This is a genomic window from Butyrivibrio proteoclasticus B316 (genome assembly GCF_000145035.1).
Lineage (GTDB): Bacteria > Bacillota > Clostridia > Lachnospirales > Lachnospiraceae > Butyrivibrio > Butyrivibrio proteoclasticus.
The window spans coordinates 1,828,358-2,059,043 of record NC_014387.1 but is presented as its reverse complement, the minus strand read 5'-3'; the positions used below and the strand labels follow the sequence as shown (position 1 = coordinate 2,059,043).

Sequence of the window (230,686 nt, the reverse complement as noted above, 5' to 3'; positions counted from 1 at the left end):
GAGCTACTATAGCTCGGACAATTGCTGAAATACTTACTTTGGATATGTTGCCATAATCAGCAGCAAGCTCTTTGTTATTCTCGGAAATATAGTTGAGAATAGCTTTTAAATCCTTGGTATCAACTAAAAGAAGCTCATTGTCATCTGCAATTTTGAAAGCAATAGACAAGATATTGCTCTGAAGGTCGTTAAGACCTAGTATCCTTGATAAAAGAAGTGGTCCCATCTCTGAGACAGTAGTGCGAAGCGGAATACCTTTTTCGCCAAAAACATCCCAGAAAGTAGCAGGATATTTCTGATATTTAAAGCCTGCCTGATCAAGACCGAATTTCTGAATTCTCTTTTGCATATCCTCTGAATCTGTGCCCTCAAGCACCATTCCGGACAGATCGCCCTTGACGTCAGCTAAGAATACCGGTACTCCCATGTCACTGAAAGATTCTGCAAGGACCTTCAGGGTGACTGTTTTACCGGTTCCTGTAGCACCCGCTATAAGCCCGTGCCTATTAGCCATTTTAGGCAAAAGAAATACATTTTCCCCATTATCATTGTTAGCTACCCATATTTTCCCGTCTTTATACATACCCTTTCTCCATTCCGCCGCTAAAAACGGCTAACACTCTAGTGTCAATTATAGCATGGCTCATGCATTTATGGACTAATGCCAGGGAGAAAACTTGGCGATTTTTTGTATTTTTCTGTATTAATAGGGAGTGCCGGAGTAGTATGAGGGTCTACTCCGGCTGGTGTAAAAAAGTTGTTATGAAAGTGTTTGTCCTTTCTGAAAAAACTATATCTTTTTAACCTTAAAATAACCTAAAAGTTTATAAAACTTTTTAATTTGTTGTAAGTAAAACATAATAGAATAATAAATGAGGAACTATTGTCTTTGAGCTAATTCTTTTTACGGATTGGATTTTCTATGGGAATTACCGTTGAGGAACTTAGGAATTACATAAAGGTCATGCAGGGGATGTACGATGTTGTACGACTGGTTGAACCTGCATCATGTCATGTGGTCAAGGCTGATCCTGCGGAAGGAGCACTTGAGGGGGAAAAGTGCTATACCACCTGGGGAAAGTGCGAGAGATGTACTAATTGCACGAGCTATCAGGCAACGATCAGAAACAGAGTTCAGGAAAAAAATGAGGTTAGAGATGGTGTGGAATGCCATGTGATCTCGCTTCCTGTTCCAACCGAGAAAAATGGGATCAGAAATAATTCATATTGTATTGAACTTGTAAGCTATGGTAAAAAAGCTTCCGGATCACGTGAAAACGAGATTCTTGCAGTGACCGGTAATAACGAAGATGCTCTTTATGTGAGCATTGTTGGAAATAAAAGGGTAAGTGATGAGATTATTTCCCTGTCCCTTCTTGATTCTGAGATAGGTCTTATTTGTTTTGACGAGGCTGGAAATTGCATATATTCCAATAAACAGGCTTTTAAAATGTTTCATATTCCAAATGAGCTCAGCAAAATGCAGGAGTTCATTAAGGACTGGCTGATAGATCAGTATATCAGGAATACTTCTGGAGTCTGGAGTCAGTACTATTCTTATGAAGGCTCTGAATATCTTTATGAAGTTCACCAGATGGTTGCAACTACCGAGCATGGTAATGGAATACTGGGCTCTTGTATAGCTGTCATGAATATTACTGATGAAGCTCTTAATACCGGCGGCGTCAAGTTCAGGGAAACGCATGATGCTCTTACGGGTATATATAATCAGGAAGGCTTCTATAAGTCAGTTAGAGCTGCGATTACCGATAACCCGGATGAAGAGTACTACATAATGTGCTCTAATATTCGGAAATTTAAGCTTATCAATCAGCTTTTTGGCATGGAAAAAGGAGATGAGGTGCTAAAGAGCATAGCAAGAAATCTTGAGCAGTGGTGCGTAAAGGGTGAAATATATGGAAGAACTCATTCGGATGAGTTTGTTCTTTTCATGAAAAAGAAAAACTTTATCCAGGAAGAGTTTGTAGAGGCGGTCAGAAATGTTGCGTCTCTTTTGGACAGCAGTATATATAGGCTTGAGTTTCAGATTGGCGTTTATCAGATAGCTAATGTGCGTGAACACATTTATGAAATGCTCGATAAGGCCAGAATGGCCATGGAATCCATACCGGATGGAAAAGAGCTGACAATTGCCTTCTACGACGATGAAATGCTCAGTAATACTTTGCGTGAAAATGAAATCATAAATAGTTTTCACGCTGCGCTTGATGAAGGACAGTTTCATATCTTCCTGCAGCCGCAGGTAGACAAAAATGGAAAACTATCAGGCGGAGAGGCTCTTGCCAGATGGATTCATCCTGAGAGAGGTATTATTCCTCCGGGAATGTTTATCGGTGTTCTGGAGAATGCCAATCTGATCTACAAGATGGACAGATATGTTTGGGAGCTTGCTGCGAGACAATTGTCTTTATGGAAAGGCACAGATAAGGAAAAGTACAGGATTTCAGTTAATATTTCTCCTAAGGATCTTCAATTTCTTGATATTGAAGTTGTATTTAGCGAGCTTGCAGATAAGTATCAGATCGATCCGGGAAAACTGAATCTTGAGATAACAGAAACAGCAGTTGCTTCTAATATTGGTAATTGTATCGAGCATATGGATCATCTTAGAAAGAAGGGCTTTCTTGTAGAAATAGATGATTTTGGATCGGGATATTCGTCACTTAATCTGCTCAAGGATTTTGTTGTAGATGTTCTTAAGATAGATATGAAGTTTCTTCCTACTTCCAAAGATCACAGAAGAGCTGAGATTATTCTGGAGCATATTATTAATATGGCCCAGAGTCTTGATATGGTCGTCATAGCTGAAGGCGTCGAGACCAAAGAACAGCTACAGATGCTATGTAAGATGGGTTGTAATCTTTTCCAGGGATACTATTTTTCTAAACCGGTTGATATTGAGACCTTTGAGGGATATGATGGAAAGATAGAACAGTGAATACATAAGAAAACCACCCTTAATGGGTGGTATATTTTTGGGAGGAGGGGTTGCCTAGTGGGGAACCAGACAACCCGTGTATGAAAAAAAGTATTGTTGGGGGTTCAGAAGGTATATCCTTCTGATAGGTATATATTACAATCTAACTGTTGCCAAATTGTGACTGAACTCTAAAAGAAGTATGACCTATTCTAAATAATTTATGGGAGAATAAGAAAAAATGTCAAAAAATAATCGAAATAAAGCATATAAAAATGGCGCAAAGGGGCAGAAAAACAGCAGATTTGGAAGGCTTATGATGTCGCTTGTGATTCTGGGAGTGGTCGTTTTATTGTTCATAAATTTTGCACTTCCTATGTTAAAAGGTTCTGTTAAAAAAGCTGCTGCTGAGAAAACTGTAGATATTCTTACTGAAAATGCTGTCAAGGTTGCAGGTGAAGATTCTCAGGTCGCGCAGATCCTTGAAAATATGTCCGAAGAAGATAAGGAAGTTGTTACCGAGATAGTTGAGAACCATATGGATGCTGAATCTGTGACAGAGGTTATGGGGTATGTTTCTGAAGGCGACAAAGATGGCCTTATGAGATATGCTGCCGAGATCTTACTCCAGAAGAAATTGCCAAACTTGCAGAGATGTATGGAAAGTACGGGGAGTGATTATTTTTTCCGCGTAAGATGAAAATGATGCTAAAGCATCCGCGTATCGGAGAAAGAGTGTCGCGAGCGACATTCTTTTTTGTATAACGCAAAAACACCCACGGGGGGACGTGAGTGCCTGCGATTTTCTTATGAGGGGGAGATAGTGATTTGGTTCCGATTTGATTCGTGAACCGAGCTGCATCACTAACTTGGTTATTATACTAAACCCTAATTGTGTTCAAAAAGTGAAGAAAATTATTATAAAATGTGAAATGTATAAAATTCTTTTACCAATACTGAAAATTGAATAATTATTACAATAATATGTCTGTGATATTGAAATTGAACTCCACTAAAGGCCTGATTTAATACATATTTAATAATATTTTGGAGGATACAGTGCTAGGATGAGCTTAACAAGAAATAGCATGGAGGCTGTTTAGGTTATTTGCAGGGAAGCATGGTACATGGATGATTGGTTATTGCAGGGATGCAAAAATCTAGGAGGTCTTTATGAGTGGTGTATCTTCCATAGGCGGATATCAGGATTATTCCGCATATTCTTCTATAGCAAGTGGCGGTACTATTAACAAAGCGTCAGAGGACGCGTCAGGTCTTGCAATTCAGGAAAAAACCAAATCACAGGTAAATGGACTTGATGCAGGATCTGAAAATCTTACTTCAGCAAAATCGGCACTTAATATTCAGGATGGAGCTTTATCTGGTGTTGAAGATTATCTTCAGTCAATCAAAGAATTATCAGTTAAGGCTATGAATGGAACTCTTTCACAGGATGATAAAGAGAGTATACAGACCCAGATCAAGGAATATTTAAAGGGTATTAATGATTTAGCTGAGAGTACTACTTATAATGAAAAGAATCTGACAAATAATGATGGTTCATTAAAGGTAGCTTCGGATGGTAACGGATCAACTGAATCTGTTGCAACACATAATGCGACAACTGATGCACTTGGAATCTCGGAGTATGATGTTACCGGTAATTTTGATATGAGTGTTATCGATAAAGCCATAGAGAAGGTTTCAAGTCAGAGAGCTGAAACCGGAGCGCAGACAAATGGCGTAGAGAGTGCTCTTACATACAATTCACACGCAGCTATGGAACTTAATGGTTACCAGATGGACAAGGAAGAAGAAAAAGTGACTAAGGCTCTTGAAGAACTTAAGACCAAACAGGCACTGGATTCTTATCAGGCAATTCTTCAGAAACAGCGTCAGGAGGATGAGCAGCAGAAGTCAATGGCGATTTTTGCATAAAGTAGGTAGTTTTTTTTTCTTAACATATATTTGAGAATGCGGAGGGAGTTGCCATTACGGCTCTCTCCGTATTAAATTGCAAAAAAGAAAAACAAAAACTGAAAAACAAAAATATATGGATATTAAATATAGTCTTTTGTTATACTTTATAAGTCAGAACTATGATTGCGAGGGGTAAGAGTGAACAGATACAGAATTTACGGACTTATAATAGAAACAGAAAACACGTTTATTCAGCTTGAAAAGGCCGGGGCTGATGAAGGAGATGCCGGGAACACTATATTTATTCGACAGGAGAAGTGTGCCGATGAAGTTGTTTCGGCAGTTCAAAAGGCTGATGCAATGAAACTTAAATATGTGATTTCTTCCGAGACTTCAAGCTTTTTTAATAAGGGCGGATACTATATGATCCGCAATGGAAAAGATATTATTTTTGAGACCAAGGAGGGATATACACCAAGTACAGTTTCGGCATGGCTTTTGGGCTATTGCATGGCTATTTTGTTATACGAGAGGCGGACTATAGCAATTCATTGCAGCGCTGTGGCCGGAAAAGATGGGGCATTCCTTATTTCGGGAGAGATGGGCGCCGGTAAATCTTCACTGACCAGAAAAATGCTGGAAAGAGGCTTTGGCATAATGGCTGATGATGTTGCTGCGGTCAGACTTTCTGATAAGGAAGGAGTGTCTGATCAGAGTGGTGTGCATGATAGTGCTGCTGAATGTGCTTATGTTTATCCTGCCTTTCCATATCAGAAGCTTTGCAGAAATGAAGTTGAGAGCAGGAATTTTGACATGGATGAGCTTATTTATATAGATGAGACCAAAGATAAATTCCTTGTTCCTGTAAAAGACAAATTCGTTTCAAAACCTCAGAAACTACAGTTTATGATTTATCTTCTGGTTGGTGAAACTGAGGATGTGGCAGTTCAAAAGCTGTCTGGACTTAACCAGCTCATGGCAATTCGCCGTAATGTTTTCCTTCATCGTCTTACAGGAGACTGGGAGAATAGCAGAGAATATGGAGAGCTTTGCCTCAAGATAGCATCGAAGTGCCCTGTGTATATGATTGTCAGACCTGCTACAGGTAATTCGCAGGATAAGATTGCTGATATTGTAGAAAATATATATAGAGGAATAGAAGTTTGATTATTTTATAAGTACATATTATAAATATGTAAAGAATAAAGCAGAGATGACATATTACAAAAAGCCACAGGGAAACCTGTGGCTCTTATAATAAGCAAAATCAATACATATAATTATGATGGGATTTCTATAGGATCGTCAGGTGAGCCCTCAGACATTACTACATAAATATCCTTTGGATTACCAAACTCTAAATCACCCACATTTATCTTAACAGTCTTAAGTACTTCTGTGCTGTTAAGGGTTACTGAATTGATTTCCGGTTTATTCCAATTTTTCATACCACGTTTCTCCCTTCACAAGATTTAGATAATATTATTATCTTCCAAAAATGTGATGACGTAAACTTTTCTATCAAAATTGTAACAAAAATTAAATAAGTATAAAGTCTGATAAGTTCATTATTCGGAAAATTACATTTATTATTGACCGCAAGTATTCGTGGGAATATAATAGCCTAGGCTTTAATATCCTTTATATTGATAAGATATAAAGGGTATTTTTGTTTGCTTATTACAGATACATAGGTGGAGGATATTATGGAAAACGAAAAATTAAAGCCGATGCTGTTTACAGCCCTCAAGGGATACACTGGTAAGCAGCTGGCACAGGATGTTGTATCAGGAATAATTGTGGCTATCATTGCATTGCCGCTGTCAATTGCACTTGCACTTGCTTCAGGTGTTGGCCCGGAGGAAGGTTTGTACACGGCGATTGTTGCAGGATTTATTATTTCTTTCCTCGGTGGTAGCAGAGTCCAGATTGCAGGACCTACAGCAGCTTTTGCTACGATAGTAGCCGGAATTGTTGCTAATAAGGGCATGGAAGGACTTGCGCTTGCTACTATTTTTGCAGGAGTTCTTCTTATTTTAATGGGTGTATTCAGACTGGGATCACTTATTAAGTTTATTCCTTATACTATTACTACAGGATTCACAGCAGGAATCGCTGTAACTATTGCTATCGGACAAATCAAGGATTTCCTTGGACTTACATATCCTGCCGGAACAGCTACGGTAGAAACTGTAGATAAGGCTGCAGCTATAGTCCGTAATATCAGCACCTTTAACTTACAGGCTTTGATCGTAGGTCTTGTATGTCTTGCTATTCAGATTGTATGGCCTAAGATCAGCAAGAAAATTCCGGGATCTCTTATAGCAGTTATTGTTGGAATTTTGATGGTTAAGCTCCTTGGTATGAACGTAAATACAATCGGGGATTTGTATGAGATCAAGGGACAGCTTCCAACTCTTACAATTCCAGCATTTAGCTTTAAGACACTTACTTCAGTCGCCGGAGACGGAGTTACAATTGCTATTCTTGCAGCTATCGAGTCGCTTTTGTCATGCGTTGTTGCTGACAGCATGATAGACAGCAAACACAGATCAAATATGGAACTTGTTGCACAGGGCGCAGGTAATATCGGATCTGCTTTATTCGGAGGTATTCCAGCCACAGGTGCGATCGCACGTACAGCAGCTAATATCAAGAATGGTGGCAGAACACCTGTTGCCGGAATGGTTCATTCAGTTTGTCTTGTGCTTGTACTTGTAGTATTGATGCCATATGCGGCTCTTATTCCAATGCCTACTATAGCAGCAATTCTTTTCATGGTTGCTTATAATATGTGCCAGTACAAAACTTTTGTTCATCTGTGTAAGACTGCTCCAAAGAGCGACATTATTGTACTTGTAACAACTTTTGTTCTTACTATTGTATTTGACCTTGTTGTAGCTATTGAAGTTGGTATGGTTCTTGCGTGCCTCCTGTTCATGAAGAGAATGAGCGAAGAGTCCAGAATCCGTGGCTGGAAGTACTATGATCCTGAGGATGATCCTGATGGCCCGGGACTTAAAGATATCCCTAAGCATGTAAGAGTATATGAGATCAGCGGACCTATGTTCTTTGGCGATGCTGAGCAGATTGCAGCTATAAGCTTTAAGGACTTCACAAGAGCCCTTGTTATCAGAATGCGTGGTGTACCTGCTATTGATGCAACAGCTATGCACTCATTTGAACAGCTTTATGAGAAGTGCAATAAAAACGGAGTTCAGCTTGTGTTCTCACATGTTAATGAACAGCCGATGAATACTATGGAAAAAGATGGTTTCGTAGACCTTGTAGGAAGAGAAAACTTCCTTCCTCATATTGATGAAGCTCTTAAGAGAGCAGCTGAAATAAAGTAATAAAAAAGCATCTGACTACTTTGATCCCAAGAAGTCAGATGCTTTTTTTATTAAACATATTATTGTTAAAACACAAGATATGGTATAATAAATGCATAAGTCATACAAATAAGGGGGACCTACGCATGAAGAAGATCTACGTATTGGACACCAACGTTTTGATTCAGGCACCTCACGCTCTTAAGTGCTTTGATGACAACGAGGTCGTTCTTCCGCTGGTAGTCTTGGAGGAACTCGATGGCCACAAGAGGGACGAGGGCGAGCGAGGAGCAAATGTCCGTGAGGCTATCAGGATTTTAGAGCAGCTTAGAGGCGCAGGGGATTTGGTCAAGGGAGTTAAGCTTGACAATGGAGGCTTTCTTAGAGTTGAGAAGAACTTTAAGGATGTAGAGCTTCCAAAGGATATGGCAGAGTATAAATCTGATAACCGTATCCTGAAGGTTTGTAAGGGACTTAGTGATAGTAGTAAAGAACAGGTTATTCTGGTTACCAAGGACATTCTGATGCGTATCAAAGCCCAGATTCTTGGCGTCAGATCTGAAGACTTTACTACAGAGCAGGTAGCGGGAGAAGGAGAACAGTACAGCGGCCGTATTTCCGTATACGCACCGGAAGAGGCATTTAAAGATTTTAAGAAAAAGGGGATACCTGTCAGCAAGGTATATTGCTGTGATGAGGAGGGAAATCAGTATACACCGGAGCTCTATGAAAATGAATTTGTGGTTATAAGAGCTGACCAGTCCACTAACAAAACCCAGATGGGGCGTGTTTGCGGCGAATACATCAAGAAGCTTGAATTTGAGAAGAGCCAGCCCTATGGTGTTAAGCCGAGGAATGCCGGACAATACTTCCTTCAGGAAGCTTTGATGCAGCCTGCGGATGTTGCGCCACTTGTAATCGTAAAAGGAATGGCTGGAACTGCCAAGACTTTCTATTCTCTTGCTGTAGGTCTTGAGAAGATGATCAACAGGCCAACGGGGGAGTATCGTAGAATTCTGATCTGCAGACCAAACTCGCAGTTTGACGATGATATTGGATTTCTTCCCGGAGATGAGCAGGAGAAGATTTCTCCTCTTATGAGGCCTATAATTGATAACCTTGAGCAGCTTATTGATTCTAATGAAGAAGAACGCTACAAGGACGAAAAAGAGCTTCAGGGCAAGACTGATGAAGTCTTTGAAAGGGGAATTGTTCAGTGTGAAGCTTTGAACTTTATCAGAGGAAGATCTATTCTGAAAACCTATCTGATAATTGATGAAGCTCAGAACATGACTCCTACTCAGGCGAAAGGAATTATAACGAGAGCCGGCAAAGATACCAAAATAATTCTTCTTGGCGATCCTAATCAGATTGACAGGCCATTCCTCGATGAGAGGACTAATGGATTGTCTTATGCATCAGAACACATGAAGGGAAGCCCTCTTGCCTGGCAGATTTCTCTTTCGGCATCAGAATGTGAGAGAAGTAAACTTGCAATGGATGCAGTCAACAGAATGAAGGATAAAGACAATTTCTGAAAACACTTTTTACCTGTATATTGGAATCAATAGAATAGGAGTTTTGACATTATTGGAAACTGGTTTTACAATGTAATGGTATACATATTGTAAATATGATATATTTCTGAAACTAAAAAAGTTTATATTGATATAATGTGGACGGAGCCGCTATAAGGGTGGCTCCGTCCTTGTTTTATCGCGAGTTTGAGCACTTTGTTAATTTGTTAATAAATATTTTATAATTGAACATTATATAGTATAATAGCCTTTGCGACTTTAAATCTTTTATATCAATTTATTAGAATTAGGGGTAAAAAATGGACATTAGAATTGAGAATCTGACAAAAACATATGGCAGTCTAAACGCAGTAGATCATATGAATCTCAGAATCAATGATGGCGAGCTTGTAGGTCTTTTGGGACCATCCGGATGTGGTAAATCTACAACTCTTTTTATGCTGTCAGGACTTACAACACCTACAGAGGGTAAGATATTCTTTGGAGACAAGGATGTAACATCTATTGCTCCGGAGGACAGAGAGATTGGACTTGTTTTCCAGAACTATGCTCTGTACCCACATATGACAGTAGAGGATAACATCACATTCCCACTTATCAATCGTGGCGTCAAGAAAGCTCAGGCCAAGGAAGAGGCATTTGAGATTGCCAAGGTTGTTAAGATTGAACAATATTTGAATAGAAAACCAAGTGAGCTTTCAGGTGGTCAGCAGCAGAGAGTTGCTATTGCCAGAGCTCTTGTTAAGAAACCTCAGGTTCTTCTTCTTGATGAGCCTTTATCAAACCTTGATGCTAAGCTTCGTGTAGCAACAAGAGAAGAAATCAGACGTATTCAGCAGGAAGTTAAGATTACAACTATTTTCGTAACACATGACCAGGAAGAGGCTATGAGTATTTCTGATCGTATTGCTGTTATGAAGGAAGGCGTTCTCCAGCAGTATGAGGTACCTCAGACAATGTACCTTAATCCTGCAAATGAATTTGTAGCAAATTTCCTTGGAACTCCTGAAATCAACAACATTGAAGTTGATGTTAAGGATGGAGTTATCACATCAGGCGAAGTGGTTCTTAGAACAGGTGCCAAGCTTGCTGATGGACATTATCATGCAGGAATCAGACCTGAATCTTTCTATATAGATGAAAACGGAATCTCTTTTGCTGTTGACAATCTTCGTATGACAGGACGTGACCTTCTTCTGTTCACTAAACTTGGTCAGTCTGTTGTTCGTGTTCTTGTTCACTCTTATATGCAGGTATCTGAGGGAGATACAATTAAGGCTTCTGTTCGTGAAGGACATATCCTTGTATTTGATTCTTCAGAAAAGCTTATAGGCAGATTCTAATAGGTGAAAAAGGGAGAACAATATGGATAAGAAGAGTTTTAAGGGATATTTATATCTCCTTCCATCTATCATCATCATGCTTGCTTTTACAATTTACCCATTGATAAGAGCAGTCATTATGAGTTTTTTGGGCGATTATAGTATTATCAGTCATGGCTATACATCAATTGGCTTTGATAACTATAAAACGCTTTTTGCAGATCCTGATTTTGCACTATCACTTAGGAATACAACTATTTATGTTATATGCGTAGTACCTGCTTCAATTATTCTTTCTCTTATCATTGCGGTACTGATCAATAGTTGTACCAAGACTAAGGCATTTTTCCAGACAGTATACTTCCTTCCTTACGTAACCAGCGTTATCGCTATTGGTATCGTTTGGAGATGGATGTTCAACAGCAACTATGGACTTATCAACTATTTCCTGGGATTTTTTGGAATTGATCCTATTCCATGGCTCAATCGTCCTGAGTATGCTATGCCTGCACTTATCATTTTCGCTATTTGGAAGAGCATGGCATTTAACATCCTTATTTTCCTTGCCGGTCTTCAGACTATTCCGGAAGACCTTTACAGAGCTGCGAGAATTGACTCTACACCTAAGATTCGTGTATTTACTAAGATTACAGTTCCTCAGCTTGCACCTATGATTGTTTATTCCAGTGTTATTGGTATGATCGGTGCCTTCAAGGTTTACAACGAAGTATTCTCTCTTTTCCAGGGCAAGGCAGGCCCAGCCAACAAGGCTATGACTATTGTGTATTTCATTTATGACAAATTCTACAATAGTTACAAGTATGGTGTTGCTGCAGCCGGATCAGTTGTTCTGTTCCTTATCATTTTGGTAATGACTCAGATTCAGCTCAGAGTAACCGGTGAAAAGAAGAAAAAATAAGAGGAAATAAAGATGACACAGAAAAGAAAAGTAGGAAATATCATAGCTACTGTTTTAAAATATGCAGTTCTGATATTTGGTGCGATATTTACAATCCTTCCTTTTGTATGGATGATTTCATCTTCACTTAAGACACCAACAGAACTTGTTCAGATTCCACCAAGTCTTTTCCCGGAGAGTCCTCAGTGGGTTAACTATAGTGAGGCTTGGAAAGCTGCTCCATTTGCAAGATATTTTGTAAATACACTTATTGTTACATTATGTACAACATGCGGAGTACTTGTTACTACTGTGCTTTCAGCATTTGCATTTTCAAGACTCAATTTCCCCGGAAAGAAGACTGTTTTTTCATTATTCCTTGCTACACTTATGATCCCGGGCGAAATGCTTATCATTACAAACTACGAGACAATCATTAATTTGAAGTGGATTGATTCATATAAGGCTATGATCATTCCTTGGATTTCAAGTGCATTCTATATCTATCTTCTGACAAGATTTTTTATGCAGGTTCCGGAATCTCTTTATCTTGCTGCCAAGGTAGATAAATGTTCAGACTTCAAGTACATGATCAAGATCATGGTTCCTATGAATAAGCAGGCTATTTTCTCAATTGCAATCCTTAACATAATAAGTTCATGGAATGCATTCCTGTGGCCACTTCTTGTTACTAACTCACAGGAGATGAGAGTATTGTCAAATGGTCTTGTAAGATTCCAGACTGAGGCCGGTTCATCAACAGAGCTGATAATGGCAGCATCCTGTATGCTTGTTATGCCTATTATCATTATTTATCTATTCCTTAGAAAATACATCATTGAAGGTGTAACCAGGAGTGGACTTAAGGGGTAATATCTGCTATACTGAAGGGCTGGTCTATGGCCCGGTATTATTGATCATTTAAGGTTCTTCAGCCTTTTATGATAGATGCTTTTTTTAAGAAAGAGAGGGATTATGAAATGAAGTTAAAGAAAATTGGTGCAAGCATCCTTGCGATGGCTATGGCAACATCAATGCTCGCAGGTTGCGGACAGAGTGCTAGCACAGAGACTCCTGCTGACACTCAGCCTACAGAGGCAGTTGAGACACCTGCTGCTGAGGCTACAACAGAGGAGGCTGCTCCTGCTGGTGAAGCTAAGAACATCGAGGCAACAGAGATTACATTCTGGCATGCTATGAATGGTAACCTTGAGTCAGTTCTTTCAGAGATCACAGACGAGTTCAACAACTCAAATGAGTATGGTATCAAAGTTACACTTGTTAACCAGGGTGCATACGGCGACCTTCAGACTAAGCTTCAGGCAAGTGCTGCAGCTGATGCTCTTCCAGATCTTGCTCAGGCTTACAACAACTGGCTTACACCTTACCTTGACAAGATTGTTAAGCTTGATGATTTTGTAGCTAACGACTTTGATAATTGGGATGATGTAGTAGAAGCTTATCGTGATGAGTGTTCAGAGTTTGGCTTCATCCACGCTGTTCCTTACAACAAGTCAACATATGTTCTTTTCTATAACAAGACAATGTTTGATGAACTTGGACTTACAGTTCCTGAGACATGGGCAGATGTTGAGGCTGATGCTAAGGCTGTTATGGATGCTAAGAACATTTCATTCATCGGTTTTGATGACCTTGCAGGTGCTGTAGAGGCTTCTCTTCGTCAGGATGGTGCTGACTATGTAGATGCTACAGGTGCTCTTTTCAACGATGATAAGGGTCTTGAGACATGCACATACCTTTCAAACCTTTACAACAACGGCTATGCTCGTCTTGTTGGTGAGGATGGTTATTTCTCAAACGTACTTAGCAATCAGCAGATCGCTTCTTACGTTGGTTCTTCAGCTGGTGTTTCTTACATCAAGGCTGAGGGCTGGGATCTTGGTGTAGCTCCACTTCCAGGAAACGTTAACAAGGCAGCTAACATGGCTGGTACAAACATCGTTATGTTCTCACAGGATTCTAACAAGCAGCTTGCAGCTTGGGAGTACCTCAAGTACATCACAAGCACAGAAGCTATGACAAAGTGGGCTGTAGGTACAGGTTACCTTCCAATCAGACAGTCTTCTTATGAGACTCCTGAGTACAAGGCTTACATGGATGAGAACGTTTGCGCAGCTGCATGCTATGAGCAGGCTAAGGATTTCTTCTTCTCACCTACATTTGAGTCTTCTAACGACATCAGATCAACAGTTCCTTCAACTGTTGAGCAGCTTGTATATGACAAGGCTGATGCTCAGACATGGCTCGATACACTTGTAGAGGCAATTAACGCTCAGTAATTATTTATAGGATATATTTGATGAGTAGGGGAGACTCTTCTTCCCTACTCATTTTTCTATCAGCTTTTTTATGAGGTAATTTTTTTATGACTAAAATGAAGTTTTACAGTGGGCTTAAAGAAATAGGTGGAACTGTCATTGGGGTAGAGACAGATAAGGCTATTTGTTTATTTGATTTTGGTTTTGCCTATGCTGACAGAATAGATAGCAAGGTACCACTTCGAAAAGGTTTGGAAGCTTACGATTATGTTAAGCTTGGTGTACTTAATGCTATTGATGGTATTTATGAGCCTGAAATAGCTAATAAATTAGAAATCAAGGGATATGGTGAGACAGATAAAGAGATATTTGTCATCATATCTCATATGCATATAGATCACATGGGCGGACTTGGAGCACTAGACCAGAGAATGCCTGTGTACATGAGTAGAGAATCAGCTACTCTTTATCATGAACTTGGAGTAATGAATGAGCTCGAAATAAGAGAGCATGAGAATATAATTCCTGTTGATTATGATGGATCCTTTACTGTTGGCGATATTACTGTTACCTGCGTTCAGGTTGATCATGATGTGATAGGGGCATGTGGATTTATGATAGCTACTCCTGACGGAAATATCTGCTACACAGGTGATTACAGGTACCATGGCTATCATCCTGAAATCAGCGCTGCTTTTGCTCAAAAATGTAAGGGCGCTGATGTTATGATAAGTGAAGGAGTGACTATAAGTCATGGCGATGTTGATGTTCTCTCACTAGAGGGACCTGCCAGAGAGACATCAGAGCTTACTCTTCTTGATAAGATGAAAGAGTATGCCAAGACAGAGCAGGGGCTCATAGTCATTAACAACTATAATAGAAATGTAGAACGTGTTCATAATTTTGTATCTGCAATCAGAGAGTCCGGAAGAGAACTAGTATTATCACCTGTTCAGGCTGAGTATGTTGCGGCTTTTTATAAAGAAGATAGATTTTCTGTTTACATGCCGGAAGGAGGAGAGATAAATGCTCCTCTTGCCAGGAATTGCCAGGTGGTAACCAGAAAGATGCTCCTTGATAATCCGTCAGGATATGTTCTTCAGCAGGACTACAAGGACAGCTATGAGTTATTTGAACTTGCAGGAGTCATTTCTGTTTATCTTCACATGGATGGAGCTCCGCTTGGAGATTATGATCCATCTTTTGCTAAGTTCTATGACCTTTTATCTGTAGCCGGAATAAATGTTGTCAGATGCGGACTAGGAGGCCATGCTGAACCTTATTATCTTAGGAAGCAGGTTGATGATATAGCACCAAGAACACTTATCCCTCTTCATAGCTTTAGACCGGAACAGCTATTATCCAAGAAGGCTGGCAAGATTATTCTTCCAAATGTGAATGATACGATCGTTCTTGATAATGGTGAATGCTACTATGATAATAGTGCGTGGTGCTGGAGCTACTGTAAGCATGAGTAATGCCTGCGTTAAGTAAATAATGGTATGATGAGCACTCTTGTAAATTAACATTTCAAGGGTGCTTTTTTATCAAAGAAAATGAAAACATAGGTGATATATGTGTCTTTGACACACGGACATTTGTCTTTATGCACAATGATTTTTAAAGTTTCACAAAATAATTGTGTATTATTTTGTACTAAAAGGGCTTTTTTATCTGCTAAATTTGCATTATAATTTCTTAAGACTTTAGTTGATAAAAGTGTGAAAATAATGTATATATATGCATAATAGTTTTAAAATATACATTTTCTATACGAAAACAATCTTTATTACAATCATTAAACGTATTATATGTCAGGTTAATATCGCTAATTGCTATATTGGTACAGAACAGTTCTGATCGATTGATGGGAGATTATATATGGCGCAGCTTTGGGGTGGAAGATTTACTGGAAGTATAAATGAACTTGCATGGAACTTTAATGCTTCAATCACTTTTGATAAGAGGTTTTTGGAAGTTGATGTTCGCGGTAGTAAAGCGCATGCTTCCATGTTAGCTAAACAGGGAATTATTTCCGAGGAAGAGAAGGAGCAGATAGTAAATGGGCTTGACTCAATCCTTCAGGACGTAATTGATGGTAAGCTTGAGATAACTACCAAATATGAAGATATTCATAGCTTTTTGGAAGCTAATCTTATCGACAGAATAGGTGATGCCGGTAAAAAGGTTCATACAGGCCGCAGCAGAAATGATCAGGTGGCGCTTGATATGAGGCTTTATGCAAGAGGCGAAGTGGAGCATATGTCTGAGCTTCTAAGGAATATGCTGAACTGCCTTAATGGAATCATGAAAGATAATCTTGATACCTATATGCCGGGATTTACCCATTTACAGAAAGCTCAGCCTGTGACACTGGCTCATCATATTGGCGCCTATTATGAGATGTTTAAAAGAGACCTTCTTAGAATGAAGGATATCTATAACAGAATGAATTATTGTCCGCTTGGAGCCGGAGCACTTGCAGGAACCACATATCCTCTTGACAGGGAATATACAGCAGAGCTTCTTGATTTCTTTGGACCAACACTCAATAGTATGGATTCAGTTTCAGACAGAGATTATCTCATAGAGTTTATGTCAGCTCTTTCGACAATTATGATGCATCTTTCCAGATTTTCAGAAGAAGTAATAATCTGGAATTCGAATGAGTATAGATTTGTAACTATAGATGATGCTTATTCTACGGGCAGTAGCATAATGCCTCAGAAGAAGAATCCTGATATTGCTGAACTTGTAAGAGGCAAGACAGGAAGAGTATATGGCGATCTGATGTCTCTTTTGACCACGATGAAAGGGATTCCGCTTGCTTATAATAAAGATATGCAGGAAGATAAGGAAGCGTTTTTTGATGCTGTAGATAATACATCTAATTGCCTTACTCTTTTTACAGATATGCTTGCGACAATTAAATTCAATAAAAGCGCAATGGAAAAGAGTGCAATGATGGGATTTACCAATGCTACAGATGCAGCGGATTATCTTGTAAATAAGGGAATGCCATTCAGAGATGCTCATTCTGTGATCGGAAAACTTGTTTTGTATTGCATTGATAAGAACTGTTCTATAGATGAGCTGGCAATAGATGAACTAAAGAGCTTTTCAGAAATGTTCGATAGTGATATATATAATGCTATAAGTCTTGAGACCTGCGTCAATAAGAGGCTTACCATCGGAGCGCCAAGCCCGGATGCGATGAAGAAAGTAATATCTATAAATGAGGAGTTTATCAAAAACTACTCATTGAAATAATAACAATATATATGCGGCATGGATCCGCGTCAGATAAGGAGGAGTTATATTATGAGCGACAAGTTGAAAGTAGCAGTCCTTGGTGGAACCGGAATGGTAGGACAGAGATTTATTTCTATTCTCAATAACCATCCATGGTTTGAAGTTACTACAGTAGCAGCAAGCCCACGTTCTGCTGGTCAGACTTATGAGGAAGCTGTAGGCGGCAGATGGAAGATGGATGAGCCAATTCCTGATTCTGTTAAGAACCTAGTAGTTAAGGATGTTACTGATGTTAAGGGCGTTTCAGCAGATGTTGATTTTGTCCTTTCTGCGGTAAATATGTCTAAGGATGAAATCAAGCATATTGAAGAAGAGTATGCAAAGACTGAGACTCCTGTAGTTTCTAATAACTCTGCACATAGATGGACTCCTGATGTTCCTATGATCATTCCTGAGATCAATCCTCAGCACATGGATGTTATCGAATTCCAGAAGAAGAGACTTGGTACAACCAAGGGATTTATTGCAGTTAAGCCTAACTGCTCTATTCAGAGTTACACACCTGCTCTTACAGCTTGGAAAGAGTATGAACCATATGAAGTAGTGGCTACAACTTACCAGGCTATTTCCGGCGCAGGCAAGAACTTTGAAGAGTGGCCAGAGATGGTAGGGAATGTAATTCCTTTCATTTCCGGAGAGGAAGAAAAATCAGAAAAAGAACCTCTTAGAATCTGGGGCAAAATTGAGAATGGTGTTATTGTTCCTGCAGATGATGTGAAGATTACTTGTCAGTGTATCAGAATTCCGGTTCTCTATGGCCACACAGCAGCAGCGTTTGTTAAGTTTAAAAAGAATCCTTCCAAGGAGGAGCTTATTGAGAAGCTTGAGAAGTTCTCAGGACTTCCACAGCAGCTTGGTCTTCCTAGCGCACCTAAGCAGTTTATTCAGTACATGCAGGAGGATAACAGACCTCAGGTTACTCTTGATGTTAATTATGAGAATGGAATGGGTGTCAGCATTGGCAGACTTCGTGAAGATACAATTTATGATTGGAAGTTTGTTGGTCTTTCACATAATACACTTCGTGGCGCAGCAGGCGGAGCAGTTGAGTGTGCTGAACTTTTGAAGGCTAGCGGATACATTAACAAAAAATAATTGATTTATTTATAAAAAAATATGTATAAATGCTATTAAATCGTATATCATATAATATATATGGTATACGATTTAAGTTTATTTAATATTATGGTATGATTGGGGACATATGGAAAAGACAAGACAGAAAGATCTTGATTTTTTAAACAGATATTATGAGAGCGGAACATCCAATGTTTTGGTAGTATACGGCCATAGAAATATTGATGACAGTGAGCTTATCAATAAATTTCTGGAAAACAGGAAAAATGTATACTATCTGGCAAGATCCGCTTCAGAAAAAGAGCAGCGTTTTTTGTGGGGGAAGGAGCTTAGGAACAGGGGAATTGAACTTGAAGAGTACCCTTCATATTTTAAAATCTTTGATGCCTGCCTTTCTCTTGCAGGCAGAAATCCTTTTATAATTGTAATCAGAAATTTTGAGCATATAGTTAAAATGTCTGATGACTTTATGCGCGAACTTAGTGATTTTATGGCCCAAAAAGGTAAAGACAGACAGCTTATGTTTCTGCTTGAAAGCCACGATATCAACTGGGTTGAGAATAGCATGGTAGGAAGTCTTGGAAAGCTTGCTGTGTCAATAGATGATTTTAGGAAAATCAAGCATTTGAGCTTTGCGGAGATGCGTGACAATTTCCCTAGTATGGGTTACGAAGACGCAGTAATGACTTATTCTGTTCTGGGTGGTCGTACCAGACTGTGGAAGTATTTTAATGATGAGTTTTCCTTTAAGGAGAATATCTGCAGGAATCTTTTGAATGACAATTCATTTTTGTATGGCGAGGCGATAAGACTTACTGAGCAGAATCTTCGTGAAACAGCTGTTTATCATACGCTTTTGGCAGAGATGGCAAGAGGCGTCAATAAACTAAATGATCTTTATCATGTCACGGGTTTTTCGAGAGCTAAGATTTCTGTTTATCTTAAGACCCTTATTCATCATGACTTTGTTTACAAGGCCTATTCCTTTGGAAATGCCGGCAGAGAGAATGTTATGAAGGGTGTATATAAGATATGTGATCCTATGGTTAATTTCTTTTTCAGGTTTGTTTATCCTAACCAAAGTAGTCTGATGCAGATGCCCAAAGATAAATTTTATGATATATTTATATCTGCGGGAATGCAAGATTATGTTCATGAAGCTTTCAAAGCTATCTGCAGGGAATATATCTTCAATTTAGAAGAGCGGGGTCAATTCCCATTTGAGATTAGTGAAGAAGGCGAATGGATAGGCAAAGAGGGCAATATCGATATTATAGCGCAAAGTGATACCGGAGAAACTGCTCTTGTAATGTGCTTCTGGGGCAGGCAGGCAACCCACGCAGATTATGTTAAATTGCATTCTGACGCGAGAAAAGCAAGACTTGAGGGAGATGTTATCTTTATCTTTTCAACAGGCGGCTTTGATGCGTGGCTAACAGATGCAGCTGGAAAATCATCAGAGAGCCTTAAGTTGATTGGATTAGATGAATTAACGAATGGCTAAGAAACTGATAATAACAGAGAAACCTTCAGTCGCAAGAGATTTTGCGAGAGTTCTGAATGTTTCCGGCAATAATAACGGATATATCGAGAATGACCAGTATGTCATTTCCTGGTGCTTTGGTCACCTTGTTGAGATGGTATATCCGGAAGAGTACGATCCTAAGTACAAAAAATGGAGGCTGGAAGATTTACCTTTTCTTCCGGCCAAATATAAATATGGCGTAATTAAAAATAGTGCAGACCAATATAAGCTTATCAATAACCTGCTCCACAGGGAGGATATTGATACGGTTTACTGGGCGGGCGACTCGGGAAAAGAAGGACAGACCATAGAAGAGAATATCAGAAACTATGGTGGTGTCAGAGATGGAATGACAGAGCTTAGAGTGTGGATCGATTCCATGACAGACGAAGAGGTCAGAAGAGGAATCGCACAGGCTAGGCCGATGTCAGATTATGCACTTCTTGGAGAGTCAGGAATCATGCGTGCTATAGAGGACTATAGCCTTGGAATTAACTTTTCAAGAGCTTTGTCTGTTAAATATGGCAAGCTGATAAACGACGCTGCGGCAACCAAATCATACACAGCTATTGCTATTGGTCGAGTAATGACCTGCGTTTTGGGAATGGTGGTTCGAAGAGAAAGAGAAATCAGGAACTTTGAGAAGACCCCATTTTTCAGAATTGTAGGTTCTTTTTCTGATGCCAAAATTTTGGCTGAGTGGAAGGCTGTATCAGGCTCTGCTTATTTCGAGTCTCCACTTCTGTACAAAGAGAACGGATTTAAGAAGGAAGATAGCGCCAAAGCTCTTATTGACTCTTTTAACGGGAAAGAGGCTGTAATTGACAGTATAGAAACAGGTAACTCCAAGAAGAGAGCACCTCTTTTGTATAATCTTACAGAGCTTCAGGCTGATTGTACCAAAAGATTTAAGATAAGCCCTTCTCAGACTCTTGAGATAGCACAGGAGCTTTATGAGAAAAAGCTCACGACTTACCCAAGAACAGATGCCAGAGTTTTGACTACTGCTGTAGCCAAGGAAATCTATAAAAACGTAAAGGGACTGTCCGCAGTTAACGAGGTATCCGGATTTGTAGATCATGTCCTCAAAAATGGCCTGTACAAGGGAATTGAGAAATCTCCTTATACAGATGATTCTAAGGTTACTGATCATTATGCGATAATTCCTACAGGGCAGACAAGTGCTATGGGATCATTGTCGCCACTTGCAATGAACGTATATCTTTTGATATGCAGGAGGTTTGTATCTATTTTTTACCCTTCTGCAGAATATAAAACAGCAAAACTTCAGATTGCTGTTGGGAATGAGAAGTTTTTTGCCGCTGCTAAGGTACTGGTATCACCGGGATATCTGGAAGTTGCCGGAATACCTAAGGATAAGAAGGCAGAAGATAAAAAAGGCGATGAAGAGGGCAACTCTTCTGAAGATGAGGAAGATGTTGGAATTTCCAAAGAGGAATTCCTTAAGTTTGTCGAAAATGCTCACAAAGGCGATAGGATATCCGTTAATGATTACATGATAAAAGAGGGTGCGACAGCGCCGCCTAAGAGATATACGTCAGGTGATCTTGTAATTGCCATGGAGAATGCGGGCAATCTGATAGAGGATGAAGAGCTTAGAGAAACAATCAAGAAAAAGGGTATAGGAACTGCTGCTACAAGAGCTGCAATTATCCAAAAGCTCATTGACAACAAGTATCTGGCTCAGAGTAAGAGCCAGATCATAACCCCTGAAAAGCTTGGGGAGATGATATACGAAGTTGTATATCTGTCTGTACCAACGCTCCTTAATCCGGAGATGACGGCCAGCTGGGAAAAAGGACTTGAGGGTATTTATAACGGCTCTGTTAATGGGCAGGATTACAGAGCCAAGCTTGAAGAATACATTCGAAGAGAAACAGGTAAACTCATAGAAAAAGACCTTACCACTGAGATTGTCGGAAGAATTAACCAGTTCACAGGCAAAGAGTCCAAGGGACTGGCTTCCAGGAAACCTATTGGAATCAAGTGTCCTGTCTGTGGTGGAGAAATAACTACTACATCTTTTGGTTATGGCTGTAGTAATTACTTCAATGATCAGATAAAATGCACATTTAGCGTCGGCAGGATAGCAGGCAAAGATCTTGATGAAGAAACTGTTAAGACTCTTATTACCGAAGGTAAGACCGGTGTAATAGAAGGGTTTGTCGGCAAGAACAAGAGCTCTTTTAGCGCAAGTTTGAGACTTGGCAAGGATGAAAACGGCAAATATGCTATAAGCTTTAACTTTGATGATGTTCCTACCGTATATGTAGATAATATGAACTGCCCTGCCTGCGGTGGCAGGATTATCAGAACCGTAAACGGATATTCCTGCGAAAACCGAGGAAAAGAAGAAGGAGGCTGTTACTTCTATCTTGGCGAGGTTGCTGGCAAGAAACTGACTGAGGAACAGGTGAGGACGATTCTCTCCGGAGAGGAAACTGAGGTAATACGAGGCTTTAAGTCCAAGAATAACAAGCCGTTTAATGCCAAGCTTGTAATGAAGACATCTGAAAATGGCAAAAAAGAGATAACCTTTGACTTTGAGGGCGTTGAGCCGGATTATCTTGCAGATGTTGTCTGTCCTGATTGCGGCGGAAGAATAATTAAGAAAACAGTGGGCTTTGGCTGCGAGAATTTCAAGGCAGATGATCCACAGTCCTGTAAGTTTTTCATAGGGAAGATCGCTCAAAAGCAGATTTCTGAAGCGAATGTCATAGAACTTCTTAAGGAAGGACGGACTGGTACGATCAGAGGCTTTAAGAGCAAGGATAAAAAGCCTTTTGATGCATGTCTTGTAATGAAGAAAAACGAAAATGGCGTAAGTGAGATTTCTTTTGACTTTGAAAATGTTGAAGCCAAAACAGTTAAGGGGGTTACATGCCCTTTGTGCGGAGGAGACATCGTCAAAACGCCGTTTGGCTATGGATGCAGCAATTATAAAAAGGATGACCCGGAGAATAGCTGCAAATTCAATATTGGTGCTATTGCGGGCAAGAATCTCAAAGATGCTCAGATTAAAGAGCTGCTTCTTACGGGAGAAACGACCAAAATTTCCGGCTTTAAGTCCAAGAGCGGTAAGCCTTTTGAAGCCAAACTTGCCCTTGATAAGGGGGAGGATGGCAAAGTTAAGGGAATCCGCTTTGTCTTTGAAAGTGAAGATGAAGTCATGGAAGATGCCAAGTGCCCTATATGCGGCAAGCAGATAATAAAGGGACACTTGGGCTATCGCTGCGAAGACTACAAAAAAGGTGATGAGGGCTGCAGCTTTTTTATCGGTAAGATTGCAGGCGTCATGATTGATAAAGAGAACTTTAAAAAGCTTGTAAACGAGAAAATCACTGACAAAATTGCCGGATTTACCAGCAAAAAAGGAACAAGCTTTGATGCTAAACTTGCATTTGACGAGAAGTTTAATGTGGTGTTTAATTTTGATAACTAAGGCGACAATAGAAAGGATAATGTGATGGAAGAATTTAAGATTTCCAATATGTATGATTTGAATGAAACGATTGCTGCAGACTATATGAGAACCAAGGAGTACCCTTGGGAGCTTCTTGCAGGCATCAAAGACTATATTATAGAGCTTGGTAACAAACTCCCAGCTGATAAATTCGAGAAGAGGGGAGAAAATGTATGGGTTGCCAAGAGTGCTAAGGTATTTGATTCAGCTTACATTGGCGGACCTTGTATCATTGATGAGGACGCTGAGATCAGACAGTGCGCATTTATAAGAGGAAGCGCTATTGTAGGAAAAGGTGCAGTTGTAGGAAATTCTACAGAGCTTAAAAATGTAATCCTCTTTAATAAGGTTCAGGTTCCTCACTACAACTATGTGGGAGATTCTATCCTGGGCTACAAAGCTCACATGGGTGCAGGCTCAATAACATCTAACGTTAAGAGTGACAAGAAACTTATCGTTGTTAAGAATGGCCCTGATGATCAGGTAGAGACAGGCCTTAAGAAGATGGGAGCTATGCTGGGTGACAACGTAGAAGTTGGCTGTAACAGCGTTCTCAATCCCGGAACTGTAATTGGAAGATGGTGCAATGTATATCCTCTTTCTAGTGTTCGCGGATGCATCCCGGATCACCATATTTTCAAGGATAAGGACCACATTGTTAAAAAGGTTGAAGATTAAAGATTATGTGCAGGTATAAGGCACTTTATGGTACACATTTTGTGAGAACAATGATTGAAAAATAAATGTTACAGTTGTGATAGATTTGTAGACCGAAATTAATCCTTTATGTATAATCGAGTCTATAATAAATATGAAAAAGTTTTGGAGGATATTTGAATTATGAAGAAATGGAATGTACCTGAAATTACTGCACTTGATATGAATGAGACAGCTAATGGACTTTTAGACTGTGAATGTGAGTTTTGGTTTATATCTAATGATAGTCAGAAGAAGTGTGATCCGACCCCAGTAACACCAATACCAACACCTGTTCCAGAGACACCAGAACATGTTGATCAGCTTTCATAATATGAAGTATTTAGAGCCTTGTCAGGCTTGCCTGACAAGGCTTTTTGTATGACTTATTTTTCTCTGTGAGGTATACATGAGTAGTATTTTTGGTTTTTTTATAAATCATAATAAAGAAAACATTCTTTCAAAAAAAACTATGGAAAATCTTTCTATATGGAATAAAGCCTATGGTGATAAAAACGATATTTGGCAATGGGATAATTGTGGTATTGGTGCTTATATAGAAAGACTAAATGATAATCTTCCTGTCAATAAAATAGTGTTAGAAGATAGTGGAAAATATGCTGTTATTGATGCTGTTTTGTATAACAGGGATGAAATCTTTGATAAGCTGGGCGAGGAAATCACGGATACAGTTTCTGATGAAGAACTGTTATTTACATATATACAGAAATACGGATACAAAGCTCTTTTGGAAGTAAATGGAGATTTTTCCGGAGCAGTATTTGATGCAGACAATAAAACGATAACTTTATTTAGAGACCACATGGGAATACGCCCATTATATTATTCCTGCAATGAATCTTTTTTAGTATTCTCAACAGATATAAGAGGAATAATTGCTGTTCCAGAGGTGGATTGCAGTATTAGTGAGAATTGGATTTACAGGACTACTAGAGGAATGGTTATTTCTGATATGGTTTCAACGGAATATCAGAATATTTCATGCGTCAGACCTGGAAGCTTTCTGACTTTTTCTTTCTCTAAAAATGAGATGACAAAAACTGAACATGTATATTGGAGTGTTGGAAAAAAGAAAATAAGGCTATCATCAGATGAAGCTTATCAGAAAAAGCTTAGGGAACTTATTGAGGATTCTATAAAGAGAAGACTTGATGCTGTATCTGGGATTGTTGGAGCTGAGCTGTCAGGAGGCCTGGATTCTGGAGTTATATCAATTCTTATTAATCGCTTTGGAAGAGAATGCAAGTACTATTCCTGGTCACAATCTCCTGAAGAGCTTGAATATGCCAAGGATGATGAGAGACTAGTAATAAATGACATTTGCCAGCAGGAACATATAGAATGCCATTATGGTGAACTCGATATGAAAGAAAAAGCGAAAATATATGGCATCACTAAGGAAACTGGAATAAAGATAGATATAGAAGAGCTTCCGCACATAAGATATGCATTGCCGGCATTTATTAATTCTTTAAAAGTGACTCAAACATCTGAAGATCTTAGTCGCCTTGGGGCAAAAGTTGTTTTCACAGGTCATGGCGGCGATGAAGGAGTGAGCCATAGACCTAATCCTTATGAGATGTTTCATTATCATGAGTTTTATCATTATTTTAGATATATGTTCTCTACAACAAATGGCTTTAATAATAGAATTGGCAGAACTTTAAAAAAGTGTTGGAAAAATCTTACTGTGGAAAGAGATTCTTTGAAAAACCATTATAGTTCACCTATAAAAGCGGATGGAGTTTTGAAAGATTCTTTTGAGAGTTCCTATAAAACCGATTGTCGAGAAATGCTATTTGCTTATGATCCTATCGAATATGTAAGAAATGGTGGAAGCAGGAATAGACTTGATAATATAGCTCTTCTTGGAGCATACAGTAAAATGAGGTATATCGTTCCATACCTTGATTACAGAGTGATTGACTATGCGGTTTCTATACCAAGGTATCAGTATCTTCGTGGACGCAAAAACAGATATATTTTCAGGGAAGCATTTAAAGATATCATGCCTGATTCTCTGTACAGGGTAAGATATAAGCTTGAGAATAGTCATCGTAATGTGAAGCCTGACCCAGACTGGTTTGAAGAGTTTAAAAAAGAAAAAAATGCTGTGGTTGATAAACTTGACCGAACAAGATGGGCAAAATATCTGGACTTTGATGCTATCGATTCCTGGAAAGAAAAAAGCGAACCGACAGGAGAGAATATATCCAAGGATAACTTTTTTATGGTTGCTCTTCTAAACCTTGCTGCAGCACAGAATGTAATAGACAAGGTCAGAGCAGTTAAATGAATTCAACAATTAATGAGCCTCCTTTACGGGATAACCGTAAAAGGAGGCTTTGTTTATTTTTATGTATACTTTAGTACTGTAAAATAATGCGAGTTTAAAGTCTAAAAGAATTTATGGTTGACATGGTGCTTTCAAGTGGTATAATTTGATTTAATTAGTTTAAATACAGCAACTAATAATCAAAATAATAGTTCAAAATTCAGCGAGTCATAGCAATAAAATCTGACACTTTAAAGCACTAAAGGTATCAGACCACAACTGAGTTTGGACTGGCTCAAAGGAGAGCAAAGATGCAGAAAAAAGTATTTCAGCTTCTGGTTGATAATACTTCAGGTGTTCTTTCCAGAATCTCTGGTCTGTTTTCCAGAAGAGGATATAACATTGAGAGTATTACAGCGGGGGTAACGGCTGATCCGAGATTTACTAGAATTACTATTGTTGCTTCAGGTGATGATGTGATCCTGGATCAGATTGAGAAACAGGTATCCAAGCTTGTCGATGTCAGAGACATTCATGAGCTTATTCCTGAGGAGAGTGTTTACAGAGAACTTGCCATGGTCAAGGTAAGAGCTGCTGCAGATGACAGGCAGAGTATTCTTGCTACAGCCAATATATTCAGGGGCAACATAGTTGATGTCAGCCCGGATTCACTTATTATTGAGATTACAGGTAACCAGTCCAAGATTGATGCTTTTCTAAGACTTCTTGAGGGAAGAGAAATACTGGAGCTTGCAAGAACCGGTATAGCAGGCCTTGGAAGAGGAACTGACAATATTATCTATTTGGATGAATAATCTGGCCAAGAGCCATTTTATAAGAGAATGTAGGAGTTACTAATAGCTCTTTTACATTTATGAGGAGTAACACTAGATTAGAAAATGGAGGAATAACAAATGTCACAGGATGCACGTATTTTTTACCAGGAAGATTGTAACCTTTCACTTCTTGAGGGTAAGACAATTGCAATTATTGGCTATGGTTCACAGGGACATGCACATGCCCTTAACTTAAAGGATTCAGGATGTAATGTTATTATAGGACTTTATGAGGGCTCTAAGAGCAAGGCTAAGGCCGAGGCTCAGGGACTTAAGGTATATAACACAGCAGAGGCTGCCAAGATGGCAGATATCATCATGATCCTTATCAATGATGAGAAGCAGGCCAAGATGTACAAAGAGGATATCGAGCCAAACCTTCAGCCTGGTAATATGCTTATGTTTGCACACGGCTTTAATGTACACTTCGGACTCATCAAGGCTCCTAAGGATGTTGACGTAGCAATGATCGCTCCTAAGGCTCCCGGACATACAGTTCGTTCTGAGTACCAGGCTGGTAAGGGAACTCCTTGTCTTGTAGCTGTTGAACAGGATGCTACAGGTAAGGCTCTTGACCTTGCACTTGCTTATGGCGCAGGTATTGGTGGCGCAAGAGCGGGTCTTTTGGAGACAACATTCAGAACAGAGACAGAAACTGACCTCTTTGGTGAGCAGGCTGTTCTTTGTGGTGGTGTATGTGCTCTTATGCAGGCTGGTTTTGATACACTTGTTGAGGCTGGATATGATCCAAGAAATGCATACTTTGAGTGCGTTCATGAGATGAAGCTCATCGTAGACCTCATCTATCAGTCAGGCTTTGCCGGAATGAGATATTCTATTTCCAATACAGCTGAGTATGGCGATTATGTAACAGGTCCTAAGCTCATCACAGATGAGACCAAGAAGACTATGAAGAAGATTCTTGCTGATATTCAGGATGGAACATTTGCCAAGGAATTCCTTCTTGATATGTCAGAAGCCGGCGGACAGGTTCATTTCCAGGCTATGCGTAAGCTTCATGCTGAGCATCCATCAGAGAAGATTGGTGAGGAAATCAGAAAGCTCTATAGCTGGAACAATGAGTCAGACAAGCTCATCAACAACTAATGAAATTGTGTTTATAATCCCTTTATTTATTGGTAACCTCCTTGCGGGCCTCTCCGCAGGGAGGTTTTTGCGTATAAGGATAAAAATGAGCTGAAAACAGAGCTTTCTTTTGTGCGATTAAATTTTCAGCAATGTTCCTTTATGTGAAAAATCAAATATTATGCCGTCAGACGCCTAGTTTTTGGTTGATTTATAAATTGCACTTAAAACTTAATAGATATATCATGTTATTAAGTGTGTGCTCATGTATACAGGCTGGAATCATGCCTTTTTTGAGCCAAATTTATTAATATATACAGGGAAAAAGAGAAAATGTCTGAGACAAAAGTTAATTATATGACCAATGAAAAGAAATGGTATGTACCGGTAATCGTATTTTTTAGTGCGTTTTTGATGTATGTGATATCGGCTCTGCCAATTTTTATAGGTAGGGGCCTTCCGTTTTTTTACTACGGAGACTATAACGTTCAGCAGATTCCATTCTATATTGCGGCTCATAGAGCTGTTGAAAATGGTGATTTCTTTTGGAACTGGAATATAGACCTTGGCGGTACAATGGCCGGGGATTTTGCTTTTTATCTGTGGGGAAGCCCTTTCTTTTGGATCACTATGCTGTTTGATGAGAGCATGATCCCTTATCTTATGCCATTTCTTATGGCGCTTAAGTATGCCTGCGCAGCAACCTGCGCTTATCTTTATATCAGAAGATATGTACATAAATACAGCTATGCAATGGTTGGCGGTTATTTGTATGCTTTTTCCGGCTTCAATGCCTGCAATATCGTATTTAACCACTTTACCGATTCTGTGGCATTTTTCCCATTATATCTTTTGACCTTTGAGAATTTAATGGCAGTTGATGATCAGGAGGAGGCAAGGTATAGATATTCCGGCTCTAAGTTTGTAGCCTTTGCCCTTATGACTGCGTTTATGGCAACAGTTAACTATTATTTCTTTTTTGGGCAGGTTGTCTTCCTTTTGATTTATTTTGTGGTCAGATATGCCAGAAATAACAAGCTTCTTAGTACATTTGTCATGTTTAATAAAGCTCTCTTTGGCGGCGTTTTGGGAATAATGATTGCTGCATTTTTCCTTTTACAGGCATATGCCGGAATCAAGGGGAACACAAGACTTGATAACTACATAAATGGCTATAACATGCTGATCTACCCAAGTGAGAAACTGCTATGGGATATTGTTAAGAGCGTTTCAATGCTTCCTGACATCATTGGTAAGGGGACACTTTTTTACACAGGAACCGTCAAGAATGCGTCACTTGCAGCTTACATTCCTATGTTTGGCATGTCCGGAGTAATAGCATATTTCCTTCTCAATAGGAAAAAGAAAAACTGGGAAAAGACAATGCTGATAATCTGTTTTGTTACAGCATTTATGCCTGTTCTTAATGCGGCCTTTTCTATGTTTAATTCAGCTTACTATGCCAGATGGTATTATATGCCTATTCTTATCATGTGCCTTATGACGGCGCAGGTTGTAGAAAGAGGGAAGTCTCCACAGCTAAAAAAGGGAGCAGTAGCTGCAGTGCTTATGTTTCTCTTTTTCCTTGGAGTGTATTTCCTGCCTTCCAAGAATGATGATGGCGAAATGGTCATGTTCAACATGACAGAGAATAAGACTATCTTTTTGCGAGATGTTCTTGGAACAGCTATTTTATGCCTGATGCTCCTTGTGATTGCTTTTGTGATCCCTAAGAATTTCAGAAAAACATCTGAAAACGGAAATGAACGAAGATTTGTAACCGGAATCAGAGATCAGATTATTCTGTGGGCAGTCGTTGTGAGCTGCATAATTTCTACATTTATTCCGCTTAAGAATGGCAGCGGAATAATCAGCGACAGGGGCAAGACAATGTGGCAGACGCAGATGCTCTTTAACAAGGTAGAGGTTGATCAGAGTGATTTCTGCAGAGGCGAGGTAGATAGCACATCGACGAATTATGATATGGTTTGGGGAATACCTTCAATTCACTGCTTCCTTAGTACGGTTCCTTCAGAAATCTTTGATTTTCTCTATGGAAGCTGTGGCATAACAAGGACTGTAGAAACAAATCTTCCGGTGGAAAGAAGCGGCGCAAGAGCCATTCTTTCAGGCAAGTATTATTTTGAAAATGCTGAGATCAGCAAGAACAGGGTATTCCACAATGGTGAGGGAACAGATGGCTATTTTTATTTAAAAAATGAGAATGGCTTTGATGTATTTGAAAATCTTAACTTTATTCCGATGGGATTTACTTTTGACTACTACATCACTGAATCTGAATGGGAAGATCTTGAGGCCAAGGAACATGACCTTGATCTGACAAGGGTTTTGATACTTCCGGATGATGTGGCTGATGAGTATGGTGACAAACTCATAATGACTGAGATGACAGCGGAGGAAATCTCAGAGAATCCTATATCTTATCTTGAATTTACAGATGAGTGTACAAAGAGAGCCCAGACTTCATGTACAGAATTTACAACTGATACATATGGCTTTACCGCCAGGACAGCAATGCTTAAAGACAACACACTTGTCTTTTTCTCAGTTCCTTTCACTGAGGGCTTTAGCTGCACAGTAGATGGAGTAGATACACCGATAATTAAGGCTGATTACGGACTAATGGCTATTCCTGTTTCCGGAGGCAGCCACGAGATCAGAGTTACATATACTCCTGAAGGCTTTAGATCCGGATTGGCTTTGAGCATTGCCGGAATACTTCTTTTAGCAGGTTATATTCTTGTGTTAAAAAACATCAAGAAAAACGATTAAATTTGTTATGTGTTTTTAATTTTGTGTCTATGTTATATTTGCAATAGTTATTTTGATATAAATTAAGGAGACATAAGTGTATGAGCAAGATGACCATGAGCCAAAAGATTCTGGCAGCCCACGCAGGGCTTACAGAAGTGCATGCCGGACAGCTTATCGAGGCTGATCTTGATCTGGTGTTGGGGAATGATATCACCAGTCCGGTAGCTATCAAGGAGTTACAGAAATTTACCAAAGAAGGAGTTTTTGACAAAGACAAGATTGCGCTTGTTCCGGATCATTTCGTTCCTAATAAGGATATTAAGTCTGCCGAAAACTGCAAATGTGTAAGAGAATTTGCAATCAAGAACAAGATAACCAATTATTTTGAAGTAGGTAAGATGGGAATTGAGCATGCTCTTTTACCGGAGCAGGGGCTTACTGTTGCAGGAGATCTGATAATTGGCGCGGATTCTCATACCTGTACTTATGGCGCACTTGGAGCTTTTTCTACTGGAATCGGTTCAACTGATATGGCTGCAGGAATGGCTACCGGTAAGGCCTGGTTCAAGGTTCCTTCAGCTATAAAGTTCAATATTATTGGCAAGCCATCTAAGTGGGTAAGTGGGAAAGACGTTATCCTTCATATTATTGGACTGATTGGAGTTGACGGAGCTCTTTATAAGTCTATGGAATTTGTTGGAGAAGGCATCAAAAACCTTTCTATGGATGATAGATTCACTATTGCTAATATGGCTATAGAAGCAGGTGGCAAAAATGGCATTTTCCCTGTAGATGATATCGCTATGACATACATGAAAGAGCATGCCCCTAATAGGCAGTTTACTGTTTATGAGGCTGATGAGAATGCTGAGTATGATGAGGAGTATACTATTGATCTTAGTGCTCTTACTCCAACAGTTGCATTTCCACATCTTCCTGAGAATACTCATACTTTTGATGATATAGAAGATATTAAGATCGATCAGGTTGTGATCGGATCCTGTACTAACGGAAGAATCGACGATCTCAGAATTGCTGCGGAGGTTCTTACAGATCACCGCGTTGCCGATGGAGTTAGATGCATCGTAATTCCTGCTACTCAGAAGATTTATCTTCAGGCTATGGAAGAAGGACTTATTAAGACATTTATTGAAGCCGGAGCTATTGTTTCCACACCTACATGCGGACCTTGCCTTGGCGGTTATATGGGAGTTCTTGCTTCCGGGGAGAGATGCGTATCTACTACGAACAGAAACTTTGTAGGCAGAATGGGTGCTATAGATTCTGAAATCTATCTTGCATCTCCGGCTGTTGCTGCTGCAAGTGCTGCAACCGGCAAGATTTCACAGCCTTCAGAGTTGGGCTTGTAAAAAATAATGGATCAGACAGGTAACTGATGAAGATTTTAAAGTGAGAATAAATGTATGAAAGCTGCTAAAGGAACAGTTTTTAGATATGGGGACAATGTAGATACAGATGTTATCATTCCTGCCAGATATCTCAACAGCACAGATGCAGGTGAGCTTGCTGCTCATTGCATGGAGGATATAGACAAAGACTTTGCTAAAAAAGTTAAGGCAGGGGACATTATTGTTGCAGATAAAAACTTTGGATGCGGTTCATCCAGAGAACATGCACCTATAGCAATCAAGGCCAGTGGTGTCAGCTGCGTTATCGCAAGGAGTTTTGCAAGAATCTTTTACAGGAACAGTATCAATATAGGACTTCCTATAATTGAATGTGAAGAGGCTGCAGATGCTATCAAGGCAGGAGATGTAGTCAGTATTGATTTTGACAGTGGCATAATTACTGATGAAACAACCGGGAAGAGCTTCCAGGGACAGGCGTTTCCTCCTTTCATGCAGAAGATAATTGATTCTGAAGGCTTAATCAATTATATTAATGCTAAGGATTAATTTTGGGAGGATATTTATAAATGAACAGGTTGTTCTGCGTTATTCCCTGCTACAATGAGCAGGAAGTCTTGCCTGAGACGTCTAAGAGGCTCCAAGAGAAAATGGAGACTCTCATCAGAAAGGGTAAGATTTCAGAGGATAGCAGAGTCGTTTTTGTAAATGATGGATCCAAGGATAATACCTGGAAGATGATTCAAAGGTTGCACGAAGAGAATCCTCTTTTTCAGGGTATCAATTTATCCAAAAACATGGGACATCAGAATGCGCTTCTGGCTGGGCTTTTAACAGCAAAGGATGTTTGTGATGCAGCAATATCAATGGATGCTGATCTTCAGGATGACATTAATGCTATTGATGAAATGGTAGATAAATTTCTTGAGGGTGCGGATGTTGTATATGGTGTTCGCTCCAAGAGAGCTACAGATACTTTCTTTAAGAGGTTTACAGCAGAGAGCTACTATAAATTGGTTAATGCGCTAGGCGCCAAGACTGTTTATAATCACGCTGACTTCAGACTTATGAGTAGGCGCGCTCTTTTAGGACTTGCAGAGTTTGGGGAGGTTAATCTTTTCCTCAGGGGTATTGTACCGATGGTAGGCTACAATACAGAGATTGTCTATTATGAAAGGGCAGAGCGTTTTGCCGGAGAGAGTAAATATCCTCTCAAGAAGATGCTGAGCTTTGCGGTAGAGGGCATAACAAGCCTTAGTACCAAACCAATCAAGATGATAACAGGACTTGGTATATTCATATTCTTCGTGAGCATAGCGGTTCTGATATATAGTCTGGTGAGATATTTTACAGGCCATACCATTACAGGATGGACAACTACGGTGATCTCTGTATGGGCTATTGGCGGCCTTATGATGATTTCTCTTGGAGTTATCGGCGAGTACGTCGGTAAGATCTATCTTGAGACCAAGAACAGACCTAGATTTATAATTGAATCTTATATAGCTGATGAACAGGATGAGGCTGTATTTAAAGATAACGAGCACAGGTAATTACTTGTGCTCTTTATGTGCGTTTGCACAAAAACATAATATAAAGGTAGGAAATAATAAAAATGGCAAATGGACACGGAAAGAAACCGGAAGATTTTAAAAAGCAGATGGAGGAGAACTTTAAAGTTGCGCCATCTGAGTTTTCTCATGTTAAAAAAGTAATTGGAATTGTCAGTGGTAAAGGCGGTGTAGGAAAGAGCCTTGTAACAGGTCTTTCTGCCAGTGCTATGAACAAAAAGGGATATAAGACAGCTATTATGGATGCTGATATTACAGGCCCTTCAATACCTAAAATGTTTGGTATCGGTAAGGCAAATTATGCTGATGAAAATCAGCTTCTGATTCCTGCAAGTTCTGAGGGTGGTATTAAGATCATGTCTCTTAATATGCTCATGGAAAATGAAACAGATCCTGTAGTATGGAGAGGCCCTGTTATTGCAGGCATTGTTAAGCAGTTTTGGTCAGATGTTAACTGGGGAGATGTTGATTTTATGTTTGTAGATATGCCTCCGGGAACAGGTGATGTACCGCTTACAGTATTCCAGTCACTGCCTGTTGATGGAATTATTGTAGTTTCTACACCACAGGAACTGGTTGAGATGATCGTAGAAAAGGCTATCAATATGGCTAATATGATGAATATACCTGTGCTCGGCGTAGTTGAGAACATGAGCTATATGAAGTGTCCTCACTGCGGTGAACCTATTAATATTTTTGGCGAGAGCGGAATAGAGAAATATGCTGCTTCCAAAGGTCTTGATATTCTTGGCAGAATCCCGCTTGATCCAGCTGTGGCAGGGCTTTGTGATGCCGGTAAGGCTGAAGATATTGAGAATGAGTATATGGACAGCCTTGTATATGTTCTTGAAGGCCTTCTTGAGGATAAAGAATAATACGTTTATATATTTTTGTTTGGGGGAACTGTTATGAAGATGAAGCCTGAGAAAAACCAAGTAACCTGGGGAATTACCATTTTTGTTATGTGTGTATGCCTCATGCTGGCTTACTATGTAATTTTTGATGGTAAAACGATAGCCAAAAATCTTGGTAATATAGTTGATTCTTTATCAGGAATCATTATAGGAATTGTCCTTGCCTTTATCCTGATTCCGCTTATGGAAGGAATAGAACACCGTATTCTTATTCCTATTTATAAAAAGCGTGGAATTGATGTTTCCATGGCAATAAGTGCAGATAAGAAAAAGAGATCTCAGATGCGTAAGATTTCTATTCTTATAACGATGGCTATTTTTCTTTTTATGGCTTATAGCCTATTTAGGGTCATTATTCCTCAGCTTGTGAGCAGCATACGTGAAATCGCTAATAATCTGCCAATATATATCAAAAATGTTGATGATTATTCTAATTTATTTTTGGCTAATAATCCTGAACTTCAGCAGATAATTGATTCACAGCTTGATAACTACTACGAGACTCTTAGCAGCTACCTGACCCAGAAACTCCTTCCGCTTCTTCCGGGAAACGTCAACACTATCGTGAGATATGCTTCCAGAAGCTTTATTTCAGGTATCAAGATTGTCTTTGACCTTGTAGTTGGCTTTATTGTTGCTATATACGTACTTAATTCCAAGGAACGTTTTACTACAAGAGGCAAAAAGATGGCTTACGCTGTCCTCAAAGAAGATGCTGCTAACGAACTGATAAGTGGCTTTAGATTTGTGAACTATACTTTTCAGGGCTTTATAGGCGGCAAACTTGTCGATTCTCTTATAATAGGAGTTATTTGTTATATAGGCTGCATGATGCTCAAGATACCATATCCTGTGCTGATTTCAGTTATTGTAGGAGTGACCAATATTATCCCATTTTTTGGTCCATATATCGGAGGCGGAATGGGAGCTCTTATCCTTGTGCTGATAAGCCCTGTGAAAGCATTGGTATTCCTTATTTTTGTAATTGTCCTGCAGCAGTTTGACGGCAATATCCTTGGACCTACTATCCTTGGAAACTCCACCGGACTTTCAAGCTTTTGGGTTATTTTCGCAATTACTTTATTTGGTGGATTGTGGGGAGTTGTTGGATGGCTTGTCGGAGTCCCGATTTTTGCTGTATTCTATGCGCTTGTTTCAAGAATTACAAATGTTCTTTTGACCAGGCGGGGACTCTCTGTTCAGACTAACGAATATACTGATCTGGCCTACATAGAAAATGGAGAGTACAAGCTTCTTAGTGACAAGAATAATACCAAGCACAATGCCAGAAAGAATACCTCTGCGTTTAAAAAGCTGTTTCATTTTAATCTTAATGTGAAGAAAAACAATAAGAAATCAAATGATACCAAGAAGTAAATTGCGATGTATTTCTTTAGCGTTTAACGGTTTGTTCTTGAAAAATTGCTGCATATTTTTTGCTTGACGTAGATACATAAAGGTATATAATTAAAAAATATTAGTACATCAACGCATTAAAGTGTGACATCTTGGATGTATAATTCAAGAAAGTATGAATAAAAATCTGGATGATTCATATCCATGTTTTGGAAGGGGATTGGAAGATGAGTAAAAAGAATTTGGACTGGGCCAATATTGGTTTTAGCTACATGGTTGCAGACAAGCGCTATGTTTCTAATTACAAGGATGGTAAGTGGGATGATGGAACACTTACAGAGAATTCGATGATAACAATTAGTGAGGATGCGGGTGTTCTTCACTATGCGCAGGAATGCTTTGAAGGATTAAAGGCTTATGAAACAGAGGATGGCAGAATTGTTACATTCAGACCTGATCTCAATGCCAAGAGAATGGTTGATTCAGCCAACAGACTTGAGATGCCTCCTTTTCCTGAAGATAGATTTATCAAGGCTGTTGAGGAAGTTGTTGCTGCCAATAAGGATTGGGTTCCTCCATACGGAAGCGGTGCTACTCTTTATGTAAGACCAGTTATGTTTGCAACAGGCAATGTTATCGGTGTTAAGCCAGCTGATGAATATCAGTTCAGGATTTTTGTAACACCTGTTGGACCTTACTTTAAAGGCGGCGCTAAGCCTATAGTAGTTAAGATATCTGATTTTGACAGAGCTGCTCCTCACGGAACAGGCAATATCAAAGCAGGTCTTAACTATGCGATGAGTCTTCATGCTATTGTTACTGCTCATGAAGAAGGCTTTGCTGAGAATGTATACCTTGATGCTGAGTCTCGTACATACATCGAAGAGACTGGCGGAGCAAATATCATATTTGTTACCAAGGACGGAGGGCTTGTTGTACCTCAGTCACACACAGATTCAATCCTTCCTTCTATTACCAGAAGATCGATCGTTTATGTTGCAAGAGAAATCCTTGGCATGAAGGTTGAGGAGAGACCTGTTAAACTTTCAGAAGTACCGGAATTTGTAGAAATGGGTCTCTGCGGAACTGCTGCTGTTATCAGCCCTGTAGGAAAGATAAATGATCACGGCAAGGAAATATGCTTTGCAAGTGGAATGGATGATATGGGACCTGTAATGAAGAAACTCTATGATACTCTTACAGGTATTCAGATGGGTACAGTTCCAGCACCTGAGGGATGGATACACGAAATCAAATAATCTGATCAAGATGATTGTTTAGAAGAGATAATAGACTGGAATTTACGTTTTATGTAAGTTCCGGTCTCTTTTTGTGTTAGAACCAGATTAAAAATGAAACATCTGTTCACTATTTCAAGGCGTAATGTGTTAAAATGATTAGGAGTTTTGAAATAGTATTTAGTCGGGGGACTTTTGATGTGATCGCTTACGTAAATGGAATTCTCGAGAATCTGGAAGATGGCAATGCCGTTATCGATGTGAACGGAATTGGCTATAACGTTAATATTTCAGGATCCACAATGGATAGAATGCCAGGTATTGGAGAAATGGTCAAACTATATACCTACACCAATGTCAAAGAGGACGCATTTACATTGTTCGGATTTCTATCCAGAGATGAACTTAATTTGTTTAAACTTCTGATAACAGTTAATGGTATTGGACCCAAAGGAGGACTTGCCATTTTATCAGTAATGACACCGGATGACCTTAGGTTTGCCATTTTGGCAGGTGACAGTAAGTCTCTTTCCAAGGCACCGGGAATTGGCAAGAAGACTGCGGAGAGAATTACTCTTGAGCTTAGAGACAAGCTTAAACTTTCTGAGGATGAGCTTCTTGGAGGAACCAGTGCCAGTGCTGCTGACATTGGCTCAATGGATGGAGATAACAGTGCCAGAGATGAAGCTGTTGCTGCTCTTGTGGCTCTTGGCTATAATTCTTCAGATGCCATGAAGGCTGTCAGAAAGGTTCTTGCTTCTTCCAAGGAAGCTGGAGAAGATACTGAGATCCTTCTTAAACTTGCACTTAAGGAAATGTTCTGATTGCAGCCTTGCAGTAAAATATTATGCGATGAGCTAGTCTAATATGATTCCTGTTTTATGAGGAAAAACAGGAATCTATAAATATTTGTTTATCAATGAAAAGCTTACAGGGTGATTTATACATGGAGAAAAGAAAGATAAATACAACCGCAAGAGGTATTGATACAGCGGCTAATCAGGAAGATGCCAGAATAGAGGGATCACTTCGTCCCAAGCGTCTGGATAATTATATAGGCCAAAAGAAAATAAAAGAGAGTCTCAAGATTTATATTGAGGCTGCCAAGAAGAGGGGAGACAGTCTTGATCATCTTCTCTTTTACGGCCCGCCGGGTCTGGGTAAGACAACTCTTGCAGGCATTATAGCTGCTGAAATGGGTGTTAATATCAAGATTACCAGCGGTCCGGCTATAGAGAAACCCGGAGATATGGCGGCTATCCTTAATAACCTTCAGGAAGGGGATGTCCTGTTTGTAGATGAGATACACAGGCTTAACAGGCAGGTTGAGGAAGTCCTTTATCCGGCAATGGAAGATTATGCTATTGATATCATGATTGGTAAGGGACCTACAGCCAGATCAATAAGGCTTGACCTTCCACATTTTACTCTGATTGGAGCTACAACCAGAGCGGGAATGCTCTCTGCACCTCTCCGCGACAGATTCGGCATGATCCACAGGATGGAATACTACGACATAGATGAATTATCGACAATTATCATGCAGTCAGCAGGCGTACTAGGAGTTGAAGTCGATGAAAAGGGTGCTGTTGAGATGGCAAGGCGCAGCCGTGGTACACCAAGACTTGCCAACAGAATTCTAAAAAGAGTTCGTGATTTTGCCCAGGTTAAATATGATGGCAGGATCACCGAAGACATTGCGATCACAGCGCTTGATCTTATGGATGTCGATAAAATGGGCCTTGATCACACTGACAGAAATCTTTTGATGACAATGATTGGGAAGTTTGGCGGTGGACCTGTCGGACTTGATACTCTTGCTGCTGCGATAGGAGAGGATTCGGGCACTATAGAAGATGTATATGAGCCTTATCTTATCAAGAACGGATTTCTCAACAGGACGCCCAGAGGCCGCGTGGTTACTGAGGAAGCATATCATCATTTGGGGCTTGAAATGCCTGCCCGCGCTGATATATAATATCTTTAATGCGTTGGTAATATAGGGATGAGTGCGCATATAAATGCACATTTTTTATTGTGAGGGGAGTACATATGGCGTCCAAGACAGATACAGAGGTAATAATCGGGGGAAAAGTTTTTACCTTAAGTGGATACGAGAGTGAGGAATACCTTCAGAAGGTAGCTTCATATATCAATAATAAGATTGCTGAGTATAACAAGATAGATGGGTTCAAGAGACAGCCAATTGATACTCAGAATGTTCTTTTACAGCTTAATATCGCTGATGACTATTTTAAGTCCAAGAAGCAGATAGAGCTTATGGAAGAGCAGCTTTCCGAGAAAGAAAAAGAACTCTATGATCTCAAACATGAGCTTATAGCTACTCAGATCAAACTTGAGAACACTGAGAAGAACGGCAAGAATCTTCAGAATAAGCTTGATGACTCATCAAAGAAGATTATTCAGCTTGAAACTCAGATAAAGGGAACAGGAAGTAAAAAATGATTATCCTAGCGCAAAGAGTCACTTCGTGACTCTTTGTTTTATATTTAATGTTAAATGAGGAAGTAATATGCTAAAGAGAGTAGAATTATTAGCGCCGGCAGGCGGATATGAAACAATGGTAGGTGCATTCAATGCGGGTGCTGATGCCGTTTATCTGGGTGGCTCTAAATTTGGTGCAAGGGCGTATGCTGATAATTTCGATACTCAGCAGGTTCTTGATGCCATCTCTTATGCTCATTTGCATGATAAGAAAATCTATATGACCGTCAATACTCTGGTTAAAGAAAAAGAGATTGGACAGGTTTATGACTTTATGCTTCCTTTTGCAGAAAATAAGCTTGATGGCGTAATTGTCCAGGATTATGGAGTGATGCGACTCATAAGAGATGAGTTCCCTGACATTGAGCTTCATGCCAGTACTCAGCAGACAGTTACAGGCGTATATGGAGCAAGACTTCTCAAAGAGCTGGGCTGTTGCAGAGTAGTACCCGCAAGAGAACTTAGCCTTATGGAGATGCAGGCAATCAGAGAAAAAGCCGGTGTTGAAGTTGAAGCTTTCATCCATGGAGCTATGTGCTATTGCTATTCCGGCGTATGTCTTTTTAGCAGCATGGTTGGTGAGCGCAGCGGTAACAGAGGCAGATGTGCTCAGCCATGCAGGCTTCCATACCAGATACAGGGTAAAAAGGGAGATGAAACCTATCCGCTTAGTCTCAAGGATATGTGTACCATTAACATAATTCCTGAGCTCATCAGAGCAGGAATTGATTCCTTTAAGATAGAAGGCAGGATGAAGAGACCTGAATATGCAGCCGGAGTTACGTCTTTATATCGCAAATATATTGATATGTACTATGAGAATCCTTCCGGAGGTATAAGAGTTTCTGATGAAGACATGGAAATTCTCAAGGGACTGTATCTTAGGACGGGCATTAGTGAAGGTTATTATCATCAGCACAATGGAAGAAATATGGTGACAATCTCATCACCTGCTTATAATGGAACATCTGACAAAGTTCTTACTATGGTAAGAGATAAATATCTGCAGGGCGAGCAGAAGATAAAATGTACTATTGATGCCTACCTTACTCTTGATGAAGCTGCGGTTATTACAATGACAGTCAATAAGGATGGAGAGGATCTTGTTGAAACTGTTACCGGTAATGATGTCCAGGCTGCGTCTAAGAGACCTATGGATGAAGACGCTGTTATAAAGCAGCTTAACAGACTTGGCAACACTCCTTTTGATGCTGAGAGCATAAATGTCAGCATAGAAGATAAGGGCAATGGAAATGGAATTTTTGTTCCTGCAAGTGAACTCAATGAGCTTAGAAGGCTCCTTACAGAGCAGATGCTTGAGAGCTTATCTGCACATTCTAAGAGGCAACTTGATAACAAGGATGCATATCTTACGACTAGTGTAGCAGGATCATCAGAGGAACTTCCAAGGAAAGATAAAAAATATAGACAGATTTATGCAGAAAATGAGCGCAAGGGTGATTATCATATTCTTGTGAATACCAGACCGCAGCTCAAAGCAGTTCTTAACTCTATATCTGAGTATGGTTCCAAACTCAGAATATATGTAGATAGTGACCTTTTCTTTAGTATTGACGAGGGCCTTGCAGCTAGAGTGATGTCTTTTGCCGGGGAGAATGCAGCTGAGTTTATAGTAGCCCTTCCATTTGTTACAAGACAGGAAGAATTTGATGGGTGCGGAGATATACTTGATATCATCAATAATGCTGCTTCCAAGGGCTTTACCGGCATTCTGGTAAGAAATCTTGAGCAGCTTGGTTTTGTAAGAGAGCACTCCTATAGAGGAACTGTTATTCTTGATTATGGCGTTTATGTATGGAATCAGCATGCGGCGGAGCTTTTGAATGAATTGAATAACGTGGATGGCAGCTTTAGAATTGATGAAATATCTGTTCCTCTTGAGCTTACTATTCACGAAGCCAAGGAACTCTCAAAAGCTCTCGATGCTAGAAAACTGATGCCAAGGACTTATAACATTTACGGCAGAACACCTATGATGGTAAGCGCCGGATGTGTCAAGAAGACGATGGATAAATGCAGCGGCAAACTTCATCAGTTTAATCGTGAGGAAACCAGACTGATAGATAGAATGGGGAATGTTCTTCCTGTGACTACTAATTGCAGGAATTGTTATAACGTGATATGGAATGCACATCCCACATCACTTCACAAAAAGTTAGACAGTATTAGAAATACAGAGTTGTTCGATCATTTCAGGATTGACCTTACAACGGAAAGTATGGAGGAGAGTGCTTTGGTTCTTGGGGCCTTTTTGCATGGGGATAAATCAGCTTTTGAAGCTATTGAGCAAAAAGGGTATACAACAGGTCACTTTAAGCGCGAAGTAGAATAGACTAATGGAATTATATGTGACTGAGATTTCTAAATATGTGATCACTCTTTTTCTTTTCCTGTATACGCTTGAAGCTTTTCTTGCTTTTACAAGGAAAAATGAGGAAAAGAGAAAGGGGCTATATATCAGACAGATAATCTGTATGTTTGCTGTACAGATAGCCTGCTTTATACAGATACTGGCAAGAACGGGGAAGGTCAGGTATGCATTCTTTTTTGCCTTTCAGATAATAGTGTTTGTGGCTGTGATCACTCTTTTTTATCTGATATATCCGGACGGTAACAAGCTGATAATCAATAACTGCGTGATGCTTTTGATGATAGGCATGATCATCCTTACCAGATTGTCTTATGATAAGGCGGTTAAACAGTTTTTTATTATCACAGCTTCTTTTATTGTCGGATTCTTTGTGCCGGAACTGATATTCAGGTTCGATTTTCTAAAGAAATATACATGGATTTACGCTGGCGTGGGCATTGTAGCAATTGGAATAGTTCTGATACTTGGAGCTACTATTAATGGCTCTAAGATCAGCTTCTCTGTATCGGGAATATCCTTTCAGCCATCTGAGGTTGTCAAGATAGTATTCCTGTTTTATCTTTCTGCGGCGCTATACCAGGCAGAAGGTTTGTTTGATCTTTTTATGCTCTCTGTTATATCGGCGGCGCATGTGATAATTCTTGTTTTATCCAAAGACCTGGGAAGTGCGCTTATTTTCTTTATTATTTATCTGGCGCTTATTTATATTGCTACAGAAAATATCGGTTATCTTGGAATCGGGCTTGCTGCCGGAGTGCTTGCAAGTGTTGTTGCCTATAAACTCTTTGGCCATATTCAGGTCAGAGTGCAGGCATTTATCGATCCTTTTAGTGACATAGAAAGGTCAGGCTATCAGTTGTCACAGTCTCTTTTTGGAATCAGCAGCGGATGCTGGTTTGGACTGGGATTATATGGTGGCTCTCCCCGTTCTATTCCATATGTTGAGCAGGACTTTATTTTTTCTGCAATAGCTGAAGAACTTGGACTTATATTTGCAGTTCTGATGGTGCTTATCTGTGTCAGCACATTCATTATGCTGCTTCAGGAAGGGTATTATCTTAGAGATAAATTCTACAGACTGATAATTTCGGGAACAGCTGTAGCGTACATATTCCAGACGTTTCTTACAATTGGTGGTGGAGCCAAGTTCATTCCTCTTACAGGAGTTACACTTCCTCTTGTCAGCTATGGTGGAACGTCGGTGCTTGTTACAATCGTCATGATCATGATCGCTGAGGGTATCTGTATGATCAGACAGGAAGAAATTTATGAAGCAAGGGAATTAAGACGCAGAAAGTTGGAGGCTAAAAAGCGTGGACGCAAGCAGGGATACGAGACGGACAGAAATTAAAAGGAAAAAGAAAATAAGATCCAAACCAATAATCGTTTTGGGTACTTTTTATACATTATTGTTTGCTGTACTTATTTGCTATATCTGTAATTATGCTTACAGTAACAGGCAGGTCTTACTTAATAACAGCTATAATACAAGACAGCAGATTCTTTTATCACAGAACTACAGGGGCAAGATACTATCAAGAGATGGAGATGTCCTAGCTTATACGACGACAGGTGAAGACGGCAAGGACCAAAGAGTTTACCCTTATGGCAAAGAATTTGCCCATGTTGTTGGTTATTCTACCAATGGTAAAGCGGGAATTGAGTCACTTGCAAATTATTATCTGATCAATACCAGTATTGAATTGCAGGATAAGGTTGCACTTGATGCGACAGGCTCCAAGTATCCCGGAGATAACGTTTATACTACTCTCGATGTTAATCTTCAGGAGGTGGCTTTTAATGCCCTTTCTGCAAGAAAGGGAGCTATAGTTGTAACTAATCCCAAAACTGGTGAAGTGCTGGCTATGGTATCCAAGCCGGATTATGATCCCAATACAATAGCACAGGAATGGGACAGCCTTATTGCTGATAAGTCTCCTGATGCAAAACTCCTTAACAGAGCAACCCAGGGACTCTATCCGCCTGGATCGACGTTTAAGATTGTGACAGCTCTTGCATATCTGCGGGATCATTCAAATAACTACCAAGACTATAAGTTCAGTTGCAGTGGTAAATATACATATGACGGCAATACGATATCCTGTTTCCATGGCGAGAATCACGGATCTGTAGACTTTGTCAGCTCTTTTGCCAAGTCATGTAACTCATCATTTGCTAACATGGGTGTAAGTATTGATAGAGCAACTTTCGATGATACTCTGGATGACCTGTTATTTAATTCAGAGCTTCCTCTGACAGGTTTATACTCAAAGAGCTCAGCTGTATATGATGCATCAACATCGAGTGAAGACGTAATGCAGTTATCAATAGGGCAGGGTACAACTACGGTTACGCCTATGCATATGAATATGATCACTTGTGCAATTGCAAATAAGGGCGTCCTGATGAAACCATATATGATTTCCTCTGTAAAGAGTGACACAGGTAAATCGGTTAAGAGTTTTTCTTCCGAGAATTATAAGAGACTTATGTCTCAGGACGAGTCAGGAATTCTGACTGAAATGATGCAGCAGGTTGTGCTAAGCGGTACAGCCAGTAAATTAAAGGGCCTCTCTTATACAGCGGCCGGCAAGACCGGATCTGCAGAATATAATACATCAACGTCAGATTCTCATGCCTGGTTTACCGGATTTGCTCCTTATGATGATCCGGAAATATGTGTGACAATCATCGTGGAGGATGCCGGAAGCGGCGGAAGTTATGCAGTTCCAATCGCAAAAAGAATCTTTGATGCATATTTCGGTGTTGAATAGGATAGAATGTCGTGATTTTATGTTATCATAGATAATATGATGAAATTACATTTATGATCCATGACCTGATATTTTCATCATTTACGAGGGAAAACGGTAATGAAAAAAGGCGGTTTTTGCCAGTTTTACAGTAATCTATATTGGGGAAAAAATGTTAAAAAGAGGACTCTGGTAAAATGGAAGTTATATACCGGTAGCGGTCAGTTTAACATTTACTGTGTCACCAGGGCAATGGGTGACAACGATCAGCTTGATATTATTCACTGTGCTTTTTTGAGACAGCCATATTATCGCAAGCATCCTGTCCTGATTTATGGAATTGCATCCAGCTATGAGGAGGCGGTCGACATAGTCCTTAGGATTTCGCAGGAAGCTTCTAATATAGGTATGGATGGCAGACTTGTAGATTACTTACTTACTCAAGAATAATTTTGTTGGGAGCATTATATGCTTACGGGGTTACTTACTGTACTTAAGATAATTGGGATAGCGCTACTTGTCATTTTGGCATTGGTGCTACTGATATTGATACTGGTGTTATTTGTCCCTATAAGGTACAAACTTGACGGGACTATTCCGGAGACTGATCTTGAACAGGGCTTTGATCTTGAAAAGATCATTGGCTCAGCCAGTTTTTCATGGCTTCTTCATTTTATCAGCGGAGGAATACAATATCCTGAGAATAAAGAATTTACAGTCAGGATAATGGGAATTAAGATACTTCCGCGAAAAGAGAAAAATAAAGACAAAGAAAAAAAGAAACGTAAAAAAGAAAAATCTGATAGCGTTAATGAAGATAATAGCCAGGCAGAAGATAGTATCCAAAATGCCGAAGATATAGCTACAGAGGGAAATGAAGATACATCTGATGATGCGAAATCTGATGCGGAACCGGTAGAAAGTGGCAACACAAATTCTGATGAAAGTGATAAAGATTCGGATTCTGAATCCGATACTAATACTAGAACAGATTCTGAAGATAAGGCGCTGATAGAAATTGTACAGGATATTATAGATAAAGTTGAAAATATTCTAAAAACGCCACAAAATGTGCTTGGAAAAATCCAATATACAATATCTAGAGTTTGTGGTAAGATAGGGATGATAAAAACTACACTTGAAAACGATATTTTCAAGCGGGCATTTGAGCTGGTCAAGGGTAAGCTTATTAGAATGATCAGGATGATCTTACCTGATAAATCCAAGGTGGATTTAATGCTTGGACTTGGAGATCCTGCGGATACAGCGCAGGCCATGGCGGCTTATGGAGCTCTTTATCCTGTCCTATTTAAGAGCGTATCATTCAGACCTGATTTTGACAGGAAAGTTATTTATGCAGATGCTCATTTTAAGGGGCACATTACTGTATTTACCATATTGTATTGTGTATGCGTCTGCTACTTTAATAAAGATGTGAAAAAAGTTATCAGGAGATTTAAGAAGATAATAAATTCCTGATGGAATCGTTGGAGGTGTATAGTGAGTAATTTTAATGAGGTTGTGGAGTCTTTACTTGGAGGAATGAACAGGGTCATGGCAGCCAAGACTGTTGTAGGCGAGGCTACCAAGGTTGGAGATACAATTATTGTTCCACTTGTTGACGTATCTTTTGGCGTAGGAGCCGGTTCTTCAGAAGCTGACAAGAAAAACGGTGGTTGCGGAGGTTTTGGTGCCAAGATGTCACCAAGCGCTGTACTTGTTATCAAGGATGGTACTACCAAACTTGTCAATGTCAAGAATCAGGATGCTGTCACCAAGGTACTTGATCTTGTGCCTGACATTGTAGATCGTATTTCTGCCAAGAAAGAAAACATGATGGATGATGACGAGGCAAAAGATATAGCTTTTCCTGACGCGGAATAAGTATGCTGCCTCTTCTTAGGGGGTATCCATATGGAAGAAAGAAGAAATATCGAAGAAATCATACTAAACGGGACAGAGGATGAACTTTCTCAGCTTCGTTTATGGCTGTTTAAAGAGAGTGTAAGGCTTGAGAATCAGGAGAGCGCTCTCGAGGATAGGTATGCCAGGTTGGAAGCAGATGAACGTGCCTTCAAAGAGAGAAGGGATGCTCTTGAGCGTAAACTTGAGAATGCTTCCAAGAAGCTCGATGCTGATAAGGCACTTTTTGAGCAGAGACTACATATTCTCAATAATGGTTATGCTCAGCTTAATATGGATAAGAAGAAACTTGAAGCTGAGTTTGTCAGACTTGAGAGGGAGAAGACTTATCAGAGGCAGAATGAATATGATGCGCTGGATCTTATGTTCAGAGGAGTAGACAGTGCTCTTACTCTCAAGAAGAGATACAAGGATCTTATGAAGATGTTTCATCCTGACAATGTTGCAGGTGATGAGGAAATGGTTCAGCTTATTAATGCTGAATATGCAGCTCTTTGCAGGCAATTCAATATCAGTGTAATAAACTGATCCCGGGTGATATATTCTTTTGAAATAAGCTTTTTATAGCGTAGATAATATCGATATTGAGACATACATAAAATATTAATTTGTTTGATTTAGAATAATATGGTATTGTAAACAAGTCATTGCTCGTCTGAGCAATGACTTGTATATGTTAATCGGGGATTTGTTACTATATGCAGTTATAGAGGGCTTATATTGTCTGCTTTATCGGTGCTGGTAACAATAAAAATTAGTTAGAATTTGTTTTGCAGCTGTACCTCTTATAGTACACTTCAAATGTTATCATGTGTTTAGCATGAAGGCGAGACTGGTTTTAGCTGCAAGTCTGGCGTTTCTGCCGGAATTTTCAAAAAAGATTAAATTATATGTTGACACACCCGAACATCTGTTTTATTATCATTATATACAGAACGGGTGTTCTTGGAAGGAGATTAGTATGGAAAGAAAAGATAAGCAAAAAGCGTTAGAGGCAGCACTTGGACAGATTGAGAAACAGTTCGGTAAGGGTGCTGTTATGAAGCTTGGAGATTCATCTGATACTATGAATGTCGAGACAATTCCAACAGGATCACTTAGTCTTGATATTGCACTTGGCCTTGGAGGAATTCCTAAGGGCAGAATTATTGAGATTTATGGACCAGAGTCCAGTGGTAAGACCACTGTTACTTTACATATGATTGCAGAAGTTCAGAAGAGAGGCGGTATTGCAGGTTTCATCGATGCTGAGCATGCACTTGATCCTGTTTATGCCAAGAATATCGGTGTAGATGTAGATAACCTCTATATTTCACAGCCAGATAGTGGTGAGCAGGCTCTTGAGATCACAGAGACTATGGTTAGATCAGGTGCTATTGATATTGTTGTTGTTGACTCTGTAGCAGCTCTTGTTCCTAAGGCAGAGATTGATGGAGACATGGGCGATTCACATGTTGGTCTGCAGGCAAGACTTATGTCACAGGCTCTTCGTAAGCTTACAGCTGTTATCAGTAAATCAAACTGTACAGTAGTATTTATTAACCAGCTTCGTGAGAAGGTTGGCGTTATGTTTGGTAATCCTGAGACAACTACTGGTGGACGTGCTCTTAAGTTTTATTCTTCAGTACGTATGGACGTTCGCCGTATTGAGGCTATCAAGCAGAACGGTGAAGTAATCGGTAACAGAACAAGAGTCAAGGTTGTTAAGAATAAGATTGCTCCTCCATTCAAAGAGGCAGAATTCGACATTATGTTTGGTAAGGGAATCTCAGCTACCGGTGATATTCTTGACCTTGCTGCCGGCGTTGATATTGTTAACAAGAGTGGTGCATGGTACCAATATGAGGGCGAGAAGATTGGACAGGGTAGAGAAAATGCCAAGTTATATCTTGAAAATAATCCAGCTATCCTTGCAGAAATCGATGCCAAGGTAAGAGCTCATTATGGACTTCCTGTAAATGGAGTAACTGTTCCGGATAAGGGTGAGGCTACTGAAGGAGAGGCAGCACCTGCCAAGAAAACTAAGGCATCCAAATAATTAGTACTCGGCGTTTATTATGGTCGGTGGCAATATGCCACCGACTTTTTGATGATATAGGAAATCGCGAGCGACATTCTTTTTTAATAGAGGGAAGGTTTCTGATGACAATAACGGATATAGTAGAACTTGATAAGAAGAGATGTAAGATCTTTATTGACGGTGAATTTGCATTCGTCCTTTATAAGGGTGAACTAAGAGAATATGATATCAAATCCGGTAATGAGATAAGTGAATCTGTATATGAATCAATAAAATCAGAAGTTTTATCAAAAAGAGCCAAGCTCAGGGCGATGAATCTTTTACAAAAAAAGGATTACACTGAGAAACAGCTAAGGGATAAGCTTCAGGAAGGATTATACTCGCAGGAACTTATTGACGAAGCTATAAATTATGTTAAATCCTATAGATATCTGGATGATGAACGCTTTGCCAGAGATTATATTACATATCATATGGAGATGCGCAGCAGAAATCGTATTCTTCAGGATCTTACAGGTAAAGGGATCAGTAAGGATGTGACCATTTCGATAATGGATGAACTATATTCAGAGTCGGAAGAGATATCAGGGGATATTGAAACTGAACAGATCAATAAACTTCTTATCAAGAAGCATTTTGATAAGGACATGGACTACAAGGATAAACAGAAGATCATGGGCTTTTTGGTCAGACGTGGATACACAATGGATAGTATCCGAAGAGCAATGGAAGAATTTGAATAATAATAGCATAAATATATAGAAATACATAGAAACTCTAGCATTGAATATTTTATAAATTCTTGACACTGCACTTTATAAAAGGTAAAATTTAAGTGTTGTAAAATTGTATTTATGTGCGTTATTTATGGGTGTTTTAGAGCACACTATACAAAATATTGTACAATGAAAATTGAATAAGGAGGTGCTCCTGTAATGGCCGGTATTATTATTGCAGTAGTAGCAACTCTTGTCATTTCTGTACTTGTAACTTGGGTTTTGTCAAACTCATACCATAAAAAGGTAACTGAGGGGAAAATCGGAAGTGCTGAGGAAAGGGCAAGAAAGATTATTGACGAAGCACTCAAAAATGCTGAGGAGACAAAGCGTGAGAAACTTTTGGAAGCCAAGGAAGAAGCGTTGAAGACACGTAACGAATTGGAGAAGGAAGTTAAGGACCGTAGAAATGAGGTTCAGCGCTCAGAGAGAAGAGTTCAGCAGAAAGAGGAAAACGTCGAGAAGAGATCGGAAGCGATTGAGAAGAAAGAGCAGAGTCTTAATGCTCGTGAAGAGGCGCTTAACAAGAAGAGTGAAGAGGTTGCTAAGCTTAATGAACAAAGGCTACAGGAACTTGAGAAAATCTCTGGCTTAACCTCCGAACAGGCAAAAGAGTATCTTTTAAAAATCGTTGAAGATGATGTAAAGCACGAATCAGCTGTCATGATCAAGAACATGGAAGCTGAAGCAAAAGAGGAAGCAGATAAGAGAGCTAAGGAAATTGTAGTTAACGCAATTCAGCGTTGTTCTGCAGACCATGTTTCCGAGACTACTATATCTGTTGTCCAGCTGCCAAATGATGAGATGAAGGGACGAATCATTGGTAGAGAAGGTAGGAACATTAGAACACTTGAGACAATGACTGGTGTTGATCTTATCATTGATGATACACCAGAAGCAGTAGTTATTTCCGGCTTTGATCCTATCCGCCGAGAAGTTGCACGTATAGCTCTTGAGAAGCTTATTGTAGATGGTCGTATCCATCCGGCAAGAATCGAGGAAATGGTTGAGAAGGCACAGAAGGAAGTAGCTGCCAAGATCAAAGAGGAAGGTGAGAATGCTGCTATTGAGGCTGGTGTTCATGGCCTTCATCCTGAAGTGATCAAGATTCTTGGTCGTATGAAATTCAGAACAAGCTATGGTCAGAACTGTTTGAAGCATTCTGTAGAAGTTGCACAGTTGTGTGGACTTCTTGCTTCTGAGCTGGGCCTTGATGTAAGAGTTGCTAAGAGAGCAGGTCTTTTACATGATATTGGTAAGGCTGTTGACCATGAGCTCGAGGGCTCACATATTCAGCTTGGTGTTGATATTTGTAAGAAGTACAAGGAATCTCAGATCGTTATCAACGCAGTAGAGGCTCATCACGGTGATGTTGAGCCACAGTCTCTTATAGCTGTTCTTGTACAGGCTGCTGATACAATTTCATCAGCAAGACCTGGAGCTAGAAGAGAAACTCTTGAAACTTACACATCCAGATTAAAAGAACTCGAAGAAATTACTAATAGCTTTAAGGGTGTTGATCACTCATTTGCTATTCAGGCTGGTCGAGAAGTCAGAGTAATGGTTGTTCCTGAGCAGGTTTCTGATGCAGATATGGTGCTCATGGCTCGAGATATTGCCAAGAAGATTGAGGACGAGATGGAATATCCCGGACAGATCAAGGTTAATATTATCAGAGAGAGTAGAGCAACAGATTACGCTAAGTAAAAAAATAAGAGGTTATCCTATTAGGTAGGGTAACCTCTTTTTTACATCACAGGTAATTATCTGGTATAAATATGAGTGATGCCATTAGTTATCAGCTTGAGCAGTAATGCCAGTACTGATGTGATCACTATTTCTGCCAGGAAGAGTAGTAGTATGTTTAAATTGCTGAAAGCTCTGTTTTGTCCTATCTTTGATAAATGAATGATCACTACATGATGGACAAGGAAGTATTCGTAGCTATATTTTGCTAAGATATTTACAATTTTCATTGGCTTTTGAGCTTTGGTAAATAATGGCTCAAGTCCGGCGAATAAGAGGAAAACTGACAGACACTCTATAGGAATTAAAAAGCTGTGTATTCCAGGAAGCTCAATAGGCATTGCTATGAAAAAAGCATTTAGTATTAGTCCTGCTATACTGATGAAGCTTGGTAGTTTATCAAGTATAGTAGCCAGAAACATTCCAAGGACAAAATCGTAGATTTTGATCACCAGGTTTGTGTACATGGGAACACTATTAAATGCCGGAATACTGCTATACAGAATATTGATGGCAACATAATATATGGTTGCAACAACCATAGTTATATATTTATTCCAAACAAAGGCTTTTCTAAGGAGTGGATATATCAGGTACATGATAAGGAGACAACCCAGAAACCATTCACCGATTCCAAGTGAACAGGTAGCTATTCCGAAACTGTCAAGATAAGCATCTACACCCAGAATTGTAAAAAGAAAGCTAAAGGGGCCTACATTTTTACCTGCAAAAGGATCAGCTAAAGATATCTGACCTGTACATAAAAGAAATATGAAATATCCGGCATAAACTATATAGAAAGGGATAAGTATCTTTTTAAAGCGCTTAGTGTAAAAATTTCTCAAATCAAAAGAAGTCCCATTACTTCCGAGCATCAGACCACATCCGGATAATATAAAGAAAAGTCCTACGCCTATTTTGGCTATATTCATATTGGTATTTTCATAAAGAAAGCGAATACTTGAAAGTTGTCTTATTCCATATATATAAAGTGTGAATAACATGTGGTAGAATACTATTGAGATCATGGATAGTACTCTGAGAACATTCATGAAGTTATATCTTTTTTTCATACATAAGCTCCGTTTTATCTATATTTTTGATGGAATCGAATACATTTAATATTACATCAATACGCAATGCTAATTCAATATTTGCAGAGAAGTGACTAAACTAAAAAATGACACTTGAAAAATTAAATTGCACGCAATATAATATATTCAAGAAAATTTACTTGTGGAGGTGGTAGCAATGCATGAGTCGGGCGAGGATTACATCGAGACAATATATTTGCTCAAGAAGAAAAAAGGTACTGTCAGGTCAATAGATGTAGCTAATGAACTTGGATTTTCAAGACCAAGTGTTTCCAGAGCTGTCAGTATTCTCAAAGAAAATGGACTCATCACAATGGAAGAGGATGGTGAGCTTGCTCTTACAGAAGAGGGCCTTAAGACTGCCAAGCATGTCTATGAGAAGCATACAAATCTTACTAAGTTTCTTATTATGACAGCGGGGGTTAGTGAAGAGATTGCAGAGAATGATGCATGCAGGATTGAACATATTATTAGTCCTGAGACATTTAAGGGCATCAAGAAATATATTAAGGAACACAAATAATTAAATTGAATATGAACCATTTAAAGCGGCCGTGAATGCGCCTTTCCCGCATGAACTTGGTATTGTTCTGGGATACCCGGTGGAAGATGTAAAAGGTTTTATGACAAATGATGGTCAGAACTACATCTTTTCAGGCTACTGGAAGGTATACTGCAGAGCAGAAAGAGCCAGGGCGATATTCAGAGCTTATGACGACTGCGTAGAAGGAATGATGAGAGCCCTGCTCTCGGGAAAGCCTTTTTGCGAAGTGGTAGGATTATGACCATCTGAATAAACATAGAGGTAAAAACTAACTAAACAATTTACACAAACCCAAAAAAGTCATTTTGCAGAATTAATTGGTCTGCGAAATGGCTTTTTTATGTTTGTGTGGTATAGTGTTATAGGTGAGGTGTTTGAATATGTTACCTGTGGCTTTTTGCGAAAGAATGCGCTCTCTTTTGGGCGATGAAGAATACGATAAATTTATAAACAGCTTTGGTGAAACTACTGAGAGATATCATGCTCTTAGAATTAACTCAGTCAAGGCTTCTGATGATATTTCTGATAGGTTGAGAAACATAGGGATCAGTATTTCCGGTGATGACAATAGTGGTTCCAATGCGGCACAAATACAGGTTCCGTGGGAAAAAAACGGCTATTACTACGAAGGAGATGTAGCGCCTGGAAAGAGCCCTTATCATGAGGCTGGTCTATATTACATCCAGGAGCCTAGTGCAATGGCTCCGGTACACTACCTTGATCCTAAACCCGGTGAGAAAATTCTTGATCTGTGCGCTGCTCCCGGCGGTAAATCAACTCAGATTGCCGTCAGAATGGGTGGGAGCGGTATTCTTGTTACAAATGAGATCAATAGGGACAGAGCCCGTATACTATCTCTTAATATCGAGAGATTAGGAATCACTAATGCACTAGTTTTGAACGAGACTCCTGAGAACCTTGCAAATGTTTTTGAGGGGTATTTTGACAAGATACTTGTAGATGCTCCATGTTCGGGTGAAGGAATGTTCAGGAAAAATGAGAATGCCTCTTCTGAATGGAGCCCTGAAAATGTTGAGCTATGTGGCATAAGGCAAAAAGAGATATTAGATGCTGCTTCAAGGATGCTTCTTCCGGGAGGAAGACTTGTTTTTTCTACATGTACATTTGCACCTACGGAAAATGAAGAATCTATTTGCAGATTTCTTTCAGGACACCCGGATTATCACGTTGCTGATATTCAGATGTTTGATGGCATGGATCACGGCAGAAGTGAATGGATCTCTGATAAATGTATTCAGGCATGTGGACTTTCTCAGGAACAGGAGAGCAGTATCAGGGCTGAGGTAAATAAATCTGTAAGATTATGGCCTCATAAGCTTCGCGGTGAGGGACATTTTTTGTGCGTTCTAGAAAGAGACGGAGAATTGATTGACAGAACTAAGGATAATTATGTCCCCGGAGGAAGAAATCTTGCTGCCAAAAAAGAAATCCAGAAACTATTCTGGGACTTTGCAGGCGAGAGCCTTTCTTTTGCTGATGAAAAAGAAAAGGTACTAACAAGTGGCCTTAGGCTTGATGGAACACTATTTATGTTTGGAGAGCAGCTGTACATATGTGACAGTAAAATGCCCGGAATACATGGACTTAAGTGTATGAGACCCGGACTTCATCTTGGGACTATCAAAAAAGACCGTTTTGAGCCATCCCATGCTTTGGCGCTTGCTATTAAAAAAGAAGATGCAAAAAACACTATTTCTTTTGCAGAAGACAGCAATGAAATAAGACAATACCTTAATGGCCAGACTGTCAAATGCAGTAAGGATGCGCCTAAGGGCTGGACAGTAGTCTGTGTGGATGATTACAGCATAGGCTGGGCCAAGCAGGCAGGCGGAGTCCTCAAAAACCATTATCCAAAGGGACTTAGGATAAATTATTAAGCTATATTTTTGTTTATGATTTGTTTTCTTGGGGGATATTTTTATAAATAATACGTAAAAGTGCATTGGCACAGAGGAGTATGAGTGAGAAAACTTCTGATTTATCTTAAAGACTATAAAAAAGAAACAATACTTGGACCGCTTTTTAAGCTGCTTGAGGCATCATTTGAACTAATGGTACCCCTTGTAATAGCAGCAATGATCGATAAAGGAATAGCAAATGGGGATAAAGGGTATGTTGGCAGAATGTGCCTCATACTCATTTTATTGTGCTTTGTTGGATTTATAAGTGCAGTTACAGCCCAGTATTTTGCGGCGAAGGCTGCGGCCGGATTTGCCAAGAAGACCAAGAAAGCTTTATTTGATAATATTCAGAAGCTTTCATTTTCTGACATGGACAGAATTGGCACTGCAGCCATGATAACCAGAATGACAAGTGACATGAATCAGGTTCAGCAGGGCGTTAACATGACAATAAGGCTTCTTTTGAGATCGCCATTTGTTGTCTTCGGAGCCATGATCATGGCATTTACAATAGATGCAAGACAGGCACTTATTTTTGCGGTTACAATAGTCCTTTTGTTTATCGTAGTTGTTTCGATAACAGCCTGGAGCATTCCAAGATATGAGAAGATTCAAAGCGGCCTTGATGTGCTCCTTCGATATACAAGGGAGAATCATACAGGTGTAAGGGTTATTAGAGCATTTGGCCTTGAAGATGAGGAAAAAGATAAGTTCAACAGCCAGAATAACCATCTGATGGGAATGCAGAAATTTGTGGGAAGCATTACAGCTTTAATGAATCCTCTGACTTATGCGATTCTTAATCTTTCAATTGCTTATCTCATATATAAAGGAGCCTTTCTTGTAAATACAGGAGATCTTACTCAGGGACAGGTAGTTGCTCTATATAACTATATGTCACAGATTCTTGTTGAGCTTATAAAACTTGCTAATCTTGTTATAACTATGACCAAGGCAGTTGCTTCAGGAAACAGAGTTCAGGAGCTCATGGAGCTTAAGCCTTCAATGAAGGACGGCTCAGTTACAACATTTGATAAGACTGAAGATCATGTGGTCTTTGACAAAGTTTGTATGCGCTATGAAAAAGATAGTGAGGATTCTCTTGCCAATATAACATTTACGGCTAAGAGAGGAGAGAGAATAGGAATTATAGGCGGAACAGGAAGCGGTAAGTCTTCCCTTATAAATCTTATTCCAAGATTTTATGATACAAGAGAAGGCAGTGTATCGATTGATGGCAGAGATGTCAAAGATTACAGAATGGAAGCTCTTAGAGAGAGAATAGGAATAGTTCCTCAGAAGGCAGTTCTTTTCCATGGAAGTATCAGAGATAACATGAAATGGGGCAAGGCTGATGCAACCGATGAAGAAATATATGAGGCACTTACTATTGCTCAGGCCAAAGAGGTAGTTGAAAGTAAAGATGGCGGGCTTGATCATATGGTAGCACAGGGAGGCAAGAATTTCTCTGGCGGTCAGAAGCAGAGACTTACAATTGCAAGGGCACTTGTGCGTAAGCCTGAAATTCTGATACTTGATGATAGCGCATCAGCTCTTGATTATCTTACTGATAAGAATCTTAGGGCTGCAATTGCAGGTATGGATAACCCTCCGACGACATTTATAGTTTCTCAGAGAACCTCTGCAGTAATGGGATGCGATAAGATAATTGTTCTCGAAAATGGAGAAGTGGCCGGGATTGGTACTCATGAGCAGCTCCTTGACAGCTGTGAACTTTACAGAGAAATATATGATTCACAGTTTAAGAAGGAGGCTTGACATGAAAAAAGGTACACTTAAAAAAGTTCTGCGCTATGCAGGAAAATATCGTTTTCTTATCGTTGTATCAATGGCACTTGCTATAGTTACAGCGCTTTTGTCATTGTATGTTCCTATTTTGGCCGGCCGCGCAATTGATCATGTGGTTGGAAGAGGAAATGTTGATTTTGATAAAGTTGTAAAGATACTTTTGAACATGGTTGTCAGTGTCCTTTTGATTTCTGTATGTCAGTGGATCATGAATATGGCTAACAACAAGATCACATTTGCTGTTGTAAGAGATGTGAGAACAGAGGCCTTTGGAAGACTTCAGAAGCTTCCCTTTGAGTATCTTGATACCAAACAGACAGGAGACATTGTATCCAGGATAATATCAGATGTTGACCTTTTTTCTGACGGACTCCTTATGGGATTTACTCAGCTTTTTACAGGAATAGTGACTATTGTTGGAACACTCATTTTTATGTTCTATCTTAATTACAAGATAGCACTTGTGGTAGTTGTCCTGACTCCGCTTTCTCTTTTTGTTGCCAAGTTTGTAGCTGACAGATCATTTAAACTGTTCAAAGCCCAGAGTGTTGCCAGAAGTGATCAGACTTCTTTTGTTGATGAGATGGTAGGTAATCTTTCTGTTGTTAAGGCCTTTGCTCACGAAGATGAGAATATGGATATATTTGGGGAGATTAATGACAGACTTGAAGTTGCCAGTGTCAAAGCAACTTTTATTTCATCTCTAACCAATCCAAGTACAAGATTTATCAATAACCTGGTATATGCGGCCGTTGCTCTTTTTGGAGCACTTTCCTGTATTTCAGGCGGAATGACGGTCGGAGGCCTGACTATTTTCCTTAGCTATGCTAATCAGTATACTAAGCCTTTTAATGAGATTTCAGGTGTAGTCACAGAGCTCCAGAATGCACTTGCCTGTGCAGAGCGAGTTTTCGCTCTGATCGAAGAGCAAAAAGAGACACCTGATAAAGAATCAGCGCCTGATAACCTTAATCTGGACGGAGACGTGCTGATTTCAGATGCTTCTTTTTCTTATGATAAGAGCAAGAAACTTATTGAAAATCTTAATCTTGATATAAAGAAGGGACAGAGAGTTGCGATTGTTGGACCTACGGGCAGCGGAAAAACTACACTTATCAACCTTCTCATGAGATTCTATGATGTAGATAAGGGCAGTATAAAGGTGGACGGATTTGACATCAGAGATATAAAAAGAGCTGATCTAAGAGAGAACTTTGGAATGGTTCTGCAGGAGACATGGCTGAGAAACGGTACGATCAAGGATAATATAACTCTTGGAAGAGAAGGTTTTACTGATGAAGATATAATTGCTGCGGCCAAGGCTTCACATGCTCACAGCTTTATCAAAAGGCTTCCAAATGGATATGACACAGTTATTTCTGAGAATGGCGGCAATCTATCTCAGGGCCAGAAACAGCTTCTATGCATTACCAGGGTTATGCTCCATATTCCGCCAATGCTGATACTTGATGAAGCTACGTCTTCAATTGATACAAACACTGAGATCAGGATCCAAAAGGCCTTTAACAAGATGATGCAGGGCAGGACAAGCTTTATTGTTGCCCACAGATTATCGACAATAAAAGAAGCAGATGTGATCCTTGTCATGAAGGATGGCCATATAATAGAACAGGGTAACCATCAGACACTTCTTGATCAGAAAGGCTTTTACTATAACCTTTATAACAGCCAGTTTGCTTGATAAAAAACTCCTTTTTCTTAACTTGCTATGATATAATAGCCTTTGTGTTGTTAGGAAAGGGGAGTTTTCGCATTACAGCTTCCTAAGGGAGTTTCTGCAAATGCCGGCACATCTTTATACAATTATGGAAATACATATGCTCAGTCAGGTGCACAGGCTCAGGATGCTGAATATTTCGAAAAAGATACTGAGCTGACCTCAGAATTAGAGGAAAATGGCAACATAGAAGAAGCTGAGAAAACAGAGGATTCTCAGACAATTGAAGCTATAACAAGCTCTTCAGAAGAAGGCGGCCCACTTATTTTCAATCAGTATAATACCAAGTACGCAGCAGCGACTATTGAGGGGAATACCTTCACAAGTAATGCTCTTGGCCTTACCTTTGAGGCACCGTCAAACATGAAGTTTCATAGTGATGAGGAACTTGCCGGTATAGATAATATATCTACAGATGATTTTGCACAGAGTATGGCAGATGATGTAAACGGAGGCAAGATCAGAAACAGTACGTATTCATATATAAAGGATATGTTGGATACATAATTGCCTATGGCGAGAGTGATGAGCAGTGCAATCAGTATCTTGATGCATTTAAAAGTGTGGAGTAAAAAACAAGTATTTGAGAATGAATTTGTGTGGCGGGATGACCAAATTTAGCGTATTTATGATATTTGGAGGATTTGATCAGAATGTCTGATAAGAGCACAGATCGTTGCAGGGATATAGAACGATCAATTATAAAGAAATACAGAAAAGAGATATGGTGTAAGTTTACTAAGGCGATCAACACCTATGATCTTATTCAGGATGGCGATAAGATAGCTGTTTGTATCTCGGGCGGTAAAGATTCAATGCTCCTGGCCAAGCTTTTTCAGGAACTTGCCCGCCATGGCAAGCATAATTTTGAAGTTATCTTTCTTGCGATGAATCCGGGATACAGTGATGCCAATTATCAGAATATCCTCAGAAATGCTGAGCTTATGAATATTCCTCTTACCATTTTTGAATCAGATATTTTTGATGTTACAACTAAGGTTGGAGGCTCACCATGTTATCTTTGCGCCAGAATGAGAAGAGGTGCTCTTTATAGTAAGGCGCAGGAACTTGGCTGTAATAAGATAGCCCTGGGACATCACTTTGATGATGTTATTGAGACTATTTTTATGGCTATGATGTATGGCGGACAGATTCAGACAATGATGCCTAAGCTACACAGTACTAATTTTAAGGGCATGGAGCTTATCAGGCCTCTTTACCTTGTGAGAGAGGAAGACATTGTTCACTGGATGAACTATAATGAGCTTAAATTTATCCGCTGTGCCTGCAAGCTTACTGAGCAGCTTGAAAAAGAAGGAAATCTTCATAATGACAGCTCAGTTTCGAAGAGAGCTGAGACAAAAGCTATTATCAGAAAACTTAGAGATATTAATCCATATTTAGAGTCAAATATCTTTAAAAGTGTGGAAAATGTAAGTATTAATGCGTTAATATGTTATAAGGACGAGAATGGAGTGAAACATCATTTCCTTGAGAATTACGATTCGCGGGAATGATATTGTAGTAGTGAATAATTTAGGAGAATTTATGAATAATCAGAACAGACCGGTCATAGTTATGGGACACAAGAATCCTGATACGGATTCAATCTGTGCGGCTATAACTTATGCCAATTTGAAAAGAAAGGTGACGGGCGGAGATTATATCGCTTGCAGAGCAGGACATCTCAACGAAGAAACCCAGTTTGTACTGTCACATTTTGGAGTAGAAACACCTTCATATGTCAAGGACGTCAGAACACAGGTCCGTGACATGGAGATAAGAATGCTTGATGGAATCGACAGAAACCTTTCTCTTAAAAATGCCTGGTCCAAGATGAGAGATGCAGGAGTTGTAACCCTGTGCGTGACAGAGGGCGATGAACTTAGCGGTATTGTAACAACTAATGATATTGTTGAGACCTATATGGATGTTATTGACCCTAAGATTCTATCAGAAGCCGGAACCTGTTACAGAAATATAGTTGAGACTCTTGGCGGAGAGCTTATAGTCGGTGAAATAAATGACGTTCTCACAAAAGGCAAGGTTGTAATTGCTGCTGCTAATCCCGATATGATGGAAAATGTTATTGAGGAAGGAGATGTAGTAATCCTTGGTAACAGATATGATATGCAGTTGTGCGCTATAGAAATGAATGCCGGATGTATCATAGTCTGCGAGGGCGCAGATGTTGCCAAGACTATTCAGATACAGGCAAGAGAACATGGTACCAAGATCATTACAACTCCGCATGATACTTTTATTGTGGCAAGACTCATCAATCAGAGTATGCCGATTGAGCATGTCATGAAAAAAGATGGCCTTGTATGCTTCCACATGGATGATTACATTGAAGATATTCAGGAAGTAATGGCTTCTATGAGGCACAGATATTTCCCGGTTCTTGATAAGAATGATCACTACATTGGTATGATCAGCCGAAGAAACTTCCTTGGTGCACGTAAGAAGCAGCTGATCCTTGTGGATCACAATGAGAAAAATCAGGCTGTTAACGGAGCAGATGGTGCAGAAATTCTCGAGATCATCGATCATCACAGACTTCGCACTATCGAGACTGCAGGCCCTGTTTTCTTTAGAAATCAGCCACTTGGATCTACATGTACTATTATTTACCTTATGTACAAGGAGTATCAGGTAGAAATAGACAAGACTACTGCAGGACTTTTACTTGCAGCTATTTTGTCTGATACGCTTATGTTTAAGTCACCTACCTGTACAAATGTCGACAAAAAAGCAGGCGAAGAACTTGCAGGTATTGCCGGTGTTGACTATGAGTCTTTTGCTAAGGAAATGTTCCATGCAGGCTCTAACCTTAGTGACAAGACTGCAACAGAGATCCTTCATCAGGATTTCAAGAAGTTTACGGTTGATGATCTTACAATTGGAATAGGACAGATCAACTCCATGAGCGCAGAAGAACTGATCGAAATCAAGAACAAGATCCAGCCGGAGCTTAATAATGTTACTTCTGATGATGGACTTGATATGCTGTTCTTCATGCTTACTGATATTATTGATGAATCATCTGAAGTTATATTTGCCGGTAATAAGGCTCAGCATACACTTAGCTCTGCATTTGGGGTGAGTGTAGAGGGAAATAGTGTCAAGCTGCCGGGAGTGGTATCTCGTAAGAAACAGCTCCTTCCTTCAATCGTAGAAACCATTCAGCAGTGAGCCATTTTTATATGTATATGGGGGATTTATGGACGAACTGAGAACAAAGTTACTTCATGAAATTATGGGAATTTATGGTCCGAATCAGGGACAGAGCATTGGGGCGGTGATAATACCGGCTTTTGTGTCTGATTTTAAAAGTGTTGTCGAGAAGAGTGATGGCTTAGGTGAAGTTTCAGAAGAGTACATGACTGAGGACAAGAGAATACATCTTGTTCTGTATGGTAGGAAATCTCTTGGTAAAAAAGGCATGAGTAGTTATGTTACTAATGCCAGATTTAACGGGAAAAACCTGTTTGATAGTTTGGAAGAGCAGCATATAGCCTTATAAGGCTATGTGCTGTCTTTGTATTGCTGAATATATAATGGAATAGAAAGTGATTTTAAGCTATGAAAAAAGAAGAAAAGACAAATGTGATGAGGGTTCTTGATGGGAAAAAGATCTCTTATGTGAGCCACTCTTATGAACCGGATGCTACTCTGACAGGGGAGGAGATTGCAGGTATACTCGGTGAAGATTCAGGGAAAGTGTTCAAGACTCTGGTAACTCAGGGAAAGAGCGGAGCTTACTATGTTTTCGTTATTCCGGTCACGGAGGAACTTGACCTTAAAAAGGCTGCCAAGGCTTCGGGAGAAAAGGCGGTCAGTATGATAAAGCAAAAAGAACTGCTCCCATTAACAGGCTATGTACATGGCGGATGTTCACCAATTGGCATGAAGAAGCAGTTTCCAACGTTTATTCATGAAACGGCATCAGATTTAGATAAGATTTATGTCAGTGCCGGCAAGGTTGGATTTCAGATAGAATTATCTCCACAGGATCTGATAACTGTTTCCAGAATAACCACAGCGGATTTGATTATGAATATTTAATTGGAATTTAATATTTATTTTAGACATTTTATCGTATGATTAATAATATGAATAGCTTTCTGTCTCTGATATTCATAATTGAGTAGTGGGGAGAATACTAATATATGATAAAATGGAAAAACTGGCAAATAGTTCTGTTTACTGTTTTATGTGTAGCTATGAATCTTGGAGGGAAGTTTCTGACGACTTATTTTGAACTTCCGATATGGGGAGATTCATTTGGTACTGCGCTTTGCGCTTATGTAGCAGGTCCTTTCTGTGGAGCAATAGTAGGCATGACAGGAAACCTGGCATATTCAATGATCAATCCGCTTTCATCTGCCTATGCAATTACCAGTATTGCTCTTGGCCTCATTGTAGGTCAGGCAGCCCGAAAAGGTTGGTTCAATCAATTCTATGGCTTTATGAAGGCCGCTTCTTTGACTGTTCTTACGGCACTTGTCGTGTCAGTTCCGGTAAATATCATATTTGATAATGGTTATACGGGCAATAAATGGGGAGATGGTGTTATCGACTATTTCCTTGGGAAAGACTGGCCTATTTTTGTGTGCACTATACTTGGCCAGTTGATCCTTGAATTTGTTGACAAAGTTATTACTATAGCAACTATTTATATCGCTATCCTTATACGCCGTTTTTATCAGACGCAGAAAGATGAGGAACAGCCTGAAAAGAAAGCATCTACTGTTGTGGGCATCTTGATACTATGCATGCTGTCAGGGCTTCTTTTACCTGTAAGATCAGCTGCCCGGGAGGAGACAATCCAGGAAACCGCTGATTACAACGATTATGTTCAAACTGTATATAGCAGTAATAATGGTCTTCCCTGTGGTGAAGCAAACGATATTGTTCAGACTAATGATGGCGTATTGTGGATAGGCACTTATGCCGGATTATACAGATATAATGGCCAGGAGTTCAGGTGGATCGACGACTATGAGTCTGTCAAGAATGTAAACTGCCTTTATGTTGATGAAGAGGGACGTTTATGGATTGGAACCAATGACAATGGCTTGGCGATTGTGATCAGAGAAGAAGTCGTAAACGTGCTTGATGAAGCGAGCGGGCTTCCATCAAATTCTGTGCGAAGTATAGTAAGGGCTACAGATGGCTATTACTATGTTGGTACTACCAGCAGCCTTATGGTCCTTCAAATGAATAACGGACTGAAATCTATAGGAACACTTGATAAAGTCAACTATACAGATAGTATCAGTGCGGATGAAGATAATCATGTTGCAACTGTATCTTCTGATGGACATCTTTTCCTTATGGAGGGTGGTGCAATATTAGACGACCTTCAAATGAAGGATGAACAGGAAGTTTTTAAGTGCTGCAAATTTGCTCCTAACGGAATACTGATGGTGGGCACCAGCCTTAACCATGTATACAGCTACGAAGTATCTCATCACGTGCTGAAACTTATAGGTGTCAAGACTTGTAACGATATAAAGGAAATCAATAACATCAACTTTATTGATGATAAGACGATGTTTATATGCGCAGATAACGGCGTGTCATATTTTGACGCCAGTGGTTATCATGCGCTTAATACCAATGACTTTGCCAATTCAATTGATAATATGCTATGCGACTATCAGGGAAATCTATGGTTTACTTCATCGCGTCTGGGACTTATGCGACTTGCGAAATCTCCATTCAAGGATGTTTACGGTTCTGTTGGCATGGAGCGCAGCGTTGTAAATACAATAGTTTTCTGGCAGAACAATTACTACATCGGAACTGATAATGGACTGGATGTAGTTGATAGAGAATGCCGTAATGAGATAGAAAATGATCTGACGAGCAAACTTTCTGATAAACGTATCAGATGTATGTATGTTGATTCTAACGACCATCTGTGGGTGTGCACTTATGGAAACGGTCTTATGGAATATGCATCAAACGGCTCATCATGGGAATACAACGCTGATAATGGAAGCTTTGGTAACCGCGCAAGGATGGTTAGTCAGATGGCTGATGGAACGATCCTGGCAGCCGGTGATACAGGTATCAGCTTTATTAAAAATCATAGAGTTACACAGACAATCAAAAATGAAGATGGATTGATCAATTCGATGATACTTTCCATTACTGAGAGAAAGGATGGATCTATTCTTGCGGGCACAGATGGAGACGGTATTGCTGTTATAAGAGATGGCAATGTCGTTGATATGATTACAAGAGACGATGGCCTTAGCAGCGAGGTTATTCTCCGTACGGTAAAGGATCCCAAATCTGAGGGCGTATTTATAGTTACCAGTAACAGCCTATGCTACATGGATACGGATAATAAGATCCGTGTCTTAGATAAATTTCCTTACTTTAATAACTATGATATATGGGTTAAGGATGAGGATACTCTTTTTGTAATGTCCAGTGCCGGAATCTATGTTGTTGAGCGTGACGAGCTTGTAGAAGGCGGAGAAGTTGCCTGGGAGCTTTTAGACGCCAGAAGAGGACTTGGAACATCGCTCACCGCCAATTCCTGGAACTACTATAACGGAAATGGTGAACTGTTTCTTCCTTGTGATACCGGTGCATATATTATTGATGTAGAAAAATACAATAGCGACGTGCGCTCTTACAGAATGCAACTTGCGTCTGTAAGGCTTGATGGAACTCTGCATCCAATGGACAGAACCGGAGTCATAACAATTGGAAGAGGCGTTAGCCGTATAGAACTTGGACCTGAAATACTTAATTATACTATCCAGGAACCTAATGTAGGATATTATCTGGAGGGGTACGACACCCAGTGGACCATAGTTCCTCAGAACAGCCTTAACAATATTATTTATTTAAACCTACCTTCGGGAGAATACACTTTCCATCTGGCTATTTTGGATAGTGCCGGTGAGAAGGTTCTTGAAGAGAGAACGTTTAAAGTTGTTAAAGTAGGCGAGTTCTATGAGCAAAAGGGATTCCATATCTATATGGTAATAGTCTTTGCTCTTAGCCTTATATGGTTCACATGGCTTATCGTTCAAAGACAGCTTAACCAGTCGCAGATCAAGATCAATATGGCCAACGAAACCGTAATGGCTATTGCTAATTCAGTCGATGCTAAAGACGTTCGTACAAGTCAGCATTCCTCAAGAGTTGCGGAGTACTCAGTTCTCATAGCAAGAGAAATGAAGTGTTTTAAGTGGTGGCAGAGAGACAGGGCATTGTCTAATTTACGCAAGGCTGCACAGATGCATGATATAGGAAAAATAGGTATTCCCGACAGTGTTCTCAATAAAGTGGGAAGACTTACTGATGAAGAGTATGCCAAGATGAAGTCACATGTTGTTGGTGGAGCAGAAATACTCAAGGATTTTACCTTGGTTGAACACGTTGTTGATGGAACAAGGTATCATCATGAACGCTTTGATGGACGTGGCTATCCTGACGGACTTAAAGGAGATGAAATTCCTCTTTTTGCAAGGATAATTGCTGTTGCGGATGCCTTTGATGCCATGACATCTAATCGTGTATATCGCAATCATATGGATAGCGACTATGTTATGAATGAGATGAAGCGCGGCCGCGGAACGCAGTTTGATCCTGAAGCTCTTGATGCATTCTTAAGGCTCGTTGATAAAGGAGTTATAAACCTTGATGAAATCTATGCTCAGAAGCAGTCGGAAATTCAGGAGGTGAGCAAGGAAGCCCAGCAAGAGCTAGACAGAAGAAATAAAGAAGATAAGCAGATTCAGGCAGAACAAATGAAAAAGGATGAAAGGAGCTAAGCTATGAAGCGGGTATATATCGCTGTTACATTGACATGTATAATATTTCTGGCTGTTTTCATCGGATGCTATAAGTATAATGGCCCTTCACGCGAAAAAGGCACATTGAAGGTAGGATTCATATATGACAATGACGAAAGTACACCTTATACCTATAACTTTTCATTGGCAAAGGATGCTCTTGAAAAGACATATGGTGAAAAGGTAGAAATTTTTACCTGCAGTAATGTACTTGATGATGAGATGGATGAGCCCTTGACAGATCTTGTTGCAAAAGGGTGTAACATTATATTTTTTAACGGATATAGCGAGACAGTAGCAAAGCTTGCGCCCAAATATCCGAATGTTCAGTTTTGCCAGACTTCATACATGGATATGAGTGAACAGGAAGTGCCGGCCAATTACCATACATTTAAGGGAGAGGCCTACCAGGGACGTTATGTGAGCGGAATCGCCGCCGGAATGAAGATGAAGCAGATGATCGAGGAAGGAACACTTTCAAAGGACAGGGCTATTGTCGGGTTTGTGGCAGCCTATCCTACATCAGAAGTTATTTCCGGATATACAGCTTTTTTGCTGGGAATAAGAGCTGTAGTGCCAAATGCAGTAATGAAAGTCAGCTATACGCACACTTGGAGCAGCTATGCTCAGGAAAAGAATGCCGCCAAGAATCTTATTAAACAGGGGTGCGTTGTGATTTCACAGCATACTGACACAATTGGCCCTGCTATTGCGTGTGAGGAGGCTTCGCAAAAAAAGGAAGTTTATTTTGTGGGATACAACCAGAGCATGTCAGAGGTTGCTCCCGGTACTTCGCTTGTGACATCAAGAATATGCTGGGAACCTTATGTTTTATCAGCTGTTGATGCTGTGATCAAAAACAAAAAAATTGAAAGCGTTGTTGATGGCTATGTTCACGGAAATGATATATCAGGCGGATTTGAAAATGGATGGGTTGAAATGATCGATCTTAATATGCAGACAGCAGCACCGGGGACCTTAGAGGCTATGAACAGCACTATAGAGCAGTTTAAAAATGATAATGACAGCTTTGTTTTCAGAGGAGACTATATAGGAGAAAATCCGGACAATCCTTCTGATACTATTGATCTTAGTAATGGATATATAGAAAATGAGAATACTTCTTATCCATTGTTCCATTATATTCTAAGAGATGTTATTACGGTTACTGAATGACATGGGGTGTACGCCCATGAATATTGTGCTATACTAGTGGCTGATGATGTAGCGGATAAACAGCGAAGAGCGTTTTATGCCTCTTCGCTTTATCTTTGTCATTATACTTATAGAAATGGAACAACAGTATGAAAAAAATAAGTCTTAAACTATCTCCGGTACAGATTATTCCGGCTAGTTTCCTTATTGCAATAATTGTAGGGGCTTTTCTTCTTACATTACCAATTGCGTCGGCAAATGGACAGCCAACAGGGCCATTGACAGCTCTTTTTACAGCGACGACTTCTGTCTGCGTAACAGGGCTTGTTGTAGTAGATACATATTTGCACTGGAGCTTTGTGGGGCAGCTGATCATCCTGATACTTGTCCAAATAGGGGGACTTGGTATGATCACTGTGGCATCAATGCTCATGGTTCTTACCAGAAGGAAATTTTCGCTTACAGACAGAATGCTTCTTCGGGATGCATTTAATCTTAATTCTAATTCCAAGCTTCTGTCCTTTCTTGTGAATATGCTAAAGGGTACTTTTTTGGTTGAGGGAATTGGTGCAGTTTTGTATGCGACTGTTTTTATTCCGGAATTTGGGGTAAAAAAGGGGCTTTGGTGTGCGGTATTTAATTCTGTTTCTGCCTTCTGTAACGCAGGAATGGACGTTATTGGTCCTAACAGCATGGGAAACTACAGAAGTAATCCTATGGTAATGACTGTTACAATGCTACTTATCGTACTTGGAGGAATAGGATTTGTAGTATGGTTTGATGTGATTGCCAGGTGCCGGGAAGGGCTTAAAAAGAGGTTTTCTCCAATCACTGTATGTAAGAGACTTTCAGAGCATAGTAAGCTGGTACTTAGCTTTTCTTTGGCCCTTATTTTTGGAGGAGCACTGATATTTATGTGCTTTGAATACAATAATCCTGATACTATAGGAAATATGGGCTTTGGAGCTAAATTTGTAAACAGCCTTTTTGAATCAATAACCCTCAGAACTGCCGGATTTACTACAATTCCACAGGATAAGCTTACGCTTTCATCATGCCTTGTTGCCTATATCATGATGTTTATCGGCGGTTCTCCCATAGGAACAGCCGGCGGTATCAAAACGGTTACTATGTTTCTTTTGATAATGAATCTGAGATCTTATGTTCGTCATCAGGATGCCAAGGTTATATTCGGAAGAAGAGTTTCCGAAGAGTCGATGCGTAAGGCATCAGCTGTAGCTTTTGTAGGTGTTGTTGCAATATTTATCTTGTCGATATTGTTATTGTTAGTGAATCCGGTACCATTAGAAGATGCACTTTTTGAAATAGTAAGTGCATGTGGAACGGTTGGCCTTTCAAGAGGCCTTACGCCTTCGCTTGGAGCAGGGGGAAGAGTGGTAGTAATAATTGCCATGTATCTTGGAAGAATAGGACCGATTTCTCTTGTAGCCCTGTTCTCACGCAGTAATAAAGAGGCAAATAAATTAAATTATTCAGAAGGCATTTTTTATGTCGGATAAGAAGGGTGAATGAATATGAAAAAATCAATAGCTGTACTTGGACTTGGTAAATATGGGAGCAGTCTTGCACAGGCTCTTTATGACCTTGGAGAGGATGTTCTTGTTGTAGATAAAAATGAGAATCTGATCAGGGATATGTCCAGTAAGGTTACATCTGCGGTCTGTGCTAACCTTGATAATGAAGATGAAGTGGCAGCACTTGGACTTCAGAACTATGATATTGCAATTACCTGTATGGGAGGAAATCTTTCTGCAAGTATCCTCTGCGTTTCTATTGCCAAAGAAAAAGGTGTTCCCGTGGTAATAGCCAAGGCATCATCAGATAGAATGAAGAAGATCCTCAAAAGAGTAGGAGTGGACAAAATCATATGCCCGGAAGAGGATGGAGGCGTTCGTTCAGCCAGAATCCTGACTTCTCAGTATATCAAGGACTATTTTGAAATTGATGATAACCTTTGTATGATTGAAATTCAGCCCAAGAAAGCCTGGGTTGGCAAGAATCTGATAGAGCTTAATCTTCGCAAAAAGTTCAACATGAACGTGGCAGGAATTAAAACAAACGGAGGAAACTGGGCATATATTGATCCTACAAGGGAAATAACCGAGGATAATCTGCTTATGGTCATTATAGAAAAAGATGACATCAATAAGTGGAGATGATAGTTTGATGAAAAAAGATAATAAACCAATTATTATTCCTTCTTTGGTAATATTAGTGATTGTGCTTCCTGTTATTTGCTTTCTGATCATGAAAAACAGCGGCAAATATGATAAGGAGGAACAAAGCACATTTAGTGACGATAATGGGGATTTTAATATAGAATCACTTTTTGAAGCTTCTAAGGAAACCCTTTTTTATGCCGGTAAGCTTAAAATTGGCGGATATGCTGAATGTATAACAACATATGATAAGGGCTTTGATAAAAAGTGTGCTGATATAACTTATACCAGGGATTATATAGACAATGATAACTATTTGGGGCATACAACAGTTCTTTTGCATAATAGAACCAATGTAATTGCTGCACTTGGTGATCTTTGGCAAAGTGATTATGAGTATTATCTTGGTAAAAGACAAGGAGTCACCTATGAAAATCTTATCGTAGGAGATAGAAAAGATGATCTTAATATCAGTTCTCCTGATATTGAATCAATTCTTTTCCCTGATCTAAGTAATGTAGAGACTTCTTTTCGTACAGACAAAATGAGTAACTATGCCGGAATTGATACTGACGCATATGTTTTTACTCTTAAAGGGGACCTATCGCAGCTGGGAGATGCAGCAAGATCTCTTGTTGGCGAAATACAGTCGCCTTATAGAGCGGATTATTATTTTAATACTGAAACGCACGTTATAGAGCGGGTATATATTTACAGCCGTCCTACCAGTGCTTATAAGAGAAATGATGAAAATGCACCTTTATTTACGCTAGAGCTATATGTTGAGAAGTATGGCGAAAGAGAAGGTGAAGAGACAATAGATTATCCGGACTATTATTTTGAAGACAGAGCTTTTAATGATGTTCTTTCGGATCAGGTGAGCCTTGAATTAAATGGCGGTATCATGGCGTCTGGAAATACATTTGCCCCTGAACTGATAGGAGATTATTGGAGCCAGCATGTAAATGACATGTGGCGCGAAATAACTGATAACGGCCAGGCAAGGCTTACGCTTAGTGCTTTTTATGAAAAAGCCTGTGCGGTAGGGGGAATGTATGGCTACCATAGAATAAATGTCTCTTTTGGTAAAATCAATGATCCTGAATATCTTCATACTATGCTCATACGTTTAGATTTCCAAAGCGATGAACACGGCATGGGAACTATTTTGATTCCACAGACGATCAAGCATAACAAACTAAAGAATAATGTAGCTCTTGCCTCACTTGGCAATGATGAGGTCGATGTCAGAGGGGAGTATTTTACTTTTTTTAGGAATAATAGTGAGAGCAATTCTGAAAGAGTTATCGGTATTTTCTATGAATCTATAGGCTTTAATTATATTTCACATGAAATGTGCGAAAAACCGATATCTGAATTTGGAATTACAAATGGAGATATTGAGAGATTTCCGTCTGATTATCGCAATAAATTATTGGGAGCTACAGCGTCGGATAATTATAGAAATGATGTTCAGATAAGCTACCACAGATTTTATGATCCTTCATATACCAAATATAGTAAGCCGTCTAAAGAGCTGTTTATAGTTAAGGCAAGCGATGAGGAGTCAGCAAATAAAAAAGAAGCACTCAGTGAAACTGTTAAATGCCTAAACGAATTTGGTATTAAGGGGGATTATGAATCTGAACTTATGTCTGAATATGAGTCCAGAAGAATAGATATAGGGCTTGAACAGGACAAGACAGAATGGATAGAAATTGAATTAAATTGAGATAATGGCAGTATCAGGAGGAAATACAGTGTCAAATAAAAATGATAATCTGGAATGGAAAGAAGTTAAGGTTGACCATGTGTGCCAGGATGCCTGGATTGATTTTAGAAGGTGCGACTATGAACTTCCAAACGGAGAAGTAATAGGGCCTGTTTATAATTATTCCAAGCATAGTTTTTCTATAGTTGTTGCAACTGATGAAAATGGGGATTTTATATGCGTTAGACAGTATAGACACGGGATAGATGAAATAACTACAGAGTTTCCGGCCGGCGGAATTGAATACAAGGAAAAGAGTAATGTCCCTTATATAACCTATGACAATATAATAGCTACAGAGGATGAAGCTTTTGAAGCAGCAAAGAGAGAATTGCAGGAAGAAACCGGATATGTGTCTGATGACTGGAAACATCTTATGACAGTTCCTGCAAATGCAACATTATCAAATAGCAGAGTTCATATTTATTCTGCCATAAACTGCAGAAAGGTATCTGACCAGGAACTTGATGAAACAGAATTTCTCTATGTTAAAAATCTTCCGGAAGAAGATCTTTTAAACAGAATTCATGGAGGAGATTTCAAACAGTCACTCCATATACTTGCATATTATTTGTTCAAAGAAAATCAGAAATGAATATAATCTGAGATAATTTAAGAAAACAACAATGATAACGAAAAAAGTCAGTAGTCAAGCGGAACAAAACAGCCTGATTACTGACTTATTTAAATTAGTGCCGGCAGTGGGACTTGAACCCACACGTGGTTACCCACAACAGATTTTGAGTCTGCATCGTCTGCCATTCCGACATGCCGGCAAAAGAAAAATATTTAAGCTGCTCGTCATGCGACGAACAGCTTATTTAATATAACACAGATAACATCCATGTTCAATAGTATTTTAGAAAAATAACCTGCAATTAGCTTGCGGTAGAATGAGAATCGCGGGATTCTAAAAGTGATTTTACTGCAGGATCCTGCATCATTGTGATTGCTTCGATAGCACATTGGTAAATATCTGCCATCTGCCTTGTTTCTAATGAATCACCCTTGCATCTGTTCTTCATCTGCGTGAAGTGTTTGATAGCAATGTCTGATATATTCTTGGACAGCTTGCTGTTACAATAAAGTGTGCCTGTCTCTGAATTATACCTTGAATCTACATATTTGGTTGGTGCATATTCCCCTGCCCCCATCGATGCGGCAAGTTGATTGATCAAATCAGCTCTGTTGATTGCCATTTTGTGTCATCTCTCCTCATTTACTTTTTCTGTTTTTTAGCGCTTTACTTTTATACCACATATTGTATGTATAATTAACCCAATTCACAAATTTTAAACATTTATCATTAACAAGCACAATTATAGACTCTGCAGGTAGAAAAATTTGTATATATTAACGGTTTTATGTGAAAAATAAATTCGTTTTTTCTAATACTTTTTGAAACAAAATTATTTGGTCCGAAATGAATGTTTTTTTCAAACGTTTTAGGCAAAATGGTCAATTCAGTGGTATAATATAGACGTAAATTTGTAATAAAACCGAGATCTTGAATGGGTATAATTCATGAAACTATTATCTGTAGATAAACTTGAACCTGGTTTTGTTGTATCTGAAAATATCTATACTATAGACGATCGTCTCGTTCTGCCTAAAGGCACGGTCCTTGATGAGAAGGACATTGCCAGAATAAAGGCCTATTCCCTTTACAATATTTTTGTTGAAGATAAGAAAATGGATGTGGAGCCTAAAAAAGAAGCTTCACAGGATGATCTTTCTTATGCGGAAAAACTCAGGCAGACAGAAGAGTTCATAAAGTTTAAACAGCACATCGAGGAGAATGCGGAGAAGCTTGAAGAATCCTTCAGAATGATTGCCAATGGTACGATGCAGCTCGATATTGATAAACTGACTGAGCCTGTATACCACCTCTTTGTTGAAGCAGGAGGTACAGCAGGCATTTTTGACATGCTACATAACCTGAGAGATAGCAGTGATGCTGTATATATGCATTCGCTGAATGTTTCGCTGATCAGCAATACAATTGCTTCCTGGATGAGACTCTCAAACGATGAGATTCAGCTTGCTACGGCGGGCGGACTCATTCATGATATAGGCAAAATGATGATGCCGCCTGAGCTTGTAAATAAGACGACACCTCTTACGGAATATGAGAAAAAGGCCATGAGAGAGCATGTTGTAAAGGGATATGATCTTGTTAAGGATAAGGATATCGATACTCATATCAAAAACTGTGTTCTCATGCATCATGAGCATCGTGATGGTTCCGGATATCCGCTTGGACTCAAAAACGGTAAGATTGACCCTATTGCCTCAATTGTTATTGTTGCTAATGCATATGATGCCATGACTTCTAAGAGAGAGTACAGGGATGCTATGTGCCCGTTTACTGTTATTGAGAATTTTGAAAGAGAAGGAATTGAAAAATTTGATCCAAATGTCATCATGACATTTTTAACTAATATCGTTAATACTTTTATTTCTAATCGTGTGCTTCTAAGTAACGGTAAGTCCGGAGAAATTATTTTTATTAATCCGGACCACCTTTCCAAACCTGTAATTAAGTGCGGTCTGGAGTTTGTAGACTTGTCATCTCAAAAAGAACTATCCATTATTTCTGTCGTTTAAATAAAGCATAAGTAAAAATGCACAAAAACAGGAAACGAGATTTGTAAAAAGCGTTTCTTGATGTTTTCATGCGTAAAATGCTATTATTTGATTGGAAACTGGTTGTGCAATTTGCCGTTTCCTAAACGATAATTTATGTGGCCGACAGGTAATATTTTTATGATATAGGAAATTTCTCCGAAATTCCTATATCATAAAAAACGCTCCGCTGTGGATGCGCACTCGCGCGATAGGAATATGTTGCATAAATGCAACCGCGCTCGGCGTGAGCATGTTGCAAGCAACATGCTTTCTTGTATTATCTGATGGCAGAATGAAAAGAGGCAATAATGGACAGATCAAGAATAATTTTTGGCAATAAGATTAGTGACAAGGATTATAAGAGTGCACTTAAATCCAAGAAAAATTACATCAGCAAATTTGGTGACGATTCTGCTAAAGATTATAAGATAAAAGTAACTGACAATAAGATAATAGGGCCACTTCTTGGCGTTAAGAATATAGTAGTGAGTTCAGAAGGCCAAACAGAAGGAGAGATGGACACCGAAAAGGGAATTATTGTCGGCAACATCAGAATGGGCTTTGGACATTACAGAATATCAATGGCTATGGCATCTTATGCAAGACATCTGGGTTACACACCATACTGGATGGACTTAAACTCCTATCCAGAAACTACATGTACCAAGGTTATCGGCCATCAGAATGACCTTTATTCTCTTGGATCAAGACTTTCCAAGAACCCAATATTTAATAAACTCGTGTGGGAGCCCACTAACTACGAGGGCTTTAGAGCACTTACATATAATGCCAAGGATCAGAAGAATGCAGAGCTTATGGCTCCAGTATACAAGAATGTTCCCAAGAATATTCCAGTCATCGCAACACATGTATGGCCTGCGCAGGCAGCTATCCATGCCGGAATGAAGCATGTTGTAAATGCTATCCCGGATAACTGGCCTATGGCACTCCATCTTTCTGAGGGAAGCCTTCATACGATCCAGTGCAGGAATGCATATATGGGATACCGTATTCTCAATGGAATGAACAAAAAGAAGGTGTGCAAGCCTATGCCACAAGAAGACCTTGTTTACACAGGTCACTATATCGACTATGAGCTTGTCAGCAATATAGAAAAAGACTGTGCGGCCAGACTTGAGAGGAAGAATAATGGCAAGGCTATGAGATTTCTTCTTACAATTGGAGGAGCTGGAGCACAGAAGGAGATTTTTGCCGAGATCATCAAATACCTTATTCCATATATCAAGGAGAATAAGGCTCTTCTGTACGTGAACGTAGGTGATTACAGAAACGTGTGGGATCAGCTTATGACCGAGATTCCAGAGATGGCAGCTCTTTCTACAGGCCATATGGACAATTGGGAAGATACACTTGCATTTACGGAAAAAGCACTTGATCCTGATGTAGAGATAAGAGGCATTCACGGATTCTATCACAAGGATATTTTTGAGGCAGTATATACAACCAACCTTCTTATGAGAAGCTGTGACGTACTTGTTACCAAGCCAAGTGAACTTGCGTTTTATCCTGTTCCTAAGCTTTTCATCAAGAGAGTTGGTAAGCACGAGATGTGGGGAGCAATACATTCCGCTGAGATCGGTGATGGCACACTCGAGTGCAGAGATATTCCACATACAATTCAGATGCTGGATCAGTTTCTTAATACCAGATTACTGGATGAAATGTGTGAAGCAATTATTCTGAACAAGAATATGGGGATTTATGATGGGGCGAAAAAAGTAGTAGAGCTCGCAATGATGCTCAAGGAGGGTGACAAATAATGGAACAGAAAATGAAATTATCTGGAGCAGCTAAAGTTTCCTACGGACTTGGGGCTGTGGGCAAGGATATGGTGTATATGCTATCTGCATCATATGTCCTTTATTATTTCCAGGATATTCTGGGAGTAAGTGCTGCAGCAATGGGCGTGATCCTCATGGTGGCCCGTGTGTTTGATGCTTTTAATGATCCTATTATGGGAGCTGTTGTAGCCAAGACCAAGACTAAATGGGGAAAGTTCAGACCTTGGCTATTGATTGGAACAATCACAAACGCAATTGTTTTGTATATGATGTTTACAGCTCCTCCAACTCTTGATGGTGGTGGTCTTGTTGCTTATGCAGCTGTAACATATATCTTATGGGGTGTTACATATACAATGATGGATATTCCATACTGGTCAATGATTCCTGCTTTTACAGAGGGCGGTAAGGAAAGAGAAGGCCTTACAACTCTTGCTCGTTCATGTGCAGGTGTTGGTTCAGCTATAATTACCATCGTAACAGTTATGTCTGTATCAGCCCTTGGCCACATGATTGGTGGTACAGATATTTCAGACAGAGAAGTAGAAAGAATCGGATTTTCTTACTTTTCACTTGCTATTGCAATTCTCTTTGTTTTGTTTACAGTTATCTGCTGTATCAATGTTAAAGAGAAGTCTACGGTTGATATGAAATCTGCTACTGTAGGCGAGATGTTCAGAGCACTTATTTCAAACGATCAGGCTATGGCTGTAGTTGTAGCAATTGTAATTGTTAACTGCTCAATCTACATCACATCAAACCTTGTAATCTACTTCTTTAAATATGACTTTGGCGGAGCAGGATGGAGAGGCGATTATACTCTGTTTTCAACCTTTGGCGGTGGAATCCAGATTCTGGCTATGATGTTCCTGTACCCATTACTTAGAAAATTCTTTACATCAATCAAGATTTATTTTATAAGCATGGGAATGGCTATAACAGGGTACATTTTGCTTTTGGTACTTGCATCAACATCAATTAACGTTGTATATTTATTATTCGTTCCGGGATTCTTTATCTTTGCTGCTAATGGAATGCTATCAGTTATTACTACAGTATTTCTTGCAAATACTGTTGATTACGGTGAGCTTAAGAACAACAGACGTGATGAGTCGGTTATTTTCTCTATGCAGACTTTTGTAGTTAAGCTGGCATCAGGTGTATCTGCTTTTATAGCAGCGCTGGCACTTCAGATACTTGCTCTTTCTAATGATACTGCAGAAGGTGCTACTGAGATCGACTACTCACTTGGAGTTGAAGCTGCGCAGAAGATGGGACTTAGAATGACAATGACTATCATTCCTATAATTGGACTTGTTTTTGCGATTGGATGGTTCAGGAAAAAATATATACTGACAGATGAAAAGCTTCAGGAAATCTCAGTTGAACTAGTTCAGAGGAAAACAAAAGGCATGTGATCATCATATGATCCCCGTCCTAAATAGGACGGGGATTTAAAACGTAAAGTTTGGAGGAGAAATTAATGAAACAGTTAAAGCCTATTACTAATAAGCTTTTATGGATTTTTGCACTTGGACAGTTTGGATGGAGCCTGCTATCAGGCGTTGTCTCAAACTGGATGGTATATTACTATACAGGAAGCCCTGATGCGCAGAACCCTAATACAGGATTATTTGCATCAGGAATTACTCAGGAACCTATTTTATTCAAACTTACCCTCTTTGGTCTTGTTCTTGCAGCAGGAAGAATTTTTGATGCAATAACAGATCCTCTTATCGCCGGCTGGTCAGACAGGAGTGCTTACAAGGGCGGAAGAAGAATTCCTTTTATGCGTGTAATGGCTATTCCTTTTTCTCTTTGTACTATAGCTCTTTTTACAATTCCGCAGACTTCAAGTGTAGGACTTAATGATACCTTGCTATTCATATTACTGATGGTATTTTACCTGTTCATGACAATGTTCTGTACTCCATACAATGCGCTCATTGCAGAGCTTGGTGATACTCAGCAGCACAGAATAAATGTATCTACATTTATCTCTTTTACATTTATTGTTGGACAGAGTATTTCATTCCTTCTTCCTAATGTGGCAGGAGCTCTTGAGCCATCAGTTGGGCAGTATAATTCAATTAGATTTGCAGTTGCCATAATGTCTGCAATTGCATGTCTTGCAATGCTGTTCCCTGCCTTTTATATCAAGGAGAGAGACTATATTGAGTCCAAGCCAAGTGAGACCAAACCTTTTACTTCACTTATCAAAACATTTTCAAATGTTCAGTTCAGACACTTTGTTTACAGTGATGTTATTTATTTCTTTGCACTTACATTGTTCCAGACAGGACTTGCATTTTATGAGACCAAGCTCATGGGAATTCCGGATACAATGACCTTTACATTGACAGCAACCATGACAGCTATAAGTGTATGTCTGTATCCTGTTGTAAATATCCTTGCCAAGAAAATAGGCAAAAAGAGCCTCATTATCATCGGATTCTTTGCCTATAGCGTTGTATTTGCTATCACATCGATCTGCGGCGAGGGTGTACACTGGGGCTTTATTGTAGCTATAACAGCTGCGGTACCTATGGCAATCCTCGGAATACTTCCTCAGGCCTGCGTAGCGGATGTTGCAGAACTTACAAGGCTTGAAACAGGAGAAGATAGAAGTGGTATGTTCTTTGCAGCCCGCACCTTTGCTTTCAAGATGGGACAGGCTCTTGCTATGGTAGTTTTCACATCCCTTACAGTATCTAAAACACCTCAGAGCTACAGAACAACTGCAATCTTCGCCTTTGTAACATGCTTCATCGGAGCAGTCATCTTCTTTAGATACAACGAGAAGCAAATCCTCAAATCTATCGAAGAGCACAAGCATTAAAAAGGTTATTCTTAGCTGACACAGATCATCCGTCACTCTCAGTAATATGCAGAGTTGTGGCGGATGGTCTTTGTTACTATTCACACGCAGTCACGCCGCGTCAACCCGCCTGCAGAGACGTTTCGCTTACGCAAGATGTATTTTCTTGCCACTCCTGCCGGGATTTCAAGGCCTTACAAATTCAGCCCTCTATTCTATGGCTCAAAGTACTCACATCCTCGGCCCGGTTTCAAGCAGATGTTGTTGCATGCGAGTCTGAGATGGCAAATGCGATTTTCTAATGTTTCCATAGCATTTTTTCACGATGCATGAGAAGCTCTGTCTGAAGCAGGACGGAGCGTTGAGTTTTGTGCATATGAAGATGACATACGATGCGTAACATCTATAAAAAGAGAAGAACTCATCTTCTTCAAGTTTACTTGAAAGATTGAGTTCTTCTCTTTTTAATACGCTCGCTTTTGCGAGCTTTGTCATTTTCATTTAGTAGATTTCTTGTCCGTCCTGCAAGTTTAGCTGAGCATGCATCAATAAAAGAAAAAATGCGGAAACATCTAAGAAAATCTGCATTTGCCAGTGACGAGCAGGCAATAACACTGCGCGGATAAAAGGGCCGTCGGATGATCAGACAGTTGAGCCATAGGCAAGAATATCCGGCTGAATTTGTGAGACTCATGAAATAACCCGGCACTCACAAAGGCGCGAAAATACATCTTTGCGAATCGCTTACGTCTCTGCAGGCGGATTGTGACGCGGGGAACTACGTTGTGAATAATAACTGGTCTTTTATTTTGGGCGGATTTATTGTATTCTATATGTTGTAGGATTGCCTTGATTAATCCGATTGTTATGTACTATATTTGGTGGAATTTGTTATGACATGTAAAGATGCAGATAAGGCCATCGCTCGTTTTCTGGATGATGACCTTGATAATCGGGAATTGGCCGATTTTTTAAACCATATAGAGACATGTCCTGTATGTAAGGAAGAGCTTACTATTCAGTTTCTGGTCAAGGTAGGTATGCAGAGACTTGAGGATGGCAATACATTTAACCTTAAGGCCGAGCTTGATATGCTGCTAAGAGATGCCAGGAAGAAGTTGCTTGGAAGGCGTTACCTTGTGCTGACCAGTTATATTCTGGAGCTTCTTGTACTGGCGCTTGCAGCTGCTACAGTAGTTCTGGCTATTACGATTGGATAAATTTAAGGCTGATATTGCACCATAAATTATGATATTTGCTGCACAATCTTTATGAGAATAATGTTTAGAAGGAAATGAGACTTTGGATAAATTGATTGTAAATCTGTCTGAATATATCAGAAATGCTTACTATAGCATGCCTGTTTTTACAAATGCTGATGATAGGGTAGTAAGCGGAGCCTATGGTGCTCTTTTTAAGATTATTAATTCTGCAAGAAATGAGAATGCAGAATTAATAGAAATAGTATTTCCTGCAGATATGTCAGATAATTCGAGCACAAATAATAATGCTCTTGCAGATCAGACAGTTCTGCTTACAGATTCGATAAGAGAAGCTATTGGAGAAGCCGTTACAGATATGGAAAGCGGATTCTCTTTTTCTGTTAATGACAATGTGCTTAATGCCTTGTCTGATAAACTGGCCGCTTTGTCACCGACAGGCCAGGTCAAGGCTGCACCTTCGTTTAACCTTTCCATGAGATCGACATCAGATCTTGGAGAGGTCGATGAGTTATTCAGGAAAGCCTCTGATTGTGGCCCCGGCGATAAGAACAATTACGTAGCATTTTATATACTTACAGATACAGTTAACAAAGATGACACCAAGTACAAAGAAATACTTGGAATGTCTGTATGCTTTAATGAAAATGAGGCTATTTATATACCTGTAGAGAATTTTATTACTGCAGATTATCTTGGAAAAAAGTTATCGGAGTTAAGTAACAGTGTCAGCCTTGTGACATTTGACATCAAGGAGAGCTACAGAGTATTTACTCCATTTGAAGTTTCGGATAGAGATTATGGATACTCTTGTAAAGGCGAGCACACAGAGGATTATAAGAGTAAACCAAGATGCTTTGATGATCTGATCGCTGCATATCTGGTTAATCCAAACAAAAATGACTATGAGGTATCAGATGTTGCCAAGGAATACCTTGGTCTTTCTCTTGAGAAAAAGATTGATCTATTTGGGAAAAAGAGCATAAGAGAGGCAGATGATAAGAGTGTTGTGCAATACGCATGCAAATGTGCCTTTGTATGCTTTAAGGCAGAGCCGCTTATCTGCAAGAAACTGGAAAAATTGCAGATGCTGGATCTATTTTACAATATAGAGATGCCGCTTTCCTATGTTCTGTATTCAATGGAAAAAGAGGGAATCATAGCCAGAAGAGACGAACTAAAAGCTTATGGAGATAAACTTCAGATAAGGATAAGCGAACTTGAGAAGTCTATTTATGAGGCTGCCGGCGTTGAATTTAATATAAACTCGCCTAAACAGCTTGGAGAAATATTGTTTGAGAGACTTGGTCTTCCTGCGGAAAAGAAAACTAAGTCAGGATATTCGACAGCAGCAGATGTTCTTGAAAAACTGGCACCGGACTATCCGATTGTCGCAGATATTCTGGAATACAGAGGACTTGCCAAATTAAAGTCTACATACGCAGATGGTCTTGCTGCCTATATTGAGGAGGACGGCAGAATACATACAAGCTTTAATCAGACTATTACTGCTACAGGACGTATCAGTTCTACCGAGCCTAACCTTCAGAATATTCCTATGAGAACGGAACTTGGAAGGCTTATTCGTAAGGTATTTGTTCCTAAAGAGGATCATGTATTTGCTGATGCGGACTATTCACAGATTGAGCTTAGAATTCTTGCTCATATGTCTGAGGATCAGGAGCTGATAGCAGCATACCATGAGGGCAAAGATATTCATGGAATAACAGCGTCCAAAGTGTTCCATGTACCTTTTGAAGAAGTTACACCTCTTCAGAGAAGAAATGCCAAGGCAGTTAACTTTGGAATTGTTTATGGAATCAGCTCTTTTGGCCTTTCTCAGGATCTGTCCATCTCTGTTAAGGAAGCAAAGGAATACATGGATAAGTATTTTGAGACATATCCGGGAGTTAAGGCTTATCAGGAGAGAGTGATAGCTGACGCCAAGGAGAAGGGATACTCCCTTACCATGTTTGGAAGACGCAGACCAATTCCGGAACTTAAGGCTAGTAACTATATGATGAGACAGTTTGGAGAAAGAGTTGCAATGAATGCTCCGATTCAGGGTACAGCTGCAGACATCATGAAGATAGCTATGATAAATGTTTATTTCAGACTCAAAAAAGAAAAGCTTGTATCAAAACTGATTCTTCAGATTCACGACGAACTTGTCATTGAAACTTTGAAAGATGAAGAAGAGAAGGTTACAGCTCTTTTGACACAGGAGATGGAAAGAGCGGCTGATCTGTCTGTTCCGCTTCTTGCAGAGTGCCACTCAGGAACTGACTGGTATGAGGCTAAGTAATGGATAAAGAGATTAATAAAGTATATCCGGGGAAAACTAATATTATTGGTATAACCGGAGGAGTAGGAGCAGGAAAGAGTACTGTCCTTGGATATATAGGAGAGCACTACAACTGTCGCATTATTCTATCTGATGATGTTGCCAATGATATCAAGAAAAAGGGATATCCGGCCTATGATAAGCTTGTTGAGCTGTTGGGCGAAGGCATATTGGGGGCTGATGGAGAAATAGACAGGGGCAAGATGGCATCAGCTATATTCAATAATAAAAATATGCTAAAAAATGTTAATAATATTTTGCATCCTGCAGTAAATACATTTATTATTAATATTATAGAGGACGAGAAGGCTCGCGGTGAACTTGATTTTGTTTTTGTTGAAGCAGCTCTTTTAATAGAGAATGGATATGACAAGATAGCTGATGAACTCTGGTATGTATATGCATCGGAGAATGTCAGACGTCAGAGGCTTCGTTCGTCAAGAGGATATTCGGATGAGAAGATAACGGATATCCTTGGTAAGCAGCTTGATGATGCTACTTTCAGGAAGCATTGTCAATTTGTGATCGACAACAGTGGGAGTCTGCAGGAAGCTGCAGCTCAGATTGACCAAAGACTTTCAGAATTTGAGACTAGATAACAGGTTACATAATTAGTATTGAGGGGACTAAAGTATGCCTAGTTTGGAGCAAGTTGATCAGAAGGTTGTTTTTGGACTTGATATTGGAACCAGAAGTGTTGTTGGTACAGTCGGCTATATGAAGGACGGCCAGTTCATTGTAATTGCGCAGGCTGTTGAGAAACATCAGACACGTGCAATGCTTGATGGACAGATCCACGACATAGGTAAGGTTGGAATGACAATCCGTCTAGTCAAAGAGCAGCTTGAGCAGCAGACAGATATTCATTTAACTGATGTTTGTATAGCAGCTGCCGGACGTGTGCTCAAGACGGTCAGGATAAACTATGACTATGAGTATCCTGATGAACATGAAATCTCAGATGAGGATATTTATAATCTGGATTCATCTGCTGTTGAGAAGGCTTATTCACAGTTTCTGGAAGAAAACAGTTCCGGCCTTAAGTTTTATCTGGTTGGATATTCAGTAATGCATTATTATCTGGATGGCTATCAGATAGCCAATCTTGAAGGACATAAAGCCGGCAAAGTGAGTGTTGAACTAATAGCAACCTTCCTTCCCGATGACTGTGTTGACGGACTATATAAGGCTTGTGAGAGAGCCGGACTTAATGTTGCAAATCTTACCCTCGAGCCTATAGCAGCTATGATGGTTGCTATTCCTGACAGATTCAGGATGCTGAATCTTGCACTTGTGGATGTTGGAGCGGGTACATCAGATATATGTGTAACTGATGACGGATCTATTACTGCTTATGGAATGCTTCCAATAGCAGGTGATGATATTACGGAGATAATTGCCAAGAAATGCCTTGTTGATTTCAATACAGCGGATGAGATCAAAATAAAGGGAAGCCATCAGGATGAAGTTAAATATGTTGATATCATGGGGCTTGATAAGGTTATCACTGCTAAAGAGATAGCCCAGATCATCAAACCTCAGGTTGAAATGATGGCTAAAAAAGCTGTTGAAGAAATTAAAAAACTAAACGGAGATAATCCTGTCAGCGCTGTATTTGTAGTAGGCGGTGGCGGATGCGTTCCGGGCTATACGCAAGCAATAGCCAAGGAGATGGGTATACCAGAGGAAAGAGTTGCTCTGCGCGGTGAGGAAGTAATGAAGGAAATTACTTTCCTGAATAACAATGATATTGAACGAGACTCACTTCTTGTAACGCCTCTTGGTATCTGCTTTAGCTATTACGAAGAAGCCAATAATTTCATTTTTGTATCTTTTAATGGCACTCAGACCAAGCTTTATGACAATGGTAAGCTCCAAATTGTGGATGCAGCTATGCAGGTTGCATTCCCTAATGAAGATCTTTTCCCGAAGAGAGGCGAAGAGCTTAAGTTTACTGTTAATGGCAAAGAGAGAACATCTCGCGGAGAACCCGGTGAGGCTGCTGTTATTTCTCTTAATGGTAAGCCTGCTGATATTCACAGCAAGATCCATGCTAATGATATTATTGATGTTAAGCCATCTACTGCCGGTGAACCCGGTAAAGCGACCATTGAGAGCATTCCGGAATTTAAGACTAAGTTTAATGTAAATGTAAATGGTAAGAATATTGAGGCTTCGAGATATGCAACTGTAAATGGTGAGGCCCAGACAGCCTTTTACAGCATAAGACCGGGAGATGAAGTCAAGGTCCTTGATTATAATACAGCCGCGCAGATCGCAGAGCTGATGGATATTACACTTACAGAAGATACTGTGATCATTGTTAATAATGAGCGGGGAGACGCAAGCACGCCTGTCTATGAGAACTTTAAGGTTGAATTCAAGGATCAGGAAGAAATGATCATGGACTACTATGAAGATTTTCCTGATGCTGATGAAGAAGCTATCAAGCTTGCTAATGAAGAAGCCTACGAAAGTGATAATGACAGCGTCAAGATAGTTGAAGGCAAGGATGGACAGCTTAGCTTTGATGACTTTCAGACTGAAGATGAAGAGGCATATGATAAGCCACAGGAGCCTATCAGAAATATTCTTGCTCATGATCTTCATGTAGTGATCAATAATGAACCTACTACGCTCCATGGAAAAGCGGATTATATTTTTGTAGATATTTTTGATGCTATTGATTTTGATCTTTCCAAGCCTAACGGAAGGGCGATAGTAACAACTCTTAATGGAGGAACGCCTGATTATATGCAACCTATAAATGAAGGAGACAAAATCGAAGTCTACTGGAGAAATTAGGCTAATATATACAAATATAAGCTCTCTACCTTAGAAAATCTTGGGTAGAGAGCTTTTTAGAATTATGTTAGAATTATCATTGTTTTACAAATGAATGAAAGATATGGTTTGTTTTTATGAGATTTACGAGTATTGCCAGTGGGAGTAGCGGTAATTGTACATATATTGGTTCTGATAATACCCATATATTGATAGATGCCGGAGTCAGCAAGAAGAGAATAGAGCAGGGACTTAACGAACTTGAACTTAGCTTAAGCGACCTTGATGCTATTTTTGTAACGCATGAACATGTGGACCATATTGCTGCGCTTCATACTATTCTCAAGAAATATGATATTCCAATTTACGCTACAAATGGAACTATAGAAGGTATCAGAAACAGCGACAAAAAAGGTGAAATGACTGACTCAAGATTTATCACTGTTTGTGCGGATAAGATGGTTACTGTGGGAGATATGATGATCAACCCGATGACTATTTCACACGATGCTAATGAGCCATGTGGCTATAGAGTGTTCTGTGGTGATAAGAAAATTGGAGTTGCAACTGACCTTGGATGTTATACAGATTATACCGTTGACTGTCTTAGGGATTGCGATGCTCTTTTGCTTGAAGCTAATCATGATATCCGAATGCTTCAGACAGGCCCATATCCCTATCAGCTAAAGAGACGTATTCTCGGTGATACAGGCCATTTATCCAATGAAAAGAGTGGTGAGTTGTTATGTAAGCTCCTTAATGACAAAATAAAGGGCATTTTTCTGGGACATTTATCCAAAGAGAACAATCTTCCGGAACTTGCTTTTGAGACGGTTCGCGTAGAAATAGATATGAATGATAATCCATATAGCAGTTCTGATTTCCCTATAATGGTTGCTGAGAGGTCTGTACTTTCTCTGGTTATTTCTTTTTAATGTAGCGAAAAATGTTTTGATTGACTTTTTACAAGATTACTGATAGCTTTTTTTATTAGTAGGTTTTACCAGTATTAAGATATATCGGAGGAGCTTATGAATAAGACTATTATCACAGTTGTTGGTAAGGACACAGTAGGCATTATCGCCAAGGTTTGTACATATCTTGCAGATGCCGGCATTAACATTCTTGATATTTCCCAGACTATCGTAAGTGGCTATTTTAATATGATGATGATCGTCGATATGGCTGGCACATCAAGAGAATTCAACGTTGTTGCGGATGATCTCGATGAGCTTGGCAGAAATATTGGCGTTGTGATCAAGTGTCAGAGAGAAGAAATCTTTGACTCTATGCATAGAATTTAATAATAAGACTCTGTAGTGCCATGCTTTTTAGCACGGTGTTGCAGGGTCCTTTGTGTATTAGGAGATGGGCATGATTAATGTTAATGAAGTAGTAGAAACTAATGAGATGATAGAAAAAGAGAACCTTGATGTCAGGACAATTACACTTGGCATCAGTCTTCTTGACTGTATCAGTTCGGATTTGGAACAGCTTAACAAGAATATCTACAACAAGATTTATGAAGCAGCCAAGGATCTTGTTGCTACAGGTGAGCAGATATCAAGAGAATTTGGTATTCCGATTGTTAATAAGAGAATATCTGTTACCCCTATTGCTCTTATCGGAGGCGCTGCCTGCAGGACCAAAGAGGATTTTGCGAGCATAGCACAGACTCTTGATAAGGTTGCCAAGGCAGTAGGAGTTAACTTTATAGGTGGTTATTCAGCTCTTGTAAGCAAGGGAATGACTCCTGCTGATAAGCTTTTAATAGAGTCAATTCCTCTTGCACTTTCAACGACAGATGTTGTTTGTTCATCGATAAATGTAGGTTCAACCAAGACAGGGATCAACATGGATGCCGTGAGACTTATGGGCACCATTGTTAAAGAGACAGCAGAAGCTACCAAAGAGAATGACTCTCTTGGATGCGCCAAGCTTGTTGTATTCTGCAATGCTCCTGATGATAACCCATTTATGGCAGGTGCATTCCATGGTGTGACAGAAGCTGACAAGATAATAAATGTAGGTGTATCCGGCCCCGGAGTTGTTAAGACAGCTCTTGAAAAGGTTAGAGGAGAGAGCTTTGAAATTCTATGCGAGACGATCAAAAAGACTGCATTTAAGGTAACAAGAGTTGGTCAGCTTGTGGCAAGAGAGGCATCTGAGAGACTTGGAGTTCCTTTTGGAATCATTGATCTATCTCTTGCGCCAACACCTGCAATTGGAGATAGTGTAGCTGATATTCTTCATGAAATAGGCGTTGAACATGCCGGTGCACCGGGAACAACAGCGGCACTTGCTCTTTTAAATGATCAGGTCAAAAAAGGTGGTGTCATGGCATCCTCATATGTTGGAGGTTTGTCAGGAGCGTTTATCCCTGTCAGTGAAGATCAGGGCATGATAAATGCGGTAGAAGCGGGAGCACTTACTCTTGAGAAACTTGAAGCCATGACCTGTGTATGCTCAGTTGGCCTTGATATGATCGCTATCCCGGGAGATACCAGGGATACTACAATAGCAGGAATCATTGCTGATGAAATGGCTATAGGTATGATCAATCAGAAGACTACTGCGGTAAGACTTATTCCTGTAATTGGAAAGGGAGTTGGTGAGACAGTTGAGTTTGGAGGACTTCTTGGATATGCACCAATCATGCCTGTAAACCAGTTCTCATGTGATGCTTTTGTTGATCGTGGTGGAAGAATCCCGGCACCTGTCCATAGTTTTAAGAATTAATGAATGAACTTCTAGTAGGCAAAAGCGTAAATGGCCTGCAAGAATAGAATATTTAGATGATAGAAGATTTCCTACTTCGTATACTATGTTAAAGTAGGAAATCTTTTTGCATTCATACAAAAATGCTTGCATTATTTCGTGTATGGTAGTAGTGTATAAGTGTACTAGTTATGCTAGTACAGTTAATATACATCTGGTCAGTCATAAAATGTAACAAATATAACACTTGCAGAGTTATGACTGCAGCAACTAATTGATTATGGTGGGGATGATATGAATCTAATTGATTATCAGGACAGCAGACCTATCTATGAACAAATTGTAGAGAATTTCAAACTTCAGATGTACAAGGGTATTTTGCAGGCTGATGAGCAGATGCCATCGGTCAGGAGTCTGGCTATGGAATTATCTACTAATCCCAACACTGTACAGAAGGCTTATGCAGAGCTGGAACGTCAGGGCTTTATCTATACAGTGAAGGGAAGGGGGAATTTTGTTAAAGGCAATGCTTCACTTATGGATAATAAGAAAAGCGAGCTGATTGATGCTATTGTCAAGTTGTTCAGAGAAGCTGAAGAAATCGGAATTCCTATTGAAGATCTTATCAAAGAGATAAAGAGTAAGATAGGTCAGATTAGTAGCCAAAATGGTGGTCTACAAACAAGGGGAAATGATAAGGGAGGCAAGGCATGATTGAGTTACTGGAATTATACAAATCATTTGACGACATCAAGGCAGTCAATCATGTATCACTGTCAATCAGAGATGGTGAAGTGTTTGGACTCGTCGGAACAAATGGTGCAGGTAAGAGTACGATCCTGAGGATTATTGCCGGGGTTATCAAACCTGATAAGGGAATTGTCTGTATAGACAACAGACCTGTATATGATAATCCTGAGGTTAAAAAGGACATCTTTTTTATATCAGATGATCAGTATTTTCTTCCTAATAGCACACCGGAAGAGATGGCTGATTATTACGAAGAAATATATGACAAGTTCGACAAACTCAGATTTTTTAAATTGTGCAGCGGCTTTGGACTGGATATAAAGCGCAAGATCAGTACTTTTTCAAAAGGTATGAAAAAGCAGGTGTCAATTCTCCTTGGGATATGTTCGGGAACCAAGTTCCTGTTATGCGATGAGACCTTTGATGGTCTTGATCCGGTTGTGAGACAGGGGGTTAAGAGCTTGTTTGCAGCTGAGATGGCTGACAGAGGACTAACGCCTGTTATAGCTTCTCATAATCTACGAGAGCTTGAAGATATCTGCGATCATATAGGTCTTCTTCATCAGGGCGGTGTTATTCTCTCAGAGGACCTTAGCGACATGAAACTCAAAATGCAGAAGGTTCAATGTGTATTCGCTGGTGACGGTGATGAAGAAAGAGCTCTTGAGGGACTTGATATATTGCTTCATGATAAGAGAGGACGCCTTCATACAATTACCATGAGGGGAGAAAGAGAAGAGATCGAGGCTGCATTTAAACGTGGTAATCCTGTTTTCTTTGAAGTGCTGCCACTTTCTCTTGAGGAGATATTTATCAGTGAAACGGAGGTAGTTGGGTATGACATCCGCAAGTTTATCCTTGAGTAACAGAATATCTAATCACAAAAAATATATTACAAGAACTTTGTGGTCATCTATGCTGGGATTTGTCCTTATGGCAATCTATTATGTACTCGGCACAGCATTTATGGTGGCCAGGTCAATAAATTACGGAAGAGTGTTTCATCAGTCGCCAGAACGTATCAAAATGGAAAAGATAAATGCTGCATTCAGAGTTCTGGGGATGGAACAGCTTGGCTGGATATTGGTTGTACTTATTGCAATTGCCTTTGCTTTTCAAGGCTTTTCTTATGTGTTTGAATCAAATAAGATTGATTTTTACTTAAGTCAGCCTACTACAAGAGGGCAGAGGATCAAGAAGAACTATTTTAACGCTATTACTACATTTATTCTTATGTATTTGTCTGTAAATATTGTTGCTCTTTTATTGGCTGCTATTCTTGGAGCCGTTAACGGGGCTGTAATAGTAGTAGTTCTCTATGAAACAGTAAAAGCAATCGTACTGTTTTTTGCAATTTATAATATTACGGTTCTGGCCATTATGCTTAGTGGCACGCCACTAATATCAATGCTGGTTCTTGCCTTTTTTATGGCAGTGACTACAGCTTTTGGATATGAACTGAAGGCTTTGAAAAACATATTCTTTGCAACTTATGCTAACAGGGACACATATGGCATTATAGGCTCTCCGCTTTTTGACAGGGTGGCAGTGCTTAGACTTGTTAACGATTTAAAGCTTAATAGTACAAATATTGCATGTTTTGACATTTTGAATAAGTGGATAGACATGACTGTTGATTATGAGATTGATATCCTTATAACAGGAATGATAGCTTTTGCACTTGTTATTTTAGTCAGCAGATTCAGAAAAGCTGAGCATGCCGGTAAAACTATCTGCTACAGGCCGTTTAGATGGCTGGTCAAAGTAATATCCTGTGTACTTTTGGGCATTGGATGCGGAGTGGTTTTCTATGAGATGAACTATTACATGTGGTATAGTTCTCGTTTTGTCACAATTATGTTTGCTGTTATGCTGATGGCAGTTATCATAACCGGTTGCGTAATTGAGGTTCTCTTTGACGGCAATATTCGAAGTGTATTCAAAGGTATGGCACAGAACGTTATGGCTCTTGCAATCGTATCTCTTATCTTTATTGTGTTCAGAGGTGATCTTATTGGCTATGACAGCTATATCCCAAGCGCTTCCAAGGTTGAGAGCTGTGCACTTCTTAGAGAAGATTATGATTTCAGGCTTTATGATGGTCATAGTGATATGAATTATGTCTCTTTGCCAGAGGATTATATGGAATTAACTGATATTGAGACATTTAACAAGCTTGTTCAGGCAGGCCTTAAGACTCAAAAAGAGTGGGTTAAATTTGACAGAGAAGGCAACTATCAGGATCTTGGCAGGAATAATACTGTTCTTTACAGGTTAAAGAATGGAAAAATGGTTTACAGGGAAATATGTATTCCTTACGATATTGATGAGAATTTGCTGTCATCTATCATTGATTCTAAAGAATATATTAGAGGATCAGCACCTGTTTTTCATGACGATAAGGTAAGAGAGTTTGATGAATTAAACCATAAGACCAGGAAAATTCAGTACAATGCTCCGGGAAGAGTAATGACTACAACGGAGATGACTTACGCTGAGCTTAGCGATGCTTATTGCAAGGATCTGGAGAACAGTTTCAGTTATAAATTGGTCAGCACTCAGGTACCAATTGGCAGAGTGGACTATTTGAATAGTGTCTATGATGGCTACTGTAACTGCGGTTTTAATGTATATAAGACGTACACTAATACGATAGAGCTTCTTAAAAAATATGGTGTCTTTGTGGATGATTCAATAGATATCGATTCAATTGATTCTATTGAAGTAACTAACTATTATCCCGGCTACAATATGGAAGATGAGGATTTTGACATAAATTCTATAAATGTTGATTCTAAATCATTTGTATATACCGAAAATGATAAGATTAGGGATATAATAGAAAAAGTGATATGCAACGACTATTATTGTTCCTGGTACAAGAGGAACTTAAATGAACAGTTTGTTGTTATCGTAAACTTTAAGAATAATAAAAAAGACATGATGAATGCTCAGCAGAGCTACTTTTCATTTGAAATGGGGAAGGTACCTGATTATATTTATGCAGATACCAATTGAGTTTTGAAAAAGTTTTGTTTATCTCACCATAATAAATTAAATAATCGTTTTGATCATAAGCTTTCATCACTACAGAAGAAAAAGCTGATCTCCTGGCTTTTTCTTCTGCCTTCACTTCTTGGTGTCATGCTGTTTTTTGTGGCGCCGTTTATTGTTGTTATTTATTATTCACTGATAAATAACCCTATTCAGAAGGAATTTGTAGGATTTCAGAACTATGTAAATGTTTGGAACAATGCAGCTTTCAAACAGGCGGGTTCTAACACCTTTATTTTTTCACTGATGGCTGTACCGCTTGCGGTTTTACTATCGCTTTTTTTGGCGGCTGTTATGGAATCAAGGATTCCCTTTAAGAGCTATTTCAGGACTTTTTTCTTAAGCCCTTTGATGGTGCCGACAGCGTCGGTTGTTCTGATCTGGCAGGTAATGTTTCATCAGAACGGCATAGTTAATAACTTTTTAAATGTATTTGGGCAGGACAAGATAGACTGGCTCAAATCAGACAAGGCGTATATTGTAATTGTTGCGCTGTTTTTATGGAAGAACCTGGGCTACAACATGATCCTGTTCATGTCAGCACTTGCAAGTATTCCCAAGGATCTTTTGGAAGTGGCGGCTCTGGAGAATGCCAATAAGCTTCAAGTGTTCTGGATAGTGAAAGTCAGATATATGTCTTCAACTATCCTGTTTGTAGCGATAATGTCCCTTATCAGTTCCTTCAAGGTATTTAGGGAAGTATATCTGATGACGGGAGATTATCCATATCAGACACTTTATATGCTTCAGCACTTTATGAACAATACATTTGCTTCACTTGATTATCAGAAGCTCTCAGCAGCTGCAATTATTATGTTCATCGTAGTAACAGTTTTGGTTTATGCTATGTATGCAGTCGAAAACTGGTTTGGAAGAGATCTGGAGGGATGAACATATGACTGCACAGGTAAATTTTAGAAACAAATATAAAAAGAAAAAAATACATATAAATAATTTTAAGACAATTCTTGTAACGTTAGCAGCTATTGTTTTTGCCTTCATATTTCTTTTACCGACTATACTTACGGTTACGAATTCTTTTATGGCTGCATCGGAAATAAGTGCCAATTACGGCAGCATATTTGCAACTACGGAAAAGGGCGGCAAGGTATTCATATCCAAGACTGTAAATCTTAAGTTTATACCGGATATGGTTTCTTTTGCCCAGTACTATACAGTATTGTTCAAGAGTCCGGAATATTTGTTTAAGTTCTGGAATTCACTTATATATGTTGTGCCGATTGTTGTTTTTCAGCTTGGAATTGCTACTTTGGCAAGCTATGGTTTTGCCAGGTATCAAGGTAAACTTAAGAATGCTATATTTTTTGCATATATTATCATGATGCTGATGCCGTACCAGGTTACGCTTGTTCCGAATTTTCTGGTTTCCAAGGCAATAGGTATTTATGGTACAAAATGGGCCATATGGCTTCCGGGTATTTTCTCACCATTTGCGGTTTATCTTCTCACCAAATTTATGAGAAGGATACCTACTGAGGTGATGGAGGCTGCTTCGATTGATGGAGCAGATGAATGGTACATTTTTTCGAGGATATGTTTTCCTCTTTGTAAGGGGGGAATTGCTTCTATAGCAATTTTAGTATTTTTTGATTATTGGAATATGGTTGAGCAGCCGCTTATTCTTTTACCGGACCCGGATATGCATCCTTTGTCGGTGTTCCTGTCCAAGATAAACGCAGGTGAAATCAGTCTTGCTTTTGCAGTTGCTGTAATATATCTGGTCCCGCCGCTTCTGATATTTCTGTACGGCGAGGATTATCTGGTAGAGGGTATCTCATACCAGGGAGGAATTAAGGGGTGATCTGCACTGCAGATCAAAAGTAAAAAGGTTAGGAGTAATTGGGAGATGTCAGATTTATTTTCAAAAGATAACGATGTTGTTGAGGTAGTTGATGGAAACGTTGTTTCTTCCAGCAGAGATAAGAAACCGGCTAATAAAAAGGATATGATCAAAAATGTCGCAATAGCATTTTTGTCTGTCATGCTAATTCTTACTTTCTTTTCTAATACAATTATGAATTACACACTTCCTCAGGTTGCTACTCAGCAGATTTCAAGAGGCTCGGTTAGCCCGCAGATCAGAGGAACCGGAACTGTAAATGCGGAAGATCCTTACAATGTTACTCTCAAGGAGACAAGAAAGGTTTCAGGAGTAGCAGTTAAGGAAGGCTCTCATGTTGAGATAGGCGATGTTCTCTTTTATCTTGAGGACAAAGAGTCAGAAGAACTTAAGACAGCCAGAGAAAATCTGGAGAAACTTGAACTTGCATATGAACAGTCACTGTTTTCGGGTGATGTTCCTGATGATGTAATTTCCAAAGTAAGAAGTGGAAATACTACTTCCTATGATACTTATCAGATCCAGCTCAAAGCGGTAAATGACAGATATGATGCTGCCAAAGCGGTTGCAGATGCAGCTACTAAGGCTGTTGAATATCTGACAGATCTGCAGAACCATGACAAAAATGAAATCGAGTACCAGACTCTTACTTACAATTATGAGAATGCCAATGCTGACTATCAGAAGAAGCTGATCGACTACACATATGATCCAAACGATACAGAAGCTATTGAAAAGGCTAAAAAAGAATGGACTCATATTGAAGACGAGAATAAAAGAGAGACAACTGAGCTTGAGACATACAAGAGTCAGGTTGGAATCGGCTATGATCAGAAACTTATAGAAGCCAAGGCTAATGAAACTGCAGCCAAGAAAGAGTTGGAAAAGGCTGAAGAAGAGAAGGATAAGCAGGTTAAGAGCATTAACGTTGAAATAGCTCTTTGTGATCAAAGAGACAGTATCAAGGAGCAGAAAGAGAAAATTGCCCAGCTTGAAAAGGAGTCAGTCGGAGCTTCAGTTAAAGCACCTGTAGCTGGAATCGTTTCTCAGGTTAATAAGGCATCTGGTGAGTCAATATCAGCTGATGAGACAATCGCTGTAATTCAGATAGATGGCAAAGATATGACTACAAGTTTTTCTGTGACCAATGCCCAGGCACAGAAACTTCATGTCGGAGATGCTGCAAGACCACAGAACTCCTGGATGTTTAGTGATGACTTTAGAGCAACACTCACATCTATTAAAAATGATAAAACAGATCCATCCGGCAAAAAACTGCTCACTTTTAAGATTGAGAGTACAGATGTAACACCCGGACAAAGTATAGCTCTTTCTATAGGAGAGAGAGCCGTAGACTATGATATGGTTGTTCCAAACAGTGCTATTAAGACAGGAACTACATCCAAGTTTGTATTGGCTGTTAAGTCTAAATCCAGCCCTCTTGGAAACAGGTATATTGCTACTAAAGTTGATGTTGACGTAGTTGCTTCAGATGATAATTATTCAGCTATCACAGCTGCTCTTGATGGAGATGAGTTTGTCATCACAACTTCTAATAAGCCTGTTAAGGCAGGAGAACAGGTGAGGCTTGCAAACGAATAATGTTTTTTGAATTGATTTGGAAACAGATTAAGAAGTTTTTTTCTAATAAAAAAAGAAATATTGTCCTTATCATTATCGTGGTTTTACTGCTTATTGATGTTATCATGGGAATGCTCTGCAGGATAATTGTTTCGCATTTGCCAGAACAGCTTGCTGCAAGCAGATGGGACTATGACGGTAATGTTGCTCAGGTAAGCCTCTTTTTTACAGAAGACAGATCGATAGCTCCGGAAGATATTAAGAGAATCGAATACTCTATGGTTAAAAAGCTTGCCGATGCAGGAGTTGTAGCAATTGATGATAAAGAAAAAGAATCTGCAGGCGGGAAAAAAATAGTTGATACTGTAGAACTTGGCGGTAGTGATAATAGCGGAAGTTCTGATAACAGCCAGTCTGAAAACAATGATGTTATAAAAGTTTACAACAGCTGCTATAGTGCGCAGGGAATATCAAATATTGTTTTTGAAAATAGAACTGCTGAGAATGTTATCTCTATTGGAGTTGACGGTGATTTTTTCTTTTTCCATCCCCTTGAACTTGTAAGCGGGTCATTTTTTATGGCTGATGATCTTATGAAGGATAAGATTGTCATTGATGAGGATCTTGCGTGGCAGCTCTTTGGCTCTAATGATATAGTGGGGCAGTGCGTGACTATAGGCGGGATCAATCACTATGTCGCAGGAGTTGTAAAAAGAAAAGAAGGCAGATTTAATGAGGCTGCTGGGCTGACTTCCAGTATTGTGTATATGTCTTATGACTCTCTGTCAAAGTACGGAGAGATTTTAAGTGGTAAGACTATGGATAAAGAACTGTCAGAAGATGGCCTTAACGCCAATATAGGTGGCATCAACTGCTATGAAATTGTCTGCCCAAGCCCTGTAGATGGTCTTCTTGCCAAGATCATCAAGGAATGTTCAGGACTCGATGATAAGTATATCAATGTGGTTGATAATTCAGACAGATTTTCATTCTTTAAGCTTTTGGAAGTGAGTTCTAACTTTGGAATCAGAAGCATGTGGGACAAGCCTATTTTTTATCCATACTGGGAGAATGTGGCAAGAGGATATGAAGATGTGCTCGCCATATTGAACATGATCAGATTGATAAGCATAGTTGCCCTCGCAGTTTTGGTCGCAGTGCTTGTTGTGATTGCATATAGGAATAAAAAATGGACAGTTGAAGGGCTTCTTTCGTACGTGGCAGATAAAAAATATGAACTTGAGTCAAAACAAAAAGAAAGGCTTTTGGCATCTAAGGATAGCGAATAATACTTAATGTTCTTAAGAGAGGAGATTATGAAAATGAGGAGATTTATCAAGAAGGGGTTGTGTCTGTCGTTGGCAACAGTGCTTGCTGTCAGTACATATGGTTGTGGCAAGAAAAGTGGTTCGGATGACAGCATATTAAATGAAGCATCCAAGTCTTCCAAGGATTATGTATTTGCAACAGAGATTTATGACTTTGCAGAATATATGAGCAAGATAAACAGAGTTTCCAATGTGGGAGACAGGGTTTATGCTTCGACTTATAACATAGATGACCATATAGAAATCTATAGCTTTAATTCTGATGGCTCTGATGTTGAAACAGTAAAGATTCCTTGCACAGAAAATGAGAATTTTGCTTATATAAGCTTTGATGCAGATGGCAATATTTACGGAATTGACAATGTTTATTCCTGGAGCTATGAGGATGAAGATGGCGAAATGCATATTTACGATGATGCAGAAACTCCGGAAAGCTCTGAGCTGGAAAACAGTGCAGATGTGGAGGCATCTTTGACGGAAGAGCCGACAGCTTCGGCATCTGCAGAGGCAACTGAAATTACAGAGGCTGCTGAAGATGTTTCAGAAGGTGAAGCTACTGAAGATGTATCATCGGAAGATGACTTTGATTCTAAGATGATGCCTGAAGAATCCGGTGACGATGAAATATATCTTGTTAAATATGACAAGGATGGAAATCTTCTTGAAAAAGTTGATCTAAAAGCTGAATTCCCACAAGAAGAGTATATTTCAGTAAACAGTTTTGCTGTTACTGACGATGGAACTTGTATCATGAGTCTGGAACAGGGAATTATCAGTTATTCTTCTAATAAAGGCTTTAAGAAAATAATAGAGAATAAAAGCACCTCCGATTATTTGTACTATCAGCTTTATAAAGGCTTTAAAGGACAGCTGTTTGTTTCATATTATGATGATAACGGAAATAATCTGTGTACTTTTGACCCTGAATCCGGCACTATAGGAACTCCGTCTAAAGCAATAACCGCATATTCTGAGAAATCATTTTTTGGTGGTAATGGGTATGACCTTTACATGAGTGATAGTAACGGCATATTTGGTTATGATATTGCAAGTGATTCAATGACTAAGCTTGTTGATTATATTGATTCAGACATAGAAAGCAGTGGCTCTATTCCTTCTGCAGCTGCAATAAGTGATGGCGAATTTGTAGCATGCCTTCCTGATGCTGATTATAACTTCTACCTTGCAAGATTGACCAAAGTCGCCCCTGAAGATGTTAAGGAAAAGAAGATAATTACTCTTGGCGGAAACTATATTGATTATGATGTAAGAAAACTTGCTTTTGCATTTAATAAAAACAATAGTGAATATAAGATCAAGTTTGTTGACTATTCTTCATATGCTACCGAAGAGAACTATAATGCCGGATCAGAAAAGCTTAATATGGATATTATTTCGGGAAATACACCTGATATTCTTGTGATTTCTGATGATCTTCCAGTTGATAGTTATATCAACAAGGGCTTATTTACTGATCTTACTCACTACTTACAAAATGATCCTGATATTACAGAAAATGATATGATCACGAACATAGTTGATGCATTTAAGACAGGGGATAAGCTTTACCAGCTTGTTCCAAGCTTCTATTTTTCAACTATGATCATGAAGTCCAAGTATGCAGAAGGAAGAGACTATCTTACCTTTAAAGATTGTGATGAATTGATGAAATCAATGGGTTCAAACAAGCAGACAGCATTTGGTCTTGAGACCAGAGAGGGCTTCCTTGAGCAGGGAATCAGATATTCAGGAAATACTTATATTGACTGGGAAAATAAGACCTGTCACTTTGACAGTGAATCATTCATTGAATTCCTTGAATTCAGCAAGGACTTTGTAGAAGAATATCCTGATAATGTGTGGGAAGATTATAAAGATACTTTGTACAGGACTGATGATGCATTGTTCTGCATTATGTCCTTTAGTGATTTCCGCGAATATCAGTATTGGAAACAGGGAATGTTTGGAACGGATATTTCTTTTGTAGGATATCCAAATGATATGGGTATCAACAACTCAATCATTTATCCAAGCAAGCGCCTTGCAATTAGTTCACAGAGCAAGAATAAAGATGCCGCATGGGAATACCTTAAGATGTTCCTTACAGAAGAGTATCAGGATGATTGCTACTGTTTCCCTATCAGAAAATCAAGCTATGATAAAAAGGCTGAAGAGATTACTCACAAGCCATATTATATTGAAGATGGCAAGAAGGTGGAGTATGAGGATACATGCTACATTGGCGGCCAGGATATTCCTCTCAAGCCTCTATCTAAAGATGAGGTCCTGGAGGTAACCAATTTTATCAAGTCACTTACTCTTGTTAATAATTACAACTCAAATGTTAATAATATTATTTTTGAGGAAGCTTCGGCATATTACAGCGGTCAGAAGAGCGCTAAAGAGGCTGCAGATATCATTCAGAGCCGATTATCTATCTATGTAAATGAGAACAGCTGATATTAGACAAAATATTAATTTTGTCATGCAATTATTGACAAAAAATGTAATAACTTTATAATTGTCTGAAAATTGCACAAAAGGCGTAAAAACAATATGTTTAAAGCGCCTAAAATAACGAAATTTCAGAAAAATAGCAATAAATGGCATGCGGGTAGCAATATCTGGCATGCCATTTGTTACATTAATTGTTACAATTTACTTGCTCGGGCAACGAAAACGTTTAAGCGCTTTGAAAACTGAATACTGTGCATAAAAACTATAGGGGGTTTTTAGCGAATGAAGAGAAGTATTTCAATGCTTATTTGTGGACTTTTAGTTGCAACTAGTGTAGCTTCTGCAACTAGCGTTACAGCTCTTGCAGCTCCTAAGATCGATCCTTACGGAGTAGTTCAGGCAGAGCTCAACTTTGGCAGAGAAGGCGTAGTACAGTCTCCTGAGGTATACAATAACAGCAAGATTACTGTTCTGACAGAAATTGAAGCCGGCGATTACTGGCTTGTTAAGGATGTTGATTTCAGCGAAGGCCTTTCTAAGATCTCACTTACAGCAAGAGCTGATTCTGCTTCTGTAATTGAAGTAAGAAAAGATGGTGTTGATGGAGAGGTTCTTGGAAATATCAAGATAGGTTCTACAAATGGCGAGTTTAAGACTTTTAGCGCCAAAATGAAGAATCTTGAGGGCAAACATACAATTGCTTTTGTCGGCGTTGTAGGAAATGCTTCTGTAGATTACTGGAGTGCTGAAAAGGGAGAGACTGCTACTGAGCCAGATCCAACACCTGTTTATGGTTCAATTGATCCTTATACAACAGTAGAAGCAGAGAGCTGTGTTAACAGAAAATTTGCAGCAGAGATGACTTCCGGCAATACTACATATCTTGCTATCAGAGCTGATGGTTACGCTGTAGCTTCAAATGTAGATTTCTCTAAAGGTGTAGCAGCACTTATAGTTAATTCTAAGGCTACAAAGGCAGCAATTCTTGAAGTAAGAATTGACGCTGTAGATGGAGAACTGCTTTCAAGTGTTAAGGTTAATCCAACTGAAGAATTTGTTGAGAGAGCTGTAAAGGTTTCTCAGAACCTTCAGGGAACTCATGACCTTTACTTTGTAGCCAAGATGGCAGGTGCTACAGTTCACTTTGATTCTTGGAAGGCTATGACAGCTCCTGTTAAGCCAAATCCTGATCCTGAAGAACCAATAGATGATCCGGAGCCTGTTGTTACTGATAAGGTTAATCCATATACTACAGTTGAGGCAGAAGATGCAACTGTTATGGAGAAACTTGATGTTAAAACTGCTGATGGCAGAACTTATGTTGAGAGACTTCGTCCTCGTGTTACATATGTAGTTAAGAATGTTGAGTTTGATGGCGCTGAGAAGATAGCTATTACTTACAAGTCAGATTGCTCTCACGTTCTTGAAATCCATGATGGAGATACTTATGGGCCAAGGCTTGCGTTCCTCAATATTCCATGCTCAGATTATGAGTGGACAACAGTATATCTGAACTTCCCGGATCTTCATGGTACATACGATCTTTATTTTGTTCCTAAGCATGGTGTTATAGATTTTGATTCATGGTCAATCATCAAAGATGGTCAGACTCCTGATCCGGTAGATCCAACACCAGTTGATCCTGATCCGGTTGATCCTGACCCTGTAGATCCAGACCCAACACCGGTAGATCCAGATCCACAGCCTGTAGCTGAAGGCTTAACAACTGAGTATACACTTAATAACTGGGGCTCAGGCTATCAGGTAAGTGTTAAGGTTACTAATAACTCATCTCAGAAGGTTGAGACTTGGGCAGTTAAGGTTAATAAAAATGATGTAGGTATCGATGCCAGCTGGAATATCAAGGTTTCAGAAGAAGGTAATTACTATGTTATCACTCCTGTAGAGTGGAACTCTGTAATTGAGCCAGGTAGTTCAGTAGAATTTGGTTTCCAGGGTTCATCACATGTAAATGATAAGATTGAATTGTTTGCTGAAGGTGAAGTGAAAGATGAACCACAGCCTGTTGACCCGGATCCAGTAGACCCTGAACCGGTAGATCCAGATCCTACACCAGTAGATCCAGACCCAACACCAGTAGATCCCGATCCAGTTGTAATTAATGATGATCTTACACTTGATTACACAATAAATGGACAGGGATATGTAACAATCAACATGGCAGTTGTTAATAACAGCAGCAGTTCAGTAAATAGCTGGACACTTAGAATTAAAAAGAGCCAGATTACAATTGATTCAAGCTGGTGCGTAAAGATTGCCACAGATGGAGAGTATTATGTAATTACTCCTGAGGCATGGAATTCTCAGATCAACGCTGGTGGTAGCGCATTCTTTGGAATCCAGGGCTCTGGCCTTACAGGAAATACAATTGATTACATACTTCAGTGATGTAAAATAAACTCTTTCTCAGAAGAAAACGGCTATCGCTTAATGCGGTAGCCGTTTTCAATTATGATGAGCTGTTCAAATGAAAAGAAGTCAGCTAACCTGACTGCTTACGTTTTTATTGCAAAATAAAAAGCAGGCAACGGGAATCGAACCCGCCTCCTCAGCTTGGGAAGCTGATATACTACCGATGTACTATGCCTGCAAATCTAAAAAATACTATTTAATTGTTAGAGCAACGTATTTCTATCTGAAAAAACAGAAAACTGTTATTTATCGTTCTACAATAATTTGTGACGACTATTTTATTTTAGTCAATATATGGTATAATTTCAAGTGATAATGAAATTTAATTTCTATTTATTATTAAGTTAACAACAGACTTTTTGGGGAACACAACTGTATTTGTGTAGAAAGCAGGAGAAATGACAGAAAAAATGAAAAAAGCAGCTGGCAAGGGCAAGAGTCTTGCAGGGGAATTCCGTGAATTCATTATGCGCGGAAATGTAATGGATATGGCAGTCGGTGTTATTATCGGCGGTGCTTTCCAGAAAATAATTTCATCACTCGTAGATGATATTATTATGCCAGTTATCAGCCTTCTTACCGGTGGAGTAGATTTCAATAACAAATTTGTAGTTCTTGATGGCGGTGATTATGCTACTCTTGAGGCAGCCAAAGAGGCAGGAGCGGCTACTCTTAACTATGGAACATTTATTACTGTAGTTATCAACTTTGTGCTGATGGCACTTGTTATCTTTTTACTTGTTAAATTTATGAACAACGTTTCTAATAAGTTTGCCAAGGAAGAAGCAGAAGCACCGGCTACAACCAAGATTTGCCCTAAGTGTAAGAGTGAGATTAATATTGAAGCCACTAAATGTCCTTGCTGTACATCGGACTTATAATTTGAGTTATATTAACCTGCAGAGCTTAACAGGAATTAGAAAACCTTGTTTTGGGCTTTGCAGGTTTTTTATTGCTATTTATTTTTGGGCTGTGCTATAATAAACAAAGGTAATAGGGAGTAGCTGGCATGTGACTATCACATGTAACATATATCGTCAGCACAGGATTTATCCTCGGGATATGTTATAATTAGCGAGACTTTTACCACAATTTTTTTGTGGAAAAAAGGTCTCTTTTTTTCTGCATATTTTTAAGGAGGAAAAAATATGTTACTAAATCTGTTACTGTTAATTATTGGCTTTGTGGCTCTTGTTAAGGGAGCTGACTATTTTGTTGATGGCTCTGCTACACTTGCTAAAGTGTTCAGGGTACCTAGTCTTATTATTGGTCTTACGATCGTTGCACTTGGAACAAGTGCTCCTGAACTTGCGGTAAGTTCTACAGCTGCTCTTCAGGGATCTAATGAGATTGCCCTCAGTAATGTTGTGGGATCCAATATGTTCAATCTTCTTGTTGTACTTGGTGCGTGTGCTCTTTTTTGCACTGTTCCTGGTAACAAGGATATCTTTAAGAGAGATTTCCCTTTTTCAATTATTGTAACATTGCTTGTGTTTGTATTTACTCTTTCAGGAAGCGTGTTTGCCGGAGGAGTTTTTTCGCATGATATGGCTGACAATGCCGGCGTTATCGGAAGAGTAGAAGGTGCTGCTCTGATCATTATTTTTGTATGTTATATACTATGGCTTATCAGAGCCGCCAAGAGCAACAAGACAGAGGAGTCAGAGGAAGAACTGATGCCTGTTTGGAAATGCCTTTTATTCATTATTCTTGGACTTGCAGCTATTGTGGCCGGAGGTCAGGCAGTTGTTTATAGCGCCAAAGAGATAGCCAGATTCTTCGGAATGACAGAGACACTTATCGGTCTTACTGTTGTTGCTTTTGGAACTTCACTTCCTGAGCTTGTTACATCTGTTATTGCTGCCCGCAAGAATGAAACAGGGCTTGCTGTAGGAAATGTAATAGGATCGAATATTTTTAATCTGATGCTTATCCTTGGAGTTTCCGCAGTGCTTCATCCTGTGGCTGTTAATTTTGCATCATTTTTTGATCTTATTGTTCTTATATTTATGAGCCTTATTACATATCTTTTCCTTGTTAGTAAAAAAGAGCTCAACAGACCAGAAGGTATTATCATGATACTTATTTATGTAGCTCAGATTGCTTTTGCTATCGTGAGATAAGGGATTTTTATAGGATTTAGGTTTTTAGTATGGATGGATTAGAATTTAAGCCTGTTACAGAAACAAAAGTTGAGAAGAATACTGCACTTATAGCCATGAGTGGTGGCGTTGACAGTAGCGTGGCAGCTGCTCTTACCCTTAAAAAGGGATATAACTGCATTGGCTGTACAATGAGACTTTATGAGAATGATATGGTCGGACTTGATCTTCTTGGAACCTGTTGCAGTATTGAAGACACCAAGGATGCCAGGTCTGTATGCGATAAACTTGGAATAGATTATAACATTTATCATTATGAAGCTGAGTTTAGGGATAAGGTTATTGAGCCCTTTGTTTGCAGCTATGAGCGTGGTGAAACCCCCAATCCCTGTATCAGATGTAATAAGTACCTTAAATTTGACAGTCTCTATAAGAGAGCAAGAGAGCTTGGCTGCGATTATATAGTTACCGGCCATTATGCAAGAATTGAGGAGCGTGACGGTCATTTTTATCTTCTAAAAGCCAAGGACTTGAATAAAGATCAGAGCTATGTGTTATACGATCTGTCTGAGGAACAGCTAAGGCATACTCTTTTTCCTCTTGGCGAATTTACCAAGCCTGAAGTCAGAGCAATCGCTGAGGAGAATGGCTTTGTGACCTCTCACAAAAGTGAGAGTCAGGATATCTGCTTTGTTCCTGATGGCGATTATGCCGGAATGATTCACAGATATCGCGGCAAGGACTATCCAAAGGGGGACTTTGTCGATAAAGATGGCAATGTTCTGGGAACTCATGATGGTATTATCAATTATACGATAGGCCAGAGGAGAGGACTTGGGATTCCTGCAGACAGAAGGTTGTATGTTACCAAACTCGATGTTGAGAACAATAAAGTCATACTTGCTGACAACATAGATTTATTCAAAAGAGAAATGATAATCAGAGATTTCCATTGGATTACCGGATCAGAGCCTACTAATGAGTTTAGATGTCAGGCCAAGATCAGGTACAAGCACAAAGAGCAGCCGGCATCAGTTCTTCCACTTGGAGAAAAAAGAGCCAGAGTTGTTTTTGATGAAGCTCAAAGAGCTATTACAGCCGGCCAGTCAGCTGTTCTGTATGATGGTGATATTGTTCTTGGAGGCGGTATCATTGACTGTGTTGTTGATTGATACAAATTTTTAGTGGTGTATCGATGGGTTAAAGAGTTTGTTTTGGAGGGAGATTAGGTATGTTATATGGAGCGTTAGAAGCAGGCGGAACTAAGATGGTATGCGCTATAGGCGATGAAACCGGTAAGATATATGAGCAGGTTTCTATTCCTACTACAACACCTGATGAAACTATGCCTGAGATAATATCTTATTTTAGGGATAAGGGAATAGAGGCAATTGGTATTGCATGCTTTGGCCCTATAGATCTCGACAGAAAGTCTGAAACCTATGGCTTTATTACTTCAACTCCCAAGACTGCATGGAAGAAATTTAATATTGTTGGATATGTTGAGAAGGCACTTGGGATTCCGGTGGGATTTGACACAGATGTTAATGGGTCTCTTCTTGGTGAGATAACATATGGCTGTGCTCAAGGCCTTACAGATGCTATTTACCTTACAATCGGCACAGGTATTGGCGGTGGAGTTATGACTAATGGGAAACTTTTGCACGGGATGATGCATCCTGAACTTGGTCATGTGATCATTGCTAAAAGGTCTGACGACAAAGGACAGTGCGTTTGTCCTTATCATGACAGTTGCCTGGAAGGGCTTGCAGCCGGACCTTCGATTGAAAAGAGATGGGGGAGAAGTGCCAAAGAGCTTACTGATGATGCTGCAGTATGGGAGCTTGAGGCTGATTATATAGGCACAGCGCTTGTCAATTATTGCATGACACTTAGCCCTCAGAAAATAATCCTTGGAGGAGGAGTTATGCATCAGATGCAGCTTTTTCCTCTTATCAGAAGAGTATTTAAAGAAAAAATGGCCGGATATATAAACACGAAGACTCTTGAGAATCTTGATGAATATATAGTTCCAGCCAGTTTAAATGATGATCAGGGCATTATGGGAGCAATTAAGCTTGCCATAGATGCTAAAACAGAACTTCTTTGAAAAGAGTTGTTGTTCGCTCTTTTCCAATTGCTTTTAAGAATACGTCAGTTGCAGGGCCGCCGTTGCTTAAGAGACCATCCACATAGTAAGCTGTTTTACTATTTTTGGCTTCCTGATCTTCAATAGCGGCTCCATTTATGCTTATAAAAGCTTTCATATATTCCAGAGCCATACTGTCGAAACGGTCAGAATCAGTTCTTTTGCCGGAATAGGTAGCTGTCTGAGGCAGCCTTATATCTTCATACCATTGCTTTCCAAGATTAGCTTTGGGGAGATCGCTATATTTCTGTTTGACACTGTCCATAGGGGCAAAGGAAGGTTTGTTTATTACAGTGTCATAAACTTCGATATATAACTTATCATTTCCCATGGCTTTAATGCGGTCATAAGAATAGATTGGAAGATCTGTATCTATAGGTGTGATGATAAGGGTATCCATTTGCATAAGTCCAAAGAATCCCTTGGATTGCATTGTAGATACATGACCAAGACCTTCTGCCTCATAAGAACTGATATTGAAGGTCATTCCTTTAACCTTTATACCGTCAAAGCCGGCTGAGCCGCGACTTGATAGCGGATATTTAGAGTTTATCGTTTCAAGAAGCTGTGAAATCAAATTGAAAAATCCCCCTTAAAATATATATGTATAGACTTATGCTATTAAGTTACTCCAAAGAAAGTGCCTTGTAAAGATGAATACAAGCTTTTTGAATGTAAAAAAGTTTGTTTATAAGCAATAATTGAGTATAACCATTTTGGAATAATTGCTATAATAAGGTAAATATCGTGCTTTGGAGGGCTTACAGTGAAAAAAGTATTAGTTAATCAGGTTGGTTTTTTATGTAATGCTCCTAAAAAAGCTGTTTTAAATTTCCAGGCTAATGAGTTTAGCGTAGTAGATGGAAACGGAAAAAAGGCTTTTGACGGAAAAGTTGAGCATTTTGGCACTGACGAGATATCTGGAGAAGATACTAATGTGGCCGATTTTAGTGCTCTGACAGAAGAAGGTAAGTACAAGATTGTAGCAGATGGACAGGAAAGCGTTTTATTTACTATTTCTAATGACGCTTATGATAAGCTTATGAAGGACATCTGTAAGTGCTTTTATTATCTGAGATGCGGAGATGCTCTCAGTAAAGAGTTTGCAGGAGAGTACTATCATAAACCTTGTCACATGACAAAGGCTACTGTGTATGGCGAAGAGGTTGAACCTGTGGATGTTACCGGAGGATGGCATGATGCAGGAGACTATGGAAGATATTCTACAGCCGGAGCGGTAGCTGTGGCGCATTTACTATATGGAGTTCGATTCTTTAAGGGACTATTGGATGTTCATTATGATATACCTAAGGTGGCAGGAGATAAGGGCAACCTTCCGGAAATTCTTGCTGAAGTAAAGGTTGAGCTGGATTTTCTTATGAAGATGCAGAGAGAAAACGGTTCTGTTTGGCACAAAGTAACAACCTTTAACCATGCTCCATTTTTAATGCCTGAAGATGACAGGGAGGAATTGTTCCTGTTTTCTGTTTCATCTCTTGCAACTGCTGATATTGCAGCAGTATTTGCTTTGGCTTATACAGTTTATAAGGACTATGACGCTGAATATGCAGATAAATTGATGCAGAAGTCTCTTCTTGCATATAAGTGGCTTTTAGATAATCCTGATGAGCTCTTATTCTTTAATCCGGATGGCTCTAATACAGGACAGTATGACGAAGCTGAAGATATTTCCAACAGATTTTGGGCTGCTTGTGCTTTATATGAAGCTACATCTGATGGCAAATACTATAGTGATGCACAGGAACTTAAGAACAGACTTGAAGAATTTGATAAGTATGCGCAGAAAAAGGGCTATCAGGGTAATGTATTTACATGCCTTGGCTGGGCTGAAGTAGCCGGACTTGGTTCACTTTCTCTTTTGCTAAAGAGAGAGGAAAATGCCCTTTGTTCACTTGCTAGAAATAGTTTTGTTGCTGAAGCAGACAGACTTGTAAAGGTTTCCAAAGAGAACGGATTTGGACTTTGTATGGGTGCAAATGACTTCATTTGGGGCAGTAACATGGAACTTCTCAAGTATATGATGATTCTTAGTACTGCTATTAGAATTGACAATAAGCCCGAGTATAAATTGGCATTAGAAGCCGGACTTGATTACATACTTGGCTGTAACAGCATGGATATCAGCTATGTGACAGGAAACGGAGAGAAGGCATTCAAAAATCCACATCTTCGTCCAACTGCAGTTGATGATATCGAAGAGCCGTGGCCTGGGCTTGTTTCCGGAGGCCCGAATTCCGGACTTCATGATGAGAGAGCACAAACTCTTCGCGGCAAGGGGCTCCCTCCTATGAAGTGTTATATTGATCATGTTGATTGCTACTCATTAAATGAGATTACTATTTATTGGAATTCACCACTTGTATTTGCTCTTAGCGGAATTCTCGAGTAAAAATACAGATGCTTTAAATTTCTTGTTTGACGCATAGAAAAAGGCCTATTCCTTCAATTATCTTGTAGGAATAGGCCTTATTACATTAAAAGGAAGTAGATCCCCTTTTGATCAGTTCGCCGGAAAAGATAGTCTTTTGAGGCATTTCGTTTTGAGATAGTGTACCAATAAGAGTTTTAACAAGCTGGATACACATATCCTCCAATCTGTTATCTACAGAAGAAATATCAGGTTCCGAACAAAGAGTCAAAATAGAATTATTGTAACCTATGATCTGCAGATCACCGGGAACATTTATGTTGTTGGCTCTGGCAAAATTCATTGCACCGACAGCAAGGAAATCATCGCTTGTAACTATACCGTCAAATCTGATTCCTTTTTTGTAGATATGATCTACAAAATTCTTAACCCCATCTATATCTTCATGGCTGCCTTTAAAGCACTGCTGCAATTCCTTCTTGAGAGGAATATCGTGAGTTAAAAGAGCATTCTGATATCCGGCGAGCTTTTTGAGACCGGAGTAGGAGTTCGAATTGTACAGATAGAGAATATTCTGCATGCCAGCGTCAAGCATCTTTTCAGTAGCGTCCTGAGTTGCCTTATAATCATCGCATAAAGTGCAATAGACATTAGAACAATCAAAGTCAGCATTTAAGAGCATGATTGGAACAGTGGCAGCCGCATCCTTGACGTATTGGTTGTCTTCGGCATTGTTCATGATGAAGTTAGAACCTACCATTACAACACTGTCTACATGTTGAGACAGGAGAAGATTGAGTGAATCTTTCCTTGAAGCCATTTCATAACCAGTACAACATAATACGGAGTGATAACCATTTTCTCTTAAATTCTGTTCGATGTAATAAATAGCTTTTGCAAGATAAAGGTCAGAAGCATCGGCACATAAAATACCGATTGTCTTCATAGAATTAAGGCCAAGACCTCTGGCAAAGGCATTGGGTTTGTAGCCATACTGCTCGATGATATCCATTACCTTTTTCTTGGTACGAGGTTTAACGTTTGTACTGCCGTTTAGTACTCTTGATACTGTGGCAATAGAAACACCAGCCTTTTTGGAAATATCATATATTGTCATCTGGTTACTCATAAGCAATTATCTCGTTTCTAAAGGAAATTTGAAATATCTTACTGCATTATTGTAGGAGATATCTGCTGCAATCTCGCCAAGAATATCGAGATCTTCTGCAGGATACTCACCGTTTTCAACAAGTGAACCAAGGTAATTGCACAGGATTCTACGGAAGTAATCATGCCTTGTATATGATGTGAAACTTCTGGAATCTGTAAGCATTCCGACAAAACCGGAAAGGTTACCTGATTCTGCTACAGAGGCAAGCTGTTGTTCCATACCGAGTTTGGTATCATTGAACCACCATGCGCTTCCCTGCTGGATCTTGGCTACTACAGGGCCTTCGTTGAAGGCGTTAAGAGTAGTATTGATAATCTTGTTGTCATTAGGGTTAAGACTGTAAAGAATAGTCTTAGGAAGCATCTTCTTGGAGTGAAGTGCATCAAGGAAATCTGCAAGTTCACCCATAGGATAGTATGCATCAATTGTATCAAAACCTGTATCAGGACCAAGCTTTTCAAACATTGGAGTATTGTTGTCACGCTTACATCCGAAGTGAAGCTGCATTACCCAGTCTCTCTTGGCAATTTCTTCGCCTTCAAAGAGCATGAATGCTGTCTGATACTTGAGATCTTCTTCGTATGTAAGTTCCTTGCCTGCAAGTCTCTTTGCAAAAATCTCTTCAATCTCTGCTTCTGTAGCGGGCTTGTACATTACATATTCAAGAGCATGGTCTGTAACATTACATCCCTTGGAAGCAAAGTAATCAAGTCTTACTCTGAGAGCTTCCTTGAGAGTTGCAAAAGAATTAATCTTAACACCACTAACTTCTGAAAGGGTATCAATGTAGGATACGAATTCTGGTTTTCTGATATTCTTGGCTTTATCAGGACGCCAAGCCGGAAGAACCTTAACATCAAATGAAGCATCCTCACGAATCTTGTCATGCCACTCAAGAGTATCGATAGGATCATCTGTAGTACAGATAAGAGTAACATTACTCATCTTGATAAGCTTACGAACACTCATGTCAGGTGACTGAAGAACCTTGTTGCAGATATCGTAAACTTCTTCAGCAGTTTTCTCATTAAGTACTCCGTCATAACCGAAGTATTTTTTGAGCTCTAAGTGTGCCCAGTGGTAAAGAGGATTACCTACAGCACGTCCAAGACACTTTGCAAACATAAGAAACTTCTCTTTGTCAGAAGCATCTCCTGTCATATACTTCTCATCAAGACCAAACGCTCTCATAAGACGCCATTTATAGTGGTCACCTCCGAGCCAAACCTGAGTGATATTGTCAAAGTGGCGATCTTCAGCTATTTCCTTAGGGCTGATATGGCAATGATAATCAAGAATTGGCATATTCTCTGCATAATCATGATAGAGCTTTTTAGCTGGTTCACTAAGAAGCAGAAAATCTTCATCCATGAACTTTTTCATCTAAATAACCTCCGAATTATTATATTATAGTAGTTCTTAGCAAGTGAAACTAGACCCACAGATTAAAAAATGTAAAAAATATGTAAGCGATTTCATATATTTTTTCAAAAGTATTATACAAGAGAGAGAAATCAAATACAATAGAAAAAAGTTTAACGTTAAAGTAAAAAATCTCAATAAGAGCGGCAAATCCTGAAAGTGTAAAATTTTATTGACGAAAAGACCTGGTAATAATATAGTTAAAATGTAAACGCTTACATCTAGCAATTAAGAGATAAAGGGGTAGGTTATATGAGCAAATTTTTACAAATCCATCCGGATGACAATGTTGTTGTATGTCTGGAAGCGCTGAATGCAGGTGATAAGATAACACTTTCAGATGGCAGAGAAATTACAGCCAAGGAGGAAATTCCTGCGGGTCATAAGATAGCAATCAAGGATCTTTCTTCTAATGATAATGTTATCAAATATGGTTATGCAATCGGGCATGCTACCGAAGATATCAGTATAGGAAGATGGGTTCATACCCATGATATCAAGACCAATCTTGAAGGAATACTTGAATATAAATATGAGCCTGACAAGGCTGATATAGACAGAAAAATATCTCAGATGGGAACTAAAAAGGCTTCTTTTAAAGGCTTTGTCAGGAAAAATGGCAAAGTTGGAATTCGAAATGAAGTATGGATCATCCCAACTGTTGGCTGTGTTAATAATATAGCTACTTCACTGGCTAAGGAAGCTAACGCTTATATTAAGGGCAGTGTAGATGAGGTTGTTGCATTTACTCATAACTATGGCTGTTCACAGACTGGAGATGATCAGGAGCATACAAGAGTGATCCTGTCAGACCTGATCAATCATCCTAATGCTGGAGGTGTCCTTGTTCTGGGACTTGGCTGCGAGAACAGTAATATTGATGTATTAAAGCCATATATCGGAAATGTTGACGAATCCAGAGTTAAATTCCTTGTTTGTCAGAAGTCTGATGATGAGATGGAAGATGGAATCAATCTGTTAAAAGAGATCATTGAGGCTACTTCTACTGACGAAAGAGAAGAGGTAGATGCTTCTAAACTTATTATAGGACTTAAATGCGGCGGTAGTGATGGCTTTTCTGGAATTACTGCTAATCCGCTTGTGGGAAGAATATCAGACAGGATTATTGAGTGCGGCGGAACATCGATTCTTACAGAAGTTCCGGAAATGTTCGGTGCTGAGACAATCCTTATGAACAGATGTAAAGATGAAGCTACTTTTACAGATACAGTAAATATGATAAACGGCTTCAAGGAATACTTCACCAAGCAGGGTGAGCCAATTTATGAAAATCCTTCACCAGGAAATAAGGCTGGTGGAATCACAACACTTGAAGATAAGTCACTTGGATGTACTCAGAAGTCAGGTGATTACCCTGTAATGAATGTTATGGAATATGGAGAGAGGACAGATACTACCGGACTCAATCTGCTATGCGCACCGGGAAATGATCTCTGCGCGGCTACAGCACTTGCATCAGCCGGAGCTCAGATTGTTCTTTTTACAACAGGAAGAGGTACTCCTTTTGCCTGTCCTGTTCCAACAATGAAAATTGCCAGCAACAATACTATTGCAGATAAGAAGAGCAATTGGATAGACTTCAGGGCCGGCCAGATACTTGAAGGCAAGACATTTGATGAACTTACGGATGATCTTTTTGAGAAGATACTTAGAACAGCTTCGGGAGAAAAATTAAAGAGCGAAGAAGCCGGCTTCCATGATATGGCTATCTGGAAGAGAGGAGTTACTCTTTAATAAAATGTAAGGCGTTTCATGAAATATACATTTGGGCATTTGGAGCGTGAGACGAAAATGTAACAGCAATTAATGATTTTTCATTAGCAAGAAGTGTGAATTTTTTAAAATGGTCTATACAATATGCACTAACGAACGCCGATTTTGATTGATGAAAATTATGCATAATTACATGCTGTTTAAAATCTGTTCAAAATTTGTTAAAAAAGTTCTTGTAATTTTTGACATGTAAGCACTTACGCAAACCCAGTAAAAACGGCACTTCCGGAAAAAGTTGTACAACTTTGTTACAAATCCTACAAAATTGGTGCTTGCAATGGGTTTCAATACATGATAAAGTACACACATAAGCAAGTGAAAACGCTTACATTTATTTTTCAAAAAAATATTTTGGGAGGTACTAAAAATTTATGAAAAAGAAAGTTTTATCATTACTTCTTTCAACAGCAATGGTAGCTTCTCTTGCAGCTTGTGGTTCTGAGACAGCACCTGCTGACACAACAGCTACAGAGACAACACCTGCTGACACAACAGCAGAAGCTGGTGCTGAAACAGCAGCAGCTGAAGATTTCACACTTGAGACTCTTAACATCGTAGTTGACGGAACACTTACAGCTACAGTAGAGAGCGGACAGAAAGAGTTCGAAGAGCAGTGGGAAGCTGCTGTATCTGAGAAGCTTGGTCACCCAATTGATCTTGTTATCAACCAGCTTGACCACTCAGACTATGCTGGAACAGTTTCGCGTCTTCTTACAACTGGAGAAGTAGGCGATGGTTCTTACCCAGATGCTCTTATCATGAGCGCTACAATGCTTAGACAGTATCAGACAACTGGTCTTCTTTGGGATATGGCTGATGCTTATGCAAACGCTGAATTCCAGTCACGTGTTACTCTTCCTTTAGTTAACGAGAACATGAAGGATGCAGAGGGACACCTTTACGGATTCGCTCCTACATATGGTAACGGATGTGTTACTTACATCAAGAAGTCATGGCTTGATGCAGTAGGAATGAAGGCTGAAGATATCAAGACATTTGATGACTATTATGCAATGCTCAAGGCATTCACAGAGAATGATCCTGACGGAAACGGTTCAGCTGGTACATACGGTGTTATCGCAGCTGGTTATGGTAAACTTGATGAGGCTCCATACATCAACTACATGCCAGAGTTCTGGCAGGGCGCATATCCTTCATTCTATCAGAAGGATGGTGTTTGGGTAGACGGTTTCCAGGAGCAGGCAACAGTAGATGCTCTTGCTAGACTTGCACAGGGTGTTGCTGATGGCGTTATCGATCCTGATACAGAGGAAGCTGGAACAAAGCAGGCTCGTGAGAAGTTCTTCTCAAATGATCAGACTACATCAGAAGGTGTATTCACATACTGGGCTGGTACATGGCTTAGAACACTTACAACAAACATGGAGAAGCAGGAAGTTGACAATGATCTTGGTGATGACAGACTCGTTCAGCTTGCTCCTATCCAGGAGATCAAGGATACATGGGGCGGCTACCTCAACAGAGAAGCTCCTGTATGGGTAATCACAGATGATCAGGATGGCAATTCAGCTCGTGAGCAGGCTATCTTCGATGCACTCCTTGAGACAATGCTTGATGGCGACAGAGTTCAGACACTTTGGACATATGGTGCTGAGGATGTTCACTGGTCAATCCACGCTGAAGAGTTCACAACAAACGCTGATGATCCTGAGAAGAAGAAGGATTATTCATATGAAGAGGGTGAGTTCCACCTTAAGCAGTCTCCTAACGACCCTAACTCTGTATGGAAGAAGAATCACCTTGATTCAGTTCTTGTAATTGCTCCTCTTACAAACGGTTACGTTGATAGCGATGAGCTTGTACAGGCTGGTAACAAGTTCTTCACAGAGAACTGTGTAGATGCTCCTGCAGCAGCTTCTTGCAATACTCTTACAGAGAACGAGGCAGCTCTTGTAGAAGAGAAGACAACACTTATGAAGCAGGCTATTGCTGGTGAAATCACACCTGAGGAAGCAATTGCTCAGTATCAGGCTGATTTTGGCGATATTGCTCAGCAGATTCTTGATGAGCTCAATGCTCAGTAATTAGCATATAGCTAATACATGATATGACTTTTTCCCATCCTCCAAGGGAAAAGCTCTTTTGGAGGGTGGGATTTTTTTGAAAAAAATTATTTATTTGTTATAATAAAATAGTAATAATCTAACGATTTTTTGTGAAAGGATGAGGATGCAATGAGTAAGAAACAAAATGTTACTACTACATCCACTGGTGCTCCTATCAATCAGAAACCTCTTGGTACACGTATCTGGAACAACCGTGGATACTATTTGATGTTTCTTCCGGTACTGGTTTTCGTAATAATAATATACTATTGGCCTATGCTTGGCGTCAGATATGCTTTTTATCAGTATAAGCTGAAGAATATCACATGGGTTGGTCTTAAGAACTTTGAGACTATGTTTGGTAAGAAGGAGTTCTGGACTGCCTTCACAAATACATTGCAAATATCTATAACTAAGCTGCTTATCACAACATTTACTTCTGTTGTGGTATCGGTTTTCCTTAATGAAATGCATAACATGTTTGCAAAGAAGTCTTTACAGACAATTATTTATCTTCCGCATTTCATGTCATGGGCAGTTGTAGCAGCTATTTTCCAGTTGTTCCTGTCAACATCATCAACAGGTTTCGTTAATGAAACACTTAAGTCAATCGGACTTATTACAAAGAGTATCGATTTCCTTCATTCAAAAGCTCTTTGGAGACCTATTTTCTATTTGATCAATATCTGGAAAGAAACAGGTTGGGGAACAGTTATTTTCCTTGCAACACTTTCAGGTATAAACCCTGAGCTCTATGAAGCTGCTGATATTGATGGTGCTTCAAGACTTCAGAAGATTTGGTATGTAACAGTACCTGCACTTATGAATACGGTAATAATCGTACTGATTCTTAACCTTGCTAAGGTTCTTAACCTTTTCGAGTCAGTATTCGTTTTATATAACAACCGTGTATTTGATGTTTCTGATGTTATTTCAACATATGTATATCGTCAGACTTTCCTTACTGCGATTCCTGACTATGGATATACAACGGCTGTTGGTTTGTTCAAATCAATCGTTGGTTGTGTGCTGGTTCTTGTTTGTAACTGGGCTAGTAAGAGAATTCGCGGACGCGGAATTATTTAAGGAGGGAGCATTATGGCACAGGTTAAAGCGAACTCAATGCGTGTACAGGCTAAAAAGAATAAAGTACATGTATTTGATATAGTTAACTATGTTGTATTCGTTATTATCGCTTTGATAGTTCTTATTCCTATTTGGAAAGTACTGGTTGACTCTTTCAACTCAGTTGGCGTGTACAAGTTTATGTTATGGCCAGAGGACTTCACATTTAACGGATACCTCACAATTTTTACAACAGTCAGACTTTATAGACCATTCCTTAATTCAGTTATTACAACTGTACTTGGAACATTACTTGGTCTTGTTCTTTCAACACTTGGTGGATATGTACTTACTCAGAAAGATATGCCAGGAAGAAATGCACTTTCATTTTTCCTCCTTTTCACAATGATCTTCTCTGGTGGTATGATTCCTGAATACCTTGTTATGAGACAGCTTCATCTTGTAGATACAATGTGGATCCTTGTTATCAAACATGGTATGAATGTATATAATCTTGTACTTATGAAGAACTTCTTCGAAGGCATTCCTGAATCATTGTTTGAGGCAGCCAAGATTGATGGATGCTCACCAATGGGAATCTTCTTCAAGATCGTACTTCCTCTTTCCAAGGCAGCTCTTGCATCTATCGGTCTTATGTATGCAGTTACTGTATGGAACGATTACAGCACAGTACAGATTTATATTACAAACCCTGATCAGGTTAACTTCCAGTACAAACTGAGAGTAATGATCATGGATGGTGATACACCTACTACAGCATACAAGGTATCTCAGAATACATTGTATTATGCAGCGATTATTGTTGCTATCCTTCCTTTCATGGCAGCATATCCATTCCTTCAGAAATACTTCGTACAGGGTGTTAATGTTGGAGCTGTTAAGGAATAAGAAATATTTACTTTGAAATAATAACAGGAGAGAAATTCGATTTGAATTTCTCTCTTTTTTTAAAAAAATAGCACAGCATTTCCTTTATAAATAAATCTGCTATAGAGGCGTGATCGTGCTATTTGCTATCAATTTGTTATATACGAGAGGTTAATATATGAGACACATATTTTGGGCGGGAGATTCTACCGCAGCATCTAATAAATACGTAACATTTCCGCAAACAGGGATAGCCCAGGCTTTTGACAGATACACAAGAACAGATGTGGTTGTATGTAATCATGCGTTTAATGGACGAAGTACGAAAAGTTTTATAGATGAGAGCAGACTTGCACCAATATATAACGACATAACAAAGGGAGATTTTCTTTTTATACAATTTGGGCATAATGATGAGAAGATTAACGACCCTTCAAGATACACCGACCCTCATGGAGAATATATTGTCAATCTTGGAAAGTTTGTTAACGTTGCCAGAAATAAAGGAGCTTATCCTTTGTTTATTACGCCGGTAGAGAGAAAACTTTTTGATGAAGAGGGAAATCTTCAATATTCAGGGCATGAAGAATATGTTCTTGGCATGAAAGAAGCAGGTGAGAAGTTTGATGTTCCTGTAGTTGATCTTTATTCCAGGAGCAGGGAATTTTTGCAGAAAATTGGTCCAAAAGAGGCTCAAAAATATTATATGAATGTGGAGCCCGGAATATACGATTGGCTACCAAAGGGACTTACAGATAATTCTCATCTTAAATATGAGGGGGCAATGCTATATGCCGGAATGATTGCCAAAGAGATTGAAAAGTTATCTGAACCCTATTGCAGTCTTATAGCAGATAAAGATTACTTAAAAGAAACATACAATATTGAAATCAACGGTTAAAAGTATTTCTTTTACAAGGGCTTTTGCCTGGGAAAAGAGCTAACACAAAACTAATAGAATATGACTTAAGGAGTTATAATGACTAACTATTCGGATTTAGAAAATGGTAGATTCAGAAACCCAATTCTTTTTGCGGATTATTCTGATCCGGATGTGATCAGGGTTGGGGATACTTATTATATGACAGCCAGTAGCTTTAACTATACACCGGGACTTCCAATACTGATTTCACATGATCTTGTTAATTGGAAACTTGTTAATTATGCAATTCAGAATATAGCTGAAGAAAGATTTAATATTCCAAGGCATTCAGAAGGCGTATGGGCTCCGGCAATAAGATATCATGATGGAATGTTTTATATATATTATGGTATGCCGGATGAGGGATACTATGTTGTTAGAACTACTGATCCTCTAGGAAAATGGGAAGATCCTGTATGTATTCTGGAGGGAAAAGGGCTTATTGATTCATGTCCTTTTTGGGATGATGATGGAAAGGCATATGTTATTCACGGATATGCTAAGAGCAGAATTGGATTTAAGAGTATTCTTGGCATCTTTGAAATGAGTAGTGATGGACTTAAAGCTATTTCAGAGGATCATTTTATATTCGACGGTAATGATCCCAAGAATCCTGCAGTTACAATCGAGGGACCCAAGGTCTACAAACGTGATGGTTATTATTATATATGGGCTCCTGCAGGCGGCGTTAAATATGGCTATCAGGTAGTTTTGCGCAGCCGAGACATTCATGGACCTTACGAGATCAAAGAGGTAATGCATACCGGAAACACTGTTATCAACGGACCGCACCAGGGCGGACTTGTAGATACGGTAAATGGGGACGAATGGTTTATACATTTTCAGGATAGAGGCCTCTATGGAAGAATCTGTCACCTTCAGCCGGTTCACTGGGAGAACGGTTGGCCGGTTGTTGGCGTTAATGCTGATGATAATGGAGTTGGAGAACCTGTCTATGAGATGGATAAGCCAGATACAGGAATAAGTGATGAACCGGCTTATCTTCAGGCATCTGACTTGTTTTATGATGGTACTCCGGGGCTTATGTGGCAGTGGCTTGGTAATCATAATGAAAGCTTCTATGGAACTGTGGAACATCATGAGACCAGAGATAAAGAGTCAGAGCTATTTAAGCACGGATGCAGACGAGGACTTAGACTTAATGCTTTAAATCCATCAGGTGAAAAAGAGCCTGTTATCTGGAAAAGCGCAAATGTACTTACTCAAAAGATCATTTATCCTTTGTTCAAAGCAGATATAAAAGTTGATGCGACAGGTCTTTTGCCGGGTGACAGAACCGGAGTTTGCATGACTGGTGGCCAATATATGGCAGCATATATTGAGAGTAAAGACAATGCTTATGTAGTCAAGGTCATTGAGTCTTATGGCGGTGACTTAGATAAAAAAGAGAGAGTCATTGGAGAATATAGCTTTGGTGATATCTGCAAGAAATATGGCTGTTCTATAGAGGAAGGACTTAAGAATATCAGATTTTCAATGCTTTTTGACAATGATAATGTTGAAAACTCTGATGATCTGTTCTTTAAAAATGTTGATGATAATGAAAATGCACCGGTTCTTAGAATCTATCTTAAGTTAAATGATGACACTGACCTCTTAAAGGCCGTAGATTTGAATGTGCAGTATACTCCTTCAGATCATACCTGGGTTGGTGCTAAAATAGGCATCTTTGCCCTTACAAGCACTGTTTCATCAAATGCAGATAATAGTGGCTATGCAGATTTTATAAGCGTAGATGTGACAAAAATTTAAGAGGACAAAAGACATGGATGTTGGTAAAGTGAGTATCTATGAAGCTGCTCAAAATGGAGATTTTGAGCTTGTTAAATGGATAGTTGAATATTCGAGAGCAAGTCTTAATGAGTTTGCCAAAGGGCACAGGACAGCTTTGCATTTTGCTGCGATGTCCGGAAATCTGGAGATGTTCAGATATCTTACGGAGAGGTGCGGACTTGACCCTTTATGTGGTGATGAAGAGCTTGTAACCCCGTGGGATATAGCAAGAGAAAACGGCCACGCAGAAATAGATAAATACTTGGAAGACAGATATGGTCACAGATACGAAGATTTCTATCGAAATCCTATAAGAAGTGGCTTTTTTCCTGATCCATCAATATGCAGAGTAGGCGATGACTACTATATGGCCAACTCGTCCTTTATCTTTTTTCCATGTATTCCCATTTCTCATTCGAAGGATCTGATACATTGGGAGATAATTGGGCATGCAATTACTGATCCTAATTGGGCTGGTCTTGATGAACTTGACGGTGGAAGGGGATATTGGGCCCCTGACATTTCTTACTACAATGGAAAGTTCTACATTGCAGCTACTTATAGGCTAAACGACACAGGGCCTGTTTACAGAAGGCAAATTGTAGTTAGTTCTGATAAGCCGCAGGGACCGTATTCCGAGCCTGTTTTTATCGATGAAGATGGTATTGATCCGGGTCTGTTTAATGATGATGATGGTCGCAGATATATGCTTCTAAATAGGGGAGCGAGAATTTTTGAACTTGATAAGACAGGGACCAGGAAGATTTCTGATGCAACACTTTTATATTATGGAAGCAATAAAAGAGCTCCTGAAGGACCTCATATTTACAAAAAGGATGGCTATTATTATCTTTTACAGGCTGAAGGCGGAACGGGGCCGGGGCATAGAGTAACTGTGGCTCGTAGCAGAGAGCTGATGGGAGTTTATGAACCGTGCCCTTATAATCCCATAATGAGACAGGATGATCCGGATGCGCTTATCCAGAGGTGCGGTCACGGAGATCTTGTTGAAACTCAGGATGGCCGGTGGTATATGGTTTATCTATGTGGCAGGAAGATTGGTGATGGATATAGTATTTTGGGCAGAGAGACCGCGCTTGACCCTGTGACATGGACGGCAGATGGCTGGCCTATTGTAAATGGCCTGCGAGGACCATCATGTATGCAAATAAAGCCTTTTCCTGAAAAAGACATGTATGAATCCTGTAGCGCTTTGCAATCAGCGGATCCTTTGGCTAAAGCTCATAATGACAGAGCGATATCACCATGTGGACTTCCTTTTGACTACATGACTACCAGAAGTTTCAATAAAGGTGATATTAAGTATATCTGCGATGATCCTGCAAACAGTGATTGGAAATCATTAAAGGATGGACAAACATTTGTAATTCATGCTAGCGCATATCCGCTTAGTGATATAAATAGCAGGAATATAGTACTTAGAAGGCAGACAGACTTTTCTTTTGACTATTCTGTAATAATGGATATTCCGGAGCTAATGGATGAGCAATTTGCTGGAATAACAGGTTATTATGATGAAAATACTTTCTTTGAGTTTGGATTAACTAACAGGGATGGAAAAAATGTTTTATATTCAAGAGAACATATAGGAACAGAAGACAGGATAACTTATGGATGCGAAGTGCCGCTTGAAATTAAAGCAGTCTATCTGAAGATGGAAACTGAGTATCTTAAGCGTGTTCTAAAATATGAATTTATATATAATGAGTCATCTAAGTTAGATGAGCCTGATTCAAAATTAACTATTTTTTCTACACTTTCTAATGTTTATTATCTCTGTGATGAGGGGTATGATAAAGGTAAGCGCTTTACCGGCGCTCTTGTTGGAATGTATGCAGTAGGAGGAATTGACAATAATTTATACGTCTCTTTCCATACACCTACTTACACGGAAAGGAAATAATATGCAGATAGGAATTAGATTTCATGATACAAAAGAGCTTCCTTTTGAGGAGAGATTAGAAGAGATTAAGAGACAGGGCTTTTCCTGTACTCATATTGCTCTTTCTAAGGTTCCCGGCTTTACAGCAAACACCAATGCACTTACTCCGGGATATGCGATGTACATGAGAGATGCTTTTAGAAGAGCTGACCTTGATGTGGCAGTTCTTGGCTGTTATCTTAACCTGGCCACTCCTGATGCTGCGGCTCTTAAGGCCAATCAGGACAAGTACATGGCACATATCAGATTTGCGTCTCTTATGGGTGCCGGAATGGTAGGTACAGAGACAGGAGCGCCTAATGCAGATTACCACTACGACAAAGAAGCTTGTCATTCACAGGAGGCTCTTGAAACATTCATTACAAATCTGCGTCCTGTAGTTGACTATGCAGAAAAAATGGGTGTTATTGTAGCAATCGAGCCTGTTTACAGACATATTGTATGGAACCCCAAGAGAGCAAGAGAGGTCCTTGATAGGATCGAGTCTCCTAACCTGCAGATTATTTTTGACCCTGTAAATCTTCTGTGGACAGATAATTTTGATCAGAGACAGGAAGTATTTGAAGAAGCAATAGATCTTCTGGAAAAAGATATTTGCATGATACATCTCAAGGATGCTGTGGTAGAAGGCGACAGTGTTAAGAGTATGGCATGCGGACTTGGCGATATTGACTATAATTCAGTAGTTAAGTTTGCATGTGAAAAGAAGCCTTTTATACATGCAACACTTGAAGATACCAAGCCCGACAATGCTGTAGCTGCGCGAGAATTCATCCAGAATATTGAAAAGAAATATATCTGAAGAAGATTTATTTCTTTAGGTGCTCATATTGAATCATAAGAGGCTCGGGCACAGGGATATCCTCTTTTCTGAGCTTGTTTATCATATTTACAACAGGCTTTGTGAGATTTCCGGTCCTGGAATTGTAGTGATTTATAAGCTCAGTATACTGAGGGTTATCTGCAACTTTTTCTCGAAGCTCTTTGGCAAAAGGACAGAAGGTAAACAGTATTTCTCGTACTACTTTGTTAAGTCTTGGAGAGCCTGCTGCCTCAAATTTAACATAAGCAAGATAATCAGCAATAAATACATTTTTGTAGTTATTGCTGTATTTTTTTAGGTCGGTCCTTAGTTTTTCTTTATTGTCGGATGACAGGGCAGAGTTCTTTTTATAGAACTGAAGATAATCACAATACATGGATGTGAGAGATGGATCAGTTACATCATTCCAGTGGATGCCCTGTTCAGTTTTGCACATTTCCCACCTGAATTCGCCGAAGAGCTTTATCATACACTCTTCGGTGTTTTCCGTATTAAAGATTGAAACCAGCATTCTTGCGGGAGTTCTTCTGTTTTTACCCTCTATTTCCTGCCAAAGAGAGGCTCTTGAGCCGACATTTGGCATCAGGATCATATATGGAGTAATGTCTTCCGAATAATGGAGAGATGTGATACCTATTTCGGGATTGGAAAACAGTGCTGTTCTGCAAAAAACTCCGTAGTCGACTTCTCTGATCTTGGTGTAATACTCATAGACTTTAGATACAGTCTGGTACGCCATATCGAGCGGACGCAGTACATTTTGTGCATCAAAAACAGGAACAAAGGATGAAATTCTTCCAAAGGTCATTCTGTTTCCAAGGGCAAAGAGGTTGTGAACTTCAAAATTAAGTCTGCTGGTAGGATCATCTGTCATTAGATCAACCTGCACTTGATTGAGTTGTCCGCTTACCTTTTGCTCACGCAGATATGTTGGCCAGTCCTGATCAAATTCATTTCGTGAGGGTTCCACTTCAAGATTGTATATCTTGATCAGCCATTCGTAGCAGGTGACAACTTTTCCTTCGGGATCAGGTACATAAGACTTGGCCATATTGTAAAGTGCAGAAGTGTATTTTTCACCTGCAAGTTCTTCATCTACAAAACCAAACATGAAGAACATCTTTAACTCCATAGGAATATTATTATCATTTATGCTTTTTAGAAATGCCGGTGTATATACTTCGTAGAAGGTAGTCGCAAGGCTCCTTCTAAGTGCTCTTGCTTCATCCGCTGAATCGTATCTGTTGTTTAATGCTTTAAATGAAGATATTTGTTCTTCAAATTTCATAGCTATCTCAGGAGCTACACCGGAGTACTGCAGGATTGTACTAAGAGCGTTAACAACAGTAACAGATCCTTCACCAAGTCCGTTGTTGTTTTCCATGTCATTTAATTTGGCACGGATAGCTTTCATTGTCGTGGCAAAAGCGGCAGCCTTCTTTTTCATAGTGTTCCTATATTCTGCAAGAAGCTGCGATTCTTTTGAAATATTGGTATAAATATTGTAGGTGCACATAACTACACCTGTTGCTATATCAAGACTTAGTGGGTAGAAGGCCTTCTTTAAAGAAGCTTCATTTTGCTTGAGGCTTCTGACAAATGAAAAAGCCCATTCATTTATTGAATCGCTCTTTTCAGGAGCGATGATTTCTTTGATCTCTGGAAAATCTTTTGGGACTTCTCCGACTTTGATACAAAGATTTGGATAATCTGTGTAGTCGGTCATGATCTGGTCGTACTCAGAAGTTGCGTCTTCAAATTCTTTTTCATAAACATCGCAGCATTTTACAGCTGCTTCAACAGATTGAGCAGCCAGTATAGGAGCAATCTTAGGATTTGATCTAACTACGTTTGGAATGTCATCTTCGGACTCGAAAGGGTAGGAATAGACAGAGCTTTCCTCTAAAGCTTCAATATTGTATTTGTAGGTCGAACCGGGAGTTTCGACAATTCCTACAAATCCGCCTACCGTGAGGACTATTGAAGTGAATTGATTGGATATTTTGAGGCTGCCTTTGACAACAACTTCTATTGTCTCAACTGTATCGGTGCCTGCTTTGTGAAGTACCTGTCCTTTTTCAAGCTTGATAAGTCCCATTTAGCGCCCTCCGAAAATGCGGATATACATGTGAAAAAAGTTATACGTATAACATTTTACATACACATTAATGTTATCACGTTGATAAATAATCATCAATCCGCACTCAAAGGGTTAATTCTTAAATTTGTGTTAAGGCAAATCTATATTATAATGTCAGATTATTATTTGCTTTAACCTGTACTCATTTGGATTTTTCTTTGGGCATATCGAATTATATATTTCAGTAGCCATGATTGTTTCTTTAAACAGCTGATATTCAAGCTCTGTCAGTTCTTTTTCAGCATTTTTGATATTAGTAATAGCTATGCAGGAATGGTTTATTTTTTTGACGAGAGCAGAAGAAGCCATGCGCATGCCAAGGACTCTTACAAATGAGGTGTATTTATCAGACTTATACCTGTCCATATTGTCAGCTGTTATGTTTAGTAAAATATGAGTAAGACACCGGCATATTCTTGAATAAGCAATGTCTTTTGACTTCAGCAAAAGACAGAACTGATCAAAATTTTCGTATTTTTCAAGGTTTGATACTATTTTGTTGGATAAATCGTTAGTTACATCAAGGTATCTTGTATAGCCACTTTCTTTTTCCAATAATAGTTTGTAATATACAAGGTCGGAATAACGCTTTATATCGGCAAAACGATCCGAGTTTTCAATTAGAAGATCAAGACATGATCCTGGCATGGAATCGCGCAACGAGTCCTTTTTAAGCCCTTCTTCATATATGTATTTTCTTATTCCTGATGCACTTGCAAGAGCGTTTATCTTCGCAGAATTATAGCTTTCGCCTATTCTTTTTATGGTGACAGGAATAATACTGCTGCTTGTCGCCTTTAGTGCCTTTATATATTCTATCCCAAGAATATTATTGGGAGAGGACAGGAGACTTTCAATATCGCAGGGATTTTCTATTGGTAAAGCGGACCCGGAAATATAGTTTAAAAGAGCTTTTTGCCTTGCTACAGGGTAAGAATCACCTCTTTTGATATGCTCAGATAGTTCATCTTTGAACTGCTTAGGCTCTTCAACTAATACATTTGCAATAAGATCCAGAACAGTGATATCACCGCACTCACTTCCAAATACAAGTTGATCAACACAGCCGAGTTTATTTAATAAAGCTACTGCTCCGGATGCAAAAAACTCTGCACTTCCTGTCGAATAATAGACCGGAAGCTCTAAAACAAGATCGGCACCGCAAGAGAGAGCCATTTTAGTTCGTGCAAATTTACAGACAAAGGCAGGAGTACCACGCTGAACGAAATCACCGCTCATTACTACTACAATATAGTCTGCATGCAGCTCTTTTCTGCAATATTCGATTAAATGTAAGTGACCATTATGAAATGGGTTAAATTCTGCTATTATACCTATTGTTTTCATGTGGATGTAAGCGCTTTCAGTTTTTGCCAATTTTTGTACAATTTTTCCCTTGCTTATATATTTTACACTGATACAATTATTATGACGACACTAAATTATTAAGTCAGATATTAATATAGTGAAAAGAGGTTATATATGAAAATTCTAGTAATCAATTGTGGTAGTTCTTCACTAAAATTCCAGCTCATCGATTCTGATTCTGAGGCAGTTATCTGCAAGGGACTTTGCGAGAGAATTGGTATTGAGGGCAGCCAGATTGTCTATACTCCAACAGGCAAGGACAAGATCACCAAGGTAGAGCCTATGCCGGATCACAACAGAGCTATCGAGCTTGTAATCGAAGCTCTTACTAACAGTGAGAACGGTGTTGTTTCTCTTGATGAAATCGGAGCAGTTGGTCATCGTATCGTTCACGGTGGAGAGAAGTTTACTAAGTCAGTTGTTATTGACGACGAAGTTATCAAGGCTATTGAGGATGTAAGTGATCTTGCTCCTCTCCATAATCCAGCAAACCTTATTGGTATCAGAGCTTGTCAGAAGGTTATGCCAGGCGTTCCTATGGTAGCAGTATTTGATACAGCTTTCCATCAGACAATGCCTCAGGAAGCTTACCTTTACGGACTTCCATATTCATACTATGAGAAATATGGAATCAGAAGATATGGTTTCCACGGCACAAGCCATTCATTCGTAAGCAAGCGTGCTGCTGAGATCCTTGGCAAGAATCCTGCTGACCTTAAGATGATCGTTTGCCACCTCGGAAACGGTGCATCTCTTTCAGCTGTTGATGGTGGTAAGTGTGTAGACACTTCTATGGGTCTTACTCCACTTGAGGGACTTATCATGGGAACCAGAACAGGTGACATCGATCCATCTGTAGTTGAATTTGTTATGAAAAAAGAGAATTCAACTGTTGCAGATGTTACTAACCTTCTTAACAAGAAGTCAGGTGTATTTGGCCTTTCTGATAATCTTTCTTCTGATTTCAGAGATCTTGAAGCCGGTTATAATGAGGGTCATGCCGGTGCCAGACGTGCAGTTGATGCATTTGTATACAGAGTTGTTAAGTATATCGGTTCTTATACAGCAGCAATGGGTGGAGTAGATGTTATCTGCTTTACAGCCGGTGTTGGTGAGAACAGCGGATTTGTTCGTAAGCTTATTTGCGACAGACTTGGCTTTATCGGTGCCAAGATGGACGCAGAAGCCAACAAGGTTCGCGGCGAAGAAAAGGTGATTTCTACAGCTGACAGTAAGGTAACACTTCTTGTTGTTCCTACAAACGAAGAGCTTGCTATTGCGCGTGATACATATGCTCTTTGCAAATAATTGATACTGATAGTTTCAGATAGAACTTATATAGTCAGGCTAAAAGACAGATTGTCCTTTAGCCTGATTTTTTTATGATTATTCAATTATCCTTTTGTTAATTTAATATCAAAATATTCTTTATATTTTTAAAAAGAGATAAAAATCTTGAAAATTTTGAAGTGATAATGTAAGATGTTTTTATTATTGGGACGCGGAGGATTAACTGTATGAAAGAGCTGAATTCCTGCAAAGAAGCAATGGCGCAGAGTATAGAGAACAAATACTTTTCCGTTGCGCATTTATATAAAGATGAGAAGGCTATGGAGATGCATATTCATGACTGCTATGAGGTGTATTTTTCTATTTCCGGCGGCAAGCAGTTCCTTATAGACAATAAGGTTTATGACATTGAACCGGGAGATCTTTTTCTCATCAATCAGTTTGATTCCCATTATCTTACTCAGATTGATAAGGAGCTTCATGAGAGAATTGTTATTATGATAGATCCTGAGTACATGCGCAGTATTTCCAGTGAGGAGACTAACCTTGATGCCTGTTTTCAGGACAGAGGAGATAAGTTTTCGCATAAACTGCATCTGACACAGGAACAACAGGGAAGATTTCTCTATTTTATTAATAAGATAATCACCAGCAACAGCTATGGACATGACCTTCTTGAAAGGGCGACTTTTACAGAGCTCTTTGTCATGATCAATCAGATCATAAATGACAAGAAGAATAACAAGGCAACAGAGAAAACTGCTACATATAACGAACAGGTTGATGCAATATTGTCATATCTCAACAATAATATACAGTATCCGATAAGTATTGGAGATCTTGCCAAGCACTTTTATATCAGTGAGTCCTACATTTGCAGGATTTTTAAGGCGGCAACAGGAACAACAATCAATAAATATATGACTGCAAGGCGAATATCAATTGCCAAGTCGCTTCTTGCTGAAGGAACCGGTGTCAGCGAAGTCTGCGATAAATGCGGCTTTAGCGATTATAGTAATTTCCTTAAGGCTTTTACTAAATCCGTAGGAATATCACCTAAAAAGTATTCCCAGTATTGCAATAAATGAGAATGTGTTATAATCTCTTTGATTATTTATTGTGTTGGGGATAGTTCTTAATGCGAATTATTGATTATTATAATTATTTTGCTACCATATCTTTTCTGGCTATCGTTATTATTTCAATCATTATCAGGAAAAAGACAAATAGTAAAGCGTTTGTTTCAGACAAGATGGCAAACGCTTTATTTGTGTTCATATTAATCATAGCATCCGCGCTCAGGTTGTATGGACTTGGAAAAATACCTTTTGGGCTTCAGCAGGATGAGGCGTCTATTGGATATGAGGCTTATATTCTTGCTAATTTTGGAATAGACAGAAATGGTTTTCACTGGCCTGTCTACCCTATAACCTGGGGATGCGGCGGTGGCAGTCCGCTTTTGATTTATCTGAATGTACTATCAATCAGGCTCTTTGGTACCGGAATTGTTAAACTCAGGCTGATACCTGCTATTTGTGGTATTTTGACCGTATTATTCTTTTATCTGACCCTTAGACTTTTGTTTGATAACAATAAGTTCAAAAATGAGTTGTCACTTTTAGGTGCTTTTTTTCTTTCAATCTGCCCTTGGCACGTGATTCTCTCAAGATGGAGTCTTGACTGCAATATAATGCCTTTTAACCTTATATTTGCGGTATATTTGTTTACTTTAGCTACCAAAAGAAAGAGTACCGTTCTATATGCTATCAGTTCAGCGGCTTTTGCGATATGTATGTACAGTTACGGTGCTGCGACGATTGTTGTTCCACTTTTTCTTGTAACAATCAGTATTTATTATATTGTAACGAAGAAGATCAGTGGTTTTCAGCTTGCCATTTCCATTGTCGCTTTTATGATTGTCTTTGCACCGCTTATATGGTTTTACCTTGTAAATTATTTTGGCCTTCCGGAGGTATACACTGAGTTTTTTACGGTGAACAGATTCACGTCGGCAAGGACCGGAGAAGCTTTTGTTGCATTTTCAGAAATTCCGAGCAAGTTTTTATCTAATATTGCATCGGTGATTTTGTCTGTATCAGTAGGAGATGAGCGGCATACGCTTGCACATTTTTATCCGGGATATGCTACGCTTTATAAATTTACATTTCCTATAACTTTTCTGGGACTGATCCTTGCTTTTAAGGATAGATTCAAAGAACTTTCGGATGTGATATTTGGACTTTTGGTGCTGGCTAATGTTGTCCTTAGCATTATAGTGGTTCCGGATACTAATAGAATGGTCCTCATTTATATTCCCTTTTCTTACTTCTTTATAAAGGGAATGGAATGTATTATTTCCAAATCCGGAAGACTGTTTGTAATTGTGCTTATTTTCCTATTGGCAGGAGCTTTGTCTTTTACCAAGGATTATTTTAGGGATTACAATGTATACGCTACAAGCATCTTCATGCCTGGCTATGGAGAAGCCATAAAAAGAGCTTACGAGATAACCGGGGATGATGATCATATTTATTCTACTTACGACGGTTTATCGTCACCGTTTATGTTGGCTTTATACTATACAGATTATGATCCATATAAATACATAGAAACTGTAGAGTACAGAGATGAACTGGCAGAGTTCAGAGTGGCAGATTCCTTTGGAAATTTTGATTTCAAATTACCTGAAGATATAACAGATACAGATTATTATGATGATGTCTTTGTTTTGTCCAGCAATGATCTTGAGAGGATCAGTGGAAATGACTCATACACAGTAGAGAATTTCGAAGGCTATCATGTGGTTTATAAAACAGATGCACATTGAGAATTATTGATGTATAATAAAGTCCCTGACGGGTTAATTATTTCGTTCTTTATATTATAAAGAAAAAAATGTTGACAAATGCGTACCTTATAGATATACTACTTAGGTATGCTAATGAATAAACGTAAACAATTGCCTACAACACAGGCAGTTTCTTATACGGTTACTGTAAGGAGGTGTTACTGAAATGTCAATCTGCCCAAAGAATAAGTCATCAAAAGGCCATAGAGATCAGAGAAGAGCTAACTGGAAAATGACAGCTCCAACTCTTGTAAAGTGCAGTCATTGTGGAGCTCTTATGCAGCCTCATCAGGTTTGCAAGAAGTGTGGCTACTACAATAAGAAGAACATTGTTGAAACTGAGGCTTGATAAGTTTTAGTACAACTTCATTTAGTTCGAATTTAAAGGCTTTCCGAATACTTCGGAAAGCCTTGATTTTTGCATATCACTCTAGTATATTAGAATAAGTCGAATTTTAAATGGGGGACATGAAATGTCAGAACTTGTAAGAGTTGCAGTTGATGCAATGGGAGGAGATAACGCTCCTTTTGTTACAGTTAAGGGCGCTGTTGATGCCATTAAAGAATCGGATGCTCTCAAGGTCTTTTTGGTAGGACAGGAGAGTGCGGTTAATGAAGAATTAGCCAAGTATGACTATGATAAGAACAGAATAGAGGTAGTTAATGCCACTGAGATAATTGAAATGGCTGAACCTCCTGTAATGGCCATCAGGACCAAGAAGGATTCATCCATAGTCAAGGCTATGTATATGGTCAATCATGGAGAGGCTGATGCGTATGTTTCTGCAGGTAGTACCGGGGCCACACTTGTAGGAGGCCAGGTAATTGTAGGAAGGCTTAAAGGGGTGGACAGAGCACCACTTGCGCCTCTTATCCCCACAGAGAAGGGAAGCTCACTTCTTATTGACTGCGGAGCGAATGTAGATGCCAGATCCAACCATCTTGTACAGTTCGCCAAGATGGGAACAGTATATATGGAAAATGTAATGGGCAAGAAGAATCCTACAGTTGCTATCGTCAATATAGGAGCTGAGGAAGAGAAAGGTAATGCTCTTGTCAAAGAGACGTTTCCACTTCTTAAGAATTGTCCGGATATCAACTTTATAGGTAGTATAGAGGCAAGAGATATTCCTGCCGGAGAAGCTGACATTATTGTTTGTGAGGCTTTCACAGGTAATGTGATCCTCAAGATGTATGAAGGTGTTGCCAAGTCTATGATGCATGTCATCAAGAAGGGGCTTATGAGCAATCTTAAGACCAAGATTGGTGCACTCCTTATCAAGAATGACCTCAAGAAGTCACTTGCTGACTATAGCATGGACCAGTATGGCGGGGCACCAATGCTGGGACTTAAGGGACTTGTTGTTAAGACTCATGGCAGTGCCAATGAGGTAGAGGTCAAGAATTCAATCTTGCAGTGTGTAACATTTACACAGCAGAAGATAAGCGAAAAGATTAGTGAGAAAATCTCACAGTGAGATACTTGCTATTCAAATAATATTTACTAAACTGCTAGGCGGTAAAAGGAAGGTTTATTATGGAATTTGAGAAGATGAAAGAAGTTATTGCTAATGTACTCAATGTTGATCCTGAGGAGATCACAATGGATACAACTTTTACAGAGGATCTCGGCGCAGATTCACTTGATCTTTTCCAGATTATCATGGGACTTGAGGATGAGTTCGATGTACAGATCGAGCCGGAGAAAACAGAGAATATCTCTACTGTAGGAGAGGCTGTTGAGCTTCTTAAGGCTGCAATTTCTGGTAAATAATTGTAATATACAATGAAATGGAGGAGGCAGTTTTTTAACTGCCTCTTTTCAATTTATAGAGAGGATATATATGTTAAACGAGCAGGAAATCATTAACTTCCAGCAGGTGATTGGATATAAATTCAAAAATATAGATTTGCTTATTCAGGCATTAACTCACAGTTCTTTTGTAAATGAGCAGAAGATCAATAAAAAGCCTGACTATGAGCGCCTTGAATTTTTGGGAGATGCGATTCTTGAGATGGTTTCAAGTGAATATCTTTTCAAGAAATATCCAGACAAGAAGGAAGGCGAGATGTCCAAGATCAGGGCATCACTTGTCTGTGAGCCTGCACTTGCTTTTTGCGCTGAGCATATAGAACTTAAGAAATACATTCAGCTTGGCAAGGGAGAGGAGCTTACTGGCGGAAGGAATAAAGAATCCATTATTGCAGACGTTATGGAAGCTGTAATTGGAGCTCTTTTTCTGGATGGAGGACTTCAGGAATCAAAGCGTTTCATAGATACTTATGTACTGACTAATGCTGACAGTATGGCAATGTTCAATGACAGCAAATCTTTGTTACAGGAGTTTGTTCAGGCAGGGGGGCTTGGCCAGATTAAATATGAAATATGTGGCGAAAGTGGTCCTGAACATGATAAAATATTTGATGTCCGCGTTTGGATCGGTGATAAGAATATGGGAGAGGGGACAGGAAAAACCAAGAAAGCTGCAGAACAGAAGGCGGCTTATCAGGCTCTTCTTGTATTGAAAAATAAGTAATAATGTATTTAAAAAGTATTGAGATACATGGCTTTAAATCTTTTGCCAATAAAATAAAGTTTGATTTTCATAATGGTATTACAGGTATAGTTGGACCTAATGGCTCAGGTAAGAGTAATGTTGCTGATGCTGTCAGATGGGTTTTGGGTGAACAGCGTATCAAGCAGCTGAGAGGCGGTTCTATGCAGGATGTTATATTCTCCGGAACAGAGCTTCGTAAACCTCTTGGCTATGCCTATGTTGCCATTACTTTGGATAATTCAGATCATTCACTGGCTATTGATTATGATGAGGTTACTGTTTCCAGGAGATTATATAGATCCGGAGAGAGTGAGTACATGATCAATGGCTCTTCTTGCCGTCTCAAGGACGTCAATGAACTCTTTATGGATACCGGTATCGGTAAGGAAGGCTACTCCATTATCGGACAGGGCCAGATCGATCAGATCCTTTCCAGTAAGCCTGAGGATAGGAGAAATCTTTTTGACGAGGCTGCAGGTATCGTTAAATTCAAATCCCGTAAGGAAACTGCAATTAAAAAGCTTGAGGAGGAGAAGATAAACCTCACAAGACTTAGTGATATTCTCTCGGAGCTTGAGAAACAGATTGGACCTTTGGAAAAACAGTCAGAGGTAGCCAAGGAATATCTCAAATTTAGAGAGAGGCTTAAGACACTTGACGTTAATATGTTCCTGGTTGAGAACAGAAATCAGAAACAGCAGCTCGAAGATGCTGAGAAGAATCTTGAAATAGCTGTTAATTCTTTAGAACAGGCCAGAACAAGCTACGACAAGACAAAAGAAGAATATGAGAACATTCAGAAAAAGCTTGAAATTCTGGATGCTGAAATAGATGAAGCAAGAGCAAGGATAACAGACTCTTCTGTTAAAAAGGAAAAACTAGAAGGCCAGATTGGTATTCTTAATGAGAAGATCAAGGCTGCTTCTGCCAATGATGCTCATTTTAAGCAGAGAATGCAGGATGAACAGACCAAGATTTCTGAGAAGAATTCAGAAAAAGACAAATATCTTGCCGATAAGGCTGAGATAGATGAGGCTGTAGAGGAGCTTTCTGTTAAGCGTAATGAAGTCAGAAAAGAGCTTGATGCTGTAATTCTCAAGATATCTAATATTAACGACGAAATTGAGGAATGCAAGAACACAATTATTGAAACTCTTGGTACAAGGGCTACTATCAAATCAAAGCTTAGTTCCCTTGAGACCATGAAAGAGCAGGTAAATATCCGTAAGGCTGAACTTACAAGTAAGCTTGTTCGCGCAAGATCAGATGAGTCAAGACAGGAAGAGATCATCAAGAAGCTCAGGGATGAGTTTGACGCTATTACTGCAACGATTTCTGAGATGAACAAGAAGCAGAAAGAGACTGAACAGGAAGTTGTTCGTATCCGTGAGGGTATGAACCTCAAGGATACTGAGCTTCGCAAGACTACTGAGAAATATCAGCAGGAGAAGTCAAGACTTGAAGCATTGGCAAATCTTACTGAGAGATATGAGGGTTATGGCGGCAGCGTCAAGAAGGTAATGGAGAGAAAGGATGACACTAAGGGTATTATTGGTGTTGTTGCAGACATTATCAAAACTGAACCCAAGTATGAAACTGCTATTGAAGTTGCCCTTGGCGGTAATATTCAGAATATCGTAACTGATGATGAAGAAACAGCCAAGAAAATGATCAAGTACCTCAAGGATACCAAGGCTGGTCGTGCTACTTTTTTACCTTTGACATCACTTGATAACCCTCAGGAACTCAAGGCTAAAGAAGCTCTTGAAGAACCAGGCGTCCTGGGTATGGCAGATGAACTTGTTACAACCGATCCTAAGTACAGAAGCGTTGCTAAGGCTATGCTCGGTAGAATTGTGGCTGTTGACAATGTAGACAATGCTGTAAAAATAGCCAGAAAGTTTAATTATACAATCAGAATGGTAACACTTGAGGGTGAACTTCTTGTGCCCGGTGGTGCTATTAGCGGTGGTGCTTTCAAGAATAATAGCAATCTTCTTGGTAGAAGACGTGAAATGGATGAGCTTGAGAGCAATGTCAAAAAGTACAAAGAGAGAATTGACGAGCTCAAAAAAGAACTTGAAGAAGACAGAGAAAAGCGTAATGAGCTGAGGACTGTGGTAGAGGAACTTCGAGCAGAACTTCAGGGTAAGTTTATTGAGCAGAATACCGCAAGACTCAATGTAGAGAATGAAGAAAAGCGTCAGAGAGAACAGAAGGGCAATTATACAGACCTTAAGGCAGAAAATGATGATATAGAGGCTAAACTCAAGGAAATTGCAGAGGAAAGAGGTAAGTCCGAGTCGGCTCTTTTAGAATCAGAGGAACTTGAGAAAGAGTGCTCTGCCAAGGTTGAGAAGTATCAGAAAGAGCTTGAAGGCCTTCACGAAATAGAAGAAACTGAGAACGAGAAAGTTGCAAAGTGGGATATTGAATACGAGAAGATAGCCCAGAAACAGGAATTTGCCCAGCTCAATATTGATCGTATAACTGATGACATTGAGAATGAACAGAAAGCTCTTGATGAGATTGTAGAAAACCTTAACAACAACGCTCTTTCACTTGAACAGAGCAAAAAGGATATTGAAGAAATAAGGCTTACTATTGAAGCTTCAACGAATGTCCATGATGAGACCAGCAAGGAACTTGAGGATAAGAAGAAGCAGAAGGGCGAACTTACCGAGGCACAGAAGGAATTCTTTGGCAAGACAGAGGAGCTTAATAATCAGATGTCCAGTCTTGATAAAGAAGTAACTCGTCTTACTTCCAAAAAAGAAAAGTGTAAGGAAGCTATAGAGTCACAGATCAATTACATGTGGGATGAGTATGAAATTACTCTTACAGATGCGGCTGAACTTAGAGATGAGGATATGACTGATGTTCCGGCCATGAGAAAAGAAACATCTTCTCTTAAGGACTCTATTAGAAAACTTGGCGACGTTAATGTGAATGCCATTGAAGATTACAAGAATCTTATGGAACGATATACCTTCATGAAAACTCAGCATGATGATCTTGTAGAAGCTGAGGAACAGCTTAAAGGTATTATCAAGGATCTTGATGAGTCAATGCGTAAGCAGTTCATAGAACAGTTCCACAGGATCAATACAGAATTTGACAAGGTATTCAAGGAAATGTTCGGAGGTGGTAAAGGAACTCTCGAGCTTAATGAAGAAGAGGATGTTCTTGAGGCAGGCATTAGAATTAATGCTCAGCCACCTGGTAAGAAGCTTGTTAATATGATGCAGATGTCCGGTGGAGAGAAGGCTCTTACTGCGATAGCGTTACTATTTGCTATTCAGAATCTTAAACCTTCACCATTCTGTCTATTGGATGAGATTGAGGCGGCACTTGACGAGAATAACGTTGTACGTTTTGCCAGATATCTGCATAAGCTGTCCAGTACACAGTTCATTGTAATTACCCATAGGCGTGGTACAATGGAAAGTGCTGACAGACTGTATGGTATTACGATGCAGGAAAAGGGCGTTTCTACGCTTGTCAGTGTCAACCTGATCGATAAGGAGCTAACGAATTAATGGCAAATGGATTTTTTTCTAAATTACAACAGGGTCTTTCCAAGACCAGAGATAGCATAGCTAAAGGTATAGATAATGTTTTTAGCGGCTATTCTAATATAGATGATGATTTCTATGAGGAGTTAGAGGAAACTCTGATAATGGGTGACATTGGTATAAATGCCACCAGCAAGATCATGGATGAACTTAGAAGCCAGGTCAAGGACAGACACATCAAGGATCCTCAGGAGTGCAAACAACTTCTTATAGAAGATATCAGAAATCAGATGCATACAGATGAGAATGCCTATGATTTTGAAGATAAGAAGACAGTTATTTTTGTTATTGGCGTTAATGGAGTTGGCAAAACTACTTCGGTAGGTAAGCTTGCATCCATTTACAAGAAAAAGGGCAAGAAAGTTCTTATAGCAGCTGCGGATACTTATAGAGCTGCAGCTACTGAGCAGCTTCAGTCCTGGGCTGACAGAGCTGGTACACCTATAGTATCCGGCAGAGAAGGGGCAGATCCTGCCAGTGTTATTTATGATGCTGTTGGCGCATTTAAAGCAAGAGATATTGATATCTTGATCGTAGATACTGCAGGAAGACTCCATAACAAGAAGAATCTGATGGAAGAGCTTGCCAAGATGAACAGAATCATAGATAAAGAGCTTGGAAATGTCTGCAGAGAGAACTTTATAGTTCTTGATGGTACTACAGGACAGAATGCTCTTAATCAGGCAAGAGAATTCGGAGAAGCAGCCCAGCTTACAGGAATAGTTCTTACTAAGCTTGATGGTACAGCAAAAGGGGGAATTGCCGTGGCTATAGTATCCGAACTTAACATTCCTGTTAAGTATATTGGAGTTGGCGAAGGCCTTGATGATCTTGAAAGATTTAATTCAGACGAGTTTGTGGATGCTTTGTTTGAATGATGACTTTTTGAAAAAATGGTGCTGATTACCTCATGCACCGGAGGATGAGAATAATTAGTTGGAGGAGCGGCATAATGGCAGATGAAAAGAAGATGACTCTTGATAAGTTTGAAGAGGCTTATGAAGATGTTAAAAGAGTAACTCTTGAAACCAAGCTTATTTACAGTGATTATTGGAGCAATTGCACAGGAAATAAGGTCTATCTCAAACCTGAGAACCTTCAGAGAACCGGCGCATATAAGGTTAGGGGAGCATATTATAAGATTACAACTCTTTCTGATGAAGAGCGTAAGAAAGGTCTTATTACTGCATCTGCCGGTAACCATGCTCAGGGCGTTGCTTATGCAGCTAAATGCTACGGAGTTAAGGCTACTATTGTCATGCCTACTTCTACTCCTCTTATAAAGGTTAACAGAACCAAGGCTCTTGGAGCTGAGGTTGTTCTTCATGGAAATGTCTATGATGAGGCTTATGAGAAGGCTTTAGAGCTTTCTCAGGAATACGGCTATACAATGGTTCATCCCTTTGATGATCTTGATGTTGCAACCGGACAGGGAACAATTGCAATGGAAATCATCAAGGAGCTTCCAACTGTAGATTATATCCTTGTTCCAATCGGGGGCGGCGGCCTTGCTACAGGTGTTTCGACGCTTGCCAAGCTTCTCAATCCCAAGATTAAAGTTATTGGTGTTGAACCTGCAGGAGCAAATTGTATGCAGGAATCAATCAAGGCCGGACATGTAGTTGCGCTTCCTTCTGTTAATACGATTGCAGATGGTACAGCAGTTAAGAAGCCAGGAGAGAAGATTTTCCCATATCTGTCTGAAAACATTGATGATATCATTACAGTTCCTGATGAGGATCTGGTAGTATCATTCCTTGATATGGTAGAGAACCACAAAATGGTTGTTGAGAATTCTGGCCTTTTATCAGTTGCAGCTCTTAAACAGCTCGACTGCAAGGACAAGAAAATTGCCTGTGTTCTTTCTGGCGGCAACATGGATATTATAACAATGTCATCTGTTGTTCAGCAGGGCCTTATCATGAGAGACAGGATATTTACAGTTTCTGTGCTCCTTCCTGATAAACCTGGAGAATTATCAAGAGTTGCCGGTGTTATTGCGGGCGTTAACGGTAATGTGATCAAGCTTGAGCATAATCAGTTTGTTTCAATTAACAGGAATGCGGCTGTAGAACTTAGAATAACTCTTGAGGCTTTTGGAAGTGAGCATAAGGAACAGATCATTGAAGCTCTTAACACTGAAGGCTATAAACCAAGGATTGTAAGGACAAATATTTAATATGAGCAGTACAAATAAAACAAGCATTAAGGCCAGACTTAAGGACTATCTTTTGATTACTTTTGCATCCTCTATATACGGACTTGCAACAGCACTTTTGGTAGATCCCAACAATATAGCTCCAGGTGGTATAACAGGTCTTGCCATTGTTCTTAACAGGATTGTTCCTATAGGAACCGGTATGTGGTTTCTTTTTATGAATATTCCTATTTTGATCGTGGCTATTTGGAAGTTTGGTATAAGATTTACTATTTCAACTATTTACGCAACTGCGGTTATATCTTTAACTACAGATTTTTTCAGTACCTATTTATCGGCATTTTATATAAATGATATTATTTTGGGTGTGACTATTGGAAGTGCTCTTTCTGCAGTAGCTATGGGCATTATCTTTAAATCACATGCTACAAGTGGCGGTACTGATGTTATAATTAAGATACTAAGACTTAAATATCCTCACATCAAAACGGGCATGTTATATATTATGACCGATGTGATAGTCCTTATCATTGCGGGTATCGTGTTTCAGGATATTACAGCAGCATTATATTCATTCATTTCAGTAATGGTTACTTCATCAGTACTTGATCTTGTACTTTATGGAAGGGATGGAGCCAAGCTGATTTATATTATCTCGGATCATCCGGATATTATTACGGCAAGGCTTCTTGATGAATTGGATATAGGAGCAACTCACGTGTTTGCACAGGGTGCATATAGTGGTGAGAAGAAAAAGGTTATCATGTGCGCTATCAAGAAAAGGCTATCACCAATGGCTGAAGATATTGTGAGGGAAGAAGATCCCAATGCATTTATGATAGTTACCAGCGCAAGTGAGATATTTGGAGAAGGATATAAAAGTTATTTTGACGAGAGAATGTGAGCATGAATAATACTTCCCAGGATACCAGAGAACGAATTGGCGTTAGAAATTCGCATAACATAATTTCAATTATCTTTTTAAGTCTAGTAGCTCTTTTGGCACTGTCATTCAGTGTCATGCTGCTTATTAAGAATGCTTCCTTAAAGAGAGAAGAGGAAGCAGTCAGAAGCGAACTTGAGGCTCTTAATGAGGAAGGCTATTATACGTTGACTGAAGCTGACAAGCTTATTGAAAATGCCAAGGAAGAGACAAGGGTAGAGACTACAAACTCTATAAAAGAGAAAATACAGGAAAAGCTTGAAGCGGGTGAGGGGACTACCAGTACTATAAGATCTCTTTTCCCGGACCAGATGGTAGTTGCCAGCTCCGGAAGGTATTACTTTTTTCCTATTTTGGATTCTATAGCTCACCATGGCTTTACAGAGGAAGATTTTGAAGTTGGTGAGGACGGTTTCCTTGAATATGTCGGCGAGGATGGTTCTGTAAATGTCAAAAAAGGTGTCGATGTATCAAGGTTTCAGGGGAAGATTGACTGGGACAAGGTTGCAGATGCAGGTATTGATTTTGCTTTTATAAGAGTGGGCCTTAGAGGTACTACAGAGGGTAAGATACTTGTAGATGACTGCTTTGAAGATAATATAAAGGGCGCAACTGCAAGTGGCATAGATGTAGGCGTATACTTTTATTCACAGGCAGTTAATGAAGAAGAAGCGCTTGATGAGGTTCAGCTGGTTCTCGATATGATAGAGCCTTATGAGGTCAAATATCCTGTCGTTATCGATGTAGAATCAGCAGACTCTGATTCTGCCAGGACCAATGAACTTACATCTGACCAGTATGAGGCAGTGGTGCATACTTTCTGTGATACAGTCAGAAGTGCAGGCTACAAGCCTATGATCTATGGTAATGTTAAATCATACACTCTTTTGATGGACGCTCAGGATGTTGATGACTATGATATTTGGATAGCATATTATGGAACTCCTCTGTATTATCCATATCATTTTGATGTATGGCAGTTTACATCTTCCGGTAAAGTGGCCGGAATTGATGGCAACGTTGATCTTGATATTTGTATAACTGACTATTGAGAAAAAAGATGACCAAAGATTACGATGAAAAAATACCTTATTCTGATTATGAACAGAAGGGATATCTCGAACAGGATTTTCGGTTCTTTCACATTAAGGACCGAATAAATATAGACGTTCCTTATCATTATCATGATTTTCACAAGGTTATTCTGATACTTGGCGGTAATGTTAAATATTTGATCGAAGGACGGGAGTATGAACTCCTGCCCTTCGATTTTGTGCTTGTAAACAGGCATCTTATTCACAAACCTGTCACATATCAAAACGAGGGTGATCTGTCTGGTGATGGTGGCAAAAATGATTATTATGACAGAGTGATATTGTATCTTAGTGATGGCTTTCTTAGTAAGTACGGACTTCTTGATGCCTTTGCCAAAGCCAAAGAAATCGGTAGCTATGTGGTGAGATTTCCTGGAGACGTCAGCACCAGTTTATATGAACAGTTTATAAAGATAGAGCGTGATATTCAGAGAGAGAAGGATGAATATGCCGGAGAACTTCTGACAAGGATAGATGTTTTGAAGGCTCTTATCGATTTTAATAAAGCCTGCATAAGTGAGGATTTTGGCTTTAAACCTGAAGCAAGATATAATCGAAAGGTTATAGAACTTATCAACTATATAACAGAAAATTTGTCCGGAGATCTTTCTATTGATTATCTTGCTGACCACTTTTATATGAGTAAGTATCATATGATGAGAGTGTTCAAAAATGAGACTGGCTATTCCATTCATCAGTATATATCCGAAAAGAGAATTCTTTATGCCAGAAATCAGATAATGTCAGGAATACCTGCAACTACAGCTTGCCTTGAATGTGGCTTTAAGGACTATTCCTCTTTTAGTAGAGCTTTTAAAAATCAGCTTGGGATGCTTCCGTCAGATATAAAAAGTTAGGCTGATTTCGTAAGTTTGGTTCTGAAGCATATAAGAATAGTGTACTTACAGTTGATATTAAGTCTTGGATTTGTACTTTGATAAGTGTCAAGAAAAAATACTTGACACTTATTTTGTTTTTGTATATTATATCATTTGTGTTTAATGGTAAAGAGGGTACATATGAAGAAAATCGTAGAGCAAGGCTTGTTGTATGATTTTTATGGCGAGCTTCTAACTGAACATCAGAAGGAAATATATGAGGCCGCTGTTTATAATGATATGTCTCTTACCGAGATTGCTGATGAGAATGGAATCAGCAAGCAAGGGGTGCATGATCTGATCAAGAGATGCACCAATACTCTTCAGGGATATGAAGACAGACTTCATATGATCAGAAGGTTTGAGGCCATCAAGGCTGAAGCCCAGGCTTTGGATGTGATAGCCACAGACTTGGGAAATGACCTGAGTGATGAACTTAGAGACAGACTTAAATCCATTTCGGGAAAACTAATCGAGGAGCTAACATAATAAATGGCTTTTGAAAGTCTTACAGATAAACTTCAAAATGTATTTAGAAACCTTCGCGGTAAGGGCCGTCTTACGGAAGAAGATGTTAAGCTTGCTTTAAAAGAAGTCAAGATGGCACTTTTGGAAGCTGATGTCAGCTTCAAGGTTGTTAAGCAGTTTATTTCAGCGGTTCAGGAGAGAGCGGTTGGTGAGGATGTTTTAAATGGTCTTAATCCTGGACAGATGGTTATCAAGATTGTTAATGAGGAAATGATTTCCCTCATGGGATCTGAGACCACTGAGATCAAGCTTCAGCCTACTAATGAGATTACTGTTCTTATGATGTGCGGTCTTCAGGGTGCAGGTAAGACAACTACTGCAGCCAAGATTGCCGGCAAGCTCAAGCTGAAGGGCAGAAAACCTCTTCTTGTAGCCTGCGATATATACAGACCTGCAGCTATTGATCAGTTACAGATCAATGCCAGCAAGCAGGAAGTTGATTTCTTTACACTTGGATCACATGCTGACCCGGTTGATATTGCCAAGGCTTCAATTGAAGAAGCCAGGAAAAAAGGCAACAATGTAGTGATCATTGATACAGCCGGACGACTGCAGATTGATGATATCATGATGCAGGAGCTTGTAGATATTAAGAACGCTGTAGGCGTTCATCAGACTCTTCTTGTTGTTGATGCCATGACTGGTCAGGAGGCAGTTAATGTTGCTTCTGAATTCAATGAAAAAGTCGGAGTTGATGGAATCATCCTTTCCAAGATGGATGGTGATTCCAGAGGTGGTGCTGCTCTTTCTACCAAGGCGGTTACAGGGAAGCCTATTCTTTATGTGGGCATGGGCGAGAAGCTTTCTGATCTGGAGCAGTTCTATCCTGACAGAATGGCTAGTCGTATCCTTGGAATGGGAGATGTGCTGAGTCTTATTGATAAGGCCGTTGAGGCTAATGCCGAGAGAGATGCAGAAAAAGATCGTGAAATGGCCCAGAAGATGAAGAAGGGCAAGATCGATTTTGAAATGTATCTTGAGAGTATGAAGGCCATGCGCAATATGGGAGGCCTTTCATCTATTATGGGCATGCTTCCGGGAATGGGCAAGATCAGTGATGATATGCTTCCTGATGAGAAACAGCTTGCGAGAATCGAGGCAATAGTACTTTCTATGACTCCTGAGGAACGTAAGAATCCTAAACTTATGAGCCCTCAGAGGAAATTTAGGATTGCCAAGGGATCAGGCAATGATATTGCTGATGTTAACCGATTTATCAAACAGTTCGAACAGATGCAGAAGATGATGAAACAGATGCCCGGACTTATGGGTGACAAGCGTGGATTTGGTAAATTCGGAGGCTTTGGCGGTTTTAAGGGCGGCAAGTTCCCGTTTTGATATGTCTATCAGCTATAATTAGCTGTTTTACACATATAAGCAAATAAATATCTATCTTAATTTTTTTAAATGGAGGAAATTTAAAATGGCAGTAAAAATGAGATTAAAGAGAATTGGTAAGAAGAAGGTTCCTTTCTACAGAATTATCGTTTCTGATTCAAAGGCTCCTGTACAGGGTAAGTTCATCGATGAGATCGGAACATACGATCCTAACACAGATCCTAGCACAGTTAAGATCAACGAGGAGCTCGCTAAGAAGTGGCTCGCTAATGGTGCACAGCCAACTGAGTCAGTTGCTAAGCTTCTTAAGCAGGCCGGCATTAAATAATTAGGTTATATGTAGAGCTATTTCCGATTCTTGGCTCATACAAATAACTATAACAATAAGTTGCCGGGGGTTAATCAATGAAAGAATTAGTTGAAGTTATCGCAAAAGCGCTAGTTGATAATCCGGATGAAGTTGTTGTTTCCGAGAAAACAGACGGGCGTAATATTATGATCGAGCTTCATGTAGCACCTTCAGACATGGGCAAGGTTATTGGCAAGCAGGGACGTATTGCTAAGGCAATCAGAGCTGTTGTTAAGGCTGCATCTACCAGAGATAATCTCAAGGTGGACGTTGAGATAGTTTGATTAGACCTCAAGTTGCCAGTTAATGAGTCGAATAGGGCTTTTGCTTTATTCGACTCTTAATGTATAAAAAAATATATACGAGAACGATTCATGAATTTTCATATTATGACGCTTTTCCCAGAGATGATCATGGGAAGCTTATCCAGTAGTATTACTGGAAGAGCAAGCGATAAAGGATATATTTCTTTTAACGCTATCAATATCAGAGACTTTTCTAAAGATAAACATCATAAGGTTGACGACTATACATATGGAGGCGGTGCAGGTATGCTTATGCAGGCACAGCCTATTTATGATTGCTATAAATCTATTGAACAGGATATTCTTGATAAGGGATGTAAATCTCCAAGAGTAATATATGTTACTCCTCAAGGTTCAGTTTTTAACCAGAAAATGGCACAGGAACTTGCCAGTGAAGAAAATCTGGTTTTTTTGTGTGGCCATTATGAAGGAGTGGATGAGAGGGTACTGGAAGAAATAGTTACTGACTATGTTTCGATTGGTGATTATGTCCTGACAGGAGGCGAGCTTCCTGCCATGGTTATGATCGATGCTATTTCAAGACTGGTTCCCGGCGTTCTCAATAACGATGAATCTGCGATGACAGAGAGTTTTAATAATTATCTGTTGGAATATCCTCAGTATTCAAGGCCGGAGGAATGGATGGGCAAAAAGGTTCCGCCTATTCTTCTTTCAGGTGATCACAAGAAGGTTGATGAGTGGAGACTTGAACAGTCAGTTATCAGAACAAAAGAGCGAAGACCTGATCTTTATGAAAAGTGGCTCGCAGAAAATCCACCTAAACCGGAGAAGAAAAAGCGCAGAAAAAAGAAAGCTGCAGAACCGTTAGCAAGTGAAGAAATGGCTAATGATAATACAACAGAAGATAACAATATTGGAACAATCAGTTGATAATATATGGAGAATAGAATGACAGACAGATTTCAAGTCGGAGTAATCGCATCTACGCATGGTTTACAGGGGGAAGTAAATGTCTTTCCTACAACCGAGGATCCTAACAGATTCAAGAAGCTCAAGAAAGTTACACTTCACACTCAGAGAGGTGAGGAAATTGAGCTTGACGTGCAGAGCGCAAGATTTTTTAAAAAATTTGTTATTGTTAAGTTCAAACAGTATAACAATATAAATGATGTTGAAAAATTCAGGGGCTGTGAACTTACTATTGAACGTAAAGATGCCATAAAACTTGAACCGGGTGAGTATTATTGCGCAGATCTGATGGGGCTTGATATAGTCGATGAAGATGGAAACAAGCTTGGTGTTGTTACAGATATTATTCAGACCGGGGCTAATGATGTTTATGAGATGGCCAGAGAAGGCTCTGATGAAAAGGTATACATACCTGTAATTAAGGACTGCGTCAGAAATATTGATGTAAATGGCGGAAAAATAACAATTCATGTACTTGAAGGATTGCTATAATTTTTATATAATGAAGTGCTGATGACTTTTGTTTAAAAATAACATATAATTAAGTTATTGGAATAAAATCTTTATTAATTTTTGGGGAAAATAATTATGGTTGATTATACAGAAGGTGCTGGTTATCAGTACCATACTCATGTGAAAAAAGGTGATGTAGGCCGTTACGTTATTCTGACGGGGGATCCCGGAAGGTGTGAGACTATATCACGTCTATTTGATAATCCCAGATTCGTAGCTTATAACAGAGAATACAATACTTACACAGGAACTATCGATGGAGAGATGGTTACTGTTATGTCCCATGGTATCGGTGGCGCTTCAACAGCAATTGCAGTAGAAGAGCTTGCTAAGTGTGGTGCTGATACTTTTATTAGAATGGGTACATCTGGTGGTATGCAGGATGATGTTATCGGTGGCGACATTGTAATTGCAAATGGAGCTATTCGTGCAGAGGGCACATCCAAGGAATATGCACCGATTGAGTATCCCGCAGTAGCGTCTTTTGATGTAGTTAACGCTTTGGTAGAAGGTGCCAAGGAAGCTGGTGCTAAATATCATGTTGGCGTCGTACAGTGTAAGGATTCTTTCTTTGGTCAGCATGAACCGGAGACTAAGCCTGTTGGTCCTGAGCTCTTGTATAAATGGGATGCCTGGATCAAGTGCGGAGCTCTTTGCTCTGAGATGGAATCATCTACACTTTTCATAGTTGGTAATTATTTGAGATGTAGAACCGGTGCGGTTATGCTTGTTGTAGCTAACCAGGAGAGGGCCAAGAAGGGGCTGTCCAATCCACAGGTTCACGAGATGGATGACGTTTACCGTACAACAATTGGCGCTATTAAACGCCTCATAGCTATGGATAAAGCCTTATAAGGTTTTATTATAAAAAGTCAACCAATTCAAAATGGAGGGAAATTATGAAAAAGAGACTTTTTGTCAGTTCTTATGGCTGCGACAATGGTAGCTTCTCTTGTAGCTTGTGGTTCAACAGAAGCACCTGCAACAGAGACACCTGCTACAGAAGCTCCTGCTACAGAAGAGGCAGCTCCAGCAGCAGACAACACAGAGGCTCCTGCTGCAACAGAGGCAGCTTCTGACCTCAAGATCGCTATGATCACAGACTCTGGTGACATCACAGATATGTCATTCAACCAGACAACTTATGAGGCTTCAGATGCTTTCGCTAAGGCTAATGGTCTTGAGTTCCAGTACTACAAGCCAACAGAAGACTCTGATGAGGCTCGTACAGCTGCTTTCAACAATGCTGTTGCAGATGGTTACAACGTAATTGTTGTTCCTGGATATCTTTTCGCAGGAATGATCGCTGCAGTAGCTGATGCTAACCCAGATGTAACAATCATCGCTCTTGATGTTTCACAGGGTGACTTCGAAGGCGCTGGCATGACAGAGCTTCCTGCTAACGTATGCTCATTCACATACCAGGAAGAGCTTGCTGGTTACATGGCTGGTTACGCTGTAGTTAAGGAAGGCTACAAGAAGCTTGGTTTCCTTGGCGGTATGGCAGTTCCTGCTGTTGTTCGTTATGGTTACGGTTTCGGTCAGGGTGCAGATGCTGCAGCTACAGAGCTCGGCATTGCTTCTGACGTAGAAGTTAACTATGTATACGGCGGACAGTTCTTCGGCGACGAAGCTATTACAGCTACAATGGATACATGGTATTCTAACGGAACAGAGATCGTATTTGCTTGCGGCGGCGGTATCTTCACATCAGCTGGTGAGGCTGCTAAGAAGGTAGACGGCAAGGTTGTTGGTGTTGACGTTGATCAGTCTGGCACAATCGATGGACTTTATGGCGAAGGTGTTTGCGTAACATCTGCTATGAAGGGTCTTGCTGCTACAGTCAATGCAACACTTACAGATGTAGTTGCTGGTAACTGGGCTGCTCACTCAGGAAAGATTGAGAACCTTGGTATCGTTTCAGGTGATGATCCATCACTTAACTATGTTCAGCTTCCAACAGAGACATGGTCAATGACAAACTTCACAGTTGACGATTACAAGGCTCTTGTTAAGTCAATGGCTGATGGCTATGTAACAGTAGATAGTAATATCGATGTTCAGCCTACAACAGCTATCAAAGTTACAACATTTGATAACATTCACTAATTAAATATTAGTAATCTATGTTGTTCTTTCAAAAGGGAAGGAAACTTATTCCTTCCCTTTTTTACAAGAACATAATAATTTCCATTACAGGTTAGCTGTGTAGTAGTGGGAATTATTATGGTTTTGCCATGAAAAATTTTGTTAGGAAGGTGTTTTAATTATGGATGATTATGTAATTGAGATGTTGCATATCACAAAAGAGTTTCCTGGCATAATTGCAAATGATGATATCACTTTGCAGTTAAAAAAAGGTGAGATTCATGCACTTCTTGGGGAGAATGGTGCAGGAAAATCGACTCTTATGAGCGTCCTCTTTGGTCTTTATACACCAGAGAAGGGTGTAATCAAGAAAGATGGTAAAGAGGTTACCATCAAAAATCCTAATGATGCAACTGACCTTGGTATAGGTATGGTGCATCAGCATTTCATGTTAGTAGATATCTTCTCAGTTCTTGATAATATTATTCTGGGAGCTGAGCCTAGTAAATTTGGCTTTTTGACCAAAAAAGACGCAAGGAAGAAGGTTCTTGCTCTTTCCGAGAAGTATAATCTTAAGGTTGATCCCGATGCTCTTATTGAGGATATTACTGTTGGTATGCAACAGCGTGTTGAAATCCTTAAGATGTTATACAGAGATAATGATATCCTCATTTTTGATGAACCTACTGCAGTGCTCACCCCTCAGGAAATTGATGAGCTCATGAAGATTATGAAGAACCTTGCAGCGGAAGGTAAGTCTATTCTTTTCATTACTCACAAGCTTAATGAGATCATGGAAGTTGCAGATCGTTGTACAATCCTCAGAAGAGGTAAGTATATCGGTACTGTTAATGTTGCAGATACTACCAAGGAAGAACTGTCATCTATGATGGTAGGCCGTGATGTTAAATTTGCGGTTGACAAGGAAGAGGCTAAACCTGGTAAGGAAATACTCAGAGTAGAGAATGTCTGTGTAAAGAGTAAGATTCATCAGAATGACTCTGTTCACAATGTTTCCTTCAATGTACGAGAGGGCGAGATTGTTTGTATCGCCGGTATTGATGGAAATGGGCAGACTGAATTTATTGGAGCACTTACAGGTCTTGATGACATTTCAAGCGGTACTATCAAATTTATGGGTGATGATATCACGCATAAGTCTATCCGATACAAGAATACTCATGGTATGAGCCATGTTCCGGAAGACAGACATAAGCATGGTCTTGTACTTGATTATACTCTTGAAGAAAACATGATTCTTCAAAGATACTTTGAACCTCAGTTTTCTAAGCATGGTTTCATCAAGAAGAATGAGATGAGAGAGTATTCAGACAGACTTACAGAAGAATTTGATGTAAGATCAGGTCGTGGAGCTCAGACAATTGTAAGATCTATGTCCGGTGGTAATCAGCAGAAAGCTATTATTGCCAGAGAAATGGACAGAGAGCATAAGCTTTTGGTAGCTGTACAGCCAACAAGAGGACTTGATGTTGGTGCTATCGAATATATCCATAAAGAAATTGTTAAACAGCGTGATGAGGGATGTGCTATCTTATTGGTTTCACTTGAGCTTGAAGAGGTTATGAACCTTTCAGACAGAATTCTGGTTATGCATGATGGTGAGATCGTTGGAGAAGTTGATCCTAAGACAACAACACTTCAGGAACTTGGATTATATATGTCCGGAGCAAAACATGATGAGAGAAAGGAGGTATTTAGGTAATGAAAGAGAAGTCTAGTTTCTTTAAGAAACCTGCAGTTCAAACTATATTAGCATCAGTCCTATGTGCCGTCCTTGGTATTTTATTAGGTTATATTATTCTTCTTTGTATGAATCCAGCTCATGCAACGGAAGGTATGGTTGCAATTCTTAAGAACTTCTTTAAATTCAGTGCTAAGCCTCAGCAGCTTATGTACTATCTTGGTTCAACCCTGGTTAAGGCTGTTCCTGTTATTCTCTGTTCAGAAGCTATCCTTTTTGCATATAAGGCTGGCCTTTTCAATATTGGAGCAGCTGGACAATATACAGTAGGCATTCTCGCCAGTCTTTATACATCATTGGCGCTTGGCTGGAACTGGTTTTTCTGTCTTCTTGCAGCAGTGATAGCTGGAGCTTTATGGGGAGCTATTTGTGGATTCTTCAAGGCTTTCTGTAATGTCAATGAAGTTATTGCAGGCATTATGCTCAACTGGATATCACTTTATATCTGTAATATTATTCTTGGTAATGAGACTTGCATGAATACAACCAAGTCCGAGACATATGATATAGCAGCCAAGAACCCATCAGGAATACTTCCCGGATTTTTACAGGGCGTTTTTGGTAAGAACCAATATATGACAATTGCTGTTCCTATTACAGTAATTGTTGCTATTGTTATCTTGCTTGTTCTTAGCAAGACAACTTTTGGATATGAGCTCAAGGCAACCGGACATAATAAGGATGCAGCCAAGTATGCAGGAATGAACGCAAAGAGAAATATTGTGCTGACACTGCTTATTTCAGGCGCTATTTCAGGTCTTGCTGCTGCTCTTTATTATCTTACAAGTATTGAACATTACAAGATTGCTTCATCTGTTCCCGGAATGGGATTTTCAGGAATTGCTGTAGCTTTCCTTGGAGGTCTTCATCCTATAGGGGCAATTGTTGCAGGTCTTTTCGTTGAGTACATTACACTTGGCGGTCAGTACCTTAATACTAATTATTTCAATCCACAGGTTGCGGATCTGATGATTGCTATCATCATTTATCTCTGCGGATTTGTGCTTTTCTTTAAAACTATTATCAATAAGCCTAAAAAGGTACAAAAGAGTAATACTGAGGCTGGCAAAAATGCATCAGCTAAGAAGGAGGTGCAGAGATGATACTACTGATTCAATACACACTCATCTTCTCAGCAGTACTTATCCTTGTTGCTTTGGGCGGAATGTTTTCAGAGCGAAGCGGTATTATCAATCTGGGACTTGAAGGTATAATGGTATTTGGAGCAATGGCTGGAGCTATGGTAATGGTTCTTCTGCCGGAATCAGCTTCTAAATTTACAATCGTGTCTCTTACGCTTATTGCAGCAGCTCTTGCAGGAATGATCTCTTCATTGCTCATTGGTGTTGCATGCATCTATTTCAAGGCTGATCAGACACTTATTGGTACAGCTGTAAATATGCTTGCTACAGCAGCTGCTACAGTTATTGTTAAGGCTTTTAACACTAATCGCTCAAAAGGATCAGATTTTTCTGCTAAGCTTGATTATGTCAGAGGACATGATGCTTTTATGTTTAACATTGGAGCTTTACAGCTTAGCTGGTTTGTAGTGATTGCTGCAGTTCTTCTTGTGGCTGCGATTATCTTTTTCTATAAAACCAAATTTGCACTTAGACTTCGTGCTTGCGGTGAGCATCCTCAGGCTGCTGATTCTGTAGGTATTAATGTATATGTTATGAGATATTCAGGAGTGCTTTTGTCAGGTTTTCTGGCTGGACTTGGCGGCATTATATATATTGCGGCTGCCAACTCTACATGGCACTTTGATTATGGTGTTGCAGGCGCAGGCTTCCTTGCACTTGCTGTTATGATCTTTGGCCAGTGGAAGCCCGAGAGAATTGCATGGTCTGCTGTACTCTTTGCAGTATTCAGATCACTGTCAAATGTATATATGGGTATTGGTTTCCTTCAGGCACTTAAGATTCCTGGAACTGTTTACAATATGTTCCCTTATATAGTTTCTCTTATCGTACTTGCATTTACATCACAGAAGTCCAGAGCTCCTAAGGCAGAAGGAATTCCATATGATAAGGGGTCTAGATAAAAATGACAAAAGAACAGATTGAAAATCTTATAGAAAAAGCATTGGATATGAGAAATTATTCTTATACTCCATATTCACATTACAATGTTGGGGCTGCACTTCTTGCTGCTAATGGCACTATATATACGGGCTGCAACATAGAAAATGCTTCTTTTACACCGACAAATTGTGCTGAGCGTACAGCTTTCTTTAAGGCTGTAAGCGAGGGCGTTAAGGAATTTACAGCAATTGCCATCTGTGGAGGAGCTGATGGAGCAACAGAATTGGATGATTGCAGTCCTTGCGGAGTTTGTAGACAGGTTATGAGTGAGTTCTGCAGAGATGAGTTCATTATCATTTGTGCTAAATCTACAACAGATTATAAAACTTATACACTGCCTGAAATATTACCTGACAGATTTGGTCCTGTTAATCTTCTGGGAAAATAATTGTGTTTGATGTTGACTTCTCCATATGCTCTGTGTTATAGTATAGTACGTTGTGATAATCAGACGGTCCTCTGCTATGACATTTAGTAATTATTTTAATCATGGTTCGTGGCAAGAACGTCCATAGAATAGGAGAAGAAATATGAGTACAATTATCGAAGAGCTCGAGAAAGAGCAGCTGAACGCTAATGCGCCTCAGTTCCACACAGGTGATACTGTAAGAGTACACGCTAAGATCAAGGAAGGAAACCGTGAAAGAGTTCAGGTTTTCGAGGGAACTGTTAAGAAGATCCAGGGCGGTAGCAACCGTACAACTTTCACAGTAAGAAAAGAGTCTTACGGTGTTGGCGTTGAGAAGACATGGCCACTTCACTCACCTATCGTTGAGAAGGTTGAAGTTATCAGAAGAGGTAAGGTAAGAAGAGCTAAGCTGAACTACCTTAAGGGACTTACAGGTAAGAAAGCTAAGGTTAAGGAACTTGTTACCAGATAATTTGTTTGCTAGAGGCAGTTACTTTTTAGTAATTGCCTCTTTTTGTTTGCGCGCCGAGGCGGCAAAAAGAACGTTTGGGGAGCACATAATATGCGTCGTAGGAAAAAGAATACTTTATCATTCAGTCAGAAAAAGAAGATTATTACTCCTAAGCTTATCAGGGAGATTTTTTCCTGGATTACTGTCACTATCTTTGCAGTAGCTTTGGCTGCTGTATTTGTTTTTTTATTTGGCATGCAGGTCAAGGTTATTGGTGATTCTATGGAACCTTCTGCCTATAATGGTCAGACAGTTCTTGTTAACAAGCTTGTTCTTAAAATATTAGGGCCATCTACCGGTGATATAGTAGTTTTTTTACCAAATGGAAATGTTAATTCTCATTATTATGTAAAAAGAGTTGTAGCAGGCCCCGGGGATAAGGTTCAGATCATAGATGGACTTTTATATATAAATGGAGAAGTTCAGACTGAAGACCAGGATAAGTATGATAAAATGGAAGATGCAGGGATAGCATCAAACGAAATAACACTAAAGAGTGGTGAATACTTTGTTCTTGGTGATAACAGAAATAGTAGTGAGGACTCAAGAAGTGCTAATATTGGACTGGTTTCGACCAACATGATGATTGGAAAAGCCTGGTTTAAGTTAGGGCAAAATGGTCACTCAGGTGGTTTTATATTAGATTAAGAAAGTGGTGAATAGATGAATTATCAGTGGTATCCGGGACATATGACCAAAGCGGTCAGAATGATGCAGGAGAATATTAAACTTATCGATATCATTATAGAGCTGACTGATGCCAGAATTCCGGCATCCGGTAGAAATCCTGATATTGATGAGCTGGGTAAGAACAAGTTCAGACTTATAATACTGAATAAGGCTGATCTTGCAGATCCTCAGGTTACCAGGGAGTGGAAGGAATATTATCAGAAGACAGGTGCTTTTGTTATGGAAATGAATTCCAAAACCGGTAATGAGGCCGCAAAAGTTAAGGATTTGGTGACAAAGGCATGCGCTGAAAAAATAGAGCGTGACAAGAAACGCGGAATAGTTGGCAGACCAATAAGGGCTATGGTTGCAGGAATACCTAATGTTGGAAAGTCTACTTTTATCAATAAACTAGCAGGCAAAGCTTCCGCAAAGACCGGAAATAAGCCGGGAGTAACCAAGGGAAAACAATGGATAGCGCTTGGTAAAAACATGCAGCTTTTAGATACTCCTGGAATTCTATGGCCTAAGTTTGAGGATGAGACTGTGGGACTTCATCTTGCTCTTATAGGTTCAATGAATGATGAAAATCTTGATACGACAGAACTTGCCTGTGAACTTATTAAAATCCTTAAAGAATCCTACCCAAATGCCATAAGTGAGAAGTATAATATAAGTGAGGATCAAATTGCTGAGCTTTCAAATGAGCAGTATGCAACGCCATCAAGTGCTGTTTTATCAGCAATAGCTATCAACAGAAAATGCTTTAAACAGGGCGCTCAGCCTGATATGGACAGGGCAGCGGCGCTTCTTTTGGATGATTTTAGAAACGGCCGTCTTGGCAAGATATCTATCGAGCGTCCGGAAAAAGAGTAAACTAAGTGCATTGGCACGGATAGGCTGGAGAAGATGAATAAAGTATTAAAAGAAGTACTTAGTACAATCGTTTATTTTGGAGTTGTTTTTCTGCTGACTTTTTTGTTTATTACCTTTGTTATGCAGAGAACAGAAGTTAGTGGAAGTTCAATGAATCCAACTCTTATTGACAGAGATTCTCTTTTGATTGAAAAGGTGACATATAGATTTGGAGATGTTCATAGATATGATGTTATTGTATTTCCTTACAGATACGGGAATGAGGAATACTTTATTAAGCGTGTAATTGGACTTCCCGGAGAAACAGTCAGAATTGATGCTGATGGCAATATTTATATCAATGATGAACTTCTCAAGGAGAACTTTGGCGCTGAGATCATTCAGGATCCCGGTATAGCTGCCAGCGGTGTGACTCTTGGCAAGGATGAATATTTTGTTATGGGAGATAACAGAAACCATAGCATGGATAGCAGGGATCCGTCTGTTGGAAATATTCAAAAGAAAGATATATTAGGACATGCTTTTCTCAGAATATACCCATTTGATTCATTTGGGGGTATTAAATGATGGAAGCGATATCTCAGATAAAAGAAGCCTTAGCATCTTCACAGGATGTTGATGCATTAAAGCTATTTATAGAAAAATATGATTCCGATGAGAGAGCAGGAGTTAGAAAGCTAGTTGAGAATGCAGGCAAGAAGCTTGATTTATGGTACAAAGAGATTGCTCGTACTAATGAGATGAAGAAGTATGAGCGTGAGAATGCTGGCCTTGGGCTCTTATGCGGAATAGATGAGGTTGGCAGAGGCCCTCTGGCAGGACCTGTGTATGCAGCAGCTGTTATTTTGCCGACTGATTCAGAAATCTATTATCTAAATGATTCCAAGAAATTATCCGAAAAAAAGAGAGAAGAGCTTTATGATGTGATCATGGATAAAGCTATTTCTGTAGGAATTGGCTATAGTACTTGCGAGAGGATCGATGAGATCAATATTTTACAGGCTACCTATGAGGCTATGACCAAGGCTGTAAACAGCCTTTCTGTCAAGCCAGGTGGTCTTTTGATAGATGCTGTTCACATCCCTCAGCTTGAAGAATATAAACAGATATCTATAATCAAGGGAGATGCCAAAAGCGCATCCATAGCTGCAGCTAGTATAATTGCCAAGGTTACAAGAGACAGGATTATGAAAGATTACGCCAAAGAGTATCCTGAATATGGATTTGATTCAAACAAAGGATATGGAAGTGCGGATCATATAGCTGCCCTCAAAAAATATGGACCATGTCCTATTCACCGCAGATCTTTTATAGGTAATTTTGTATGAGTAATATTTCAGGCATAAACGGATCTGGTAAAAATATTATTATTGATGGAAGGGAGCAGACCAATGCTCCTTCCAAAGAAGCGCCCATAGAAGTTAAAAATGGCTCTACGCTTACCGGAAAAGTTCTGTCTGTTACTGATACGAATGGCGAGAAAATCGCTAATATAGATTTGGGAAATGCCACAATATCTGCCAAGTTATCTGAAGGCATGGGACTTAAGGAAGGGCAGATATTGAGCTTTTCAGTTCGTGGAACCGGTCCTAATGGAGTTACGATCACTCCGCTTCTCGAGAATACGTCAACTTATCAGAGCACTATGAAAGCCCTTATGGCTGCAGGCCTAGAAGTGACAGGCAATTCGGTGCAAATGGTCAAAGAGATGATGGAAGCCGGACTTCCAATTGACAAAACATCTCTTCTTGAAATGAGTAAAAATCTAAATACCTACTCAGGTACAAGTTTGTCTACACTTGTTGAAATGAAGAGTCTTAATATTCCAATTAACGAAAATAATATAGAGCAATATGGTAATTACAAAAACTATGAGCATCAGGTTACCATGGAGATGACAGAGATTATTGAAGAGCTTCCGAAGGCTTTTGATTCTCTATTGCAAAGTGGCAATACCAGTGCTGCAATTAATCTTTATGGAGAAGTTCTCAAGGCTTTTGCAGGAGAAGAAATTCAGGCGCAGATATCAGCTGCAGAATTATCCGGCTCTGAAAGCACAGAAATGGTAGAATCTGAAAACAGCCAGTTTGCTCATCAAGACATGGGTGATTTAGAAACTATTGCTGAAAATATGTCCGGGAAAGTTGCCATGGATCAGGAAGGTTCTGCAAACAGTTTGAATTCCTTAAATCCAGAGAATTCCACTGTAAATCAGAAAGCAGCATTGAATATACAGACTGATTCATATGAAGGAAAAGTACCTGTAAAACTATCAGATGATTTTCTTAATAACCTTGAAAACTTAGGTATTTCTGATAAGACAATTCAAAATTTACAAAAAGATCTGCTTGCAGGAAAACAAGATGCAACAAGTCAGCTTTTTAAAGAACTGGCAAATGCATTTGAGGAGGCTGATCTTTCTGATCCTGTTGAACTTACATCCTTTAAAAAGCTCTTTTCTTCTGATGAGTATGGCAAACTTTTAAAGGAAAACATTTCAAATCAGTGGCTCTTAAAGCCTCTTGATGTAGAGAAAAAGGAAAATATAGAGAATCTGTACCAAAGACTTGGAATTCAGGCAAAAGCTCTTGCTGAGTCAGTTACAAATGCTCTTGGAAGTGAGGCAAAGCTTGCACAATCTGCTAATAACCTTAGTAATAATCTGGATTTCATGAATCAGCTAAATCAGATGTTTCAGTACGTTCAACTGCCACTTCAGATGGCTGGGCAGAATGCTAATGGTGATCTCTACGTCTACAGAAATAAAAACAAAAAAATGAGCGAGGATGGATCAGTCAGCGCTATTTTACACCTCGATATGGAGAGCCTTGGTCCTGTTGATGTTTACGTTAAGCTTAAGGATACCAGGGTAACTACTAATTTCTATGTGGCTGATGATTCTGTAATCGAGCTTCTTAATGATAATATCCATATTTTAAGTGAAAGACTTGAGAAGCGAGGTTACACAATGAGTGCAAATATGATGCTTCATTCTGATAAAGGCGGCGAAAACGATGCAGTAGATGAACTTTTATCTGTAACAAGAACGCCTCTTTTATCTACAACTGCATTTGACGCGAGGGCGTAACTATGGCAGATAATAGCAAAAAAGATAAAGTTAAAACTGCGGTTGCTCTTGGATATGATCCAAATGAAGATGGGGCTCCTAAAGTAATTGCTTCCGGAAAGGGCGCACTCGCAGACAAGATCATTGAACAGGCCAAAGAGAACAAGATTCCTGTACATGAAGATGATAAACTCGCGGATACTCTGTCCAGACTTGAAATTGGGGAGATGATCCCTCCGGAGCTTTATGAAGTTGTAGCGGAGGTCCTTGTCTTTGTAGATGCTATGGATAAAATCAAGGCTAAAGATAAGAAGAAATAAAACAGTATTAGACAAATGGATTTTTATGTGTTAATATTCCTTCTATGTTTTTTAGATGGGAATAAAATATATGAATAAACGACAAGTGGGAGATTACTACGAAAAACTTGCCTGTGAATATCTGCGAAGGTCCGGAGCTTGTATCATTGAAAGAGATTACAGAGCATTTCGGGGTGACATAGATATTATAGCTCGTGATGGCATTTATTTATGCTTTATTGAGGTTAAATACAGGAAAGATAATAAATATGGCGCTCCTGAGGGCGCTGTCACAATTTCTAAACAAAGACAAATCTGTAAGCTTTCCAAGCTTTATCTTTATTCCAGAGTTAAATCCATTGATGTTCCAATAAGATACGATGTTATAGCAATTACTGATGATGAAAATGTCCCGGTTATTAAATGGCATAAGAATGCCTTTGATTATGTGGGATGAATACAGGGAGTAAATATTATGGGAAATGTTTTGATAAAAAGAACCGGTGATAAGAAGGAAGTCGAACTTAAAGAAAAAAATGGAGTATATTATCTTGTTTTTCCGAGAATTGAAGAACTTGGTATTGTAGAGCATTTATTCAGTACGAGATTAGGCGGCGTTAGTAAGGGGTGTTACAGTGAAATGAATCTCAGCTATACAAGAGGTGATGACAAGGAAGCTGTTGATGAGAATTATATGAGAATCTCTGATGTTTTAGGACATGGACATAAGCTTGATGACTTTGTTTCAACCTATCAGACTCATACAACTAATATAAGGGTTGTAACAGAAGAAGACAGGGGAAAAGGCCCGCAAAGGCCAAGAGATTACATGGATATTGATGGACTTATTACGAATGTTCCCGGAATTATTCTTTCTACATTCCATGCGGATTGCCCTCCGGTTTATTTTGTGGATCCTGTTCATAAGGCTATTGGTCTTTCTCATTCAGGATGGAAAGGAACAAAAGGAAAAATCTCTGCAAAGACAATTACCGCTATGGCTGATAACTATGGAACTGAGGCAAAAGACCTGGTGTGTGCTGTAGGACCATCTATATGTGGCCCATGCTATGAAATTGGTGAAGATGTTGCGGATGAATTTGCTGAGAGCTTTTCAAAGGATGAACTGGAGAATAAAAGAATACTCATACCTTATCCCAACAATAAGTATAGATTGTATTTGTGGAATGCAATAAAGCAGACTCTTTTGGAGTGTGGAGTTTTGGAAGAAAATATTATAGTTACGGATGTTTGTACTAAATGTAATTCCGATATTTTGTTTTCTCATAGGGTACAGCACGAAGAACGCGGTAACCTTGCGGCTTTCTTGTGCTTGAAATAATTATAATAAACGAATAAACGTAAATTTATTAAGAAAACTGGGAAAAAAATTAAGAAATTTCGATGGTAAATCTTAAGAATTAACTGATTTAATATAAGTATAGTTGTTTAAAGGTGGATGAAATGGAAAATATTCTTGTATGTGATGATGATAAAGAGATTGTTGAAGCGATTGAAATCTATTTGGAAGAGGAAGGATTTAGAGTTTTCAAGGCTTATGACGGAGTTGAGGCTCTTGAGATACTCAGACAGGCCAGAATACAGCTTGCTATTGTTGACATCATGATGCCCAGAATGGATGGAATCAGGCTAGTCAAGGAAGTGCGCAGGTTCAGTACTATTCCTGTCATCTTTTTATCAGCCAAGTCAGAAGATGCTGATAAGATTTTGGGACTTAATATAGGAGCGGATGATTATATTACAAAACCTTTTAATCCGCTTGAGCTTATTGCAAGGGTCAAATCAAATCTCAGAAGATATACGACTCTTGGATCTGAGGTAACAAATGACAATGTCTATACAGTTGGAGGACTTGTCATCGATGATAATTCCAAGGAATGCTTTGTTTTTGGAGAGAATATCAAGCTTACTCCTGTTGAATACAACATATTATGTTTTCTTGTTAAGAACAAAGGAAAAGTATATTCAATCGAGCAGATTTATGAGCACATTTGGAATGAATCTGTCGGAGGTAGATCCGACAACACAATTGCTGTTCATATAAGGCATATTAGAGAGAAGATTGAAATCAATCCTAAAGATCCTAAATTCCTTAAGGTTGTTTGGGGAGTAGGATACAAAATTGAAGATGAGGTTTTGTGATGCGTTTAAACATACGGCTCAAGAAAATACTTAGAATATCGCAGCATTTGTTTGCAGGCTTTATAGCTTTTGTACTTGCGTATTCTGTATCCAGTTCCAGCATAGTTATAACAGGAGCGGATGGGGATTATTCATATAATCTGTATAAATCTGACAGATCCAGAACATATGAGGAATCTCTTTTATTCAACAACATTTTAGGTAACAATGCTTCGAATGTATTAAGGCTTGTTGCTGAAAGATCTCAGTTTGAGAATGGCGGCACATATGATGGCAACAAAAAAATAGATGTCACAGCTTATATTAACAGGGCATTTATGCTTCCGGGTGATTATATTACAGCCGTCTATTATATTTCAGACATTCTTAAATGGGGACAGAGTGGTATAAGTGTAGAGACTAGAAACTTTACAGAAGAAGAGAGTGCCGCTTTTTTGAGCCAGTCGACTACCTACACACATCTTAAGAACAACAATGTGTCCGGAGGAGTAAACTCTTTCCTTAATTCTCAGATTGATGATAATACACTTACCTTTACAGTTGCAGGAAATGGTAATTATGAGGCTGGTTCACACAATATTCTTATTTCCAGGTATCAGACTGTAGATGGCAAGAACATCGAGGATATTGTATCCAGTTGGGATGAATACATTCTCTTGTGTACTTATATACAGGAGACAATAGGGGATATTTCCAATAACTACAAGGAGTATGGATCTCTTTTAAATTATTATACATTTCAGAATAGCAACATTAGATATTATGTTTCCAGAACAATCAATGGTAAGTCTGAGATTTATACCAATGTGAATGACCTTGTCAAGGATACGGTTGGAGTCGATATAGGAAGCGTCTTCAAGGAATATGGCAGCTATATCTATTATTGCCCCTATGAACTTAAGTATGAGACTAATACCAAGATTAAAGAGAGTGTCTTTAAATCTTTGATTGGCCCATATGGGTATGCTTTTCCTGATCAGACCAAAATATATATTGCAGTTGATACAGCAAATTATCCATGCTCAGATGATTTTACAAGTGGTAAGAGCAGCTTTACCAAATATATGCCATACAGGACTCAGCTTTACATTTTGGGAGTGATCGCTGCACTTGCTTATTTGATAATCTTTATGCTCTTATTCAGGGATGCCAGACAGGACAAAGAAAAAGTATCAGATGAAGATGTGATTGCTATGCAGACAGATAGTGGCAACAAGATAAATACGGAATCGGTGTTTATCCTTGGGGCTTTAATTATAGTTTTTCCTGTAGCAGCTTTGATAATTGCCAGTTATATTAAGGGAACAACATTAATGAAGATGACTCAGCTGCAGGCTTTTCCGTATATTCTCGGAGTATCTGCCATTATTGCTGATGTTGGACTTATGTATATTGTTTATGAGTTTACAAGGAGAATAACAGGCAAGAGTCTTTGGAAGAACAGCTTTACTCGAAAAATAAGTTTTGGAGCCAGAAATCTGATTATCAATGCTACTGATAACGGAAGTGTATTTATCAGAACCTGGATTCCGTATGTAATCTTTGTAGTAATTAATCTATTACTGTTTAAGATAGGCATTGCAGGAATAATAATAGCAGCATTTATGGATTTTCTTATCGGAATCTTTTTGTACAGACAGAATACTGACAGGGATAAGATAATTCATGTAATAGAGAATATTAAAAATGGTGATGTTAAGGCTAAGGTAGATGTAAGAGAGCTTCATGCTGACAATATACTTCTTGCAGATGCGGTTAATTCTATCGGAGAAGGAATAGAGAAGGCTGTAGATACCAGTATGAAGGATGAGAAGCTCAAGGCTGACCTTATAACAAATGTTTCTCATGATATTAAGACTCCGCTTACCTCGATAATAAACTACATAGGTCTTATCAAGCGAGAGAACATAGATAACGAGAAAGTTAAAGAGTATGTCGAAGTACTTGATGTTAAGTCTGCCAAGCTTAAACAGCTTATTGAGGATCTTTTGGATGCATCCAAGATAAGCTCAGGAAATATCAGTATTCAGATGAGCAAAATAAACTTTGTCGAAATGGTCAATCAGAATATTGGTGAATTTTATGAGAAGTTTGAAAATGCTAATCTTCAGCCGATTTTCAGATGCTCTCAGCCAAGTATTCAGATCATGGCAGATCCAAGACATCTCTGGAGAGTAATAGAGAATCTTTTTAGTAATGCATGTAAATATGCTCTAAAGGGAACGAGAGTTTATATGGACCTTAAGCTGATTGAAGAAGAAGATGGTGGTAAAAAGGCTGTATTTTCCATCAAGAATATATCAGACAAGGAACTTGATATGGATGGAGACGATCTTTCTGAGAGATTTATAAGAGGAGATGAGTCCAGAACGACAGAGGGAAGCGGACTCGGACTTTCAATAGCCAAGAATCTTACAGTTGCTCAGAATGGCGACTTTAAGATCAGGCTCGATGGAGACTTATTTAAAGTAATCCTGACTTTTGATGCTGTAGAATAATACTGTTATTGGAGAATTCATACACAGTATCTGCGTATTATCTTGAAAAAGGCTTAGGTAGAAATTAGCTACCTAAGCCTTTTATAAAAGACTAAGAAATTACCAAAACCCAGGATCAAATTTCTCTACTGAAAGTGACACTTTAATCAAATAACTCGGTAGGAGTCTTGCATCCGGAATTGTATTTGCCTACAATCTCGTGAATCTTATCTGTTGGCATATTAACAGTTGACATTGATGCATCATGATTGAGGAAGTCAATGATAGTAGCCAGGAATTTACCCATGTCAGCTATAAATATATATTCTCTGGATGTTACATCCTCATTCATGTATGTGAGATTTGTAGTAATAACAGCATCGAAATAACCGTTTTTGTATCCTTCATCAAACTTGCTCATTCCATCTGTGAAAAGACCAAAGGTTGTACAGATAAATACTCTCTTGGCACCCATGTTCTTGAGCTGCTTGGCTGTATCAATCATGCTGGATCCGGAAGAAATCATGTCGTCAATAATGATAACGTCACGTCCCTGAATGTCGGAACCAAGGAATTCGTGAGCAACAATAGGGTTTGTTCCGTTTACTACATGAGCATAGTCACGTCTCTTATAGAACATACCTGTGTCAGCACCGATAACGTTAGCAAAATAAACTGCTCTGTCCAGAGCGCCTTCGTCCGGTGATATAACTGTGAGATGATCCTTGTCAACTACAAGATCGTCAATATGAGAAAGAAGAGCCTTCATAAACTGGTAAGATGCAAGGAAGTTATCAAAACCGCCAAGTGGCTTGGCATTTGAAATTCTAGGGTCATGTGCATCAAAAGTTATGAAGTTTGAAATGCCCATATCGTGCAATTCCTTAAACATCTGAGCTGCATCGAGAGATTCCATGCCATTGCGCTTATGCTGCCTTCCTTCATACAGGAATGGCATGATGACATTTATTCTCTTTGCTTTACCAGTAATTGCACCGATAACTCTCTTGAGGTCCTGATAGTGGTCATCAGGAGATTTATGATTGAGGTAATTGTACATCTTGTAAGTGATGCTGTAATTACATACATCAGTAAGGATGTATACGTCATTGCCTCTAACGCTTTCGGAAATAGTAGCTTTGGCTTCTCCGCTGGCAAATCTGTTGAGATTAAACTTAATCTGATAGCTATCCTTGACGTATCCGTGGAATGCAGGATCATTTTCCGGCATCTTGTAGAGTTCATGTCTGAACTGTGCGATGTATTTGTCGACACTATCTCCAAGTTCCTTAGCAGATTCCATAACGATTAGATTAAGTGGAGCTACAGGAATAGTACCTTCAAGCTTGTGAAAATCTGGCATTTTTTTCCCCTTTGTATTATATTATTATGCGGTTTGAAAAATTACGCATTTCTCCAAATACAGTTTTACCATCTGTTTTACTGACACGTCAAGGATATTATTGTATAATAAAAAAGCTATGAATAAATATAATGGACATTTAATAGGCAATGTTGAACCTGGAAGCATTGCAGAAGAACTTAATATAGAAAAAGGAGACATCCTCCTTAAAATAAATGATCAGGAACTTGAAGATGTTTTTGATTTTCAGTACCTTGTTCAGGATGAACATTTAGATGTTCTGATCAGGAAGGCTGACGGTGAAGAGTGGCTTCTTGATATTGACAAAGATTATGATGAGGATCTTGGAATCGAGTTTGAAAACGGACTTATGGATGATTACAGATCCTGTAGCAATAAATGCATCTTTTGTTTTATTGATCAGATGCCTAAGGGCATGAGAAAGACTCTTTATTTTAAGGATGACGATTCCAGACTTTCTTTCCTGCAGGGTAACTATGTTACACTTACGAATATGTCTGACAAGGATATAGACAGGATTCTTAAATATCATTTGTCGCCAATTAATATTTCTTTTCAGACTACCAATCCTGAGCTTAGATGCAAAATGCTTGGAAACAGATTTGCAGGTGAAGCACTAAAAAAAGTTGACAGGCTCTGTGCTCCGGGAACTGGAATTGAGATAAACGGACAGATTGTTTTGTGTAAGGGTGTTAACGACGGAGATGAACTGACAAGATCAATTTCAGATCTGACCAAGTATATACCTAATCTACAGAGCGTATCAGTTGTACCTGTCGGCCTTTCCAAGTTCAGAGATGGACTTTATCCGCTAGAGCCCTTTAACAGCGAGGATGCTGCCAAGGTCATCGATGAAATAGAGAGCTGGCAGCGCAAGGTTTATGATGAACATGGCATTCATTTCATTCACGCAAGTGATGAGTGGTATTTCCTTGCTGGAAGAGATTTTCCTGAGGAAGAGAGATACGACGGCTATATTCAGCTTGAAAACGGCGTCGGCATGATGAGACTTCTTATAAATGAATATAATGAAGCTCTTGAAGCGGTTCTTTCTGATCACAAGGATCATGTAGATTCTCTTAACAGACATATTTCTATTGCAACAGGTAAACTTGTATATCCCAGCATCAAGGAGCTTGCTGATAGGGCGATGGAAGTTTGTCCTGGACTTAAAGTGACTGTTTATGAGATAATCAATGAGTTTTTTGGCGAGAGAATAACTGTATCAGGACTTTTGACAGGACAGGACATTATCAAACAGCTAAGAGATCAGGATTTGGGAGAAGAGCTGTTTCTTCCCGAGAATCTTCTAAGGAGCGGAGAAGATTACCTTCTTGACGATGTCAGAATTGGTGATATAGAAAGAGAACTGGGAGTCAAGGTTGGTATATCCAAGTGCGATGGACATGATCTTGTGTCAGTTCTACTTGATATTCCTGTTGATGAAATCTTTTAATAAGTAACCTGTGTATTTAGGTACATTAATTTAGTTATAGATAAGGATAATTTATGAGTAAAAGAAATATTGTAGCAGTGGTCGGAAGACCTAATGTAGGTAAATCTACACTTTTTAATGCTCTTGCCGGTAGCAGGATTGCTATTGTGCAGGATACTCCAGGTGTAACGAGAGACAGAATATATCAGGATGTAGAATGGCTCAATCACAGCTTTACCCTGATCGATACAGGTGGTATTGAACCTGATTCCAAGGATATTATCCTTGCCCAGATGAGAGACCAGGCGCAGATTGCCATTGATACCGCAGATGTAATTATTTTCATGGTTGATGTCAAGCAGGGACTTACCGATTCTGATTCCAAGGTTGCAGATATGCTGAGAAAATCAGGTAAGCCAATAGTTCTCTGTGTCAACAAGGTTGATAATTATAACAGAGATTCTATGGATGTTTATGAGTTCTATAATCTTGGAATCGGCGAGCCTTTCCCTATTTCTGCGGTTAACAAGCAGGGTATTGGTGACCTCCTTGAGGAAGTTGTCAGTCACTTCAGCAAGAGCTCAACTGATGAGGAGGAAGATGATAGCGTCAAGATTGCAATCATTGGTAAACCTAATGTTGGTAAATCATCAATTATCAATAAGCTTATCGGTGAGAACAGACTTATCGTATCTGATATAGCTGGAACAACACGAGATGCTATTGATACTCCGGTTAAGTACAATGGCAAAAAATATACATTTATTGATACAGCCGGACTTCGCAGGAAGAACAAGATCAAGGATGAGCTTGAACACTATATGATCGTCAGGACAGTTGGTGCAGTAGAGAGAGCTGATGTGGCAATTCTTGTTATTAACGCTGAGGATGGCGTAACTGAGCAGGATGCCAAGATTGCCGGAATTGCTCATGAGAGCGGCAAGGCGGTTATCATAGCTGTCAACAAGTGGGATCTTATTGAGAAGGATAATCATTCTGTCAAAGAGTTTACCAAGGACATCAGAAACACTCTTGCCTTTATGAACTATGCGGAGATTATATTTATTTCTGCTGAGACAGGACAGAGACTGGTTAAACTCTATGACATGATCGATATGGTTTCGGAGAACCATGCCCTTAGAGTATCCACAGGTGTTCTTAACGAGATCATGACACAGGCAGTTGTAATGCAGCAGCCACCGAGTGATAAGGGTAAGATTCTCAAGCTTTATTACATTACTCAGGCTTCTGTTAAGCCGCCGACATTTGTTATTTTTGTAAATGACAAGAAACTGATGCACTTTAGTTATACCAGATATATAGAGAATCAGATAAGAGAGGCCTTCGGATTTAAGGGCACTCCACTCAGATTTATCATAAGGGAGAGGAAAGAGGATAAGTAATATGGAACTTGGTTTGTTGGTGGAGAGGTTAATTTGCATTACCATTGGATACATTTTTGGAATGATCCAGACAGCTGTTTTTTATGGCAGATTAAAAGGGGTAGACATCAGAAAAGTTGGAAGTGGCAACGCCGGAACAACTAATACACTCAGAGTTTTAGGCCCCAAGGCAGGAGGCATAGTTCTTCTTGGAGATATGCTCAAGTGTATGATAGCTATTTTCATCACATACCTTCTTTTTGGCAGAAGCAATCCTGATTATATTATTCTGTTCATGACATATACTGCAGCAGGAGCTGTTCTTGGTCATGACTTTCCTGTAACACTTCGTTTCAAGGGCGGTAAGGGGATTGCATGCACAGCCGGTTACACAATTTATCTTGGAATTCAGTTTACATGGCTGTTTATTCTTATGGGAGTAGTATCTTTTTTCCTTCCGTTTAATCTTTTTCATATAGTATCAGTGTGCAGCCTTTTCTATTACACTGCGCTTCTTATCATGACAGTTATTTATGGTCAGATGGGACTATTTGGAGCACTTCCTCAGGGAGCTCTTATAGAAGTTTATATTATTGTTGCACTACTTACGATCCTTGCTTTTTATCAGCACAGAGGCAATATCAAGAAGCTTTTTGCAGGCCAGGAGAGAAAGACTTACGTTTTCAAGAAAAATAAGATTGACTGATTAGGAGAGACTATTTTGGAAAAAGAGATAGGCATAGTAGGTGCGGGCAGTTGGGGCATTGCACTTGCATATTTGCTTAGAAATAACGGACATAAGGTTACTGTATGGTCCAGAAGGCAGGAGACTGTAGATAAATTAAAGGCATATCACGGCAACGAAGATAAGCTTCCTGGAGTGATTCTTGATGATTCTGTTGTGTTTACTTGCAACATGGAGGAAGCTGTCAGAAATAAGGACCTTATTGTGCTTGTTGTTCCCTCTGCTCATATGAGAGAGACTGTTAAGCTTATGGCACCATTTGTTGATGGCAATGATGAGCATCAGCAGATCATTGTAAACTGCTCTAAGGGAATTGAGGAACAGAGCCTTATGGTTATGTCTGATGTAATTCTTGATGAAATCCCGGGATGTCAGGTTTGTGTAATGTCAGGTCCTTCTCATGCTGAGGAGGTTGGAAAGGGAATGCCGACTTCAATTGTAGTGGGAGCATTTGACAAGGAAACAGCAAGGCTTGTTCAGAATGTCTTTATGAGTAATGTTTTCAGGGTATATATCAGCCCGGATATGCTTGGCATAGAAATAGGTGCTGCTCTTAAGAATGTCATTGCTCTTGCAGCAGGTATTGCTGATGGATACGGACTTGGAGATAATGCCAAGGCGGCTCTGATTACCAGAGGTATTGCAGAGATCGGAAGACTTGGAATGGCTATGGGAGGTAAATTTGAAACTTTCAGCGGCCTTTCAGGAATCGGAGATCTTATAGTAACCTGTGCTTCTATGCATTCCAGAAACAGAAGAGCAGGAATTCTTATTGGACAGGGTAAATCCATGCAGGAAGCTATGGATGAGGTTAAGATGGTAGTAGAAGGCGTATACAGTGCTAAGGCTGCCAGACTTCTTGCAGAAAAATATGAAGTTGAGATGCCAATCGTCACAGCAGTTAATCAGGTCCTTTTTGAGGGCAAGTCACCAGCTGAAGCACTTAATGATCTGATGATCAGAGATAAAAAGATCGAGAGCAGCAACCTCGATTGGTAATTGCCGGTTATTATTCATGGATTATCTCCGCGTCACGACCCGCCGCAGGTTATTACGCTCGCGCAAGAGGCATTTTTTTGCCACTCCTGCCGGGATTTCATGGCCTTAAAAATTCAGCCGTCTATTCTATGGCTCAAAGTACTCACATCCTCGGCCTGGTTTCAAGCAGATGTTGTTGCATGCGAGTCTGAGATGGCAAAGGCGATTTTCTAATGTTTCCATAGCATTTTTTCACGATGCATGCGAAGCTTTGTTTGAAGCAGGACGGAGCGTTAGTTTTGAAAATATGAAAATGACATATGATGCGTAGCATCTATAAAAAGAGAAGAACTCAACTTCTTCAAGTTTACTTGAAAGATTGAGTTCTTCTCTTTTTAATACGCTCGCTATTGCGAGCTTTGTCATTTTCATTTAGTAGATTTCTTATCCGTCCTGCAAGTTTTGCTGAGCATGCATCAATAAAAGAAAAAATGCGGAAACATCTAAGAAAATCTGCCTTTGTCAGTGACGAGCAGGCAATAACACTGCGTGGATAAAAGGGCCGTCGAATGTTCAGACAGTTGAGCCAAAGCTAGAATATCGGGCTGAATTTGTGAGGCTCATGAAATAACCCGGCACTCACAAAGGCGCAAAAATGCCTCTTTGCGAATCGCTTATGTCCCTGCAGGCGGGCCGTGACGCGGAGTGAGTATGTTGTGATCAGTAATAATTGCTAAAGAAAATATTGCAATTATATTGCTTATAATGTATTATGATGTCAAATAAAAAATGTTTATGCAGAGTAGACGCTACAGCGTTAAGTGCCAGATAGACAGGGAGTTGCTATTTGGACGAAGGGTTTTGACCCGCGGTTCTAGTGTCGCATCCCGCTGCTACATCAAAGATATCGATATTTATGCCTCTGATGTGGTTGAAGGAAACTGCAAAGGAGGTATTATTATGTCACAAAAATCTATCGCAACTCACACAAACACATTCGCATCGATCAGCAGACTCAAAGAGACTAAAGTCCTTACGTTTTGCGGAATGATGGGAGCACTCGCAATTGTTCTCGGCTACGTTGCTACTATCAAATTTGGACCGTATATCAGGATTGGCTTTTCCGGACTTCCTAATCAGGTTGTTGATTATCTTTTTGGACCATGGATCGGAGCTATATTTGGCGGAACAATGGATGTTGTTAAGTGGTTTTTATCCGGTGATGGGGATTTCTTCCCTGGCTTTACTATTACAGCTATGGTTGGCGCAATTATTTATGGGTTATTTACTTATAATAAGCCTGTTAAGCTGTGGAGAGTAATTGCTGCTCAGCTTACGGTCAAGATTGTATGTAACCTTGTGCTTAACACATTGTGGCTGAATCTCTTATATGGACAGGCTATAGCAGCTATTCTTCCTGGCAGGATCGTTTCCAATGCTGTAATGCTTCCTGTTGATACAGCCATTATGTTCATAATGCTTACAGCGGTCAGGACAACGATCAAGCCGTTTTTTGACAAATAATTTTAAAATACTGATAAAAAGTTTTTGATGCAGAACACCTATTTTCGGGCACTTTTACGTGCTTTGAAATAGGTGTTTTATTTTTCGTATATTTTTTTACAAATACTGTTGACATACTACGACTGCCGTGGTATATTTACTACGTCAGATGTACTACGACAATCATAGTATGTCAGACATAGTACGACAGACATATTATTATCCGGAAAGGAGATGCTAACTGAATGATAGAGATCAGCAGTGATGTCATTAGAGGGTATAATGACACGATCATTCTCTTCATCCTGCTGGAAGAACCTTCCTATGGCTATGAGATTTCCAAGAAGATAAGATCATTATCTGAAGAGAAATACATAATTAAAGAGACAACCTTATATTCAGCGTTCACCAGAATGGAGAAGAACGGATATATCGAGTCCTATAGCCAGAATGCAGAGAATGGCAAGAAGAGAACCTATTACCGAATTACGCAGTTGGGGAGAGACTACTACGCTGAGAAATGCGCAGAGTGGAATTTGACTAAAGAGGTTATTGAGAAGTTTATCAGAGGAGATAAGTGACTATGGAAACAATTAAGAATTATTTGGAAACAATGTTTGCTAATTTACCAAATACAGTTGAGGTTAAGAATGCCAAGGATGAGCTCTTTTCCATGATGGAAGATAAGTATAGCGAACTCATCGCAGAGGGTAAGCCTGAGAACGAGGCAGTTGGAATTGTTATATCAGAATTTGGCAATTTTGATGAGCTTGCTGAGAGCCTTGGTATTGATCAGGTGATCAATCAGGAGAGTGCTTCTGTAGACAGGAGAATTCTTACTACATCTGAAGTTATAAATTATGTTGCTGATTGTACAAGACGCAGATTTATCCTGGCATTTGGTACTATGATGTGCATTCTTGCTCCTGTTGGACCGATTATCTTTAGTGCTATGGGTGATGCAATTGGCGTAGGCAATCTTGTAATGATCGGGGTTTTACTTTTGTTTATATGCGTTGCTATTGGTGTTGGAGCAATTATTTTCTCGGCGTTTATCAATAATGAATGGAAATTCCTTGATAAAGAGCTCTGCAGTATTGATTACGCTACGGCTGAAGCTGTTGCAAGGTCCAAGGATGAGAATCAGATGACCAGAGGATTGTTTCTTACAATTGGTATTATGCTGTGTATCATCAGTTTCATTCCGGTAATCGTATTTGAGACTATTTTCCAGTCACCAATCAATATACTTTCAGATGGACTTGGCCCTGCATTTATATTTGTAGGTGTTGGAATAGGAGTTATGTTTATTCTTATGTCATCAGCCAAGGATGCAGCATATTCCAAGATCCTTTCTCTTAATGATGTGGACACTATAGCAGGAAATTATGAGCCTGTAGTAAAAGAGAGAAAGAATTACGTTAATAATTTTGCTAAAGATTTCATGTCAATGTATTGGAAAATAGTGCTTTGCATATACCTTATAGTCAGCTTTTCATCTTTTAACTGGGGATCAACATGGATTATCTGGATTATAGCCGGAATTATCAGAAAGCCACTTGAGAGGATTCTGCTTTCAGAGAGGAGATAATTATCATGAAAAATTTGCTTTCGTTTGTTTTGGTCATAGTAACTATAGCTGCTGTTTGCTACGGAGTTTATAAATACTTACTTCCACAGGACAATAAAACTGAATATCAGCAAGATTTTGGAACTTCGGCTGAGAACATTACAATTTCTGCATCATTATTGAATCTTGAGGTAAAAGAGGGAGATTCTTTTGCGGTAGAATATGAGGGCTCTGAAAAACTTTGCCCTGAATGTACTTATGATGAGAACAGCAAAACTTTTTCAATAATCCAGCCGGAGTATAAGCCAAAGAAAAGGCAGATTTCAGATGAAAATGAACTGACTGTATATATTCCCAGGAATGCTGAAATTAACGTTTTTAAACTTGTTAATGCTATTGGAGATACTGACCTTGGTCATCTCAAGGCTAAAGAGGTAAAACTCGTTATTGATCTTGGAAGTGTTAAGTCAGAGAAGATTGAAACCGGAAAATTGCGAGTAGAAGCAAATCTTGGTGATGTTAAGATTGATGAATGTAGCTGCAAAGATATTGATATTGTTGCTAATCTTGGCAATGTTGAGATTGGGGTTGACGGTGATATCAAGAACTATTCTATTGGAGCAAGCGCCTCTTTGGGTGATATAGAGATAGGTTCTGATAAGTATAGTAACAATTATGTGCAGACAGGAAGCGAAGGATCAATTAAGATAAAATGTTCACTCGGCAATGTGAAAATTAAATAATAGATCTGTAAGCCGGAAGCTTGGTATTTACTTGGTTTCCGGCTCTTTTATTGTTTATGTTCTAAATGTTGTGGTATTCTAATTTGAAATATCAATATATAGTTATCAAAAATTCATATACAGTTTATCCATTTTTTAGAATATATGGTATATAATTATTTCATGAACTACTACATGTTGTATCCGGATAGCAAGAGATAAAAGGAGAGACTAACATGAGGCATTCATACACAAAAGAAGTAGTTATATCCAGAGGGCCTAAGACCATAACTGCCATGATGATTGGTGGCAGATACAAAGACCCCAGGCAACTCGAAATAATAATAAAGAGCATTACTTCAACTCTTTTGCTCACAGGTGCCGCAATAGTTTCGGCATATTTAACTATGATGTAACGCGTTCTCCCTATTTAATACATCACCTCCAAAGATCAGCAGGTATGCAACCCCTATATGCATACCTGCTGATCGATTTTTATGCTATAGGATATTTCTCCGAAATTCCTATAGCATAAAAAAGAACTGTAAAATAAATATTCAAATGCCCGTAAACAGCCTTGAATTAGGGAGTTTCAAAAAATATAATTAATTACAGGCAAATTTACGTTTTATAGTGAATCAATAAAATGTAGCGAATAAATGATATGTGCATTTATTGGAGGGGTGTATGAAACTAACAAAAGAACAGCAGGAAATTTATGATGGAAAAAAGGGGGAAACCTACGCCAAGATCATGGAGACACTAGTCCGCTATGGAGAACTCTTCGGAGCGGAAGAAATGGCTGAAGTTACGGGTAAATATGGCCATCTTGTTACAAGCTTTGGACTAAAGGTAATTGATCCGGTTTACAAGCTTATGGACGAGCTTATCAGTGCAGGTGTCGTTTCCAAACAGAAATTCACTATGGATCCAAGACCTCTTGATAAGAATGTTCCGTCCGGACTTGTACAGGATATTGTATTTTACAAGTTTATGTATTCAGAGCAAAAGAGATATGAGAAGCAGCTTGATAAGCTGGGACTTATGAGTAAAGATGGCTTTTCCTGCGCTTGTTATTTTGATGAGCAGGGAAATAAGCCGGGGAAAGGTGACATACTTAGCTGGGCTGAGTCATCTGCAGTTGTTTATGCCAATTCAGTTTTGGGCGCAAGGTGCAACAGAAATTCAGGTATTATAGAACTCTTTGGTTCTATTTTGGGCTGCGTTCCTAAATTTGGACTTCTAACTGACGAGGGAAGAAAAGCTACCTGGAAAGTGGAAGTTAAGACCAAAAAGCTTCCGCCTGCGCAGGTCCTTGGCTCAGCTATCGGAATGAAGGTTATGGAGGATGTTCCATATGTATATGGCCTTTCTGAATTTCTTGGGACAGAGCTGACACCGGATGTTTGTGACTATCTCAAGAACTTCGGCGCAGCTACAGCTTCAAATGGTGCAGTAGGACTATATCATATAGATAAGCTTACTCCTGAGGCCAAAGAGCTTGGAGAGAGCATTATAGCTGATGATGCCAAAACATATGTAATAGATGATGCCGAGATTCAAAGAGTCATTGACAGCTATCCTGTTATTTGGAAAAATGTGGATGCCAAGCCTAAGATGTGCTTTATTGGATGTCCGCATCTGTCAAAAAATGAGCTTATAGGCTGGATACATGATATTTATGAAGAAGTTAAGAAAAATGGCAGAAGGACTACTGTCATTCCAACAGTACTCACAGCGGCTCCCGGCGTCTTAAAAGAGATCAAGGGGACTAAAGAAGAAAGCATGGCAGAAGAGATAAAGCTCACTCTTAGTTATATCTGCCCACTTATGTACTGCGATAATCCGCTTGTACATTCTGTTCCAATAATTACAAACTCCAATAAGCTAAGGACATATACATCCTGTAGGTTTTATGAGGACGATAAGATACTTGAAATGATTACAGGCAAGGGGAGGAAAAAATCATGAAAGAGTTTAAGGGCAGAGTTGTAATTCCGGGACAGTGCAGTGCAAAGGCACTGGTTTCTCACGTCGGATTTAATACACTGGCAAGCTATCAGACAAGTTTTTTGACAGGCGATAAAAAAGCGACCTGTTCAGACCAGAATAATCCGGATATTTATAAAAAGCCTATGGCAGGAGTTGCTTTGTGTCTTCCACAGACAATAGGCTCTACTACCGGCGGAATGATATTATATACTGCAGCTGACTATGGAAGACAGCCGGCTTGTATGCTGTTCTCCGGACCAATAGATTCTATTGGCGCTGCGGGAGTTCTTTTGGCGGATATTTGGACTGATGCTAAAATGCCTACCATAGACAGTCTCGGAGAAGAATTCCTGTCATATGTTCAGACCGGAATGCAGATAACTGTCAGGGATGGAGGCGTTGTTGAAGTCTCTGAGTAAAATATACTATATCTTGTAGTTGCAAAATAGAACGTCTGTTCATATAATGTAATTAGGACAAACAAATGTTCGTGCCTCTACCAATATTGTATGAACAGGGTTTATTATGAGCAGGATTATAGATAAAGTAGATGTGATATGTGAATATAAGTCAGATGGCAGTTTGATTCCCATGAGATTCAGGCTTCTCAATGATGACGGAGTTTATGAGGCGTACACCATAAAGGGCTACAGACAGCTTTTCAATAAAGAGACCTACACAACACCTGATGGTGTCTATGTTTGCAGCAAGGACAAGGTTTTTGAATGCAGAGTATTGATACTTGACATGTACAGGACTGTGAGGCTGTATTTCAATATGGACAGGAACTCCTGGAAGATTGCAATATGATTTATATTATTAGTATAACCGGGTTGACATTTTTTAATTAGTTAACTAAAATTTCAATATATCTAAATTCTGAAAAGCTATGATCGGAATAAGTAAGAATCGAATTCTGACGACAGAGAATTGCCGGTTGGTGAGAGGCGTAAGTTAAGAGCGATGATGAATACCTCCGTGAGCTGCCTGGTTGAATTTCGGGATATTTTTTACCGGATAATAGACCTGGACGGGGCTGACCGTTATATCGGAAGAGTATCGCTTATCAGTTTATTTGAAGAGTATATCGGGCATAGTTTTTGTTTGTCAGGTTGTGCTTTACTGAGAAGTCGTACTTGCTGAGGCATGCAGTGTGAGCTGCGTGTGAATGAAGGTGGTAACACGAATTATTCGTCCTTCGCAATCATATTGGTTGCGGAGGATTTTTTCTTTTCGCAATCTTACAAACATTTTGGAGGTGCATTATGCAGATTTATGAAGAACTTAAGGCAAGAGGACTTATTGCCCAGGTTACAGACGAGGAGCAGATCAGAGAACTTGTTAATGCCGGTAAGGCTACTTTCTACATCGGTTTTGACTGTACAGCTGACTCACTTACAGCCGGCCATTTTATGGCTCTTACGCTTATGAAGAGACTTCAGATGGCTGGTAATAAGCCAATCGCTCTTATTGGCGGTGGTACAACAATGATCGGTGATCCTTCAGGAAGAACCGACATGAGAAAGATGCTCACAAGAGAAGACATCGATCACAACGCTGAGTGCTTCAAGAGACAGATGGAGAAATTCATCGAGTTTGGCGATGACAAGGCTATTATGGTCAACAATGCTGACTGGCTTATGAACCTTAACTACATTGAACTTCTTCGTGAAGTTGGTGCATGCTTCTCAGTTAATAATATGCTCAGAGCTGAGTGCTACAAGCAGCGTATGGAAAAGGGACTTTCATTCCTTGAGTTTAACTACATGATCATGCAGTCCTATGACTTCTACTACATGTTCCAGAAGTACAACTGTAATCTTGAGTTTGGCGGCGATGATCAGTGGAGCAATATGCTCGGTGGTACAGAGCTTATCCGTCGTAAGCTTGGTAAGGACGCTCACGCCATGACAATTACTCTTCTTACAGACTCTCAGGGCAAGAAGATGGGTAAGACAGCAGGAAACGCCGTATGGCTTGATCCTAACAAGACTTCTCCATTTGATTTCTATCAGTACTGGAGAAACGTTGGAGATGCTGATGTTGACAAGTGCATCAAGATGCTGACATTTATTCCTATCGAAGAGATCCTTGAGATGGAGAAATGGGACGATTCCAGAATCAATGAAAAGAAAGAGATTCTTGCTTTTGAACTTACAAGCCTCGTTCATGGCAAAGAGGAAGCTCAGAAGGCTCAGGATGCTGCAAGAGCTCTTTTTGCAGGCGGCGGAGACATGAGCAATGTTCCTGCAGTAGCTCTTAAGGAAGAGGATTTCAGAGACGGCGTTGTAGACATTCTTCAGGTACTTGTTTCTGCAGGTCTCTGCAACACAAGAAGTGAAGCAAGACGTGCCGTTGAACAGGGCGGCGTAACATTTGCTGAAGAGAAGGTTACAGACGTTAAGACAACATACACTAAAGACGTATTTGCTGATGGTGTTATGGTTCGTAAGGGCAAGAAGTCTTACAAGAAGGTTACTGCTTAACTTTAAGCTTAAAAGAAGTTTGGTATAAGCTTATACAATATAATAAAGATGGCATAAGTATAGGGCTGACGCATTGGATGATTGGTTTTCATCCGGGCGCCGGCCCTTTTTAATATCATAGGATATTACTCTGCGACAGTCTTTTTTATGCCCTAAATATAACATATTCTTATTTTTGGTGTTGACATATAGAAAAGTGTGTTTTATATTAAACATATGAACAGTTATTCATATGTTTAAATGTTAGGAGGATGACATGGCATTAAATGACGTAGAACATTGCGAAGTAGTCCACGACCATAAAGAAGTTGTGCTCAAGACGCACAAGCAAATGCCAAGTGAAGATGAATTATACGATCTTGCTGAACTTTTCAAAGTGTTCGGAGATTCTACCAGGATCAAGATACTGTTTGCATTATTTGAACAGGAAATGTGTGTATGCGAGATTGCAGACACACTTGAGATGACTCAGTCAGCTATTTCTCATCAGCTAAGGATCCTCAAACAGAGTAAGCTTGTAGGAAATCGCAGAGAGGGCAAACAGATAATATACTTCCTTGGAGATGATCATGTGAGAACCATCATAGATCAGGGACTCAACCATATTGAGGAATAATCTGATATGAATTCTATATCAGGAGTAAAGAAGGCAAGTAATTGCAATGCAACAAATAAAAAATATAAAAGAGATTGGAGATAAAAGTTATGAAGAAGACATTTAAGTGTGAAGTTGATTGTGCAAATTGTGCAGCCAAGATGGAAGATGCTATCAAGAAGATTGACGGAGTTGTTAGTGCAAGAGTTAATTTCATGACACAGAAGCTGATACTCGAGGCTGCTGATGATGTATTTGATGCAGTTCTTGATAGTGCTGTTAAGGCTTGCAAGAAGGTTGAGCCTGATTGCGAAATCGAAATCTGATTTTATCAAAAGCCTATGACAAATATTCATAGGCTTTTTTCTATAATACTTGGAGTCAATTGTGATTCCATATTTTATGAGAAGTAATTCCACTTACATTTGATACCTGCGAGGTAATTGATATGACCAAAAAACAGAAGAAAAACAGAAACAGAATAATAGCAGTGCTTGTAATATTTGCAGTACTTTTGATACTTGATAAGACAGGAATATTAGAGCCACTTCCATGGTTTGTGGTTTTTGCTATATACGTAGTTCCATATATTATCATTGGCTATGATGTTATCAAGAAGGCGGCAATCAATATCAGTCATGGACAGGTTTTTGATGAAAACTTTCTTATGATGATAGCGACCTTTGGAGCTTTCGGCATTCAGGAGTATTCTGAAGCGCTTGCTGTAATGCTCTTTTACCAGATTGGAGAATTATTCCAGAGCGTTGCAGTCGGCAAATCCAGACAGTCTATAACTGAGCTCATGAGCATTGCCCCGGAGAGTGCTAATTTACTTGATGAAGAAGGTAATGTTTCAGAGGTCGATCCTGAAGAAGTAAGCGTTGGAGATCTTCTTCTTGTTAGAGCAGGCGAGAAAATTCCTGTTGACGGAAGCGTTATAGAGGGCGAGAGTTTTATTGATACAGCAGCCCTTACAGGTGAATCAGTTCCCAGAAAGGTTGCCCCCGGTGACAGCGTAATAAGTGGATGTGTCAACGGAGAGGGAATTCTCAAGGTTCGTGTTGAGAAGGCTTACGAAGACTCAACTGTTTCCAAGATACTGGAACTTGTAGAAAATGCCAGCAACAAGAAATCCAGAATGGAAAACTTTATAACCAGATTTGCAAGATACTACACACCTATTGTTACAATCGGAGCTCTTTTACTTGCTGTTATACCAGGAGTTACAGGTGCTCTTGCCTGGTCAGACAGTATCAGAAGAGCATGTATTTTCCTTATAGTTTCATGCCCGTGTGCACTTGTTATTTCAGTTCCACTTGGCTTCTTTGGCGGAATTGGAGCTTCATCCAAGCTTGGAGTACTTGTTAAGGGCAGTAACTATTTAGAGTCTGTATCCAAGGTGAACACTGTTGTTTTTGACAAGACAGGAACAATTACAAAGGGTGAGTTCAAGGTAACAGAAACATTTGTTGATCCTGAGGCCGGAATAAATGAGGCTCAGCTCCTTAAAATGGCAGCACACGGCGAATCTTTGTCAAACCATCCTATAGCAAGATCAATATGCCAGGCTTATCAGGAGGGAATGTATCAGAATGCTCCTCAGAGTCTTGATAATTCGCTGATTGACAATACTCAGACCAAGGAAGTTTCAGGTCATGGCATAGCTTCTGTATATGAAGGCAAAGAGCTTCTTCTTGGAAATGCAGCTCTTTTAACAGATTATGGGATCAGCTTCTCACAGCTTGATAATGCCGGAACTATAGTATATGTGGGCTATGATGGTAAATATCTTGGTGCTGTAGTTATTTCTGACGTGATAAAAGAGACTGCAAAAGATGCAATCAGAGCACTTAAAGAAAGCGGTGTTAAAAATACAGTCATGCTGACTGGAGATAGAGAAAAAGCAGCAAGAGATGTGGCACAGAAGGTTGGCGTTGATCAGGTAATTGCTGAGCTTCTTCCTGCAGATAAAGTAAGCAGGGTTGAAAAAATGCTTTCTTCATTGGATAATGATAATAAACTTGCGTTTGTGGGAGATGGAATCAATGACGCTCCTGTACTGATGCGAGCTGATGTAGGAATTGCAATGGGATCTCTTGGAAGTGATGCGGCCATTGAGGCTGCAGATGTTGTCATAATGGATGATGATATCTCCAAGATTGCTTCAGTTATCGCAATTGCAAGAAAGACAATGCGTATTGTTAAAGAGAACATCGTATTTGCTCTTGGAGTTAAACTGATAATACTTGTCTTGGGAGCACTTGGTCTTACAACCATGTGGCTTGCGGTATTTGGAGATGTAGGAGTAGCTGTTATAGCAATCCTTAATTCAATGAGAGCACTTAAATATGAGAAAAAATAAATAAAGCGCATTGCCATATATCTTGAGCATTAGAAGGTGATGAGCCTTCGGGGGTAAATAAATATGGCTAGAGCAGAACTTGACGTTGGAGAGCTTTTAATGAAGCTGGTTGCCAGGGAAACCGGTGAGATCAGCAAGGTGGACTATCATCCTCAGAAACCTGAGTTTTCACATGACACTGTGATTGGAGAGACCAGGCTTTTGAGGCAGTCGCCGGAGTCTCAGGGCGTAAGTTCTGCTTTTTTTGTGGAACTTATCAGAAAGCTCTCTGAGACCAAAGAGTGCAATATTCATAAATTTATGGCTCTAAGGCACGGCAAGGTCATAGCTGAATGTGCATTTGAGCCATACGATATGGACATGTGGCATGTTTCATACTCAATGTGCAAGAGCATTGTTGGAATGGCAATTGGTATTCTGATCGATGAAGGAAAGCTCTCTCTTGATGAGAAGATAAGTGATATTTTTAGTTCCAGAATGAATCCCTTTGGTTTTCTTCGCAAGAATGTAACTGTCAAAAATCTCCTTAATATGTCAAGCGGAGTAGATTTCTATGAAGCCGGTGCTATTAGCGGAAATGACTGGAGAAAGAGCTTTTTAGAGGCCGGCTTTAAATTTGATCCGGGGACACAGTTCGAATACAACAGTATGAACACCTACATGTTATCTGCAATAATTACTGAGAAGACCGGCGAATCCTGCTTTGATTACTGCAAGGAAAAGATATTTGTTCCCCTGGGCATTCAGAGAGTATATTGGGAGTCATGCCCTCAGAGTATCACAAAAGGCGGCTGGGGACTCTTTATCAGAATAGAGGACATGGCTAAGCTTGGTCAGCTCTATCTGCAAAACGGCATGTGGGATGGCAAGCAGATTGTACCTGCTGATTGGGTAAAAGAGTCAACTTCCTGGCAGATTGAAACAAATAAAGGAGATAATTCACATTATGGTTATCAGCTTTGGATTAACGATGACAGGCCGGGTTCTTTTGCTTATAACGGAATGCTGGGACAAAATGTTTTCGTATATCCTGATATTGATATGGTTGTCGTGACTAACGCAGGAAACAGCGACATATTCCAGACCAGCAAAATGGCGGTTATGATAAGAAATGCCATGAAAGATGATATTGAGGTTAGTGACATACCACTTCCGGAAGATTTTTCCTCCCTTAATTCATTGAAAGCTATCTGCAAATCCGTTAGTGGAAGGAACAACAATTTCCCTGTAATATATTCAGGCGGCTGGAAGAACAAAGCAGTCAGGATGACTACCGGATCTGCCAGATTGCATACTAGCAGCTATAGCGATAAAAGAGGAAACTTCAAGTCTCAGGTAAGGTCTTTTAACGTTAGAAAAGAAAACCATCTGATACATGAATGGCTATCTAAACTAGACGGCAGAACCTATGATATAGAGCAGAAGGGAGTAGGAATATTCCCGCTTATGATGCAGGTTGTGCATAATAACTTTACAGATGGCATCAACAAGATAGGTTTCAGGCTATGCGACGATAACTCATTTTATATTGATATTTATGAGGGAATAGAGGTATACAGCCTCAGATGCGGTTTTGGCGGTAAAAGATATATCAGCAGTATCAACATGCACGGCGAGGTATATGAGGTGTCGCTTGTTTCCTACTGCGTAACTGATGAATATAACAGACTGGTCATCAGAAATGAGATAAACTTCCTTGAAGAGGCATGTCTGCGCACCTTTAACATTTTCTTTTATGATGATGCAGCCGATAGAGATGACAGAAAGGGTACTTTTATACATCCTTCAGTTCCCTCAAGACTCGAAGTAAGGCTTATGGAAACTCCGGGTACAGATATGCTGATAAATACCATGAAGACTATGGCACCTGATGCGCTTTCAGGAATGCAGGGGAAAGTAGTCAGCAAGTTCTTCAAGGGCGGTATAAAGGAAGCCATAGAACATGCTGTCAACAATACAATACAGCCGACAATAAACGGCGTTCTATCCCTCCCATCAACACCTGAGCCAGCACTAGATACACCATCCGAACCTGTTGATGCTAAATAACACACTCTTGCGTGATGTGGGATTACCCGTGAATAGAGACGGAGAGGAATATTGGGTGTATCAAATGGGATGGGAATTATGATATTATAGTTGGTGGAGCTTACATTTGTGGATATGGCTAAGGCGATATGGCAGGCTCTTAAAATTTAAGTTAAGAAGTATATTTAAGATGAGGTGTTTAATATGTCAAATGCAATTTATGAGAAACTTGAAAGCTGTGTTAAGGCCGTAAGAGAGAAGACTGATTTTGTTCCTGATGTTGCTCTTGTTCTTGGTTCTGGTCTTGGCAACTATGCTGATAATATCAGAATTGAGACTGAAATTAGTTATAGTGATATTCCCGGATTCCCTGTTTCAACTGTACCGGGACATGCCGGAAAGTTTATCTTTGGATATGTTGATGATGTTAAGGTAGTTTGCATGAAGGGTAGAGTACACTTCTATGAGGGATATGATGTAACAGATGCAGTTCTTCCTGCAAGACTTATGAAGATGCTCGGCGCTAAAATATTGTTCCTTACTAATGCTGCAGGCGGACTTGGAGAAGGCTTTAAGGCTGGTGATCTTATGCTCATTACTGATCACGTTTCTATTTTTGCTCCTAATCCACTTATCGGACCAAATGTCGATGAACTTGGCCCTCGTTTTGCTGATATGTCAGAAGTTTATGACAAGGACCTGCAGGATGTTATCAGAAAAGCTGCGGCTGCTGAGGGAATTGACCTTAAGGAAGGTGTATATTGCCAGCTTACAGGTCCATCATTTGAGAGTCCTGCTGAGATCAGACTTCTTGGCAAGCTCGGTGTTTCTGCTGTTGGAATGAGTACAGTTATTGAAGCAATTGCAGCTAATCATATGGGTATGAGAATTTGCGGAGTATCATGCATCAGCAATCTTGCTGCCGGTATCAGTGAGCAGCCACTTTGCCATGAAGAGGTTCAGGAAGCTGCCGATAAGGTTGCTCCTCTTTTCACCAAGCTTGTTACAGAATCTATTAAGAGCTTTGCTCTATAATATATTTTTTGCTATCGGGAGTAGGTATGAGAACAAGATTTTATAATGCCAGAGTGCTGACTATGGAGTCAGACAGAGACATTTTCTTTGGGGAGGTTTGGGTAGTAGAGGACAGGATCATCTTCGTCGGAACAGAGGAAGAGGGACGACTTTACTGCGACAAACATAAAGATACAATTCTTATTTGGGATAGGGAGATTGACTGCAAGGGCAATCTTCTTATGCCCGGTTTTAAAAATGCTCATACACATTCAGCCATGACATTAATGAGATCCAAGGCTGATGATCTTCCTCTTCAGGACTGGCTCGGAACACAGATTTTTCCTATAGAAGCCAAGATGACAGGAGAGGATATCTATCATTTATCCAAGATTTCAATTCTTGAATATCTCACAAGCGGAATCACATCTGTTTTTGAAATGTATCTGACACCATTTACGGTCGCAGATTCTTTTAGAGACTGTGGAATGCGCTGCGTACAGACAAGCTGTGTTAACAATTTCAGCCAGTCTGTAGAGCTTTTGGAGAAGTATTATACAGATATCAATGGAAGAGACCCTTATAACTCTTTTATTCTGGGTGTTCACGCAGAATATACCTGTTCCAGAGAACTGCTGGAAAAGTGTGCTGAGCTTGTTCACAAGTATAGGGCTCCATTTTGGGCTCATATTCAGGAGACTGAGAAGGAAACTAAAGAGTGCATAGAAAGATATGGCATGACTCCTATAGAGCTCTTTGACTCTCTGGGACTCTTTGACTATGGCGGAGGCGGATATCACCTTGTATGGACCAATGACAGGGATAGAGAGATCATGAAAAAACGTGGCCTTTATGCTGTAACAAATCCAGGTTCCAATACCAAGCTGGCAAGCGGAATCGCACCTATTGCCAAGTATCTTGAATGCGGTATTCCTGTTGCAATTGGTACAGATGGTCCAGCCAGTAACAACTGTCTTGATATGTTCAGAGAAATGTTCCTTGTAACAGGTCTTGCCAAGTTAAAAGATATGGATGCATCAAGTGTAGATGCTACTGAGGTTCTGAAAATGGCAACAGTTAACGGCGCTCATGCTATGGGACTTGATGATGCAGATGTCCTTGCAGAAGGTAAACTTGCTGATATTATTATGGTCGATCTTCAGCAGCCCAATATGCAGCCAATAAACAATATTGTCAAGAATCTGGTATACAGTGGCAGTAAGAGTAATGTAGTAATGACTATGATTGGTGGGATTATCCGCTACGAAAATGGCAAATTCAACATTGGAGTAGAGCCATCAGAGGTTTATGGCAAGGCAGAAGAAATCAAGAACAGAATTTACGGATAAATTAGAGACTACAAAGGATTGGCTTATATGGAAGTATTGATTTTTTTAGGAATAATGGCAGGAGTATGCTTTCTTGCATATTTACTGGGACTTAGAGATGAGAAGATAAGAGAAAAATATCTTTTAAAGAAACTTAAAGACGGATTTGGTCAGGCACCGGGCAGAGAATACAGGCAGGATGATCTGGATCATTTGCCTGGGTATTATTCTAAACATCATGAGAAATTCCAGATAGATGATACAACCTGGAATGATCTTAATATGGATGGCGTCTTTGCCAGAATGAATTACTGTCTCAGCGCAACAGGTGAAGAGTATCTTTATTATATGCTGAGATCTCCGCATATGCTGGATGATTTTGATAAAATGGAATCACAAGTGGAATTCTTCCGAAAGAATGATGATGCCAGGATTAAGATTCAGCTGATTTTTTCCCGAATTGGAAGGAGAATCAGATATTCAATTTATGATTATCTTGATTTCCTTGATAAGACTCCCAATATATCAAATCGCAGGCACTTTTTGATGCTGGGGCTTATGGTGCTTGCACTTGGAGGCTGCTTTGTCAATTTTACATTTGGATTTTTAGCTTTAGTAGCATTGTCTCTATATAATATCTTTTCATATTTTGGTATTAAAAATGAGATAGAGCCTTACCTTGCATCTTTTGCATATATTCTGAGAGTGATATATTCATGCGACTATTTTTCCAAGCTGGATTATCCTGAAATTAGGGAAGATATTGAAAGGATGAACAATGCTGCTAAAGAGCTTCGCCCGTTTACAAGAGGTTCTTTTATCCTCATGAATAATGGCAGAGCAAATACAAGTGGTAATCCTCTTGATATCCTTTTGGAGTATATCAAGATGGCGCTTCATCTTGACCTTATCAAATTCAACCAGATGTACAAACTGATTTTGGATAAAAAAGATGAACTTGATGAAATAATAACTATTACCGGAAAATTAGAGGCAGAGATATCAGTTGCCTGCTTTAGGGAATCATATAAGGAGCAGTTTTGCATTCCTGAATTTGCCGGAAATAACTATAATGCTAATGAGCTCATTCATCCCCTTATTGCAGATGCAGTTTCAAACAGTATTGATACTAATAGGGGGCTTTTGATCACCGGATCAAATGCTTCCGGTAAATCAACCTTTCTTAAGACCTGTGCAATCAATGCTATTCTTGCACAGACTATACATACTGCGCTGGGAAGAAGCTATGTGGCGCCACTTTACCGTATATATTCTTCAATGGCGCTTAAGGATGATATTTTTGGCGGAGATTCTTATTATATTGTTGAGATTAAGTCAATCAAGAGGATTCTTGATGCCAACAAGGAAGAAGGCTGCCAGGTTCTATGCTTTGTGGATGAAGTTTTAAGAGGTACCAACACAATTGAACGTATTGCTGCGTCGACAGAGATTCTTAAGGCATTTTCAGATAGCAGGGTGATGTGCTTTGCTGCTACGCATGATATAGAGCTTACATCACTTCTGGCAGATAAGTTTGATATCTATCATTTTGAGGGCAATGTCACTGATAATGATGTCCAGTTTGATTACAGGATTAAAGAGGGACCTGCCACAACTCGTAACGCGATTAAGCTTCTTAGTGTACTTGGCTATGACAAGGCAATCGTTGAGGATGCTCAGAATCTTGCGGAACACTTCCTTAAAGATGGAGTTTGGGCATAACTAATACTTTTTAGGAGATTTAGATGAGAGTAGAGATTTATTCTGACGGTTCAGCTAGAGGTAACCCTGATGGACCTGGTGGGTATGGTACAATACTCAGATATGTAGATGCCAAGGGCGAAGTACACGAAAAGGAACTTAGCGCAGGTTATGATAAGACTACAAATAACCGAATGGAGCTTATGGGGGCAATTGTAGGGCTTGAAGCTCTCAACAGGCCCTGTGATGTAGAAATGTTTTCGGATTCCCAATATATTATCAAGGCATTTAATGATAAATGGATAGACGGATGGATCAAAAAAGGCTGGAAAACTGCAGGTAATAAACCTGTTAAAAATGTAGAGCTTTGGAAACGTCTTCTTGCTGCTTGTGAGCCTCATGGCATCAGATGGAACTGGGTTAAGGGACATGCCGGACATGCTGAGAATGAGAGATGCGATCAGCTGGCTACAGCTGCTGCAGATCAGAGCGCAGATCTATTATTACATGATGATGGCGGCGACCTTAGATGAGGATAAGATAATTGATTTATTATATTGCAGACTGTCATTTCTATCACGGAGCACTTAATACCAAAATGGACAAAAGAGGGTTTGAAAGTGCCGAAGATATGAATGAATATATGATTGAAAAATGGAACAGCAAGGTGGGCAAAACAGATACTGTTGTGATCCTTGGGGATTTATCGCTTGGAACTGTAGAGGAGACTAACAATCTTATCAATCGCCTGAAAGGCAAGCTGTGTCTTATAACCGGAAATCACGATAAATATGTAGGTAAGAGCGATTTTGATGCAGGCAGATTTGAATGGATAGACAACTATAGGGAAATAACAGATTCACAGAAAAAAGTAATATGTTGTCACTATCCGATACCATTTTATGAAGGGCAGTATCGTAAACGCCATAATGGAGATCCTAAGGCTTATATGCTTTATGGTCATGTTCACGAGACAAGGGATGAAGACCTGATGAAGGAAATAATCAGGATGATAAAGGGCACGCCTTATTATCCAATTGGAAGTGAGCATGAGAGTACTATTCCCTGTAATATGATAAATTGTTTTTGTAAAAGAAGTGATTATACTCCATTATCATTGTCTGAATGGATAAAATTAAACGGTACATTATAAAAGTGAATATTTTGGAATACAAAAATCAGGTTTTAGTTTTCTAAACCTGATTTTTTTGTGCATAGATTTATGCGCGAGATAATATATCGGAAATAAATTATCAATATAGGAAAGACTGTCCCCTTGAATAAAAGAAACAATATTTCGAAATATCATTGATTTAGCAATATTAAATTTCATAAAATATAAAAATTTGGACAATTCTGACAAGTGTTAGACTTGAATTTTAATTTCAAAATCATGGCAAAAATAGTGAAATAAAATTGAAATTCTAAAAAAATTCTAAACTAAGAATAAAAAATAAATATTTTCACAAAAATAATTCGTATAAAATGCACAAAAACAATATGTTGATTATGTGAAAACTGTAGAGTATAATCACTTTTCGTATGTTAAAAATATATCTATTTATTTTCAGGGGGTGAGATATACATTAAAATTTTATTTCAAATTATTTTCCCGTTTATTTTTTTTAGCATTTTAATGCAAGCAAATAAGATCAGTTTGTCGAACTCTGATGGCAGAGATTGTTTTTATCAGAGAATGGCCGAAACCGAATCTGCTAACATGTCCAAGGCAAACTGGGCAAACGGAGGAATGTTTGGCTGTGATTTTTCCAAGTATAACGTAAGGTTCACAGAAGAAAATATGCAGCTATGGCTAACTGATGCATTAGACAGTTCCAAATATGACTATGCATTTTCCGGAGCAGAGTATAGGTCTAATGATTATTTTGGATATGGAATGTATGTGGTGGATATGAAACCGGCCAAGGCTGATGGAATTGTGTCGTCATTTTTTATTTTTACCAGAGAAGATGATGGAAGTAACTGGGATGAAATAGATATTGAGTTTTTGGGGAAAGACACCACCAGGGTACAGTTTAATTTCTATAGTGATGGATGTGGCAAACATGAATATATGTATGAGCTTGGTTTTGATGCATCTGAAGAATTTCACAGATATGGCTTTTTATGGCTAAGTGACAGGATCATATGGACTGTTGATGATACACCTGTATATATGGTTACCAGCAAGGACAGCATGATTCCGGATTCACAGGGGCGCATAATGATGAATATTTGGAACGGCAATAATTCTGAAAAGACAATTAACTGGCTTGGGCAATACAGAGGAAGCGTGGATATACATGCTGACTACAATTATTTTGTGTATACGCCCTATGAAGGCGATGAAATAGATTTAGAATTTCAGGGAGGAGAGAGAATAAGCAATGATTGATGTTTTAAGAGAAGAAAAGAAATATAAAATTTCTTTAGAATGTGCAAGCAGCTTATTTGACAAGATGAGTAAAGTCATGGATGGGGATCCATACAACGGACTTGATCAGTACATGGTCCGTTCACTATATTTTGATACCATGAATGATTCTGATTTTGCAGAAAAAGAAATGGGTAACGAGTATAGAAAGAAAATCAGGCTACGAGTATATAAGGCTTCTGCCAAGAAGGCCAAGCTTGAAATTAAAGAAAAATGTGGGGTAAATCAGCGTAAGAGATCTCTTACAGTTTCCAAAGAAGATGCCATTGAACTTATAAATTGTAATTATTCTGTGCTTCTAAATTATGATGAGGATCTGGCTAAAGAGCTTTATTACATCATGGTAACAGAAGGATACAGGCCTAAATGTGTTGTTCAGTATATGAGACGTGCTTTTGCAGCAGTTGAGAACAACATCAGGATTACATATGATACTGAACTCGTATCAAATGAAGGATATTTTGATATCTTCGATGAGAATCTTTGTGTGTATCCTATTGCGGACAAGGATGAGGTTATTCTTGAGGTTAAATATAACAATTTTCTACTCAGCTATATAAAAGATGTCCTGGAATGCGTGGACAAGACGGAAACATCTAACAGTAAATATTGCAGAGCTAGAAAATATGGAATGATGGAGGCATAAATATGAAAAAGGAATTACTTAACTATCTTGTAACAAATTCAGGGGCGCTTACTCCTAAACAAGTGCTTTTAAACTTTGTAGCTGTACTGATTCTGAGCTTTTGCATATTTGTTTCTTACAAATATTCTTATTCAAAGCTTGTTTACAGTGCCAGATTTAATACTTCTTTAGTTGTTCTGGCAGTGATCACTACACTTGTCATGAGCTGTATTGGGAATAATGTTGCTCTTTCACTTGGTATGGTCGGTGCGCTTTCTATTGTTCGTTTCCGTACCAGCGTCAAGGATGCCAGAGACACAGCTTATATTTTCTGGGCGATTGCCATTGGTATTTGCTGTGGAGTTGCAGATTATCAGATAGCTATCATCGGAACAGTTTTCATTTTTGTTCTGCTTCTCATTTTTGGAAATGTTCAGAGTAATACAAGATATCTTCTTGTTGTAAGAACATCAAGAGAGGCTTCAGCTACGGTAAGAGATGCTATTGAGCAGTACTACAACAAAAAGGCATTTTTTAGAACTGATAACTCCAACAAAGAAGATGATGAACTTATTTACCTTGTTTCAGAGGGTGTTATAAAAAAATCAGAAAAAAAGAACGGTTCATTAAACGATATTCTCTATGCAATAGATGGAGTTAAAGACGTGAACATCGTTTCACAGAATAATGAGATGAACAACTAAGAGAGAAGAACTATGAATAAAAGAAAAAGTATAACGATAGTGGTTATGCTCTTGCTATTTTCTCTTGCAGGTATATCTTTTGCAAAGCTTTCAGAAAAAAAATCAGATGCAGTAGATAGTAAAATCGTTGACTCAAGTGTAGGAATGACAGAAATTCCTGAAGATGGAATGGTAGATGATTCTTTTACTTCCCATCTTCCTCTTGTTGTATTAGACCTTGAGGAACAGGAAATTCCAGTAGCTTACAAATATGATTCTGATAAAGAAATCCTGGTACCTATTGATGGAATTGATCCTTATGTCTGCGGAAATGTTTATCTGTATGCAGGTAAAGACATAAATTCACTTAATGACGCGCCGCAGGTTTCTTCAGGCATGCATGTCAAGTACAGGGGAAATTCGTCGCTTTTTTATGATAAAAAGCAGTACAAGTTAGAACTTCTGGATGAGAATGGTGCCAAGAAAGATGAGAATCTTCTTGGCATGGGAGAAGATAGCGACTGGATATTAAACATTTCCATGTCGGATAAATCACTTCTTAGAAATTACCTTGCATATAATGTAGCAGGAGAAATTGATCCTTTTACACCGGATGTGCAGTACTGCGAAGTACTGATCAAAAAGGGCGATAAGTACGAGTATGAAGGCTTGTATCTTTTATGTGAGAGCATAAAAGTCTCCAAAGACAGAGTGGATATTTCAAGGTATAACAAGGACGGTCTTTCTTCATTTCTTGTGAAAAGAGACAGATATGATGAGGAGGCTGTGATACTTGATACCTGGGCAACTGAGCAGGGCCTTACTTATGGTTACCTATCACTTGAATATCCTAGAAGAGAGAAGCTATCTGCAGATTCTGTCAAAAACATACAGGATAATATAAATCAGGCTGAAAAGGTTATTTATTCTGACGATAAGCGAATTCTGGACACTTATCCTGATTATATAGATGAGACTTCATTTGTAGATTATTTCCTGATAAATGAATTTTTTGGTAATTATGACGCAGGAAATAACTCAACATATATGTATGCTGAACTTAATGGCAAAATCCATATCGGACCTGTATGGGATTTTGACGGAGCTATGGATAACTATCTGGATGCGATGGCTGATGATGACAAAATAGCCTTCCAAAGTAGAGCCTGGTTTGAAAGACTAATAGATTCCGACAGGTTTCTTATAGCACTTCAAAAGAGATATGCTCAACTTCTAAAGGGCAGCTTTGATAAGAAGCACATAAACAAGATTATTGATGATGCACTTGTTTATATGGGGAATGCCCGACTTAGAGATTATAGCAGGTGGCATAAATCATATGATGAATACAAACTGGTTAATTCAGAAGATGAATTTGGCATTTATGTTGACAGAAATGGTTACACATATGATGAGGAAGTACAAAAGCTAAGAGACTATGTCTCAGTTCACTCTGAGGCTGTTAATAAAGAACTCAGTAATTACGGCAATCATAATCTATATGTGTCATCCCTTGGTAAATATGGCAACTTTGCATGCCTGTTTATTGTATTCTTTCTGTGCTCAGTAATTATAGTTCGAAGAAAAGCATAAAGTATTAAAAGTATTGAAAAAGGGGAGAAAAATGAGGAAAAAGGATAAAAAGTATAATTTATTTCTTATAATTTCCACCATTCTAATGGTAGTTTACTTTGGCTGGAGACTTTTCTTTACATTTCCAACCAAGTATGGCCCTGTAGCTATTGTTTGTGCAGTTATCCTGTTTGTGTGTGAATTTGTTTCTGCAGTTGAGGCATTCATTCATCTTTTATCTTCGATGAATCCGGTTGTTCCTGAGAGACCAACTATTCCAAAGGAATGGTATCCGGATGTTGATGTGTTTATAGCAACACACAATGAATCTACAGACGTGCTATACAAGACTGTAAATGGCTGTAAATACATGAAATATCCTGATAAGAGTAAAGTACATATCTGGATCTGTGATGACGGATACAGAATGGAGGTCAAGGAACTGGCCGAGAAGATGGGAGTAGGCTGGCAGGGACTTCAGAATAATAAACTTGCCAAGGCAGGAAACCTTAACAATGCACTTGCACATACTTCTGCGCCTCTTGTTGTAACATTTGATGCAGACATGATTCCAACCAGAAATTTCCTGCTTGAGACAGTTCCATATTTCTTCCTTCCAAGAATGAAGAAACTTGAAAATGGCAAATGGGTTGAAAGAACTAAGGATGAGATCGATCCAAACTATAAGATTGGATTTATCCAGACTCCGCAGAACTTCTACAATCCGGATCTTTTCCAGTATAACCTATATGCAGAAGATAAAGTGCCTAACGAACAGGATTATTTCTTTAGAGAAATCAATGTTTCCAGAAATAAATCTAATTCACCAATATATGCTGGCTCAAATACAGTGATCAGTAGAAAGGCTTTGGAAGAAGTTGGTGGAATTGCTACTGGAACTATCACAGAAGATTTTGAGACCGGAATTCATATTCAGGGACGCGGATATTCCTGCTATGCGGTTGATAATGTTCTTGCACACGGACTTGCACCTGATTCAGTAGATTCACTTATTAAACAAAGGGAACGTTGGGGAAGAGGCTGTATTTATTCACTAAGGAAAATGCATATATGGACCAATAAGGAAATGCCATTGGCATCCAAGATAAGCTATTATTCCTGTCAGATTTATTGGTGGACATTCCTTAGAAGATTTGTATTTATACTATGCCCGATTATCTTTTCAGTATTTTCAATTCCTGTAATGGAATGTAAGCCTTGGGAGCTTTTGCTTTTCTGGCTTCCTTCCTATGTCATGTTTAATAAGGCTCAGGCATTGGAATCTGGAGATATTAGAACCAACAGATGGAGTAACATCATCGATACAGTTATGTTCCCATATTTGGTTATTCCGATTTGCCTCGAAGCAATGGGATTTCAGCAGCATAAGTTTGTTGTTACCAGAAAAGACCGTGTAATACAGGATACAAATGATGCCAAGCTTGCAATTCCTCATGGCATTTTGCTTGCATTTTCACTTATATCACTGGTAATTGCTTTATCTGATCTGATCAGATATAAGGCTGTAGGTAGTGTGATCATTATTTACTGGTTATGCGTAAATGCTTTTGCTCTTACTATGGCTATCTTCTTCATGATCGGCAGAAAAAATCTACGTATGACAGAAAGATATGATGTGTCACTTCCTGTAAAGGTCATTTTTAATGATCAGATTTTGTATGGAGATACAATTGATGTTTCTGAGACCGGTCTTGCGGTAAAAATGAATCAGTCAGTTCTTATTCCAAAAGGAACTGTAAGAATTCATGTCAAGACACATCACTACAATGCACATTTCAATGCTAAAGAAGTGTATGTTACTGACTATATTGATTCCGTTACTGGGGAGAAAATGTATCGATATAGCTTTGCTATTACTGAACTTGATGAGGAGAATAAGTCTCAGTATTACCAGCTCATATATGACAGAGAGCCATCTTTGCCAAGTTTCACAGCTAAAGAAGATAGCGTTTTTGCTAATCTGTCTGATAACTTTGAGGGGCGAATCGAAGGAGTTCATACTCAAAAGAGACGTCTATACAGAGTTTATGTTCATGAAGAAGTTAAGGAAGCAGATGGAAGTAAGGGATTTATGTATGATTACAATTACCGCTATGTAGCCCTTAACTGGAATGATCAGATTGGTAAAAAGACAAGAGAAATATTATTTGGAAAAGGCATTAATATGACATGTTCTTTTGTGAGATGCATAGATGATAATAGAGCTCTTTATAAGATAAAAAATAGTGATGACCTGATATTCAGCGACGATTTCGATTCCATTTTAAAGAGATGGGATGAAAAAATGGCGGGCTGATAGTAAAGGAGTTAGTTTTGGTATTTTCAAGTATTCCGTTCTTGTTATATTTTCTGCCAATAGTTTTGCTGGTCTATTATGCATTTTCTTTTTGTCGACCGGTTCAAAATATTTGGCTGTTTATAGCCAGTATTGTGTTTTATGCATGGGGAGAACCTGTTTATGTGATTCTCCTCCTTGCATCAATCCTGGTGAATTATATATTAGGACTGTTTGAGCAGAGTATTAGAGACAAAAATGATAAGGCTGCAAAGGCGGGGATCGTTGTTGCCTGTTTAGTTAACCTGGGACTTTTATTTGTCTTTAAATACCTCACATTCATTCTCACATCAGTTAATGATTTTGCTGGCATGGAACTGATTCAGGTTCCGGATATCAGATTGCCTATTGGCATTTCTTTTTTCACATTTCAGGCTTTGTCCTATGTGATTGATATATACAGAAAAGATACTGATGCTCAGAAAAACCCATTGTATGTTGGCTTATATATAGCCTTTTTCCCGCAGCTTATTGCAGGACCTATTGTAAGATACAAGACAATTGCAGAGCAGATAAAAAGCAGAAAGTCTACTTTGGACCTGTTTGCTAACGGCACAACCAGATTTGCTGTGGGAATTTCCAAAAAAGTATTACTAGCAAATAATATTGCAATTGTAGCTGATACTATATTCAGACTTACACAGACTACTAAAGAGTATTATTCAGTTCCAGTGACTATGGCATGGCTTGGCGGTATTTGCTATACGCTTCAGATCTATATGGATTTTTCGGCATATTCTGATATGGCTATTGGCCTCGGACAGATGTTTGGATTTTGCTTTGAAGAAAACTTCAATTATCCATATATAACAAAGTCTATTGGAGAATTCTGGAGAAGATGGCACATATCACTTGGAACTTGGTTTAAAGAATATGTCTATTTCCCACTTGGAGGATCGAGAGTTAAAAACAAGGACAAGATGGTCAGAAATACCCTTATAGTATGGATACTTACTGGTATTTGGCACGGCGCATATTGGACTTTCATTTTTTGGGGAATATACAATCTGATATTCATCATTTTTGAGAGAGTTGTAAGTTTTGAAAAAATCGAAGGACATGATTTTCTTAAACATATCTATTCACTGGTAGTTATCATGTTTGGATGGATAATGTTCAGGGCAGATACTCTTTATGAACTTGGTGAATATTTTGCCAACATGTTTGGACTTACTAATAATGCCTTTTACAATGCGCGAGTTGGAATGTTCCTTAAAGAATATGCCCTGGTTATCATTTTTTCTATTGTGTTCTCTATGCCTGTTGCAAGAATATGCAGAGAAAAGCTAGAGAAAATGGAAAATGGAGCCCTTAAGATTGGGCTTAAAAGTGCTTATGTTGTTGGATTAACAGCTGCTTTTACCTTTTCTGTGATCAGCATGGTAAAGGGTGGATACAATCCATTCATATATTTTAATTTCTAATAGAAGGAGGCTGTAATGAAAAATATAGAAAAATATGTATTTACAGCAATCTTCATTGCTGGTGTTGGAATATATTCTGTTTTATCTATTGTAAATGCATCAGAGCAAATTTACGAATGCTGTAGCGAAACTCAGATTGAGAGTACTGATGATGCTAAAAAAGTCATTTCTGATATCGAAGACGAGATGGTTAGCAATGTTGCGGCCAGATACGGTGTCATTGAGATATATGGTGAAACAAATAAGCTTCTTGGTAAGAATGAAATAAATGGCTTTGAATATGTTAGAGATAAAAATGGATTTTTAAGCCTCGGAAACTTTTGGAACGAGGTTCATGATACGGATGTCAAACCTCTTGCAGTAGAAACTGAGCATTTTTATGAATCTCTCAAGAAAAAAGGCATAAATATGTTGTATGTTTCATTTCCGCAGAAGGTATCGGATGAATGGACGGATGGATATAGTGGTATACCGTATGACGATTTCTCATATAAGAACAATATGTTCATGATACAGATGAGAAAGTATAGAATTCCGAATCTGGATCTTACTAAAACGCTGGAAGAATCCGGACTACCTTATGAAGAAATGTTCTTTAAAACGGATCACCATTGGACTAGTAAAGCGGCCTTTTTAGGCTTTCAGGCTATACTTGATAAACTTGATGAAATGGGAGTAGAGCTTGATCCAAATGGTTACTATCGTAACTTTGATAATTACAAAGTTATACATTACGAAGATATGATGCTTGGATCATCAGGAAGATCAGTAGGCCAGAGATATGCCGGCGGAAGAGAGAATTTTGATCTTTATTATATTGATGACGATACAGAGTATGAGTTTACTTACGGTGATAATAAGACAATATATGGTAAAGCTTCTGAAACTATAATTGATTTTAATGTTCCCGAAAAAATAGAAAAAGAACCTGATTCTATTTACACATTAAGTATGTATGACATGTACATGAGAGGAATCAGACCCAAGGTAAGAATAGATAATATAAACTCTCAAGGTCCAAAAGTTCTCATGATTACTGATTCTTATGCGTCACCAATAGGGGCTTGGCTGGCACCTATGTGCAGCAGGCTGGATTTCTTATGGGCTAACCGTAATGATGATGAAGCTATTGATAGATATATTGAGGAAAATGATTATGATCTGGTAATCGTCGGGCTATATCCTAACGATGTCAATTCAGAGTTTATACGATTCTCTTCATCAGATGATAACTAATCATATATAGAAAGGAAATAAAATGAAATCTACTATTTTTAATTTTTTATCTACGTCTAATACAGCTATGAGCTATGAAAACGTCCTTCTTAATTTTGTAGCTGCAACAATCATTGGACTTGTTATTTTCCTGTGCTACAAATTAACACATTCAAGGGCTGTTTACAGCGCAAAGTTTAACGTATCACTTCTTATGATGACAGTTATAACAACTCTTGTAATGAGTGTTATTGGTAATAATATAGCTCTTTCTCTTGGTATGGTGGGTGCTCTTTCAATTGTAAGATTTCGTACAGCTATCAAGGATGTAAGAGATACTGCGTATATTTTTTGGTGCATAGCAGTTGGTATCTGCTGCGGCGTTTCAGAGTATTTTCTCGTTGGAGTTGGAAGTCTTGTGATCTTCCTTGTACTTCTCTTACTTGGAGCTGTTCATTCAGACGATGTTTACCTTATAAGTGTTAAGGCAGATAGAAATGCAGAAAATGATATTTCTATGCTCATGACAAACGCTTTCAGAGGTAAAGCTAACATGAGAGTTAACAACTCAAATAGCAAATCTTGTGAACTCATCTATGAAGTTACAGGTAAAATGCTCAAGAAAAAAGTTAACGGACAGGATATAAAAGAAGAACTTTACAATATTGATTCAGTATCTATGGTAAATATCATTTGCCAGAGCGAAGAGATTAGCAGATAAAGGAAGACTCTTATGAGTAGGAACAGATTAACATGCGTTTGCATCGTTATATTGTCGCTTTTGGTTGGTATTGGTTTATATTCGTATCATCAAGAAGTTAATAAGGTTGAGAACTCAAGTCATTTTGAACATGTGGACAGGCTCCGTGAAGGAGCTGACCCTGGGCTTGGATTTGATGAATTTCCAAATGGAGATTATTCGGTAGATGAGAGCTTTACAAGTCACCTTCCTCTTGTTGTCATAGATCTTGGGAACGATGAAATTCCCTCATCATACTACTATGATGCCAGCGAAGAACGCTTTATTTTGAAGGATAACGTTGATCCATATATTAACGCAAATATTAGTATTATAAATAATGACGATAATATAAATCATCTTGGAGATGAACCTGAACTTGAATCACTTATGAAGATCAAGTACAGAGGAAACTCATCAATTCTTTATGATAAGCATCAGTACAGGTTTAAGCTTCTTGATGAAGATGGAAATCCTCGTAAATTAAATGTCCTTGGAATGGGTGAAGACTCAGAATGGATCATCAACATTTCCATGATTGATGAGTCACTTCTTAGAAACTATATGTGTTATTCCATTGCCGGTGAGTTTATGCCATATACTCCTGATGTACGTTTCTGTGAGGTTGTTATTAAAAAGGATACCGGATATGAGTATCAGGGACTATACCTTATGATGGAACCTGTACAACAGGGCAAGAACAGAGTTGAGATAAATAAGTATAATCCCAAAAATGACTTTACAAGTTACATAGTCAGAAGAGACAGATTTGATGAAGAGGGAATAATGCTTGATACCTTTGCTACACAAAATCAGTTGTGTTATGGGTATCTTGATCTTAAGTATCCATCAGGTGATGACGTTTCGGATAAGGTAATAGATTATGTTACTGATGATATCAGTAAAGTAGAAAAGATTCTTTTTTCCGATGATGAAGAAACCTTCCTGGAATATCCTCAGTATATAGATGTAGATTCATTTGTAGATTATTTTATCTTTAATGAATTCTTCACTAACTATGATGCAGGTAATAACTCAACATATCTATATAAGAACGATAGAGGTAAGCTCTGTATAGGACCGATTTGGGATTACGACAATATAGCAGATAATATTTCTGCATATTTGCTCGACCCTGAAGTTATAAGTTTTGAGGGACAGACCTGGTTTCCACAGCTTCTTCAATCTGAGGATTTCTGCAGAAAACTTGAAAAGAGATATACTGAACTTAGAAACAGTTATTTCTCAGACGAATATATTAATTCATTTGTAGATGATACTATATCTTATCTTGGCAACGCCAGACTTCGTGACTGGTCCAGATGGAATGAGCAATATACCGGTGGCAGATTTCAGCTTATTAAAGATAGATATGAAGTGACTGTAGATAGAAACTTTAATGACTACGATGATGTTTCGCAAAGACTTAAGGACATTCTTAATGAGCATGGAAGCTATATTTTACCGGAACTTCACAAATTGACTGTAGAATGCAGATACAAGGACGCTTATCGTATTCACTATGAGTATGCAGCTCTGTTTATGATAGTGTTCCTGTCTGCGGTAACGATAGCCAGACGAAAAGTATAAGAAAAATATATAATAATATGAAATGCCTCCAATAGTTCGACACATAGCCGTACTATTGGAGGCATTTTTTCTGATCATATTAAAAATGATCAAGTTATATTACAAGAAATAATAAAATGTAGATGTGATATTTCCATTAGTATATTCTGTAATTTCCGGAAAGAGCAAGGAGCGCAAACATATACAGACAGTTATCGTAATATCTTCTGACACCTTTTCTGAGTGGTTGATTCCAGAACCACTTTACCCATCTTGAGGCAATCTCCATTTCTTCATCTGTGCGTGCTGTAAGTGCACCCTGAGCAATAGTGGACAAAAGTCCAAGAGGGTGGAGCACAGGTCTGTCTGTCGGAGTACCATCAACCTTGTATTCGCATCTTACAGCTTCAAGGTCGGTTCCAAAGAAGTTCATCATGCGAAGAGGAACAGAAAAATGTCCGTGGTCATCAGAAAACCATACACTATCAAGGCCTATGTTAGCTGCAGTTCTGTAGGCATCACTAAAGAAATTACCGTAATATCCCCAAGGAAGTTCTTTGTCCATTGGTGTTCCGTCAAAGTTGGCATATTCAGCACTTAATCCAGTGTCTTTATGACAAGCGCTAACAAGATAATCACGGCTTACTTGAGCAGCTTTTTTGAAAAAGCTTCTGTCTTCTTCATTGGCCCAAAGGGCAAATAGCTCGTAAAAGTGCGGGAGATGATAGGATGGATCTGTATGTGGGCTTCCGGGAACAAATAATATCTGGTAATTATCCCTGTTCCACATAGGTTCACCGATACGTCCGTTTTCACCTTTGTGTATGCAGGCACTTAGAATATTACGAGCCTCTTTACTATATTCAAAGATCCCAAAGCCATCACCCCATCTGTGAGAAGCAAAGAAAAGAGCCATTGCGTAGAATTCTTCTCCGTCAGGAGCAGGGCCGTAGGCATTTTTGGTTCCATCAACCTGACAGGACCAGGCAAAGTAGCCTTCATTTTCTCCTTCATCCATAAACATATATGTTTTGGACCATTTCCAAATGCGGTCAAATTCTTCCTTCATATCAAGCTGAACGCACATCATCATACCGTAGGACATACCTTCAGTACGTGCGTCATTATTACCTGTATCGCACAGATATCCCATATCATTACCTGTTTCGTGATAAATACGCTCGTTATCATCGAAAAAGAAAGTCTGAACAGCCTTTTTAATTCTGTTATCTATTTCTTCCTGAGAAATACCGATTTCTTTTAAAAGATTTCTGTAGTTTCCTGTTTCATAAGCACCCATGTTAAATCCCCTTTATTGCGCGATTTTCTTAAGCAGTTTTATTAGCCTGGGTATTGTCTTTTTTGTTAACAATATTGGTGAGGTTTATATCAACAAGCTTGTATTTACTCTTTTTACCAAGAATAAGGTTGTGAATGTTCTGCAGAAGTATTGCTGATGGAACGCCAAGAGCGAATACTACAAGAACATATACGATGACGTATTTGATGTGGTGAGGAGACCTTACACCGCCGTCAAACTGCCATCCAAAGAGTTCTACAAATAATCCGTGGATAAGATAGAACTCAAGAGTGATAGTTCCCATAAACTTAAGGAATTTGTTGCCAATCTTAACTTTCATACCCATGAGCAGCCAGCACATTACAAACCAGGTGCAAAGGATAGAGTGGCCAAGAAGAGTGATTCTTCTGTTCATAATTATTACATTCTGTGGAAGCCAGCCTTCACCATAGTATCCGAACATATTTCCAAGCATCCTGGAACCTATGCGAATAGGATAGTATGCTGCAAGGAATACAATAAGAAAGGCCCAGTAATACTTCTGAACAAATGGAATGATCTTGTTCTCAAATTTAGCAAAAATAATACCTACAGGGAAAAGAATAGCGCAGTTGTACCACCACTCACCTCTGATCCAGAAATCATTGTGGTTGATCCTTGTTCCAAGAAGCATGTATCCGATTACCAGAGCAGTTGTTGCCGCTACAGCAAGCCCATCCTTTTTGATGAATCTAAATGATACATAGAAAAAGAGATAGAAGAATGGAAGAACAATTACATACCAGGTATTTGGATTACAAAGTTTGATGCTGGTAAGGTACAAGATAACCTGCATAGCATCCATTTTTTCGCCTATAAGAAGTCTTGCAACAAAGAAGATAAGCGTTGTTGAATAAAGAGCAAGAATTACAGGTAAAATACGTTTTTTGAAATAACCATTAAGGTAATTTTCTTTGGAATGGAAGCTCTTATAAACACCATATCCATTAAAAAATAAAAATACAGAAACAAGTAAGAAGCCCATATCTACAAAAATATCAAGACCGTGGACGATTCGGCTCTGAGGCTGAATCCAAGAAGCACAGGTTTTCTGTGCAATGTGGTGGAGCATAATACAGATGGCTAAAAAGCCTTGAAAAGCCTTGGTCTGCTCAAGAGAAAGGCCGTCATTAAAATTTTTACCCTTGGAAAACTTAGCTCCCCATAACAAAATAATAGGTAAAATTACGTAGACTGAATAAATTAAGTTTTTCATACATACCTCCATAAGTACATTTTTAATTGATAAATATAAATAATTCTCAGCCATAAAATTATTCATTTTATCCAATAACCCCACATAAATACTACCTTTTTGTGTATATATTTACTACGCATTTGTTTCTATTTAATTGTCATAAATTGCGAAAAAGAAAAGGAAAATAATAAAAGACAATAAAAAAGTTACCCTTTATCTTAGTGAAAAAGGGTAACATTTTTTGATAGTTAGAAATATATTTACAAATACTATTTACTCACCAAATACTGCAAGATAGTCTTTCTGGAACTTCTCGATACCAGCATCTGTAAGAGGATGATGAGTCATCTGCTCAATTACCTTGTAAGGAACTGTAGCGATGTCAGCACCTGCAAGAGCGCAATCTGTAACGTGCATAGGGTTACGGATTGAAGCAGCGATGATCTCTGTATCAATGCCATGAATGTTGAAGATTTCAGCAACTTCTGTAATAAGGTCTGTTCCACGGACGCTGATATCATCAAGTCTTCCAAGGAATGGGCTAACGTAAGCAGCACCTGCTCTTGCGCAAAGAAGAGCCTGGTTAGCTGTGAAGATAAGAGTCATGTTAACCTTGATGCCTTCGCTTGAAAGAACCTTACAAGCCTTAAGACCTTCGATTGTCATAGGAATCTTAACTACCATGTTCTTGTGAAGCTTGGCAATTTCACGACCCTCAGCAATCATTCCTTCAGCATCTGTTGTTGTAGCCTTAACCTCACCTGAGATAGGACCATCTACGATAGAAGCGATCTCTTTAACTACTTCGTAAACGTCTCTGCCTTCCTTGGCAATAAGTGATGGGTTAGTAGTTACACCGCAAATAACCCCCATGTCATTTGCTTTTCTGATTTCTTCAATATTGGCTGTGTCAACGAATAATTTCATACCTAATACTCCTTTTATTTTATGTAAATAAACAACAGATTTATAATATCACGATAATATTTTCATTTGTTATCTATTTTTGCTTATTTTTGACTATTTAATGCTACGAAATAAGTAAAGAGCATTGACTAACATGATTTAAAGCGTTAAAGTATTAAAGACAGCTATTTTAAATAACGTATGGGGAATAATTGGAGGGTACTATGATCATCAAAATTCTTTTGCTTCTTGTTTTCTTTGCAACTATGTTGGCTATCGGCTTTATCTGCAGGAAGAATTCTACTGATGTTAATGGCTTTGTTCTTGGCGGTAGATCTGTTGGGCCGTGGGTTACAGCTTTTGCTTACGGAACGTCTTATTTTTCAGCGGTTATTTTTGTTGGATATGCAGGTCAGTTTGGCTGGAAATATGGAATAGCAGCCACGTGGGTTGGAATAGGAAACGCGCTTATCGGTTCACTCCTTGCATGGAGAATCCTGGGAAGAAGAACGAGGATCATGACTCAGCACCTTAATTCTGCAACTATGCCTCAGTTTTTTGCAGCGAGATTTGGCGGAAATTCACTCAAGATTGCAGCTTCTGTTATTACATTTATATTCCTTATTCCTTATACAGCTTCTCTTTATAACGGACTTTCAAGGCTTTTTGGAATGGCCTTTAATATTGATTACTCAGTATGCGTTATCGTTATGGCTGTACTGACAGGTATCTATGTTATAGCAGGCGGATACATGGCAACAGCTATAAATGATTTTATTCAGGGTATACTAATGCTTGTTGGCATTAGTGCGGTTGTTTTATCAGTCCTTGGAAGTAAAGGCGGATTTATTGCTTCACTTGATGGACTTGCGCGTATTTCAGATGAAACAGTATCAACAACTCCTGGAATATTTGCTTCATTCTTTGGACCGGATCCACTTAACCTTCTTGGCGTAGTTATCTTAACATCTCTCGGAACATGGGGACTTCCACAGATGGTTCAGAAATTCTATGCGATCAAGAGTGAGAAATCAATCTCAAAGGGAACTATAGTATCAACAATGTTTGCTTTTATTGTTGCAGGCGGATGCTATTTCCTTGGCGGATTTGGAAGACTATTTTCAGACAGAGTAGACATTGCTGCCGGCGGCTATGACAGTATTATTCCTGCTATGCTATCAGGACTTCCAGATATACTTATTGCAATTGTAGTAGTTCTTGTTCTATCTGCTTCCATGTCAACTTTGTCATCACTTGTTCTTACAAGCAGTTCAACACTTACACTGGACCTCTTAAAGGGACATGTTGTAAAAGATATGAATGAAAAAAAGCAGCTTTTTATCATGAGATTTTTGATTGTCGTATTTGTAGCTATTTCTGTGATCATAGCAATTGTACAGTATAAGCAGAATGTTACATTTATCGCTCAGCTTATGGGCGTTTCATGGGGTGCACTTGCAGGGGCTTTCCTTGCACCTTTCTTATATGGACTTTACTGGAAGGGTACTTCCAAGGCAGGTGTTTGGTGCAGCTTTGTCTTTTCTACTGTTGTGATGCTTGCCAATATGCTTGTTCGCAGTAGTTTCCCGGCTCTTTTACAGTCACCCATTAATGCCGGCGCATTCTGTATGCTTGCGGGACTTGTCATTGTTCCTGTTGTTTCTGTATTTACCAAAAAGCCTGATAAGAAGCTGGTGAACAGTGCATTTGCGTGCTATGATAAAGAAGTTATGGTTCATCAGAGTGTATCCCTTTCTGATGAAGGAGAGGGAGTAGCTTGATAATTTCTGGGAGGAGTATATGAATATCAGAAGAGCAAGACTTACGGATACAGAGAAAATTTTAGAACTACTGGGGCAGGTCCTTGAACTGCATGCTCATATAAGACCTGATATTTTTATCTCCGGAACGACCAAGTATACTCATGATGAGTTAAAAGAGATTATTAGTGATGATAACAGACCTATTTATGTAGCTGTTGATGAAAATGATGAGGTTATGGGCTATGCCTTTTGCATTATTAAAAAGCAGCCTTTCTCTACCAATATGGTTCCTTTTACTTCTTTGTTCATTGATGATCTGTGCGTTGATCAGCATTTTAGAGACAGACATGTCGGCACAAGACTCTTTGAATACGTCAAGAGAGAGGCAAAACGCCTTGGATGCTATGAAATTAGTCTTAATGTCTGGGAGGGTAATGATAGTGCCAGACGTTTTTATGACAAAATGGGTATGAGAATTAAAGAGACACAGATGGAGTTCATTTTATGAACTCCTTTTTTTATGATATAGTAAATTTCTCCGAAATTCCTATATCATAAAAAACGCTCCGCTATGGATGCGCACTCGCGCGATAGGTAAATGTTGCATAAATGCAACCGCGCTCGGCGCGAGCATGTTGCAAGCAACATGCTTTCTTGTTGTGATATAATTAATGTGTTATCGTAATCTAGTTTAAAAGGTCATATATAGGAGCATATATGGACGACGAGATCAGAGCACAGCTAAGAAAATATAATTCTAATATTTCTATAAGCGGAGTATTCATAATCCTTTATTCCCTTTGGATTGCTATCAAATTTTATTTATCAATTGCTTTTGGACCTGAAAGCTTTAGAGATTACTTTGAAATGAGCGAGAGCGAATATCAGGAAGCTCGTTTTATACTTATATTTGTTTTTGGCTTTTTTTTATTTATTGCTATTTTATTTCATGTGCGGATTGGTCTTGGCGGAATTCGCTTTGGGCAACTATATGCTAATTCATCCAGCACTCTTTTAGGAAAGCAGGGTAAGATTAAAAAGAAGGGATTTATAATATGGGCCATTATTTATTTTGTGCTCACAGTTATGAGTCTTCCCTCTGATTTTATCGGCCTTAGAGATATAGACACTATAGATACGGCAATAGCAACGCTTATTCTTGACATTACACTTTCTTTTCTACTATTTGACATGATCTATTCGGCATATAAAGTCATAAAGATCAATAATCAGCTGAAAGAAGGATAATTATGCAGGAAGATTTTCATTATTATGCCACATATTGCGCTGCAATCATATCAGGATATGAGCATGAACAGGCTCTTGATATAGCCTATAGTGCTCAGCTCGTGGATCTTTGTTCCAAAACCTTTTTGAACAGGATAAAAGCTCCTCACATTGCTGCTACAACTCAGCTACAGTTGGAGATGATGGATGCTCGTACTGACGTCATTGGTTTGCAGGAGATAACAAGGATATGGGCTTCGTTTCATTTTTTACCATATGATCTGTATGCGCAAAAAGAACACAGAACCAAGAGATATATGATGAGATACAGGCTGATTTGCAGACCTAATGGGGATTTAGTTGTTAAAACAGTTGAGCTTGCCAAAAACAGGCCTCTTCAATCTGTTGGTATAGCCATGCACGTTCTTGCTGATACCTGGGCGCACATGAATTTTGCGGGAACACCATCACTTGTGATCAACAATACTACGGCAGAGTTTACAGAATTTGTGCAAGCTGATGAGGGAGAAAAAGAGGTAGAACGCAAGATAAAATTCAGGCATAATCCATCTGCTCCTGACGATCTTGAAAAGGGAATATTTACGAATAGTCTTTTTCAGGGGAATGAACATTCTGTTATGAATCTTGGACATGGGAGAGCAGGACATCTTCCGGACTATTCCTACATGAAGTATAGATATGTACCGGCCTGGAATGACTATAAGGATATCATCAAAGACAATCCATCTGATTACATGATGGCCTTTACTCAGATGATAACAGCTCTTAAGTACCTGAATGGGAAAATAGAGAGATTTGAAAAGGAAACTTACGATTATGATGCAATAGAAGAATATAGGGATAGAATTGACGATATACTTAGAAAAAGACAGCACAATGCTTGCGATGACTGGAAGAAATTCGGAGAAGAACTTTCGGGAAAAGAGATACCGGATTTTGATCTTGAAAAATATGTTGATGAATTTGTCAGATCGAATAAACGAAACAGAAATAATACATTTCTTGCTAAATTTATAATGGGTGCCATTGCCCATAAAGGCATGGTTACTAATGAAATATTTAAATCCGGGAACTTACTTGCGGGATTTACCAAAGAAATCAGGATTCCAAGAAAAGAGGAGACTGCATGACGCGTTTTCAAAAAATAACTACATTGTCGATGGCTCTTTTGTCTATTTCTCTGGCAATTATTTTGATATTATATCCTGAAATGGGCTATGTATTCATTCTGTTAATAATTTCTATAGCGTTTCTTGCTGCCGGAATAAAAGGCCTTTATAACTATTTTACGTTGTCGAGATTTATGGTTGGAGGGAAAAGGTCTCTTTATCAAGGAATCTTTTTGCTTGATATAGGTATATTTACAAGTACTTTATATGATCTTCCAAAGACCTATATTTTGATATACCTTGCGCTGATTCATGGATTTTCAGGGCTTGTAGAAGTTCTTAGAGTTAATGAAACGAGAAAATACGGGGCAAAGACCTGGAAGCTAAAGCTTTCACATGGAATCATTGATATAGCTCTTGCGATAGCATGTTTTGCTTTTAGTTCCAGACCTGCCACCCTTGTATTTATATATTGCTTTGGACTTATTTATTCTGCACTTGGCAAGATAATATCTGTTTTCAGAAAGAATACATTTATTTATATTCAGTAGGAACGTTATCAGATATTTGCAATGTCTTCCTGTGTGAGAAGCTTAAGTCCCTTGCCTGCAAGCTTTGCCTCTGCAGCTTTAGTGTCACCTACGCGGAAAATCATATATGCGTGACCTAAAGTACCTCTTCCGGGAAAGGCATACATGTATTCTATATTTACTTCTGCCTCTGCAAATACTTCGAGAAGTTTATCCAGTCCGCCTGCTTCATCTGGTATTTCTATAGCAAGAACAGGAGTGAGGCTTGCAACAAAGTCATTATCTTTTAATGTGTTTACTGCTTCTAATGCGTCGTCAACAATGATCCTGGCAATTCCAAAGTCTTTAGTCTCTGCAAGCGAAGTGGCACGCATATCAATATTATTCTTTGCCATTACACTTGTGAGCTTTTTGAGAGTTCCAGGCTTGTTTTCCAGAAAAACTGATATTTGTTTAATACTCATTGTTTTCTCCCTTTTGTATAAACCGAATAGTATATTTGCCGGCTTTTGATGGATGTATTTCCACTTTCATTATATCTTACGTTTATCAATTACGCGAATAGCTTTGCCTTCGCTTCTTGCAATTGACTTAGGGGCAAGAAGAGATATTCTGACCTTTATTCCAAGCATGGAATGCATGTCAGCAGCAAGCTTTTTCTGGCGTTCCTCTATTTCTCCTACATTATCAGTGAACATCTCAGGTGTCATTTCAACCTGAACATCTAAAGAGTCGGTGTTGTTCTGACGATCGACGACGATTTGATAATTTGCAGGATAACCATTATTGATAAGAACAGTTTCAATCTGACTTGGAAATACATTAACGCCTCTGACTATAAGCATGTCATCTGAACGTCCCATAGGCTTGGCCATTTTGATGAATGTTCTTCCACAGGAACACTTGCCTCTGGAAAGCTTACAAATATCGCGAGTTCTGTAGCGGAGCATTGGAAAAGCTTTTTTGTCTATTGCAGTAAACACAAGCTCGCCCTGTGATCCTTCAGGAAGAACTTCTTCTGTTTCAGGGTCTATTATTTCGGCAATGAAATGATCTTCGTTGATATGCATGCCATCCTGAGCCGAACATTCAAAAGCAACACCGGGACCGGATAATTCGGTGAGTCCGTAGATATCAAAAGCTTTTATTCCAAGAGTGTTCTGAATTTCTGTACGCATTTCTTCACTCCAGGCTTCTGCACCAAAAATTCCAGCCTTTAACGGAATGTCTTCAGGCTTATAGCCTTCTTCCTTGTATCTTTCAGAAAGGTAAGCAGCATAGCTTGGAGTACAGCATAGGATAGTAGCCTGCAGGTCCTGGATAAACATCATCTGTCTGTCAGTGTTTCCGGAACTTATAGGGACAGTAAGACATCCTACTTTATGAGAGCCACCGTTTAGGCCGGCACCACCTGTGAACAAGCCGAATCCGTAGGCTATCTGACATACGTCCTCATTACTTCCGCCTGCTGCTACAATTGCTCTTGCACAGCAATCTTCCCATAAATCAATATCTTCCTGAGTATAAAAAGCTACAACTCTTTTTCCGGTTGTTCCGGAGGTGGAATGAATACGCACACAGTCCTTCATAGGGACACCGAGAAGACCTGTGGGATATGCATCCCTTAAATCTTTTTTGGAGAGAAAGGGAAGCTTGTGAAGATCATCTATAGATTTGATGTCATCTGGTGTTATACCTTTTTCTTCCATTTTTTTGCGATAATATGGAACATTGTCCCAAACGTGTTTTACCTGCTCTACAAGTTTTTGACTCTGTATTTCGCGAAGCTTTTCTTCGGATGCTGTTTCTATATCCTGTTGATAATATTTTTCCATGATATTCTCCCGGCAAACTTTTCCCATAAATGTTCGTTAGTTATTGGTAAATAAGTATTAAGCGTGATTTTTTCCAAGCTCAAAAGCCTTTTTGTTCATTTCAAGGAATTTGGATGGAACATTGGCTTCTAGTGATTTCATCCATGCTTCTTCCGGAAGGTCAAAGTAGTGAGAGAGTCTTCCGAGAAGGACAATATTAACAGCTTTTGCTGAACCGGCTTCCGTAGCCAGTGACAAGCAGTCGAGCGCATCGACTTTAGCGCCGCTTTCCTTTAATTTATTTATAAGCTTTTTAGGATATTCAGCAGCACCTGTGATAACAGGCATTGGATCTATCTGCTGAGTATTTGTGACAATCTGTCCATCTTTTTTGAGAAATGGAAGCCATCTGGCTGCTTCGAGAGCTTCAAAAGAAACAATGAAGTCAGCTTCGCCTTTATCTATAACAGGAGAGTAGACCTTATCACCATATCTTACGTATGTGACAACGCTGCCTCCTCTTTGACTCATTCCATGAACTTCAGATACTTTGACATCATATCCCTGATTAAGCAAAAGATGTCCAAGTAATTTACTGGCAAGAAGAGACCCCTGTCCTCCAACGCCAACGATCATAATATTCTTAGTTTCCATATTGATCAAGCCTTCCTTTCCGGAGACTCAAATGCTCCTACTGGACAAAGCTGGCTACAAACATTGCAGCCTACGCAAAGAGTCGTATCGATATTTGCCTTGCCATTTTTCATAGAAATAGCAGGACAGCCAATTCTCATGCAGGATTTGCAGCCTACGCACTTATCAGTATTTACCTTAAGAGGAGGATTGTGCTTAACATATTTAAGAAGAGCGCAAGGCCTTCTGGAAATGATTACAGAAGGAGCATTGGCTGCTAATTCCTCTTTGAGAACTTTGTCGCATTCTTCAAGATTATATGGATCAACAACTCTTACTCGTTCAAAGCCCATAGCTCTGCACAGAGCTTCAAGATCGATCTTTCCGGCAGGATCGCCCTTAATGTTATAGCCTGTTGTCGGGTTCTGCTGATGTCCTGTCATTCCGGTAATAGAGTTATCAACGATTATGATAGTTGAATTAGACTGGTTATATGCAACATTTGCAAGCCCGGTCATACCTGAGTGCATGAATGTAGAATCGCCTATAACAGCTACAGTTTTATGTTCACTTTCTGCGCCTCTTACCTTGTTAAAACCATGAAGTGCTCCAATTGATGCCCCCATGCAAAGTGTCATCTCTATTGCTCCGAGTGGAGGAACTGCGCCAAGAGTGTAGCAACCGATATCGCCAAGAACAGTACAGTTATTCTTTTTGAGAGTGTAGAACAACCCTCTGTGAGGACAGCCTGCGCACATTACAGGCGGTCTGTTTGGTATATTTTCTTCGAGGGCAAAAGAGTCTGCTGTCTCCAAGCCAAAAGCTTTTGCTATGAGTGTTTGAGAAAACTCATCACATATTGGAAGTAGGTCTTTGCCTGTTACTTTCAGTCCAAGAGCTTTAACATGGTTTTCAATAATTGGATCAAGTTCTTCTACAACGTAGAGTTTTTCAACTTTGGCTGCAAAATCCCTGATGAGTTTTTCAGGTAGAGGATTGGTCATGCCAAGCTTTAATACACTTACGTTTTCGCCAAATACTTCTTTTACATACTGATAGGATGTAGAGCAGGTGATAATACCTATTTTGGTATCACCCATTTCAACTCTGTTAAGAGGACAGTTTTCAGCGTAAGCTATCAGATCTTTTGTACGCTGTTCAACTATCGGGTGACGCTTTTTGGCATTACCCGGCATCATGACATATTTAGCTATGTTTTTCTCATAAGGTTTATCGGGAACGATTCTTTCACCGGTCTCAACAATTGACTGTGAATGAGCAACTCTTGTACACATTTTGAGAAGGACAGGAGTGTCGAACTTTTCTGAGATTTCATATGCAAGCTTAGTATATTCAAGTGCTTCTGCAGAATCTGAAGGCTCAATCATAGGCACTTTGGCTGCAATTGCATGATGTCTTGAATCCTGTTCATTTTGAGATGAATGCATTCCTGCATCATCGGCAACAACAATAACAAGGCCTGCATTGACACCTGTGTATGACATTGTATAAAGAGGATCTGCTGCAACGTTAAGACCAACGTGCTTCTGAGCACAAAAGGCTCTTCGACCGGCGAGAGAAGCACCAAAAGCAGATTCCATAGCTACCTTCTCATTGGGCGCCCACTCGCAGTATATTTCATCATATTTAGCAGCTTCTTCAGTTACCTCGGTACTGGGAGTTCCGGGATAACTTGAGATAAAACAGACTCCGGCTTCGAAAAGCCCGCGGGCAACTGCCTTATTGCCAAGCATGAGCTGCTTACAGTTATCAAAACTCATTAATATTTCCTCCTACCAACCTTTTTTACGTACACACTTATATTTTAATTCCGAAATTAGCAAACCACAAAATATGTTTGCGATTTAAAGTGCTAAAGTGATACTTATACTAGAATAATAAAATTATCAAACAAAATCAAGATATAATAATCATTTATTGTTGTGTTGTGAATATAGTTTGACCTTTCTTTAATAATTGTATATACTATACTTTAGTACTTTAAAGCGTACAAGAGGGAGATTACAATAAAATGCCGATTACAGATTTACTTGAAAGGAATAGTAAACTATATGGGGATGAGGTTGCTCTTGTTGAGATCAACCCCGAGATAAAGGAAGAACAGAGGGTTACCTGGAAAGAATATGAGCTTATTCAACCAACTTCAAGTTCATACTACAGAAGGCAGATAACCTGGTCTGTATTTGACGAAAAGGCAAACAGAGTTGCCAACATGCTTATGGACAGAGGAATAAAGAAAGGGCAGAAATGTGCGATCTTGCTGATGAACTGCCTTGAATGGCTGCCTATCTATTTTGGTATTCTAAAATCAGGAGCCATAGCTGTTCCTCTTAATTTCAGATTTGATTCAGAAGAAATTGATTATTGCTTAAAAGCTTCTGATTCCGAGGTTTTGTTCTATGGACCTGAATTTATAGGACGTATTGAGAACATCGCAGAAAAGCTAAAAAAAGAAATGCTTCTTTTTTATGTTGGGGATCAGTGCCCGCCATTTGCAGAAGATTATTACAGGCAGGTTTCCAATGCTTCATCTATAGCTCCGAGAGTGCTTATTGAAGACAGCGATGATGCAGCTATTTATTTTTCTTCCGGTACTACGGGCTTTCCAAAGGCTATCTTGCATATTCATACTGCTCTTATGCAGTCTGCCAAGATGGAAGCAATGCATCATGAAACTACTCACAGCGACTGCTTTTTATGCATTCCTCCTCTTTATCATACTGGAGCCAAGATGCACTGGTTTGGTTCTCTTTATACAGGTAGCAGAGCAGTTCTTTTAAAAGGAAATTCACCTGAATCAATTTTCAGGGCTGTTTCGGAAGAGCATTGCACGATAGTCTGGCTTCTTGTTCCATGGGCACAGGATATTCTGGCTGCTCTTGACAGCGGGAAAATTAAAATAGAAGATTACAAGCTCTCACAATGGAGATTGATGCACATTGGTGCGCAGCCTATTCCACCAAGCCTTGTAAGACACTGGCTTGAGTATTTTCCTCATCATAAATATGACACTAACTATGGTCTTTCTGAGTCTACAGGCCCTGGCTGTGTTCACCTTGGTATGGAGAATGTTCATAAAGTTGGCGCAATCGGTGTTCCCGGATATGGCTGGAAAACCAAGATAGTTGATGAAGATGGAAATCCTGTTTCACAGGGAGAAATTGGAGAGCTCTGCGTAAAAGGCCCGGGTGTTATGGTCTGCTATTACAAGAATCAGGAAGCAACAGATGAAATACTCAAAAATGGATGGCTCTTTACAGGTGACATGGCCAGACAGGACGAGGATGGTTTTATTTTCCTGGTCGATCGTAAAAAAGACGTAATAATTTCCGGAGGTGAGAACCTGTATCCTGTCCAGATTGAGAATTTCCTTATGAAAAATGACAAGATACATGATGCAGCAGTAATTGGACTATCTGATCCAAGACTTGGGGAGATTGCTGCAGCAATAATCCAGGTAAAAGAGGGCATGACTCTGACAGAAGATGAGGTTGAAGCCTTCTGTGTAGACCTTCCGAGATATAAGAGACCAAGGAAGATCATCTTTGATAATGTCATCAGAAATGCCACAGGCAAGATAGATAAGCCAAAGCTGCGTCAAAAGTACTGTGGAGACCATTTGGTAGAGAAACAGAATCAGGCATAAAACTATAATTTAATTAATTAGGCAACATTGCATATTTACAACGAAAATTGGTTTAAAAAGGATATCAGTTTACGAAAACTGATATCCTTTTTTCGTTGATAATATATCGCTACTTAATAAGAAAAAGTGTTAAGTAAAATGTAACAAAAATTAAAAATCAGTTAAAAATATATTAAAAAACATTTACAATCTAAAACGTTTAAGCTAATATAAATGTAGAAATTTACTGACAATTACAAGAGATGTTTGCAAAAATAGCAAAAATGTAAAAGCTTTCAGAATACTACGAATATTGTAACAATTCTGTAACTGCCTGTTTATCATCATTTCGCGGAAACTCAAAGTAGATTTTTATGATATCTAGCGCGCAGATATCGTTTAAATAATTAAACTATATAAGGAGGGAATGTGTTTTATGCATAAAGTTACTAAAGCTTTTTGCAAAAAAGCATTGGTAAGTTCATTATCAGCATTTATGGTGATTGGAGGACTTAGTTTTCCGTCAGTCAGCGTAAAGGCAGCTGGTAATTATAATTATGGGGATGCGCTGGCTAAATCATTGTTATTCTATCAGCTTCAGGAATCAGGTAAGCTTTCAGAGGAAACCTTATCAAGAACAAACTGGAGAGCAGATTCTGGTCTTAAGGATGGACAGGACAATGGACTTGATCTTACCGGTGGATGGTACGATGCAGGTGACAATGTTAAGTTCAATCTTCCTATGGCTTATTCTTCAATGGTACTTGGATGGTCATACCTCAACAACCCTGAAGCATATGCTAAATCAGGACAGACAAAATGGATGCTTCATGACATCAAGTGGGCTAATGACTACTTTGTAAAGTGTAATCCTGATTCAAGAACTTATTATTATCAGGTAGGTGATGGTGGCAAGGATCATGGATTCTGGGGTGCGCCTGAGCTTGTTGAAGCTAAAATGGACAGACCTTCATTTAAGGTTGATGACACATCTGCAGGCGGTGGTTCATGCGTAACTGGTGAAGCCGCAGCATCATTGGCAGTTGCATCTTTAGTATTAAAGGACAGTGATCCTTCAAGAAGTGCTGAGTATCTTGCACATGCCAAGACATTGTATGGCATGGCTGAGAGAGCAAAATCAGATGCAGGTTACACAGCAGCAAGCGGATTCTATACATCTTACAGTGGATTCTATGATGAGCTTTCACTTGCAGGCTGCTGGTTATACAAAGCTACTGGAGATAAGACTTATCTTGAAAAAGCAGAACAGTATGCCGAGAATTTTGGAACAGAGTTCCAGGGCGGCACAGAAATGGCTTACTCATGGACAATGTCTTGGGATGACACACACATGGGTGCTTGCCTTCTTCTTGCAGAACTTACAGGAAAAGATAAATACTATACACCAATCGAGAACAGTATTGATTGCTGGAATGGTAAACTTAAGGGATCAAATCCTGTAACAATTACTCCTGGTGGACTTTCATTCCTTAGTGAATGGGGAAGCGTACGTTATGCTTGTAACCAGGCTTTCATCGATACTATTTATTTAGGACTTGAGAAGGCTGACAGACAGCACATTGAGGGCGCTAACGCTTATATTGAGAGAACTATCAATTATACACTTGGAAGCAATGGTCAGAATTTCATGGTTGGCTACAACTCACAGTCACCTAAGAATCCTCACCACAGAGCTGCTCATGGTTGCTGGTCAAATAACTTAAATGCAGAGCCTGAGAATTCAAGACATACACTTGTTGGTGCTATCGTTGGCGGACCTGGTTCAGCTAATGATTCTTACAAGGATGTTCGTTCAGATTATCAGGCAAACGAAGTTGCTTGCGATTACAATGCTGGATTCACAGGTGCATGTGCTTATCTTTATGAGAAGAATGGATTTGGCGCTGTTACAACACCATCAGCTATCGAGAACACAGACGGAAAAGAGTTTGTTCTTAGAGCCGGCATCAATGCTCAGGATAAGAATAACAAGATCAACTTTGTAGAGATCAAGGCTGTTATTGAGAACCATACAGCTTGGCCTGCAAGAGTAACAGATAACTTAACACTTCGTATGTTCTTTGACCTTAGTGATGTTTTGGCACAGGGCTACAGTGCTTCTGATATGAAGATTTCTACTACATATATGCAGCACAAGGTTAATATTTCTGAGTTTAAGAAGTCAGATAAAGATGGAATCTACTATGTAGATGTTAACCTTGCCGGTGCTCAGATCTATCCTGGCGGACAGAGTGAGTGTAAGTGCGAGCTTCAGATCAGATTCACAGCTCCTGGTAAGTGGGATTATTCAAACAGCCCTTGCGTAAAGGGACTTGGCGGAACAAGCAACAATCAGATGACTACACCTGATGGTATGCAGTTGTTTGAAGGTTCTACACTTGTTCTTGGTGAAGGCTTTGTTGCTCCTGATCCAGTTGTTATCGTAGATCCAGATCCAACACCAGTAGATCCAGATCCGACACCAGTAGATCCAGATCCGACACCGGTAGATCCAGACCCAACACCAGTAGATCCAGATCCAACACCGGTTGATCCAGATCCAACACCGGTTGACCCGGATCCAACACCGGTTGACCCGGATCCAACACCAGTTGTTACTGGCGAAGTTACTGCTGAGTATACACTTAATAACTGGGGTTCAGGTTATCAGGTTCTCATCAAGGTTAAGAATGATTCAGCATCAAGGATTAATTCCTGGACACTTAAGGTTAATAAGAATGATGTAGGAATTGACTCAAGCTGGTGCGTAAACGTCGACGAAGATTCTAACTACTATATTATTACTCCAATGTCATGGAATGCTTCTCTTGAACCAGGCGGTTCAACTGAATTTGGTATTCAGGGATCAAGCCATATTGGAAATACAGTAGAGATCATTGCTGAAGGCAAGTAATTTTAAGACATGAGAATTTTAAGCTAATTATATCAGAGCCAAGCATGAGTTTTTTCACTTGGCTCTGATTTTTCCTAAAAGTTTTTTGGAGGAGTTTTATAGATGCGAAAAAGTATAAAAAGCTTTTGCAGTAAGGCACTTATAGGTACACTTTCAGCTGTACTTGTTGCAGGTTCTGGTTTGACTACTCTTGATGTATATGCTGCAAATACACAGGTAAATGCCTCTTTTGAAACAAATTTAACAACTGAATATACCATTAATAACTGGGGCTCAGGCTATCAGGTTCTTATTAAAGTTAAAAATGCTACAACTAAACGTGCAGATAACTGGGCATTAAAGGTTAATAAAAATGATGTTTCAATAGATTCTAGCTGGAACGTAAAAATAACAGAAAATGGAAACTATTACGAGATAAGTCCTATGGAGTGGAATAAGACTATAGAACCCGGACAGGCAGTAGAATTTGGAATCCAAGGCTCAGGTCATGTTGGAAACAGTATAGAAATATTGACAAGTGGCAGTATAAGTGGTGGCGGAGAGGTTGTAGATCCTGATCCAACACCGGTTGACCCGGATCCAACTCCTGTAGACCCAGATCCGACGCCGGTTGATCCTGACCCGACACCGGTAGATCCGGATCCAACACCTGTAGATCCAACACCAACACCTGATCCTCATCAGGGAGATGCAGTTACAGGTGATGACTGGCTTCATGCAAAGGGCGGCAGAATATATGACAAATATGGACATGAGGTTTATTTAACAGGTGCCAACTGGTTTGGTTTTAACTGCTCAGAGAGAGTATTTCATGGTCTTTGGAGTGCCAATATGACAGATGTTGTAGAAGGCATGGCAGATCATGGTATTAACCTTGTTCGAGTACCAATTTCTACTGAACTTCTTTTTGAATGGAAGTCTGGCAAAAACGTCAAAGTAAATATTAACTCATATGCCAATCCTGAACTTAAAAGAGCTGATGGCTCTGATATGGGATCAAGAGAAGTATTTGATGTTTTCCTTGCATTATGTAAAGAAAACGGTATCAAGGTTATGATGGACTGCCATAGTGCAGATGCCAATAATTCAGGCCATAATTATAACGTATGGTATGGTCCAAATGGCTTTACTACACAGGACTGGATCGATGGATGGACATGGTTTGTAAATGAATACAAGAACGATGATACGATCATTGCCTGCGATCTTAAGAATGAGCCTCACGGTAAGTTCTCCCAGTCTGAAAAAGTTTCAGCCAAGTGGGATAACTCAACAGATGAGAATAACTGGAGATATGCAGCAAGCCGCTGTGGCAAGGCAATTCTTGCAATCAATCCTAACCTTCTTATCATGGTAGAAGGCATTGAGGAAACACCAAGACCGGGATTTGACTATAATTCAGGAACCCAGGATCCAAATGCAACAGAGGATCAGCTCAAATACTATGGCGACTGGTGGGGAGGAAATTTAAGACTTGCAGGGGACCTTCCTGTAGACCTTGGAGCATATCAGAGTCAGCTTGTTTATTCACCACATGACTATGGCCCACTTGTATATGAGCAGTCATGGTTTAAAAAAGATTTTTCTGAAAAGACACTTCTTGCTGATGTTTGGTATGACAACTGGTTCTATCTTCAGGATCAGCAGATAGCTCCTATTCTAATCGGTGAATGGGGCGGATTTATGGATGGTGGAAGCAATGAGAAGTACCTTAATATAATGGCTAATTTCATTGCCAAGAACAAAATCAATCATACTTTCTGGTGCATCAACCCCAACTCCGGTGACACAGGCGGACTTCTTGAAGGAGACTGGGTTACATGGGATGCTGCCAAGTATAATATGATGAAAAAGACTCTTTGGTCTGATTCAAAGACTGGCAGATTTGTCGGACTTGACCATGAGATTCCTCTTGGATCAAAGGGCGAGACAGTAACAGAGTTCTACAGATAATTTAATAGAAGAAAAACTAAGAAGATTTTCTGTTATCATGAGGATTTTGGTGCAGAAAATCTTCTTAATTGTGTCAAAAAAGTATCAGGTAAAATGTTTTTATATTTTATACTATGAAGATATAAATATTTTTAGCTCTTTTGTGTTAATATAGAAAATACATATTAAAACAATGGGGAAAGAAATGAAAAGAGAAGTAAAAATCAAATATTTTAACGACAAAATTGAGAAGCTTCAGTATATAGACGGTAAATCTGACTGGATTGACCTTAGAAGTGCTGAAGATATTGATCTTAAGCAGGGAGAATTTAAGCTTATTCCTCTCGGAGTAGCAATGGAGATTCCTGAAGGCTATGAAGCTCATGTTGTTCCAAGGAGCTCTACCTTTAAGAATTTTGGAGTTATCCAGGCTAATAGTATGGGGATAATTGATCATTCCTACTGTGGAGATAACGATCAGTGGTTCATGCCTGTTATTGCAATGAGAGATACTCATATTGGCTTTAATGATCGTATCTGCCAGTTTAGGATCATGGAGAATCAGCCCCACATTGATTTTGAAGAGTGCGAGCATCTTACAGGCGCTGACAGAGGCGGATTTGGATCTACAGGAACCAAATAAATCTAAGCATTTTTTGAGTCATTATTTTTGTGGCTTGTTTTTGACACTATCTCATTATTGTGATATAAGTAGAGATTGTGTCTGATGATACATTCAAGTTATTTTTTTACTATAATTGGTGTCATGAATTCTTTTGACATCAGCATCATATAATAATTATTTAGGAGATTTGAAATGAAGATTCGTACCAGGTATGCACCAAGTCCAACAGGACGTATGCATGTAGGAAATTTGAGAACAGCTCTTTATGCTTATCTTATTTCTAAGCATGAGGGAGGAGATTATATCCTTAGAATTGAGGATACTGACCAGGAGCGTTTTGTTGAGGGTGCTACTGAGATCATATATCAGACTCTCAAGGATACAGGACTTGTTCATGACGAAGGTCCTGACATCGGCGGCCCTGTTGGTCCTTATGTTCAGAGCGAGAGACAGAAAGCCGGCATCTATATGCAGTATGCCAAGGAACTTGTAGAAAAAGGCGAGGCTTATTACTGTTTCTGCGATGAGGAGAGACTTGCTACTCTTGTACAGGAGATAGATGATGGCAATGGCGGCAAGAAACAGATCAGTGTATATGACAAGCACTGCCTCCATTTGTCTAAAGAGGAAGTTGAGAAGAATCTTGCAGAGGGTAAGCCATTCGTTATCAGACAGAATAATCCTACTGATGGAACAACTACATTCCATGATGAGCTCTATGGCGATGTAACTGTTGAGAACAAAGAGCTTGATGACATGATCCTTATCAAGTCAGACGGCTATCCGACATACAATTTTGCAAACGTTGTTGATGATCATCTTATGGGTATCACTCATGTTGTTCGTGGTAATGAGTATATTTCATCATCACCTAAATACAACAGACTGTACGATGCATTTGGATGGGAAGTTCCCAAGTATATTCACTGCCCACTTATCACAGATGAAGAGCATCACAAGCTTTCTAAGAGAAGCGGACATTCATCATTCGAGGATCTTATTGATCAGGGCTTTATTGCAGAAGCAGTTGTTAACTTTGTTGCACTTCTTGGCTGGTCACCTGATGATAACCAGGAAATCATGAGCCTTGAAGACCTTATTAAGAAGTTTGACTATACACGTATCAATAAATCACCGGCTGTTTTTGATTTCACCAAGCTTAAATGGATGAACGGTGAGTATTTAAAGGCTATGGACGAGGATAAGTTCTTTGAGATGGCTAAACCTTATCTTGATAAGGCTATCACTAATCCAAATCTTAAGGCTGACGAGAGCAAGATGCGCAAGATCGCAGCTATGGTCAAGACCAGGATTGAGATATTCCCTGATATCGAAGGAATGGTTGATTTCTTCAATGAGCTTCCTGATTATGATACAGCTATTTTTGCTCATAAGAAGATGAAGACAAATGAGGAGACATCACTTGCTGTACTTAAAGAAGTACTTCCACTTCTTGAGGCACATGATGATTATACAAACGATTCACTGTTTGCTCTTTTATCAGATTATATCAAGGGTCACGAGTACAAGAACGGATATGTTCTCTGGCCTGTAAGAATTGCTGTATGCGGCAAGGAGATGACTCCATGTGGAGCTACTGAACTCATGGAAGTAATCGGTAAGGACGAGACAATATCTCGTATTAAGAAGAGTATTGCACTTCTTGAGAAATAATATAAAAGGTAATGCCGCTCAAATGGAGGCTATACTCCATAAAGATGGCCCTGCAATGGTACTTGCAGGGCCAGGGAGCGGCAAAACTTTTGTTATAGTTGAAAGACTAAGACATTTGATTGAAGAATGTTCAGTAGATCCTTCATCAGTTTTAGTCATTACTTTTACTAAAGCTGCAGCTATTGAAATGCAGCACAGATTCTATAAGATCACTGATTCTCTTTATCCTGAAGTGTGTTTTGGCACATTTCATTCTGTTTTTTATCAGATAATTCGTCAATCGAATCCATCTAATAAATTTAAAATAGCAAGTGAGAAAGATAAGTACCGATTTGTCAAGGACATCATATTAAAGCTTTCTTCAATTCATAATATAGATAAACAGGAAAGTCTTGATGCCATAGAAATGATAGGGGATATCATATCCGAAATTTCGAGAATTAAAAACACAGGAGCAAAGGCGGGGGAGCACCTCCAAAATATACCTTTTTCCAATTATTTCGAAGAAATATTCAGAGAATATAATTCCCTTTTGACGGAATTTGGCATGGTTGATTTTGATGATATGATCCTGAAATGCTATGAACTTCTAAAAAGAGATAAGAGATTACTTGATACCTGGAGCAGAAGATTTGAGTATGTTCTGATTGATGAATATCAGGATATAAATCTTATGCAGTACAAAGTTGTAAGATTGTTGTGTGCTACTAATAATCTTTTTGTTGTTGGAGATGATGATCAGTCTATATATGGCTTTAGAGGATCAGATCCCGGGATAATGCAGAAGTTTACAGCAGAATTTGAGGGGCTCGATCCAAAGATTATTAATCTCAATGTGAATTATAGATGCGCAAAAAGAATATTATACGCATCGAATATGTTGATTAAAGATAATAAGATCAGATTAAATAAGGCTTTAATGCCTAATGAAGGAAGCCCTGACGGATTTGTTTATCCCAGAAGATACATTGATAAAAGGCAGCAAAGCGCAGCTATAATAAGATTTTTGTCTGATAACATGGACAAACTTGATTCTATAGCATTTATATTCAGGACAAATTCTGAAGCCTTGGCTCTTGCGGACCTGTGCAAGCAGTACGGAATACCAACAAACCTTGATGATCACGCAGTTTCTTTTGTTGAAGCTCAGGGTGTCAGGCTTTGCGAGAATTACCTCAAATTTGTGTATGAGGGAAAGAAGAGAGAATATTTCCTGAAGATAATGAATAATCCTAACAGATACATTAGCAGGAACGCCCTTTCAAATGACACTTTATGTGAGGCGGATCTCATTAAGTATTACAGGGGGAATTACGACAGAATAAAAGAAATTGAGAAGCTTTTCAGGCAATTAAATATGCTTGGACATATGAGGCCCTCTCTTTCTATCAGGTTTCTTAGAAAAGAAGTTGGGATAGATAAGATGTTTCCTAAAGATATGGCTGCTTTGGACGAATTATCTGAGCTTTCTGTGAAAATTGCGGATAATAAGACGTTTCTAAAGGAACTTGATAAAATCAGGGAAAACAGTATTGGTGAGAAAAAAGCTAAATCGGGAAATAAAGGGAAATGCGTAAAACTAATGACTATGCACGGTTCAAAGGGGCTCGAATTTGACATCGTGTGGCTGCCCGGACTTAACGAAGGCATAATCCCCAGCAGAAGCTGTGTAACAAATGAGCAGATAGAAGAAGAGCGCCGAATGCTCTATGTCGGTATGACCAGGGCAAAATCAGCGCTCATAATGTCTTATCTGACCGGAAATAAAGAAAATCCAATGATGCCCACAAGGTTTCTAAGACCTATCAGACATTTATGGGAGGGTGATCATTCTTCACCATCAAGTCCTTCTTCGGGAAGTTCTACAAGCTCATCGAACTCAACATCATCAAGATAAAGATCAAAAGCCTCTGATACAGCCTCATACTCAGCATCATCGCTGATATAGCCAAGTTCAGGCTCCTTATCAGATCCATCCCAGATAAATTCATAGAACCATACGTTTCCATCATGGTTTTGACCATTTTTATCAAGAGGTAAAAGAACTATGTAATCTTTATCATTAACAGTAAGCACGATCATAATGGCGCAGTTGACGATTTCTCCATGATCAAGCTCGATTTCAACTGTTTCCTGTTCACCGTTCTCTATTCTGGTGTTCATTTCGGTTGCAACCTTGGAAAATTCCATATTATAAGCCTCCTATCGGGAATATGTTCCTGTATATGTCGATTATAGCATAGTTTATTAGCATATAAAGCTTTTTTGTGGTAAAATATTACGGCATATGTGAAAGATTGGGAGTATGAGAAATGAGCGGGAAGTTTGAAATCTGTAATGAGAAGCCATATCCTCTTGGCTGTTATATTGATTATGATAAGAGCCTTGTTGTCCGTGCAATTTTCACTGATAACAAGAAATGCGGTATAACGCTGTATAAATCTGACGGCGCCAGGATTATGGACAGCCTGAGCATTTCTTTTTCTAAATCTCTTAAGAGGGGAACTATTTATTCTGCAAGAATAAGAGGAATTAAGAACATAGATGAGTACGATTCCTACAATTATTACGCTGATGATGCTTATTTTTGCGATCCATATGCAAGGCATGTTATTGGCCTTGAGAAGTTTGGCGAAGATGTTCCTGACAATGAGATCAGAGCTAAACTCGATAATAAATCCCTTCAATCACATTCTGCATCATGTTTTGACTGGGAAGGGGATGTAAATCCTCTTGTTCCTTATGAGAACAGCTTTGTATATCTGCTAAATGTCAGGGGATATACTAAGAGTTCATCTAGCGGCGTTGCATCTGCAAGAAGAGGTACTTTTGGAGGAATCATAGATAAGCTTTCGTACCTTAAGGAACTTGGTGTTACTACACTTGAACTTATGCCTGCCTATGAGATGAATGAAGTTGAAAATCCTGTAAAAAAAGTATCAGGAAAAGGCAATAAGGTTGTATATTCCAAGGATGGAAGCCTTTTAAATGAAAAAGATATCTCCAAAAAGATAAATTTCTGGGGGTATAAAAAAGGTTTTTATTTCGCACCCAGAACATCATTCTGCGAATGTCCGTTTGACGCAGAAAACGAATTTAAGAATTTCATCAAGATTCTTCATAAGAATGGTATTGAAGTTATTATGCAGTTCTATTTTGATGAAAATGAGAATGAATCTCTTATCATAGATGCTTTGAGATTCTGGAGATGCACTTATCATGTTGATGGTTTTCATTTAAAGGGTGTAAGAGTTCCTATAAGACAGATAGTCAAGGAGCCTCTGTTTACAGATGCCAAGATATGGTATGACTGGTTTGATACCGGGGATATATACGGGACTGAAGCGCCTAATGACAGGGTTCTTGCGATATATAATAATTCCTTTATGTATGCCACAAGACGCTTTTTAAAGAGCGATGATAATACTGTTAATGACTTTTTGAAGGTTATGATCAGTAATGATAACAATAACGGCATTATCAATTACGTGTGTGACTATGAAGGTTTCAGACTTGCTGATCTTGTTGCTTATGAGCACAAGCATAATGAGGAAAACGGCGAGAATAACAAGGACGGAATAGACAATAATCTTAGCTGGAATTGCGGAATTGAAGGCCGTACCAGAAAGCATAATATTCTGGAGCTGCGCAAAAAGCAGATGAAGAACATTATGACTATGTTATTCATGGCACAGGGAACACCAATGATTTTTGGAGGAGAAGAATTCGGTAATTCCCAGGCAGGCAACAATAATCCGTATTGCCAGGATAATGAGATCGGATGGGTCGACTGGAAAGCTCTTGATAAGAATAAGGATTTTTACGATTATGTGAGATTTTTGATCGATCTTCGCTTTTCAAATGATTTCTTACATAACAGAAGACCTTTCAGACTTATGGATTATATTTCCTGCGGTTATCCTGATATGTCATGCCATGGAAAGGAAGCCTGGAGACCTGATCTTTCAGGTTACAGTCATGTACTGGGAATGTTGTATTGCGGCTTATATGAGAAGAGTAACGATTCTGATAAGCCTTTTATCTATGTGTGCTACAACATGCATTGGAACAGAACAGAATTTGCACTTCCCAAGTTACCTGAAGGGCTTAGATGGAGCCTTTTATCAGATACTGGAGTATATGAGGGAGTTAAGCTTTCTTCCCAAAATTCTGATTTTAATATATTAGGAGACAGGAGCGTCCGCATTTATATAAGCGAGACCGACCCTGATTATAAAAAGAGAAAAGAAACAGGGAGTAAGAAAAATGGCAAAAATAGACGTAATTGAAAAATTTCTCAGATATGTGAAAATAGACACTCAGTCTGATGATACAACAGGCACTTCTCCATCAACTATGAAGCAGCATGATCTTGCAAAGCTTCTTGCAGAAGAGCTTACACAGATAGGTGCTTCAGACGTTTATTATGATAAGGAACACTGTTATGTTTACGCCAGCATTCCTTCTAATCTTGATGATGGCAAGGATAGACCTGCTATCGGTTTTGTATCTCATATGGATACATCTGATGAAGTGAGCGGCAAGGATGTAAACCCCAGAATTGTAGAGAATTACGATGGCAAGGACATTGTCCTTAATGCTGATGAGAAGGTTGTTTTATCACCTAAGGATTTCCCGGAACTGTCTAATCACATTGGAGAGGATCTTATAGTAACAGATGGTACAACTCTTCTTGGAGCAGATGATAAGGCAGGAGTTTCTGAAATTATGACTATGGCAGAAACTCTTTTGATAAATCCTGATATCAAGCATGGCGAGATCAAGATAGCCTTTACTCCTGATGAAGAGATTGGCGCAGGAACGGCATTTTTTGATATTGATAAATTTGGAGCCAAATACGCTTATACTGTAGACGGCGGTAAACTTGGCGAACTTGAATATGAAAACTTTAATGCTGCTGAAGGTAATATTACAGTGCATGGCAGAAGCGTTCATCCCGGAGATGCCAAGAACAAAATGGTCAATGCAGCTCTTTTGTGCTATGAATTCCATTCACTTCTTCCGGCATTTCAGAATCCAATGTATACAGAGAAAAGAGAAGGCTTCTTCCATCTGACAGAGGTGAAAGGCGGAACTGAGAGCGCAACAGCCTCATATATCATCAGAGACCACGACGAGAAGCTTTTTGCAAAGAAAAAAGAATTGTTTATGGCTGCAGGTGATTTCCTTAACAAGAAGTATGGAGAAGGAACTGTTGATGTTGAGGTACATGATCAGTACTACAACATGATTGACAAGATCCGTCCTCATATGCATCTTGTTGATAATGCTAAGAAGGTTATGATCGAACTTGGCATTACACCTATTGATTCTCCTATCAGGGGAGGTACTGATGGAGCTGCTCTGTCATATAAGGGACTTCCATGTCCTAACCTTTGCACAGGCGGTTATAACTATCATGGTAAGTATGAATATGCTTCAATTCAGGAAATGAGGAAGGTAGTAGATATTCTTCTTGGAATTGTTAATGCATATGGAATTGATTATTAAGAAAGAGTTTTTGTAATGAATAAAGAAATAAATATATTAAATAGTAACAGAAATGACATCACAGATGCAGAGAGTCTTCGTCAGCTAGAGTTTATTGAGAAGGCCAGAGACTATGTCTCCGACAAGGAAAAAGAGCTTGGAAGAAAACTTACAGCCTGTGTTGTAACCTTTGGCTGCCAAATGAATGCGAGAGATTCTGAGAAGCTTCTTGCCATTCTGCGACTTGTGGGTTATGAAGAATCTGAATCTGAGAATGCGGATTTTGTAATATATAATACCTGTACTGTAAGAGATAACGCAGACCAGAGAGTTTATGGAAGGCTTGGTGCCTGCAGTAATTTCAAAAAGAAAAATCCTCATATGAAGATTGCTCTTTGCGGATGCATGATGCAGGAACAGACTGTTATTGAGAAAATCAAAAAGAGCTATAGATTTGTTGATCTTATTTTTGGTACACACAACATCTATAAATTTGCTGAGCTTTTATGCACTTGCCTTGAATCTGACAGAATGATAATTGATATCTGGAAAGAGACAGACAAGATTGTTGAAGATCTTCCTGTACTTCGTAAGTATCCTTTTAAGTCCGGTGTCAATATCATGTTTGGATGCAATAATTTCTGTACTTACTGCATCGTTCCGTATGTAAGAGGACGTGAGAGGAGCAGATCTCCAAGAGATATAGTCAGAGAGTGTGAGAAGCTTGTGGCTGATGGAGTTAAGGAAGTTATGCTTCTGGGACAGAATGTTAATTCCTATGGCCTTGATTTTAAGGATGATGATCCTAATAAGATCAGCTTCCCTGAGCTTCTTGAAGAAGTTTGCAAGGTAGAAGGCCTTGAGAGAATCAGATTTATGACTCCTCATCCCAAGGATTTTTCTGATGAACTGTTAGATGTTATTGAGAGAAATCCCAAGATTGCAAGACACATTCATCTACCTCTTCAGTCAGGCAGCACAGAAATCCTTCGCCGCATGAACAGGAAGTATACCAAGGATTCATATCTTGCACTTGTAGATAAGATCAGGACCAAACTTCCTGATGTTGCAATTACAACAGACATCATCGTAGGATTCCCGGGGGAAACACCTGCGGATGTTGACGAGACAATAGATGTAGTTGAGAAGGCTTCTTTTGATAATGCCTTTACCTTTATATATTCCAAGAGAACAGGCACTCCTGCTGCCGGGTTCCCAGATCAGGTTCCTGAAGAGGAAGTTAAAGAGAACTTTGACAGACTGTTAAAGGTCGTTCAGGAGACTGCCAGAAAGCAGTCTGAGAAGCTTACAGGAGTTACTGAGAAGGTTCTTGTTGAAAGTGTCAATGAACAGGATTCCAGCCTTGTTACCGGAAGACTTAGTAATAATACACTTGTCCATTTCCCGGGAGATGAATCACTCATTGGCGAAATGGTAGATGTTAAATTGGCTAATTGCCACGGATTCTATTTTACAGGGGAAAGAGTCTGATAATTATAAATTGAGTTACAAGGGGAATTTTTGTTGTGGAGAGCAGCGCTACTTTTGATACGGTTGATATAGAAAAAGTATCACCCATGATGCAGCATTATCTGCAGACCAAAAAGGAAAACAAGGACTGTATCCTTTTTTACAGATTAGGGGATTTCTATGAGCTCTTTTTTGACGATGCCAAGGTGGCATCCAAGGAGCTTGAACTTACACTTACAGGAAAGGCCTGTGGCCTTGAGGAAAGGGCTCCTATGTGCGGAGTTCCTTTTCATGCCGTGGATTCTTATCTGACCAAGCTTGTGGGACGAGGCTATAAGGTTGCCATCTGTGAGCAGACAGAGGACCCTAAGCTTGCAAAAGGGATAGTCAAGAGAGAAGTAACAAGGATAGTTACTCCCGGCACTAACCTCAATATGCAGTCTCTTGAGGAAACCAAGAACAATTACATCATGAGTATTCTGTATTCGCCTGATAATATTGGAATTTCAATAGCTGATGTTACTACAGGTGATTATTACCTGACAGAGGTTGATTCTCTCAGAGAAGCTCTTGATGAAATTGGCAAGTATATGCCATCAGAGATTATTTGCAATGAATCTTTTTCTGTAAGCGGGGTTGATATGGAAGATCTTCGCGACAGAATGCAGATATTTGTTAATCAGCTTGAATCAAGATATTTTGATGAGGATAGCAGCAAAAAGCTTCTTATGAAGCATTTTAAAGTTTCTTCTCTTATAGGTCTTGGCGTCGATGATTTTCCAAATGGAGTAGTTGCTGCAGGAGCTCTTTTACAATATCTGATAGATATGCAGAAATCAGATGTTGGTAATATTACTCACATATATCCTTATCTTGCCAGCAAATATATGCTTCTGGACAGCTCTACAAGAAGAAATCTTGAACTTGTAGAGACTATGAGAGACAAGCAAAAGAGAGGTACTCTTTTGTGGGTACTTGATAAGACCAAGACAGCTATGGGGGCAAGAACTCTTAGAAGCTTTATCGAGCAGCCGCTTATAGACAGAAATGAAATCTTAAAGAGACAGAGCGCTGTTGAAAGTCTTGTTAAGAATGTAGTCAGCAGAGAAGAGATACGAGAGTATCTTGGCCCGATTTATGATCTTGAAAGACTTATGTCCAAGATAATATATAAGACTGCTAATCCAAGGGATCTTCTTGCTTTTAGAAATTCAATCAGTATGATCCCCGCGATCAAGACGGCTCTTTTAGATGTTCAAAGTGATGCAGAACTTTCAGCACTTGAGGATAATCTTGATGCCTTAAGAGATATATATGAACTTATAGATCAGGCAATAGTTGAGGAACCGCCTCTTGCAATCAAAGAGAGCGGTATCATCAAGGAAGGCTTTGATGCTGATATAGATCATTTCAGGGAAGCGGGCACTAACGGTAAGACCTGGCTTGCTGAGATGGAAGAAAGCGAAAAAGAGAAAACAGGAATTAAAAATCTCAGGATCAAATACAGCAATGTCTTTGGCTATTCCTTTGAGGTTACCAATTCCTTCAAGGACAAAGTGCCTGAATACTTTATCCGTAAGCAGACTCTTACTAACTGTGAGAGATATACGACTCCTGAACTCAAGGAACTTGAGGACACTATTTTAAATGCTCAGGATAAGCTTAATAATCTTGAATATGAGATGTTCTGCAAGATCAGAGACTCTATTGCTCTTGAAATTGACAGAATACAGACTACAGCCAAGGCTATAGCTCTTCTTGATGTTTATGCTTCACTTGCTTATGTGGCTGAGAAAAATCACTATGTTAAGCCATCTATAAATGAAAAGGGAATTATAAATATCAAAGAAGGCAGACATCCTGTTGTTGAGAGAATGCTTGATACTTCTGATATGTTCATATCGAATGATACATATCTTGATAATAAAAAGCACTGCATTTCAATTATCACAGGGCCTAATATGGCTGGTAAGTCTACCTATATGAGACAGACTGCACTTATAGTTCTCATGGCTCAGATAGGAAGCTTTGTTCCTGCTTCCAAGGCTGATATATGCGTTGTTGACAGAATATTTACCAGAGTTGGTGCAAGTGATGATCTTGGAAGTGGTCAGTCCACTTTCATGGTTGAGATGAATGAGGTTGCTAATATCCTTAGAAATGCTACTCCAAATTCACTCCTGATCCTTGATGAGATAGGCCGAGGAACAAGTACTTATGATGGGCTTGCCATAGCCTGGGCTGTTACTGAGCACATCAGTAACAGGAAGATTCTTGGGGCCAAGACCTTGTTTGCTACTCATTATCATGAGCTTACAGAGCTTGAAGGCAAGATGGATAATGTCAATAACTACTGCATCGCTGTTAAGGAAAATGGCGATGATATTGTCTTTTTACGTAAGATAGTCAAGGGCGGCGCTGATAAGAGTTATGGTATTCAGGTTGCCAAGCTTGCCGGCGTTCCTGATATGGTAATTGACAGAGCCAAGGAAATTGTTACAGAACTTACGGACAATGACATTACTGAGAAAGTTCAGAGCATTGCCCGTGAAAATAAAAATGATAAAAAGGTTAAAGTTAAACACTACGATGAAGTAGATACCCATCAGATGTCTTTATTTGACACCGTGACGGATGAAGATGTACTTAAGAGGCTTCAGGAGATCGACATTACGACACTGACGCCAATGGATGCTTTAAATACGCTTTACAAATTACAAAGTGACTTAAAGAACAGGTGGAAAAGCTAAATGGCCTTTATAAATGAGCTTGATAAAAATACTATAGATCAGATTGCTGCAGGTGAAGTTGTTGAGAGGCCTGCAAGCGTAGTCAAGGAGCTAGTAGAGAATGCAATAGATTCCGGTGCTACAGCCGTTACTGTTGAGATAAAGGGCGGCGGTATCGATATGATACGAGTTACAGACAATGGAAGCGGAATCGAAAAGAGCCAGATCCGCAAGGCTTTTAAGAGGCATGCCACAAGTAAGCTTAAAAATATAGATGATCTTTTCAGTATTCATTCTCTTGGATTCAGAGGTGAAGCTCTGTCAAGTATTTCTTCGGTAGCTCAGGTAGACTGTATTACCAAAACCAAGGATGATCTTACGGGAACAAGGTATTCAATTAACGGCGGTGAGGAAGCCGGAATGGATGAGATTGGTGCCCCCGACGGAACAACTTTTATTATCCGCAATCTCTTTTACAATACACCTGCCAGAAAGAAGTTCCTTAAGACTCCTCAGACAGAAGGAAGTTATATTGGTGATGTTATGGAGCATCTTGCTCTTGATAATCCCACTATTTCTTTCCACTATATCAATAACAAGGATGATAAGTTCTCTACATCAGGAAACGGAGACCTCAAGGAACTGATATACAGAATTTATGGAAGAGATGTTAGCGTAAGCGTCAGACCGATCAGTGCTTCCGACCACGGAATTACGGTAGAAGGGTATCTTGGAGAACCTACACTTAACAGATCAAACAGAAATTTTGAGATTTTCTTTGTAAATGGAAGATATGTCAAGGATAAGATCATCTCCAAAGCCTTGGAAGAAGGGTACAAACAGTATCTTATGATGCATAAGTTCCCTTTTGCAATTCTTCATATCAGAATGGACCCTTCCATGGTGGATGTTAATGTTCATCCCGCCAAGCTGGAAGTCAGGTTTAATAACCAGGCGCTTTTATATGATTTTATTAAAACAAGCGTAGAAAATGTACTTAGTGCTCAGGAAATGATTCCGGATGCTCTTTTATCAAGTAAGGATGATGAGAAGGCTTCAGAGGCTAACGGCGCCAATTCTTTATCTTCAACAGCAAGCACTTCGGGCTTAGCTCCTGAAAAAGTGCATGCGCATGAAACTGAAAAGCCTTCAAACAGACCTGCTCCTCAGCCATTTGAAAGAGTAAGATTTGAAGAAAACAAAGTGGCTGAAAGTGAACCTGTTTATGCAACCGGGGTTAAAGAAAAGCCAATTAAGATAGAAGACGTCAACAAATCAGCTGTATGGACCAGAATATTTGGAGATCTGGATGGCTCCAAGGCAGAGAAAAACGATAGACCTTCATCTATAATCAAGCAACAGGATGCAATTGTTGTAGAAAAAAAGCCTGTTCAGTTGAACCTTTTTGATGAAAAGGTTCTCACAAAAGAAAATGTCAAAGAATATGAAATTCTTGGACAGATTTTTGGAACATACTGGATAATTGGATTTAAGGATAAAATGTTTATGGTTGATCAGCATGCAGCTCATGAGAAGGTCAACTATGAGAGAATGATGAAAAGATATAAATCCGGCGACATTTTATCTCAGATGGTGAATCCGCCTGTAATAGTTACACTTTCTGCTGCCGAAGAAGAAATCTTCCTTGAATACAGGCAGTATTTTGAAAAGCTTGGATTTAATATTGAGAACTTCGGCGGCCATGAATATGCAATGAGAGCTATTCCTGTAGATCTTTTTGGCTGTGATAATGAAAAAGAAATGTTCCAGGAAATTCTTGATGAACTGTCACATGAGACTAGTTTGGACAGAACCCCTGATGTGATCAATTATAAGATCGCAAGTATGGCTTGCAAGGCTTCTGTTAAAGGCAATACCAGGATGACCACTCAGGAAATGGAAGCGCTTCTTGATGAACTTCTCAAGTTGGATAATCCGTATAACTGTCCTCATGGCAGACCTACGATTATCTCTATGAGTAAATATGAGATTGATAAGAAGTTTAAGAGAGTAGTTGAATAATATGCAGAAACTTATAGTTCTCACAGGTCCGACAGCAGTCGGAAAATCAAAACTATCAATAGAGCTTGCAAAGAGACTTGGCGGAGAGATAATCTCCGCTGATTCTATGCAAGTCTATAAATATATGAATATTGGAACAGACAAGATAAGCCCTGATAAAATGGACGGAGTCAGACATCACCTGATTGACTTCCTAGAGCCTACTGAGGATTTTAATGTTTTTTCTTTTCAGAAGCTTGTAAAAGAAGCTATTGCTGATATTTCATCAAGGGGTAAGGTGCCTATTATCGTTGGTGGTACAGGCTTTTATATACAGGCTGTTTTGTATGATATTGATTTTACTGA

General features: G+C 39.2%; 192 protein-coding genes, 2 tRNA genes, 1 riboswitch and 1 other annotated feature (2 of these 196 cut by a window edge). Of the genes, 173 read left to right on the top strand and 21 right to left on the bottom strand.

Annotated elements, in window-relative coordinates; genetic code table 11:
* Positions 1-583, bottom strand: partial view of a helicase HerA-like domain-containing protein gene (locus BPR_RS08520; protein ID WP_013281069.1) — the start only. 995 nt of this gene lie to the left of the window's left edge; 583 of the gene's 1,578 nt are visible here — the first part of the coding sequence; the start codon lies at positions 581-583; the stop codon falls past the left edge of the window.
* A gap of 339 nt (positions 584-922) precedes the next feature.
* Here BPR_RS08520 and BPR_RS08515 point away from each other — a divergent pair, with 339 nt between their 5' ends.
* From BPR_RS08515 to BPR_RS08500, 4 genes are all read left to right on the top strand, one after another.
* Positions 923-2,959, top strand: a complete 2,037-nt coding sequence (locus BPR_RS08515) for a putative bifunctional diguanylate cyclase/phosphodiesterase (RefSeq protein WP_013281068.1) — start codon at positions 923-925, stop codon at positions 2,957-2,959.
* 220 nt (positions 2,960-3,179) lie between these two features.
* On the top strand, positions 3,180-3,638 hold the full coding sequence (locus BPR_RS08510; protein WP_013281067.1) for a hypothetical protein: 459 nt from the start codon (positions 3,180-3,182) through the stop codon (positions 3,636-3,638).
* A 473-nt stretch (positions 3,639-4,111) separates the two neighbouring features.
* Positions 4,112-4,876: a flagellin gene (locus BPR_RS08505; protein ID WP_013281066.1), complete on the top strand. Its 765-nt coding sequence runs from the start codon at positions 4,112-4,114 to the stop codon at positions 4,874-4,876.
* A gap of 180 nt (positions 4,877-5,056) precedes the next feature.
* Positions 5,057-6,025 (top strand): phosphoenolpyruvate carboxykinase (ATP), encoded by a 969-nt coding sequence (locus BPR_RS08500; RefSeq protein WP_042256798.1) that lies wholly within the window; start codon positions 5,057-5,059, stop codon positions 6,023-6,025.
* A 113-nt stretch (positions 6,026-6,138) separates the two neighbouring features.
* Here the strand turns inward: BPR_RS08500 and BPR_RS20725 are convergent, their stop codons facing one another.
* Positions 6,139-6,306 (bottom strand): hypothetical protein, encoded by a 168-nt coding sequence (locus BPR_RS20725; RefSeq protein ID WP_013281064.1) that lies wholly within the window; start codon positions 6,304-6,306, stop codon positions 6,139-6,141.
* A 258-nt stretch (positions 6,307-6,564) separates the two neighbouring features.
* Between BPR_RS20725 and BPR_RS08495 the strand changes: the two genes are divergently transcribed.
* From BPR_RS08495 to rny, 36 genes are all read left to right on the top strand, one after another.
* Positions 6,565-8,211, top strand: a complete 1,647-nt coding sequence (locus BPR_RS08495) for a SulP family inorganic anion transporter (RefSeq protein ID WP_013281063.1) — start codon at positions 6,565-6,567, stop codon at positions 8,209-8,211.
* A gap of 125 nt (positions 8,212-8,336) precedes the next feature.
* Entirely contained in the window at positions 8,337-9,728 is a 1,392-nt protein-coding gene (locus BPR_RS08490) for a PhoH family protein (protein WP_013281062.1), read from the top strand.
* Between the two features lie 299 nt (positions 9,729-10,027).
* Positions 10,028-11,071: an ABC transporter ATP-binding protein gene (locus tag BPR_RS08485; protein ID WP_013281061.1), complete on the top strand. Its 1,044-nt coding sequence runs from the start codon at positions 10,028-10,030 to the stop codon at positions 11,069-11,071.
* Positions 11,072-11,093: 22 nt separating this feature from the next.
* Complete coding sequence (locus tag BPR_RS08480; RefSeq protein ID WP_013281060.1) at positions 11,094-11,969, top strand: carbohydrate ABC transporter permease; 876 nt, start codon at positions 11,094-11,096, stop codon at positions 11,967-11,969.
* A 12-nt stretch (positions 11,970-11,981) separates the two neighbouring features.
* Complete coding sequence (locus tag BPR_RS08475) at positions 11,982-12,821, top strand: carbohydrate ABC transporter permease (RefSeq protein ID WP_013281059.1); 840 nt, start codon at positions 11,982-11,984, stop codon at positions 12,819-12,821.
* 107 nt (positions 12,822-12,928) lie between these two features.
* Positions 12,929-14,248 (top strand): ABC transporter substrate-binding protein, encoded by a 1,320-nt coding sequence (locus BPR_RS08470; protein ID WP_013281058.1) that lies wholly within the window; start codon positions 12,929-12,931, stop codon positions 14,246-14,248.
* A gap of 86 nt (positions 14,249-14,334) precedes the next feature.
* Complete coding sequence (locus tag BPR_RS08465; RefSeq protein WP_013281057.1) at positions 14,335-15,705, top strand: MBL fold metallo-hydrolase; 1,371 nt, start codon at positions 14,335-14,337, stop codon at positions 15,703-15,705.
* A gap of 403 nt (positions 15,706-16,108) precedes the next feature.
* A complete protein-coding gene (gene argH, locus BPR_RS08460; RefSeq protein ID WP_013281056.1) occupies positions 16,109-17,497 on the top strand; it encodes an argininosuccinate lyase in 1,389 nt (462 codons plus the stop codon).
* A 51-nt stretch (positions 17,498-17,548) separates the two neighbouring features.
* Positions 17,549-18,634, top strand: a complete 1,086-nt coding sequence (gene asd / locus BPR_RS08455) for an aspartate-semialdehyde dehydrogenase (protein WP_013281055.1) — start codon at positions 17,549-17,551, stop codon at positions 18,632-18,634.
* A gap of 109 nt (positions 18,635-18,743) precedes the next feature.
* Positions 18,744-20,120 carry an ATP-binding protein gene (locus BPR_RS08450; protein WP_013281054.1) on the top strand — a complete coding sequence of 459 codons (1,377 nt, stop codon included), beginning with the start codon at positions 18,744-18,746 and terminating at the stop codon, positions 20,118-20,120.
* Complete coding sequence (locus BPR_RS19790) at positions 20,113-23,604, top strand: DNA topoisomerase III (RefSeq protein ID WP_013281053.1); 3,492 nt, start codon at positions 20,113-20,115, stop codon at positions 23,602-23,604. Before BPR_RS08450 ends, BPR_RS19790 begins: the two co-directional genes overlap by 8 nt.
* Positions 23,605-23,628: 24 nt before the next feature.
* Positions 23,629-24,303, top strand: a complete 675-nt coding sequence (locus BPR_RS08440) for an LbetaH domain-containing protein (RefSeq protein ID WP_026661461.1) — start codon at positions 23,629-23,631, stop codon at positions 24,301-24,303.
* 162 nt (positions 24,304-24,465) lie between these two features.
* Positions 24,466-24,654, top strand: a complete 189-nt coding sequence (locus BPR_RS08435) for a hypothetical protein (protein WP_013281051.1) — start codon at positions 24,466-24,468, stop codon at positions 24,652-24,654.
* Positions 24,655-24,793: 139 nt separating this feature from the next.
* On the top strand, positions 24,794-26,638 hold the full coding sequence (locus BPR_RS08430) for an asparagine synthase-related protein (RefSeq protein WP_207636468.1): 1,845 nt from the start codon (positions 24,794-24,796) through the stop codon (positions 26,636-26,638).
* Between the two features lie 290 nt (positions 26,639-26,928).
* The gene (gene ilvN / locus BPR_RS08425; RefSeq protein WP_013281049.1) at positions 26,929-27,432 is read left to right on the top strand and encodes an acetolactate synthase small subunit; all 504 of its coding nucleotides are present in this window, start codon (positions 26,929-26,931) and stop codon (positions 27,430-27,432) included.
* Between the two features lie 99 nt (positions 27,433-27,531).
* Positions 27,532-28,560, top strand: a complete 1,029-nt coding sequence (ilvC, locus tag BPR_RS08420) for a ketol-acid reductoisomerase (RefSeq protein ID WP_013281048.1) — start codon at positions 27,532-27,534, stop codon at positions 28,558-28,560.
* Between the two features lie 312 nt (positions 28,561-28,872).
* On the top strand, positions 28,873-31,332 hold the full coding sequence (locus BPR_RS08415) for a YfhO family protein (protein WP_013281047.1): 2,460 nt from the start codon (positions 28,873-28,875) through the stop codon (positions 31,330-31,332).
* Between the two features lie 80 nt (positions 31,333-31,412).
* The gene (gene leuC / locus BPR_RS08410) at positions 31,413-32,684 is read left to right on the top strand and encodes a 3-isopropylmalate dehydratase large subunit (protein WP_013281046.1); all 1,272 of its coding nucleotides are present in this window, start codon (positions 31,413-31,415) and stop codon (positions 32,682-32,684) included.
* Between the two features lie 54 nt (positions 32,685-32,738).
* Entirely contained in the window at positions 32,739-33,230 is a 492-nt protein-coding gene (gene leuD, locus BPR_RS08405) for a 3-isopropylmalate dehydratase small subunit (protein WP_013281045.1), read from the top strand.
* A 20-nt stretch (positions 33,231-33,250) separates the two neighbouring features.
* On the top strand, positions 33,251-34,234 hold the full coding sequence (locus BPR_RS08400) for a glycosyltransferase family 2 protein (protein WP_013281044.1): 984 nt from the start codon (positions 33,251-33,253) through the stop codon (positions 34,232-34,234).
* Between the two features lie 62 nt (positions 34,235-34,296).
* The gene (locus BPR_RS08395; RefSeq protein ID WP_013281043.1) at positions 34,297-35,127 is read left to right on the top strand and encodes an Mrp/NBP35 family ATP-binding protein; all 831 of its coding nucleotides are present in this window, start codon (positions 34,297-34,299) and stop codon (positions 35,125-35,127) included.
* Between the two features lie 33 nt (positions 35,128-35,160).
* Positions 35,161-36,543, top strand: coding sequence for an AI-2E family transporter (locus tag BPR_RS08390; protein ID WP_013281042.1), 1,383 nt, complete (start codon positions 35,161-35,163; stop codon positions 36,541-36,543).
* A gap of 206 nt (positions 36,544-36,749) precedes the next feature.
* On the top strand, positions 36,750-37,781 hold the full coding sequence (locus BPR_RS08385) for a branched-chain amino acid aminotransferase (RefSeq protein WP_042256790.1): 1,032 nt from the start codon (positions 36,750-36,752) through the stop codon (positions 37,779-37,781).
* 179 nt (positions 37,782-37,960) lie between these two features.
* Positions 37,961-38,584 (top strand): Holliday junction branch migration protein RuvA, encoded by a 624-nt coding sequence (ruvA, locus tag BPR_RS08380; protein WP_013281040.1) that lies wholly within the window; start codon positions 37,961-37,963, stop codon positions 38,582-38,584.
* Between the two features lie 122 nt (positions 38,585-38,706).
* Entirely contained in the window at positions 38,707-39,738 is a 1,032-nt protein-coding gene (gene ruvB, locus BPR_RS08375) for a Holliday junction branch migration DNA helicase RuvB (RefSeq protein WP_013281039.1), read from the top strand.
* Between the two features lie 74 nt (positions 39,739-39,812).
* Positions 39,813-40,226: a cell division protein ZapA gene (gene zapA, locus BPR_RS08370; RefSeq protein WP_013281038.1), complete on the top strand. Its 414-nt coding sequence runs from the start codon at positions 39,813-39,815 to the stop codon at positions 40,224-40,226.
* Between the two features lie 67 nt (positions 40,227-40,293).
* The gene (locus tag BPR_RS08365; protein ID WP_013281037.1) at positions 40,294-42,618 is read left to right on the top strand and encodes a U32 family peptidase; all 2,325 of its coding nucleotides are present in this window, start codon (positions 40,294-40,296) and stop codon (positions 42,616-42,618) included.
* Between the two features lie 4 nt (positions 42,619-42,622).
* Positions 42,623-44,008, top strand: a complete 1,386-nt coding sequence (locus BPR_RS08360; RefSeq protein WP_013281036.1) for an FtsW/RodA/SpoVE family cell cycle protein — start codon at positions 42,623-42,625, stop codon at positions 44,006-44,008.
* Positions 43,971-45,431: a peptidoglycan D,D-transpeptidase FtsI family protein gene (locus BPR_RS08355; protein ID WP_013281035.1), complete on the top strand. Its 1,461-nt coding sequence runs from the start codon at positions 43,971-43,973 to the stop codon at positions 45,429-45,431. The genes BPR_RS08360 and BPR_RS08355 overlap by 38 nt, the downstream gene beginning before the upstream one ends.
* A 99-nt stretch (positions 45,432-45,530) precedes the next feature.
* Positions 45,531-45,860, top strand: coding sequence for a hypothetical protein (locus BPR_RS08350; RefSeq protein WP_013281034.1), 330 nt, complete (start codon positions 45,531-45,533; stop codon positions 45,858-45,860).
* Positions 45,861-45,878: 18 nt separating this feature from the next.
* Entirely contained in the window at positions 45,879-46,889 is a 1,011-nt protein-coding gene (locus BPR_RS08345) for a DUF2953 domain-containing protein (RefSeq protein WP_013281033.1), read from the top strand.
* A 21-nt stretch (positions 46,890-46,910) separates the two neighbouring features.
* On the top strand, positions 46,911-47,294 hold the full coding sequence (locus BPR_RS08340) for a GerW family sporulation protein (RefSeq protein ID WP_013281032.1): 384 nt from the start codon (positions 46,911-46,913) through the stop codon (positions 47,292-47,294).
* Positions 47,295-47,324: 30 nt separating this feature from the next.
* Positions 47,325-47,861: a J domain-containing protein gene (locus BPR_RS19785; protein ID WP_013281031.1), complete on the top strand. Its 537-nt coding sequence runs from the start codon at positions 47,325-47,327 to the stop codon at positions 47,859-47,861.
* Positions 47,862-48,294: 433 nt separating this feature from the next.
* Positions 48,295-49,371, top strand: a complete 1,077-nt coding sequence (gene recA, locus BPR_RS08330; protein ID WP_013281030.1) for a recombinase RecA — start codon at positions 48,295-48,297, stop codon at positions 49,369-49,371.
* 104 nt (positions 49,372-49,475) lie between these two features.
* Positions 49,476-50,096, top strand: coding sequence for a regulatory protein RecX (locus BPR_RS08325; protein ID WP_013281029.1), 621 nt, complete (start codon positions 49,476-49,478; stop codon positions 50,094-50,096).
* A gap of 192 nt (positions 50,097-50,288) precedes the next feature.
* Entirely contained in the window at positions 50,289-51,836 is a 1,548-nt protein-coding gene (rny, locus tag BPR_RS08320) for a ribonuclease Y (RefSeq protein ID WP_013281028.1), read from the top strand.
* Positions 51,837-51,892: 56 nt separating this feature from the next.
* Here rny and BPR_RS08315 read toward each other — a convergent pair whose 3' ends face one another.
* The gene (locus BPR_RS08315) at positions 51,893-52,948 is read right to left on the bottom strand and encodes an acyltransferase family protein (protein ID WP_013281027.1); all 1,056 of its coding nucleotides are present in this window, start codon (positions 52,946-52,948) and stop codon (positions 51,893-51,895) included.
* A 178-nt stretch (positions 52,949-53,126) separates the two neighbouring features.
* On the opposite strand from BPR_RS08315, the gene BPR_RS08310 reads away from it, so the two are divergent.
* From BPR_RS08310 to BPR_RS08240, 16 genes are all read left to right on the top strand, one after another.
* Positions 53,127-53,492, top strand: coding sequence for a metal-dependent transcriptional regulator (locus tag BPR_RS08310; protein ID WP_013281026.1), 366 nt, complete (start codon positions 53,127-53,129; stop codon positions 53,490-53,492).
* A 31-nt stretch (positions 53,493-53,523) separates the two neighbouring features.
* Complete coding sequence (locus BPR_RS08305; RefSeq protein ID WP_013281025.1) at positions 53,524-53,754, top strand: DUF3793 family protein; 231 nt, start codon at positions 53,524-53,526, stop codon at positions 53,752-53,754.
* Positions 53,755-53,893: 139 nt separating this feature from the next.
* Positions 53,894-55,411: an RsmF rRNA methyltransferase first C-terminal domain-containing protein gene (locus tag BPR_RS08300; protein WP_013281024.1), complete on the top strand. Its 1,518-nt coding sequence runs from the start codon at positions 53,894-53,896 to the stop codon at positions 55,409-55,411.
* Positions 55,412-55,495: 84 nt separating this feature from the next.
* Complete coding sequence (locus BPR_RS08295; protein WP_013281023.1) at positions 55,496-57,214, top strand: ABC transporter ATP-binding protein; 1,719 nt, start codon at positions 55,496-55,498, stop codon at positions 57,212-57,214.
* Between the two features lies 1 nt (position 57,215).
* Complete coding sequence (locus BPR_RS08290) at positions 57,216-58,946, top strand: ABC transporter ATP-binding protein (protein ID WP_013281022.1); 1,731 nt, start codon at positions 57,216-57,218, stop codon at positions 58,944-58,946.
* Positions 58,947-59,345: 399 nt separating this feature from the next.
* Positions 59,346-59,489 (top strand): hypothetical protein, encoded by a 144-nt coding sequence (locus BPR_RS20720; RefSeq protein ID WP_013281021.1) that lies wholly within the window; start codon positions 59,346-59,348, stop codon positions 59,487-59,489.
* Between the two features lie 146 nt (positions 59,490-59,635).
* Positions 59,636-60,499 (top strand): tRNA 2-thiocytidine(32) synthetase TtcA, encoded by an 864-nt coding sequence (locus BPR_RS08285; protein WP_013281020.1) that lies wholly within the window; start codon positions 59,636-59,638, stop codon positions 60,497-60,499.
* A gap of 31 nt (positions 60,500-60,530) precedes the next feature.
* Positions 60,531-62,177, top strand: a complete 1,647-nt coding sequence (locus tag BPR_RS08280; RefSeq protein WP_013281019.1) for a putative manganese-dependent inorganic diphosphatase — start codon at positions 60,531-60,533, stop codon at positions 62,175-62,177.
* A 28-nt stretch (positions 62,178-62,205) separates the two neighbouring features.
* Positions 62,206-62,508 carry a hypothetical protein gene (locus BPR_RS08275; RefSeq protein WP_013281018.1) on the top strand — a complete coding sequence of 101 codons (303 nt, stop codon included), beginning with the start codon at positions 62,206-62,208 and terminating at the stop codon, positions 62,506-62,508.
* Positions 62,509-62,567: 59 nt separating this feature from the next.
* On the top strand, positions 62,568-63,050 hold the full coding sequence (gene ybaK / locus BPR_RS08270; protein WP_013281017.1) for a Cys-tRNA(Pro) deacylase: 483 nt from the start codon (positions 62,568-62,570) through the stop codon (positions 63,048-63,050).
* 104 nt (positions 63,051-63,154) lie between these two features.
* Positions 63,155-66,784 carry an HD domain-containing phosphohydrolase gene (locus tag BPR_RS08265; RefSeq protein WP_013281016.1) on the top strand — a complete coding sequence of 1,210 codons (3,630 nt, stop codon included), beginning with the start codon at positions 63,155-63,157 and terminating at the stop codon, positions 66,782-66,784.
* A 3-nt stretch (positions 66,785-66,787) separates the two neighbouring features.
* Complete coding sequence (locus BPR_RS08260) at positions 66,788-67,981, top strand: BMP family ABC transporter substrate-binding protein (RefSeq protein ID WP_013281015.1); 1,194 nt, start codon at positions 66,788-66,790, stop codon at positions 67,979-67,981.
* 128 nt (positions 67,982-68,109) lie between these two features.
* A complete protein-coding gene (locus BPR_RS08255; protein ID WP_013281014.1) occupies positions 68,110-69,480 on the top strand; it encodes a TrkH family potassium uptake protein in 1,371 nt (456 codons plus the stop codon).
* 15 nt (positions 69,481-69,495) lie between these two features.
* The gene (locus BPR_RS08250; RefSeq protein ID WP_042257774.1) at positions 69,496-70,140 is read left to right on the top strand and encodes a potassium channel family protein; all 645 of its coding nucleotides are present in this window, start codon (positions 69,496-69,498) and stop codon (positions 70,138-70,140) included.
* Between the two features lie 7 nt (positions 70,141-70,147).
* A complete protein-coding gene (locus BPR_RS08245) occupies positions 70,148-71,872 on the top strand; it encodes a hypothetical protein (RefSeq protein WP_013281012.1) in 1,725 nt (574 codons plus the stop codon).
* Between the two features lie 28 nt (positions 71,873-71,900).
* On the top strand, positions 71,901-72,506 hold the full coding sequence (locus BPR_RS08240; RefSeq protein WP_167531158.1) for an NUDIX hydrolase: 606 nt from the start codon (positions 71,901-71,903) through the stop codon (positions 72,504-72,506).
* Between the two features lie 98 nt (positions 72,507-72,604).
* Here the strand turns inward: BPR_RS08240 and BPR_RS08235 are convergent.
* Together BPR_RS08235 and BPR_RS08230 are read right to left on the bottom strand one after the other, a co-directional pair.
* Positions 72,605-72,687 (bottom strand) — tRNA-Leu (locus tag BPR_RS08235).
* Between the two features lie 102 nt (positions 72,688-72,789).
* Positions 72,790-73,110, bottom strand: a complete 321-nt coding sequence (locus tag BPR_RS08230) for a hypothetical protein (protein ID WP_013281010.1) — start codon at positions 73,108-73,110, stop codon at positions 72,790-72,792.
* Between the two features lie 325 nt (positions 73,111-73,435).
* On the opposite strand from BPR_RS08230, the gene BPR_RS19780 reads away from it, so the two are divergent.
* The 20 genes from BPR_RS19780 (at position 73,436) to BPR_RS20715 (ending at position 101,665) form a co-directional block, all read left to right on the top strand.
* Positions 73,436-74,518, top strand: a complete 1,083-nt coding sequence (locus tag BPR_RS19780; protein WP_013281009.1) for an HD-GYP domain-containing protein — start codon at positions 73,436-73,438, stop codon at positions 74,516-74,518.
* 329 nt (positions 74,519-74,847) lie between these two features.
* Positions 74,848-76,320: a DUF6937 domain-containing protein gene (locus tag BPR_RS08220; RefSeq protein ID WP_013281008.1), complete on the top strand. Its 1,473-nt coding sequence runs from the start codon at positions 74,848-74,850 to the stop codon at positions 76,318-76,320.
* Between the two features lie 11 nt (positions 76,321-76,331).
* Positions 76,332-77,759, top strand: a complete 1,428-nt coding sequence (locus BPR_RS08215; RefSeq protein ID WP_013281007.1) for a glycoside-pentoside-hexuronide (GPH):cation symporter — start codon at positions 76,332-76,334, stop codon at positions 77,757-77,759.
* A gap of 65 nt (positions 77,760-77,824) precedes the next feature.
* Positions 77,825-79,180 carry an MFS transporter gene (locus tag BPR_RS08210; protein WP_013281006.1) on the top strand — a complete coding sequence of 452 codons (1,356 nt, stop codon included), beginning with the start codon at positions 77,825-77,827 and terminating at the stop codon, positions 79,178-79,180.
* An 872-nt stretch (positions 79,181-80,052) separates the two neighbouring features.
* Entirely contained in the window at positions 80,053-80,379 is a 327-nt protein-coding gene (locus BPR_RS08205) for an anti-sigma factor family protein (RefSeq protein ID WP_052301813.1), read from the top strand.
* Positions 80,380-80,461: 82 nt separating this feature from the next.
* Positions 80,462-82,684 carry a DNA polymerase I gene (polA, locus tag BPR_RS08200; RefSeq protein WP_013281004.1) on the top strand — a complete coding sequence of 741 codons (2,223 nt, stop codon included), beginning with the start codon at positions 80,462-80,464 and terminating at the stop codon, positions 82,682-82,684.
* Entirely contained in the window at positions 82,684-83,322 is a 639-nt protein-coding gene (coaE, locus tag BPR_RS08195; RefSeq protein WP_013281003.1) for a dephospho-CoA kinase, read from the top strand. The genes polA and coaE overlap by 1 nt, the downstream gene beginning before the upstream one ends.
* Positions 83,323-83,356: 34 nt before the next feature.
* Positions 83,357-85,528 (top strand): cell division protein FtsA, encoded by a 2,172-nt coding sequence (locus BPR_RS08190; protein WP_013281002.1) that lies wholly within the window; start codon positions 83,357-83,359, stop codon positions 85,526-85,528.
* 116 nt (positions 85,529-85,644) lie between these two features.
* Positions 85,645-86,442, top strand: coding sequence for an MBL fold metallo-hydrolase (locus BPR_RS08185; RefSeq protein WP_013281001.1), 798 nt, complete (start codon positions 85,645-85,647; stop codon positions 86,440-86,442).
* 96 nt (positions 86,443-86,538) lie between these two features.
* Positions 86,539-86,811 (top strand): ACT domain-containing protein, encoded by a 273-nt coding sequence (locus BPR_RS08180; RefSeq protein WP_013281000.1) that lies wholly within the window; start codon positions 86,539-86,541, stop codon positions 86,809-86,811.
* A 70-nt stretch (positions 86,812-86,881) separates the two neighbouring features.
* On the top strand, positions 86,882-88,246 hold the full coding sequence (locus tag BPR_RS08175; RefSeq protein WP_013280999.1) for a PFL family protein: 1,365 nt from the start codon (positions 86,882-86,884) through the stop codon (positions 88,244-88,246).
* A 273-nt stretch (positions 88,247-88,519) separates the two neighbouring features.
* Positions 88,520-88,939 carry a GntR family transcriptional regulator gene (locus BPR_RS08170; RefSeq protein WP_013280998.1) on the top strand — a complete coding sequence of 140 codons (420 nt, stop codon included), beginning with the start codon at positions 88,520-88,522 and terminating at the stop codon, positions 88,937-88,939.
* Positions 88,936-89,841, top strand: coding sequence for an ABC transporter ATP-binding protein (locus tag BPR_RS08165; RefSeq protein WP_013280997.1), 906 nt, complete (start codon positions 88,936-88,938; stop codon positions 89,839-89,841). The genes BPR_RS08170 and BPR_RS08165 overlap by 4 nt, the downstream gene beginning before the upstream one ends.
* Entirely contained in the window at positions 89,813-91,993 is a 2,181-nt protein-coding gene (locus BPR_RS08160) for a DUF6449 domain-containing protein (RefSeq protein ID WP_013280996.1), read from the top strand. Before BPR_RS08165 ends, BPR_RS08160 begins: the two co-directional genes overlap by 29 nt.
* Before the next feature lie 3 nt (positions 91,994-91,996).
* On the top strand, positions 91,997-92,920 hold the full coding sequence (locus tag BPR_RS08155) for a carbohydrate ABC transporter permease (protein WP_013280995.1): 924 nt from the start codon (positions 91,997-91,999) through the stop codon (positions 92,918-92,920).
* 4 nt (positions 92,921-92,924) lie between these two features.
* Entirely contained in the window at positions 92,925-93,851 is a 927-nt protein-coding gene (locus BPR_RS08150) for a carbohydrate ABC transporter permease (RefSeq protein ID WP_013280994.1), read from the top strand.
* Positions 93,852-93,896: 45 nt separating this feature from the next.
* The gene (locus BPR_RS08145; RefSeq protein WP_013280993.1) at positions 93,897-95,492 is read left to right on the top strand and encodes an HlyD family efflux transporter periplasmic adaptor subunit; all 1,596 of its coding nucleotides are present in this window, start codon (positions 93,897-93,899) and stop codon (positions 95,490-95,492) included.
* Positions 95,492-96,760, top strand: coding sequence for an ABC transporter permease (locus BPR_RS08140; RefSeq protein ID WP_013280992.1), 1,269 nt, complete (start codon positions 95,492-95,494; stop codon positions 96,758-96,760). Before BPR_RS08145 ends, BPR_RS08140 begins: the two co-directional genes overlap by 1 nt.
* A 27-nt stretch (positions 96,761-96,787) precedes the next feature.
* Positions 96,788-99,259, top strand: a complete 2,472-nt coding sequence (locus BPR_RS08135) for an ABC transporter substrate-binding protein (RefSeq protein ID WP_167531157.1) — start codon at positions 96,788-96,790, stop codon at positions 99,257-99,259.
* Positions 99,260-99,538: 279 nt separating this feature from the next.
* Positions 99,539-101,665 (top strand): cellulose binding domain-containing protein, encoded by a 2,127-nt coding sequence (locus BPR_RS20715; RefSeq protein ID WP_013280990.1) that lies wholly within the window; start codon positions 99,539-99,541, stop codon positions 101,663-101,665.
* A 131-nt stretch (positions 101,666-101,796) separates the two neighbouring features.
* Here the strand turns inward: BPR_RS20715 and BPR_RS08125 are convergent.
* A tRNA-Gly gene (locus BPR_RS08125) sits at positions 101,797-101,867 on the bottom strand.
* A 232-nt stretch (positions 101,868-102,099) separates the two neighbouring features.
* Between BPR_RS08125 and mscL the strand changes: the two genes are divergently transcribed.
* The 4 genes from mscL to BPR_RS08105 all read left to right on the top strand — a co-directional run bounded on the left by mscL (position 102,100) and on the right by BPR_RS08105 (position 105,901).
* Complete coding sequence (mscL, locus tag BPR_RS08120) at positions 102,100-102,570, top strand: large conductance mechanosensitive channel protein MscL (RefSeq protein ID WP_042257767.1); 471 nt, start codon at positions 102,100-102,102, stop codon at positions 102,568-102,570.
* 267 nt (positions 102,571-102,837) lie between these two features.
* Complete coding sequence (locus tag BPR_RS08115; RefSeq protein WP_013280988.1) at positions 102,838-103,812, top strand: calcium/sodium antiporter; 975 nt, start codon at positions 102,838-102,840, stop codon at positions 103,810-103,812.
* Between the two features lie 29 nt (positions 103,813-103,841).
* Entirely contained in the window at positions 103,842-104,963 is a 1,122-nt protein-coding gene (gene mnmA, locus BPR_RS08110) for a tRNA 2-thiouridine(34) synthase MnmA (RefSeq protein ID WP_013280987.1), read from the top strand.
* Between the two features lie 59 nt (positions 104,964-105,022).
* Positions 105,023-105,901, top strand: coding sequence for an ROK family protein (locus BPR_RS08105; RefSeq protein ID WP_013280986.1), 879 nt, complete (start codon positions 105,023-105,025; stop codon positions 105,899-105,901).
* Here BPR_RS08105 and BPR_RS08100 read toward each other — a convergent pair.
* Complete coding sequence (locus BPR_RS08100) at positions 105,882-106,517, bottom strand: hypothetical protein (RefSeq protein ID WP_013280985.1); 636 nt, start codon at positions 106,515-106,517, stop codon at positions 105,882-105,884. The genes BPR_RS08105 and BPR_RS08100 overlap by 20 nt on opposite strands.
* Positions 106,518-106,706: 189 nt before the next feature.
* On the opposite strand from BPR_RS08100, the gene BPR_RS08095 reads away from it, so the two are divergent.
* On the top strand, positions 106,707-108,350 hold the full coding sequence (locus tag BPR_RS08095; RefSeq protein ID WP_013280984.1) for a glycoside hydrolase family 9 protein: 1,644 nt from the start codon (positions 106,707-106,709) through the stop codon (positions 108,348-108,350).
* Between the two features lie 85 nt (positions 108,351-108,435).
* Here BPR_RS08095 and BPR_RS08090 read toward each other — a convergent pair whose 3' ends face one another.
* Together BPR_RS08090 and uxaC are read right to left on the bottom strand one after the other, a co-directional pair.
* Positions 108,436-109,458, bottom strand: a complete 1,023-nt coding sequence (locus BPR_RS08090) for a LacI family DNA-binding transcriptional regulator (RefSeq protein WP_013280983.1) — start codon at positions 109,456-109,458, stop codon at positions 108,436-108,438.
* A gap of 6 nt (positions 109,459-109,464) precedes the next feature.
* The gene (uxaC, locus tag BPR_RS08085) at positions 109,465-110,883 is read right to left on the bottom strand and encodes a glucuronate isomerase (protein ID WP_013280982.1); all 1,419 of its coding nucleotides are present in this window, start codon (positions 110,881-110,883) and stop codon (positions 109,465-109,467) included.
* Between the two features lie 291 nt (positions 110,884-111,174).
* Here uxaC and BPR_RS08080 point away from each other — a divergent pair, with 291 nt between their 5' ends.
* From BPR_RS08080 to BPR_RS08045, 8 genes are all read left to right on the top strand, one after another.
* A complete protein-coding gene (locus BPR_RS08080; RefSeq protein WP_013280981.1) occupies positions 111,175-112,677 on the top strand; it encodes a UxaA family hydrolase in 1,503 nt (500 codons plus the stop codon).
* Between the two features lie 410 nt (positions 112,678-113,087).
* Entirely contained in the window at positions 113,088-114,761 is a 1,674-nt protein-coding gene (locus tag BPR_RS08075) for a type 2 periplasmic-binding domain-containing protein (RefSeq protein ID WP_013280980.1), read from the top strand.
* 150 nt (positions 114,762-114,911) lie between these two features.
* Complete coding sequence (locus BPR_RS08070) at positions 114,912-115,868, top strand: ABC transporter permease (RefSeq protein WP_013280979.1); 957 nt, start codon at positions 114,912-114,914, stop codon at positions 115,866-115,868.
* Positions 115,869-115,880: 12 nt separating this feature from the next.
* A complete protein-coding gene (locus BPR_RS08065) occupies positions 115,881-116,756 on the top strand; it encodes a carbohydrate ABC transporter permease (protein ID WP_013280978.1) in 876 nt (291 codons plus the stop codon).
* 157 nt (positions 116,757-116,913) lie between these two features.
* Positions 116,914-117,636 carry a rhamnogalacturonan acetylesterase gene (locus tag BPR_RS08060; RefSeq protein ID WP_013280977.1) on the top strand — a complete coding sequence of 241 codons (723 nt, stop codon included), beginning with the start codon at positions 116,914-116,916 and terminating at the stop codon, positions 117,634-117,636.
* Between the two features lie 78 nt (positions 117,637-117,714).
* Positions 117,715-119,430 (top strand): glycoside hydrolase family 43 protein, encoded by a 1,716-nt coding sequence (locus tag BPR_RS08055; protein WP_013280976.1) that lies wholly within the window; start codon positions 117,715-117,717, stop codon positions 119,428-119,430.
* Positions 119,431-119,443: 13 nt separating this feature from the next.
* Complete coding sequence (locus BPR_RS08050) at positions 119,444-121,375, top strand: family 43 glycosylhydrolase (protein ID WP_013280975.1); 1,932 nt, start codon at positions 119,444-119,446, stop codon at positions 121,373-121,375.
* A gap of 1 nt (position 121,376) precedes the next feature.
* Complete coding sequence (locus tag BPR_RS08045; protein ID WP_013280974.1) at positions 121,377-122,216, top strand: sugar phosphate isomerase/epimerase family protein; 840 nt, start codon at positions 121,377-121,379, stop codon at positions 122,214-122,216.
* 7 nt (positions 122,217-122,223) lie between these two features.
* Here the strand turns inward: BPR_RS08045 and BPR_RS19775 are convergent, their stop codons facing one another.
* On the bottom strand, positions 122,224-124,335 hold the full coding sequence (locus BPR_RS19775) for a cyclic nucleotide-binding domain-containing protein (protein ID WP_013280973.1): 2,112 nt from the start codon (positions 124,333-124,335) through the stop codon (positions 122,224-122,226).
* 156 nt (positions 124,336-124,491) lie between these two features.
* Complete coding sequence (locus BPR_RS08035) at positions 124,492-125,754, bottom strand: nucleotidyltransferase (protein WP_052301812.1); 1,263 nt, start codon at positions 125,752-125,754, stop codon at positions 124,492-124,494.
* A 105-nt stretch (positions 125,755-125,859) separates the two neighbouring features.
* Here BPR_RS08035 and BPR_RS08030 point away from each other — a divergent pair, with 105 nt between their 5' ends.
* The 36 genes from BPR_RS08030 (at position 125,860) to BPR_RS07855 (ending at position 161,478) form a co-directional block, all read left to right on the top strand.
* Entirely contained in the window at positions 125,860-127,053 is a 1,194-nt protein-coding gene (locus tag BPR_RS08030; protein WP_013280971.1) for an acetate/propionate family kinase, read from the top strand.
* A 209-nt stretch (positions 127,054-127,262) separates the two neighbouring features.
* Positions 127,263-128,123, top strand: coding sequence for an AraC family transcriptional regulator (locus tag BPR_RS08025; RefSeq protein WP_013280970.1), 861 nt, complete (start codon positions 127,263-127,265; stop codon positions 128,121-128,123).
* Between the two features lie 50 nt (positions 128,124-128,173).
* On the top strand, positions 128,174-129,862 hold the full coding sequence (locus BPR_RS08020; protein ID WP_013280969.1) for an ArnT family glycosyltransferase: 1,689 nt from the start codon (positions 128,174-128,176) through the stop codon (positions 129,860-129,862).
* Positions 129,863-130,049: 187 nt separating this feature from the next.
* On the top strand, positions 130,050-130,232 hold the full coding sequence (gene rpmF / locus BPR_RS08015; RefSeq protein ID WP_013280968.1) for a 50S ribosomal protein L32: 183 nt from the start codon (positions 130,050-130,052) through the stop codon (positions 130,230-130,232).
* Positions 130,233-130,356: 124 nt separating this feature from the next.
* On the top strand, positions 130,357-131,361 hold the full coding sequence (plsX, locus tag BPR_RS08010; RefSeq protein ID WP_013280967.1) for a phosphate acyltransferase PlsX: 1,005 nt from the start codon (positions 130,357-130,359) through the stop codon (positions 131,359-131,361).
* A 59-nt stretch (positions 131,362-131,420) separates the two neighbouring features.
* A complete protein-coding gene (acpP, locus tag BPR_RS08005; protein WP_013280966.1) occupies positions 131,421-131,657 on the top strand; it encodes an acyl carrier protein in 237 nt (78 codons plus the stop codon).
* A 70-nt stretch (positions 131,658-131,727) separates the two neighbouring features.
* A complete protein-coding gene (gene rnc, locus BPR_RS08000) occupies positions 131,728-132,420 on the top strand; it encodes a ribonuclease III (protein ID WP_013280965.1) in 693 nt (230 codons plus the stop codon).
* A 2-nt stretch (positions 132,421-132,422) separates the two neighbouring features.
* Positions 132,423-135,980, top strand: coding sequence for a chromosome segregation protein SMC (gene smc / locus BPR_RS07995; protein ID WP_013280964.1), 3,558 nt, complete (start codon positions 132,423-132,425; stop codon positions 135,978-135,980).
* Complete coding sequence (gene ftsY / locus BPR_RS07990; RefSeq protein WP_013280963.1) at positions 135,980-136,894, top strand: signal recognition particle-docking protein FtsY; 915 nt, start codon at positions 135,980-135,982, stop codon at positions 136,892-136,894. The genes smc and ftsY overlap by 1 nt, the downstream gene beginning before the upstream one ends.
* 74 nt (positions 136,895-136,968) lie before the next feature.
* Positions 136,969-138,195, top strand: coding sequence for a threonine ammonia-lyase (gene ilvA / locus BPR_RS07985; protein WP_013280962.1), 1,227 nt, complete (start codon positions 136,969-136,971; stop codon positions 138,193-138,195).
* 1 nt (position 138,196) lies between these two features.
* Positions 138,197-139,078: a YitT family protein gene (locus BPR_RS07980; protein WP_013280961.1), complete on the top strand. Its 882-nt coding sequence runs from the start codon at positions 138,197-138,199 to the stop codon at positions 139,076-139,078.
* Positions 139,079-139,080: 2 nt separating this feature from the next.
* Complete coding sequence (locus BPR_RS07975; protein ID WP_013280960.1) at positions 139,081-140,169, top strand: glycoside hydrolase family 25 protein; 1,089 nt, start codon at positions 139,081-139,083, stop codon at positions 140,167-140,169.
* Positions 140,170-140,177: 8 nt separating this feature from the next.
* Positions 140,178-141,068 carry an AraC family transcriptional regulator gene (locus tag BPR_RS07970; RefSeq protein WP_013280959.1) on the top strand — a complete coding sequence of 297 codons (891 nt, stop codon included), beginning with the start codon at positions 140,178-140,180 and terminating at the stop codon, positions 141,066-141,068.
* A gap of 162 nt (positions 141,069-141,230) precedes the next feature.
* Positions 141,231-141,578, top strand: coding sequence for a YlxM family DNA-binding protein (ylxM, locus tag BPR_RS07965; RefSeq protein ID WP_013280958.1), 348 nt, complete (start codon positions 141,231-141,233; stop codon positions 141,576-141,578).
* A gap of 3 nt (positions 141,579-141,581) precedes the next feature.
* Complete coding sequence (gene ffh / locus BPR_RS07960) at positions 141,582-142,955, top strand: signal recognition particle protein (protein ID WP_013280957.1); 1,374 nt, start codon at positions 141,582-141,584, stop codon at positions 142,953-142,955.
* An 85-nt stretch (positions 142,956-143,040) separates the two neighbouring features.
* The gene (gene rpsP / locus BPR_RS07955; RefSeq protein WP_013280956.1) at positions 143,041-143,283 is read left to right on the top strand and encodes a 30S ribosomal protein S16; all 243 of its coding nucleotides are present in this window, start codon (positions 143,041-143,043) and stop codon (positions 143,281-143,283) included.
* A gap of 77 nt (positions 143,284-143,360) precedes the next feature.
* Positions 143,361-143,588, top strand: a complete 228-nt coding sequence (locus BPR_RS07950; RefSeq protein ID WP_013280955.1) for a KH domain-containing protein — start codon at positions 143,361-143,363, stop codon at positions 143,586-143,588.
* A gap of 90 nt (positions 143,589-143,678) precedes the next feature.
* Entirely contained in the window at positions 143,679-144,500 is an 822-nt protein-coding gene (gene trmD, locus BPR_RS07945; protein WP_013280954.1) for a tRNA (guanosine(37)-N1)-methyltransferase TrmD, read from the top strand.
* Positions 144,501-144,518: 18 nt separating this feature from the next.
* A complete protein-coding gene (gene rimM, locus BPR_RS07940; RefSeq protein ID WP_013280953.1) occupies positions 144,519-145,031 on the top strand; it encodes a ribosome maturation factor RimM in 513 nt (170 codons plus the stop codon).
* A gap of 96 nt (positions 145,032-145,127) precedes the next feature.
* Complete coding sequence (gene udp / locus BPR_RS07935; RefSeq protein ID WP_013280952.1) at positions 145,128-145,907, top strand: uridine phosphorylase; 780 nt, start codon at positions 145,128-145,130, stop codon at positions 145,905-145,907.
* Positions 145,908-145,979: 72 nt separating this feature from the next.
* Positions 145,980-147,161, top strand: coding sequence for a BMP family lipoprotein (locus BPR_RS07930; protein WP_013280951.1), 1,182 nt, complete (start codon positions 145,980-145,982; stop codon positions 147,159-147,161).
* Between the two features lie 160 nt (positions 147,162-147,321).
* Positions 147,322-148,863, top strand: a complete 1,542-nt coding sequence (locus BPR_RS07925) for an ABC transporter ATP-binding protein (RefSeq protein WP_013280950.1) — start codon at positions 147,322-147,324, stop codon at positions 148,861-148,863.
* Positions 148,863-150,005: an ABC transporter permease gene (locus tag BPR_RS07920; RefSeq protein ID WP_013280949.1), complete on the top strand. Its 1,143-nt coding sequence runs from the start codon at positions 148,863-148,865 to the stop codon at positions 150,003-150,005. The genes BPR_RS07925 and BPR_RS07920 overlap by 1 nt, the downstream gene beginning before the upstream one ends.
* Positions 150,002-150,946 (top strand): ABC transporter permease, encoded by a 945-nt coding sequence (locus BPR_RS07915; RefSeq protein ID WP_013280948.1) that lies wholly within the window; start codon positions 150,002-150,004, stop codon positions 150,944-150,946. Before BPR_RS07920 ends, BPR_RS07915 begins: the two co-directional genes overlap by 4 nt.
* Positions 150,947-150,948: 2 nt before the next feature.
* Positions 150,949-151,374: a cytidine deaminase gene (gene cdd / locus BPR_RS07910; RefSeq protein ID WP_013280947.1), complete on the top strand. Its 426-nt coding sequence runs from the start codon at positions 150,949-150,951 to the stop codon at positions 151,372-151,374.
* A gap of 142 nt (positions 151,375-151,516) precedes the next feature.
* A complete protein-coding gene (gene rplS / locus BPR_RS07905; protein WP_013280946.1) occupies positions 151,517-151,867 on the top strand; it encodes a 50S ribosomal protein L19 in 351 nt (116 codons plus the stop codon).
* A 90-nt stretch (positions 151,868-151,957) separates the two neighbouring features.
* A complete protein-coding gene (lepB, locus tag BPR_RS07900) occupies positions 151,958-152,554 on the top strand; it encodes a signal peptidase I (protein ID WP_013280945.1) in 597 nt (198 codons plus the stop codon).
* 15 nt (positions 152,555-152,569) lie between these two features.
* Positions 152,570-153,451, top strand: a complete 882-nt coding sequence (gene ylqF, locus BPR_RS07895; RefSeq protein ID WP_013280944.1) for a ribosome biogenesis GTPase YlqF — start codon at positions 152,570-152,572, stop codon at positions 153,449-153,451.
* Positions 153,452-153,484: 33 nt separating this feature from the next.
* Positions 153,485-154,018: a signal peptidase I gene (lepB, locus tag BPR_RS07890; protein ID WP_013280943.1), complete on the top strand. Its 534-nt coding sequence runs from the start codon at positions 153,485-153,487 to the stop codon at positions 154,016-154,018.
* The gene (locus BPR_RS07885; protein ID WP_013280942.1) at positions 154,018-154,779 is read left to right on the top strand and encodes a ribonuclease HII; all 762 of its coding nucleotides are present in this window, start codon (positions 154,018-154,020) and stop codon (positions 154,777-154,779) included. Before lepB (BPR_RS07890) ends, BPR_RS07885 begins: the two co-directional genes overlap by 1 nt.
* Positions 154,776-156,539 (top strand): flagellar hook-length control protein FliK, encoded by a 1,764-nt coding sequence (gene fliK / locus BPR_RS07880; RefSeq protein ID WP_013280941.1) that lies wholly within the window; start codon positions 154,776-154,778, stop codon positions 156,537-156,539. The genes BPR_RS07885 and fliK overlap by 4 nt, the downstream gene beginning before the upstream one ends.
* A gap of 2 nt (positions 156,540-156,541) precedes the next feature.
* Positions 156,542-156,838 (top strand): EscU/YscU/HrcU family type III secretion system export apparatus switch protein, encoded by a 297-nt coding sequence (locus BPR_RS07875; RefSeq protein WP_013280940.1) that lies wholly within the window; start codon positions 156,542-156,544, stop codon positions 156,836-156,838.
* Between the two features lie 70 nt (positions 156,839-156,908).
* Complete coding sequence (locus tag BPR_RS07870; protein ID WP_013280939.1) at positions 156,909-157,274, top strand: YraN family protein; 366 nt, start codon at positions 156,909-156,911, stop codon at positions 157,272-157,274.
* A gap of 18 nt (positions 157,275-157,292) precedes the next feature.
* Positions 157,293-158,159 carry a peptidoglycan editing factor PgeF gene (gene pgeF, locus BPR_RS07865; RefSeq protein WP_013280938.1) on the top strand — a complete coding sequence of 289 codons (867 nt, stop codon included), beginning with the start codon at positions 157,293-157,295 and terminating at the stop codon, positions 158,157-158,159.
* 122 nt (positions 158,160-158,281) lie between these two features.
* Positions 158,282-158,980: a response regulator transcription factor gene (locus tag BPR_RS07860; protein WP_013280937.1), complete on the top strand. Its 699-nt coding sequence runs from the start codon at positions 158,282-158,284 to the stop codon at positions 158,978-158,980.
* On the top strand, positions 158,980-161,478 hold the full coding sequence (locus BPR_RS07855; RefSeq protein ID WP_013280936.1) for a HAMP domain-containing sensor histidine kinase: 2,499 nt from the start codon (positions 158,980-158,982) through the stop codon (positions 161,476-161,478). Before BPR_RS07860 ends, BPR_RS07855 begins: the two co-directional genes overlap by 1 nt.
* A 142-nt stretch (positions 161,479-161,620) precedes the next feature.
* On the opposite strand, the gene BPR_RS07850 is transcribed toward BPR_RS07855, so the two are convergent.
* On the bottom strand, positions 161,621-162,820 hold the full coding sequence (locus BPR_RS07850) for a ribose-phosphate pyrophosphokinase (RefSeq protein ID WP_013280935.1): 1,200 nt from the start codon (positions 162,818-162,820) through the stop codon (positions 161,621-161,623).
* Positions 162,821-162,938: 118 nt separating this feature from the next.
* Here BPR_RS07850 and BPR_RS07845 point away from each other — a divergent pair, with 118 nt between their 5' ends.
* Genes BPR_RS07845 through BPR_RS07830 form a run of 4 tightly spaced genes read left to right on the top strand, consistent with a single transcriptional unit; the run spans position 162,939 to position 167,402 of the window.
* Entirely contained in the window at positions 162,939-164,297 is a 1,359-nt protein-coding gene (locus BPR_RS07845) for a radical SAM protein (protein ID WP_042256771.1), read from the top strand.
* 53 nt (positions 164,298-164,350) lie between these two features.
* The gene (der, locus tag BPR_RS07840) at positions 164,351-165,679 is read left to right on the top strand and encodes a ribosome biogenesis GTPase Der (protein WP_013280933.1); all 1,329 of its coding nucleotides are present in this window, start codon (positions 164,351-164,353) and stop codon (positions 165,677-165,679) included.
* Position 165,680: 1 nt separating this feature from the next.
* Complete coding sequence (locus tag BPR_RS07835; protein ID WP_013280932.1) at positions 165,681-166,364, top strand: glycerol-3-phosphate acyltransferase; 684 nt, start codon at positions 165,681-165,683, stop codon at positions 166,362-166,364.
* Between the two features lie 15 nt (positions 166,365-166,379).
* A complete protein-coding gene (locus BPR_RS07830; RefSeq protein ID WP_013280931.1) occupies positions 166,380-167,402 on the top strand; it encodes an NAD(P)H-dependent glycerol-3-phosphate dehydrogenase in 1,023 nt (340 codons plus the stop codon).
* A gap of 231 nt (positions 167,403-167,633) precedes the next feature.
* Here the strand turns inward: BPR_RS07830 and BPR_RS21100 are convergent, their stop codons facing one another.
* Positions 167,634-167,813, bottom strand: coding sequence for a hypothetical protein (locus tag BPR_RS21100; protein ID WP_207636467.1), 180 nt, complete (start codon positions 167,811-167,813; stop codon positions 167,634-167,636).
* A 364-nt stretch (positions 167,814-168,177) separates the two neighbouring features.
* A riboswitch (THF riboswitch) is annotated at positions 168,178-168,276 on the top strand.
* A gap of 65 nt (positions 168,277-168,341) precedes the next feature.
* Here BPR_RS21100 and BPR_RS07825 point away from each other — a divergent pair.
* From BPR_RS07825 to BPR_RS07695, 27 genes are all read left to right on the top strand, one after another.
* Positions 168,342-168,905 (top strand): folate family ECF transporter S component, encoded by a 564-nt coding sequence (locus BPR_RS07825; RefSeq protein WP_042256767.1) that lies wholly within the window; start codon positions 168,342-168,344, stop codon positions 168,903-168,905.
* 224 nt (positions 168,906-169,129) lie between these two features.
* Positions 169,130-169,465 (top strand): PadR family transcriptional regulator, encoded by a 336-nt coding sequence (locus BPR_RS07820; protein ID WP_013280929.1) that lies wholly within the window; start codon positions 169,130-169,132, stop codon positions 169,463-169,465.
* A gap of 2 nt (positions 169,466-169,467) precedes the next feature.
* The gene (locus BPR_RS07815; protein ID WP_013280928.1) at positions 169,468-170,475 is read left to right on the top strand and encodes a permease prefix domain 1-containing protein; all 1,008 of its coding nucleotides are present in this window, start codon (positions 169,468-169,470) and stop codon (positions 170,473-170,475) included.
* Between the two features lie 5 nt (positions 170,476-170,480).
* The gene (locus BPR_RS07810) at positions 170,481-171,197 is read left to right on the top strand and encodes a DUF4097 family beta strand repeat-containing protein (RefSeq protein ID WP_013280927.1); all 717 of its coding nucleotides are present in this window, start codon (positions 170,481-170,483) and stop codon (positions 171,195-171,197) included.
* 215 nt (positions 171,198-171,412) lie between these two features.
* Positions 171,413-171,592: a hypothetical protein gene (locus BPR_RS07805; RefSeq protein ID WP_042256765.1), complete on the top strand. Its 180-nt coding sequence runs from the start codon at positions 171,413-171,415 to the stop codon at positions 171,590-171,592.
* A gap of 271 nt (positions 171,593-171,863) precedes the next feature.
* Positions 171,864-173,147: an aconitase X gene (locus tag BPR_RS07800; RefSeq protein WP_013280926.1), complete on the top strand. Its 1,284-nt coding sequence runs from the start codon at positions 171,864-171,866 to the stop codon at positions 173,145-173,147.
* A complete protein-coding gene (locus tag BPR_RS07795) occupies positions 173,144-173,587 on the top strand; it encodes an aconitase X swivel domain-containing protein (RefSeq protein ID WP_013280925.1) in 444 nt (147 codons plus the stop codon). Before BPR_RS07800 ends, BPR_RS07795 begins: the two co-directional genes overlap by 4 nt.
* Positions 173,588-173,693: 106 nt before the next feature.
* Complete coding sequence (locus tag BPR_RS07790; RefSeq protein WP_013280924.1) at positions 173,694-173,978, top strand: hypothetical protein; 285 nt, start codon at positions 173,694-173,696, stop codon at positions 173,976-173,978.
* A gap of 70 nt (positions 173,979-174,048) precedes the next feature.
* Positions 174,049-174,370, top strand: a binding site (T-box leader).
* Positions 174,371-174,433: 63 nt separating this feature from the next.
* Complete coding sequence (gene tyrS / locus BPR_RS07785) at positions 174,434-175,654, top strand: tyrosine--tRNA ligase (RefSeq protein WP_013280923.1); 1,221 nt, start codon at positions 174,434-174,436, stop codon at positions 175,652-175,654.
* Positions 175,655-175,910: 256 nt separating this feature from the next.
* Entirely contained in the window at positions 175,911-176,270 is a 360-nt protein-coding gene (locus BPR_RS07780) for an ArsR/SmtB family transcription factor (protein ID WP_013280922.1), read from the top strand.
* Between the two features lie 89 nt (positions 176,271-176,359).
* Positions 176,360-176,575, top strand: coding sequence for a cation transporter (locus BPR_RS07775; protein ID WP_013280921.1), 216 nt, complete (start codon positions 176,360-176,362; stop codon positions 176,573-176,575).
* Between the two features lie 122 nt (positions 176,576-176,697).
* Complete coding sequence (locus BPR_RS07770; RefSeq protein ID WP_013280920.1) at positions 176,698-178,611, top strand: heavy metal translocating P-type ATPase; 1,914 nt, start codon at positions 176,698-176,700, stop codon at positions 178,609-178,611.
* Positions 178,612-178,674: 63 nt separating this feature from the next.
* Positions 178,675-180,660: a serine hydrolase domain-containing protein gene (locus BPR_RS07765; RefSeq protein WP_013280919.1), complete on the top strand. Its 1,986-nt coding sequence runs from the start codon at positions 178,675-178,677 to the stop codon at positions 180,658-180,660.
* Positions 180,661-180,843: 183 nt separating this feature from the next.
* Positions 180,844-181,674: a purine-nucleoside phosphorylase gene (locus tag BPR_RS07760; RefSeq protein WP_013280918.1), complete on the top strand. Its 831-nt coding sequence runs from the start codon at positions 180,844-180,846 to the stop codon at positions 181,672-181,674.
* A 26-nt stretch (positions 181,675-181,700) separates the two neighbouring features.
* Positions 181,701-183,002 carry an amidohydrolase family protein gene (locus BPR_RS07755; RefSeq protein ID WP_013280917.1) on the top strand — a complete coding sequence of 434 codons (1,302 nt, stop codon included), beginning with the start codon at positions 181,701-181,703 and terminating at the stop codon, positions 183,000-183,002.
* Positions 183,003-183,029: 27 nt separating this feature from the next.
* Complete coding sequence (locus BPR_RS07750; protein WP_013280916.1) at positions 183,030-184,703, top strand: MutS-related protein; 1,674 nt, start codon at positions 183,030-183,032, stop codon at positions 184,701-184,703.
* Positions 184,704-184,726: 23 nt separating this feature from the next.
* Positions 184,727-185,215, top strand: coding sequence for a ribonuclease HI (rnhA, locus tag BPR_RS07745; protein WP_013280915.1), 489 nt, complete (start codon positions 184,727-184,729; stop codon positions 185,213-185,215).
* A gap of 11 nt (positions 185,216-185,226) precedes the next feature.
* A complete protein-coding gene (locus tag BPR_RS07740; protein ID WP_013280914.1) occupies positions 185,227-185,835 on the top strand; it encodes a metallophosphoesterase in 609 nt (202 codons plus the stop codon).
* 483 nt (positions 185,836-186,318) lie between these two features.
* A complete protein-coding gene (locus BPR_RS07735; protein WP_013280913.1) occupies positions 186,319-187,077 on the top strand; it encodes a family 16 glycosylhydrolase in 759 nt (252 codons plus the stop codon).
* Entirely contained in the window at positions 187,070-187,762 is a 693-nt protein-coding gene (locus BPR_RS07730) for a polyphosphate polymerase domain-containing protein (RefSeq protein ID WP_013280912.1), read from the top strand. Before BPR_RS07735 ends, BPR_RS07730 begins: the two co-directional genes overlap by 8 nt.
* 2 nt (positions 187,763-187,764) lie before the next feature.
* A complete protein-coding gene (locus tag BPR_RS07725) occupies positions 187,765-188,445 on the top strand; it encodes a DUF4956 domain-containing protein (RefSeq protein WP_013280911.1) in 681 nt (226 codons plus the stop codon).
* 12 nt (positions 188,446-188,457) lie between these two features.
* Positions 188,458-190,017, top strand: a complete 1,560-nt coding sequence (locus BPR_RS07720; protein ID WP_013280910.1) for a CotH kinase family protein — start codon at positions 188,458-188,460, stop codon at positions 190,015-190,017.
* Between the two features lie 31 nt (positions 190,018-190,048).
* Positions 190,049-192,313, top strand: coding sequence for a glycosyltransferase family 2 protein (locus BPR_RS07715; protein WP_013280909.1), 2,265 nt, complete (start codon positions 190,049-190,051; stop codon positions 192,311-192,313).
* 134 nt (positions 192,314-192,447) lie between these two features.
* Complete coding sequence (locus BPR_RS07710) at positions 192,448-193,776, top strand: MBOAT family O-acyltransferase (protein WP_322786851.1); 1,329 nt, start codon at positions 192,448-192,450, stop codon at positions 193,774-193,776.
* A 15-nt stretch (positions 193,777-193,791) separates the two neighbouring features.
* The gene (locus tag BPR_RS07705) at positions 193,792-195,012 is read left to right on the top strand and encodes an alginate O-acetyltransferase AlgX-related protein (RefSeq protein ID WP_013280907.1); all 1,221 of its coding nucleotides are present in this window, start codon (positions 193,792-193,794) and stop codon (positions 195,010-195,012) included.
* Between the two features lie 22 nt (positions 195,013-195,034).
* A complete protein-coding gene (locus tag BPR_RS07700; RefSeq protein ID WP_013280906.1) occupies positions 195,035-195,712 on the top strand; it encodes a DUF4956 domain-containing protein in 678 nt (225 codons plus the stop codon).
* 12 nt (positions 195,713-195,724) lie between these two features.
* The gene (locus BPR_RS07695) at positions 195,725-197,320 is read left to right on the top strand and encodes a CotH kinase family protein (protein WP_013280905.1); all 1,596 of its coding nucleotides are present in this window, start codon (positions 195,725-195,727) and stop codon (positions 197,318-197,320) included.
* A gap of 136 nt (positions 197,321-197,456) precedes the next feature.
* Here the strand turns inward: BPR_RS07695 and BPR_RS07690 are convergent, their stop codons facing one another.
* The 3 genes from BPR_RS07690 to fsa form a co-directional block, all read right to left on the bottom strand.
* Positions 197,457-198,599: a glycosyl hydrolase family 8 gene (locus tag BPR_RS07690; protein WP_013280904.1), complete on the bottom strand. Its 1,143-nt coding sequence runs from the start codon at positions 198,597-198,599 to the stop codon at positions 197,457-197,459.
* Positions 198,600-198,627: 28 nt separating this feature from the next.
* On the bottom strand, positions 198,628-199,854 hold the full coding sequence (locus tag BPR_RS07685) for an acyltransferase family protein (protein ID WP_013280903.1): 1,227 nt from the start codon (positions 199,852-199,854) through the stop codon (positions 198,628-198,630).
* A gap of 255 nt (positions 199,855-200,109) precedes the next feature.
* A complete protein-coding gene (fsa, locus tag BPR_RS07680; protein ID WP_013280902.1) occupies positions 200,110-200,763 on the bottom strand; it encodes a fructose-6-phosphate aldolase in 654 nt (217 codons plus the stop codon).
* A gap of 203 nt (positions 200,764-200,966) precedes the next feature.
* On the opposite strand from fsa, the gene BPR_RS07675 reads away from it, so the two are divergent.
* The 5 genes from BPR_RS07675 (at position 200,967) to BPR_RS07655 (ending at position 205,413) form a co-directional block, all read left to right on the top strand.
* Positions 200,967-202,523, top strand: coding sequence for a sodium:solute symporter family protein (locus BPR_RS07675; protein ID WP_013280901.1), 1,557 nt, complete (start codon positions 200,967-200,969; stop codon positions 202,521-202,523).
* A 19-nt stretch (positions 202,524-202,542) separates the two neighbouring features.
* The gene (locus BPR_RS07670) at positions 202,543-203,013 is read left to right on the top strand and encodes a GNAT family N-acetyltransferase (RefSeq protein ID WP_013280900.1); all 471 of its coding nucleotides are present in this window, start codon (positions 202,543-202,545) and stop codon (positions 203,011-203,013) included.
* A 209-nt stretch (positions 203,014-203,222) separates the two neighbouring features.
* Positions 203,223-203,753 carry a hypothetical protein gene (locus tag BPR_RS07665; protein ID WP_013280899.1) on the top strand — a complete coding sequence of 177 codons (531 nt, stop codon included), beginning with the start codon at positions 203,223-203,225 and terminating at the stop codon, positions 203,751-203,753.
* 2 nt (positions 203,754-203,755) lie between these two features.
* Entirely contained in the window at positions 203,756-204,883 is a 1,128-nt protein-coding gene (locus tag BPR_RS07660) for a DUF6765 family protein (protein ID WP_013280898.1), read from the top strand.
* Positions 204,880-205,413 carry a DUF308 domain-containing protein gene (locus tag BPR_RS07655; RefSeq protein ID WP_013280897.1) on the top strand — a complete coding sequence of 178 codons (534 nt, stop codon included), beginning with the start codon at positions 204,880-204,882 and terminating at the stop codon, positions 205,411-205,413. The genes BPR_RS07660 and BPR_RS07655 overlap by 4 nt, the downstream gene beginning before the upstream one ends.
* An 8-nt stretch (positions 205,414-205,421) precedes the next feature.
* Here the strand turns inward: BPR_RS07655 and BPR_RS07650 are convergent, their stop codons facing one another.
* From BPR_RS07650 to iorA, 4 genes are all read right to left on the bottom strand, one after another.
* Positions 205,422-205,856, bottom strand: a complete 435-nt coding sequence (locus tag BPR_RS07650) for an ACT domain-containing protein (RefSeq protein WP_013280896.1) — start codon at positions 205,854-205,856, stop codon at positions 205,422-205,424.
* 69 nt (positions 205,857-205,925) lie between these two features.
* Positions 205,926-207,227: a phenylacetate--CoA ligase family protein gene (locus BPR_RS07645; protein WP_013280895.1), complete on the bottom strand. Its 1,302-nt coding sequence runs from the start codon at positions 207,225-207,227 to the stop codon at positions 205,926-205,928.
* 57 nt (positions 207,228-207,284) lie between these two features.
* A complete protein-coding gene (locus tag BPR_RS07640; protein ID WP_013280894.1) occupies positions 207,285-207,860 on the bottom strand; it encodes an indolepyruvate oxidoreductase subunit beta in 576 nt (191 codons plus the stop codon).
* 5 nt (positions 207,861-207,865) lie between these two features.
* Positions 207,866-209,620, bottom strand: coding sequence for an indolepyruvate ferredoxin oxidoreductase subunit alpha (gene iorA / locus BPR_RS07635; RefSeq protein WP_013280893.1), 1,755 nt, complete (start codon positions 209,618-209,620; stop codon positions 207,866-207,868).
* Positions 209,621-209,871: 251 nt separating this feature from the next.
* On the opposite strand from iorA, the gene BPR_RS07630 reads away from it, so the two are divergent.
* The 6 genes from BPR_RS07630 to BPR_RS07605 all read left to right on the top strand — a co-directional run bounded on the left by BPR_RS07630 (position 209,872) and on the right by BPR_RS07605 (position 220,527).
* Positions 209,872-211,506 (top strand): class I adenylate-forming enzyme family protein, encoded by a 1,635-nt coding sequence (locus tag BPR_RS07630; protein WP_013280892.1) that lies wholly within the window; start codon positions 209,872-209,874, stop codon positions 211,504-211,506.
* A 415-nt stretch (positions 211,507-211,921) separates the two neighbouring features.
* Entirely contained in the window at positions 211,922-214,399 is a 2,478-nt protein-coding gene (locus BPR_RS21030) for a glycoside hydrolase family 9 protein (protein ID WP_013280891.1), read from the top strand.
* A 102-nt stretch (positions 214,400-214,501) separates the two neighbouring features.
* Positions 214,502-216,352: a cellulase family glycosylhydrolase gene (locus BPR_RS07620; protein WP_013280890.1), complete on the top strand. Its 1,851-nt coding sequence runs from the start codon at positions 214,502-214,504 to the stop codon at positions 216,350-216,352.
* A gap of 184 nt (positions 216,353-216,536) precedes the next feature.
* Positions 216,537-216,974, top strand: a complete 438-nt coding sequence (locus BPR_RS07615) for a dUTP diphosphatase (RefSeq protein WP_013280889.1) — start codon at positions 216,537-216,539, stop codon at positions 216,972-216,974.
* Positions 216,975-217,148: 174 nt separating this feature from the next.
* On the top strand, positions 217,149-218,630 hold the full coding sequence (gltX, locus tag BPR_RS07610) for a glutamate--tRNA ligase (protein WP_013280888.1): 1,482 nt from the start codon (positions 217,149-217,151) through the stop codon (positions 218,628-218,630).
* 22 nt (positions 218,631-218,652) lie between these two features.
* Positions 218,653-220,527 carry an ATP-dependent helicase gene (locus BPR_RS07605; protein ID WP_143754276.1) on the top strand — a complete coding sequence of 625 codons (1,875 nt, stop codon included), beginning with the start codon at positions 218,653-218,655 and terminating at the stop codon, positions 220,525-220,527.
* Here the strand turns inward: BPR_RS07605 and BPR_RS07600 are convergent.
* Positions 220,458-220,820, bottom strand: a complete 363-nt coding sequence (locus tag BPR_RS07600) for a DUF1292 domain-containing protein (protein ID WP_013280886.1) — start codon at positions 220,818-220,820, stop codon at positions 220,458-220,460. The two genes, BPR_RS07605 and BPR_RS07600, sit on opposite strands and share 70 nt — an antisense overlap.
* 122 nt (positions 220,821-220,942) lie before the next feature.
* Here BPR_RS07600 and BPR_RS07595 point away from each other — a divergent pair, with 122 nt between their 5' ends.
* From BPR_RS07595 to miaA, 6 genes are all read left to right on the top strand, one after another.
* Positions 220,943-222,919 (top strand): alpha-amylase family glycosyl hydrolase, encoded by a 1,977-nt coding sequence (locus BPR_RS07595; protein WP_013280885.1) that lies wholly within the window; start codon positions 220,943-220,945, stop codon positions 222,917-222,919.
* Entirely contained in the window at positions 222,897-224,141 is a 1,245-nt protein-coding gene (gene pepT / locus BPR_RS07590; RefSeq protein ID WP_013280884.1) for a peptidase T, read from the top strand. Before BPR_RS07595 ends, pepT begins: the two co-directional genes overlap by 23 nt.
* A gap of 15 nt (positions 224,142-224,156) precedes the next feature.
* A complete protein-coding gene (gene miaB / locus BPR_RS07585; protein WP_013280883.1) occupies positions 224,157-225,611 on the top strand; it encodes a tRNA (N6-isopentenyl adenosine(37)-C2)-methylthiotransferase MiaB in 1,455 nt (484 codons plus the stop codon).
* Between the two features lie 86 nt (positions 225,612-225,697).
* A complete protein-coding gene (gene mutS / locus BPR_RS07580; protein WP_013280882.1) occupies positions 225,698-228,340 on the top strand; it encodes a DNA mismatch repair protein MutS in 2,643 nt (880 codons plus the stop codon).
* The gene (gene mutL / locus BPR_RS07575; protein WP_013280881.1) at positions 228,341-230,341 is read left to right on the top strand and encodes a DNA mismatch repair endonuclease MutL; all 2,001 of its coding nucleotides are present in this window, start codon (positions 228,341-228,343) and stop codon (positions 230,339-230,341) included.
* A gap of 1 nt (position 230,342) precedes the next feature.
* Positions 230,343-230,686: the 5' portion of a tRNA (adenosine(37)-N6)-dimethylallyltransferase MiaA gene (gene miaA, locus BPR_RS07570; protein WP_013280880.1), read on the top strand. The gene runs 595 nt beyond the window's last position; only the first 344 of its 939 coding nucleotides appear in the window; it begins with the start codon at positions 230,343-230,345; the stop codon falls past the right edge of the window.

Coding starts and splice junctions, on each gene's coding strand:
- BPR_RS19780 (WP_013281009.1), top strand. CDS start 73,436: ATGAAACTATTATCTGTAGATAAACTTGAACCTGGTTTTGTTGTATCT.
- BPR_RS08325 (WP_013281029.1), top strand. CDS start 49,476: ATGACAATAACGGATATAGTAGAACTTGATAAGAAGAGATGTAAGATC.
- BPR_RS07980 (WP_013280961.1), top strand. CDS start 138,197: ATGAGCAGTACAAATAAAACAAGCATTAAGGCCAGACTTAAGGACTAT.
- BPR_RS08505 (WP_013281066.1), top strand. CDS start 4,112: ATGAGTGGTGTATCTTCCATAGGCGGATATCAGGATTATTCCGCATAT.
- BPR_RS08165 (WP_013280997.1), top strand. CDS start 88,936: ATGATTGAGTTACTGGAATTATACAAATCATTTGACGACATCAAGGCA.
- BPR_RS08365 (WP_013281037.1), top strand. CDS start 40,294: ATGCTAAAGAGAGTAGAATTATTAGCGCCGGCAGGCGGATATGAAACA.
- BPR_RS07630 (WP_013280892.1), top strand. CDS start 209,872: ATGCCGATTACAGATTTACTTGAAAGGAATAGTAAACTATATGGGGAT.
- BPR_RS07640 (WP_013280894.1), bottom strand. CDS start 207,860: ATGGAAACTAAGAATATTATGATCGTTGGCGTTGGAGGACAGGGGTCT.
- BPR_RS08090 (WP_013280983.1), bottom strand. CDS start 109,458: ATGAGTAACCAGATGACAATATATGATATTTCCAAAAAGGCTGGTGTT.
- BPR_RS08020 (WP_013280969.1), top strand. CDS start 128,174: ATGCGAATTATTGATTATTATAATTATTTTGCTACCATATCTTTTCTG.
- BPR_RS08345 (WP_013281033.1), top strand. CDS start 45,879: ATGCTTACGGGGTTACTTACTGTACTTAAGATAATTGGGATAGCGCTA.
- BPR_RS19785 (WP_013281031.1), top strand. CDS start 47,325: ATGGAAGAAAGAAGAAATATCGAAGAAATCATACTAAACGGGACAGAG.
- pepT (WP_013280884.1), top strand. CDS start 222,897: ATGGCAAAAATAGACGTAATTGAAAAATTTCTCAGATATGTGAAAATA.
- ffh (WP_013280957.1), top strand. CDS start 141,582: ATGGCTTTTGAAAGTCTTACAGATAAACTTCAAAATGTATTTAGAAAC.
- zapA (WP_013281038.1), top strand. CDS start 39,813: ATGGCGTCCAAGACAGATACAGAGGTAATAATCGGGGGAAAAGTTTTT.
- fsa (WP_013280902.1), bottom strand. CDS start 200,763: ATGAAATTATTCGTTGACACAGCCAATATTGAAGAAATCAGAAAAGCA.
- BPR_RS08300 (WP_013281024.1), top strand. CDS start 53,894: ATGTTACCTGTGGCTTTTTGCGAAAGAATGCGCTCTCTTTTGGGCGAT.
- BPR_RS20720 (WP_013281021.1), top strand. CDS start 59,346: ATGAAGTTTCATAGTGATGAGGAACTTGCCGGTATAGATAATATATCT.
- BPR_RS07825 (WP_042256767.1), top strand. CDS start 168,342: ATGTCACAAAAATCTATCGCAACTCACACAAACACATTCGCATCGATC.
- BPR_RS08490 (WP_013281062.1), top strand. CDS start 8,337: ATGAAGAAGATCTACGTATTGGACACCAACGTTTTGATTCAGGCACCT.
- BPR_RS08400 (WP_013281044.1), top strand. CDS start 33,251: ATGAACAGGTTGTTCTGCGTTATTCCCTGCTACAATGAGCAGGAAGTC.
- BPR_RS08170 (WP_013280998.1), top strand. CDS start 88,520: ATGAATCTAATTGATTATCAGGACAGCAGACCTATCTATGAACAAATT.
- BPR_RS07755 (WP_013280917.1), top strand. CDS start 181,701: ATGAGAACAAGATTTTATAATGCCAGAGTGCTGACTATGGAGTCAGAC.
- BPR_RS08175 (WP_013280999.1), top strand. CDS start 86,882: ATGATTAATGTTAATGAAGTAGTAGAAACTAATGAGATGATAGAAAAA.
- BPR_RS08140 (WP_013280992.1), top strand. CDS start 95,492: ATGTTTTTTGAATTGATTTGGAAACAGATTAAGAAGTTTTTTTCTAAT.
- rnhA (WP_013280915.1), top strand. CDS start 184,727: ATGAGAGTAGAGATTTATTCTGACGGTTCAGCTAGAGGTAACCCTGAT.
- BPR_RS07615 (WP_013280889.1), top strand. CDS start 216,537: ATGAAAAGAGAAGTAAAAATCAAATATTTTAACGACAAAATTGAGAAG.
- asd (WP_013281055.1), top strand. CDS start 17,549: ATGAGCGACAAGTTGAAAGTAGCAGTCCTTGGTGGAACCGGAATGGTA.
- BPR_RS08080 (WP_013280981.1), top strand. CDS start 111,175: ATGAGCAAATTTTTACAAATCCATCCGGATGACAATGTTGTTGTATGT.
- BPR_RS08390 (WP_013281042.1), top strand. CDS start 35,161: ATGAAGATGAAGCCTGAGAAAAACCAAGTAACCTGGGGAATTACCATT.
- BPR_RS07655 (WP_013280897.1), top strand. CDS start 204,880: ATGACGCGTTTTCAAAAAATAACTACATTGTCGATGGCTCTTTTGTCT.
- BPR_RS08435 (WP_013281051.1), top strand. CDS start 24,466: ATGAAGAAATGGAATGTACCTGAAATTACTGCACTTGATATGAATGAG.
- BPR_RS20725 (WP_013281064.1), bottom strand. CDS start 6,306: ATGAAAAATTGGAATAAACCGGAAATCAATTCAGTAACCCTTAACAGC.
- ylxM (WP_013280958.1), top strand. CDS start 141,231: ATGAAGAAAATCGTAGAGCAAGGCTTGTTGTATGATTTTTATGGCGAG.
- BPR_RS07950 (WP_013280955.1), top strand. CDS start 143,361: ATGAAAGAATTAGTTGAAGTTATCGCAAAAGCGCTAGTTGATAATCCG.
- BPR_RS08250 (WP_042257774.1), top strand. CDS start 69,496: ATGAAAAAATCAATAGCTGTACTTGGACTTGGTAAATATGGGAGCAGT.
- mutL (WP_013280881.1), top strand. CDS start 228,341: ATGGCCTTTATAAATGAGCTTGATAAAAATACTATAGATCAGATTGCT.
- BPR_RS08510 (WP_013281067.1), top strand. CDS start 3,180: ATGTCAAAAAATAATCGAAATAAAGCATATAAAAATGGCGCAAAGGGG.
- BPR_RS08070 (WP_013280979.1), top strand. CDS start 114,912: ATGAGTAAGAAACAAAATGTTACTACTACATCCACTGGTGCTCCTATC.
- der (WP_013280933.1), top strand. CDS start 164,351: ATGAGTAAAAGAAATATTGTAGCAGTGGTCGGAAGACCTAATGTAGGT.
- BPR_RS08220 (WP_013281008.1), top strand. CDS start 74,848: ATGGACAGATCAAGAATAATTTTTGGCAATAAGATTAGTGACAAGGAT.
- BPR_RS08210 (WP_013281006.1), top strand. CDS start 77,825: ATGAAACAGTTAAAGCCTATTACTAATAAGCTTTTATGGATTTTTGCA.
- BPR_RS08185 (WP_013281001.1), top strand. CDS start 85,645: ATGAGATTTACGAGTATTGCCAGTGGGAGTAGCGGTAATTGTACATAT.
- miaB (WP_013280883.1), top strand. CDS start 224,157: ATGAATAAAGAAATAAATATATTAAATAGTAACAGAAATGACATCACA.
- BPR_RS19775 (WP_013280973.1), bottom strand. CDS start 124,335: ATGGGACTTATCAAGCTTGAAAAAGGACAGGTACTTCACAAAGCAGGC.
- BPR_RS07780 (WP_013280922.1), top strand. CDS start 175,911: ATGGCATTAAATGACGTAGAACATTGCGAAGTAGTCCACGACCATAAA.
- BPR_RS07885 (WP_013280942.1), top strand. CDS start 154,018: ATGGAAGCGATATCTCAGATAAAAGAAGCCTTAGCATCTTCACAGGAT.
- BPR_RS08515 (WP_013281068.1), top strand. CDS start 923: ATGGGAATTACCGTTGAGGAACTTAGGAATTACATAAAGGTCATGCAG.
- BPR_RS07925 (WP_013280950.1), top strand. CDS start 147,322: ATGGATGATTATGTAATTGAGATGTTGCATATCACAAAAGAGTTTCCT.
- BPR_RS08430 (WP_207636468.1), top strand. CDS start 24,794: ATGGAAAATCTTTCTATATGGAATAAAGCCTATGGTGATAAAAACGAT.
- lepB (WP_013280945.1), top strand. CDS start 151,958: ATGCGTCGTAGGAAAAAGAATACTTTATCATTCAGTCAGAAAAAGAAG.
- BPR_RS07915 (WP_013280948.1), top strand. CDS start 150,002: ATGATACTACTGATTCAATACACACTCATCTTCTCAGCAGTACTTATC.
- BPR_RS08180 (WP_013281000.1), top strand. CDS start 86,539: ATGAATAAGACTATTATCACAGTTGTTGGTAAGGACACAGTAGGCATT.
- BPR_RS08045 (WP_013280974.1), top strand. CDS start 121,377: ATGCAGATAGGAATTAGATTTCATGATACAAAAGAGCTTCCTTTTGAG.
- BPR_RS08190 (WP_013281002.1), top strand. CDS start 83,357: ATGCCTAGTTTGGAGCAAGTTGATCAGAAGGTTGTTTTTGGACTTGAT.
- BPR_RS08450 (WP_013281054.1), top strand. CDS start 18,744: ATGGAAAAGACAAGACAGAAAGATCTTGATTTTTTAAACAGATATTAT.
- BPR_RS08265 (WP_013281016.1), top strand. CDS start 63,155: ATGATAAAATGGAAAAACTGGCAAATAGTTCTGTTTACTGTTTTATGT.
- BPR_RS08060 (WP_013280977.1), top strand. CDS start 116,914: ATGAGACACATATTTTGGGCGGGAGATTCTACCGCAGCATCTAATAAA.
- BPR_RS07595 (WP_013280885.1), top strand. CDS start 220,943: ATGAGCGGGAAGTTTGAAATCTGTAATGAGAAGCCATATCCTCTTGGC.
- BPR_RS07765 (WP_013280919.1), top strand. CDS start 178,675: ATGGCTAGAGCAGAACTTGACGTTGGAGAGCTTTTAATGAAGCTGGTT.
- BPR_RS07720 (WP_013280910.1), top strand. CDS start 188,458: ATGAATAAAAGAAAAAGTATAACGATAGTGGTTATGCTCTTGCTATTT.
- mscL (WP_042257767.1), top strand. CDS start 102,100: ATGAAAAAAGCAGCTGGCAAGGGCAAGAGTCTTGCAGGGGAATTCCGT.
- BPR_RS07730 (WP_013280912.1), top strand. CDS start 187,070: ATGATTGATGTTTTAAGAGAAGAAAAGAAATATAAAATTTCTTTAGAA.
- BPR_RS07660 (WP_013280898.1), top strand. CDS start 203,756: ATGCAGGAAGATTTTCATTATTATGCCACATATTGCGCTGCAATCATA.
- BPR_RS07700 (WP_013280906.1), top strand. CDS start 195,035: ATGAAATCTACTATTTTTAATTTTTTATCTACGTCTAATACAGCTATG.
- BPR_RS08105 (WP_013280986.1), top strand. CDS start 105,023: ATGTTATATGGAGCGTTAGAAGCAGGCGGAACTAAGATGGTATGCGCT.
- BPR_RS08115 (WP_013280988.1), top strand. CDS start 102,838: ATGTTACTAAATCTGTTACTGTTAATTATTGGCTTTGTGGCTCTTGTT.
- smc (WP_013280964.1), top strand. CDS start 132,423: ATGTATTTAAAAAGTATTGAGATACATGGCTTTAAATCTTTTGCCAAT.
- BPR_RS08135 (WP_167531157.1), top strand. CDS start 96,788: ATGAAAATGAGGAGATTTATCAAGAAGGGGTTGTGTCTGTCGTTGGCA.
- gltX (WP_013280888.1), top strand. CDS start 217,149: ATGAAGATTCGTACCAGGTATGCACCAAGTCCAACAGGACGTATGCAT.
- trmD (WP_013280954.1), top strand. CDS start 143,679: ATGAATTTTCATATTATGACGCTTTTCCCAGAGATGATCATGGGAAGC.
- BPR_RS07835 (WP_013280932.1), top strand. CDS start 165,681: ATGGAACTTGGTTTGTTGGTGGAGAGGTTAATTTGCATTACCATTGGA.
- BPR_RS07800 (WP_013280926.1), top strand. CDS start 171,864: ATGAAACTAACAAAAGAACAGCAGGAAATTTATGATGGAAAAAAGGGG.
- BPR_RS07860 (WP_013280937.1), top strand. CDS start 158,282: ATGGAAAATATTCTTGTATGTGATGATGATAAAGAGATTGTTGAAGCG.
- BPR_RS07805 (WP_042256765.1), top strand. CDS start 171,413: ATGAGGCATTCATACACAAAAGAAGTAGTTATATCCAGAGGGCCTAAG.
- BPR_RS07705 (WP_013280907.1), top strand. CDS start 193,792: ATGAAAAATATAGAAAAATATGTATTTACAGCAATCTTCATTGCTGGT.
- fliK (WP_013280941.1), top strand. CDS start 154,776: ATGAGTAATATTTCAGGCATAAACGGATCTGGTAAAAATATTATTATT.
- BPR_RS08260 (WP_013281015.1), top strand. CDS start 66,788: ATGAAGCGGGTATATATCGCTGTTACATTGACATGTATAATATTTCTG.
- BPR_RS07930 (WP_013280951.1), top strand. CDS start 145,980: ATGGCTGCGACAATGGTAGCTTCTCTTGTAGCTTGTGGTTCAACAGAA.
- BPR_RS08440 (WP_026661461.1), top strand. CDS start 23,629: ATGGAAGAATTTAAGATTTCCAATATGTATGATTTGAATGAAACGATT.
- BPR_RS07775 (WP_013280921.1), top strand. CDS start 176,360: ATGAAGAAGACATTTAAGTGTGAAGTTGATTGTGCAAATTGTGCAGCC.
- BPR_RS08245 (WP_013281012.1), top strand. CDS start 70,148: ATGAAAAAAGATAATAAACCAATTATTATTCCTTCTTTGGTAATATTA.
- BPR_RS08280 (WP_013281019.1), top strand. CDS start 60,531: ATGAATAATCAGAACAGACCGGTCATAGTTATGGGACACAAGAATCCT.
- BPR_RS08290 (WP_013281022.1), top strand. CDS start 57,216: ATGAAAAAAGGTACACTTAAAAAAGTTCTGCGCTATGCAGGAAAATAT.
- BPR_RS07670 (WP_013280900.1), top strand. CDS start 202,543: ATGAATATCAGAAGAGCAAGACTTACGGATACAGAGAAAATTTTAGAA.
- BPR_RS08415 (WP_013281047.1), top strand. CDS start 28,873: ATGTCTGAGACAAAAGTTAATTATATGACCAATGAAAAGAAATGGTAT.
- BPR_RS08480 (WP_013281060.1), top strand. CDS start 11,094: ATGGATAAGAAGAGTTTTAAGGGATATTTATATCTCCTTCCATCTATC.
- BPR_RS07750 (WP_013280916.1), top strand. CDS start 183,030: ATGGAAGTATTGATTTTTTTAGGAATAATGGCAGGAGTATGCTTTCTT.
- iorA (WP_013280893.1), bottom strand. CDS start 209,620: ATGAGTTTTGATAACTGTAAGCAGCTCATGCTTGGCAATAAGGCAGTT.
- ilvC (WP_013281048.1), top strand. CDS start 27,532: ATGTCACAGGATGCACGTATTTTTTACCAGGAAGATTGTAACCTTTCA.
- BPR_RS08470 (WP_013281058.1), top strand. CDS start 12,929: ATGAAGTTAAAGAAAATTGGTGCAAGCATCCTTGCGATGGCTATGGCA.
- mutS (WP_013280882.1), top strand. CDS start 225,698: ATGATGCAGCATTATCTGCAGACCAAAAAGGAAAACAAGGACTGTATC.
- recA (WP_013281030.1), top strand. CDS start 48,295: ATGGAAAGAAAAGATAAGCAAAAAGCGTTAGAGGCAGCACTTGGACAG.
- BPR_RS08475 (WP_013281059.1), top strand. CDS start 11,982: ATGACACAGAAAAGAAAAGTAGGAAATATCATAGCTACTGTTTTAAAA.
- BPR_RS08255 (WP_013281014.1), top strand. CDS start 68,110: ATGAAAAAAATAAGTCTTAAACTATCTCCGGTACAGATTATTCCGGCT.
- BPR_RS07795 (WP_013280925.1), top strand. CDS start 173,144: ATGAAAGAGTTTAAGGGCAGAGTTGTAATTCCGGGACAGTGCAGTGCA.
- BPR_RS07695 (WP_013280905.1), top strand. CDS start 195,725: ATGAGTAGGAACAGATTAACATGCGTTTGCATCGTTATATTGTCGCTT.
- BPR_RS21030 (WP_013280891.1), top strand. CDS start 211,922: ATGCATAAAGTTACTAAAGCTTTTTGCAAAAAAGCATTGGTAAGTTCA.
- BPR_RS07920 (WP_013280949.1), top strand. CDS start 148,863: ATGAAAGAGAAGTCTAGTTTCTTTAAGAAACCTGCAGTTCAAACTATA.
- argH (WP_013281056.1), top strand. CDS start 16,109: ATGGCGCAGCTTTGGGGTGGAAGATTTACTGGAAGTATAAATGAACTT.
- BPR_RS08485 (WP_013281061.1), top strand. CDS start 10,028: ATGGACATTAGAATTGAGAATCTGACAAAAACATATGGCAGTCTAAAC.
- rpsP (WP_013280956.1), top strand. CDS start 143,041: ATGGCAGTAAAAATGAGATTAAAGAGAATTGGTAAGAAGAAGGTTCCT.
- BPR_RS08350 (WP_013281034.1), top strand. CDS start 45,531: ATGAAAAAAGGCGGTTTTTGCCAGTTTTACAGTAATCTATATTGGGGA.
- leuC (WP_013281046.1), top strand. CDS start 31,413: ATGAGCAAGATGACCATGAGCCAAAAGATTCTGGCAGCCCACGCAGGG.
- BPR_RS08050 (WP_013280975.1), top strand. CDS start 119,444: ATGGATGTTGGTAAAGTGAGTATCTATGAAGCTGCTCAAAATGGAGAT.
- BPR_RS08075 (WP_013280980.1), top strand. CDS start 113,088: ATGAAAAAGAAAGTTTTATCATTACTTCTTTCAACAGCAATGGTAGCT.
- BPR_RS07760 (WP_013280918.1), top strand. CDS start 180,844: ATGTCAAATGCAATTTATGAGAAACTTGAAAGCTGTGTTAAGGCCGTA.
- BPR_RS07855 (WP_013280936.1), top strand. CDS start 158,980: ATGCGTTTAAACATACGGCTCAAGAAAATACTTAGAATATCGCAGCAT.
- rpmF (WP_013280968.1), top strand. CDS start 130,050: ATGTCAATCTGCCCAAAGAATAAGTCATCAAAAGGCCATAGAGATCAG.
- BPR_RS07875 (WP_013280940.1), top strand. CDS start 156,542: ATGGCAGATAATAGCAAAAAAGATAAAGTTAAAACTGCGGTTGCTCTT.
- BPR_RS21100 (WP_207636467.1), bottom strand. CDS start 167,813: ATGAAAATGACAAAGCTCGCAATAGCGAGCGTATTAAAAAGAGAAGAA.
- BPR_RS07645 (WP_013280895.1), bottom strand. CDS start 207,227: ATGGAAAAATATTATCAACAGGATATAGAAACAGCATCCGAAGAAAAG.
- BPR_RS07810 (WP_013280927.1), top strand. CDS start 170,481: ATGAAAAATTTGCTTTCGTTTGTTTTGGTCATAGTAACTATAGCTGCT.
- pgeF (WP_013280938.1), top strand. CDS start 157,293: ATGGGAAATGTTTTGATAAAAAGAACCGGTGATAAGAAGGAAGTCGAA.
- rny (WP_013281028.1), top strand. CDS start 50,289: ATGGCCGGTATTATTATTGCAGTAGTAGCAACTCTTGTCATTTCTGTA.
- BPR_RS08055 (WP_013280976.1), top strand. CDS start 117,715: ATGACTAACTATTCGGATTTAGAAAATGGTAGATTCAGAAACCCAATT.
- BPR_RS07665 (WP_013280899.1), top strand. CDS start 203,223: ATGGACGACGAGATCAGAGCACAGCTAAGAAAATATAATTCTAATATT.
- BPR_RS08030 (WP_013280971.1), top strand. CDS start 125,860: ATGAAAATTCTAGTAATCAATTGTGGTAGTTCTTCACTAAAATTCCAG.
- BPR_RS08150 (WP_013280994.1), top strand. CDS start 92,925: ATGACTGCACAGGTAAATTTTAGAAACAAATATAAAAAGAAAAAAATA.
- BPR_RS07770 (WP_013280920.1), top strand. CDS start 176,698: ATGACCAAAAAACAGAAGAAAAACAGAAACAGAATAATAGCAGTGCTT.
- ylqF (WP_013280944.1), top strand. CDS start 152,570: ATGAATTATCAGTGGTATCCGGGACATATGACCAAAGCGGTCAGAATG.
- lepB (WP_013280943.1), top strand. CDS start 153,485: ATGAATAAAGTATTAAAAGAAGTACTTAGTACAATCGTTTATTTTGGA.
- uxaC (WP_013280982.1), bottom strand. CDS start 110,883: ATGAAAAAGTTCATGGATGAAGATTTTCTGCTTCTTAGTGAACCAGCT.
- BPR_RS19790 (WP_013281053.1), top strand. CDS start 20,113: ATGGCTAAGAAACTGATAATAACAGAGAAACCTTCAGTCGCAAGAGAT.
- BPR_RS07605 (WP_143754276.1), top strand. CDS start 218,653: ATGGAGGCTATACTCCATAAAGATGGCCCTGCAATGGTACTTGCAGGG.
- rnc (WP_013280965.1), top strand. CDS start 131,728: ATGTTAAACGAGCAGGAAATCATTAACTTCCAGCAGGTGATTGGATAT.
- rplS (WP_013280946.1), top strand. CDS start 151,517: ATGAGTACAATTATCGAAGAGCTCGAGAAAGAGCAGCTGAACGCTAAT.
- BPR_RS08145 (WP_013280993.1), top strand. CDS start 93,897: ATGTCAGATTTATTTTCAAAAGATAACGATGTTGTTGAGGTAGTTGAT.
- BPR_RS07970 (WP_013280959.1), top strand. CDS start 140,178: ATGACCAAAGATTACGATGAAAAAATACCTTATTCTGATTATGAACAG.
- BPR_RS08065 (WP_013280978.1), top strand. CDS start 115,881: ATGGCACAGGTTAAAGCGAACTCAATGCGTGTACAGGCTAAAAAGAAT.
- ilvA (WP_013280962.1), top strand. CDS start 136,969: ATGGCAGATGAAAAGAAGATGACTCTTGATAAGTTTGAAGAGGCTTAT.
- leuD (WP_013281045.1), top strand. CDS start 32,739: ATGAAAGCTGCTAAAGGAACAGTTTTTAGATATGGGGACAATGTAGAT.
- BPR_RS08465 (WP_013281057.1), top strand. CDS start 14,335: ATGACTAAAATGAAGTTTTACAGTGGGCTTAAAGAAATAGGTGGAACT.
- BPR_RS07975 (WP_013280960.1), top strand. CDS start 139,081: ATGAATAATACTTCCCAGGATACCAGAGAACGAATTGGCGTTAGAAAT.
- BPR_RS07790 (WP_013280924.1), top strand. CDS start 173,694: ATGAGCAGGATTATAGATAAAGTAGATGTGATATGTGAATATAAGTCA.
- acpP (WP_013280966.1), top strand. CDS start 131,421: ATGGAATTTGAGAAGATGAAAGAAGTTATTGCTAATGTACTCAATGTT.
- BPR_RS08275 (WP_013281018.1), top strand. CDS start 62,206: ATGGACGAACTGAGAACAAAGTTACTTCATGAAATTATGGGAATTTAT.
- BPR_RS08285 (WP_013281020.1), top strand. CDS start 59,636: ATGTCTGATAAGAGCACAGATCGTTGCAGGGATATAGAACGATCAATT.
- BPR_RS08385 (WP_042256790.1), top strand. CDS start 36,750: ATGAGTAAAAAGAATTTGGACTGGGCCAATATTGGTTTTAGCTACATG.
- BPR_RS07735 (WP_013280913.1), top strand. CDS start 186,319: ATGCAAGCAAATAAGATCAGTTTGTCGAACTCTGATGGCAGAGATTGT.
- BPR_RS08315 (WP_013281027.1), bottom strand. CDS start 52,948: ATGAAAAAAAGATATAACTTCATGAATGTTCTCAGAGTACTATCCATG.
- BPR_RS07870 (WP_013280939.1), top strand. CDS start 156,909: ATGAATAAACGACAAGTGGGAGATTACTACGAAAAACTTGCCTGTGAA.
- BPR_RS07715 (WP_013280909.1), top strand. CDS start 190,049: ATGAGGAAAAAGGATAAAAAGTATAATTTATTTCTTATAATTTCCACC.
- BPR_RS08025 (WP_013280970.1), top strand. CDS start 127,263: ATGAAAGAGCTGAATTCCTGCAAAGAAGCAATGGCGCAGAGTATAGAG.
- udp (WP_013280952.1), top strand. CDS start 145,128: ATGGTTGATTATACAGAAGGTGCTGGTTATCAGTACCATACTCATGTG.
- BPR_RS08395 (WP_013281043.1), top strand. CDS start 34,297: ATGGCAAATGGACACGGAAAGAAACCGGAAGATTTTAAAAAGCAGATG.
- BPR_RS08215 (WP_013281007.1), top strand. CDS start 76,332: ATGAAATTATCTGGAGCAGCTAAAGTTTCCTACGGACTTGGGGCTGTG.
- ybaK (WP_013281017.1), top strand. CDS start 62,568: ATGAAAAAAGAAGAAAAGACAAATGTGATGAGGGTTCTTGATGGGAAA.
- BPR_RS07850 (WP_013280935.1), bottom strand. CDS start 162,820: ATGCCAGATTTTCACAAGCTTGAAGGTACTATTCCTGTAGCTCCACTT.
- ilvN (WP_013281049.1), top strand. CDS start 26,929: ATGCAGAAAAAAGTATTTCAGCTTCTGGTTGATAATACTTCAGGTGTT.
- BPR_RS20715 (WP_013280990.1), top strand. CDS start 99,539: ATGAAGAGAAGTATTTCAATGCTTATTTGTGGACTTTTAGTTGCAACT.
- ftsY (WP_013280963.1), top strand. CDS start 135,980: ATGGCAAATGGATTTTTTTCTAAATTACAACAGGGTCTTTCCAAGACC.
- BPR_RS08310 (WP_013281026.1), top strand. CDS start 53,127: ATGCATGAGTCGGGCGAGGATTACATCGAGACAATATATTTGCTCAAG.
- BPR_RS07685 (WP_013280903.1), bottom strand. CDS start 199,854: ATGAAAAACTTAATTTATTCAGTCTACGTAATTTTACCTATTATTTTG.
- BPR_RS07600 (WP_013280886.1), bottom strand. CDS start 220,820: ATGGAATTTTCCAAGGTTGCAACCGAAATGAACACCAGAATAGAGAAC.
- coaE (WP_013281003.1), top strand. CDS start 82,684: ATGGATAAAGAGATTAATAAAGTATATCCGGGGAAAACTAATATTATT.
- mnmA (WP_013280987.1), top strand. CDS start 103,842: ATGGATGGATTAGAATTTAAGCCTGTTACAGAAACAAAAGTTGAGAAG.
- BPR_RS08230 (WP_013281010.1), bottom strand. CDS start 73,110: ATGGCAATCAACAGAGCTGATTTGATCAATCAACTTGCCGCATCGATG.
- tyrS (WP_013280923.1), top strand. CDS start 174,434: ATGCAGATTTATGAAGAACTTAAGGCAAGAGGACTTATTGCCCAGGTT.
- cdd (WP_013280947.1), top strand. CDS start 150,949: ATGACAAAAGAACAGATTGAAAATCTTATAGAAAAAGCATTGGATATG.
- BPR_RS08360 (WP_013281036.1), top strand. CDS start 42,623: ATGGAATTATATGTGACTGAGATTTCTAAATATGTGATCACTCTTTTT.
- ruvB (WP_013281039.1), top strand. CDS start 38,707: ATGGAGAAAAGAAAGATAAATACAACCGCAAGAGGTATTGATACAGCG.
- BPR_RS07845 (WP_042256771.1), top strand. CDS start 162,939: ATGAATAAATATAATGGACATTTAATAGGCAATGTTGAACCTGGAAGC.
- BPR_RS08495 (WP_013281063.1), top strand. CDS start 6,565: ATGGAAAACGAAAAATTAAAGCCGATGCTGTTTACAGCCCTCAAGGGA.
- plsX (WP_013280967.1), top strand. CDS start 130,357: ATGTCAGAACTTGTAAGAGTTGCAGTTGATGCAATGGGAGGAGATAAC.
- BPR_RS08160 (WP_013280996.1), top strand. CDS start 89,813: ATGACATCCGCAAGTTTATCCTTGAGTAACAGAATATCTAATCACAAA.
- BPR_RS07820 (WP_013280929.1), top strand. CDS start 169,130: ATGATAGAGATCAGCAGTGATGTCATTAGAGGGTATAATGACACGATC.
- BPR_RS07650 (WP_013280896.1), bottom strand. CDS start 205,856: ATGAGTATTAAACAAATATCAGTTTTTCTGGAAAACAAGCCTGGAACT.
- BPR_RS08205 (WP_052301813.1), top strand. CDS start 80,053: ATGACATGTAAAGATGCAGATAAGGCCATCGCTCGTTTTCTGGATGAT.
- BPR_RS07690 (WP_013280904.1), bottom strand. CDS start 198,599: ATGGGTGCTTATGAAACAGGAAACTACAGAAATCTTTTAAAAGAAATC.
- BPR_RS07675 (WP_013280901.1), top strand. CDS start 200,967: ATGATCATCAAAATTCTTTTGCTTCTTGTTTTCTTTGCAACTATGTTG.
- BPR_RS07725 (WP_013280911.1), top strand. CDS start 187,765: ATGAAAAAGGAATTACTTAACTATCTTGTAACAAATTCAGGGGCGCTT.
- BPR_RS07815 (WP_013280928.1), top strand. CDS start 169,468: ATGGAAACAATTAAGAATTATTTGGAAACAATGTTTGCTAATTTACCA.
- BPR_RS07620 (WP_013280890.1), top strand. CDS start 214,502: ATGCGAAAAAGTATAAAAAGCTTTTGCAGTAAGGCACTTATAGGTACA.
- rimM (WP_013280953.1), top strand. CDS start 144,519: ATGACAGACAGATTTCAAGTCGGAGTAATCGCATCTACGCATGGTTTA.